Origin of the sequence: Kitasatospora sp. NPDC048407 (assembly GCF_043200475.1) — a bacterium.
Lineage (GTDB): Bacteria > Actinomycetota > Actinomycetes > Streptomycetales > Streptomycetaceae > Kitasatospora.
Genome location: NZ_JBICXW010000006.1, coordinates 169,496 through 370,447, shown reverse-complemented (window position 1 = coordinate 370,447; position 200,952 = coordinate 169,496). Strand labels below are relative to the sequence as shown.

General features: G+C 72.5%; 203 protein-coding genes, 4 tRNA genes, 1 other RNA gene and 2 pseudogenes (1 of these 210 running past the window's edge). 86 read left to right on the top strand and 124 right to left on the bottom strand.

The genetic code is table 11. The annotated features are described in order from the left end of the window. Nucleotides 1–238: 238 nt before the first annotated feature. A complete protein-coding gene (locus ACGFWJ_RS15500) occupies nt 239–538 on the bottom strand; it encodes a hypothetical protein (RefSeq protein WP_392949427.1) in 300 nt (99 codons plus the stop codon). Nucleotides 539–618: 80 nt separating this feature from the next. Beyond that, nucleotides 619–1,128 (bottom strand): nucleoside-diphosphate kinase, encoded by a 510-nt coding sequence (locus ACGFWJ_RS15495; RefSeq protein ID WP_392949424.1) that lies wholly within the window; start codon nt 1,126–1,128, stop codon nt 619–621. A 426-nt stretch (nt 1,129–1,554) separates the two neighbouring features. On the opposite strand from ACGFWJ_RS15495, the gene ACGFWJ_RS15490 reads away from it, so the two are divergent. The 3 genes from ACGFWJ_RS15490 to ACGFWJ_RS15480 all read left to right on the top strand — a co-directional run bounded on the left by ACGFWJ_RS15490 (nt 1,555) and on the right by ACGFWJ_RS15480 (nt 3,434). Continuing rightward, the gene (locus ACGFWJ_RS15490; protein WP_392949465.1) at nt 1,555–2,220 is read left to right on the top strand and encodes an NUDIX hydrolase; all 666 of its coding nucleotides are present in this window, start codon (nt 1,555–1,557) and stop codon (nt 2,218–2,220) included. After that, nucleotides 2,217–2,630, top strand: coding sequence for an NUDIX hydrolase (locus ACGFWJ_RS15485; RefSeq protein ID WP_392949421.1), 414 nt, complete (start codon nt 2,217–2,219; stop codon nt 2,628–2,630). Before ACGFWJ_RS15490 ends, ACGFWJ_RS15485 begins: the two co-directional genes overlap by 4 nt. Before the next feature lie 165 nt (nt 2,631–2,795). Continuing rightward, nucleotides 2,796–3,434, top strand: coding sequence for a GNAT family N-acetyltransferase (locus tag ACGFWJ_RS15480; RefSeq protein WP_392949418.1), 639 nt, complete (start codon nt 2,796–2,798; stop codon nt 3,432–3,434). A gap of 88 nt (nt 3,435–3,522) precedes the next feature. Here the strand turns inward: ACGFWJ_RS15480 and ACGFWJ_RS15475 are convergent. Beyond that, nucleotides 3,523–3,948 (bottom strand): annotated as a pseudogene (locus tag ACGFWJ_RS15475) (helix-turn-helix domain-containing protein); the annotation flags it as partial. Between ACGFWJ_RS15475 and ACGFWJ_RS15470 the strand changes: the two are divergent. Both ACGFWJ_RS15470 and ACGFWJ_RS15465 read left to right on the top strand, forming a co-directional pair. After that, entirely contained in the window at nt 3,923–4,888 is a 966-nt protein-coding gene (locus ACGFWJ_RS15470; RefSeq protein WP_392949415.1) for a hypothetical protein, read from the top strand. The pseudogene ACGFWJ_RS15475 and the gene ACGFWJ_RS15470 sit on opposite strands and share 26 nt — an antisense overlap. Nucleotides 4,889–5,038: 150 nt before the next feature. Next, nucleotides 5,039–5,266, top strand: coding sequence for a hypothetical protein (locus tag ACGFWJ_RS15465; RefSeq protein ID WP_392949412.1), 228 nt, complete (start codon nt 5,039–5,041; stop codon nt 5,264–5,266). Nucleotides 5,267–5,347: 81 nt separating this feature from the next. Here ACGFWJ_RS15465 and ACGFWJ_RS15460 read toward each other — a convergent pair whose 3' ends face one another. The 15 genes from ACGFWJ_RS15460 to bldG all read right to left on the bottom strand — a co-directional run bounded on the left by ACGFWJ_RS15460 (nt 5,348) and on the right by bldG (nt 23,798). Further along, the gene (locus ACGFWJ_RS15460) at nt 5,348–6,430 is read right to left on the bottom strand and encodes a hypothetical protein (RefSeq protein ID WP_392949410.1); all 1,083 of its coding nucleotides are present in this window, start codon (nt 6,428–6,430) and stop codon (nt 5,348–5,350) included. After that, nucleotides 6,427–7,014: an RNA polymerase sigma factor gene (locus ACGFWJ_RS15455; protein ID WP_392949407.1), complete on the bottom strand. Its 588-nt coding sequence runs from the start codon at nt 7,012–7,014 to the stop codon at nt 6,427–6,429. Before ACGFWJ_RS15455 ends, ACGFWJ_RS15460 begins: the two co-directional genes overlap by 4 nt. Next, a complete protein-coding gene (locus tag ACGFWJ_RS15450; RefSeq protein WP_387860889.1) occupies nt 7,011–7,262 on the bottom strand; it encodes a hypothetical protein in 252 nt (83 codons plus the stop codon). The genes ACGFWJ_RS15455 and ACGFWJ_RS15450 overlap by 4 nt, the downstream gene beginning before the upstream one ends. Nucleotides 7,263–7,635: 373 nt before the next feature. Then, nucleotides 7,636–7,709: transfer RNA gene (locus ACGFWJ_RS15445), tRNA-Thr, on the bottom strand. 107 nt (nt 7,710–7,816) lie between these two features. Further along, the gene (gene leuE / locus ACGFWJ_RS15440) at nt 7,817–8,470 is read right to left on the bottom strand and encodes a leucine efflux protein LeuE (protein ID WP_387640677.1); all 654 of its coding nucleotides are present in this window, start codon (nt 8,468–8,470) and stop codon (nt 7,817–7,819) included. Between the two features lie 132 nt (nt 8,471–8,602). Further along, complete coding sequence (locus ACGFWJ_RS15435; protein WP_387860818.1) at nt 8,603–10,189, bottom strand: alpha/beta hydrolase; 1,587 nt, start codon at nt 10,187–10,189, stop codon at nt 8,603–8,605. 172 nt (nt 10,190–10,361) lie between these two features. Next, nucleotides 10,362–11,429, bottom strand: coding sequence for a hypothetical protein (locus tag ACGFWJ_RS15430; protein WP_392949403.1), 1,068 nt, complete (start codon nt 11,427–11,429; stop codon nt 10,362–10,364). Between the two features lie 279 nt (nt 11,430–11,708). Next, nucleotides 11,709–12,914, bottom strand: a complete 1,206-nt coding sequence (locus ACGFWJ_RS15425; protein ID WP_387860814.1) for a DNA polymerase III subunit delta' — start codon at nt 12,912–12,914, stop codon at nt 11,709–11,711. A gap of 197 nt (nt 12,915–13,111) precedes the next feature. Continuing rightward, nucleotides 13,112–16,219, bottom strand: coding sequence for a dTMP kinase (gene tmk / locus ACGFWJ_RS15420; protein ID WP_392949400.1), 3,108 nt, complete (start codon nt 16,217–16,219; stop codon nt 13,112–13,114). 78 nt (nt 16,220–16,297) lie between these two features. After that, nucleotides 16,298–19,165, bottom strand: coding sequence for a type I DNA topoisomerase (gene topA / locus ACGFWJ_RS15415; RefSeq protein ID WP_392949397.1), 2,868 nt, complete (start codon nt 19,163–19,165; stop codon nt 16,298–16,300). A gap of 366 nt (nt 19,166–19,531) precedes the next feature. Then, nucleotides 19,532–20,020, bottom strand: coding sequence for a DUF3592 domain-containing protein (locus ACGFWJ_RS15410; protein ID WP_392949395.1), 489 nt, complete (start codon nt 20,018–20,020; stop codon nt 19,532–19,534). A 383-nt stretch (nt 20,021–20,403) separates the two neighbouring features. Beyond that, complete coding sequence (locus tag ACGFWJ_RS15405) at nt 20,404–21,930, bottom strand: methyltransferase (protein ID WP_387860810.1); 1,527 nt, start codon at nt 21,928–21,930, stop codon at nt 20,404–20,406. Between the two features lie 66 nt (nt 21,931–21,996). Continuing rightward, the gene (locus ACGFWJ_RS15400) at nt 21,997–22,722 is read right to left on the bottom strand and encodes a small secreted protein (protein ID WP_392949392.1); all 726 of its coding nucleotides are present in this window, start codon (nt 22,720–22,722) and stop codon (nt 21,997–21,999) included. Nucleotides 22,723–22,892: 170 nt separating this feature from the next. After that, nucleotides 22,893–23,300, bottom strand: coding sequence for an ATP-binding protein (locus ACGFWJ_RS15395; protein WP_392949389.1), 408 nt, complete (start codon nt 23,298–23,300; stop codon nt 22,893–22,895). A 156-nt stretch (nt 23,301–23,456) separates the two neighbouring features. Then, the gene (gene bldG / locus ACGFWJ_RS15390; RefSeq protein ID WP_073807489.1) at nt 23,457–23,798 is read right to left on the bottom strand and encodes an anti-sigma factor antagonist BldG; all 342 of its coding nucleotides are present in this window, start codon (nt 23,796–23,798) and stop codon (nt 23,457–23,459) included. Between the two features lie 223 nt (nt 23,799–24,021). On the opposite strand from bldG, the gene ACGFWJ_RS15385 reads away from it, so the two are divergent. After that, on the top strand, nt 24,022–26,418 hold the full coding sequence (locus ACGFWJ_RS15385) for a DEAD/DEAH box helicase (RefSeq protein WP_392949386.1): 2,397 nt from the start codon (nt 24,022–24,024) through the stop codon (nt 26,416–26,418). Between the two features lie 102 nt (nt 26,419–26,520). On the opposite strand, the pseudogene ACGFWJ_RS15380 reads toward ACGFWJ_RS15385, so the two are convergent. The 7 genes and pseudogenes from ACGFWJ_RS15380 to ssd form a co-directional block, all read right to left on the bottom strand. Then, nucleotides 26,521–26,745, bottom strand: a pseudogene (locus ACGFWJ_RS15380) (Rv3654c family TadE-like protein); the annotation flags it as partial. 114 nt (nt 26,746–26,859) lie between these two features. Beyond that, nucleotides 26,860–27,198: a TadE family type IV pilus minor pilin gene (locus ACGFWJ_RS15375; protein WP_387639054.1), complete on the bottom strand. Its 339-nt coding sequence runs from the start codon at nt 27,196–27,198 to the stop codon at nt 26,860–26,862. Nucleotides 27,199–27,235: 37 nt separating this feature from the next. Continuing rightward, a complete protein-coding gene (locus tag ACGFWJ_RS15370) occupies nt 27,236–27,487 on the bottom strand; it encodes a DUF4244 domain-containing protein (protein ID WP_392949383.1) in 252 nt (83 codons plus the stop codon). Between the two features lie 43 nt (nt 27,488–27,530). Beyond that, entirely contained in the window at nt 27,531–28,319 is a 789-nt protein-coding gene (locus tag ACGFWJ_RS15365) for a type II secretion system F family protein (RefSeq protein ID WP_392949380.1), read from the bottom strand. 150 nt (nt 28,320–28,469) lie between these two features. After that, the gene (locus tag ACGFWJ_RS15360; protein WP_392949377.1) at nt 28,470–29,588 is read right to left on the bottom strand and encodes a type II secretion system F family protein; all 1,119 of its coding nucleotides are present in this window, start codon (nt 29,586–29,588) and stop codon (nt 28,470–28,472) included. A gap of 94 nt (nt 29,589–29,682) precedes the next feature. After that, on the bottom strand, nt 29,683–31,209 hold the full coding sequence (locus tag ACGFWJ_RS15355) for a TadA family conjugal transfer-associated ATPase (protein ID WP_392949374.1): 1,527 nt from the start codon (nt 31,207–31,209) through the stop codon (nt 29,683–29,685). 9 nt (nt 31,210–31,218) lie between these two features. Continuing rightward, a complete protein-coding gene (gene ssd / locus ACGFWJ_RS15350; RefSeq protein WP_392949371.1) occupies nt 31,219–32,319 on the bottom strand; it encodes a septum site-determining protein Ssd in 1,101 nt (366 codons plus the stop codon). A gap of 639 nt (nt 32,320–32,958) precedes the next feature. Here ssd and ACGFWJ_RS15345 point away from each other — a divergent pair. After that, nucleotides 32,959–33,798: an HAD family hydrolase gene (locus tag ACGFWJ_RS15345; protein ID WP_387861109.1), complete on the top strand. Its 840-nt coding sequence runs from the start codon at nt 32,959–32,961 to the stop codon at nt 33,796–33,798. A gap of 453 nt (nt 33,799–34,251) precedes the next feature. On the opposite strand, the gene ACGFWJ_RS15340 is transcribed toward ACGFWJ_RS15345, so the two are convergent. Beyond that, nucleotides 34,252–35,133 (bottom strand): oxidoreductase, encoded by an 882-nt coding sequence (locus tag ACGFWJ_RS15340; protein ID WP_392949369.1) that lies wholly within the window; start codon nt 35,131–35,133, stop codon nt 34,252–34,254. A gap of 238 nt (nt 35,134–35,371) precedes the next feature. Here ACGFWJ_RS15340 and ACGFWJ_RS15335 point away from each other — a divergent pair, with 238 nt between their 5' ends. Together ACGFWJ_RS15335 and ACGFWJ_RS15330 are read left to right on the top strand one after the other, a co-directional pair. Beyond that, a complete protein-coding gene (locus ACGFWJ_RS15335; protein ID WP_387639075.1) occupies nt 35,372–36,358 on the top strand; it encodes an ATP-binding protein in 987 nt (328 codons plus the stop codon). Nucleotides 36,359–36,696: 338 nt separating this feature from the next. Then, nucleotides 36,697–39,072: a SulP family inorganic anion transporter gene (locus tag ACGFWJ_RS15330; protein WP_392949366.1), complete on the top strand. Its 2,376-nt coding sequence runs from the start codon at nt 36,697–36,699 to the stop codon at nt 39,070–39,072. A 197-nt stretch (nt 39,073–39,269) separates the two neighbouring features. Here ACGFWJ_RS15330 and ACGFWJ_RS15325 read toward each other — a convergent pair whose 3' ends face one another. Continuing rightward, nucleotides 39,270–39,791, bottom strand: coding sequence for a hypothetical protein (locus ACGFWJ_RS15325; protein ID WP_392949364.1), 522 nt, complete (start codon nt 39,789–39,791; stop codon nt 39,270–39,272). A gap of 309 nt (nt 39,792–40,100) precedes the next feature. Between ACGFWJ_RS15325 and acs the strand changes: the two genes are divergently transcribed. From acs to ACGFWJ_RS15305, 4 genes are all read left to right on the top strand, one after another. Next, nucleotides 40,101–42,053 (top strand): acetate--CoA ligase, encoded by a 1,953-nt coding sequence (gene acs, locus ACGFWJ_RS15320; RefSeq protein WP_392949361.1) that lies wholly within the window; start codon nt 40,101–40,103, stop codon nt 42,051–42,053. A 230-nt stretch (nt 42,054–42,283) separates the two neighbouring features. Beyond that, nucleotides 42,284–43,573, top strand: coding sequence for a Na+/H+ antiporter NhaA (nhaA, locus tag ACGFWJ_RS15315; protein WP_392949359.1), 1,290 nt, complete (start codon nt 42,284–42,286; stop codon nt 43,571–43,573). 124 nt (nt 43,574–43,697) lie between these two features. Then, complete coding sequence (locus tag ACGFWJ_RS15310; protein ID WP_380471970.1) at nt 43,698–44,174, top strand: phage holin family protein; 477 nt, start codon at nt 43,698–43,700, stop codon at nt 44,172–44,174. 99 nt (nt 44,175–44,273) lie between these two features. Continuing rightward, nucleotides 44,274–45,221 carry an alpha/beta fold hydrolase gene (locus tag ACGFWJ_RS15305; protein ID WP_392949462.1) on the top strand — a complete coding sequence of 316 codons (948 nt, stop codon included), beginning with the start codon at nt 44,274–44,276 and terminating at the stop codon, nt 45,219–45,221. 546 nt (nt 45,222–45,767) lie between these two features. Here ACGFWJ_RS15305 and ACGFWJ_RS15300 read toward each other — a convergent pair. Both ACGFWJ_RS15300 and ACGFWJ_RS15295 read right to left on the bottom strand, forming a co-directional pair. Continuing rightward, nucleotides 45,768–46,469, bottom strand: coding sequence for a metal-dependent hydrolase (locus ACGFWJ_RS15300; RefSeq protein ID WP_387639088.1), 702 nt, complete (start codon nt 46,467–46,469; stop codon nt 45,768–45,770). Nucleotides 46,470–46,593: 124 nt separating this feature from the next. Continuing rightward, on the bottom strand, nt 46,594–47,778 hold the full coding sequence (locus tag ACGFWJ_RS15295) for a MarP family serine protease (protein WP_387639090.1): 1,185 nt from the start codon (nt 47,776–47,778) through the stop codon (nt 46,594–46,596). Between the two features lie 145 nt (nt 47,779–47,923). Between ACGFWJ_RS15295 and ACGFWJ_RS15290 the strand changes: the two genes are divergently transcribed. Beyond that, nucleotides 47,924–48,730, top strand: coding sequence for a DUF4389 domain-containing protein (locus ACGFWJ_RS15290; RefSeq protein WP_387639092.1), 807 nt, complete (start codon nt 47,924–47,926; stop codon nt 48,728–48,730). A gap of 7 nt (nt 48,731–48,737) precedes the next feature. On the opposite strand, the gene ACGFWJ_RS15285 is transcribed toward ACGFWJ_RS15290, so the two are convergent. From ACGFWJ_RS15285 to ACGFWJ_RS15270, 4 genes are all read right to left on the bottom strand, one after another. Beyond that, nucleotides 48,738–49,433: an NUDIX hydrolase gene (locus tag ACGFWJ_RS15285; protein WP_387860787.1), complete on the bottom strand. Its 696-nt coding sequence runs from the start codon at nt 49,431–49,433 to the stop codon at nt 48,738–48,740. Continuing rightward, nucleotides 49,430–50,305: an endonuclease III gene (gene nth / locus ACGFWJ_RS15280; RefSeq protein ID WP_392949355.1), complete on the bottom strand. Its 876-nt coding sequence runs from the start codon at nt 50,303–50,305 to the stop codon at nt 49,430–49,432. Before nth ends, ACGFWJ_RS15285 begins: the two co-directional genes overlap by 4 nt. A gap of 110 nt (nt 50,306–50,415) precedes the next feature. Continuing rightward, complete coding sequence (locus tag ACGFWJ_RS15275) at nt 50,416–51,843, bottom strand: MFS transporter (RefSeq protein WP_392949352.1); 1,428 nt, start codon at nt 51,841–51,843, stop codon at nt 50,416–50,418. A 95-nt stretch (nt 51,844–51,938) separates the two neighbouring features. Continuing rightward, on the bottom strand, nt 51,939–52,904 hold the full coding sequence (locus ACGFWJ_RS15270) for a hypothetical protein (RefSeq protein ID WP_392949349.1): 966 nt from the start codon (nt 52,902–52,904) through the stop codon (nt 51,939–51,941). A gap of 357 nt (nt 52,905–53,261) precedes the next feature. On the opposite strand from ACGFWJ_RS15270, the gene ACGFWJ_RS15265 reads away from it, so the two are divergent. From ACGFWJ_RS15265 to ACGFWJ_RS15255, 3 genes are all read left to right on the top strand, one after another. Continuing rightward, nucleotides 53,262–53,534 (top strand): heavy-metal-associated domain-containing protein, encoded by a 273-nt coding sequence (locus ACGFWJ_RS15265; RefSeq protein WP_392949347.1) that lies wholly within the window; start codon nt 53,262–53,264, stop codon nt 53,532–53,534. Nucleotides 53,535–53,590: 56 nt separating this feature from the next. Beyond that, entirely contained in the window at nt 53,591–55,843 is a 2,253-nt protein-coding gene (locus ACGFWJ_RS15260; RefSeq protein ID WP_392949344.1) for a heavy metal translocating P-type ATPase, read from the top strand. 203 nt (nt 55,844–56,046) lie between these two features. After that, complete coding sequence (locus ACGFWJ_RS15255) at nt 56,047–56,490, top strand: iron chaperone (RefSeq protein ID WP_392949342.1); 444 nt, start codon at nt 56,047–56,049, stop codon at nt 56,488–56,490. Nucleotides 56,491–56,500: 10 nt separating this feature from the next. Here the strand turns inward: ACGFWJ_RS15255 and ACGFWJ_RS15250 are convergent, their stop codons facing one another. Continuing rightward, nucleotides 56,501–57,406 carry a hypothetical protein gene (locus tag ACGFWJ_RS15250; protein ID WP_392949339.1) on the bottom strand — a complete coding sequence of 302 codons (906 nt, stop codon included), beginning with the start codon at nt 57,404–57,406 and terminating at the stop codon, nt 56,501–56,503. A gap of 186 nt (nt 57,407–57,592) precedes the next feature. Between ACGFWJ_RS15250 and ACGFWJ_RS15245 the strand changes: the two genes are divergently transcribed. Continuing rightward, nucleotides 57,593–57,799, top strand: coding sequence for a DUF4287 domain-containing protein (locus ACGFWJ_RS15245; protein ID WP_387639115.1), 207 nt, complete (start codon nt 57,593–57,595; stop codon nt 57,797–57,799). Between the two features lie 50 nt (nt 57,800–57,849). Then, nucleotides 57,850–58,665, top strand: a complete 816-nt coding sequence (locus ACGFWJ_RS15240; RefSeq protein ID WP_392949336.1) for an alpha/beta fold hydrolase — start codon at nt 57,850–57,852, stop codon at nt 58,663–58,665. Nucleotides 58,666–58,698: 33 nt separating this feature from the next. On the opposite strand, the gene ACGFWJ_RS15235 is transcribed toward ACGFWJ_RS15240, so the two are convergent. Together ACGFWJ_RS15235 and ACGFWJ_RS15230 are read right to left on the bottom strand one after the other, a co-directional pair. Next, nucleotides 58,699–59,199 (bottom strand): MarR family winged helix-turn-helix transcriptional regulator, encoded by a 501-nt coding sequence (locus ACGFWJ_RS15235; protein ID WP_387639121.1) that lies wholly within the window; start codon nt 59,197–59,199, stop codon nt 58,699–58,701. Next, on the bottom strand, nt 59,196–59,621 hold the full coding sequence (locus tag ACGFWJ_RS15230) for an SRPBCC family protein (RefSeq protein WP_387639124.1): 426 nt from the start codon (nt 59,619–59,621) through the stop codon (nt 59,196–59,198). The genes ACGFWJ_RS15235 and ACGFWJ_RS15230 overlap by 4 nt, the downstream gene beginning before the upstream one ends. 232 nt (nt 59,622–59,853) lie before the next feature. Here ACGFWJ_RS15230 and serS point away from each other — a divergent pair, with 232 nt between their 5' ends. After that, on the top strand, nt 59,854–61,149 hold the full coding sequence (serS, locus tag ACGFWJ_RS15225; RefSeq protein WP_392949332.1) for a serine--tRNA ligase: 1,296 nt from the start codon (nt 59,854–59,856) through the stop codon (nt 61,147–61,149). 116 nt (nt 61,150–61,265) lie between these two features. Here the strand turns inward: serS and ACGFWJ_RS15220 are convergent, their stop codons facing one another. Both ACGFWJ_RS15220 and ACGFWJ_RS15215 read right to left on the bottom strand, forming a co-directional pair. After that, on the bottom strand, nt 61,266–62,363 hold the full coding sequence (locus ACGFWJ_RS15220; protein ID WP_392949329.1) for a sensor histidine kinase: 1,098 nt from the start codon (nt 62,361–62,363) through the stop codon (nt 61,266–61,268). Further along, on the bottom strand, nt 62,360–63,019 hold the full coding sequence (locus tag ACGFWJ_RS15215; RefSeq protein WP_387639131.1) for a response regulator: 660 nt from the start codon (nt 63,017–63,019) through the stop codon (nt 62,360–62,362). The genes ACGFWJ_RS15220 and ACGFWJ_RS15215 overlap by 4 nt, the downstream gene beginning before the upstream one ends. Before the next feature lie 69 nt (nt 63,020–63,088). On the opposite strand from ACGFWJ_RS15215, the gene ACGFWJ_RS15210 reads away from it, so the two are divergent. Further along, the gene (locus ACGFWJ_RS15210; RefSeq protein ID WP_392949326.1) at nt 63,089–64,417 is read left to right on the top strand and encodes a diacylglycerol/lipid kinase family protein; all 1,329 of its coding nucleotides are present in this window, start codon (nt 63,089–63,091) and stop codon (nt 64,415–64,417) included. A 38-nt stretch (nt 64,418–64,455) separates the two neighbouring features. Then, nucleotides 64,456–65,001 carry a phosphatase PAP2 family protein gene (locus ACGFWJ_RS15205; protein WP_392949459.1) on the top strand — a complete coding sequence of 182 codons (546 nt, stop codon included), beginning with the start codon at nt 64,456–64,458 and terminating at the stop codon, nt 64,999–65,001. Here the strand turns inward: ACGFWJ_RS15205 and ACGFWJ_RS15200 are convergent. The 6 genes from ACGFWJ_RS15200 to kdpF all read right to left on the bottom strand — a co-directional run bounded on the left by ACGFWJ_RS15200 (nt 64,989) and on the right by kdpF (nt 72,795). Then, nucleotides 64,989–65,663 (bottom strand): response regulator, encoded by a 675-nt coding sequence (locus tag ACGFWJ_RS15200; protein ID WP_387860766.1) that lies wholly within the window; start codon nt 65,661–65,663, stop codon nt 64,989–64,991. The two genes, ACGFWJ_RS15205 and ACGFWJ_RS15200, sit on opposite strands and share 13 nt — an antisense overlap. Continuing rightward, nucleotides 65,660–68,173 (bottom strand): ATP-binding protein, encoded by a 2,514-nt coding sequence (locus ACGFWJ_RS15195; protein WP_392949324.1) that lies wholly within the window; start codon nt 68,171–68,173, stop codon nt 65,660–65,662. Before ACGFWJ_RS15195 ends, ACGFWJ_RS15200 begins: the two co-directional genes overlap by 4 nt. A gap of 137 nt (nt 68,174–68,310) precedes the next feature. Continuing rightward, nucleotides 68,311–68,928, bottom strand: coding sequence for a K(+)-transporting ATPase subunit C (gene kdpC / locus ACGFWJ_RS15190; RefSeq protein WP_392949322.1), 618 nt, complete (start codon nt 68,926–68,928; stop codon nt 68,311–68,313). Nucleotides 68,929–68,946: 18 nt separating this feature from the next. Continuing rightward, nucleotides 68,947–71,043, bottom strand: coding sequence for a potassium-transporting ATPase subunit KdpB (gene kdpB, locus ACGFWJ_RS15185; protein WP_392949320.1), 2,097 nt, complete (start codon nt 71,041–71,043; stop codon nt 68,947–68,949). Further along, complete coding sequence (kdpA, locus tag ACGFWJ_RS15180; protein WP_392949318.1) at nt 71,043–72,704, bottom strand: potassium-transporting ATPase subunit KdpA; 1,662 nt, start codon at nt 72,702–72,704, stop codon at nt 71,043–71,045. Before kdpA ends, kdpB begins: the two co-directional genes overlap by 1 nt. A gap of 1 nt (nt 72,705) precedes the next feature. Next, nucleotides 72,706–72,795 carry a K(+)-transporting ATPase subunit F gene (gene kdpF / locus ACGFWJ_RS15175; protein ID WP_043915087.1) on the bottom strand — a complete coding sequence of 30 codons (90 nt, stop codon included), beginning with the start codon at nt 72,793–72,795 and terminating at the stop codon, nt 72,706–72,708. Nucleotides 72,796–73,079: 284 nt separating this feature from the next. Here kdpF and ACGFWJ_RS15170 point away from each other — a divergent pair, with 284 nt between their 5' ends. After that, nucleotides 73,080–73,466 carry a hypothetical protein gene (locus ACGFWJ_RS15170; protein ID WP_392949316.1) on the top strand — a complete coding sequence of 129 codons (387 nt, stop codon included), beginning with the start codon at nt 73,080–73,082 and terminating at the stop codon, nt 73,464–73,466. Further along, a complete protein-coding gene (locus ACGFWJ_RS15165; protein ID WP_392949314.1) occupies nt 73,463–73,588 on the top strand; it encodes a hypothetical protein in 126 nt (41 codons plus the stop codon). Before ACGFWJ_RS15170 ends, ACGFWJ_RS15165 begins: the two co-directional genes overlap by 4 nt. A gap of 17 nt (nt 73,589–73,605) precedes the next feature. On the opposite strand, the gene ACGFWJ_RS15160 is transcribed toward ACGFWJ_RS15165, so the two are convergent. The 3 genes from ACGFWJ_RS15160 to ACGFWJ_RS15150 all read right to left on the bottom strand — a co-directional run bounded on the left by ACGFWJ_RS15160 (nt 73,606) and on the right by ACGFWJ_RS15150 (nt 75,439). After that, nucleotides 73,606–74,439 (bottom strand): NAD-dependent protein deacetylase, encoded by an 834-nt coding sequence (locus ACGFWJ_RS15160; RefSeq protein WP_392949312.1) that lies wholly within the window; start codon nt 74,437–74,439, stop codon nt 73,606–73,608. A gap of 129 nt (nt 74,440–74,568) precedes the next feature. Then, on the bottom strand, nt 74,569–74,907 hold the full coding sequence (locus ACGFWJ_RS15155; protein WP_392949310.1) for a hypothetical protein: 339 nt from the start codon (nt 74,905–74,907) through the stop codon (nt 74,569–74,571). After that, nucleotides 74,900–75,439, bottom strand: coding sequence for a universal stress protein (locus ACGFWJ_RS15150; RefSeq protein ID WP_392949308.1), 540 nt, complete (start codon nt 75,437–75,439; stop codon nt 74,900–74,902). The genes ACGFWJ_RS15155 and ACGFWJ_RS15150 overlap by 8 nt, the downstream gene beginning before the upstream one ends. A gap of 185 nt (nt 75,440–75,624) precedes the next feature. Between ACGFWJ_RS15150 and ACGFWJ_RS15145 the strand changes: the two genes are divergently transcribed. Continuing rightward, nucleotides 75,625–76,071, top strand: coding sequence for a universal stress protein (locus ACGFWJ_RS15145; RefSeq protein WP_392949306.1), 447 nt, complete (start codon nt 75,625–75,627; stop codon nt 76,069–76,071). A 265-nt stretch (nt 76,072–76,336) separates the two neighbouring features. Next, the gene (locus ACGFWJ_RS15140) at nt 76,337–77,011 is read left to right on the top strand and encodes a Crp/Fnr family transcriptional regulator (protein WP_014136744.1); all 675 of its coding nucleotides are present in this window, start codon (nt 76,337–76,339) and stop codon (nt 77,009–77,011) included. Nucleotides 77,012–77,167: 156 nt separating this feature from the next. On the opposite strand, the gene ACGFWJ_RS15135 is transcribed toward ACGFWJ_RS15140, so the two are convergent. From ACGFWJ_RS15135 to ACGFWJ_RS15115, 5 genes are all read right to left on the bottom strand, one after another. Then, a complete protein-coding gene (locus ACGFWJ_RS15135) occupies nt 77,168–77,989 on the bottom strand; it encodes an MBL fold metallo-hydrolase (protein WP_392949303.1) in 822 nt (273 codons plus the stop codon). Next, nucleotides 77,986–78,180 carry a hypothetical protein gene (locus ACGFWJ_RS15130; protein WP_387639171.1) on the bottom strand — a complete coding sequence of 65 codons (195 nt, stop codon included), beginning with the start codon at nt 78,178–78,180 and terminating at the stop codon, nt 77,986–77,988. Before ACGFWJ_RS15130 ends, ACGFWJ_RS15135 begins: the two co-directional genes overlap by 4 nt. Before the next feature lie 95 nt (nt 78,181–78,275). Next, nucleotides 78,276–79,118 (bottom strand): NUDIX hydrolase, encoded by an 843-nt coding sequence (locus ACGFWJ_RS15125; protein ID WP_392949301.1) that lies wholly within the window; start codon nt 79,116–79,118, stop codon nt 78,276–78,278. Between the two features lie 95 nt (nt 79,119–79,213). After that, the gene (locus ACGFWJ_RS15120) at nt 79,214–79,678 is read right to left on the bottom strand and encodes a RidA family protein (RefSeq protein ID WP_387639176.1); all 465 of its coding nucleotides are present in this window, start codon (nt 79,676–79,678) and stop codon (nt 79,214–79,216) included. 2 nt (nt 79,679–79,680) lie between these two features. Beyond that, nucleotides 79,681–79,836, bottom strand: a complete 156-nt coding sequence (locus ACGFWJ_RS15115) for a DUF4177 domain-containing protein (RefSeq protein WP_014136749.1) — start codon at nt 79,834–79,836, stop codon at nt 79,681–79,683. Between the two features lie 248 nt (nt 79,837–80,084). Here ACGFWJ_RS15115 and ACGFWJ_RS15110 point away from each other — a divergent pair, with 248 nt between their 5' ends. Beyond that, on the top strand, nt 80,085–81,095 hold the full coding sequence (locus tag ACGFWJ_RS15110; protein WP_392949456.1) for an ArsA-related P-loop ATPase: 1,011 nt from the start codon (nt 80,085–80,087) through the stop codon (nt 81,093–81,095). Beyond that, a complete protein-coding gene (locus ACGFWJ_RS15105; protein WP_392949298.1) occupies nt 81,092–82,237 on the top strand; it encodes an ArsA family ATPase in 1,146 nt (381 codons plus the stop codon). Before ACGFWJ_RS15110 ends, ACGFWJ_RS15105 begins: the two co-directional genes overlap by 4 nt. A 37-nt stretch (nt 82,238–82,274) precedes the next feature. Here ACGFWJ_RS15105 and ACGFWJ_RS15100 read toward each other — a convergent pair whose 3' ends face one another. Continuing rightward, nucleotides 82,275–82,598: a WhiB family transcriptional regulator gene (locus ACGFWJ_RS15100; protein WP_380487904.1), complete on the bottom strand. Its 324-nt coding sequence runs from the start codon at nt 82,596–82,598 to the stop codon at nt 82,275–82,277. 400 nt (nt 82,599–82,998) lie between these two features. On the opposite strand from ACGFWJ_RS15100, the gene ACGFWJ_RS15095 reads away from it, so the two are divergent. Then, on the top strand, nt 82,999–85,305 hold the full coding sequence (locus ACGFWJ_RS15095) for a transglycosylase domain-containing protein (protein WP_392949296.1): 2,307 nt from the start codon (nt 82,999–83,001) through the stop codon (nt 85,303–85,305). An 83-nt stretch (nt 85,306–85,388) separates the two neighbouring features. Here the strand turns inward: ACGFWJ_RS15095 and ACGFWJ_RS15090 are convergent, their stop codons facing one another. Further along, on the bottom strand, nt 85,389–85,844 hold the full coding sequence (locus ACGFWJ_RS15090; protein ID WP_387639184.1) for a GatB/YqeY domain-containing protein: 456 nt from the start codon (nt 85,842–85,844) through the stop codon (nt 85,389–85,391). A gap of 131 nt (nt 85,845–85,975) precedes the next feature. On the opposite strand from ACGFWJ_RS15090, the gene ACGFWJ_RS15085 reads away from it, so the two are divergent. Further along, nucleotides 85,976–86,920, top strand: a complete 945-nt coding sequence (locus ACGFWJ_RS15085; protein ID WP_387860748.1) for a metallophosphoesterase — start codon at nt 85,976–85,978, stop codon at nt 86,918–86,920. A gap of 88 nt (nt 86,921–87,008) precedes the next feature. Further along, a tRNA-Pro gene (locus ACGFWJ_RS15080) sits at nt 87,009–87,082 on the top strand. Nucleotides 87,083–87,199: 117 nt separating this feature from the next. Here ACGFWJ_RS15080 and ACGFWJ_RS15075 read toward each other — a convergent pair. The 22 genes from ACGFWJ_RS15075 to ACGFWJ_RS14970 form a co-directional block, all read right to left on the bottom strand. Continuing rightward, on the bottom strand, nt 87,200–88,723 hold the full coding sequence (locus ACGFWJ_RS15075) for a LacI family DNA-binding transcriptional regulator (RefSeq protein ID WP_392949293.1): 1,524 nt from the start codon (nt 88,721–88,723) through the stop codon (nt 87,200–87,202). 62 nt (nt 88,724–88,785) lie between these two features. Continuing rightward, nucleotides 88,786–89,124: a helix-turn-helix domain-containing protein gene (locus ACGFWJ_RS15070; RefSeq protein ID WP_392949291.1), complete on the bottom strand. Its 339-nt coding sequence runs from the start codon at nt 89,122–89,124 to the stop codon at nt 88,786–88,788. Nucleotides 89,125–89,295: 171 nt separating this feature from the next. Further along, the gene (locus ACGFWJ_RS15065) at nt 89,296–90,549 is read right to left on the bottom strand and encodes a DUF3631 domain-containing protein (protein ID WP_392949288.1); all 1,254 of its coding nucleotides are present in this window, start codon (nt 90,547–90,549) and stop codon (nt 89,296–89,298) included. Between the two features lie 80 nt (nt 90,550–90,629). Next, on the bottom strand, nt 90,630–91,517 hold the full coding sequence (locus tag ACGFWJ_RS15060; RefSeq protein WP_392949286.1) for a bifunctional DNA primase/polymerase: 888 nt from the start codon (nt 91,515–91,517) through the stop codon (nt 90,630–90,632). Nucleotides 91,518–91,575: 58 nt separating this feature from the next. Further along, entirely contained in the window at nt 91,576–91,923 is a 348-nt protein-coding gene (locus ACGFWJ_RS15055) for a hypothetical protein (protein ID WP_392949283.1), read from the bottom strand. Next, nucleotides 91,920–92,717, bottom strand: a complete 798-nt coding sequence (locus ACGFWJ_RS15050) for a hypothetical protein (protein ID WP_392949454.1) — start codon at nt 92,715–92,717, stop codon at nt 91,920–91,922. Before ACGFWJ_RS15050 ends, ACGFWJ_RS15055 begins: the two co-directional genes overlap by 4 nt. Before the next feature lie 5 nt (nt 92,718–92,722). Continuing rightward, on the bottom strand, nt 92,723–93,316 hold the full coding sequence (locus tag ACGFWJ_RS15045; RefSeq protein ID WP_392949280.1) for a hypothetical protein: 594 nt from the start codon (nt 93,314–93,316) through the stop codon (nt 92,723–92,725). 176 nt (nt 93,317–93,492) lie between these two features. Continuing rightward, nucleotides 93,493–93,681 carry a hypothetical protein gene (locus ACGFWJ_RS15040; RefSeq protein WP_392949277.1) on the bottom strand — a complete coding sequence of 63 codons (189 nt, stop codon included), beginning with the start codon at nt 93,679–93,681 and terminating at the stop codon, nt 93,493–93,495. A 3-nt stretch (nt 93,682–93,684) separates the two neighbouring features. Then, entirely contained in the window at nt 93,685–94,104 is a 420-nt protein-coding gene (locus ACGFWJ_RS15035) for a hypothetical protein (RefSeq protein WP_392949274.1), read from the bottom strand. A 22-nt stretch (nt 94,105–94,126) separates the two neighbouring features. Next, nucleotides 94,127–94,318 (bottom strand): hypothetical protein, encoded by a 192-nt coding sequence (locus tag ACGFWJ_RS15030; protein ID WP_392949271.1) that lies wholly within the window; start codon nt 94,316–94,318, stop codon nt 94,127–94,129. A gap of 52 nt (nt 94,319–94,370) precedes the next feature. Then, the gene (locus tag ACGFWJ_RS15025; protein ID WP_392949269.1) at nt 94,371–95,750 is read right to left on the bottom strand and encodes a transfer protein; all 1,380 of its coding nucleotides are present in this window, start codon (nt 95,748–95,750) and stop codon (nt 94,371–94,373) included. Then, a complete protein-coding gene (locus ACGFWJ_RS15020; RefSeq protein ID WP_392949266.1) occupies nt 95,747–96,580 on the bottom strand; it encodes a hypothetical protein in 834 nt (277 codons plus the stop codon). The genes ACGFWJ_RS15025 and ACGFWJ_RS15020 overlap by 4 nt, the downstream gene beginning before the upstream one ends. Nucleotides 96,581–96,663: 83 nt before the next feature. Further along, nucleotides 96,664–97,158 carry a hypothetical protein gene (locus ACGFWJ_RS15015; RefSeq protein ID WP_392949264.1) on the bottom strand — a complete coding sequence of 165 codons (495 nt, stop codon included), beginning with the start codon at nt 97,156–97,158 and terminating at the stop codon, nt 96,664–96,666. An 11-nt stretch (nt 97,159–97,169) separates the two neighbouring features. Further along, a complete protein-coding gene (locus ACGFWJ_RS15010; protein ID WP_392949261.1) occupies nt 97,170–97,586 on the bottom strand; it encodes a hypothetical protein in 417 nt (138 codons plus the stop codon). 1,766 nt (nt 97,587–99,352) lie between these two features. Next, on the bottom strand, nt 99,353–99,535 hold the full coding sequence (locus ACGFWJ_RS15005) for a hypothetical protein (protein WP_392949258.1): 183 nt from the start codon (nt 99,533–99,535) through the stop codon (nt 99,353–99,355). Next, nucleotides 99,535–100,035, bottom strand: a complete 501-nt coding sequence (locus ACGFWJ_RS15000; RefSeq protein WP_392949255.1) for a hypothetical protein — start codon at nt 100,033–100,035, stop codon at nt 99,535–99,537. Before ACGFWJ_RS15000 ends, ACGFWJ_RS15005 begins: the two co-directional genes overlap by 1 nt. A 41-nt stretch (nt 100,036–100,076) precedes the next feature. Beyond that, complete coding sequence (locus ACGFWJ_RS14995) at nt 100,077–100,571, bottom strand: transcriptional regulator (RefSeq protein WP_392949253.1); 495 nt, start codon at nt 100,569–100,571, stop codon at nt 100,077–100,079. A 40-nt stretch (nt 100,572–100,611) separates the two neighbouring features. Beyond that, the gene (locus tag ACGFWJ_RS14990; protein WP_392949251.1) at nt 100,612–101,262 is read right to left on the bottom strand and encodes a nucleoside 2-deoxyribosyltransferase domain-containing protein; all 651 of its coding nucleotides are present in this window, start codon (nt 101,260–101,262) and stop codon (nt 100,612–100,614) included. Further along, the gene (locus tag ACGFWJ_RS14985) at nt 101,259–101,651 is read right to left on the bottom strand and encodes an HIT family protein (protein WP_392949248.1); all 393 of its coding nucleotides are present in this window, start codon (nt 101,649–101,651) and stop codon (nt 101,259–101,261) included. Before ACGFWJ_RS14985 ends, ACGFWJ_RS14990 begins: the two co-directional genes overlap by 4 nt. Continuing rightward, nucleotides 101,648–102,925, bottom strand: coding sequence for a hypothetical protein (locus tag ACGFWJ_RS14980; protein ID WP_392949246.1), 1,278 nt, complete (start codon nt 102,923–102,925; stop codon nt 101,648–101,650). Before ACGFWJ_RS14980 ends, ACGFWJ_RS14985 begins: the two co-directional genes overlap by 4 nt. Next, entirely contained in the window at nt 102,922–103,215 is a 294-nt protein-coding gene (locus ACGFWJ_RS14975) for a hypothetical protein (protein WP_392949244.1), read from the bottom strand. The genes ACGFWJ_RS14980 and ACGFWJ_RS14975 overlap by 4 nt, the downstream gene beginning before the upstream one ends. Nucleotides 103,216–103,819: 604 nt before the next feature. Next, nucleotides 103,820–104,599: a GntR family transcriptional regulator gene (locus tag ACGFWJ_RS14970; protein ID WP_392949241.1), complete on the bottom strand. Its 780-nt coding sequence runs from the start codon at nt 104,597–104,599 to the stop codon at nt 103,820–103,822. 17 nt (nt 104,600–104,616) lie between these two features. Here ACGFWJ_RS14970 and ACGFWJ_RS14965 point away from each other — a divergent pair, with 17 nt between their 5' ends. The 4 genes from ACGFWJ_RS14965 (at nt 104,617) to ACGFWJ_RS14950 (ending at nt 109,118) form a co-directional block, all read left to right on the top strand. Continuing rightward, nucleotides 104,617–105,087 (top strand): NUDIX hydrolase, encoded by a 471-nt coding sequence (locus ACGFWJ_RS14965; protein WP_392949238.1) that lies wholly within the window; start codon nt 104,617–104,619, stop codon nt 105,085–105,087. Between the two features lie 423 nt (nt 105,088–105,510). Further along, complete coding sequence (locus ACGFWJ_RS14960; protein ID WP_392949236.1) at nt 105,511–106,560, top strand: hypothetical protein; 1,050 nt, start codon at nt 105,511–105,513, stop codon at nt 106,558–106,560. A 72-nt stretch (nt 106,561–106,632) separates the two neighbouring features. Continuing rightward, complete coding sequence (locus tag ACGFWJ_RS14955; RefSeq protein WP_387639192.1) at nt 106,633–107,982, top strand: dipeptidase; 1,350 nt, start codon at nt 106,633–106,635, stop codon at nt 107,980–107,982. A 20-nt stretch (nt 107,983–108,002) separates the two neighbouring features. Next, nucleotides 108,003–109,118 carry an aminopeptidase P family protein gene (locus ACGFWJ_RS14950; RefSeq protein ID WP_392949233.1) on the top strand — a complete coding sequence of 372 codons (1,116 nt, stop codon included), beginning with the start codon at nt 108,003–108,005 and terminating at the stop codon, nt 109,116–109,118. 24 nt (nt 109,119–109,142) lie between these two features. Here ACGFWJ_RS14950 and ACGFWJ_RS14945 read toward each other — a convergent pair whose 3' ends face one another. Further along, nucleotides 109,143–110,015, bottom strand: coding sequence for a LysR family transcriptional regulator (locus tag ACGFWJ_RS14945; RefSeq protein ID WP_387860735.1), 873 nt, complete (start codon nt 110,013–110,015; stop codon nt 109,143–109,145). A gap of 90 nt (nt 110,016–110,105) precedes the next feature. Between ACGFWJ_RS14945 and ACGFWJ_RS14940 the strand changes: the two genes are divergently transcribed. Continuing rightward, nucleotides 110,106–110,477 (top strand): YybH family protein, encoded by a 372-nt coding sequence (locus ACGFWJ_RS14940; RefSeq protein ID WP_392949230.1) that lies wholly within the window; start codon nt 110,106–110,108, stop codon nt 110,475–110,477. 16 nt (nt 110,478–110,493) lie between these two features. Here the strand turns inward: ACGFWJ_RS14940 and ACGFWJ_RS14935 are convergent, their stop codons facing one another. Then, on the bottom strand, nt 110,494–111,012 hold the full coding sequence (locus tag ACGFWJ_RS14935; protein WP_392949226.1) for a GNAT family N-acetyltransferase: 519 nt from the start codon (nt 111,010–111,012) through the stop codon (nt 110,494–110,496). A gap of 70 nt (nt 111,013–111,082) precedes the next feature. On the opposite strand from ACGFWJ_RS14935, the gene ACGFWJ_RS14930 reads away from it, so the two are divergent. Then, on the top strand, nt 111,083–111,865 hold the full coding sequence (locus tag ACGFWJ_RS14930) for an SURF1 family protein (RefSeq protein WP_392949223.1): 783 nt from the start codon (nt 111,083–111,085) through the stop codon (nt 111,863–111,865). Nucleotides 111,866–111,898: 33 nt separating this feature from the next. Here ACGFWJ_RS14930 and ACGFWJ_RS14925 read toward each other — a convergent pair whose 3' ends face one another. Both ACGFWJ_RS14925 and ACGFWJ_RS14920 read right to left on the bottom strand, forming a co-directional pair. Continuing rightward, entirely contained in the window at nt 111,899–112,501 is a 603-nt protein-coding gene (locus ACGFWJ_RS14925; protein ID WP_392949221.1) for a hypothetical protein, read from the bottom strand. Between the two features lie 37 nt (nt 112,502–112,538). Next, complete coding sequence (locus ACGFWJ_RS14920) at nt 112,539–114,362, bottom strand: prolyl oligopeptidase family serine peptidase (RefSeq protein WP_392949218.1); 1,824 nt, start codon at nt 114,360–114,362, stop codon at nt 112,539–112,541. A gap of 142 nt (nt 114,363–114,504) precedes the next feature. Between ACGFWJ_RS14920 and ACGFWJ_RS14915 the strand changes: the two genes are divergently transcribed. Further along, entirely contained in the window at nt 114,505–115,092 is a 588-nt protein-coding gene (locus ACGFWJ_RS14915; RefSeq protein ID WP_387860729.1) for a hypothetical protein, read from the top strand. A 10-nt stretch (nt 115,093–115,102) separates the two neighbouring features. On the opposite strand, the gene ACGFWJ_RS14910 is transcribed toward ACGFWJ_RS14915, so the two are convergent. Continuing rightward, nucleotides 115,103–115,915 (bottom strand): helix-turn-helix transcriptional regulator, encoded by an 813-nt coding sequence (locus tag ACGFWJ_RS14910; protein ID WP_392949216.1) that lies wholly within the window; start codon nt 115,913–115,915, stop codon nt 115,103–115,105. Nucleotides 115,916–116,049: 134 nt separating this feature from the next. Between ACGFWJ_RS14910 and ACGFWJ_RS14905 the strand changes: the two genes are divergently transcribed. Next, nucleotides 116,050–116,808 (top strand): SDR family oxidoreductase, encoded by a 759-nt coding sequence (locus tag ACGFWJ_RS14905; RefSeq protein WP_392949213.1) that lies wholly within the window; start codon nt 116,050–116,052, stop codon nt 116,806–116,808. 8 nt (nt 116,809–116,816) lie between these two features. On the opposite strand, the gene ACGFWJ_RS14900 is transcribed toward ACGFWJ_RS14905, so the two are convergent. The 8 genes from ACGFWJ_RS14900 to ffs all read right to left on the bottom strand — a co-directional run bounded on the left by ACGFWJ_RS14900 (nt 116,817) and on the right by ffs (nt 124,462). Next, nucleotides 116,817–117,842: a hypothetical protein gene (locus tag ACGFWJ_RS14900; RefSeq protein ID WP_392949212.1), complete on the bottom strand. Its 1,026-nt coding sequence runs from the start codon at nt 117,840–117,842 to the stop codon at nt 116,817–116,819. After that, nucleotides 117,835–118,362, bottom strand: a complete 528-nt coding sequence (locus ACGFWJ_RS14895) for a SigE family RNA polymerase sigma factor (protein WP_387640688.1) — start codon at nt 118,360–118,362, stop codon at nt 117,835–117,837. The genes ACGFWJ_RS14900 and ACGFWJ_RS14895 overlap by 8 nt, the downstream gene beginning before the upstream one ends. Nucleotides 118,363–118,635: 273 nt before the next feature. Then, nucleotides 118,636–119,916 carry an aspartate kinase gene (locus ACGFWJ_RS14890; RefSeq protein WP_387639223.1) on the bottom strand — a complete coding sequence of 427 codons (1,281 nt, stop codon included), beginning with the start codon at nt 119,914–119,916 and terminating at the stop codon, nt 118,636–118,638. A gap of 237 nt (nt 119,917–120,153) precedes the next feature. Next, nucleotides 120,154–120,918 (bottom strand): DUF5063 domain-containing protein, encoded by a 765-nt coding sequence (locus ACGFWJ_RS14885; RefSeq protein ID WP_392949208.1) that lies wholly within the window; start codon nt 120,916–120,918, stop codon nt 120,154–120,156. Beyond that, on the bottom strand, nt 120,911–121,510 hold the full coding sequence (recR, locus tag ACGFWJ_RS14880; RefSeq protein WP_387640690.1) for a recombination mediator RecR: 600 nt from the start codon (nt 121,508–121,510) through the stop codon (nt 120,911–120,913). Before recR ends, ACGFWJ_RS14885 begins: the two co-directional genes overlap by 8 nt. Before the next feature lie 161 nt (nt 121,511–121,671). Next, on the bottom strand, nt 121,672–121,983 hold the full coding sequence (locus ACGFWJ_RS14875) for a YbaB/EbfC family nucleoid-associated protein (RefSeq protein ID WP_380487984.1): 312 nt from the start codon (nt 121,981–121,983) through the stop codon (nt 121,672–121,674). Between the two features lie 165 nt (nt 121,984–122,148). Then, nucleotides 122,149–124,305 carry a DNA polymerase III subunit gamma and tau gene (locus ACGFWJ_RS14870; protein ID WP_392949205.1) on the bottom strand — a complete coding sequence of 719 codons (2,157 nt, stop codon included), beginning with the start codon at nt 124,303–124,305 and terminating at the stop codon, nt 122,149–122,151. A 66-nt stretch (nt 124,306–124,371) separates the two neighbouring features. Next, nucleotides 124,372–124,462, bottom strand: an RNA gene (gene ffs, locus ACGFWJ_RS14865) — signal recognition particle sRNA small type. A gap of 143 nt (nt 124,463–124,605) precedes the next feature. On the opposite strand from ffs, the gene ACGFWJ_RS14860 reads away from it, so the two are divergent. The 3 genes from ACGFWJ_RS14860 to ACGFWJ_RS14850 all read left to right on the top strand — a co-directional run bounded on the left by ACGFWJ_RS14860 (nt 124,606) and on the right by ACGFWJ_RS14850 (nt 125,322). Next, nucleotides 124,606–124,690, top strand: a tRNA-Ser gene (locus tag ACGFWJ_RS14860). 90 nt (nt 124,691–124,780) lie between these two features. Continuing rightward, complete coding sequence (locus ACGFWJ_RS14855; protein WP_355201984.1) at nt 124,781–125,059, top strand: type II toxin-antitoxin system prevent-host-death family antitoxin; 279 nt, start codon at nt 124,781–124,783, stop codon at nt 125,057–125,059. Then, nucleotides 125,056–125,322 carry a Txe/YoeB family addiction module toxin gene (locus ACGFWJ_RS14850; protein WP_392949203.1) on the top strand — a complete coding sequence of 89 codons (267 nt, stop codon included), beginning with the start codon at nt 125,056–125,058 and terminating at the stop codon, nt 125,320–125,322. The genes ACGFWJ_RS14855 and ACGFWJ_RS14850 overlap by 4 nt, the downstream gene beginning before the upstream one ends. Nucleotides 125,323–125,632: 310 nt before the next feature. Here ACGFWJ_RS14850 and ACGFWJ_RS14845 read toward each other — a convergent pair whose 3' ends face one another. The 3 genes from ACGFWJ_RS14845 to ACGFWJ_RS14835 all read right to left on the bottom strand — a co-directional run bounded on the left by ACGFWJ_RS14845 (nt 125,633) and on the right by ACGFWJ_RS14835 (nt 127,785). After that, entirely contained in the window at nt 125,633–125,854 is a 222-nt protein-coding gene (locus ACGFWJ_RS14845) for a hypothetical protein (protein ID WP_392949200.1), read from the bottom strand. Nucleotides 125,855–125,935: 81 nt separating this feature from the next. Continuing rightward, the gene (locus ACGFWJ_RS14840) at nt 125,936–127,138 is read right to left on the bottom strand and encodes a sensor histidine kinase (protein WP_392949198.1); all 1,203 of its coding nucleotides are present in this window, start codon (nt 127,136–127,138) and stop codon (nt 125,936–125,938) included. Continuing rightward, entirely contained in the window at nt 127,135–127,785 is a 651-nt protein-coding gene (locus ACGFWJ_RS14835) for a response regulator transcription factor (protein WP_392949195.1), read from the bottom strand. Before ACGFWJ_RS14835 ends, ACGFWJ_RS14840 begins: the two co-directional genes overlap by 4 nt. Before the next feature lie 232 nt (nt 127,786–128,017). On the opposite strand from ACGFWJ_RS14835, the gene ACGFWJ_RS14830 reads away from it, so the two are divergent. Genes ACGFWJ_RS14830 through ACGFWJ_RS14815 form a run of 4 tightly spaced genes read left to right on the top strand, consistent with a single transcriptional unit; the run spans nt 128,018 to nt 131,737 of the window. Next, nucleotides 128,018–128,572, top strand: coding sequence for a hypothetical protein (locus tag ACGFWJ_RS14830; RefSeq protein WP_392949192.1), 555 nt, complete (start codon nt 128,018–128,020; stop codon nt 128,570–128,572). 2 nt (nt 128,573–128,574) lie between these two features. Continuing rightward, entirely contained in the window at nt 128,575–129,771 is a 1,197-nt protein-coding gene (locus ACGFWJ_RS14825) for a peptidoglycan-binding protein (protein WP_392949190.1), read from the top strand. Continuing rightward, nucleotides 129,768–130,523: an ABC transporter ATP-binding protein gene (locus tag ACGFWJ_RS14820; protein ID WP_392949188.1), complete on the top strand. Its 756-nt coding sequence runs from the start codon at nt 129,768–129,770 to the stop codon at nt 130,521–130,523. The genes ACGFWJ_RS14825 and ACGFWJ_RS14820 overlap by 4 nt, the downstream gene beginning before the upstream one ends. After that, on the top strand, nt 130,520–131,737 hold the full coding sequence (locus tag ACGFWJ_RS14815; RefSeq protein WP_392949185.1) for an ABC transporter permease: 1,218 nt from the start codon (nt 130,520–130,522) through the stop codon (nt 131,735–131,737). Before ACGFWJ_RS14820 ends, ACGFWJ_RS14815 begins: the two co-directional genes overlap by 4 nt. 311 nt (nt 131,738–132,048) lie before the next feature. Here the strand turns inward: ACGFWJ_RS14815 and ACGFWJ_RS14810 are convergent, their stop codons facing one another. Together ACGFWJ_RS14810 and ACGFWJ_RS14805 are read right to left on the bottom strand one after the other, a co-directional pair. Continuing rightward, a complete protein-coding gene (locus ACGFWJ_RS14810) occupies nt 132,049–132,477 on the bottom strand; it encodes a type II toxin-antitoxin system VapC family toxin (RefSeq protein ID WP_392949183.1) in 429 nt (142 codons plus the stop codon). Beyond that, nucleotides 132,474–132,764 carry a hypothetical protein gene (locus ACGFWJ_RS14805; RefSeq protein ID WP_392949180.1) on the bottom strand — a complete coding sequence of 97 codons (291 nt, stop codon included), beginning with the start codon at nt 132,762–132,764 and terminating at the stop codon, nt 132,474–132,476. The genes ACGFWJ_RS14810 and ACGFWJ_RS14805 overlap by 4 nt, the downstream gene beginning before the upstream one ends. Before the next feature lie 203 nt (nt 132,765–132,967). Between ACGFWJ_RS14805 and ACGFWJ_RS14800 the strand changes: the two genes are divergently transcribed. The 3 genes from ACGFWJ_RS14800 to ACGFWJ_RS14790 all read left to right on the top strand — a co-directional run bounded on the left by ACGFWJ_RS14800 (nt 132,968) and on the right by ACGFWJ_RS14790 (nt 137,445). After that, entirely contained in the window at nt 132,968–133,468 is a 501-nt protein-coding gene (locus ACGFWJ_RS14800; RefSeq protein ID WP_392949178.1) for a DUF4365 domain-containing protein, read from the top strand. A 1-nt stretch (nt 133,469) separates the two neighbouring features. Continuing rightward, nucleotides 133,470–134,618, top strand: a complete 1,149-nt coding sequence (locus ACGFWJ_RS14795) for a hypothetical protein (protein WP_392949175.1) — start codon at nt 133,470–133,472, stop codon at nt 134,616–134,618. Nucleotides 134,619–135,057: 439 nt separating this feature from the next. Continuing rightward, entirely contained in the window at nt 135,058–137,445 is a 2,388-nt protein-coding gene (locus ACGFWJ_RS14790; RefSeq protein WP_392949172.1) for a helicase C-terminal domain-containing protein, read from the top strand. Nucleotides 137,446–137,501: 56 nt separating this feature from the next. On the opposite strand, the gene ACGFWJ_RS14785 is transcribed toward ACGFWJ_RS14790, so the two are convergent. The 3 genes from ACGFWJ_RS14785 to ACGFWJ_RS14775 all read right to left on the bottom strand — a co-directional run bounded on the left by ACGFWJ_RS14785 (nt 137,502) and on the right by ACGFWJ_RS14775 (nt 138,692). Beyond that, nucleotides 137,502–137,780 (bottom strand): type II toxin-antitoxin system RelE/ParE family toxin, encoded by a 279-nt coding sequence (locus tag ACGFWJ_RS14785; protein WP_392949169.1) that lies wholly within the window; start codon nt 137,778–137,780, stop codon nt 137,502–137,504. A gap of 3 nt (nt 137,781–137,783) precedes the next feature. After that, a complete protein-coding gene (locus ACGFWJ_RS14780) occupies nt 137,784–138,065 on the bottom strand; it encodes a type II toxin-antitoxin system Phd/YefM family antitoxin (RefSeq protein ID WP_392949166.1) in 282 nt (93 codons plus the stop codon). A 405-nt stretch (nt 138,066–138,470) separates the two neighbouring features. Beyond that, a complete protein-coding gene (locus ACGFWJ_RS14775) occupies nt 138,471–138,692 on the bottom strand; it encodes a hypothetical protein (RefSeq protein WP_387639316.1) in 222 nt (73 codons plus the stop codon). Nucleotides 138,693–139,140: 448 nt separating this feature from the next. Between ACGFWJ_RS14775 and ACGFWJ_RS14770 the strand changes: the two genes are divergently transcribed. The 4 genes from ACGFWJ_RS14770 (at nt 139,141) to ACGFWJ_RS14755 (ending at nt 143,050) form a co-directional block, all read left to right on the top strand. Beyond that, nucleotides 139,141–139,344 (top strand): cold-shock protein, encoded by a 204-nt coding sequence (locus tag ACGFWJ_RS14770; RefSeq protein ID WP_030916923.1) that lies wholly within the window; start codon nt 139,141–139,143, stop codon nt 139,342–139,344. 106 nt (nt 139,345–139,450) lie between these two features. After that, the gene (locus ACGFWJ_RS14765; RefSeq protein WP_392949162.1) at nt 139,451–140,896 is read left to right on the top strand and encodes a DEAD/DEAH box helicase; all 1,446 of its coding nucleotides are present in this window, start codon (nt 139,451–139,453) and stop codon (nt 140,894–140,896) included. A 266-nt stretch (nt 140,897–141,162) separates the two neighbouring features. Continuing rightward, complete coding sequence (locus ACGFWJ_RS14760; RefSeq protein WP_392949160.1) at nt 141,163–141,714, top strand: nuclear transport factor 2 family protein; 552 nt, start codon at nt 141,163–141,165, stop codon at nt 141,712–141,714. 121 nt (nt 141,715–141,835) lie between these two features. Further along, nucleotides 141,836–143,050 (top strand): hypothetical protein, encoded by a 1,215-nt coding sequence (locus ACGFWJ_RS14755; protein ID WP_392949158.1) that lies wholly within the window; start codon nt 141,836–141,838, stop codon nt 143,048–143,050. On the opposite strand, the gene ACGFWJ_RS14750 is transcribed toward ACGFWJ_RS14755, so the two are convergent. Continuing rightward, a complete protein-coding gene (locus ACGFWJ_RS14750) occupies nt 143,035–143,949 on the bottom strand; it encodes an AraC family transcriptional regulator (protein ID WP_392949155.1) in 915 nt (304 codons plus the stop codon). The two genes, ACGFWJ_RS14755 and ACGFWJ_RS14750, sit on opposite strands and share 16 nt — an antisense overlap. A 102-nt stretch (nt 143,950–144,051) precedes the next feature. Between ACGFWJ_RS14750 and ACGFWJ_RS14745 the strand changes: the two genes are divergently transcribed. Together ACGFWJ_RS14745 and ACGFWJ_RS14740 are read left to right on the top strand one after the other, a co-directional pair. Next, entirely contained in the window at nt 144,052–144,960 is a 909-nt protein-coding gene (locus ACGFWJ_RS14745; protein ID WP_392949152.1) for an MBL fold metallo-hydrolase, read from the top strand. Nucleotides 144,961–145,244: 284 nt separating this feature from the next. Further along, a complete protein-coding gene (locus ACGFWJ_RS14740) occupies nt 145,245–146,861 on the top strand; it encodes a hypothetical protein (protein ID WP_392949149.1) in 1,617 nt (538 codons plus the stop codon). A gap of 16 nt (nt 146,862–146,877) precedes the next feature. On the opposite strand, the gene ACGFWJ_RS14735 is transcribed toward ACGFWJ_RS14740, so the two are convergent. Further along, a complete protein-coding gene (locus ACGFWJ_RS14735) occupies nt 146,878–147,567 on the bottom strand; it encodes an ArsR/SmtB family transcription factor (protein WP_392949146.1) in 690 nt (229 codons plus the stop codon). A 93-nt stretch (nt 147,568–147,660) separates the two neighbouring features. Then, the gene (locus ACGFWJ_RS14730) at nt 147,661–148,596 is read right to left on the bottom strand and encodes a LysR family transcriptional regulator (RefSeq protein WP_392949143.1); all 936 of its coding nucleotides are present in this window, start codon (nt 148,594–148,596) and stop codon (nt 147,661–147,663) included. A 142-nt stretch (nt 148,597–148,738) separates the two neighbouring features. Here ACGFWJ_RS14730 and ACGFWJ_RS14725 point away from each other — a divergent pair, with 142 nt between their 5' ends. Both ACGFWJ_RS14725 and ACGFWJ_RS14720 read left to right on the top strand, forming a co-directional pair. Then, nucleotides 148,739–149,974: an MFS transporter gene (locus ACGFWJ_RS14725; protein ID WP_392949140.1), complete on the top strand. Its 1,236-nt coding sequence runs from the start codon at nt 148,739–148,741 to the stop codon at nt 149,972–149,974. 79 nt (nt 149,975–150,053) lie between these two features. Continuing rightward, nucleotides 150,054–150,608, top strand: a complete 555-nt coding sequence (locus tag ACGFWJ_RS14720; RefSeq protein ID WP_392949138.1) for a cysteine hydrolase family protein — start codon at nt 150,054–150,056, stop codon at nt 150,606–150,608. A 7-nt stretch (nt 150,609–150,615) separates the two neighbouring features. Here the strand turns inward: ACGFWJ_RS14720 and ACGFWJ_RS14715 are convergent, their stop codons facing one another. Continuing rightward, nucleotides 150,616–151,521 carry a LysR family transcriptional regulator gene (locus ACGFWJ_RS14715; RefSeq protein ID WP_392949135.1) on the bottom strand — a complete coding sequence of 302 codons (906 nt, stop codon included), beginning with the start codon at nt 151,519–151,521 and terminating at the stop codon, nt 150,616–150,618. A 220-nt stretch (nt 151,522–151,741) separates the two neighbouring features. On the opposite strand from ACGFWJ_RS14715, the gene ACGFWJ_RS14710 reads away from it, so the two are divergent. Beyond that, nucleotides 151,742–153,190 carry an MFS transporter gene (locus ACGFWJ_RS14710; protein ID WP_392949132.1) on the top strand — a complete coding sequence of 483 codons (1,449 nt, stop codon included), beginning with the start codon at nt 151,742–151,744 and terminating at the stop codon, nt 153,188–153,190. 14 nt (nt 153,191–153,204) lie between these two features. Here the strand turns inward: ACGFWJ_RS14710 and ACGFWJ_RS14705 are convergent, their stop codons facing one another. Beyond that, nucleotides 153,205–153,978 carry a helix-turn-helix domain-containing protein gene (locus ACGFWJ_RS14705; protein WP_392949129.1) on the bottom strand — a complete coding sequence of 258 codons (774 nt, stop codon included), beginning with the start codon at nt 153,976–153,978 and terminating at the stop codon, nt 153,205–153,207. A 229-nt stretch (nt 153,979–154,207) separates the two neighbouring features. Between ACGFWJ_RS14705 and ACGFWJ_RS14700 the strand changes: the two genes are divergently transcribed. The 4 genes from ACGFWJ_RS14700 to ACGFWJ_RS14685 all read left to right on the top strand — a co-directional run bounded on the left by ACGFWJ_RS14700 (nt 154,208) and on the right by ACGFWJ_RS14685 (nt 158,309). Then, nucleotides 154,208–154,876: a DUF4097 family beta strand repeat-containing protein gene (locus tag ACGFWJ_RS14700; protein WP_392949126.1), complete on the top strand. Its 669-nt coding sequence runs from the start codon at nt 154,208–154,210 to the stop codon at nt 154,874–154,876. A 52-nt stretch (nt 154,877–154,928) separates the two neighbouring features. Further along, nucleotides 154,929–155,978 (top strand): ATP-binding cassette domain-containing protein, encoded by a 1,050-nt coding sequence (locus ACGFWJ_RS14695; RefSeq protein ID WP_392949123.1) that lies wholly within the window; start codon nt 154,929–154,931, stop codon nt 155,976–155,978. Beyond that, nucleotides 155,975–156,751, top strand: a complete 777-nt coding sequence (locus ACGFWJ_RS14690) for an ABC transporter permease (protein WP_387639360.1) — start codon at nt 155,975–155,977, stop codon at nt 156,749–156,751. The genes ACGFWJ_RS14695 and ACGFWJ_RS14690 overlap by 4 nt, the downstream gene beginning before the upstream one ends. Nucleotides 156,752–156,902: 151 nt before the next feature. Beyond that, nucleotides 156,903–158,309: an alpha/beta hydrolase family protein gene (locus ACGFWJ_RS14685; protein ID WP_392949119.1), complete on the top strand. Its 1,407-nt coding sequence runs from the start codon at nt 156,903–156,905 to the stop codon at nt 158,307–158,309. A gap of 12 nt (nt 158,310–158,321) precedes the next feature. Here the strand turns inward: ACGFWJ_RS14685 and ACGFWJ_RS14680 are convergent, their stop codons facing one another. The 5 genes from ACGFWJ_RS14680 to ACGFWJ_RS14660 are packed head-to-tail and all read right to left on the bottom strand — an operon-like array spanning nt 158,322 to nt 161,860. Beyond that, nucleotides 158,322–159,233 (bottom strand): hypothetical protein, encoded by a 912-nt coding sequence (locus ACGFWJ_RS14680; RefSeq protein ID WP_392949115.1) that lies wholly within the window; start codon nt 159,231–159,233, stop codon nt 158,322–158,324. Next, on the bottom strand, nt 159,230–159,742 hold the full coding sequence (locus tag ACGFWJ_RS14675) for a SigE family RNA polymerase sigma factor (RefSeq protein ID WP_387639367.1): 513 nt from the start codon (nt 159,740–159,742) through the stop codon (nt 159,230–159,232). Before ACGFWJ_RS14675 ends, ACGFWJ_RS14680 begins: the two co-directional genes overlap by 4 nt. A gap of 59 nt (nt 159,743–159,801) precedes the next feature. Next, nucleotides 159,802–160,791, bottom strand: coding sequence for a hypothetical protein (locus tag ACGFWJ_RS14670; protein ID WP_392949112.1), 990 nt, complete (start codon nt 160,789–160,791; stop codon nt 159,802–159,804). Further along, complete coding sequence (locus ACGFWJ_RS14665; protein WP_392949109.1) at nt 160,788–161,678, bottom strand: ABC transporter ATP-binding protein; 891 nt, start codon at nt 161,676–161,678, stop codon at nt 160,788–160,790. The genes ACGFWJ_RS14670 and ACGFWJ_RS14665 overlap by 4 nt, the downstream gene beginning before the upstream one ends. Next, nucleotides 161,672–161,860, bottom strand: a complete 189-nt coding sequence (locus ACGFWJ_RS14660) for a hypothetical protein (protein ID WP_392949107.1) — start codon at nt 161,858–161,860, stop codon at nt 161,672–161,674. Before ACGFWJ_RS14660 ends, ACGFWJ_RS14665 begins: the two co-directional genes overlap by 7 nt. Nucleotides 161,861–161,980: 120 nt before the next feature. On the opposite strand from ACGFWJ_RS14660, the gene ACGFWJ_RS14655 reads away from it, so the two are divergent. The 4 genes from ACGFWJ_RS14655 to ACGFWJ_RS14640 all read left to right on the top strand — a co-directional run bounded on the left by ACGFWJ_RS14655 (nt 161,981) and on the right by ACGFWJ_RS14640 (nt 166,663). Beyond that, on the top strand, nt 161,981–163,105 hold the full coding sequence (locus ACGFWJ_RS14655) for a sensor histidine kinase (protein ID WP_392949105.1): 1,125 nt from the start codon (nt 161,981–161,983) through the stop codon (nt 163,103–163,105). A gap of 210 nt (nt 163,106–163,315) precedes the next feature. Further along, complete coding sequence (locus tag ACGFWJ_RS14650; protein WP_392949102.1) at nt 163,316–163,972, top strand: response regulator; 657 nt, start codon at nt 163,316–163,318, stop codon at nt 163,970–163,972. A 131-nt stretch (nt 163,973–164,103) separates the two neighbouring features. Beyond that, nucleotides 164,104–165,306, top strand: a complete 1,203-nt coding sequence (locus tag ACGFWJ_RS14645) for a serine hydrolase domain-containing protein (RefSeq protein WP_392949099.1) — start codon at nt 164,104–164,106, stop codon at nt 165,304–165,306. A 154-nt stretch (nt 165,307–165,460) separates the two neighbouring features. Continuing rightward, entirely contained in the window at nt 165,461–166,663 is a 1,203-nt protein-coding gene (locus ACGFWJ_RS14640; RefSeq protein ID WP_392949096.1) for a serine hydrolase domain-containing protein, read from the top strand. 56 nt (nt 166,664–166,719) lie between these two features. On the opposite strand, the gene gap is transcribed toward ACGFWJ_RS14640, so the two are convergent. The 4 genes from gap to ACGFWJ_RS14620 form a co-directional block, all read right to left on the bottom strand. Beyond that, entirely contained in the window at nt 166,720–167,718 is a 999-nt protein-coding gene (gene gap / locus ACGFWJ_RS14635) for a type I glyceraldehyde-3-phosphate dehydrogenase (protein ID WP_392949094.1), read from the bottom strand. 420 nt (nt 167,719–168,138) lie between these two features. Beyond that, entirely contained in the window at nt 168,139–169,095 is a 957-nt protein-coding gene (locus ACGFWJ_RS14630; RefSeq protein ID WP_392949092.1) for a GlxA family transcriptional regulator, read from the bottom strand. 84 nt (nt 169,096–169,179) lie between these two features. Then, complete coding sequence (locus tag ACGFWJ_RS14625; RefSeq protein WP_387639390.1) at nt 169,180–169,851, bottom strand: NAD(P)-dependent oxidoreductase; 672 nt, start codon at nt 169,849–169,851, stop codon at nt 169,180–169,182. Nucleotides 169,852–170,065: 214 nt separating this feature from the next. Further along, nucleotides 170,066–170,638: a DinB family protein gene (locus tag ACGFWJ_RS14620; RefSeq protein ID WP_392949088.1), complete on the bottom strand. Its 573-nt coding sequence runs from the start codon at nt 170,636–170,638 to the stop codon at nt 170,066–170,068. A 138-nt stretch (nt 170,639–170,776) separates the two neighbouring features. Between ACGFWJ_RS14620 and ACGFWJ_RS14615 the strand changes: the two genes are divergently transcribed. Then, nucleotides 170,777–171,769, top strand: a complete 993-nt coding sequence (locus ACGFWJ_RS14615) for a helix-turn-helix transcriptional regulator (RefSeq protein WP_392949086.1) — start codon at nt 170,777–170,779, stop codon at nt 171,767–171,769. Beyond that, nucleotides 171,766–172,146 carry a MerR family transcriptional regulator gene (locus tag ACGFWJ_RS14610; protein WP_392949083.1) on the top strand — a complete coding sequence of 127 codons (381 nt, stop codon included), beginning with the start codon at nt 171,766–171,768 and terminating at the stop codon, nt 172,144–172,146. Before ACGFWJ_RS14615 ends, ACGFWJ_RS14610 begins: the two co-directional genes overlap by 4 nt. A gap of 6 nt (nt 172,147–172,152) precedes the next feature. Here the strand turns inward: ACGFWJ_RS14610 and ACGFWJ_RS14605 are convergent, their stop codons facing one another. Next, entirely contained in the window at nt 172,153–172,674 is a 522-nt protein-coding gene (locus tag ACGFWJ_RS14605; protein ID WP_392949080.1) for a DinB family protein, read from the bottom strand. Between the two features lie 4 nt (nt 172,675–172,678). After that, nucleotides 172,679–173,479, bottom strand: a complete 801-nt coding sequence (locus ACGFWJ_RS14600; RefSeq protein WP_392949077.1) for a VOC family protein — start codon at nt 173,477–173,479, stop codon at nt 172,679–172,681. Between the two features lie 167 nt (nt 173,480–173,646). Here ACGFWJ_RS14600 and ACGFWJ_RS14595 point away from each other — a divergent pair, with 167 nt between their 5' ends. Together ACGFWJ_RS14595 and ACGFWJ_RS14590 are read left to right on the top strand one after the other, a co-directional pair. Beyond that, on the top strand, nt 173,647–173,943 hold the full coding sequence (locus tag ACGFWJ_RS14595) for a hypothetical protein (RefSeq protein ID WP_392949074.1): 297 nt from the start codon (nt 173,647–173,649) through the stop codon (nt 173,941–173,943). A gap of 301 nt (nt 173,944–174,244) precedes the next feature. Then, nucleotides 174,245–175,252, top strand: coding sequence for a hypothetical protein (locus ACGFWJ_RS14590; RefSeq protein WP_392949071.1), 1,008 nt, complete (start codon nt 174,245–174,247; stop codon nt 175,250–175,252). On the opposite strand, the gene ACGFWJ_RS14585 is transcribed toward ACGFWJ_RS14590, so the two are convergent. Further along, on the bottom strand, nt 175,240–175,839 hold the full coding sequence (locus tag ACGFWJ_RS14585) for a hypothetical protein (RefSeq protein ID WP_392949069.1): 600 nt from the start codon (nt 175,837–175,839) through the stop codon (nt 175,240–175,242). The genes ACGFWJ_RS14590 and ACGFWJ_RS14585 overlap by 13 nt on opposite strands. A 26-nt stretch (nt 175,840–175,865) precedes the next feature. Beyond that, complete coding sequence (locus ACGFWJ_RS14580; protein ID WP_387639413.1) at nt 175,866–176,375, bottom strand: SixA phosphatase family protein; 510 nt, start codon at nt 176,373–176,375, stop codon at nt 175,866–175,868. Nucleotides 176,376–176,470: 95 nt separating this feature from the next. On the opposite strand from ACGFWJ_RS14580, the gene ACGFWJ_RS14575 reads away from it, so the two are divergent. Together ACGFWJ_RS14575 and ACGFWJ_RS14570 are read left to right on the top strand one after the other, a co-directional pair. Next, the gene (locus tag ACGFWJ_RS14575) at nt 176,471–177,055 is read left to right on the top strand and encodes an HhH-GPD-type base excision DNA repair protein (protein ID WP_387639415.1); all 585 of its coding nucleotides are present in this window, start codon (nt 176,471–176,473) and stop codon (nt 177,053–177,055) included. 66 nt (nt 177,056–177,121) lie between these two features. Continuing rightward, nucleotides 177,122–177,619, top strand: coding sequence for an FBP domain-containing protein (locus ACGFWJ_RS14570; RefSeq protein ID WP_387639418.1), 498 nt, complete (start codon nt 177,122–177,124; stop codon nt 177,617–177,619). 9 nt (nt 177,620–177,628) lie between these two features. Here ACGFWJ_RS14570 and ACGFWJ_RS14565 read toward each other — a convergent pair whose 3' ends face one another. Next, nucleotides 177,629–178,147 carry a YbhB/YbcL family Raf kinase inhibitor-like protein gene (locus ACGFWJ_RS14565; RefSeq protein WP_387639420.1) on the bottom strand — a complete coding sequence of 173 codons (519 nt, stop codon included), beginning with the start codon at nt 178,145–178,147 and terminating at the stop codon, nt 177,629–177,631. 49 nt (nt 178,148–178,196) lie between these two features. Next, nucleotides 178,197–179,033 (bottom strand): alpha/beta hydrolase, encoded by an 837-nt coding sequence (locus ACGFWJ_RS14560; RefSeq protein WP_392949064.1) that lies wholly within the window; start codon nt 179,031–179,033, stop codon nt 178,197–178,199. A 92-nt stretch (nt 179,034–179,125) separates the two neighbouring features. Here ACGFWJ_RS14560 and ACGFWJ_RS14555 point away from each other — a divergent pair, with 92 nt between their 5' ends. The 3 genes from ACGFWJ_RS14555 (at nt 179,126) to ACGFWJ_RS14545 (ending at nt 181,540) form a co-directional block, all read left to right on the top strand. Further along, nucleotides 179,126–180,289, top strand: coding sequence for a hypothetical protein (locus tag ACGFWJ_RS14555; RefSeq protein WP_392949061.1), 1,164 nt, complete (start codon nt 179,126–179,128; stop codon nt 180,287–180,289). Nucleotides 180,290–180,357: 68 nt separating this feature from the next. Beyond that, a complete protein-coding gene (locus ACGFWJ_RS14550; protein WP_014136828.1) occupies nt 180,358–180,654 on the top strand; it encodes a type II toxin-antitoxin system VapB family antitoxin in 297 nt (98 codons plus the stop codon). Between the two features lie 205 nt (nt 180,655–180,859). After that, a complete protein-coding gene (locus ACGFWJ_RS14545) occupies nt 180,860–181,540 on the top strand; it encodes a LytR C-terminal domain-containing protein (RefSeq protein ID WP_392949057.1) in 681 nt (226 codons plus the stop codon). A 91-nt stretch (nt 181,541–181,631) separates the two neighbouring features. Here the strand turns inward: ACGFWJ_RS14545 and upp are convergent, their stop codons facing one another. Continuing rightward, on the bottom strand, nt 181,632–182,267 hold the full coding sequence (gene upp, locus ACGFWJ_RS14540) for a uracil phosphoribosyltransferase (RefSeq protein ID WP_387639430.1): 636 nt from the start codon (nt 182,265–182,267) through the stop codon (nt 181,632–181,634). 149 nt (nt 182,268–182,416) lie between these two features. Here upp and ACGFWJ_RS14535 point away from each other — a divergent pair, with 149 nt between their 5' ends. The 4 genes from ACGFWJ_RS14535 to ACGFWJ_RS14520 all read left to right on the top strand — a co-directional run bounded on the left by ACGFWJ_RS14535 (nt 182,417) and on the right by ACGFWJ_RS14520 (nt 184,266). Beyond that, entirely contained in the window at nt 182,417–182,692 is a 276-nt protein-coding gene (locus ACGFWJ_RS14535; RefSeq protein ID WP_392949054.1) for a hypothetical protein, read from the top strand. Nucleotides 182,693–182,977: 285 nt separating this feature from the next. Continuing rightward, nucleotides 182,978–183,544 carry a hypothetical protein gene (locus tag ACGFWJ_RS14530; protein WP_392949052.1) on the top strand — a complete coding sequence of 189 codons (567 nt, stop codon included), beginning with the start codon at nt 182,978–182,980 and terminating at the stop codon, nt 183,542–183,544. Between the two features lie 29 nt (nt 183,545–183,573). Continuing rightward, on the top strand, nt 183,574–184,113 hold the full coding sequence (gene tadA, locus ACGFWJ_RS14525) for a tRNA adenosine(34) deaminase TadA (RefSeq protein WP_387639438.1): 540 nt from the start codon (nt 183,574–183,576) through the stop codon (nt 184,111–184,113). Nucleotides 184,114–184,179: 66 nt separating this feature from the next. After that, a tRNA-Ser gene (locus ACGFWJ_RS14520) sits at nt 184,180–184,266 on the top strand. Nucleotides 184,267–184,336: 70 nt separating this feature from the next. On the opposite strand, the gene ACGFWJ_RS14515 is transcribed toward ACGFWJ_RS14520, so the two are convergent. Beyond that, nucleotides 184,337–186,367 (bottom strand): hypothetical protein, encoded by a 2,031-nt coding sequence (locus tag ACGFWJ_RS14515; protein WP_392949049.1) that lies wholly within the window; start codon nt 186,365–186,367, stop codon nt 184,337–184,339. 265 nt (nt 186,368–186,632) lie between these two features. Between ACGFWJ_RS14515 and ACGFWJ_RS14510 the strand changes: the two genes are divergently transcribed. From ACGFWJ_RS14510 to ACGFWJ_RS14485, 6 genes are all read left to right on the top strand, one after another. After that, nucleotides 186,633–187,058, top strand: coding sequence for a hypothetical protein (locus ACGFWJ_RS14510; protein WP_392949046.1), 426 nt, complete (start codon nt 186,633–186,635; stop codon nt 187,056–187,058). Further along, entirely contained in the window at nt 187,055–190,765 is a 3,711-nt protein-coding gene (locus ACGFWJ_RS14505; RefSeq protein WP_392949043.1) for a HEAT repeat domain-containing protein, read from the top strand. Before ACGFWJ_RS14510 ends, ACGFWJ_RS14505 begins: the two co-directional genes overlap by 4 nt. A gap of 391 nt (nt 190,766–191,156) precedes the next feature. Next, nucleotides 191,157–191,297, top strand: a complete 141-nt coding sequence (locus ACGFWJ_RS14500; RefSeq protein ID WP_380486435.1) for a hypothetical protein — start codon at nt 191,157–191,159, stop codon at nt 191,295–191,297. Nucleotides 191,298–191,373: 76 nt separating this feature from the next. Next, entirely contained in the window at nt 191,374–191,667 is a 294-nt protein-coding gene (locus tag ACGFWJ_RS14495) for a Dabb family protein (RefSeq protein ID WP_387639447.1), read from the top strand. Between the two features lie 204 nt (nt 191,668–191,871). Next, nucleotides 191,872–192,729, top strand: coding sequence for an RNA polymerase sigma factor SigF (locus ACGFWJ_RS14490; protein ID WP_387639449.1), 858 nt, complete (start codon nt 191,872–191,874; stop codon nt 192,727–192,729). 173 nt (nt 192,730–192,902) lie between these two features. Further along, nucleotides 192,903–193,724, top strand: coding sequence for an RNA polymerase sigma factor SigF (locus ACGFWJ_RS14485; RefSeq protein ID WP_392949450.1), 822 nt, complete (start codon nt 192,903–192,905; stop codon nt 193,722–193,724). 143 nt (nt 193,725–193,867) lie between these two features. On the opposite strand, the gene ACGFWJ_RS14480 is transcribed toward ACGFWJ_RS14485, so the two are convergent. Then, nucleotides 193,868–194,716, bottom strand: coding sequence for a tyrosine-protein phosphatase (locus ACGFWJ_RS14480; RefSeq protein WP_392949041.1), 849 nt, complete (start codon nt 194,714–194,716; stop codon nt 193,868–193,870). Between the two features lie 103 nt (nt 194,717–194,819). Beyond that, nucleotides 194,820–195,020, bottom strand: coding sequence for a hypothetical protein (locus tag ACGFWJ_RS14475; protein WP_387639454.1), 201 nt, complete (start codon nt 195,018–195,020; stop codon nt 194,820–194,822). 150 nt (nt 195,021–195,170) lie between these two features. Between ACGFWJ_RS14475 and ACGFWJ_RS14470 the strand changes: the two genes are divergently transcribed. Beyond that, on the top strand, nt 195,171–196,127 hold the full coding sequence (locus ACGFWJ_RS14470; RefSeq protein ID WP_392949038.1) for an aldo/keto reductase: 957 nt from the start codon (nt 195,171–195,173) through the stop codon (nt 196,125–196,127). A gap of 71 nt (nt 196,128–196,198) precedes the next feature. Here ACGFWJ_RS14470 and ACGFWJ_RS14465 read toward each other — a convergent pair whose 3' ends face one another. The 3 genes from ACGFWJ_RS14465 to ACGFWJ_RS14455 form a co-directional block, all read right to left on the bottom strand. Continuing rightward, nucleotides 196,199–197,146, bottom strand: coding sequence for a C40 family peptidase (locus ACGFWJ_RS14465; protein WP_392949035.1), 948 nt, complete (start codon nt 197,144–197,146; stop codon nt 196,199–196,201). Continuing rightward, nucleotides 197,143–198,372, bottom strand: a complete 1,230-nt coding sequence (locus tag ACGFWJ_RS14460; protein WP_392949033.1) for an SPFH domain-containing protein — start codon at nt 198,370–198,372, stop codon at nt 197,143–197,145. Before ACGFWJ_RS14460 ends, ACGFWJ_RS14465 begins: the two co-directional genes overlap by 4 nt. A gap of 191 nt (nt 198,373–198,563) precedes the next feature. Continuing rightward, nucleotides 198,564–200,952, bottom strand: the 3' portion of a protein-coding gene (locus tag ACGFWJ_RS14455; RefSeq protein ID WP_392949030.1) for an Ig-like domain-containing protein. Its footprint extends 734 nt past the window's final position; only the last 2,389 of its 3,123 coding nucleotides appear in the window; its start codon lies off the right edge, out of view — the gene reads right to left on this strand; the stop codon is at nt 198,564–198,566.

Below are 200,952 nucleotides of genomic sequence, written 5' to 3'. Positions count from 1 at the left end.
GGAGTTCGGCGCGCGCGGCCTCCTCGGCGGCGGCCCGGCGGGCGGCGGCGGCCTCGGCGGCGAGGCGGGCCTGTTCGGCGGCCTGCCGTGGGGGGGGCGGCGGGCGGCGGGGGGGGGGGGGGCTGGGCGGGGGGGGGGGGGGGGGGGGGGGGGGGGGGGGGGGGGGGGGGGGGGGGGGCGCCCCCCCCCCCCCCCCCCCCCCCCCCCCCCCCCCCCCCCCCCCCCCCCCACCCGATGGTCAGCCCAGGTCGCCGAAGCGCTCCCGGATCACACCGGCGTGCAGGTAGTTCGGCAGCGGGACGCCGCCGACCGCCACGCGAGTGGTCGCCACCTGGTCCTCGGTCTCGCTCTGGAAGCCCTCCAGCAGCTGGAGGCACTGCTGCACCCACTCGCGGGACTTGGGCCAGTCGCCGGCGTCCCGCTGCCGGACCGCCAGCGCGTAGGCGGTCTCGGTTGCCGCCCACCGGTCGGTTGCCAGCTCACGCTGGAAGATCGACTCCAGTTCTTCGCCGGAGGCCAGGCGGGTCTGGTTGGTCATGGTGCCCTCTCAGATCAAACGGTGGTGCCCCGGTGGTGATCAACGCAGCGGCGTCCCAGCAGTGACGCCGCGGTCCGCCATCAGTTGGTGAAGATCTCAGCCAGCGTTCGGTACTCGTGCAGCTCGTCCTTGTCGAACCACAGCTCGACCTCCTGCGCGGCCTCTTCCTTGTTGCCGGAGGCGTGAACCAGGTTGGCCACGGCCTTACCGACTGCCACGCTGCCCGCAGAGCTCATGTGCGAGAGGTCGCCGCGGATGGTGCCGGCCGGGGCCTGGTTCGGATAGGTGCTGCCCACGATCTTCCGAATGGTGGCGATGGCGTCGTAGCCCTCCAGCACCAGGGCGATGACCGGCCCCTGCTGCATGAACGTGGCCGTGAGGTTGTAGACCTCGGCCCCGAGCCGCTCTTCGAGGTCGAAGTAGTGCTTGCGGGTGAACTCCTCGTCCATCCACTTCATCTTGACGCCGACGATCTTCAACGCGGCGTCCTCGAACCGCGAGATGATCCTTCCCCCGAGGCCGCGCACCAGCGCGTCGGGCTTGAGCAGGACGAGCGTGCGCTCGACCGTGTGGACCTGGTCCTCGGCCATCAGTTCCCTTTCGGCTTACCGGCATACGAACATGACGATCAATCAGTTCGCCAGGAACTGAGGTTACCGGCGGCAGCGAGCCACTTTTGGCGCTCCAACGCGCCCTTCGAATGAGTGAACCTGGCGCGGTTCAGCGGACGCTCGCGCCACTGCGCTGCTCGCACGGCGGTCGCGCGGGCCGAATCGCCCAACTCGCTGTCCTGCTTCGGGTGCTCACCTAGAATCTCCGAGGGGTTTGGTACGACTGCTCTGGCTCTCCCGGAACCTCCCCCAAGGCTCAAGTGGACTGGATCGCAACGGCCTTGGGATATGACTGCAAGTCTTCCGACTTCCACGCCACGCAACGATGAAGCGCGGATGCAGTCGATGTGCATCTTCGACGCATACCCCGTCCATCAGAGCGGCCACGACGGAGAGGGAACGGCGTTGGACGTCATCGAGGCCTGGAGCGGTCGTTACGCCTGCCTGCTTCAGTCCGCTCTTCGCCTCACCAACGAGGCGTTCGCCGGCCAACTCGGGATCGCTGTAAGGACGGTGGCCACGTGGCACGCCGATCCCTCCGTGGTACCGAGAACGGAGATGCAGCAACTCCTCGACGCCGCCTACGAGAAGGCCCCGAAGGCGGCCCGCCAGCGCTTCGCACTTCTGGCGGCGAGGGAGGACACCGGAGGAGCCCGTGAACCAGGCAGGCCGGCTGCCCAAGCGTTACGGGTGGCCATCTCGATCGTCGTTCGGCAGACCGATGTCCTACTGGTCTGCCGGCGCGACGACGACACATCCGGTATCACCTGGCAGTTCCCGGCCGGGGTGATCAAGCCCGGCATGAAGCCGGAGACCGCGACCGTCCGGGAGACGCTGAACGAAACGGGGGTCCACTGCGCGGTCCGCCAGAGCCTCGGCAGTCGGCTCCATCCGGTGACGGGAGTGCTGTGCGAGTACTTCCTGTGCGAGTACCTGGCTGGTGAGGCGACCAACAGCGACGCCGTCGAGAACGTCGACGTGATGTGGGTTCCTCGAAACTCGGTGACCCGTTTCATCGACGCCGATACGATCTTCCCACCCATCCTGGCCGCCCTGGAGGAGCAGACGTGACACAGCAGACTGCCGAGGAACGCCCGGGAATCGCCGCCGCGATCGTGGTCCACGAGGGCCGCGTACTGATGGTCCGGCGGCGAGTCAGCGAAGGCCAGCTCTCCTGGCAGTTCCCGGCCGGTGAGATCGAGCCCGGCGAGTCGCCCGAGCAGGCGGCCGTCCGCGAGACAGCGGAAGAGACCGGGCTCGGTGTGTCCGCAACCAAGTTGCTGGGTGAGCGAGTACACCCGAAGACCGGCCGACTGATGTCATACACAGCCTGTGATGTCGTCAGCGGCACTGCCGAGGTGGTCGACACCGAGGAGCTGGACCAGCTCGCATGGGTAGCTCTCGCCGAGATCCCCGAGTACGTTCCGTATGGGTTGTTCGAGCCGGTTCAGGAGTACCTGTACGCCACCCTTGATCGCTGATCAGACCTCGACGGAACGGCCCTGCGGGCGACCCACCGGTTGGTGTGTCGCCCGCAGGGCCGTTGGCCTGGATTCGGGTGGCTTCCGGCTACTCGCGATACTGGCGTTCACCACCGCTCCGACGCCGGTCCTCGTCCGGTGACCGCGCAGATAGGCTCCGCGACCATGACCCCAGTCCACCTCGCCGGCTCCCGCCTGACACTGCGCGAGATCGAACACGCGGACGCCGACGCTCTCCTGGCCATCTACGGCGACCCCGAGGCCACCCGGCACCTCAGCTTCGAACCCCGCACCCGAGACCAGGTCCAGGCGATCGTCGACCGCTCGATGAACTCAGCGAAGGACAGCCCGAGGACCGAGTACGGCCTCGCCGTCACCCACCTTGGTGAGCACCGGCTGATCGGGTACGCGCGTCTGGCAACCGAACCCCAGCAGGCCGCCACCATCGGCTTCGCCCTCCACCAGGCGGAGTGGGGCAAGGGACTCGGCACCGAGACTGTCCACCTCCTGTGCGAACTCGGCTTCAACGTCCTCGGCCTGAACCGCATTTGGGCCGCGCGCTCACCGCTCAACGAAGCGTCCGCGCGAACGCTCCTCCGTGCCGGCATGACCGAGGACGGGCGCATCCGCGACCACGTCTTCGTCCACGGGGCCTGGCGCGACTCGATCACCTACTCGATCCTGGAGCACGAGTGGACACCAGTCGAGGGCCTGGGGGCCGACAGGGTAGTCGCGTCCGATACTGCGGAGATGACGCGGGTTCCCAGTAGCTCGTCCGACGACAACGCGCCACAAGAGAGGTGACGTTGTGCCGCGGGCGCGGCACCTGGATCCCGAGGATCGTTCGCTCACGCACGGGAACCCTGCGCTCATACTCGGTCAAGGCGACTTCAAGCAGGACGGCCCTCTGCAGATTCGGATGCGCCAGGTCGTTCTCGATCTGCGAGATGTGTCCCGCCGAGACCCCCACGTCATCCGCGAGTTGCTGCTGGGTGAGCCGGAGCCTGGTTCGGCGACGACGGGTTCGACGGCCTGCCGGCAGGCGGTCCGCAGGTGGGTGAGGACCTGCTGGGCGGCTGCGGCTTGCTGCTGGTGGCCTCGAGTCTCGTGCCAGCGGGTGATGGCAATGAGGACGAACAGGGCGGTGGACAGCAGGGCGGCGGCTGCCGAGCCGTCCTTTCCGCCTCCGGCGTACAGGAGGTCCTTGGCGGCCGAGCGGAGGGCTGCGGCCTGCTGGTGTTTTGGCGATACCGGAGAAGGGCGACCCAACCAGCCAACTGGCAATCAGCGACTTGCTCGAAGCCTGCGCGGCGGCCAAGGAACCGTTGCCGGGCTACGACGAGACCCTCCGCCGGTTCAAGACCGGGCAGACGCTCAACTCGAAGATCACCGTTGCTGAATGGCTCGACCGCTGGCTCGCCGGGCGTAAGCGCCTCCGGGTCACCGGTCTCAAGCGGTACGAGTGCGACGTCCGCGTCCACCTCAAGCCCCACATCGGCCACCTCCGGCTCGACAAGCTCCGGGTCCACCACCTCGACGCGATGTTCGACTCGATCAACGAGACCAACATCCTGATCCAGGAGCAGAACGCCCAGCGCCGGTCCGTCCAGGCCGAGTTGAAGTCCATCCCGCACCGGGGCGCGGAGAACCGTACCCGCCGCAAGTGGCTGCGGGCCCAACTCGACCAGATGCCGCCCTTCCGCCGCATCACCGGACTCAACACCCAGCCCCACATCAAGGCCACCGGCCGCGCGGCCCTCAACGTCGCCATCGCGCAGCAGGTGCTCAGCCCGTTCAACCCGTTCGAGCACGTCGAGCTGCTGCCCGGCACAAAGCCGAAGGCACTCATCTGGGCCGAGGAGCGGATCGCCCGTTGGCGGGAGACCGGCGTCAAGCCGACCCCCGTCATGGTCTGGCCCCCCGAGCAGACCGCCACCTTCCTCGACTTCGTCGCACACGACCGGCTGTACATGCTCTGGCGGATCACCGCCTTCCGCGGCACCCGCCGCGCCAGGCGTGCGGTGTCCGCGGGGAGGGACTACTCCTCCGCGCAGCGCTCCCTGGCCATCGCCACCCAGCTCGTCCAGGACGGGTGGGAGGTCTTGGAAGGCGCACCCAAGACCAGCTCGGACGTCCGGGTGCTGTCGCTTGACAAGGGCACCTCCGGCGGCCCTCGAAGAGCACAAGATCCGCCAGGAGAACGGGCGCACGGCCTGGGGCGACGCCTGGCAGAACACCGGCCGCATCTTCACCAATGAAGACGGCTCCATCCTCCACCCGGGCAAGGTCAGCGACCTGTTCGACCGCCTCGTCGAAGCAGCCGGGCTGCCCCCCCCCCGATCCGCCTCCACGACCTCCGGCACGGCGCCGCGACGATCACGCTGTTCGGCAAGATCGACCCCAAGATCGTGGCCGAGACCCTCGGGCACTCCGACACCCGGATCACCCGGGAGGTCTGCCAATCCGTCCTCGACGACCTCAACCGCGAAGCCGCCGAGAAGGTCGCCGAACTGGTCCCGCACACCCGCCGACCGCTCGCCGCCGTCCCCAACGACAGCACCGCGCGTGCGATCCCGCAGATGCGCCCACCGACCCGCCCGGCCGAGACCACCACCGACGAGGCGAAGACGGCCTAACCCTCAAGGTCGGCGAACGGCTCCGCGACAGCACGAACGCTGTCCCGGAGCCGTTCTGGCGTGGCCTTCATCGTTCCCTGGTCAGATCGTGGCGAAGTCCCGGACCGTCGCCGACCCGGAGCGGATGACATAGGTCCAGCTCCCCGGAGGGGTCTCCTCGGACTGGCTGCGGATGCCGTCCACGTCGACGTTCTCCGGCCAGGACGTACCGAACTCGGACCACCGGACACCGGCGAGGTCGATCCCACGCAGGTCGGTACCGCTCAGGTCGGTACTGGTGAAGTCGTGGAGGAAAGCGGTGACCGCTTCGGCCGTCGCCAGAGGGATGTCCCGATCCAAGTGCCGGGCCATGGTCTTGCGGGCCTCCATGACACAGGTCGCGACGAGGTCCTCGGCCCGCAGGTAGGCATGGTCGATCGCGGCGACGGGGGACCTGTCCGTTTTCGGGCGATGTACCGCTTCGGGATCCGCCAGCCAGCGCAGCACTGCGGATCGGGCACAGACCACGGCGTAGTCGAATTCACGAAGCCGGTCGCGGACAGAGGACGAGAGGACGAGACCGTCCCCGTACTGTCGACCGACCTTCTCGACGACTGAGCCAGTCTCCGAGCAAAACTCCCGGATCCGGGCGAGTACGTACTCCAGATGCCGTTCGATGATCTCGGCGCGCCGGCGCGCCTGCGGCGACCGGAAGTCGGTGCCCAGATCCTCGTCGAGCCTGGTCGCCTGGGACTGGTCCACCGTGCCGACGAGGCGGAGGACTCGCTGGAGGACCCCGTCGGCGTGGATCACCGTCGGGAGGTTCCGCACGAGCAGGCGCTCACGGGGATCGGTCAGACCGATGATGTTCAACGCGCCCCGTTCCAGCGGCTCCATGCTTGGTTCGAGGGCTGCGGGGGTCAGCGGGGTCAGCAGGATCTGTGCCAGGCCCGCTTCCACGTCCATCACTTTGCCGAGCCGGTCGCTGAAGGAACGGGCGTACCGCTCGACGAGAAGCTCGTCGCGCACGGCCTCCACCATGTCCGCTTTGAGCGCCTTGAGGTCCTGCCTCCGCTTAAGCTGAGCCTTCCGCATGATGTCGGCTTCGAGCGCCTTGAGGCGCTTCCTCCCCTTGCGCTGCCGCTTGAGCTGGGCCTTCCGCATGATGTCGTCCCACTTGGTCACTGTCCCTCCCCCTGTTCGACCATCCTCTGCCTGACGGTGGCGCGCGCTTTCTTGAGACTGGAGCGCACCGCTGACGAGCTCATTCCTCCGCCGATGACCTCAGCGATCTCCGCAGGAGTGAACTCGGCGATGGCCCAGCTCAGTACCTGCCGCTGTCGAACCGGTAAGGCCCGGACGATCTGCAGCATGATGTGTCGGGTCTCCAGCTCCCGGATCGCGTCAGGCTGCGGAAACATGGCCGAGGGCTCAGAAAGCTCATCGAGGGACTCTTCCCGGCTGGCTTTCTTCGACCGACGCAGGAGGCTGTTGGAGGCGGCCCGGAAGACCCAGGCTCTCCGGTGTGTCACTCCTCGCCAGTGCCGGTGGATGTCTCCCATCACGTCCTGCACGATGTCCTCGGCACCCGTGCGGTCCGCGCCCTGGTTCAGCAGGAAGCCGACCAGTTGCGGAGTCGTCGACCGGTAGAAGTCGGCGAACGCGATGTCGACTTCCATCTGGTCGTTGATCGTGCCGCTCAAGGGACGCGCGGCCGGAACAACTCCTGCGGGCTGCTCACTGCTTTCGGCTTGGCCGTGATCACTCACGCCTGCCCGCCCTCCGCCACCGGACCATCCGACCGGATCATCAACGTGATCCGGTGCCCGGCGGGGCTCACGTCTTCCAGAACCGCTTGCCTGGTAGCAACCAAGGTGACGGCGAGCCTGTCGAGCGACCGGCGATACGTGGTCTCCCGGCGTTCCCTCTCCCTGAGCCGCAACCACAGTGCCATCACGACGGCGCCCTTGCCGATCATCGCGGTGGCCACGATCGCCACCGCTGTCATCCCGTCCACGACGCTCCCCTCCTCGGCCGGCGAACCACAACCGCGGCCCGCCAGAAGTTAAGGGGCCTTTGGATCCGGCTTCGTGAACTCGCGCAACCATGATCTTTTGCCGTCTTCCGAGGAGAGCGATTCACAGGCCAGCCCCGCGCGAACCCCAGCCCCACCAAGCTGTCGTTGTAGAGGTCCGACAGGCCCGTGTCCATGCACGCAAACGGGCCCGGCGCCTCTCCGGCCACACCTTGCAGTGCAATTGCACTGGTGGCCACACTTCGGCCGCACCTGGCCTCCGGCGGAGCAAATCGACGCGGACGGCAACCAGCCCCAGCGCCCGAGAAACGACAAAGGCCCAGGTCAACGGCTATCTGACCTGGGCCTCTCTCTGAGCCGCCTATGGGATTCGAACCCATGACCTACGCATTACGAGTGCGTTGCTCTGGCCAACTGAGCTAAGGCGGCACCGCTGCCGGGAGAAACCGGGCTGGTGGGCCCAGGGTCGCATTGGCAACGCGGGTCAGTCTACACAGTTTCCGGGGGTGGTCCGTACGCGGTGCTGGGTGGGCGGGTCAGGCGGAGGAGACGGCGAGCTTCGCGGCGAAGCCGGCGAAGAGGACGGCGACGGAGGAGGTGAGGCCGGCGGAGAGGCGCTTGCGGCGGCGGAAGGCGTTGGCGAGGGAGGTACCGGCGAAGATCAGGAGGGAGAGGTAGAGGAAGGAGAAGGTCTGCAGGACGCTGCCGAGCAGGGCGAAGGAGAGGGCGGGCGCGCCGTAGCCGGCGTCCACGAACTGGGTGAAGAAGGAGAGCAGGAAGAGGATCGCCTTGGGGTTGAGCAGGCTTATGACCAGCGCGCGGCGGAACGGCCGCTCGGTGTCCTCGTCGGTGGGGTCGGCGGCGGAGGCGGTGGAGACGGCCGACCGCTCACGCCACATCTGCCGGGCGGCGCGCAGCATGCCGAGGCCGATCCACAGCAGGTAGGCCGCGCCGCCGAACTTGACCACGGCGAAGACGGCGGGGTTGGCGCGCAGCAGGGAGGCCGCGCCGAGCGAGGTGAGGCTTATCAGGGTGAGGTCGCCGAGGAAGACGCCGCAGGCGGCGCGGTAGCCGGTGCGGACACCCTTGCGGGCGGCGACGGAGAGCACGTAGAGGGAGTTGGGTCCGGGCAGCAGGACGATGACCAGTGCGCCGAGGACGTAGGTGGTCAGGTCGTGGACGCCGAGCACTGCGGTCTCCAAGGTGTCCGGGAGGCAGGAACGCCGAAGGGGCTGCGCCATGTTAGCTCCAGCCCCTTCAGTCACATACGTCCCTGACGTGACCGTCCATCATCCGGACGGCAGGGCAGGTCGGTCCAGGCGTCAGTCCTTGCAGACCTTCCCGTTGTCGGGCGCCGCCCCGCCGAGCAGGTACCGGTTCACCGCGTCGTCGATGCAGGTGTTGTGCCGCCCGTACGCGGTGTGCCCGTCGCCGTCGTAGCTGAGCAGCCGCCCGGACTCCAGCTGCCCGGCCAGGGACTTGGCCCAGGCGTAGGGGGTGGCGGGGTCGCGGGTGGTGCCGACCACGACGATCGGGTCGGCACCGGCCGCGCGGACGGTGTGCGGGGCGCCGGTGGGCTTGACCGGCCAGTACGCGCAGCTGAGCGCCATCCAGGCCATGTCGCGGCCGAAGTGCGGCGCGGCCTTCTCGAAGTCCGGGAGTGCGGCGGTGACGGCCGCCGGGTCGGTGAACGAGGCCGGCAGGTCGAGGCAGTTGACGGCCATGTTGGCGTACATCAGGTTTTCGTACGTGCCGTCCTCGGAGCGGCTGTAGTACTCGTCGGCGAGCCGCAGCAGCCCGCTGCCGTTGCCGCCCTGCGCGGTGGCCAGGGCCGTGCGCAGGTGCGGCCACAGGGCCTCGGTGTACATCGCCTCGGCGACGCCGGTGAGCGCCTGGGCCTCGGTGAGCGGGCGGTTGGTGTCGGTGGGCATCGGCTGCGCGTCGAGCTTCTTGAACAGCGCGGTGAGCTGGTCGCCGGCCTCCTGCTCGGTGTGGCCGACGGGGCAGTCGTCGCGCTTGACGCAGTCCTTGGCGAACGCTGTCCACGCGGTCTCGAAGCCGCCGGCCTGGGTGAGGTTGCCGGTGCGGGCGTCCAGCGAGGGGTCCATCGCGCCGTCCAGCACCACCTTGCCGACCTTGCTCGGGAACAGGCCCGCGTACGTGGCGCCGAGGAAGGTGCCGTACGACTTGCCGACGTAGTGGAGCTTCTGGTCGCCGACCAGTGCCCGCAGCATGTCCATGTCCCGGGCCGCCTCGACGGTGGAGACGTGGGCGAGCAGTTCACCGGCCCGGGCCGAGCAGCCCGCCGCGAACTCCTTGTCGACGGCCACCAGGGCGTCGATCTCGGACCGGTCGTCGGGGGTGATGTCGGCGGCCGCGTAGGCGTCCATCCGGTCGTCGGCGAGGCAGGTCACCGGCGCGGACTTGCCGACGCCCCGCGGGTCGAAACCGACCAGGTCGTAGCTCGCCCGCACCCCGGGGTCGTAGCGCGACGCGATGGCCTGCACGTACTCGGTCGCCGAGCCGCCGGGGCCGCCGGGGTTGAGCATCAGCGAGCCCAGCCGGTGCGCCTTGTCGGTGGCGGGCTTGCGGATCGCGGACAGTTCCACGTCGTGGCCGTCGCCGGGGTGGGCGTAGTCCAGCGGCACCTTGAAGGTGGTGCACTCGAAGTCCGTGGTGCACGGCTTCCAGTTCAGCTGCTGCGCGTAGTAGGGCGCGAGGCCGGCCGGCAGGTCGGTGGGCAGCGGCTCCAGCGGGGTGGCGCCGTTCGCGGGAGCCGGGGCGGGCTGGCCGGGCGGGCCGCCCGCCGTGGGTGCCGGGTGGCCCGAGGTGCAGCCCGCCAGCAGCAGGGACGCGGCGGCGGCCAGCGCGGCGGCGGGCACGAGCCGGCGGGGCCGGGCGACTCTCATGAACGTGGGTCCTCTCCCCTGGAAGCGGGCCGACCCGGGAGCCGACCGTCCCGGCCGTCGCCGGAACACCCGAGCCTAGCGGCCGCAACCACCGCACCCGGGACGCCGCCCGGCCGCCACCTCGACCGGCCGCCGTGCCCAAAATCCGATCACCACACTGACCAAACGCCCCTCAGGGCTTCGGCAGCTGCTCCGCCAGGTACTGCACCGCGACCCGCACCAGCCGCATCCGTTCCCCGTCCGCCGAGAAGTCCTGGACGATGTCGGAGATCCGCACCTCCGCCCGCACCCCGGCCTCCCGCAGCGCCTCCCGCACCGCCCGGGCGGACTCCAGCCCGCCCGAGTCCCGCCTGGCCGCGGCCAGCAGCAGCCGCGCCGACGACCCGGCCGGCGCCTCGCCTGCGGCGCTCGCCAGCGCCCGCCCGTCGTACCGGCCGGACACCGCCGCGGCCGCCCCGTACAGGTCGGGTCTGGTCAGTCCGGCCGCGACCGCGCAGGGGGCGCCGTCGTCCACGCCCAGCACGGCCCAGCTGTCGGGGCCGGCCGGCCGGGTACGGAAGACCGCGCCGACGGCCGCCCGCAGCGCCGCGTCGTCCGCGACCGCCTGCGGGGCGGCGGCCACCAGGTCGCAGGGGTGGCCGGTGCCGCTCGGGGCCTCGGGGGCGACCAGCACGAACGGGCGGGCCCTGCCCAGCTCGACGGCCGACGCCACGCCGTCGAACACGCCCGGCACGTCCTCGTCGGCGGTCCGCCCGGCCGTCCCGGAGTGCACCACGATCACCGGGAACCGGGCCGCCGGCTCCTCCTTGTACTCGGCGGGCAACCACACCCGCACCGCTCGCGGCCGCCCGTCCGGGCCGGGCACCTCGCCCTGCAGCAACTCGCCGCCCGCCGGACGGCTCACGTTGCTGAACAACGCCGGCACCGCCGGAGCCGACACCGGAGCCGACACCGGGGGCGCCGCTGGGACGGACCGCTCCGCGACGACCACCGCCCCCGCCTGCCGTACCGCCACCCGGCCGAAGCCGGCCCCCGGCAGCACCGCCACCCCGAGCGCGCTCACGCACATCAGGCACACCACCGCAGCCCCGGCCCGCACCAGCACCGGCCGCGCCTCCGCCGCCAGCTCGTACGTCTGCGCGGCCCGCAGGTCCCGCCAGCGCGACATCGCCGACCGGGCCAGCCAACCGCCCGCCACCGCAGCCACCAGCAACAACAGGAAGAGGAGCGATCGGGGCATGGGGGACGCACCACCTCGGGGAAGGACCGGCCGGACGCGGGCGCGTGGCCAGTGCACAGGGTGCAAGACCGCGCGCCCGCGGACCGCAGGGCGGTACGGGCGACTCCCCACCTTCACTCGAACGAGCTAACGGCAACGGCCCCCGAAGCCTTCAGCCCATGGCACGGCAACCGAGCCCATCGCCCCGGCAACCGAGCCCATCGCCACGTCAACTGAGTCCGTGGTCACGACAACCGAGTCCGTGGTCACGACAACCGGCCCCACAGCCACCCCAGCAGCTCAGCCGGCCCGCAGCGCCACCGTCATCGCCTCGACCGCCAGCAGCGGGTCCACGTTCCGGTCCAGCGCCCGCCGGCAGGCCAGCACCGCCTCCATCCGGCGCAGCGTGTTCTCCGCCGCGCCCTCGCCGGCCACCCGCTGCACGGCCGTCCGCTGGTCCTCGTTGGCCAGCGCTCCGCCCGAGCCCAGTTGGATCGCCAGCACGTCCCGGTAGAAGCCCAGCAGGTCGCCGAGCGCCACGCCCAGCGTCTCCCGGCGGGTCCGGGTGGCCCGGCTCTTCTGCCGCTTCTCCAGATCCTTCACCGCGCCCGCCATGCCGCGCGGCGCCCGGCTGCCCTCGGCCGCGCCGTACGCGGCCCGCAGGTCGTCGGTCTCCTTGGCGTCCTGGGTCTCGGCCAGCGCCTCGGCGTCCGCCTTCGCGGTGTCGACCAGCCGCTGCGCGGCGGCCAGGCAGCCGCCCAGGTCCGCGACCTCCAGCGGGATCCGCAGCACCTCGGCACGGCGGGCCCGGGCCTGCTCGTCCACCGCGAGCCGCCGGGACCGGTCGATGTCGCCCTGCCCGGCCAGCGCGGCCAGCCGGGCCGCCTCGGGCTCGACCCCGTCTCGCTGGACCAGCATGTCGGCGACGGCCTCCGCGGGGGGCGTGCGCAGCACCAGCAGCCGGCAGCGCGAGCGGATGGTCGGCAGCACGTCCTGCACGGACGGCGCGCACAGCAGCCACACCGTCCGCGGCGACGGCTCCTCGACGCCCTTCAGCAGCGCGTTCGCGGCCGCTTCGGTGAGCCGGTGCGCGGCGTCCACCAGGATCACCGACCAGCGGCCGCCGGTCGGGTAGCTCGATGCCCGCAGTACCAGGTCGCGCATGTCGCCGACGCCGATCGACAGGCCGTCGGTCCGCACCTGCTTGACGTCGGCGTGGCTGCCGGAGAGCACGGTGTGGCAGCCGTCGCAGAACCCGCAGCCGGGCGTCCCGCCCAGGTCCAGGTCCGGGCTGGTGCACTGGAGGGCCGCCGCAAAGGCCCGGGCGGCCGTCACCTGGCCCGCGCCGGGCGGTCCGGTGAACAGCCAGGCGTGCGTCATCAGCGAGGCGTTGCCCTCGGGGGCCTCCCCGCGGCCCGCCAGCACGGAGGCCCGGGCCGCCCGCGCGGCCGCCTGCAACTGTTCGACCACCCGGTCCTGTCCGACCAGGTCGTCCCACACACTCACGCCGCGCTCCTCCTCGCCCACACCGACCCGACGAGCCTAACGCCGCGCGGAGACACCGACGGCGACGCGGACCGCGCGGAGACACCGACGGCGACGCGGAGACCCCGACGGCGCCCCCGGACGCGGCGCGGGGAGCTGCGCGGCCGGTCCTGCGCCGCGCGGCTCCCCGCGTCCCTACCGAATCCTGCCGCCGGTGGTCAGTCCTTACGGCGGCGCCAGCCCCGCTTCGGCTGCTCGTCCTGCGCCGTCCCGGGGGCCTCGGCCTCCCAGCGGGCCCACTCCTCGCGGGAGCCGAGCAGGCTGTCGGTCAGGCTGGGCAGGTCGTCGAGCGGGGTCTCCTCCGCCCAGTCCGGCCGGGGCCGCAGCTCGCGGGTGCGGGAGGAGTCGTCCTCGTCGCGGAACAGCCCGGGCGGCACCTGCTTGGCCTCAGGCTTGGGCCCCGGGTCCGACTTGGGCTTGGGCGCCGGATCGGCCTTGGGCAGCACCGCGGTCTCGGCATCCTCGACCTTCGGCAGCACCGAGGTCTCGTCGACCTTCGGCAGCACCGAGGTCTCGTCGACCTTCGGCAGCACCGCGGTCTCGTCGACCTTCGGCAGCACGGCGGTCTCGTCGATCACCGGCTTCGGCAGCTCCCGGGTGGTCTCGCTGTCGGACTCGGCGGCCGGCTCCTCGACCTTGGGAAGCACCGCGGTCCGGTCCGCCTCGGCCTCGGCGGCCTTCCGGGCCTCCTCCGCACGCTGCAGCGCCTCTTCGGCGCGCCGCCGCTGCTCCTCGCGCTGCAGGTCGCGCTGGCGCTGGAGTTCGGCGCGCGCGGCCTCCTCGGCGGCGGCCCGGCGGGCGGCGGCGGCCTCGGCGGCGAGGCGGGCCTGTTCGGCGGCCTGCCGTTCGGCCTCCTCCTCGGCCTTGCGGGCGGCTTCCTTCTCGGCGGCGAGGCGGGCTTCCTCGGCGGCCTTGCGCGCGGCCTCGGCCTCGGCGCGGGCGGCTTCCTCGGCGGCCAGGCGGTCCTTCTCGGCCTGCTCGGCGCGCAGTTCCTCGAGCAGCGCGAGGCGCTTGCGCTCGGCTTCCTCGGCGGCCTTGCGGGCTGCTTCGGCCTCGGCGGCCTTGCGGGCAGCCTCCTCGCGGGCCTTGCGCTCCTGCTCGGCCTTGGCGACCTTCTCCTGGTCGGAGAGCGGCAGCTCGCGGTCGAGCCGGTGCCGGATGGCGGTGGTGACGGTGGCGGGCGTCTGGCTGCCGTCGACGACCAGGTAGCGGGCGGGGTCGGCGGCGGCCAGCGCCAGGAACCCGGAGCGGACCCGCTGGTGGAACTCGGTGGGCTCGGACTCCAGCCGGTCGAGCGCCTCGGTGAAACGATCCCGCGCGGCGGTGGGGTCGACGTCCAGGACGACGGTCAGGTCGGGCACCAGCCCGCCGGTGGCCCAGCGGGAGATCCGGGCGACCTCGGTGGCCGCCAGGTCGCGGCCGGCGCCCTGGTAGGCGATGGAGGAGTCCATGTAGCGGTCGGTGATGACGACGGCGCCGCGCTCCAGGGCCGGCCGGATCACGTTCTCGACGTGCTCGGCCCGGTCGGCGGCGTAGATCAGCGCCTCGGCGCGGTGCGACAGGCCGGTGTTGCCGACGTCCAGGACGAGGGCGCGCAGCCGCTGCCCGATCGGGGAGCCGCCGGGCTCGCGGGTGACGACGACCTCGTGGCCCTTGGCGCGGATCCATTCGGCGAGCGCCTGCGACTGGGTGGACTTGCCGGCGCCGTCGCCGCCCTCCAGGGCGATGAAGTAGCCCTTGCCGGCCACCCGGTGCGGTGCGGCCCCGGCGCCGCCGCGGACGGCCTGGACGAGTTCGCGGCCGAACGGGACCACGCCGCGCTGGTCGTCGGTCTTCAGCAGGACGACGGCGGCGAGCACCAGGGTGAGCAGTCCGGCGGTGGAGACGGCGAGCGCGGCGCCGCCGTGGATGAAGGTGAAGCTGCCGGTGCCGACGTGGCCGAGCGAGACCTCGCCGTAGGCGGCGGCCAGCAGCGGCATGCCGATCAAGGCGACGGCGACGACCACCCGCAGCACGGCGTACAGGTGCTCGGTGACCTTGCCGAGGCGGATCTCCTCGATCTCCTGGGCGAGCAGCCCGCGTCCGGTGGCGATGACCACGCCGGCGGCGAGGCCGGCCAGCACGGTGAACAGCAGCACCAGGACGAAGTCGAGGACCAGCCCGGCGAGGATCAGCGCCACACCGGCGGTGACCAGGCCGAGGGCGAGCAGCCGACGGCGGGACAGGCCCGGCAGGGTGGCGCGGCTGAGCCGGATGCCGACGGCGGGCGCGCCGGCGGCGGCGAGCACCACCAGGCCGTAGCCGATCGGGCCGGCCAGGTGCTCGGTGGCGGTGAGCAGTCCGAGCGCGGCGACGCCGGCCATCGAGGCGTAGGCGGCGGCGATCGAGAATGTGAAGTACGGGGCGGAGCCGGTACGGCCCTTCTTCAGGGACGGGCCGGGCGTGGCATCGGTGGGCGCGCGCAGGCCCTGCAACGGGGAGCGCGGCGCGGTGTTGGCGCCGGCAGGCAGCTCCTGGAAGTACAGCAGCCCGGCGTTGACGGCGAACAGCACGGCGGCGCCGAGCGCGGCGACGGTGAGCTGGTGGCCGCGCAGCCAGTGCAGGCCGACCGCGGCGAGCACGTTGTTCAGCAGCGTGAAGCCGATCAGGCCGGTGGCGGCCAGCGGCAGGGCGGCCCAGCCGGTGCGCAGGTCGAGGGTGCGGACGGCGTCCAGCGAGGCGGCGGCGGGCGGGCCCGCCTGTTCGGGGACGGCCAGCAGCGCGGGGACGGCGGATTCCTTGCCGATGGTCCAGACCCGTTCGGCGGCGCCGGCCACGAACACCGAGCCGAGCAGCGCCCACGTGGCGGAGCTGGGCGACCAGACCACCCACCAGGGGGCGAGGCCGATCAGCAGGGCGCGGACCAGGTCCGCGCCGAGCAGGCTCCAGCGCCGGTCGATCCGACCGCCGACCAGGGCGTGCACCGGGCCGAGCAGGGCCGCCCCGAACAGGCCGGAGGCGAGCAGCCGGGCCGCGAACAGGGCGGCGACGGCCAGCGCGAGCGAGCGGTAGCCGTGCCCGAACTGCCCGCCGAGCACGGCGGCGACCACGGTGAGCGGAACGAGCACCAGAACGGACAGCCGGTCGGCGGCACCGCCGAGCAGCTGGGTGGTCCACAGCTTCCGGTAGGGCCGCAGCCGGAGCAGCGCGCGGGCCCGTTCACCGGGTGTCCCCGCGGGGGCGACCTGGGCGGCGCGTGCGGTGGGGGGCAGCTCCTCGCTCGTCATACCGTCAGCGTAGCGAGTGCGCGGCCCCGACCTTAACGGGCCCGCCCGGATTCGAACAGGCCCGTTACGCAGTGTCCGTCAGCTCTCCTCGGATGTGTTCTCCGCGGTGGCGGACTCCTTCGCCGCCGTCTTCTTCGCCGTGGTGGTCTTCTTCGCGGCCGCGGTCTTCTTCACCGCGGTGGTCTTCTTCGCCGCGGTCTTCTTGGCCGCCGTGGTCTTCTTCGCGGCCGTGGCGGTCTTCTTCGCCGGGGCCTTCTTGGCGGCCTTCTTCACCGGTCCGCGGGCGCGCTTCTCGGCAAGCAGCTCGAACGCCCGCTCCGGGGTGATGGTCTCGACCTCGTCGTCCTTGCGGAGCGTCGCGTTGGTCTCCCCGTCGGTGACGTACGGGCCGAACCGGCCGTCCTTGACCACCACCGGCTTCTCGCTGACCGGGTCGTTGCCGAGCTCCTTCAGCGGGGCGGCCGCGGCGGCCCGGCCGCGCTGCTTGGGCTGGGCGTAGATGGCCAGCGCCTCGTCCAGGGTGATGCTGAGCAGCTGGTCCTCGCTGGTCAGCGACCGCGAGTCGGTGCCGCGCTTGAGGTACGGGCCGTAGCGGCCGTTCTGCGCGGTGATCTCGTTGCCCTCGGGGTCGGTACCGACCACCCGGGGCAGCGAGAGCAGGCGCAGCGCGTCCTCGAGCGTGACGGTGTCCAGGTCCATGGTCTTGAACAGCGACGCGGTGCGCGGCTTGACGGCGTTCTTGCCGGTCTTCGGGGTGCCCTCGGGGAGCACCTCGGTGACGTACGGGCCGTAGCGGCCGGCCTTGGCGACCAGCGGGTTGCCGCTGATCGGGTCGGTGCCGAGCTCGCGCTCGCCGCTGGGCTTGGCGAACAGCTCCTCGGCGAGCTCGACGGTCAGCTCGTCCGGCGGCATCTCGTCGGGGACGTCGGCGCGCTGCTCGGGCTCGCCCTCGACGGCGGCCGGGCGGGTCACGTACGGGCCGAACCGGCCGACCCGGAGCACGATGCCGTCGCCGATCGGGAAGGAGCTGATCTCCCGGGCGTCGATCGCGCCGAGGTCGGTGACCAGTTCCTTCAGGCCGCCGAGGTGGTCGCCGTCGCCGTTGCCCGCGTCGGCGGCGCCGGCTGCGGCGGATCCGTTGGCCTCGCCCTCACCGAAGTAGAAGCGCTTGAGCCACGGCACGGACTCGGCCTGGCCGGCCGCGATCCGGTCGAGGTCGTCCTCCATCTTCGCGGTGAAGTCGTAGTCGACCAGCCGGCCGAAGTGCTTCTCCAGCAGGTTGACCACGGCGAAGGAGAGGAAGGAGGGCACCAGGGCGGTGCCCTTCTTGAAGACGTACTTCCGGTTGATGATCGTGTCGATGATCGACGCGTAGGTGGACGGGCGGCCGATCTCGCGGTCTTCCAGCTCCTTGACCAGCGAGGCCTCGGTGTAGCGGGCCGGCGGCTTGGTGGCGTGGCCCTCGGGGGTGAGCCGCTCGGCGGCCAGCGGGTCGCCCTCGGCGACCTGCGGCAGCCGGCGCTCGCGGTCGTCCAGCTCGGCGTTCGGGTCGTCGGCGCCCTCGACGTAGGCCTTCAGGAAGCCGTGGAAGGTGATGATCTTGCCGGAGGCGGAGAACTCGGCGTCCCGGCCGTCGGCGGAACGGCCGCCGACCTTGACGGTGACGGACTGGCCGACCGCGTCCTTCATCTGGGAGGCGACGGTGCGCATCCAGATCAACTCGTACAGCCGGAAGTCGTCGCCGGACAGCCCGGTCTCGGCGGGCGTGCGGAACCGGTCGCCGGACGGGCGGATCGCCTCGTGCGCCTCCTGCGCGTTCTTCACCTTGGAGGCGTAGGTGCGCGGCGCGGACGGCAGGTAGTCGGCCCCGTACAGCTGGGTGACCTGCGCGCGGGCCGCGACGATCGCGGTCTCCGACAGCGTGGTCGAGTCGGTACGCATATAGGTGATGAAGCCGTTCTCGTACAGCTTCTGCGCGACCTGCATGGTCCGCTTGGCGCCGAAGCCCAGCTTGCGGCTGGCCTCCTGCTGCAGCGTGGTGGTGCGGAACGGCGCGTACGGGGAGCGGCGGTACGGCTTGGACTCGACGCTGCGGACGCTGAACGCGGTCTGCTCCAGCGCGGCGGCCAGCGTGCGGGCCGCCTGCTCGTCCAGGTGCAGGGTGTTCGCGGCGTTCTTCAGTCGGCCGTCGGTGCCGAAGTCGCGGCCGGTGGCGACCCGCTTGCCGTCGACGGAGACCAGCCGGGCGCCGAAGTTCTCGGGGTTGGCGGCGTCGGCGGCGGTGCGGCCGGTGGCGAAGGTGCCGACCAGGTCCCAGTAGGAGGCGGAGGTGAAGGCGATCCGCTCACGCTCGCGCTCGACCACCAGGCGGGTGGCGACCGACTGGACGCGGCCCGCCGACAGCTTCGGCATGACCTTCTTCCACAGCACCGGGGAGACCTCGTAGCCGTAGAGGCGGTCCAGGATGCGGCGGGTCTCCTGCGCGTCGACCAGGCGCTTGTTCAGGTGGCGCGGGTTGCGCACGGCCTCCTGGATGGCGTCCTTGGTGATCTCGTGGAAGACCATCCGGTGCACCGGCACTTTCGGCTTCAGCACCTCCTGCAGGTGCCAGGCGATCGCCTCGCCCTCGCGGTCCTCATCGGTGGCCAGGAAGAGCTCGTCGGACTCCTTGAGCAGCGACTTCAGCTTGGTGACCTGGGACTTCTTGTCCGGGTTGACCACGTAGATCGGCGCGAAGTCGTGGTCCACGTCGACCCCGAGGCGGCGCACCTCGCCGGTGTACTCGTCCGGAACCTCGGCGGCCGTGCCGGGCAGGTCGCGGATGTGACCGACACTGGCCTCGACGATGTAGCCGGGGCCGAGGTAGCCCTTGATCGTCTTGGCCTTGGCCGGCGACTCGACGATGACGAGTCGCTTGCCGTGCGCGGTCTCGCTGCTCGGGGACACCTTCGCTCTTCTCTCCCGGTCGTAAACCAAAGCTCCTGGGCTGTCGCACCGCGACGGTCCCACCAGCGGAGTGTGACCGTACCCTGGCCACCCTTGTCAAACGGACGGATGCCGCTTTTTCACCGGCAAGGCCGACCGACGCCACTCGAACGGTAACCCGATGGCCGCTCTTCGGGCATGTCTTTCCGGGGCAAACAGGCCTTCCACCGGGCCCGGACCGGCGCGTCCATGGGCGGTCCGGGCGGGTTTCCGCGCACTCCGGGCACCGCGGAAAGCGGACCGGACGGCGGTGGAGAAAAGAGGAGCGGAACAGCGCGCTCCGTAATCGGGCGGGGGCCCTCGCCGGTTCGTCGGCGCGGGGTGGGGTCAGCGCAGGGCGAGCGCGAGCAGGGACAGGCCACCCGCCAGCGCCGAGGTGCCGAGCAGCGCCCAGAACAGGTCGGCGGGCAGCGAGGGCAGTTCCTGGTGCGCGGCCAGCACCACCCGCTCCGGCCGGCTCGGGTCGTACGCGACCTGAACGGCCGCACCAACGGCCAGCTGCGGCGGGCGGCGCAGCGGCGTGTGCCCGCGCGGACGGGCCAGCACCAGGTGTCCCAGCGGATCGGGGTGCAGTTCGTGAACGGTGCCGAGCCCGGCCTCGACGAACCCGCCGGCGGCGTCCACGGAGTAGGAGAGCAGCGGGCTGCTGTCCATCGCGTCGGTCCGGTCCCGGTCGGCGACCACCTGGGCGGTGGCGGGCGCGCCGTACCGGCGCAGACGGTGGCGAAGGCGCAGTTCCACGGCGCACCACAGCAGCAGCGCGCTCCCGAAGACCACCAGGACCGCCCCGCCCACCAGCGTCGTCGGCGTCTCCACCAGGTCCTCCCCCGCACTGCCCACAGCCTGTGGACAGCACCCTGGCACCCGGTGGACAACCTGCGGCGGACTCCCGGCGTCCGAGGGGCCACCCCCGGGGAACGCCCGGGTGAACACGGCCGCCGGCCGGGGCCTTCGGTGTCCAACGCGGCCGGACCGCCCAGGTCACCCGAAGCACCGACCACGCGGACGCGTCATGCCGATACTTCAGGTGACCAATGTCACCGCCCGGACAACGACCGGTTCGGGCCCGGCCGGCTCCGCTCAGGGCCGGTTCAGCCTCGGCCGGTCCCGCTCAGGGCCGGTTCAGCCTCGGCCGGTCCCGCTCAGGGCCGGTTCAGCCTCGGCCGGTCCCGCTCAGGGCCGGTTCAGCCTCGGCCGGCTCAGCGGACCGGCTCGATGAACCCCTGCTCGGTGAGCAGCCGCAGCGACTCGGGCACCCGGGCCCGCAGCTGCGCCGCGTCCTCGCCGAGCAGCTGGGCGATCGCGTCGACGATCTCCCCGGCGGCCAGCGTGCCGTCGCAGACGCCGACGAAGCCCGCGCCGACGGTGTCCACCTTGGTGGCGCGCCGCATGCCCCGGTTGTGACGGAGCACCACGTGCTCGGGGTCCTCGGAGCCGGGTGCGCCGATCTGCTCCTGCACCACCTCGTCGGCGAGCAGGTAGCGGGCGGCCAGCAGCCCGGCGTCGTCGTGGCCGCGCAGGAAGTCCTGGCGGGCGAACCACTCCTCGATGTGCGGGCCGAGCGGCTGCTCCACCGGGTGCGGCCACTCCTCGATCCGCACCACCGGGTCGGCCGCGCCGGACGCCCGCAGGGTGATCCAGCCGAAGCCGATGCCCTCCACGCCGGCCGCCTCGAAGCTGTCCAGCCACTCCTCGTACCGGGTGCGGTACTCGTCGCCGCGGTGGTCGCCGCCGTCGCGCAGCCACAGTTCGGCGTACTGGGCGACGTCCTGCACCTCGCGTTGCACCACCCAGGCGTCCAAGCCGGTGCCGGCCACCCAGCCGGCCAGCCGGTCACGCCAGTCCTCGCCCTTGACGTGCTGCCAGTTCGCCAGCAGCTGGCAGTAGCCGCCGGGCTCCAGGTGGTCGGCGGCGCCGCGCACCACGCTGCGGCACAGCTCGTCGCCGGCCATCCCGCCGTCCCGGTAGGTGAACCGGCCTGCCGGGGAGATCACGAACGGCGGGTTGGAGACGATCAGGTCGAAGCGCCGCTCGCCGATCGGCTCGTACAGGCTGCCCTCGGCGGTGGTGACGTTGTCGAAGCCGGACAGCGCGGCAGTCAGCCGGGTGAAGTGCAGGGCGCGCGGGTTGAGGTCGGTGGCGGTGACCCGCTGGGCGTGCCGTGCCGCGTGCAGCGCCTGCACACCGGAGCCGGAGCCCAGGTCCAGCACCTCGCGGACCGGGCGGCGCACCGTCAGGTTGGCCAGCGTGGTGGACGCGCCGCCCACCCCGAGCACCAGGTCGCGGCGCTCGACGCCGGCGTCCGTCCGCCCGGAGCCGATGCCGCCCGCGCCGCCGACGGCGCAGCCGAGGTCGGACACCACCCAGGCGTCCGCGCTGGGCAGGCCGGCCACCTCGTCGGCGTACGGCCGCACGTCCACGGTGGCGCGCAGCTCGGCGCCGTCGCGCACCAGCCAGCCGTCGGTCAGCAGGCCCTCGACGGGCAAGGCGGCCGCGGCGGCGGCCTCCGGCACCGGCTGTTGCAGCAGGAACAGCCGCACCAGGGTCTCCAGCGGCGAGCCGCCGCGGGTCGCCCGCAGCGCCGGGACGGCCTCGCTGCGGGCCAGCGCCGCGTACGCGGCCGGGCCGAGCAGGTCGAGCAATCCATCGGCGGTGAAGGAGGCCTTCAGCAGCGCCTCCCGCAGTTCCGCCGTCCGGGCGGTATCAAGAACGGGGCTGTTCGTCACCCCGCCATTCTCCCCCGTCCACCGGCGCGGCCCGTCCACCGCACCCGGCGACGGGCCGACCGGTCGTCAGCTCTTGCTCGGCGAAGCCGATCCGGCGCCCTGGTCGGGCGCCCCCGAGGACGGCGCGCCGGATGACGGGGCACCGTTGCCGCCGGGCGACGCGGACCCGGACGGGCTGGCGCTGCCGGACGGGTTGGCGCCGGACGACGGGTTGGCGCTGCCGGACGGGTCGGCGGCGGGTGCGCCGGCGCCGGCCGCCTTGCAGCCGGGCTGCTTCTTGATCGCGTCGCCGAGGTCGCCGCTCTGCAGGGTGGCGAGCGCGCCAGTGGAAACCTGGGACAGGCGCTGCACCTGGTCGCCGACGCTGCGCAGGCCGTCCGCGAACTTGGCCTGATCGGCGTTGGTCAGCCCGTCCAGCTTCTTCTGCGCGTCCAGGTAGCCCTGGGCGACCTGCTTCAGCTCGTTGACGGCGTCCTGCTGGACCTTCGCCCCGTTGTCGATCTTCGGCACGCCGGCCTTGTCCACCGCGTCCGCCAACTGTTGGTTGGTGGTGGCCAGCGCGGCCAGGTCGGTGGACAGCCGCTTCTGCAGGTCGACGGGGGACTCGCCGTCCTTGACGTTTCCGGTGTCGGCGAGCGCCGCCCGGGACTGCGAGATCGGGTCCCGCGCGGCATCGCAGACGTTCTTCGCCCAGCCGTCGAGCTTCTTCGCCGAATCGTCGGCGGAACAGCCGACGGCGGCGAGCGCGAGCAGCGCGCCGAGCGTGGAGACGGTGACCAGTCGCTTCTTCACCGGGGCCCTTTCGGTCGCTGACACCCGGTCCCGGGCATCGACCAGCGAACCTACACGGCCGCCCGCCCCCGGCTGCGCGGAAGGCCGCGGCCAGCGACATCCGGGCAGCTCAGCGGGCCCGGCCCGACGCAGGGACTCCAGGCGGGGGCGTCTCAGGCGTCGGGCGGGTCTCAGGCGTCGGCCGGGGCGACCGACCAGCTCATCCGGATCACACTGCCGTCGTCGCCGTTGCCGACCTCGACGTCCTCGACCAGGCCGGTGATGACCGCCAGGCCGAGCGCGTCCTCGTCCTCGGAGCCGCCGCCCGCGGCACCGGCGGCGTGCGCCGGCCCGGCCTCGTCGGCGACCTCGATGAGAAAACGCTTCTCCTGCTCGATCAACGCGACCCGGACCGCCCCGTCGACGCCGTTGCGCTGGTGCAGCGCCACCGCGCGGGAGCAGGCCTCGCCCACCGCGAGCCGCAACTCGTCGAGCACCGACTCGTCCACCCCCGCACGTCTGGCCACCGCGGCGGCCACCAAACGGGCGGTCCGCACGTGCTCGGGCAGTGCGCTGAATCGAAGTTCGACGGTTGCCATGTCTCCCCTCCGGGGTTGCTCCCCACCGCCGGGCACACCGGCCCGCACGGCGGAGGCGGGAACACCGACCGCGCCGGCCGGGCAGGGCTCAGCGCCCGGCCGACCGGCGGCGGTCGATCGAGAAGATTCGGTTGGAACGGCGGACCGAACGGAAGGTCAGTCGGTCGCCGCGACGGCGTCGTCCACCGAGTTGTGGATCGGGAACACCTTGGTCAGACCGGTGATCCGGAAGATCTTCAGGATGCGCTCCTGGTTGCACACCAGGCGCAGCGAACCCTCGTGCGCGCGCACCCGCTTCAGGCCACCGACCAGCACACCGAGGCCGGTGGAGTCGAGGAAGTCCACGCCCTCCATGTCCACGACCAAGTGGTAGTTGCCGTCGTTGACGAGCTCGACAAGCTGCTCGCGCAGCTTGGGGGCGGTGTACACATCGATCTCGCCGCCAACCTCGACGACCGTGCGATCGCCGACAGTACGGGTCGACAGGGACAGGTCCACGGAACCTCCAGCACCTTGCCTTGCTACGTCATTGCGATCTTCAGCCCCACGGCTGCGACCACGTGGTCGCAGGCCCAGGGCGCGGCAAACCGGCAGGTCGGAGCCTCGGTTTCTGCGGCCCTCGGCCATGCGGCCGTCACGGGCTTCATTCAACCACTTGCGACCATGGGCGCACGATGGTTAACAGCGATTCTCCGTCACGCCGGTGACACACTGGGTCTTCATGCCGCCCCGTCACCACCAGCCCGAGGCCCTGCTCGCGACGCTTTCCACCGAGCGCGGCAGGTCGGATCGCCTCACCCATACGGAGCAATTGCCCGCACGCGAGGCGCGCTATGCGCCTTGGCCGGAAGGAATCCGTCAGGAGGTGGTCGCGGCCGCCGCCCAGTTCGGCGTGCTGCTGCCCTGGGCGCACCAGGCCGAGGCGATGGACCTGGCCGCGGCCGGGCGGACCACCGTGATCGCGACCGGTACCGCCTCGGGCAAGTCGCTGGGCTATCTGGCCCCCGTGCTGAGCGACCTGCTGACCGGCACCGAGGCCCGCAACGGGCGCGGCGCCACCGCGCTGTACCTCGCCCCCACCAAGGCGCTGGCCGCCGACCAGCGCCGGCGCGCCGCCGAACTCGTCCCCGACCGGGTCCGGGTGGCGCTCTACGACGGCGACACGCCCCCGCAGGAGCGCGAGTGGGTCCGCCAGTACGCGTCGTACGTGCTGACCAACCCCGACATGCTGCACCGCGGCATACTCCCCGCCCACCCACGCTGGTCGTCCTTCCTGAAGGCGCTGAAGTACGTGGTGATCGACGAGTGCCACACCTATCGCGGGGTGTTCGGCTCGCACGTCGCCCAGGTACTGCGCCGGCTGCGGCGGTTGTGCGCCCGCTACGGCGCGTCGCCGACCTTCCTGCTGGCCTCCGCCACCACCGCCGAGCCGGCCGTCACCGCGCAGCGGCTCACCGGCCTGCCCGCGACCGCCATCACCGAGGACTGCTCGCCACGCGGCCCGATGGTGTTCGCGCTGTGGGAGCCGCCGCTGACCGAGAACGTCGGCGAGCACGGCGCGCCCGTCCGCCGCTCCGCCACCGCCGAGGCCGGCTACCTGCTCACCGACCTGGTCCACGGCGGCACCCGCACGGTGGTCTTCGTCCGCTCCCGCCGGGCCGCCGAACTGGTCGCCCTGCAGGCCCAGGAGCAGCTCGGCCAACCGCTCGCCGCCCGGGTCGCCGCCTACCGCGGCGGCTACCTGGCCGAGGAGCGGCGGGCCCTGGAGCGCGACCTGCACACCGGACGCCTGCTCGGCCTGGCGTCCACCTCCGCACTGGAACTCGGCGTGGACGTCTCCGGCCTGGACGCCGTCCTGCTGGCCGGCTACCCCGGCACCCGGGCCTCGCTCTGGCAGCAGGCCGGACGCGCCGGACGCGAGGGCCAGGGCGCGCTGGCGGTGCTGATCGCCCGCGACGACCCGCTGGACACCTATCTCGTCCACCACCCCGACGCGCTGTTCGCCACCCCCGTCGAGGCGACCGTCCTCGACCCCGACAACCCGCACGTGCTCGCCCCGCACCTGTGCGCCGCCGCCGCGGAACTCCCGCTCACCGACGCCGACCTGGAACTGTTCGGCCCGTCCAGCGAGCCGCTGCTCCCGATACTGGAGCGACGCGGACTGCTGCGCCGCCGGAGCGACGGCTCCTGGTACTGGACCCGCCGGGAGCGCGCCGTGGACGGCGTGGACCTGCGCGGCAGCGGCGGCAGCCCCGTGCAGATCGTCGAGGCGGACACCGGACGGCTGCTCGGCACCGTGGACGCGGAGGCCGCGCACACCACCGTGCACACCGGCGCCGTCCACCTGCACCAGGGACGTACCTATCTGGTCCGGGAGTTCGACCTGGAGTCCTCGGTCGCACTGGTCTCCCCCGCGAATCCGCCGTACACCACCTCCGCTCGGGACGTCACCTCGATCTCGATCCTCTCCACCGACACCACCGAGGAGTGGGGCGAGGCCCGGCTCAGCTTCGGCTCGGTCGAGGTGGTCAACCAGGTCGTCGGCTACCTGCGCAAGCGGATCTCCACTGGCGAGATCCTCGGCGAGAGCAAGCTCGACCTGCCGCCCCGCACCCTGCGCACCCGCGCCGTCTGGTGGTCCGTCACCGAGGACCAACTCCTCGACGCGACCATCCCGTTCGACCAGCTCCCCGGCGCGGCCCATGCCGCCGAACACGCCTCGATCGGCCTCCTTCCGCTGTTCGCCACCTGCGACCGCTGGGACATCGGGGGCGTCTCCGTACCGCTGCACCCCGACACCGGCCTCCCCACGGTCTTCGTCTACGACGGCCATTCCGGCGGCGCGGGCTTCGCCGAACGCGGCTTCCGCCGCGCGGTGGAGTGGCTGACCGCCACCCGGGACGCCATCGCCGCCTGCGAGTGCGACCGCGGTTGCCCGTCCTGCGTCCAGTCCCCCAAGTGCGGCAACGGCAACGATCCCCTCGACAAGGCCGCCGCCATCCGCCTGCTCACCACCCTCCTCGCCCACGCTCCCGACCGGCCGGACAGCACCGACACTCTCGGCCCCTCCGACGCCCCCGACGCCTCCGGCGACGGCGCGGCCGGCCCGCTCGACTGACGGCCCGTCCGTTTCAGCGGCGTTGTCGCCCCAGGCCCACACCGGGCCGGCCCGGGAGCGGGCTCGGGCCGGCCCGAGCGGGACGGGCAGGCCCCGGATCGGGACCTGGACGACCACCTCCACCGCGTCCCGGTCCGGCAGGACGCGGCAGGAGACGAGGTCGGCTCGCTCCTGGGCCCGGGTCAGTTCGGCTGCCCGGCCACAGCCGCCGTCCGGGTCGAGCAGTAGGCGGTCGGCGGCGGCCAGCGCGGCCAGGTCGGCCGCCGACTCGGCGCGGTGGCGGGCGACCACGATCTGACCCACCATCAGGCAGGCCGAGAAAACCACCACGCCCAGCAGGCCCAGCGCGACCAGCCACACCGTCGCCGACCCACGGTCGGACGCGGCGGCCTCGGCAGGCAGACGGTGTCGCTCTCGCACGGCAGTTACCTCCTCTCGACGTCAGCTTTCGTCGGTCAGCACGTCCTCGCGGGCGCTCACCGCGGTGGCGGTGAGGCGGACCGACAGGAGGGCGGCGAGGCGGCCTGGGCCCGGACAGGGGGCCTCGACGGTGACCCGGGCGGTGGTCGCGTCCAGCGCGACGGCAACCTTCGCGCCCTCCGGGGCGGCTGCCGCGGCAACCGCTGCCGCGTCGCCGTCCCCGCGGGCGGCGGCCCGGGCGCCCGCCCGGGCCGCGTCCACACAGCGAATCTGGGCACCGGCGGCAACCACTCCCCAGATCAGCATCGCCGCGAGCAGCACCAGGGCAGGCAGGGCCACCGCTGTCTCGGCGGTGACCATCCCCGAGTCCGGCGCCCCCGTGCGGCCGGCCCGGCGCTCACGCCGCATGCAGGGCGCGATCGAGGATCTCCGACAGCGCGCCGGAGACCGTGCCACTGGTCACCACCTTGTAGAGCACCGCCGCGAAGGCACACGCCGCCACCGTGCCGATCGCGTATTCGGCCGTACTCATCCCGGCGTCCGGCGGCCCCTCCGCCATCGTTCGGTACCGGTGGCGCAGCCAGCCGCCGATTCTGCGGGTGGCGCGCACCGCGAGCGCCGGCCGGACAGGCGGGGAGAGAGTCATCATCGGTGAAATCCCTTCGTTGGAGTGGAAATTCGGCAGGTACGGATCAGAGCCGCTGGGAGAAGGTGCCGGTCAGGCCCATCACCACTGGCACGACGCCGATCAGCACGAACGTGGGCAGGAAGCAGAGCCCGAGCGGTGCGGTCGCCAGGACGCCGGCCCGGCGGACCTTCGCGTGCGCCGCCCGTGCGGCCGCCGCCCGCTGGGACTGTGCGAGGCCGGCGAGCGCGGTGGCCGGTGGTGCGCCGCTGAGGGTGGTGCGGGCCAGGCAGCGGGCGAGCGGGGCCATCGGTGGGCAGTCGGTGGCCAGTTGCTCCCAGCAACGCTCCGGGGAGGCACCGAGGGAGAGCTGGGCCGCGATGCCGGACAGGCGGTCCCGCATCGGGGACGGGACGCTCTCCGCGACCGCGAAGGCCGCTCCGGCCGGGGAACCGCTCGAACCGAGACAAGCCGCCAGCAGGTCTGCGGTCAGCGGCAGTTGACGGACCAGCCAGTCATGCTCGGCGGTCCGCCGCCGCTCGCCGGGCGACCGAATCCTGGGCAGCGACCGCCACCCCGCCCAGCCCGCCACCAAACCGACCACCGGGCCCGCCCAACCGCCGACCAGGACGGCGGCGGACACCCCGAGCAGCACGGCCAGCGGCCGGTCGCCCGCCACCCAGCGGATCGCCCGTCGTAAGGCATCCCCGCCCCGGCCACCCCGCCCATCCCGCGCGGGGACGGCCGCCACTGCTGGGACGCAGCGCCCGACCCTGCGCCGGATCGCCCGCCCTCGCACCACCGCCAGTGCCTCGCCGGCCAGGCCCACGGCGGCCACCGGCACCAGGATCACCATGGCGCCCACCTCACCTCCATCGAAACCTCCACCAGAACCTCCATCGATGCCTCCGTCGACTCGAACTCGGATCACTCGTCGACCAGTTGGCGCGCCTCCCCGCGCCGCCCAGCGGGTCACCCCGGCCCCGGACCGGGCCACCGGACCCGTTCACTCCCACCGGTCCGCCCGGACGGCCGGCTGGTCCCCGGCGAGGGGCGATGCGGCGGCAAGCCACCGGTCCTGCCGGGATCGGGAGATCCCACACCCGGAAGCCACCGCCCGGACCGAGTCGGACCGCGACTCGGACCGAACCTCGGGCTGAACCTCAGGCCGGACCGGACGGGGCCCGGCCGGGGCGTCCTCGGCTGCCCGGACGATCCGGGCGGTCCAGGCGATGCCGACGGCCTCCAGGACAGCCCCAGCGAGCAGGCTGAGCAGGCCCGCCGGGGTGTGCAGCAGGACCTGCGCCGGGTGGGCGCCGAGCGCGCTGCCCAGCCCCATGCCCACGGCGGGCAGGGCGGCCAGCACGATCACGGTGGTGCGTGGACCTGCGAGTTCGCCCGCGATCTCCTCCGCGAGCGCCCGCTCGGCGCGCAGCGCGTCCGCGACCTGCTCCAGGCCGAACGCCAGCCCCGTACCGCTCTCGGTGCTGACCCGCCAGCAAGCCGCGACGGCCGCCGCGCCCTCCCCGCCGGGCAGTTCGGCCACCTGCCCGAGGGCTGCGGGCAGGTCCGCCCCGTAGCGGCCGGCGGCCAGCCGGGCAGTCGGCTCGGGGCCGAGGCGACCGGCCCAGTCGGGGGCGGCCCTGGAGATCACCGAGTGCATGGCCTGTTCGGGTGTCGCGCCGCTGCGCAGTTCGGCCGCCAGGCCGGCGCACAGGTCGATCACAGCCGCGGCCCGTCGCCGCGCCGCCCGACCCGCGGCGTACCGCGCACGCCATCGGCGGAGCGGAACCACCGCACAGGCCGCCCCGATCAACGGCAACACCGAGGCGGTGCTCTGCCCGGCTGCCGCTCCAGCGGGGAGCAGCAGCAGTTCGGGCACCAGCCAGCGCGGTCGCCGTCGCCGCCATCCCGCCCGAATCCGGGCGAGCCGACCGGCCGGCACCCGATGCCCGTTCAGCATCCGCCGCAGCCGCCCGTCACCACGCTGCCGGTGCCGGGCCGCCGCCAGCCAGACCGCCCCGAGCAACGCCGCGCCGAGCCCGGCGACCGCACCGAGCAAAGCTGCCGCGCCGGCGGCGCCGGCCGACGCCATCGCCGCCAAGGCCCCGAACTCCCCTGCCATCACGACCTCCTGACCTCGGAGCGCAGCAGTCGCCACGCCACCGCCCCGATCACGCAGAGCCCGACCACCCACAGCAATTCGATCTGACTCAGCGTCATGGCACCTCCACCTGGGGTTCGCAGGAGGGAACGTCAACCGAACCGGTGTCCTGCTCGAGCGGATCGGGTTCGGAGACCGCCTCGGGGTGCGGGGGCAGCTCGACGCCGCGTTCGGCGCAGAGGTCCCGCAGCCTGGTCCAGCCGGGGCCGGGTCGGCTGCGTCCGTCACGGTCGAAGTGGACGGCGGCCGTGGTGCCCGTCAGGCCGCCCGGTTCGGCGATCAGCAGGTGCAGGCCGGTGACCCGGCGTCGGCCGTCGGCGCGGTCGCGTCCGAGGTGGACGACGGCGTCCAGTCCGGCCCGGAGCTGGCTGTGCAGCGACTGCCGGTCGAGTCCGGCGAGCGAGCCGAGGGCTTCCAGGCGGGCAGGCACGTCGGCCGCCGTGTTGGCGTGGACGGTGCCGCAGCCGCCTTCGTGGCCGGTGTTGAAGGCGGCCAGCAGGTCGACCACCTCGGCGCCGCGGACTTCTCCGACCACCAACCTGTCGGGTCGCATCCGGAGTGCCTGCCGCACCAGGTCGCGCAGGGTCAGTTCCCCCAGTGACTCCTGGTTGGGCGGGCGGGACTGGAGCCGGACGACGTGCGGATGGTCCGGCCGGAGTTCGGCGGAGTCCTCCGCCAGCACGATGCGTTCGTTGACCGGGACGAGCCCGAGCAGCGCTGCGAGCAGGGTGGTTTTGCCGCTGCCGGTACCGCCGGAGATCAGCAGCGACAGTCGGGCCCGGAGCGCGGCGGCCAGCAGGTCGGCGCCGGACGGTGGCAGGGCCCCGGCGGCCACCAGTTCGGCGAGGGTGAAGGGCGTGCTGCGGCACGTGCGCAGCGAGATGTGGGTGCAGTCGGCGGCGATCGGCGGGAGGACGGCGTGCAGGCGGGTGCCGTCGGACAGCCGGGCGTCCACCCAGGGTCGGGCGTCGTCCAGGCGTCGCCCGGCGGCGGTGGCCAGTCGGTGGGCGAGCCGGCGAACGGCATCGGTGTTCGGGAAGCGCACCTGGGGCGCGCGCTCCAGGCCCTTGCCTCGGTCGATCCAGATCTGGTCGGGTCCGTTGACCAGGACGTCGGTGACGCCGGGCTCGGCCAGCAGTGGGTCGAGCGGCCCGGCGCCGACGATCTCGGCGCGCAGACTGCGGACGGTGTTGAGCACGTCGGCCCCGCCGAGCGGCGGCCGGGCGGCGCGCAGCGCGGCGGCGACCGAGCCCGCGGTGGGTGCCGCGCCCGCCTCGGCGAGCCGAAGCCGGACGACATCGACGAGTTCGGCGGCCCCGTCCGCAGGCAGACCGCCGGGCGGCCCGTCCCGTTCGGGCGCGGCCGACGCATGTCGGCGGACCAGGTAGCGCACCGGCGGGCCGGCTTCGGCCGGTGCGACGCCCTCGGCGGGCCCCGGCGGGGTGCCGCGCAGGGCCCGGGCGCGGGGTACGGGGATGCGCCGGTGGGTGCGGGTGATCGGCTGCCGGGCGGGCCTCGGCTCGCCGGTGTGCCCGTCGGTGGTGTCGGGGTGGGGGTCGACGGCGTGCAGGCGGTTGGCCATGGGTCCTCCTCAGGCCGCCACGACGGGCGGCATCGCTTCGGTCAGGAATTGCCCGCAGAAGCGGGCCAGCGGCCCGCCGTCCCGCAGGCCGGGCGGGGCGCCCCGTTCGGCGTCCAGGGCGAGGCCGGGCTCGGGGGCGAGCTCCCCGGCCAGGCGCAGGTGCAGGCCGCGGGCGACATCGGCGGCCGTGAGGCCGGACGGCCCGGGGGTGCGGACGACGGCCCGCAGGTCGGCGAGCCGTATCCGGACGGCCCCGGCGACCCGATCGGCGGCGGCCAGCGCGCGCAGTTCGGCGGGGACCACGAGCAGCCCGGTGTCGGCCTGTTCGAGGGCCTGGGCGGCCGCCGCGTCGAGGTGTCTGGGCAGGTCGAGGACAACCAGCCCGCCGCGTCTGCGGGCGGCGGCCAGGACGCTGCACATGGCTTCGGCGGAGATGGTCAGGGTGTCGGAGCGGTCCCAGGACAGCGCGCTGAGCCGGTGTGGCTCGGGCAGTGCCCTGGCGAGCTCGGCACCGCTGATCCGGCCGCGCGAGGCGGCCAGGTCCGGCCAGCGCAGGCCGCCGGCTTGTTCGGCGCCGAGCAGGACGTCGAGTCCGCCGCCGAGTGGGTCACCGTCGATCAGCATCGTGCGGTGTCCGGCGCGGGCGGCGCGGACCGCGAGCGCGCAGGCCAGTGTGGAGGCCCCGGCGCCGCCGCGGCCGCCGAGCACGGCGACGGTGAGCGCGGGTGGTCCGACGCCTTCGGTGGCGTCGGCGATCCGGTCGAGCAGCCAGGGCTGCGCGTCCGGCAGGAACAGCACGTGCTCCGCGCCCAACCGGACGGCGCGGACCCAGATCTCGCCGTCGTCGAGGTCGAGTCCGAGCAGCAGCACGCCGGGGCGGCGGGGCAGGCCGGCGCACTGCTCGGCGAGGTCGTCGCCGACCAGCACCAGTGGGGCGTTCTCCCACAGCGGGGCGGGCGGTGGGGCGCTGCTGAGCAGCCGTGGTTCGGCTCCGGCGGCGGCGCACAGACGGGTGAGCTGTTCGGCGAGGGTCTCGTCGCCGGTGAGGATCAGCGGCCCGGGCTGGGGCTCGGGGCCGGTGGCGTGCGGGTCGGTGACGAATGCGGACAAGGCGGGCCTCCGCGTGGTGCGGGATCGGTCTGACGGCGCGTCGGACGCGGCGGCCCGGGTGGGTCGGCGCGGTGGCGCGGACACCACGGTGGGGCACGGCACGGAATGCGTCAGCCGAGTTCGCAATGCCTGTGGATAACCCGCCCCTGTGGATAACCGAGCTCACTCGGACGGGGGCCAATACAGTTCGGAATTGACGCATCGGAGATGCCAATATGACGCTCAATCCACTACGGAGAGTGACATATGGCTGAGTGCGAAGAACCCTCGACAGCGGCTCGGAAACCGCCGGAACACCCCCTCCGAACCGCCCGTCACGCCACTCCCTGGAGGCTCAATTGCCTAGGGAAATGGCCCCGGACATGCGACGACCCCCGCCGGGGGGGAGAGCGGGGGTCGTCTATCCACGGCCCGACTCGGGGGGGAGGAGCCGGACCGGGTTAGCACGGTCGCGCGAACGATCCGTGACTTCCATGGTGTACCCGACCGCCCAGAAACACAAACCCGCATGCCCGCGGGTCCACCGAATGGCCGCCTGTTTTGCCGATCCCTCTATCCTCGGTTCCCGTGGACACCACCGAGAACGCCGACTTCGCCGACCGCGGTGCCGACTCCGACGCACCGGACTCCACCGAGCCCGTGACGGACACCACAGCGCCCGTCCGACCCGGATACGGCGTGCCGCGGACAGCCGCCTTCTTCGACCTCGACAAGACGATCATCGCCAAGTCCAGTGCCCTCGCCTTCAGTCGGCCGTTCTACCAGGGCGGCCTGATCAACCGTCGTTCGGTGGTGAAGAGCGCCTACGCCCAGTTCGTCTTCCTGGTCGGTGGCGCGGACCACGACCAGATGGAGAAGATGCGGGCCTACCTGTCGGCGCTCACCCGGGGCTGGAACGTCCAGCAGGTGCGGGAGATCGTCGCGGAGACCCTGCACGGCATGATCGACCCGATCATCTACGACGAGGCCGCGTCGCTGATCGAGCAGCACCACGCGGCCGGCCGGGACGTGGTGATCGTCAGCAGCTCCGGCTCCGAGGTGGTCGAGCCGATCGGCCAACTGCTGGGCGCCGACCACGTGATCGCCACCCGCCTGCACGTCGAGGACGGCCGCTACACCGGCGAGATCGAGTACTACGCGTACGCCGAGAACAAGGCCGCCGCGATCCGCGAGCTGGCCGAGCGGGAGGGCTACGACCTCGCCAACTGCTATGCGTACAGCGACTCCTCGACCGATCTGCCGATGCTGGAGACGGTCGGCCACCCGGCCGCGGTGAACCCGGACCGGGCGCTGCGCAAGGAGGCGGTGGCCCGCGAGTGGCCGGTGCTGGTGTTCAGCCGGCCGGTCGAACTGACGCGCAGGCTGCCAGAGTTCCACGCGCCCAGCCGTTCGGTGCTGGCCGCCGTGGCGGTCGGCGCGGCGGCGCTGACGGCCGGAGTGCTCTGGTACAGCGCGCGGCGCCGTCGCCCGGTGGCCTGAGGCCGCGCCGGGCGGATCGGTCCCGCGCGAAGTGGAGCGACCCGACGCGGGGTGGAACGACCTTGCGTCGGGCGACGGTTCGCCATATCGGACAAACCGCACGGGAACCCGTCAAAGCATCCCTTTTCGGGTTCCCCTTTTGTCTGATCTGCGGTAGAAATGGGTTAGGCCCGCGAGACCCGGTCAGGACCCCAAAGGGGTCGTTCCGACAACGCAGTTCAGGCCCCACGGACCCGTGTACGGACAACTGGGCACCCACATGCAGCCGACCCGCTGTCGGGCCGCCGCACCAGGCGAAGGGCAACAGGACCCCGCCTGATGGGCATTGCACGGTGCATGCACTGGTAACCCGGTCTCCGTACCAGCGGCGACGCCCGGAAGTCTCGGACGTCGCCGCAACTGCGTTGCCGGGGCTTCCCGTTCAGCCCCGCCACCGCTTGGACGGTCGGAAGGTCAGACCATCCCGCGCTGCATCGCCTCGCACACCGCGGTGCTCTCGCGGACGCCGAGACCGAGCCCGGCGGCGCAGTGGGTGAGCCAGCGGGCCATGCCCTCGGGGGTGCCCTCCAGGTAGCCGAGCAGGGCCTGCCGGTAGGCGGCGGTGCCGAGTTCGGCGAGGCCGACCTCGGCGGGGCAGATCGCCTTCGGGTCGAGGCCCTCGGCGGTCAGCACGATCCGCTGGGCGGCCCGGGCGACCAGGCCGTTGTAGCTGCCGAACGGGCGCAGCGCGAGCAGTTCGCCGTGCACGACGGCGGCGACCACCAGGGCGGGCGCGCCGCCGGTGGGGCGATCGGCGCGGGCGGCCAGCAGTCCGGCGAGCTGGTCGAGGCGGGCGGCCGCCTCGTCGGCCGGGGGCGGCGGCGGGAGTTCGCCGACCGGCCCGTCGGGCGCGGCGCCTTCGGTGGCGGCGATTTCGCGTGGGAACAGCGGTGCGGGGTTCTCACCGGCCCGGCGCGGGCGGCCGGCGGACGGGTCGGCCTCGCCGACGGCGAGCAGGTGGAGGCGGGCCAGCACCTGGAGCGGGGAAGTGCGCCAGACACTGAGCAGCTGGCCGGCCTCGGCGGAGAGGCGCAGGGCCGCGCCGATCGTCCGGGCCTCGGGGTCGGCGCCGAAGTCGGTGCGGCGGCGGACCTCCTCCAGCGGCCAGTCGGCGCCCTCCAAGGCGGCGGAGGCGCGGGCGCCGCGCAGTGCGGACTCGGACGTCACCTCGCCGGCCCGGCGCCGCATCACGCGGTGTCCGTAGAGGCGGTCGACGTTCTTGCGCACCTCGGCGACGGCCTCGGGGACCCCGGCCAGCTGGGCCAGCGGGGCGAGCGGGTCTGTTCCTGTGGTCACCTACCCGAGAGTAATGAATCGTCCGGGCCGTCGGGCAGCAACCCCCGGGTCACCCTTTCGTGGCAATCCGCCTTTCCCCCATGTGCGACACCCCAAACCACCGCTAGCATGAGCCGCAATCGGTGACGATAACGATTTCCAACAAGCGTCCTGCCGCGGCGGCAGTGCCATCGCACCCCGCGGCAGCCCGTGGCACACAGAGCTACAGCACTACAGAGCCAAAGAGCCGGAGACTCAGATGAAGATCGCCTTCGTCGGCAAGGGCGGCAGCGGCAAGACCACCCTGTCCGCACTGTTCATTCGCCACCTGGCCGCCGCCGGCTGTCCGGTGGTCGCCGTCGATGCGGACATCAACCAGCATCTGGGCCCGGCCCTCGGCCTGACGGATGCCCAGGCGGCTTCGCTGCCCTCGCTCGGCGCGCACCTGCCGGAGATCAAGGAGTACCTGCGCGGCGCCAACCCGCTGATCCGCTCCGCCGAGGAAATGATCAAGACCACTCCGCCCGGCCCCGGCTCCCGGCTGCTGCGGATCGTCGAGGAGAACCCGGTGTACGCGGCCTGCGCCCGGCCGGTCGCCCTGGACGAGGGCTCGGTGCGACTGCTGGCGACCGGCGCGTTCACCGAGGAGGACCTCGGGGTGGCCTGCTACCACTCCAAGGTCGGCGCCGTGGAACTGCTGCTCAACCACCTGCTGGACGGCCCGGACGAGTACCTGGTCACCGACATGACGGCCGGCTCCGACTCGTTCGCCTCCGGCCTGTTCACCCGCTTCGACCTGACCTTCCTGGTCGCCGAACCGACCCGCAAGGGCGTCTCGGTGTATCGCCAGTACAAGGAGTACGCCCAGGACTTCGACGTCCACCTGCGGGTGATCGGCAACAAGGTGCAGAGCGCGGACGACCTCGAGTTCCTGCGCCGCGAGGTCGGTGACGACCTGTACGCCTCGTTCGGGCACTCCGACTGGGTGCGGCGGCTGGAGCGCGGGGACGAGCCGCCGCTGCGCGAGCTGGAACCGGCCAACCGCGAGGTGCTGGGCCGGCTGCGGACCGCCGCGGACGCCGCCCACCAACTGCGCGACCGCGGCCGCTACAGCGCCCAGGCGGTCCGCTTCCACCTGCGCAACGCGGAGAGCTGGGGCAACGCCAAGATCGGCGCGGACCTGGCCACCCAGGTGGACCCGGACTACGTGCTGGGCGCCGAACAGGCCCGGACCGCCGGGGTCTGAACCGCCCGCCCGAGGGGCCGGCTCGTCCTGCTGGACGGGCCGGCCCCTCGGCGTTTGCGACGAATTCCCGCTTGGTTCGAGTACCACACGATGTGGTGAAAAGCCCTTTTTGCGCTTCCACCGAACGCGCACGCTGTGCAAAGGTCTCATTACTCTCGGTTTACCAAGTCTTGAACCCGGGTCGCCACTGGCCGTCGCCGCGCACCCCGGACTCCGCGCGGCCACCCACCGTCAGGCCGCCCCGCCACACCCGCTGCGACCCACGACAGCCGATCCGACCGAGACCTCACCGCCGGACCTGACTGCGTTCGTTCCCCCGGAAGAAGACGGGAAGAGACATGACCCTCGACATTTCCAGCGCCCCCATCGCCTCCGACACCACCGACCACGCCCCGCCGGGCACCCCCGCCGCCTCGGCTGGGGGCACCTCCGCCGGGCAGCGGGTGCGCGCGCTGCTGGCGCACGACCTGCCGGCCTCGCTCGCGGTGTTCCTGATCGCGGTGCCGTTCTCGCTCGGCATCGCGCTGGCCACCGGCGCGCCGCTGACGGCCGGCCTGGTCGCGGCCGCCGTGGGCGGATTGGTGGCCGGCCTGCTCGGCGGGACCCACTTGCAGGTCAGCGGGCCCTCCGCCGCGCTCACCGTGGTCACCGCCGGGGTGATCGCCCAGTACGGCTGGCAGACCGCCTGCCTGGTGACGGTCGCCGCCGGCCTGCTGCAGCTGCTGCTCGGCTCGCTGCGGGTGGCCCGCGCCGCGCTCGCGGTCTCCCCCGCCGTGGTGCACGGACTGCTGGCCGGAGTGGGCCTCACCATCGCGATTGCCCAACTGCACGTCATCCTCGGTGGTTCGCCGCAGAGTTCGGCCCTCGCCGACCTGCGCTCGCTCCCCGGCGAACTGGCCGGCCCGCACCCACCCGCGCTGGTGGTCGGCCTGCTCGCACTCGCCGTGCTCTTCGGCTGGCCGAGGCTCGGCCGGCTGCCCGGCCCGATCGGCCGGTTCGGCACCCGGCTGGCCCGGCTGCCCGCCGCCCTGGTCGCGGTCGCCGCCGCCACCACGCTGTCGCTCATCGCCGAACTGCGCCTGGCCCGGGTCGAACTCCCGGTCTGGGAGCACCACCAGTTCTTCTTGCCCCCCTCACCGGGCATGCCGGCCGGCCACTGGGCGGCCCTGCTCGGTCTGGTGCTCACGGTCGCCGTGGTGGCCGGTGTCGAGTCCCTGCTGTCCTCCGTCGCCGTCGACCGGATGACCCGCCGGGCCGGCGACCTGAATCGCGAACTGCGCGCCCAGGGTGTGTCCAACCTGCTCTCCGGGCTGCTCGGTGGCCTCCCGGTGGCCGGCGGCGCAGTGCGCTCCACCGCCAATGTGCAGGCGGGGGCGGCCACCCGGATGTCGGCGGTGCTGCACGGCTGCTGGGTGCTGGTCGCCGCGCTGGCGCTGACCGCCGGGCTGCGCCGGATCCCGCTGGCCGCACTCGCCGCGCTGGTGCTGGTGGTCGGTGTGCAGATGGTGAGCTTCGCGCACATCCGCCGGGTGCACCGGCACCGCGAGTTCCCGGTCTACCTGGCCACCGTGCTCGGCGTGGTGCTGCTCGGCGTCCCGCTCGGGGTGGTCCTCGGCGGCTCGGTCGCCGTGCTGCTCGCCCTCTACCGGCTGACGCGGGCGCACGTCGAGGTGATCGCCGAACCGGACGGCTCCTGCACCGTCCGCACCCACGGTCCGCTGACGTTCGTGGCGGTGCCCAGGCTGAGCCGGGCGTTCGCCCGGATCCCGGCCGGCGCCCGGGTGACGGTCCGGCACGACGGCTCCTTCCTCGACCACGCCGCGTTCGAGGCGTTGCACGCCTGGCGCGCCGACCATCAGGCCACGGGCGCCCAGGTCTCGATGCTGACCGACCGCCAGGCACAGGAGGTGCTCGACCCGGACGGCACCGTCCTGGTCGACGACGCCCCGGGCGGGCACCGCTGCAGTGCCTGGACGCCCTGGGTCGGCCACCACTGCATCGAGCCGGACGAGGACGATCCGCACGTCCGGCTGCTGCACGGCGTGCGCGGCTTCCAGCAGCACACCGCCCCGCTGGTCCGCCAGGAACTGGCCCGGCTGGCCCGCGACGGCCAGACCCCCTCGCAGCTCTTCCTCACCTGCGCGGATTCCCGGATGGTCACCAGCATGATCACCAGCTCCGGCCCGGGCGATCTCTTCACCGTCCGCAATGTCGGCAACCTGGTGCCCGCCCCGTACGAACCGGGCGCGGCAGACGATTCGGTGGCCGCTGCCGTCCAGTACGCGGTGGAGGTGCTGGAGGTCGCCTCGATCACGGTCTGCGGGCACTCCGGCTGCGGCGCGATGAAGGCCCTGCTGGACGGGGTGACGGAGCAGACGGGGCCGCCCACCGCGCTGGCCCGGTGGCTGCGCAACGGACGCGGGTCACTGGCCCGACTGCGGCGGGCCCCAGCGGAGTTCGAGGGCCGCGCGGCGGCGGATGTGGCCGAGCAGCTGTGCATCACCAATGTGGTGCAGCAGCTTGACCAGTTGATGGCCAATCCGGCCGTCGAACGCCGGGTGTCGGACGGGTCGCTGCGCCTGGTCGGGATGTACTTCGACTTCGCCACCGCCCAGGCCTATGTGATGGACAGTCGGTCGGGCCGCTTCGCGCCGGTGCACGCGGAGGCCGAGCACCCAGCCGGGCAGACGCCGAAACCGGAACTGGCCGCGTAGCCGACAGCGCGACCGGGCAGCCGTCGGCCGTCGGCCACCGGCCACCGGCCGCCGGAGACCCGACGCCGGCCGCAGTCCGCGAACGGCAACCGCAAGAGCAGCCGCTGGGCGCAGACCGCCAACTGCCGGTCGCGAAGAAGAAGAAGAAGAAGAAGACAGGGGCGCGTGGAGACAACTCCAGCGCCCCTGATTGCGCGTCAACCGCCGGTTCGGTGGTTGAGCAGGTTGGCCAGGTCCGCGGGGGTGACGTAGCCGGGCCAGCGATGGTCGTCGAACAGGTGGACGCCGGCGTCCTGGTAGCACTGGTCGACGAGTTGCGAGCAGATCATGTGCTTGGTGGAGGCGACGTACTTGCGCAGCGGCGGGCCTGCGGGGAGGTGCAGGCGGGCGGCGGCGAGGGCGAGGTAGTCGGTGAAGGAGTAGGGGGTGCCGAGGTAGGAGCGGGCAGCGGTGGTGATGGCGGTGCGCTGGTCGTCGGTGAGCGGTATGCGGCCGGTGGACCAGAGCACGGGGTGTCCGTCGTAGTCGCCGAGCGGATCGAGTGCCGCTCCGCCCGGCTGGGCCTCAACCACGTGGCCGTCGCCAACGAAGACGAAGGCGTGTTCGTAGTCGGAGAAGCCGTCGCCGTTGAGGAATTGTCCGATCCGGATCAGGCGGCCGGTGCGGCCGTCCATGCGGACGACCGCGAAGTCGCCCGGCCGGGGTGAGGTGTCGGTCATGCAGAACCCCCGCCACTGTCGCGTACGGTGATGGGTTGCGTACTGACAGTGGAGTACCGGGGCCGGGGGTCGTCAAGGTGCTGTGCGGGATTGATCGCCCCTGGGGGCGGGAAGGCGTCGGGTACGACCGGCCGAGCGGCATCGGAGGCATCCACCCGGGGCGCAGCCTCCTGTCGATCAAAGGTCTACACCAATTTTCCGGAGCCTCTTGTCAACACGGCTCTTGGCCTGGTGAGCTGTGCGCTGGGACACACGGGACCATCCTCCGCACGGGGTTCCCGGTATTTGAGACTCGATGAGGAGTGCGCGTTGAGCAACGAGAGCCTGGCCAACCTGCTCAAGGAGGAGCGGCGCTTCGCCCCGCCCGCGGAGCTCGCCGCCTCCGCCAACGTCACCGCCGACGCCTACGCCCAGGCCTCCGAGGACCGGCTGGCTTTCTGGGCCGAGCAGGCCCGCCGGCTGAGCTGGGCGGTCGAGCCCACCGAGACCCTGGACTGGTCGAACCCGCCGTTCGCCAAGTGGTTCGCGGACGGCAAGCTCAACGTGGCGTACAACTGCGTCGACCGCCACGTCGAGGCCGGCAACGGCGACCGGGTCGCGATCCACTTCGAGGGTGAGCCGGGCGACAGCCGGGCCATCACCTACGCGCAGCTGAAGGACGAGGTCTCCAAGGCCGCCAACGCGCTGCTGGAGCTGGGCGTGGCCAAGGGCGACCGGGTCGCCGTCTACCTGCCGATGATCCCCGAGGCGGTGGTCTCGATGCTTGCCTGCGCCCGCATCGGCGCCGCCCACTCGGTGGTCTTCGGCGGTTTCTCGGCCGACGCGGTCGCCTCCCGCATCCAGGACGCCGACGCCAAGGTGGTGATCACCGCCGACGGCGGCTACCGCCGCGGCAAGCCGTCCGCGCTGAAGCCGGCCATCGACGAGGCGCTGACCAAGGTCGACGGCGTGGAGAAGGTCCTGGTCGTGCGCCGCACCGGCGAGGAGGTGGCCTGGACCGAGGGCCGCGACGTCTGGTGGCACGAGCTGGTCGACAGCCAGTCCGCGGAGCACACCCCGGAGGCGCACGACGCCGAGCAGCCGCTGTTCATCCTCTACACCTCGGGCACCACCGGTAAGCCCAAGGGCATCCTGCACACCTCCGGCGGCTACCTGACCCAGGCGAGCTACACCCACCACGCGGTGTTCGACCTGAAGCCGGAGACCGACGTCTACTGGTGCACCGCCGACATCGGCTGGGTCACCGGCCACTCGTACATCGCGTACGGCCCGCTCGCCAACGGCGCCACCCAGGTGATCTACGAGGGCACCCCGGACACCCCGCACCAGGGCCGGTTCTGGGAGATCGTGCAGAAGTACGGCGTCACCGTCCTCTACACGGCGCCCACCGCGATCCGCACCTTCATGAAGTGGGGCGACGACATCCCGGCCCGCTACGACCTGTCGAGCCTGCGGGTGCTGGGTTCGGTCGGCGAGCCGATCAACCCGGAGGCATGGGTCTGGTACCGGGAGCACATCGGCGCGGGCAAGACCCCGATCGTCGACACCTGGTGGCAGACCGAGACCGGCGCAATGATGATCAGCCCGCTGCCGGGCGTCACCGAGACCAAGCCGGGCTCGGCCCAGCGCGCCCTGCCGGGCATCGCCGCCACCGTGGTGGACGACGAGGCCCGCGAGGTGCCGAACGGCTCCGGCGGCTACCTGGTGCTGACCGAGCCGTGGCCGTCCATGCTGCGCACCATCTGGGGCGACGACCAGCGCTACATCGACACCTACTGGTCGCGCTTCGAAGGTCGCTACTTCGCCGGTGACGGTGCGAAGAAGGACGAGGACGGCGACATCTGGCTGCTCGGCCGGGTGGACGACGTGATGCTGGTGTCCGGTCACAACATCTCGACCACCGAGGTCGAGTCGGCGCTGGTCGGGCACCCGGCGGTGGCCGAGTCCGCGGTGGTCGGCGCGAGCGACGCCACCACCGGCCAGGCGATCGTGGCGTTCGTGATCCTGCGCGGCAGCGCCACCGACAGCCCCGACCTGATCGCGGAGCTGCGCAACCACGTGGGCAAGACGCTCGGCCCGATCGCCAAGCCGAAGCAGATCAAGGTGGTCTCCGAGCTGCCGAAGACCCGCTCCGGCAAGATCATGCGCCGCCTGCTGCGCGACATCGCCGAGGGCCGCGAGGTGGGCGACACCACCACGCTGGCCGACTCCACGGTGATGAACCTGATCCAGTCCCAGCTGCCGGGCGGCACCGAGGACTGATTAACCGTCAGACAACGGGCCGGGCCCGCTCCGTGAGACCTCGGAGCGGGCCCGGCCCGTTGTCGTTCCCGGGCACCCAAACACTCATAAAGTGAGACAGAACGACATACCTCTTGCCGCACCCCGTTAGGATGTCAAGGAACCATCAAGGTTCTGAGGCGCGCCGGGAAGTCTGGTCGGCACTGCACCACCCGTGTGTCCGCATGCCGCCCGCCTCAGGAGGTCCCCCCGTGGCCAGCCCGTCCAACGAGCGCCGCCAGTTCCTCGGTCTGCTCCCGCTGCCCGAACGCCGCTTCCTCGCCGACGCGCTGCGCACCGAGACGGTCGGCGGGGTACTGCTGCTGGGCGCCGCCCTGGTCGCGCTGATCTGGGCGAACGTCTGGCCGCACGCTTACGAGACGGTCCGCGGGCTGACCTTCGGCCCGTCCGCGCCGCTGCACCTGGACCTCCCGCTGGAGGCCTGGGTGCAGGACGGACTGCTGACGATCTTCTTCTTCGTCGCGGGCATCGAGCTGAAACGCGAGTTCGTGGCCGGGGAGCTGCGCACGCCGAGCGCGGCGCTGCTGCCGGTGGTGGCGGCGGTGTGCGGTGTGGCGCTGCCGGCGGTGCTGTACACGGTGGTGAACGTGGTCGGGAACGGCCATCCGGCGGGCTGGGCGATCCCGACCGCCACTGACATCGCGTTCGCGCTGGGCGTGCTGGCCGTGGTGGGCAGCCACCTGCCGTCCGCGCTGCGGGCGTTCCTGCTGACCCTGGCGGTGGTGGACGACCTGATCGCGATCCTGATCATCGCGGTCTTCTACTCGACCGGGATCACCTTCTGGGCGCTGGGCGCGGCGTTCGTGGGCCTGGTGCTGTTCTGGTTCCTGCACCGGCGCGGGCTGGGCCGCTGGTGGGTGATGGTGCCGCTGGGCGTGGTGATCTGGGCGCTGATGCACGAGAGCGGCGTCCACGCGACGGTGGCCGGTGTGGCGATGGGCCTGATCCTGCGCTGCCACCGCGAGGAGGGCGAGGAGCACTCCCCCGGCGAGCACGTCGAGCACCTGGTGCGTCCGCTGTCGGCGGGGTTCGCGGTGCCGATGTTCGCGCTGTTCGCGGCGGGGGTGCCGGTGTCCGCGAAGGCGCTGGGCGAGGTGTTCACCGAGGCCGCGCCGCTGGGCATCCTGATCGGCCTGCTGATCGGCAAGTCGGTGGGCATCTTCGGCGGCACCTGGCTGGCCGCCCGCTACACCAGGGCCACCCTGAACCCGCAGCTGACCTGGTCCGACATGTTCGCGCTGGCCACCGTGGCGGGCATCGGTTTCACGGTGTCGCTGCTGATCAGCGACCTGGCGTTCGTCGGCGACCCGCACCTGGCCGAGCTGTGCAAGGAGGCCGTCCTGGTCGGCTCGCTGACCTGCGCGGTGGTCGGCACCCTGCTACTCAAGCGCCGCAACCGGTACTACCGGCAGCTGTGCGAGGACGAGGAGCGCGATTCGGACGGCGACGGCATCCCCGATGTGTACCAACAGCGGGGGTGACACGCCGTCCGCCGGGGACCCGGAGTGGTGCCCGACTCACCGGTAGGGGCATGATGCTGAGCTGACACCCGTGCGTGACGCACCCTCAGCGCGCCGCACCAAGCCCGCGAAGTGGAGACCGCCGATGGCCGCAGGAGCCACCAACCCGAACGGCAACGGCCGCATCCCGCACGAGGGCGAGCGCACCGTCGGCGAGCTGTTCGCCGCCGCCTCCGCCGAGCTCTCCAGCCTGGTGCACGACGAGATCGCGCTGGCCAAGGCCGAGATCAAGGCGGACGTGGTGCGCGGCGGCATCGGCACCGCGGCCGGGGTGGTGGCCGGCGTGGTGGCGCTGGCATCGATCCCGATGTTCTCGTTCGCCTTCGCCTGGGGCCTGCAGGCGCTGGGCATCACCACCGGCTGGTCGTTCGCCATCGTCGGCGGTGCGTACGTGCTGATCGCGCTGCTGCTGGCGTTCATGATGATCCGGTACTTCAAGAAGGTCCGGAAGCCGGAGCGCACCATCGCCGGTGCGCAGGCCACCGCGCAGGTGCTGAAGAACGCCCGGCCGAGGCCGGCCACCAAGGAAGAGATCGACCGGGCGCTGGGCCGGATCCAGTGACCGACGGCCGGTAACGGTTTACGCCCGGGTGTGAGTGCCGGGCAGGTACGGAGGGCGCGGGTATGACAGGCTGCGGGTATGTCGTTGGACCAGAAGCCCGTGGATGAGCCCGCCTCCGTTCCCGTCCGGCCGGGTGCCGGGGAGCCGTGGAGCGTCCGCTCGGCCGGGCCGTGGACGCACCGCGATCTGGCCGCGAACGGCGCGCGTTTCCACATCGCCGAACTCGGCGAGGGCCCGCTGGTGCTGCTGGTGCACGGCTGGCCCGAGTACTGGTGGGCGTGGCGGCACCAGCTGACGGCGCTCGCCGAGGCGGGCTTCCGGGCGGTGGCGCTGGACCTGCGCGGGATGGGCGGTTCGGACCGCACGCCGCGCGGCTACGACCCCGGCAACCTGGCGCTGGACGTCACCGGCGTGATCCGTTCGCTCGGCGAGCGGCAGGCGCACCTGGTGGGCCACGGCACCGGCGGCACGCTGGCCTGGGTGGCCGCGGTGATGCGCCCCTCGGTGATCCGCAGTCTGACGGTGGTGTCGGCCGCGCACCCGCGGCACCTGCGGCGGGCGCTGCTCACCGACCGCCGGCAGATCGCCGCGTTCGAACACGTGCTGGGCTTCCAGCGGCCGTGGATCCCGGAGCGCCGGCTGGTCGCGGACGACGGGGCGCTGGTCGGCGACTACCTGCGGGCCTGGACCGGGCCGAACACGCTGCCCGAGGAGGCGGTGACGTCCTACCGCCAGGCGATCCAGGTGCCCAGCACCGCGCACTGCTCGATCGAGCCGTACCGCTGGCTGATGCGCTCGATGGCCCGGCCGGACGGCATCCAGTTCGCGCGCCGGATGAAGAAGCAGATCAGCGCGCCGGTGCTGCACGTGCAGGGTGCCGCCGACCCGGTGCTGCTGTCGCGCACCGCGCTGGGGGCGGGCGAGTTCGTCTCCGCGCCGTACCGGTGGCGACTGCTTCCGGGGGTGGGGCACTTCCCGCACGAGGAGGTGCCGGAGGAGTTCACGTCGGAGCTGATCGGGTGGGTCCGGCAGCACAAGGACGGCTGACCCTCCGACGCCAACGCCCGTACGCCGAAGCAGACTTGACGGCGTTCATATGACAAGCGCATAAGCCAGTCGCATGCCGCCAGGGCGGTTACTCCGGGCGGCCCCAGGGAATCCCTCCGGTATGACCTGGATGCCCGATCGAGAAGCCCAGCCGCGCCGAGGCCGCCGTGGCAGCAGCAACTCGCAGCAGCACGTTCCGCAGCCGGACTGGCCCTACCAGCCGACCGAACGGACGCCACGCGGCGCGGGGTACCGGCTCGGAATTCCGAAGATCATCGGACGGCGCGCCCGCTGGGTCGGCGCGAGGCTCCGCCGGGAGGGGTGAGCCCGCGAAGCGGCCGGGGCCGCGAGGGGCGTGAAACCGGGGGCGCGTGGGGGCACCTCCCAGCCCCCTAGGGCTGGGGGAGAACTGCGCGACAGGCGCAAAGCCCGTCCGCAAGGTCGCGAGCACGTGCAAGTCATTGCCCTGCATCGCGATCTTACGGTTGGGGCCTTCCGCTTCGCGCAGTTCCCCGCGCCCCTGGTGGAGCTTCCCCTGGTGGTGCTTCAGCCCAGCACGCTCGGCGAGATCGCGGTGGACCAGAGCAGCAGCCCGAAGGTCGCCACCGACATCACCGGGACCAGGATCTTGGTCTCCATGTCGTTGCCGGTGCGCTTGATCAGCACGACCTCGTAGCGCTCTTTGTGCGGCCACAGCAGTGGCGAGCCCTGCTTGGTCAGGCAGTCGCCGAGCAGGTGCGCCAGGGTGCCCAGGGCCACCGCGTACGGCAGCCAGCCCGGGGCGTCGGGCAGCCAGGTGAGCATGCCGAAGGTGCCGAGCGCGGCCAGGCCGACCACGATGATCCACGGCGCATGCCCGTGGCCCGGCGGGTGCAGGCGCAGCGCCTTGATCGCCATGGCGAGCAGGAAGAACGTCAGGCCGATGGTGAAGTACCGGCCCAGGAAGGTGATGCCGGCCCAGCTGCCGGCGCCCATCAGGGCGACGAACAGCAGCGAGTGGGTGGCGTGCCGGTGGCCGCCGGAGGCCCAGGCGACGAAGCGGCACAGCGCCTTGGAGATGGGGCCGAGGAAGTTGGCGATCGTCCCGTCGTGGTGGTCGAGGTCCGGCAGCAGCGCCGCGCCCGCGCACAGCACGGTGCCCATCAGCACGCCGGCCGGCGTCAGGTGAATGCCCATCAGCGGTGGGACGAACGGCGCGGTGGCCGCGAACAGCAGCGCGCCGCTGACCGCGTGCGAGTGACCCATCATGACGTCTGTCGAACCTCCCGTCGGGCTCCGCCGGGGGCGACCCGGCTGGGCCGTTCGGGTGAGCTCCGCCGACGCTACCAGGCAGGGCCGACGGGTCGTCAGGGAATGCTCGGCGGGTGGACGGTCAGAGCGCGCAGCCCTCGGTGCCGACCTTGCCGGTGGCGGTGGCACCCTCGGTGACGTCCTCCTTCACCTCGGCGGCGGTCAGCACGTAGCCGGTGTCGGAGCTGTCCAGGGACTTGGCGAACACCACCCCGTACACCTGGCCGTCCGGGGTGAGCAGCGGGCCGCCGCTGTTGCCCTGGCGGACCAGTGAGCGGACCGAATAGACGTCGCGGACCACCTGGCCGCGGTGGTAGATGTCCGGGCCGTTGGCCTGGATGCGACCGCGGATGCGGGCGGGCTGGACGTTGAAGGCGCCGTTCTCGGGGAAGCCCGCGACGATCGCCGAGTCGTTGGTCCGCGCTTCGCCGGCGAAGGTCAGCGGCGGGGCGTTCAGCCGGGGGACGTCCAGCACGGCGATGTCGCGCTGCCAGTCGTAGCGGACCACGGTGGCGTCGTAGAGCTGGCCGGTGCCGCCGATCTGCACGGTCGGCTCGTCGACGCCGCCGACCACGTGCGCGTTGGTCATCACCCGGTGCGGGGCGAACACGAAGCCGGAGCCCTCCAGGGTCTTGCCGCAGGAGGGGGCGGTGCCCAGCACCTTCACCAGCGAACCCTTGGCCTTCTGCACGCCCGCGCTGCCGGCCAGTGCCGGGTCGGGCGGTTCCACCTCGGTGATCGGCTCCTGCTCGAACGGGTTGAACACCTGCGGGAAGCCGTTGCGGGCGAGTTCCTTGCTGAAGTCGGAGAACCAGTTCGGGGCGTCGGACGGCAGCGCCGACTGCACCGAGCCGAGCACCTTGGAGGTGCGCACCTGCTTGGAGACCGTCGGCAGTGAGGTGCCTGCCAGTGCCGAGCCGATCAGCCAGGCCACCAGCAGCATGGACATCACGTTCACCAGCGAGCCGCCGACCGCGTCCAGCGCCTTGACCTTGCCGCGGCCGATCCGTCCGCGCAGCTTCCAGCCGAAGTGGGTGGTGATCGCCTGGCCGATCGCGGCGAGCACGATCACCACGACGACCGCCACCACCGAGGCGGTGGTGCCCTGGGAGAGGTGGCGCAGCAGGAGCGGGAGCAGCTGGACGGCGATCAGGCCGCCGCCAAGGAAACCGAGCACCGAGAGCACGCCGACCACGAAGCCCTGCCGATAGCCGGAGACGGCGAAGCCCAGTGCGGCGGCGATCAGCAGCAGATCCAGGACGTTCACCCGGATACCCTCCCACGTCCCACCGGGCGGGGGACACCGGCCACCGGTGGTCGCCCGATCGGGTCAGCCCGGCGGGCAACGCGCCCGGATTGGTTGCGACTGTCTGACCATCCGGACAGCTGACGAGGGACCAGGGAGTCGTGCCATGGAACAGCCCAGGTGGGACGTGCCCGTCGTGGAGCGCACCGAGTTCCAACCGGCCCTGGACCTCCCGCCGTCCGCCCGGCAGAACCGGCTCACCGTGCTGCTGCGTCTGCTGCTGCTGATCCCGCAGTTCATCGTGCTGTGGCTGCTGTCGATCGTGGCCTTCGTGGTCACGGTGATCGGCTGGTTCGGCGCGCTGTTCACCGGCCGGCTCCCCCGGTTCGCCGCCGAGTGGCTCTCCGGGTACCTGGCGTACGACACCAGGGTCTACGCCTCGATGCTGCTGCTGGTCGACCGCTACCCGCCGTTCCGCTTCGCCGCACCCGAGCACCCGGTGCGGATCGAGGTGCGCCCCGGCGAGCCGCTGAACCGGCTCGCGGTGTTCTTCCGGCTGCTGCTGGTCATCCCCGCTGCGATCATCCAGGGCCTGCTGCAGGCCGGCTGGTGGACGCTGTCCGTGATCAACTGGCTGATCGTGCTGATCATGGGCCGGATGCCGCAGGCACTGTTCGAGGCCACCGCCGCCGTGCTGCGCTACCGGATGCGGTTCCAGGCGTACCTGATGATGCTCACCTCCGCCTACCCCAAGGGCGTGTTCGGCGACCCACCGAACTCCGAGCCGCAGCGCTCCGCGACCCGGCCGCTGGTGCTGACCGGGGCCGCGAAGGCGCTGCTGGTGATCTACCTGGTGCTCGGGGCGGCGTCGTGGGCGGCGAGCTCGGCGAGCGACGAGTGGAACAACGAGGACAAGAACCCCGGCACCAACGGCGTGATCTCGACGCTCGCCCCGCTGCGCGTCGAACGCTGAGCGGCGGTCAGGAGCGGTGGCGCAGCGACAGCGCCACCGCCTCCTCGGAGAGTTCGACGGTGCGGCCGCTGTCCCAGGGCCGCTCCAGGCCGCTGAAGTGCAGCACCCGGTCGATCACCCCCGCCGTGAAGCCCCACACCAGCCGGCCGGCCACCTGGAACGCCGGGCCGGTGGTACCGGACGGGTGGCGCAGCCGGGCCCGGTTCGCCGGGTCGGTCAGCTCCGCCAGCGGCACCCGGAACACCGCGCCGGTCTCCGCCGGGTCCACCACCGCGACCGGCGACTCGTGCCGCCACCAGCCGAGCACCGGCGTCACCACGAAGCCGCTCACCGGGATGTACAGCGCGGGCAACCGGGCGAACAGCTGCACGCCGGACGGGTCGAGCCCGGTCTCCTCGGTGGCCTCGCGGAGCGCCGCCGCCAGCGGACCGGCGGTGGCCGGGTCGCCGTCCTCCGGGTCCAGCGCGCCGCCCGGGAAGGACGGCTGGCCGGCGTGCGAGCGCAGGCTGCGGGCCCGCTCGATCAGCAGCAGGTCCGGGCCGGTCGGGCCCTCGCCGAACAGCATCAGCACCGCCGACGGCCTGCCTCCCTCGGCGGGCGGCAGGAACCGGCTCAGCTGCTCCGGCACCGCCCGCTCGGCGGCGTCGCGCACCGGCAGCAGCCAGTCGGGCAGACCGTCCCGAAGCACTGCGGGCCCCGTCATGCCTTGCCTCCCACGTTCTTCCGGGCCGCCCGCACCGCGGCCGGGGCGGTGTCGGGCAGCGGGTGTCCGGCCGCGACCTCGGCGCGGGCCGCCGCCTCGCCCGGGAAGTCGGCCGGGGGGCGCAGACGCTGGCCGGGCTGTCCGGCGAGCTCGTACTTGAGCAGCTTGCGGGCCTGCTCGGGGTCGGTCTCGCCGATGCCGTACGACGGGCAGAGCGGCGCGATCGGGCAGGCCCCGCAGGCGGGCTTGCGGGCGTGGCAGACCCGGCGGCCGTGGAACACCACGCGGTGCGAGAGCATCGTCCACTCGGACTTCGGGAAGATCGCGCCGACCTCGGCCTCGACCTGTTCCGGGTCCTCGGCGGTGGTCCAGCCGAAGCGGCGGGCGAGGCGTCCGAAGTGCGTGTCGACGGTGATTCCGCTGCCGCCGAAAGCGTTCCCGATCACAACGTTGGCGGTCTTGCGGCCGACTCCGGGGAGGGTGATCAGGTCCTCCAGTTTGCGCGGTACCTCGCCGTCGTAGCGGTCGCGGAGCGCGATCGACAGGCCGATCAGCGACTTCGCCTTGGCCCGGAAGAACCCCGTCGGACGGACGATCTCCTCCAGCTCCTCGGGGACGGCCGCCGCGAGATCCTCCGGCGTCGGGTACTTGGCGAACAGTGCCGGGGTGGTCTGATTGACCCTCAGGTCCGTGGTCTGCGCCGACAGCACGGTCGCCACCAGCAGCTGAAACGGCCCGTCGAAGTCCAACTCCGGGTGCGCGTACGGGTAAAGCTCCGCCAGCTCACGGTTGATCTTCCGGGCCCTGCGCACCATCCCCAGGTGCGTCTCGGGCTTCTTCCGCCCGGCCTTCGCGACCTTGCTCTCTGCCATGCACGAAGGCTACGCCGATCCGCGGGGCCCCCGGCCGCTTTGCCCCGAGGACGACGCACTGCCCGGCGCTCCACCGGGGAGCGCCGGGCAGCCGGTGCGGGCGGGGTGGATCAGGCGGCGGCCTCCACGGGCTCGGTGGCGGGGGCCGGGGTGCGCAGGGTCAGGAGCGAAGCCAGGGCGCCGAGCAGAGCCAGGGCGGCGGCGCCGAGGAAGGCGGCGGAGAAGCCGTGGGTCAGGGCGACCGGGTTGCCGATCTCCCGGGCGCCGTTGGCGGCGGCGACGGCGGTCATGGCGGCCAGGCCCAGGGCCGAACCGACCTGGTAGGAGGTGTTGACGATGCCGGAGGCGAGGCCGCCCTCGGCGGGGTTCGGGACGGCGAGCGCGGTGCCCAGCGACGGGATGAAGGCGAGCGCCATGCCGACGGCGGCGAGCAGCGAGGCCGGCAGGACGTCGACCGCGAAGCTGCCGTCCGGGCGGGCCAGCGACAGCCAGTACATGCCGGCGGCGAGCGCGGCCAGGCCGGTGACGATCAGCGGCTTCGGGCCGAAGCGGGCGATCAGGCGGGGCGCCAGGACGATCATCATCAGCATGATCGCGGCGGTCATCGGCAGCAGCGCCGCACCCGAGGCGAACGCCTTCAGGCCGAGCACCTGCTGCAGGTAGAGGTTGAGGAAGAACCACATCGGGATCCAGGCCGCCGCCATCAGCAGCTGCGCCAGGTTGGCGCCCGCCAGGTTCGGGCTGCGCCAGATGCCGAGGCGCATCAGCGGCTCGCTGCGGCGGGACTGGACGGCGACGAACGCGGCGATCAGCAGGAGACCGGCGGCCAGCACCAGCCAGGTCTGCGCGGAGTCCCAGCCGACCTCGGGGGCACGGACGATGGCGAACACGGTGACGGCGAGGCCGGCGGTGACGGTGATCGCGCCCAGCCAGTCGATCGAACCGCGGCGGACCGCGGCGGCGGGCATCACGGACGGGCTCATCGCGAGCACGATCAGCGCCACCGGGAGGTTGATCCAGAACACCCACTCCCAGCTGGCGTACTGGGTGATCAGACCGCCGAGGAAGACGCCCGCGGTGCCGCCGGCCGGGGCGGCCGCGCCGTACAGGGCGAAGGCCTTGGGCAGTTCGGTGGGACGTCCGCCGAACAGGGTCATCAGCAGGGTGAGCGCGGCCGGAGCGATCAGCGCCGAGCCGGCGCCCTGGGCGGCGCGGCCGACCAGTTCGACCCAGGCGGTGCCGGCCAGGCCGGCCACCAGGGAGCCGGCGGCGAGGACGATCCAGCCGGCGGCGAAGACGCGCTTGGCACCGAGCAGGTCGGACAGGCGTCCGCCGAGCAGCAGCAGACCGCCGAAGGCGATCACGTAGGCGTTGAACACCCAGGACAGGTTCTCCTGCGACAACCCGAGCGCGGTCTGCATCTTCGGCAGGGCCACGCCGATGATCGAGGTGTCCATGATGACCATGAACTGGGCGAGGGCGATTAAGGCGAGCGCCGTCCAGCGGCGGGGTGCGGGGGGTGCGGTGAGGTCTGACATGGCCGGGAGCTCCTCTGGAGATATACCGGGAGGGGGTATGTGCGCGACGTGGGTGTGCGCGGGCCTGGAATCCGCGCGGGGAGTGGGGCGGCCGATCAGTGGTGGTGGGCCGACTCGCTGGGGGTCGGGCTCGGGGCCGGGGTGGTGGCGGGGGCGCCGTCCGCGCCGGCGGTGAGAGTGAAGACGGCGGTGTGGACGGTGCCGGCGTGCTGGAAGTCCAGGAACAGCCGGTAGTCGCCCGCGGTGGGGGCGGTGGCCGCGAAGTCGACCTCCGGGCCGGGCTTGGTGACGCCGTCGCCGGGCTCGCCGTTCGGGTGGACGTGCAGGTAGCCGAGGTCTCCGGCGCGCAGCACCACCAGGTGGCCGTAGGCGGCGAGGTAGGGGTCGAGGTCGGCGACCGGTCGGCCGTCCTTCGACACCGCGAAGGCGAGCTTGCTCGCCTTGCCGGCCGTCAGGTCGCCGGTGAGGGTCACGGTGTAGCCGTCGACGGTGACCGAGCGGCCGGTCTCCGGGAGGGCGGCCGGCTGGTAGTCGCCGCCGGCGTGCAGGTCCGCGCCGAGCGTCAGCGCCTCGTCCCCCGCGGCCGGGGTGAAGTCGGCGAACACCCGGTAGTCGCCGGCCTTGGCGATGTTCGCCGGGACGCTCCAGGTACCGTCCGCCGCGCGGACCGGGTGCAGGTGCTGGAAGGACGTCAGGTCGCGGCTGGCGATGATCAGGTGGAGCTCCTTCTCGTGCGCCGGCCGGTACGCGGTGAGCGGCTTCCCGTCCGCGGCCAGCACCCGGAAGCTCAGCTCGGTCGGACCGGCGGCCGGGACCACCGGGCGGTCGAGGCTCAGGGTGTAGCCGCCCTCGGAGATCTGCAGACCGCCGACCGGATGGTCGTCCTTGCCGGCGCTGCCGCCGTGTTCCTCGTGACCGGCGGCGCCGTGGTTCCCGTCGGCGCCGTGCGCGGCGCGGGGCGCGGCCGGGGTGCCTCCGACGGCGTGGCCGACTCCGAAGGCGGCGCCGAACGCGACGGCGAGTCCGGACGCGAAGACGGCGACTTTGAGTGCGGTGTTCATGGCGGACTCCCTTGGCGTTGGCGGTGCCTTGCGACATCACGGAGTAGATACCCCCCAGGGGTATGAGTCAAGCGCCTCGAAGCGTGGAGGCAGGCCACCGCGAGGCTTGCGTGGAGCGAGAGTTGCGAGGTCAGGGGCGGTGCGGGCCGGGGGTGGCACGGCGTCGGAAATTTTTCGCAGCCGGAGGAACGGCCCGCCACCGGAGGGAACTGCACCCGGCCCACACCCCCCACAGGGCCGGGCAGGCCCTGAAATTCGGGCCGGGAAGCCCTTGCGAGGCATACCCCCCAGGGGTATAAATGTTGCCACCGGGAGGGATACCCCCTCCGGGTATCGAGAACTTCAACGGAGGATCCCATGTCCTGCTGCTCCAGCGACGGCACCTGCTCCACCACCGCGACCATCGCCGCGCCGGCCGCCGTCACCACCGTGTTCGCGGTGTCGGGGATGACCTGCGGGCACTGCGAGAAGACCGTCGGCAAGGCGATCGGGGCGCTCGAGGGCGTCGAGGCCGTGCAGGTGGACGTGAAGAACGGGCTGGTCACCGTCGGTTCGGTGGCCGAGCTCGACGACGAGACGGTGCGCGCCGCCGTCGACGAGGCCGGCTACGAGCTGACCGGCCGCGCCTGAGGAACGAAGGAACCCGGCCACCCGCCGGGATGTTCGAAACCCACGAGGAGCCCCTGATGACCACCCAGGCAGCACCCGCCTCCACCGAGGTGGAACTCCGCATCGGCGGCATGACCTGTGCCTCTTGCGCCGCGCGGATCGAGAAGAAGCTCAACCGCATGGACGGCGTCCAGGCCACGGTCAACTACGCCACCGAGAAGGCCAAGGTGGTCATCGACGGGCCCGTGGAGGTCTCCGCCCTGATCGCCACCGTGGAAGCCACCGGCTACACGGCCGCACTGCCGGAGCCCCCGGCCGAGGACAAGGGCGAGCAGGCCGCCGACGCGGCCGACGAGCTGGCCCCGCTGCGGCAGCGGCTGATCACCTCGCTGACCCTGGCCGTGCCGGTGATCGCGATGGCGATGGTGCCGGCGCTCCAGTTCGACAACTGGCAGTGGCTGTCGCTGACGCTGGCCGCACCGGTCGTGACGTACGCGGCGTGGCCGTTCCACCGCGCCGCCTGGACCAACGCCAAGCACGGCGCCGCCACCATGGACACCCTGGTCTCGCTGGGCACCGGCGCCGCGTTCCTGTGGTCGCTGTGGGCGCTGTTCTTCGGCGACGCGGGCATGCCGGGCATGCGGCACGGCTTCGAGTTCACCATCGCCCGCTCCGACGGCGCTTCGAACATCTACCTGGAGGCGGCGGCCGGCGTCACCGCGTTCATCCTGGCCGGCCGGTACTTCGAGGCCCGGTCGAAGCGGACGGCGGGCGCGGCACTGAAGGCGCTGCTGGAACTGGGCGCGAAGGACGTGACGGTGCTGCGGGACGGCCGCGAGGTGCGGGTCCCGATCGGGCAGCTGGCCGTCGGGGACCGGTTCGTGGTCCGTCCCGGCGAGAAGATCGCCACCGACGGCACCGTGGTCGAGGGCAGCTCCGCCGTGGACGCCTCGATGCTGACCGGCGAATCGGTGCCGGTCGAGGTCGGCCCCGGCGACGCGGTGACGGGCGCGACCGTCAACGCGGGCGGCCGGCTGGTGATCGAGGCCACCCGGGTCGGCGCGGACACCCAGCTGGCCCGGATGGCGAAGCTGGTCGAGGACGCGCAGAACGGCAAGGCCGCCGCGCAGCGCCTGGCGGACCGGATCTCCGGCGTGTTCGTGCCGGTCGTGATCACCCTGGCGCTCGCCACCCTGGGCTACTGGCTGGGCACCGGCGAGGGCTGGACCGCCGCCTTCACCGCCGCCGTCGCCGTCCTGATCATCGCCTGCCCCTGCGCCCTGGGCCTGGCCACCCCGACCGCGCTACTGGTCGGCACCGGTCGCGGTGCCCAGCTGGGCATCCTGATCAAGGGCCCCGAGGTCCTGGAGAACACCCGCAAGGTCGACACCATCGTGCTGGACAAGACCGGCACCGTGACCACCGGCAAGATGACCCTGGTCGGCGTGCACACCGTCGAGGGCACCACCGAGGACGAGGCGCTGCGGCTGGCCGGCGCGCTGGAGCACGCCTCCGAGCACCCGATCGCCCAGGCCGTGGCCACCGCCGCGCAGGAGAAGTTCGGCGAGCTGGAGGCGGTCGAGAGCTTCGAGAACGTCCCCGGCCTGGGTGTGCAGGGCGTGGTCGACGGCCACGCGGTGGTCGCCGGACGTGAGGCACTGCTGGCCGACTGGGCGCAGCACCTGCCGGCGGAGCTGGTGACGGCCAAGGCCGAGGCCGAGCGGGCCGGCCGGACCGCGATCGCGGTCGGCTGGGACGGCGCGGCGCGGGCCGTGCTGGAGGTGGCGGACGCGGTGAAGCCGACCAGTGCCGAGGCGATCGCCGAACTGCGGGCGCTGGGCCTGCGTCCGGTGCTGCTGACCGGTGACAACAGGCTGGTGGCGGAGTCGGTGGCGGCCGAGGTGGGCATCCCCGCCGAGGACGTGATCGCCGAGGTGCTGCCGGAGGACAAGGTCGCCACCGTGCAGCGGCTGCAGGCCAAGGGCCGGACGGTCGCGATGGTCGGCGACGGCGTCAACGACGCGGCCGCCCTCGCCCAGGCCGACCTGGGCCTGGCCATCGGCACCGGCACCGACGCCGCCATCGAGGCCGCCGATCTGACCCTGGTCCGCGGCGACCTCCGCTGCGCGGCGGACGCGATCCGGCTGTCGCGGCGGACCCTCGCCACCATCAAGGGCAACCTGTTCTGGGCCTTCGCCTACAACGTGGCCGCCCTGCCGCTGGCGGCGACCGGCCTGCTCAACCCGATGATCGCGGGCGCCGCGATGGCCTTCTCCTCGGTCTTCGTGGTCGGCAACAGCCTGCGGCTGCGGACCTTCAAGGCCCGCTGAGCCTCAGGTGGAAGGAGTCCGGTCCGGGAGTCTCCCGGGCCGGACTCCGGCGTTTCCGGGACCGGCCGGTTGGCCGGTCGGTTGGCCGGTCGGTTGGCCGTCGGTTGGCCGTCGGTCGACCGATCAGTTTCCGAGAAGCCGCGGCGGTGGCCCCGTTCCTACGATGAATAACGTCACCAGGGAACGGAACGGGAGAGCGGGTCATGGCGGAGAAGCACGAGGGTTTCACGGCGGACGAGCGCGCGGCGATGAAGGAGCGCGCCAAGGAGCTGAAGGCGGAGTCCAAGCGGGCCTCGGCCGCTGCCAAGGCCGCTGAGGCGGAGCGGGACCTGCTGGAGAAGATCGCCGAGATGCCGCCGGAGGACCGGCTGCTGGCGGAGCGTTTCCACGCGATCGTCACCTCGGTCGCGCCGGAGCTGGCGCCGAAGACCTGGTACGGGATGCCCGCGTACAACAACAAGGACGGCAAGCCGGTGTGCTTCTTCCAGAGCGCCGCCAAGTTCAAGTCCCGGTACGCGACCATCGGCTTCAGCGACCAGGCACGCCTGGACGACGGCGACCTGTGGCCGACGTCCTACGCGGTCGCCGACCTGGGCGAGGGCGAGTCGGCGCGCATCGCCGAGTTGGTGAAGCGCGCCGTCGGCTGAGCGGCCGGGTTCAGGAGGAGTACGCGCGCAGGGTGAGCAGGGCGGCGAGGGTGACGCCCGGGCGGGCCTCGTGCTCGGTGGACTCGGACCAGCGGGCCCAGTTGATCGGCCAGCCGCCGTCCGGGAGTTGGGCGGACACCAGATGCACGAGTCCGCGCTCCAGCTCGGCGTCGGAGAACCAGGCGCGGGCCAGACTGTCCGGGCGGGGCGCGAAGTCGTGCGGCAGGTGGTACTCGCGGGGCGCGTACCCAGGGGCGATCCGGACCTCCTCCGGGTGCGCCGGGTCCAGCAGCACCAGCTGCTGCTTGCGCACCAACTCGCCGAGGCGGGCGGCCTGTTCGGCCGCCCAGGCACGGTCGGGCGAGGTGTCCAGGATGCCGACGGCGGTGAACACCTCGTACGGGTGGGTGTGCTCGATCGCCTCGACGGCGCGGCGGCAGAACGCCTCGGCGGCCGTCAGCCACGGGTGCTGGACGCCGTGGCGCAGCAGCGGGGCGGCGATCTGGCCGGTGGAGAGCAGTTCGGCAGGCGGGTCGTCGGCGATCGGCAGGAACGGCGGGTGCGGGTAGCGGCGCAGGGTGGGCAGCACGGCGGGCACGCCGCCGTCCGGGGTGGTCAAGGTAGCGGCCCAGTCGCAGAGTTCGCGGCCGCGCGGGCCGGTCAGCGCGCCGGCCTCGCCGAGGATGCGGGCGGCGGCACCGGCGGCCAGCGGTTGGGCGGCCGGGCCGCGGACGTCGGGTTCCAGGCCGTACGCCCAGCCGCCGTCCGGGGTGCGGTAGGCGTCCAGGGCGGCGAGGACGCCCGCTTGGTCCGGGGCGTCGAACAGGTGGGTGAAGCGCCGCTGTTCCAGGACCCGGCCCGCGGTCCACAGGTAGTCGGCGGCGCGCTCGATCGTGCTGTCGTCGATCCATGCCATGACCCGACCGTAGGCCGCCGGAGGGGGACGCGTTCGGTGTTCGCGGGACGCCACGAGAAAGTCGCGAAAAAAGATTCACGGGGAGCGATGAGTTCCGCCCGGGCCGCCCGTCCATACCTGTGACGGCAACGACAGCAGACGACAGCGGCGGCCCCAGCGGCAGCGCGGAACGCGGAGGAACCCGGGATGAGCGTCAAGGGACCGGCCAGCTACTTCCCCTCCATCGAGCAGAAGTACGGGCGTCCGATCGCCGACTGGCAGGAGCTGATCAGCAGCTCGCCGCTGACCAAGCACATGGAGCTGGTCACCTGGCTGAAGACCGAGCACGGCATCGGCCACGGCCACGCCAACGCGCTGGTCGCCCACACGCTCGCTACCGCCGGCCGGCCCTGACCTCCCCCGGACCCCCACCACACCCACCCCCCACCCCGCAGGAGTTGAAGATGACCGAGTACGTGACCTCCGCCGACGGCACCCGGATCGCCTACCAGGCCGCGGGCGAGGGCCCCGCCGTGGTGATCGTGGACGGTGCGATGTGCCACCGCGGCTTCGGCCCGTCCGCCGGGATCGCCGGACAACTCGCCGACGGGCACCGGGTGTTCAGCTACGAACGGCGCGGGCGCGGGGAGAGCGGCGCGGACGGCGCGGACGGGGCGAGCGGCGCGGACGTCGTCGAGCGGGAGATCGAGGACCTGGCGGCGGTCGTCGCGGCGGCGGGCGGCAGCGCGACCGTGCTCGGACTGTCCTCCGGCGGTGCGCTGGCGCTTCGGGCGGCCGGCGCGGGCATCGGCGTCGAGCGGGTCGCCGTGTACGAGCCGCCGTTCAGCACCAGCGACGAGCAGCGGGCCCGGTTCGCGGACTACCGGGCGGGCGTGGCACAGGACGTCGCCGCCGGTGACCGCGGCGCGGCGATCGCCCGCTTCATGACCTTCGTCGGCACCCCCGAGCCGATGCTCGACGGGCTGCGTAACTCGCCCGTCTGGCCGCTGTTCGAGTCGGTCGCGCCGACACTGGTCAACGACGCCGAGGTGCTGGACGGCGCGGCGGACGCCGCCGTACCCACCGAGCTGCTGGCCGCGCTGACCGTGCCGGTGCTGGTCCTGGACGGCGGCCTCAGCCCCGACCTGCTGCGGGACGCGGCCCGGGCGACCGCCAATGCGGCCGCCGGGTCCGCGTACCGCACCCTGGAGGGTCAGACCCACGAGGTGGCGCCGGAGGTGCTGGCGCCGGTGCTCGCGGAGTTCGTCGCCAAGGGCTGACCGTGCGGGCTCCGGTCGGGACCGCCAACTGCCTCAGGGCGCGTCGACCAGGTGGCGGAGCAGCCGGCTGAGGGCGACTCCGTCCATGGCCGGGCGGCCCGGTCCGGGGAAGGCGGCGGGGGCGAAGAACGAACGGTCGGCGGCCTCGACGTCGGGGATCGCGGCGCGGGCCAGGCCGACGCCCTGCGAGGTGATGCGCAGGCGCAGGGACCGGGTGTCGTCCGGGTCGGTGGTGCGGGTCAGCAGGCCCTTGGCCTCCAGCTTCCGCACCACCTGCGAGGTGGTGCGGACGTCGGTACCGGCCTGCTGGGAGAGCTCCTGCTGGTTGGGGGTCTTGCCCTGCTCGTTGAGCCACCAGGCGCAGGAGAGCAGGACGAACTGGGGGTGCGTCAGGTCGTAGGGGGCGAGCGCGGCGGCGACTTCGCGCTGCCAGCGCATGGTGGCGTGCCACAGCCAGAAGCCCGGGCTGTGCACCGGGCCGTCGGCCAACAGGTCCTGCTCGACGATCGCTGCGTCTTCGGGGTGAATCTTCATCGGGCCACTCGCTCCGCCTGGGCCAGCAGGCCGGCCATCGCCTCGGGGAAGTCCTCGGTGATCATCGGGCCGAGCTCGGGGCCGAGCCCGTCGGCGTCGGGGCCGGTGATCTCGAGGCGGTGCAGGACGCGGGTGCCGCCGTCGGGCAGGGCGGTGAGGGTGTGCGAGAAGCTCAGCGTGGTCCCGCCGAACTCGGTCTCGTCGGCGTAGACGTGGTTCTCCTCGATCCGGGTGATCACCGAGACGATCGGCTCCTGGCCGGTCGGCGTCATGGCGACCTTGCTGCCGACGGCGAACGGGCCGTCGAGCGTCACCGACTCCATCGAGGTGTCCCAGTTCGGCCAGGCGTTCAGGTCGCTGAGCACCGCCCAGACGGCGTGCGGCGCGGCGGTGGTGTCGGCGGTGTGCTCGTGCTGCCACATGGTGAGGTCCCCCTGCAGAGTCGGTCGTGTTTCCGAGTTGCTCTACGCAGAGATTATCTCCGCGTAGAGCAACTCGCAAGCGTGACCGAACCTGACCGAACCCGATCACTTCTGACCACCCCCACCGACCCCCCACCCGCCCCCCACCCGCCCCCCAAAGCCCGTGCACCCCGATCCGCCCCCCTGCTACGGTCGGGACACTTCACCTGGCTGTCCCGAGGAGCAGACTCCGATGCATGATGCCCGCGCCCTGATCGACCTGGGGGACGAAGCCGTCCGGCGGCTCGCACGTCGCGGCTACCGGCTCGACCTGTCCGCACTGGAGGCCCTGCAGTCCCGGCGCAACGCGGGCATTCAGGCCGGTGACGAGCTGCGGGCCAGGTCGAAGCAGGTCGCGCAGGAGGTGCAGCGGACGGCGAAGCAGGGCGGGGACGTCTCGGAGCTGAAGGAGAGCGCCCGCGCGCTGAAGGAGCAGATCCAGCAGAACGAGGCCGAACTGGAGACGGTTCAGCAGGAGTTGACCGATCTGCTGCTGACCATCCCGAACCTGCCGGCCGACGAGGCGCCGGACGGGTTCTCGGACGAGGACGCCCTCGAGGTGCGCCGGGTCGGGGAGCCGCAGGCGTTCGGCTTCGCGCCCAAGGACCACGTCGACCTGGGCGAGACCATGGGCATCATGGACTTCGGCCGGGCCACCAAGCTGTCGGGTTCGCGGTTCAGCGTGCTGCGCGGCACCGGTGCGGCGCTGGAGCGGGCGATCGTCGCGCTGCTGCTGGACCTGCACACCCGCCGGCACGGCTACGTGGAGCACGCGGTGCCGTACCTGGTGAACCGGCGCTCCATGACGGGCACCGGCCAGCTGCCGAAGTTCGAGGAGGACCTGTTCCGGACGGGCGTCGCGGACCGGGACCTGTTCCTGATCCCGACCGCCGAGGTGCCGCTGACCAACCTGTACGCGGACGAGATCGTCGCCCCGGTCGAGCTGCCGCTGGCGCTCACCGCGCACACCCCGTGTTTCCGTTCGGAGGCCGGTTCGTACGGCCGCGACACCCGCGGGCTGATCCGGCTGCACCAGTTCTCGAAGGTGGAGATGGTGCGGATCTGCGCCGCCGAGCAGGCGCGGGAGCAGATGCTGCTGATGGTGTCGCACGCCGAGGCGTGCCTGCAGGAGCTGGAACTCGCTTACCGCGTGGTCACGTTGGCGGCCGGCGACACCGGCTTCTCCTCGCAGCTGACGTACGACCTGGAGGTGTGGCTGCCCAGCCAGGACACCTACCGGGAGATCTCCTCGGTGTCGGACTTCGGCACCTTCCAGGGCCGCCGGGCCGGTATCCGTACCCGCGACGAGAACGGCAAGCCGACCCCGGCCGCGACGGTGAACGGTTCGGGTCTGCCGCTGGGCCGCACCATCGCGGCGGTGCTGGAGCAGCACCAGCAGGCCGACGGTTCGGTGCTGCTGCCGAAGGCGCTGCACAAGTACCTCGGCTTCGCCCGGATCGCCGCCGACGGCACCCCCGTCGAGGAGTAGAGCCCGAGAGCCAGTACGGCGCGTGGCCACCCCGACGCAAAGGGGCGGCCACGCGCCGTCGGCATGTCCGGGCGCGGGTGCGTCAGGCGGTCAGCGGCGTCAGTCGGTCGGCGGCGTCAGGCGGTCGGCAGCGTCGCCGCCACCCGCCAGCCGGTGCCGTGCGGGCCGGCGGTCAGTTCGCCGCCGAGGTCGGCGATCCGGGTGCGCAGGGCGGTCAGGCCGGTGCCGCCGCCGGGGCGGGCGTGGGGGTGGGCGGGGCCGGTGTCAGTGACGGTGACGGTGAGGCCGGTGCCGGGGTGGTGGGCGACGGCGACGGTGATCCGGTCGGCGGCGGGCGCGTGGCGGCGGATGTTGGTGAGCGCTTCCAGCGCGACCCGGTAGGCGGCGTCCTCGACGGCGGGCGGCAGCGCGGGCAGATCGGCGGGGTGGTGCAGCGCGGGCCGGTCGGGGAAGTGGTCGAGCAGGGCGGGGAGTTCGGTGAGGGCGTGGCGGCGCGGGGCGGCGTCGTCGGGGGCGCGCAGGGTGTCGAGGGTGTGGTCCATGGAGGCGAGGGCGCGCTGTCCGGCGGCTTCCAGCCGGGTCAGCAGCCGGGCGTTCTCGTCCGGGTCGTAGCCGCTGACCTGGGCGGCCTGCACTTCGAGCAGGATGCCGGTGAGCTCGTGGGCGACGTAGTCGTGCAGGTCGCGGGCGACGGCGAGGCGCTGTTCGTGGCGGGCGTCGCGGACGGCGCGGGCCCGGCGGTCGTCCTGGCCGCGCAGGTAGAGGGCGGCGCCGAGGGCGGTGGCGACGGGGGCGACGGCGATCACCAGGCCGGCCACGGAGGCGTCCAGCGGCACGGGTTGGCGCAGCGCGAAGCGCAGCGGCAGGGCCAGGGCGGCGGCGGTGGTGAGCGCGCCGGCGGCCCAGGCGGGGCGGGCCGGCAGGCGTCGTACGGCGCGTACCACCAGGGCCAGCAGGGCGGCGAACTCGGCGGGCATCCAGAGCAGTTCCAGCCCGTGGTCGCCGAAGTAGCCGGCGTCGACGGCGAGTGAGAGCAGGGCGGCGGCGACGGGTGCGAGGACGGGTGAGCGCGGGCCGAGCGGTCGGTGCAGCGCGGCGAGGGCGAGGACCAGGACGGCGGTGCCGCCGGGGATCCAGCCGGCCGGGGGCCCGAGCACGGCCGGCACGAGCAGCAGCACGGCCGCGACGGCGGTGAGGGCGCGGCGGACGGTCATGCGGGCAGGTCGGTGAGGTAGCCGAGTTCGAAGGCGCGCATGGCGATGCCGACCCGGTTGCGGACGCCGAGTTTGCGCTGGATGTGTGCGACGTGGGTCTTCACGGTGCCCGCCGAGATGAACAGCGCGGCGGCGATGTCGGCGTTGGTGCGTCCGGCGGCGACTTCGCGGGTGATCTCCTGTTCGCGGGTGGTGAGGGGTTCGGCGAGCGGAGCGGCCTCGGGGCGGCGGCCGGTGACGTGCTGGAGCAGGCGGACGGTGACGGACGGGCTGATCAGGCTGTCGCCGGCTGTGGCGGCGCGGACGGCTTCGATCAGCAGGGCCGGCCCGGAGCGTTTGAGCAGGAAGCCGGAGGCGCCGCCGCGCAGCGCCGGGTACACGTACTCGTCGAGGTCGAACGTCGTCACCACGACCACTTTGACCTGTGGGTCGGCGGTGGGCCCGCAGAGTTGGCGGACGACTTCGAGGCCGTCCATCCGGGGCATCCGGACGTCGACGAGGGCGACGTCCGGGCGCAGCGCGCGGGCGGCTTCGACGGTGGCGATGCCGTCGGCGGCCTCGCCGACCACCTGGATGTCCGGTTGGGTTTCGAGGATGCGGCGCAGTCCGCGTCGCACCATCTCCTGGTCGTCGGCGAGCAGTACCCGGATGGTCACCCGGCGGATTCTGCCACAGCCCGATTGTCTTTCCGGGTCCGATGGTTGACGGGGCGTTACCGTCGGTGGATGGGTGAGGTGGTGCGGGCGAAGTGGCTGGCGCGGGCCGCGATCGGGTGCGGGACGGCGGCGGTCGGGGTGCTGGCGGCGGGGGCGGGGCTGCGCGGGGCGCTGGTGGTGGGGGTCGGGGTGGCGGCGTTGGCGCTGATCGCGGTGGGGGTGTGGTGGGCGTTGTCGCGGCGCGGGCCGGCGCGTTGGCTCGGGGCGCTGTTGGCGGTGGCGGCGCCGGTGGGTGCGGTGGCGCTGGTCGTCGGGGCGGAGACGTGGCCGTGGGTGCTGGGCGCGGTGGCGCTGTGGTCGGCGGGCCTGTCGCTGGGACGGTCGGCGCTGCGCTCGGCGCGGGGGCCGCGCGAGGTGCGGGAGCGGGAGGCGCCGGGGCCGCGCAGGCCGGTGCTGATCATGAATCCGGAGTCCGGCGGCGGGAAGGTGCGGGAGTTCCACTTGGCCGACCGGGCCCGGGAGTTGGGGGCCGAGGTGGTGCTGCTCGACCCCTCGGCCGGGCCGGAGCAGGACGTGGCGCTGCTCGCGGAGCGGGCGGTGGCGGACGGCGCGGATCTGCTGGGTGTGGCCGGCGGGGACGGCACGCAGGCGCTGGTGGCACAGGTCGCGGCCCGGCACGGGTTGCCGTTCCTGGTGGTGGCGGCGGGCACCCGCAACCACTTCGCGCTGGATCTGGGCCTGGACCGGGACGATCCGGCGAGCGGCCTGGACGCGTTGACGGACGGTGTGGAGCTGCGGGTGGACCTGGGCGAGGTGGCGGGCCGGGCGTTCGTGAACAACGTGTCGTTCGGCACCTACGCGGAGGTCGTGCGGAATCCGGAGTACCGGGACGCGAAGGCGTCGACGGTGCTGGCGATGCTGCCGGACCTGCTGGTGGGGTACGCGGGCACGGAGCTGCGGGCCGAGGTGGGCGGGGAGGTGCTGGAGCGGCCGCAGGCGGTGCTGGTCAGCAACAACCCGTACGACGCGGGGGACCTGCTGGATCCGGGGCGGCGTTCGCGGCTGGATCTGGGCCGGTTGGGGGTGCTGGGGGTGAGGGTGGACGGCGCGGCGCAGGCGGCGGAGCTGGCGTTGCGGGGTACGAATGCGGAGGCGGTGCGGACCCTGGTGGGGCGTGAGGTGCTGGTGACGGCGGAGGCGGCGAGGATTCCGGTGGCGGTGGACGGCGAGGCGTTGGAGCTGGACGTCCCGGTGCGATGCGTGATCCGGCCGGGGGCGCTGCGGGTGCGGGTGCCGCGGCGCCGTCCGGGTGCGGTGCGGCCGGCGCCGCCGCTGTCGTGGGGGCTGCTGTCGCGGCTGGCGGCGGGCCGCGTCGAGGCGAACGAGGGTGCGCGGTGAGGGCGGTGGAGCGGTGGGTGCCGGCCGGGCGCCGGGTGATGGCGGACGTGTCGGCGGTGGACCTGGCGGTGTACGTGGCGATCGCGGCGACGCCGACGCCGACGCTGGACGAGGGCCTGCGGCGGCTGTCGACGGCGGCGAACCACTCGAAGCTGTCGGTGGCGGTGGCGTGCGGCCTGGCGCTGGTGCCGGGGGCGTCGCGCCGGGCGGCGCTGGTGGGGCTGGGGTCGGTGGCGGTGGCGTCGGCGGCGGCGAACGTGGCGGGCAAGTCGCTGGCGCGGCGGGCCCGGCCGGACCGGGTGGCGGGGAAGGTGCCGCAGGCGCGGCAGGTGCCGATGCCGGAGTCGGGGTCGTTCCCGTCCGGGCACACCGCGTCGGCGTTCGCGTTCGCCACCGGAGTGGCCTCCCAACTGCCTTGGGCGGCGGCCCCGTTGGGCCTACTCGCGGCGTCGGTGGGCTACTCGCGGGTGCACACGGGCGTGCACTACCCGGGGGACGTGGTGGCGGGCGCGCTGCTGGGGACGGTCGCGGGCAGTGTGGTGGCGGGCGTGGGCCGGCGGCTGGTGGCCCGTCAGGGGAGGTAGCGGTAGCCGAGGCCGGGTTCGGTGATCAGGTGGCGGGGGCGGTGCGGGTCGCGTTCGAGTTTGCGGCGCAGGGCCGCGAAGTGGACCCGCAGGTAGTTGCTGTGTTCTTCGTGGCCCGGTCCCCAGACGGCGGTGAGGAGTTGTTGGCGGCCGACGAGCCGGCCGGGGGCGGCGAGCAGCACGGAGAGCAGTTTCCATTCGATGGGGGTGAGGCGTACGGGGCCGTCGGGTCCGGTGGCACGGGCGGCGGCGGGGTCGACGGCGTGGTCGCCGATCCGGGCGAGTGGCGGGGCGGTGGCGGGTGCGGGGCGGCGCAGGACGGCGCGGAGCCGGGCGAAGAGTTCGTCCATGACGAAGGGTTTGGTGAGGTAGTCGTCGGCGCCGCCGTCGAGGGCGTGGATGCGGTCGGCGGGGTCGGTGCGTCCGGAGAGCACGATGACGGGTGCGGAGCTGTGGCGGCGCAGGGCGCGCAGGACGTCCATGCCGTCCTGGTCGGGCAGGCCGAGGTCGAGCAGGACGGCGTCGGGCGGGGTCTGCTCGGCGAGCTCGAGGGCCTGTCGGGCGGTGCCGGCGGTGAGGGCCGCGTACTGGCGGGCGACCAGGTTGAGGCGCAGGGTGCGCAGCAGGCGGGGTTCGTCGTCGACGGCCAGGACGCGGGTCATGAGGCTTCCTGTTCGGTGGTGGCGGCGGGCAGGGTGAGCAGCAGGGTGGCGCCGCCGCCGGGGGTGTCCTCGACGTCGAGGCTGCCGCCCATGGCTTCGGCGAGGCCGCGGGAGAGGGCGAGGCCGAGGCCGAGGCCGGTGGTGTTGTCGGTGTCGCCGAGGCGTTGGAACGGCAGGAAGACGCGGTCGCGGTCCTCGGGCGGGATGCCGGGTCCGCGGTCGACGATGCGGATCTCGACGCGGTCGGCGTGGGCGGAGGCGGTGACCAGGACGGGTGCGCCGGGTGCGTTGTGCCGGAGCGCGTTGGTGATGACGTTGGCGAGGACGCGTTCGAGCAGTGGCGGGTCGGCGAGGACGGGCGGGGCGGTGTCGAGGTCGAGGGGTTGGACGGGCGCGTCGGGGTCGGGCAGTGAGTCGAGGGCGCGGGGCAGGATCTCGTCGAGGTGGGTGGGTTGCAGGTGCAGGGTGAGGGCGCCGGCCTGGAGGCGGCTGAGGTCGAGCAGGTTGTCGACGAGCCGGGTGAGTTCGACGAGGGATTCGTCGGCGAGGGCGAGCAGTTCGTTCCGGTCGTCGGCGGAGAATTCGACGTCGGGGCTGCGCAGGGAGCCGACGGAGGCGAGGGCGGTGGCGAGCGGGGTGCGCAGGTCGTGGCTGACGGCGGCGAGCAGGGCGGTGCGCATCCGGTCGGCGGCGCGGATGGGTTCGACCTCGGCGGCGACGGTGGCGAGGCGGTCGCGTTCGAGGGCGGCGGCGAGGTGGGCGGCGAACGCGGCGAGTACCCGGTGGTCGGTGTCGGACAGTCGGCGTCCGGTGAGGACGAGCAACGCGTCGGCGCCGACGGGCAGTTCGGTGGTTTCGGGGTGCTCGTCGGCGGCCGCGGGGCTGTCGGTGCGGGCGAGGACGTCGCCGGTGGCGGGGTCAAGCAGGGCGGCGGTGTCGAGGCCGAAGGAGGTGCGGGTGCGTTCGAGCAGGGCGGGGACGGCGTCGGCGCCGCGCAGGACGGAGCCGGCCAGGGTGGAGAGGGTTTCGGCTTCGGCGGTGGCGCGGGCGGCGCGGGCGGTCTGCCGGGTGGAGTGGTCGACGACGGTGGACACGCAGAGGGCGACGGCGGCGAAGACGGCGAGGGCGATGAAGTTGTTGGCCTCGCCGATGGTGAAGGTGTGCACGGGCGGGATGAAGTAGTAGTTCAGCAGCAGTGAGGCGACCACCGAGGCGAGCAGGGCGGAGGTCGCTCCGCCGAGCAACGCGACGGCGACGACGCCGAGTTGGAAGATCAGCGCGTCGGTGGTGAGGTTCAGCGCGTGGTGGCCCTGGGAGAGTACGGCGGTCAGCACCCAGGGGACGGCGAGTCCGGCGGCGTATCCGGCGAGGGTGCGGCGGCGGGAGTGCCGGCGGCCGAGCGAGGGGAGCCGGCCGCGGCCGGTGAACGCGTGGGTGACCATGTGGACGTCGATGTCCTCGGACCGGTCGACGGTGGTTTCGCCGATGCCGGGTCCGGTGAGGAAGCGGCTGGTGCGGCCGCGCCGGCTGGTGCCGAGGACGAGTTGGGTGGCGTCGCGGGCGCGGGCGAAGGTCAGCAGTGTTTCGGGGATGTCGTCGCCGACGACCAGGTGGTAGCTGCCGCCGAGGGATTCGACCAGGCTGCGCTGTTCGGCGAGCCGGCCGGGTGAGGCGCCGGCCAGGCCGTCGCTGCGGGTGACGTGCACGGCGAGGAGTTCGCCGCCGGCGGTGCGGTCGCAGATCCGGGCGGCGCGGCGGATCAGGGTGGGGCCTTCGGGTCCGCCGGTGAGGGCGACGACGACGCGTTCGCGGGTCTCCCAGACCCGGTCGATGTTGTGCACGGCCCGGTAGTCGCGCAGTCCTTCGTCGACCCGGCCGGCCAGCCAGAGCAGGGCGAGTTCGCGCAGTGCGGTGAGGTTGCCGACCCGGAAGTAGTTGGCGAGCGCGGCGTCGACCTTCTCGGCCTGGTAGACGTTGCCGTGGGCGAGGCGGCGGCGCAGTGCCTGCGGGGCCATGTCGACGAGTTCGATCTGGTCGGCGCGGCGCACCACTTCGTCGGGGACGGTTTCGCGCTGCGGTACGCCGGTGATCTTCTGCACCACGTCGTTGAGCGATTCGAGGTGCTGGATGTTGACGGTGGTGACGACGTCGATGCCGGCGGCGAGGAGTTCTTCGACGTCCTGCCAGCGCTTGGCGTGCCGTCCGCCGGGGATGTTGGTGTGGGCGAGTTCGTCGACCAGGGCGAGTTCGGGCCGTCGGGCCAGCAGCGCGTCCAGGTCGAGTTCGGCGAATTCGGCGTCGCGGTAGCGCCTTGTGGTGCGCGGGAGTTGTTCCAGTCCGTCGAGCAGCCGGGCGGTGCGGGGCCGGTTGTGGGTCTCCAGGAAGCCGACGACCACGTCGGTGCCGCGCTCCTGGCGGCGGTGCGCCTCGTCGAGCATCCGGTAGGTCTTGCCGACGCCGGGGGCCGCGCCCAGGTAGACCCGTAGCCGGCCCCGCCGGTGGGCGGGCATCCGCGCTCCGAAGGCCTGTCCTGGGTCAACTGGCATGGCTGCTCGTCTCACGGTCGGGTCGGTAGGGGCGGGTACGCGGCCGGCCGACCCGGGCGGGGGAGCGCCCGGGTCGGCCTGCTTCGGTAAGGGACGCATCGTCACTTCAGGTCGGCGACCGCACGGTTGAGCAGCACCACGTTGACGCCGCCCTGGCCGAGGAAGCCGAGCGAACGGCCGTCGGTGAACTCGCCGATCAGCCGGTCGAGTTGCTCGGGGCTGACGCCGCGGGCCCGGGCGACGCGCTGGACCTGTTCCTTGGCGTACGCGACGGAGATCTGCGGGTCGAGTCCGGAGCCGGAGGCGGTCAGCGCGTCCGGGGGGACGCTCGCCGGGTCGACGCCGTCGAACGCGGCGACGGCGGCGCGGCGCTCCTCGACGGCCTTCAGCAGGTCGTCGCTGTTCGGGCCGAGGTTGGACGCGCCGGAGGACTTCGGGTCGTAGCCGACGGCGGACGGGCGGGGCTGGAACCACTTCGGGTCGGGCTGCGCCTGCTCGTTCGGGTCGTCGGGGTTCTGTTTGGGCAGGTCGAAGCTCTGGCCGAGCAGGCTGGAGCCGATCTCCTTGCCGTCGTTCTTCACCACCGAGCCGTTGGCCTTGGCGGGGAACGCGAGTTGGCTGATGCCGGTGATCAGCAGCGGGTAGGCGATGCCGAGGATCACGGTCATCACCAGCAGCATCCGCAGCGCGGTGAGGTGGGTGCGCAGGAAGGTGGGCATGTCTCGTTCTCCTCTCTGTCAGCTCAGGCCGGGGACGAACTGGACGATCAGGTCGATGGCCTTGATGCCGACGAACGGCACCACCAGGCCCCCTATGCCGTAGACCCCGATGTTCCGGGACAGCAGCGAACTGGCGTCGGACGGACGGTACTTGACGCCGCGCAGGGCGAGCGGAATCAGGCCGATGATGACCAGGGCGTTGAAGATGATCGCCGAGGTGATCGCGGAGGTCGGGCTGTGCAGGCCCATGATGTTCAGGTGCCGCAGGCCGGGGTACACGCCGGCGAACATCGCGGGGATGATCGCGAAGTACTTGGCCACGTCGTTGGCGATCGAGAAGGTCGTCAACGCGCCGCGGGTGATGAGCAGTTGCTTGCCGATCTCGACGATCTCGATCAGCTTGGTCGGGTTGGAGTCCAGATCCACCATGTTGCCGGCCTCCTTGGCCGCCATGGTGCCGGTGTTCATCGCCACGCCGACGTCGGCCTGGGCGAGCGCCGGGGCGTCGTTGGTGCCGTCGCCGGTCATCGCGACCAGCTTGCCGCCCTCCTGCTCCTTGCGGATCAGGGCCATCTTGTCCTCGGGGGTGGCCTCGGCGAGGAAGTCGTCGACGCCTGCCTCCTGGGCGATCGCCCGGGCGGTCAGCGGGTTGTCGCCGGTGATCATCACGGTCTTGATGCCCATCCGGCGCAGCTCCGCGAAGCGCTCGCGCATGCCCTCCTTGACCACGTCCTTGAGATGGATCACGCCGAGCACCCGGGGCGGCCGTTCGCCCTCGCGGTCGGCGACCACCAGCGGGGTGCCACCGGCGGCGGAGATCCCGTCGACCAGCTGCGCGACCTCGGGGCCGACCGAACCGCCGTTGCCCGTCACCCAGTTGGCGACCGAGGCGGCCGCGCCCTTGCGGACCTCGCGGCCGTCCCCCTCGGGAAGGTTGACGCCCGACATCCGGGTCTGTGCGGTGAACGGCACCCATTCGGCATGCGCCAACTCGCCCTGGGCGCGGGCCCGCAGGCCGTACCCGGTCTTGGCGAGCACCACGATCGAGCGGCCCTCGGGGGTCTCGTCGGCCAGCGAGGACAGCTGCGCGGCGTCCGCGAGTTCCTCGACGCTCACGCCCTCGGCGGGCTGGAACTCGGCGGCCTGCCGGTTGCCGAGCGTGATGGTGCCCGTCTTGTCGAGCAGCAGGGTGTTGACGTCGCCGGCGGCCTCCACGGCCCGGCCCGACATCGCCAGCACGTTGCGCTGCACCAGCCGGTCCATGCCGGCGATGCCGATCGCCGAGAGCAGCGCCCCGATGGTGGTCGGGATCAGCGCCACGATCAGCGCGACCAGCACCACGGTGGGCTGCGGGGCGCCCGCGTACGTCGCCATCGGCTGCAGGGTGACCACCGCGATCAGGAACACGATGGTCAGCGAGGCCAGCAGGATGTTCAGCGCGATCTCGTTCGGCGTCTTCTGCCGGGCCGCGCCCTCCACCAGGGCGATCATCCGGTCGATGAAGGTCTTGCCCGGTTCGGAGCTGATCTTCACCACGATCCGGTCGGACAGCACCTTGGTGCCGCCGGTGACGGCCGAGCGGTCGCCGCCGGACTCGCGGATCACCGGCGCGGACTCGCCGGTGATCGCCGACTCGTCGACGCTGGCGATGCCCTCGACCACGTCGCCGTCGCCCGGGATGACCTGCCCGGCCTCGACCACCACGTGGTCGCCGAGCCGCAGCGCGGTGCCCGGCACCTCCTCCTCGGTCTGCTCCGCAGGCCAGTTGACGAGACGTCGGGCCATGGTGTCGGACTTGGCACGGCGCAGCGTGTCGGCCTGTGCCTTGCCGCGGCCCTCGGCGACCGCCTCGGCCAGGTTGGCGAACACCGTGGTCAGCCAGAGCCAGACGGTGATCGCCCAGGCGAACACCGACGGGTCGGCGATCGCGGCGACGGTGGTGACCACCGAGCCGACCTCGACCACGAACATCACCGGGTTCTTCACCATCACCCGGGGGTCGAGCTTCTTCACCGCGTCGGGCAGCGAGGCGAGCAGCAGCTTCGGATCGAGCAGGCCCGCGGAGACTCTGTGCGGCGCCTGTTCGGGGGCCGCCGGTTCAAGGGTGGTGGACATCAGTGGAGACCTTCTGCGATCGGCCCGAGGGCCAGGGCCGGGAAGTAGGTGAGGCCGACGACGATCAGCACCACACCGGAGAGCAGTCCGACGAACAGCGGCTTGTGGGTGGGCAGGGTGCCCGCGCTCGCCGGGACGGGCTGCTGCTTGGCCAGCGAGCCGGCCAGTGCCAGCACGAACACCATCGGCAGGAACCGTCCGAACACCATCGCCAGGCCCAGCGCCGTGTCGTACCAGGTGGTGTTCACGGTGATGCCGGCGAACGCCGAGCCGTTGTTGTTCGCGGCCGAGGTGAACGCGTACAGCACCTCGGAGAAGCCGTGCGCCCCGGAGTTGAGCATCCCGGCGCGCTCGCCGGGCAGGGCGATCGCGGTGCCGGCGCCGATCAGCACGATCGCCGGGGTGGTGAGGATGTACAGCGAGGCGAACTTCATCTCCCGGCCGCCGAGCTTCTTGCCCAGGTACTCGGGGGTGCGGCCGACCATCAGACCGGCCACGAACACCGCGACGATCGCCAGGATCAGCATGCCGTACAGGCCGGAGCCGGTACCGCCGGGCGCGATCTCACCGAGCATCATGTTGAAGATCGTCAGACCGCCGCCGAACGGCGAGTACGAGTCGTGGAAGGAGTTCACCGCACCCGTCGAGGTGAGCGTGGTGGACGCCGCGAACAGGCCGGAGGCGGCGATGCCGAACCGCTGTTCCTTGCCCTCCATCGCGGCGCCGGCCGCCTGCAGGGCGCTGCCGGCGTGCTGGTGCTCGAAGAAGGTCATCAGCGACGCCGAGGCCACCCAGAACAGGCCCATCACCGCGACGATCGCGTAGCCCTGCCGGTGGTCGCCGACCATCCGGCCGAAGGTGCGCGGCAGCGAGAACGCGATCACCAGCAGCAGGAACACCTCCACCAGGTTGGTGAAGCCGCTCGGGTTCTCGAACGGGTGCGCCGAGTTGGCGTTGTAGAAGCCACCGCCGTTGGTGCCGAGCAGCTTGATGACCTCCTGCGAGGCCACCGGCCCGCCCGGGATCGCCTGCTGACCGCCAGTCAGCGTGCCGACCTCGTGGAAACCGTGGAAGTTCTGCACCACGCCGTTCGCGGCCAGCACCAGCGCGAACACGATCGCGATCGGCAGCAGCAGGCGCAGCGAGATCCGGGTCAGGTCCACCCAGAAGTTGCCGACCCGGTCGGTGCGGTTGCGGGTGAAACCGCGGATCAGCGCCGCGACCACGGCGATGCCGACGGCCGCGGAGACGAAGTTCTGCACCGCCAGGCCCGTCATCTGCACCAGGTGGCCCATCGCGGACTCGCCGCTGTACGACTGCCAGTTGGTGTTGGTGGTGAACGAGATCGCGGTGTTCCAGGCCTGGTGCGCCTCCATCTCGGGCACGCCCAGGCTCAGCAGCAGGTGCGTCTGCAGCCGGATCAGCCCGTACAGGAACAGCACCGACAGCGTCGAGAACGCCAGCACCGACCGCAAGTACACCGGCCAGCGCTGGTCGGCGTCGCCATCGACGCCGACCAGTCGGTACAGGGCCTTCTCGGCTCTGAGATGTTTCGCGGACGTCAGCAGCCGCGCGATGTAGTCGCCCAGCGGCCGGTAGCAGAGAGCCAGCGCACCGACCAGGGCGATCGCCTGGAGCCAGCCGGCAAGAGTGGCACTCATGTCAGAACTTCTCCGGGTGGATCAACGCGAGAACGAGGTAACCGACCAGCGCGGCGGCGACGATGAGACCGACGATGTTCTCCGCGGTCACAGCTTCTCCACCCCCCGCGCGATCAGGGCGATGACGGCGAACACGGCGACCGTGACACCGACATAGATCAGATCCGACATGGCATCCACCAAGGTGGCTCGGGACAACGGCCTGCGTATCTCGCCGGCCCTCAGAGCCAATCAGCGAAGCCGCCCGCATTTACGGTCCCTGACGCCCCCCATACGGGTGGTTCCCCAGCCTTGACGCCCCCTTGACGCCCCACCTCCGGGCCCGTGGGTGTGGGTCCGGCCCGGTAGCCTCACAACAGAGGAGAGGAGCCAGTCATGGGCCAGGCCGCGTCCGAGGAGACGGAGCTCATCCCCCGGCCGGACAAGACCCCGGCCGCGCTGAAAGCCGCGCTGGCCGTGGTCGCGCCCGACCGGCTCCCGGAGATGATCGAGGGCCGGACCGGAGCCATGGCCGAGGCCATCGCCACCGCCACCGCCACCGCCACCGCCACCGCCACCGCCACCGGCAGCGTCCAGCCCATCCGCTCCTTCGTCGCGCACTGGGCTGCCGTGCTGGAGATCGAGCGCCTCCCGGCGACGTCCCGGGCCTACCACCGGTCGAACTACCTCGCCAACCACGCGGCGAGCATCGAAGAGTGCCGTCGGCACGCCGTCACGGTCGCCGAGCTGTACCGAGCCGCGTTCGCGGCGGTGAACGAGTGAGCTGGAGCCGGGAGTATCCGCCCGACGCCGAACACGTCACCGGCGGGCTGCTCACCCACTACGTCGTGCCACGGCTGAAGCTCGTCGCGATCTGCCAGCTCACCGCGCCAGTGGCGGCGTGAGCCCGGGCCGCTCGGGGCTACGCGCCGAGTCGCTCGGCCAGGGCGGTCAGGGTCTCGCCGAGGGGGCGGTCGAGGTGGAGGGTGGCGAGGTCGTCGGCGCGGGTGGGGCCCTGGTTGATGATGGCGACGGGTTTGCCGGCGTTCGCGGTGCGGCGGACGAAGCGGAGGCCGGAGAGAACGGCCAGGGAGGAGCCGAGGACGAGCAGGGCGCGGGCTTCGTCGACCAGGCGGTAGCAGTGCTCGACGCGCGCCTTGGGGACGTTCTCACCGAAGAACACCACGTCGGGTTTGAGGACCCCGCCGCAGCGGGCGCAGTCGGCGACGGTGAAGGACGTCACCAGGTCGTCAGGGAGTTCGACGTCGCCGTCCGGGTTGATGCGTGAACCGGCGTCCCGGAAGGCGGGGTTGAGGGCGGCGAGGCGTTCGTCGAGTTCGGCGCGGGGACTGATCGCGGCGCAGGAGAGGCAGATCACCCGGTCGAGGCCGCCGTGCAGTTCGACGGCGTCGGTGGTGCCCGCGGCGCGGTGCAGGCCGTCGACGTTCTGGGTGATCACCGACGCGAGCGGTCCGGCGGCGCGCAGCCGGGCCACCGCGAGGTGGCCGGCGTTCGGGCGGGCCCCGGCGATCACGGCGCGCCCGGCGTGGCTGCGCGCCCAGTAGCGGCGGCGGGCCGGCTCCCCCGCCAGGAACTCCTGGTACGTCATCGGCGCCCGGTGCCGTCGGATCCCGTCCGGCCCCCGGTAGTCCGGGATCCCGGACTCGGTCGACAGCCCGGCACCGCTCAGCACCGCCACGCCACCCCGGGCGAGCAGCCGGGTGAGCGCGGGCAGGCCGTCCTCGTGCGCGGTCATACGTCCATTGTGGACGCCCGCACAGGCGAGCGGCCCGGGAAGTGCCCCCACGCACCACCCGGGCCGCCCCGTTCGCGGCCGAGCGGGCCCCCACAGCCCGAACTGCCGCCGTCTCCTTTGTACTTGTGCTCACTTCCGGGGGCGCACCCGGCCCCGCGGGAGGGCGGCGAGCAGGGCCGCCGCGGTGAACAGCGCGAGGTGGCCGGCCTCGGGGCCGGGGCCGGCCCAGCCGATCTCGGCGTAGCGGTGTTCGGCGAAGCCGTTGTGGAAGAGCCAGGCCGCCAGGCCGACGAGCGGCGCGGCGGCGGGCCGGGAGCGGGTGCCGAGGGCGGCGCACCCGGCGGCGAACGCGGTGAGGGAGAACCAGCCGGCGCGCAGTTCGCCGAGCGGTGCGAGCGTGAGCGCGGTCGCCGCGCCCAGCAGCAGGGCCACCGCGCCGGACAGTGCGACGGGCAGCCGATCAGGCACCGCCGGACACCGCCACCAGCCCGCGCAGCTCCGCGTCGAGGGCCCGGGCGGCGAACAGGCGTCCGCTCACCTCGTCCAGGGCGGAGGCGAGTTCGGAGCGCGGGACGACCAGCACGGGGCAGTTCGCCCGGCGCACGCAGTACCCGGGGACGGAGCCGCGCAGGCCGCGGTGCAGCCAGGAGCCGGACGGGCCGAGAACCAGCAGGTCGCCGGGCCGGTCGGCGGCGGCCAGCAGGGCGGGGGCGGTCCGGCCGCGGACGGTGCGGGCGGTGAGCGGGACGCCGGGGTCGGTGCCGCCGAACGCCTCGGCCATCGCCTCGGCCAGCGTGGTCGCGGCCAGTTCGCGCACCGCCGACATCAGTGGCGGGCAGGGCGAGCGGCGGTGGCCGAACTCGCCGCTCGGCGGCTCCCAGGCGTGCAGGGCCAGCACCTCGCCGCCCAGCCGCCGGGCCTCGGCCACCGCGCGGTGCACGGCCGCCAGGCTGCCGAGCGATCCGCTGACCCCGACCACGATGCGCGGCCGCTGCTCCATCACGTCCTCCGTCCGGAATTCGCGGGCCCCGGCGGGGCCCGCAGGCACCAGCAGATCGCGCCGCAGGCCGCCCCCGGCCGTCCTTGACGGCTCCCTGACGCCCGCGGCCGGTTTCCCAACGCCGCCCTGACGCCCGGGCCGCCGCCGGCGGCGTTCACTGAAGGAGGGGGACGAGGAGGCCGGTCATGGAACCGAACGAGACCCATGTGGTGGTCGGTGTGGACGGCTCGCCGGACAGCCTGGCCGCGCTGCGCCGGGCCGCGATGGAGGCGGCGGTGCGCGGCGCCGTGCTGGTCCCGGTGCTCGCCCGCCGCCCGTCCGACGCGGTGCCCGCCCGCGCCGCCGGGCTGCTGCTGGACGCCGCGTTCGACGCCGCGCTCGGCGGCTGGCCGGGCGACGTGCTGGTCCGCCCCACCGTGGTCACGGGAGCGGCCGGCCCGGCCCTGGTCGCGGCGGTCACCGGCCCGGCCGACCTGCTGCTGCTCGGCACCCCGCACCGCCACTGGCCGCACCCGCACGGCGACCACACCGCGCGCCACTGCCGCGGTCACGCCCCGTGCCCGGTGCTGACCGTCGCCGCCCCGGCGACCGGCACGACGGCCGCCAACTCTCTTGCCAGAAAGCCGAGTTGACTATATCGCCGGAACCGGATCGACTGCTCCCGGAAGCCCCTTTCAGCGCCTCCCCGGGAGTGAACCGATGCACGCCACGCTGTTCCGCCAGGTCCGCCCGACCGGCGACACGCCGCCGGACCCAGGCCGCCGCGACCGTCACTCCAAGTGCGCGAATGGCCGCGTAGGCCGCACCCGGCACACCCCCCTCCTCATATGATCGGAGCGACATGCGTCATCCTTGGTGGTGAATAGCACTGCCCATGACACCAGCAGGAGGAAGCTCGTGGACGACGTTCTGCGGCGCGCCGCGCTGTTCGCGGCACTCGACGACGACCAGGCTGCCGAGCTCCGCGCTTCCATGACCGAGGTGACGCTCGCCCGTGGCGAGTCGCTGTTCCACGAGGGCGACCCGGGCGACCGGCTGTACGTCGTGGTCGAGGGCAAGGTCAAGCTGCACCGCGCGTCCCCGGACGGCCGCGAGAACATGCTCGCCGTACTCGGCCCCTCCGAGATGATCGGCGAACTCTCGCTGTTCGACCCGGGCCCGCGCACCGCCACCGCCACCGCCCTCACCGAGGTCAAGCTCCTCGGCCTCGGCCACGGCGACCTGCTCCCGCTGCTGCACGCCCGCCCCGAGGTCTCCATCGCGCTGCTCCGCGCGATCGCCCGCCGCCTGCGCCGCACCAACGACGTGATGTCCGACCTGGTCTTCTCCGACGTGCCCGGCCGCGTCGCCAAGGCCCTGCTCGACCTCTCCCGCCGCTTCGGCGTCCAGTCCGACGAGGGCATCCACGTCGCCCACGACCTCACCCAGGAGGAACTGGCCCAGCTGGTCGGCGCCTCCCGCGAGACGGTCAACAAGGCCCTCGCCGATTTCGCCGGCCGCGGCTGGCTCAAGCTGGAGGCCCGCGCGGTCGTCCTGCTGGACGTCGAGCGCCTGTCGCGGCGCTCGCGGTAGTACTCAGCTGCGAGATCGCGCCCACGTGCAAGTGATTGCTCGGGGCGCGATCTCGCTGTTGTCGCCTTCCGCTTCGCGCAGTTCCGCCCCCTCGCTTCGCTGGGGGGTACCCCCAGCGCCCCTGTTTTCGCGCCCGCCTGCGTTTCGCGACCCGCCTCAGATGAGGCCGTGCTCCTCCAGGTACGTGAGCTGCGCCCGCACCGACAGTTCCGCCGCAGGCCACAGCGCGCGGTCCACGTCCGCGTACACCCGGGCGACCACCTCGGCCGCCGTGCGGTAGCCCGCCTCGACGGCGGTTTCGACCTGGGCGAGCCGGCCGGCCCGGTGGGCGAGGTAGTAGTCGACGGCGCCGAGTGCGTCCGCGAGGACGGGGCCGTGGCCGGGCAGGACGGTGCGGACGCCGTGTTCGGCGGCCATCGCGTGCAGGTGGCGCAGCGAGGTCAGGTAGTCGCCGAGCCGCCCGTCGGGGTGGGCGACCATGGTGGTGCCGCGGCCGAGGACGGTGTCGCCGGTGAGGATCGCGCCGTCGGCGGGCAGGTGGAAGGTCAGCGAGTCGGAGGTGTGCCCGGGGGTGGCGACGACGCGCAGGTCGAGGCCGCCGATCTCCAGCCGCTGGCCGCCGTGCAGGCCTTCCTCGCCGAGTCGCAGGGCGGGGTCGAGGGCGCGTACCGCGGTGCCGGTGAGTTCGGCGAACCGGGCGGCGCCTTCGGCGTGGTCGGCGTGGCCGTGGGTGAGCAGGGTGAGGGCGATGCGTTTGCCCTGCTGTTCGGCGGTGCTGACGACCCGTCGCAGGTGGGTTTCGTCGAGCGGGCCCGGGTCGACCACGACGGCGAGGTCGGAGCCGGGTTCGGAGAGCAGCCAGGTGTTGGTGCCGTCCAGCGTCATCGGGGACGGGTTGGGTGCGAGCACGCACTGGGCGCGTGGGGTGGCGGCCCCGCCGACGTGGTCGGCGGGGTCGCCCGGAAGCAGACCGCTCACGCGGCGTCCGCCTCGGCCCGACTGAGTCGTCGCAGCGGGAGCGGCCGCACCAGTGCCCGGGCGGGCAGCTCGCGGACCAGCAGCCGGGTGGTGGTCGCCGCGGGCGCGGGCGCGTCGCAGGCCGCGGCGCGCGGGGTGACGGTGCGGGTGGGCATGGCCGAGGTCCGGCGAGCCACGTCGTTGTGAGTCATCGGAGGTCTCCTTCCGGGGTGTACGCGGTCGGTGCTGTCGCAGCCAAAAGGCGCTGGTCGGCGCGGCTTTTGCCGAGCTTCCCGGGGGAAGGCTCTCACGCCGGGAACACGCCGTCGACAGTCAGTTCGTCATACCCGGGCCAGCGCACCGTCATGCGGTCCCCGGCCAGCTCGGCGCGCCCCAGGACCGGGGTCACCTTGCGGTCCGCGGCGGCGGTCAGTACCTCGGCGGCGCTGGGTACCGGCGTCAGTTCGCGGAGCACGGTGACGGTGGGCGGCATCATGCCGAACCGGCCTTCGTGGAAGCCGGCCACCGCGTCGGCGGGTGTCATCCAGCTGACCCGGTCGGCCTCGCCGACGGTGTCGGCGGCGGCCTGCCCGGCCGGCAGGGCGGCGACGAAGAACCAGGTGTCGAAGCGGCGTTCCTCGAACTCGGGGGTGATCCAGCGCGCCCAGGCGGCCAGCAGGTCGCTGCGCAGCACCAGGTTGTGCTGTCCCAGGAAGTCGGCGAGGGACAGCTGGTGGGACTCCAGCGCGGCGCGTTCCTCGGCCCAGTCGCCGGGTTCGACCAGGGTGCGGTCGTCGGGGCCGGCCAGCAGTACGCCGGCCTCTTCGAAGGTCTCCCGGACGGCGGCGCAGACCACCGCGCAGGCGGTCGGCTCGTCCACGCCCAGGCGCTCGGCCCATTCCGCGGTGCTCGGGCCGGCCCACGGCGGGCGTACCTCGCGGTCGCGCGGGTCGACCCCGCCGCCGGGGTAGGCGTACATGCCGCCGGCGAAGGCCATCGTGGTGCGCCGGCGCAGCAGGTACGCCTCGGGGCCGGTGGCGCCGTCGCGCAGCAGCACGACGGTGGCGGCGGGCCGGGGCGCGGCGGGGGTGAGTTCCCCGGTGGCCAGGGCGCGGATTCGGGCGGGCCAGGACGGCGGCATCTCGGGCATGTTCACGGATGTTAACGGCCGTCGACCCGGGCGGACAGGCCCCAACGCGAGGGGCCCGCCACCGCATTGCGGCGACGGGCCCCTGGGCAGTGCGATCAGTCGCGGAAGCGGACCATCAGCTCGACCTCGACCGGCGCGTCCAGCGGCAGCACGGCCACGCCGACGGCGCTGCGGGCGTGCACGCCCTTGTCGCCGAAGACCTCGCCCAGCAGTTCGCTGGTGCCGTTGACCACGCCGGGCTGGCCGGTGAAGTCGGGGGCGGAGGCGACGAAGCCGACCACCTTGACGACCTGCTCGACCTTGTCGAGGTCGCCGATCACGGACTTGATCGCGGCGAGCGCGTTCAGCGCGCAGATCCGCGCCAGGTCCTTGGCGTCCTCCGCGGTGACCTCGGCGCCGACCTTGCCGGTCAGCGGCAGCTTGCCGCCGACCATCGGCAGCTGTCCGGAGGTCATCACGTAGTGGCCGGTGCGCAGCGCCGGAACGTACGCGGCGACGGGGGCCGCCACCTCGGGCAGGGTCAGCCCGAGCTCAGCGAGCTTCTGCTCTACCTTGCTCATGACTACTCCTTCTCGCGCTTCAGGTACGCGACCAGCTGCTCCGGGTTCGGCCCGGGGACGACCTGGACGAGCTCCCAGCCGTCCTGGCCCCAGGTGTCGAGGATCTGCTTGGTGGCGTGCACGAGCAGCGGCACGGTGACGTATTCCCACTTGGTCATGGGGGTGACTCTAGCCGCCCGGGCCGGTGTGAGGTGGGACACAAAGGGGCCACCAATCGCCGGGGCGGCCGGGATGGTCCCGTCATCCGGAGCGCGCGCTCGTTACCCTCGCGGTGAGGGGTGCCCGTGGGGTCCCCCCGGCAGGAGCAGGCAGCGACGGACGGAGAGCGGGCGTGGCGGGCAGCAGCGGTACGGCGGGGCCGACCGGGCAGGCGTCGCCGCGGGAGCCGGACTGGGAGGGCGTCAGGCTGCACGTGGTCAGCGGAAAGGGCGGCACCGGCAAGACCACGCTGGCCGCGGCGCTGGCGCTGGCGCTGGCCGCGGAGGGCGGCCGCACCCTGCTGATCGAGGTGGAGGGCCGGCAGGGCATCGCCGAGCTGTTCCAGATCGCCGCGCTGCCGTACGAGGAGCGCCGGGTGGCGACCGTGACGCCGGCTCAGCTGGGTCTGCCCGGCAAGGGCCACGGCGAGGTGCACGCGCTGGCCATCGACACCGAGCAGGCGCTGCTGGAGTACCTGGAGATGTTCTACAAGCTGGGCCGGGCCGGGAAGGCCCTGCAGAAGGTCGGCTTCGTGGACTTCGCCACCACCATCGCCCCCGGCGTGCGCGACGTGCTGCTCACCGGCAAGGCCTGCGAGGCGGCCCGCCGCAAGGGCCCGGACGGCCGGCGGGCGTACGACGCGGTGGTGATGGACGCCCCGCCGACGGGCCGGCTCACCCGCTTCCTGAACGTCAACTCCGAGGTGGCGGGCCTGGCCAGGTTCGGCCCGATCCACACCCAGGCGCAGGCCGTGATGCGGGTGCTGCGCTCCCCGGAGACGGCGGTGCACTTCACCACCCTGCTGGAGGAGATGCCGGTGCAGGAGACGGTGGACGGGATCGCCGACCTGCGCGAGGCCGGGCTGCCGGTCGGCGGTGTCCTGGTGAACATGGTGCGTCCGCCGATACTGGACGCGGCGGCGGTGGAAGCCGCCCACGGCGACCACCGCGAGGAGGTGGCGCTGGCCCTCGGCGAGGCCGGCCTCGGCGGGCGTTCGCGCAAGCCGGAGACCGTGCGGGCCGCCGTGGAGCCGCTGCTCGACCCGCTGCTGGAGCAGGCCCGGGAGCACGCCGAACGGGTCGAACTGGAACGCGCCCAGCGCATCGACCTTCAACAACTGCGCCTGCCCAGTTACGAGTTGCCACTGCTCGGCGAGGGCATGGACCTGGCCGGCCTGTACCGGCTGGCGGGCGAACTGAAGCGGCAGGGAGCGGCATGACCGGGCTGGACATCGACACCCTGATCGACGACCCGGAGACCCGGATCGTGGTCTGCTGCGGCTCCGGCGGCGTCGGCAAGACCACCACCGCCGCGGCGATCGGCCTGCGCGCCGCCGAACGCGGCCGCCGCGCCGTGGTGCTGACCATCGACCCGGCTCGCCGGCTCGCCCAGTCGATGGGCCTGACCGAGCTCGACAACACCCCGCGGGTGGTCAAGGGCACCCGCGGGAACGGCGAACTCCAGGCGATGATGCTGGACATGAAGCGGACCTTCGACGAGGTCGTGCTCGCCCACGCCGAACCCGAACGGGCCCGGGCCATCATGGAGAACCCGTTCTACCAGTCGCTGTCGGCCGGTTTCGCGGGCACCCAGGAGTACATGGCGATGGAGAAGCTCGGCCAGCTCCGCGCCGAGGACCGCTGGGACCTGATCGTCGTCGACACCCCGCCGTCCCGCTCCGCGCTGGACTTCCTGGACGCCCCCACCCGCCTCGGGTCCTTCCTGGACGGCAAGGTGATCCGGCTGCTCACCGCCCCCGCCAAGGTCGGCGGCCGCTCCGCGATGAAGTTCCTGAACGTCGGCATGGGGCTGATCACCGGCACCCTCGGCAAGATCTTCGGGGCCCAACTGCTCACCGACGTGCAGATGTTCATCTCCGCGACGGACTCGATGTTCGGCGGCTTGCGGGAGCGCGCCGACCGCACCTACCAGCTACTGAAGGCCGACGGCACCGCGTTCCTGGTGGTCGCCGCGCCCGAGCGCGACGCGCTGCGCGAGGCCGCGTACTTCGTCGACCGGCTCGCCGCCGACGCCATGCCACTGGCCGGGCTGGTACTCAACCGGGTGCACACCAGCGGCGCCCAGCAGCTCACCTCGGAACGCGCGCTGGCCGCCGCCGAGGCGCTGGAGGAGAACGGCACCGCCACCTCGACCGTCGAGGCCGAGACCCTGGCCGCCGGACTGCTGCGCCTGCACGCCGAACGGATGCAGGTCATGACCCGGGAACGGCGCACCCGCGACCGCTTCGCCTCGGTCTACCCGGACGTGCCGATCGTCGAGGTGCCCGCACTGCCCGGAGACGTCCACGACCTGGACGGACTGCGGGCCATCGGCGACCGCCTCGGCTCCCCCGCCGAGTGAGCCGACGACCCACCGCACCGCCCTGCTTGACGGAGCGTCAGCCCGCCTGGGCGTAGTCCCGCAGGACCACCCCGGTGGCCAGCGACTCCTCGTACTCGGTGCGCGCGGTCTCCAGCAGCCTCCGCCAGGACCCCACGGTCGGCCGCCGGCGCAGCAGCGCCCGGCGCTCGCGCTCCGTCATTCCGCCCCACACGCCGAACTCGACACGGTTGTCGAGCGCGTCCGCGAGACACTCGGTGCGCACCGGACAGCCGCTGCACACCGCCTTGGCGCGGTTCTGCGCCGCCCCCTGCACGAACAGTTCATCCGGATCACTCGTGCGGCACGCGGCCTGCACGCTCCAGTCGTCCACCCAGCCCATCCCGGCGCCGTCCTCTCCCGATTCGGGGCTCCCCCACGGCGGCAACGGCATATTCACCGTTGCCAGTTGAGGACGTTACGGAAGAACGACACAACGCAACAGCCCCTGTCGGCCCAATCTCGAATGACCCGATCGGACTATGGGTGTCCGACAGCTCACTCGTTGGAGTGATTGCAGGTCGCGGGCCTTGCGGGGGCCGAATGGTGCGTTTTCGTCACGGTGTGCAACAGCGGCCCGCCGTGCAGCCGCCTGAAAGTGGCTCAGAATGCCCCGAATCGGACAAAGCTCATCACTCACAAGAGTGACGGTGATGAGCAGAGCGAAGCTGTCGCAGTTCTGTGACAAGCGTAGGCGAACACCTGCCCCCCTGTACGGGATTCCGCAACGTAGGGTTCTCCCCATGGCAGCTACCCGATCCGAGGGCACCGCACTGGACAAGGCAGGGCTCGGCGTCAAGTTCCTGGGCAGCGCCGTGCTCGCAGGCATCCTGGTCGCCGGCATGGCCCTGCCGGCCGTCGGCGCGTTCGGCCTGACGGCCAAGGACACCGCCGAATCGTTCGACAACATCCCGGACGACTTCAAGACGCCCACGCTCTCGCAGGTGTCGATGATCTACGACGCCAAGGGTGGCCTGATCGCCAAGGTCTACGACCGCGACCGCACCATCCTCACCAAGGAGCAGATGGCGCCGATCATGCGCCAGGCCCAGGTGGACATCGAGGACAACCGCTTCTACGAGCACGGCGCCGTCGACCTCAAGGGCGTACTGCGCGCGGCCACCAAGAACGCGGAGTCCGGCACCACCGCCCAGGGTGCCTCCACGCTCACCCAGCAGTACGTGAAGAACGTCTTCGTCGAGCAGGCCGGCGACGACCAGCAGGCGTTCCTGGAAGCCACCAAGAAGAGCATGGGTCGCAAGATCCAGGAGCTCAAGTACGCCATCAAGCTGGAAGAGGACCTGAGCAAGGACCAGATCCTCACCAACTACCTGAACATCACCTTCTACGGCCACCAGGCGTACGGCATCGAGTCCGCCGCCAAGCGCTACTTCAACAAGAGCGCCAAGGACCTCACCCTCCCCGAGGCCGCGATGCTGGCCGGCCTGGTGCAGAACCCCTCGGCGTACGACCCGATCACCCACCCGCAGGCCGCGCAGACCCGCCGCAACACGGTGATCAACAAGCTGCTGGAGTACAAGCACATCTCGCCGGACGAGGCCAAGGCCGCGATCGCCGCCGACCTGGGCATCAAGTACACCGAGCCGCAGAACGGCTGCATCACCGCCAGCAACGGCATGGGCTTCTTCTGCGACTACGTGCGCCACGTGATCAAGCAGGACCCGGCGTTCGGCAAGACCGCCGCCGACCGGCAGAAGCTCTGGTCGCAGGGTGGCCTGAAGATCAACACCACCATCGACCCGGACAAGCAGCAGGCCATGAACAAGGCCGTCACCAAGAAGGTCAACGTGACCGACAAGGTGTCCGCCGCCGGCACCATGGTCAAGCCCGGCACCGGCGAGATCCTCGCGATGGCGCAGACCCGCCCGTACGGCCTGGACGAGTCCAAGAAGCAGACCGTCCTCAACCTGAACGCCGGCGCGGCCATGGGCGGCGGCAACGGCTTCTCCCCCGGCTCGACCTTCAAGCCGATCCTGGCCGCGGCCGCCCTGGAGAACGGCGTCCCGCTCAGCCAGGAACTCTCCTCGCCGAACAAGATGGAGTACCCCCGGGTCTCCACCTGCCAGGGCACCTGGAACGACACCTCCAAGCCCACCGTGCAGAACGAGTCCGAAAAGGAAGTCGGCCCGTACAACATGACGGTCGCCATGCAGAAGTCGGTCAACACCTACTTCGTGCAGCTGGAGCAGCAGACCGGCCTGTGCCCGATGAAGCAGATGGCCGACAAGCTCGGCGTCGGCACCCTGGCCAACGGCAAGGCGCTGCAGGAGGTCCCCTCCATGGTGCTCGGCACCCAGGAGGTCAGCCCGCTCCAGATGGCGTCGGTCTACGCGTCCTTCGCCGCCCGCGGCGTGTACTGCTCCCCGATCGCGCTGACCTCCGTGGTCACCAGCGACGGCAAGAAGCTCGACGTGCCGAAGGCCAACTGCAACCAGGCGATGTCCCAGTCCACCGCGGACAACGTCAACAGCCTGCTGATGGGCGTGACCGAGAAGGGCACCGGTTCCTCCCTCGGCCTCGACGACGGCCGCCAGATCGCCGGCAAGACCGGTACCACCGACGAGCGGTACGCCGCCTGGTTCACCGGCTACACCCCCGACCTCGCCACCTCGGTCTGGCTCGGCGGCGTCGGCGGCAACGTGTCGATGAAGAACATCACCATCGGCGGCAAGTACTTCTCGGCGGTCTACGGCGCCGACGGCCCCGGCCCGATCTGGCAGATGGCCATGAACGACGCCCTGGACGGCACCCCCGTCACCAGCTTCAAGAACATCGTCACCACCCCGCCCGCGACCACCACCCCGCCCGCCACCGACAACCCCGGCGACCCCTCCGGCGACAACGCCGGCGCGACCACCGGCGGTGGCAACGGCAACGGTGGCGGCAATGGCGGTGGCAACGGCGGCGGCAACGGCGGTGGCGGCAACAACGGCGGCACCACCGGCTTTCCGACCGGCGGCCTGACCACCGGCGGCTTCTCCTTCCCGCCGCCCACCGGCGGCAACAGCGGCAAGCCCGGCCGCCACTGACCGCGCCCCGCACACACTGAAGCCGCCCGCCCGGAGATCGTCTCCGGGCGGGCGGCTTCAGCAGTTGTAGGGGCAGCCGAGGGTCAGCCGGCCAGTGCGGCCTTCACCGCGGCGGCCACCCGGCCGCCCTCCGCCTTGCCCTCGACCTGCGGACGCACCAGCTTCATCACGGCGCCCATGCCCTGCGGGCCGCTCGCCCCGGACTCCGCCACCGCGGCGGCCACGATCCCGGCCAGCTCCTCGTCCGTCAGCTGCTTCGGCAGGTACGCGTCCAGCAGCTCGCCCTCTGCCCGCTCGCGCGCCGCCTGCTCCGTGCGACCGGCACCCTCGAACGCCTCCGCGGCCTCGCGCCGCTTCTTCGCCTCCTTGCCGATCACCTGAAGCACCTCGGCGTCGGACAGCTCGCGCTTCTGCTTGCCCGCCACCTCCGCGCTCGTCACCGAGGCCAGCGTCAACCGAAGGGTGGACGAGCGCAGCTCGTCCCGTGCCTTGATGGCAGCCGTCAGGTCCTCGTGCAGCTGCTCCTTGAGCGTCGTCATGCCGCCGATTCTGACACCTGTCACGCCCCGACGCCGCCCCATTACCTGCCGGTTCGTGCTGACGACCCGTCACCCTCCGGCGTCCCCCGGGCGCTTGCCCGTCTTTTCGAACAGTCTGCGACCATGGACCGATGCGACCGCTGTACTCCGTCCCGCTCGGTGTCGCCGCCACCGGCGCCGCCTGTCTCGTCTACGCCGCCGGGTACGAGGTCCGCTCGTTCCGCCTACGCCGCGTCGAGGTACCGATCCTGCCCGCCGGCGCCCGGCCGATCCGGATCCTCCAGGTCTCCGACATCCACATGGTCACCGGACAGACCAAGAAGCAGCGCTGGCTGCAGAGCCTCGCCGGGCTCCGCCCCGACCTGGTCGTCAACACCGGCGACAACCTCTCCGACCCGCTCGGCGTCCCCGCCACGCTCGACGCGCTCGGCCCGCTGATGGACTTCCCCGGCGTCTACGTCTTCGGCTCCAACGACTACTACGGCCCCGCCCGCAAGTCCCCCACCCGCTACCTCAAGGCCCTGCGCAGCGGCATCCACGGCCTCAACAACCCCGACGGCACCGGCCGCCGCGGCATCTCCGGCGCCGTCCACAACCCCTGGCAGAAGCTCCGCGACGGCTTCGACCGGGCCGGCTGGCTCGACCTCAACAACGCCCGCGGCCGCCTCGACATCGCCGGCCTCGACATCGAGTTCACCGGCCTCGACGACCCGCACATCCGCCAGGACGACTACGCCGCGGTGGCCGGCGGCCCCTCCCCCGACGCCGACCTCTCCCTCGCCGTCGTCCACGCCCCCTACCTCCGCACCCTCGACGCCTTCACCGCCGACGGCTACCCCCTGATCCTGGCCGGCCACACCCACGGGGGCCAGCTCTGCATCCCGTTCTACGGCGCCCTCGTCACCAACTGCGACCTCGACACCGACCGCGTCAAGGGCCTCTCCACCCACACCGCCGCCGGCCACCGCGCCCACCTCCACGTCTCCGCCGGCTGCGGCACCAACCGCTACACCCCCGTCCGCTTCGCCTGCCCCCCCGAGGCCACCCTCCTCACCCTCACCCCCGCCCCACGCTGACCAGCCACTAAACCGGATTTCGTGTCTGGCCCCACCTCCTGTAGAGTTCTACTCGTTGCACCGGAGACGGAAAGCAACAAAGCAGGACCGGGGTATAGCGCAGCTTGGTAGCGCGCTTCGTTCGGGACGAAGAGGCCGTGGGTTCAAATCCCGCTACCCCGACTTCGTAAGTGCAGGTCAGGGCCGGTGTTCCTCAGGGAACACCGGCCCTGCTTGTCTCTCCCAGCGCTCTCGGGAGAATCCTGGGAGAAAATCGCCGGAGAACCGGCTCCCCGGGGTCTACTGCTGAGGCTCCCTCAGTAGCGCGTCGAGGACCGTCACGGGCGAGCCCGGCGCCATCCGTCGGCGAACGTCGAGAGCGGCGGTCCACATCCGGGTCAGGCCGTCCATCAGGTCTCGGCGCATCTCCGGTGTGATGTGCGAGTAGCGGGCCTGGACCGAACCGTCCTCATGCCCCATCCGCTCGTCCTTCAGCTTCGTCGGCGTCCGGAGCTCGTCCATCATCGTCTTGTGTGAGTGCCGCAGCCCGTGCGGGGTGAGGCCGCGCGCGATCGGCAGCCAGCACGCCTGAGCACGCCCCGTGGCTCCCCTACCCCGGGCGGGGACGCCGGGCCAGGGTTCGGCCAGCACCGGCACCGGGCGCGCCTCCTCCGGGGCCTTCTTCGGGTACCAGCCGGTGGCCGCCGGGTGGAACAGCCACGTGGCGAACCCGTTTCGCCGCCAGTGCGCCGCATTCTCGCCGCTCGTCTGCCAGCGGACGTAGCCGAGGTCGGCCATCGCCTTCTCCACCCGCACGCGAGTGGGCTCGGCCACCATCTCCGGGCGGTTGAGCACGTTGGACACGGTGCCGGTCGAGACGCCGGCCGCGCGGGCGACGTCGGACAGCTTTGCCCCGGGCCGCTGGGCCGCGCCGTTCGCGGTGCCGTGCCCGCTGAACAGGTAGTGCAGCCCATGGCATTCGCACGGCGTCCGCTTGGCCCGCGCTACCTGTCCCGCCAGCAGGGCGGACAAGAACCCGGGTGAGTCGATCGTCCGGTAGGAGTCGTCCTTGGGCGGGCAGCGGTGCAGCTCTCCCGTGTCCAGCTCGTAGAGCTGCCACTCCACCCGGACGCTTGCCGGGCGGACGAACGAGCTCTCCAGACCGACGATCTCGCCCCACCGCATGCCGGTGAAGCCCTTGAGGACGACGGCGACGAACTCGTCATCCCGGCCGGACAACAGGGCCGCCCTCTCCGCGATCAGGAGGACCCCGAGCGCGTTCGTCACCACCTTCTCGGGACCGCGGTTCCGGGAACGTCCGGCCCGCTTGCCCCGACCGCGCCGGCGGGTGGCCGGGTTGGAGTCGCGCAGCCCGTCGTCCACGGCGTCGGCGAGGATCAGATGCAGGGTGCCGCGCCAGGTCTTGATGCTGCTCGCCGCGTAGCCCCGCTCGCGCTCCTTGCGCTCCCAGGTGTCGATCGCACCCTTGGTGATCTCGCTGATCAGGGCGTCCTCGAACTCGGGGAGCAAGTGCTCCTCGATGTGGCGGCGGTAGTTCTGCATGGTCGAGGCCGCCAAGTCCTGCTCCTCGTACCAGGCGCTCGCGTACTCGCCGAAGCTCATCTGCTCCGGCTCCGTCGCGGCGGGCGGCTGAGCGGCAACCTTGGCGGCTTCGTCCTCGGCGATTCCGGCAGCCTTCTCAGCCGCGCGCTTGGTCTTGTAGCGAACCGCCTTGCCGTGGGCGTCGAGCACGGTTCCGTACTTCCCGGGCGCGATCTTGTACCGGGCACGCCAGTAGTCGCCCCGGTTTTCGCCGTATCCCAATGTGGTCCTTCGGAGAACGGGCCCCGTCCGACTCCTCGGCCGGACGGGGCGGTGACGCGTGATCAGGCAGCGTCCTGCTGCTGGTGTGCGGCCCGGCGCGGGATCCGGGCGCGGAGTCGGGCCGCCGGTCGGCCGGACCGCTGGCCACGATCCTGCTTCTTGGGGTCGCGAACATCGGCGGCCTGCGGCTGCGGTACGGCCACGATGGCCGGCCGCTCCTCGTAGAGCCGGACGATCTCGGTGACCTGGGCAGCCGTGAAGCGGTAGGCCCGTCCCGGCTTCGTGAAGGGGATGCGCCCGCGGCGGGCCTGTTCCTTCACCCACCACTCGGACTTCCCGAGAGCCTTGGCAACGTCGGCCGGCTGAAAGAGCGTCGGCAGCGCGCCTCGATCCTGACGCATGGAAATCCTCCGGGTCTCGTGGGGCCCGGCTTCGGCCCCTCCTTCTCAGGAATCCGCTACTGCCGCTACTGCCGCTACCGAGCAGGTCAGGGGCATGTTTTTGGTAGCGGATTGGGTAGCGGTAGCGGATTGGTGCCGCTCCCGGGCGGGTGCCGGGAGCGGCGAGGTGGTTCAGGGTGCGGTGGCGCTGTGGGTGGCGGGTAGCGGATCCGTATCCGCTACCTCTGCCGTATCCGCTACCGGAAACAGGGCCCTGACCTGCGCGGTAGCGGCAGTAGCGGAGGTAGCGGCTTCCTGGGACGGGGGCGGGCAGTAGCGCAGCCAGGCGTCGGCGAGGTCGCTGGCGTAGTAGCCCTTGGCGCTGGACTTCGGGCCGGTCTTGATGTTGCGGGGCTTGATGGGGTCGTTGTCGGCGGTGACGTAGTCGCCGAGCATGCGGGCCAGCGCGCGGGCGGTGATGGGCTTGCCGTCGAGGTCGGCCCACGGGGCGTCGTCGAGTTCGGCGAGCTTGCTGAGCAGGTCGGCGCTGAGCAGCCGCTCCGCGCCGGCGAAGATGTCGCGCAGGTCGGTGAGCAGACGGATGCCGACGGAGCCCTTGTCGTTGGCCTTTGCGGCGTTGACGAGTTGGACGCAGGCGGCGCGGGCGCGGGCGGGCCAGTGGCCGCCGGCGGCGTCGGCGACGGCGAGCAGGGGTTCCCACACGTCGGCGGGGCGGTCGCTGATGCCGTCGGGGAGTTCGGGCCAGACGTCGTTGAGCGATCCGCGGACGGTGTCGGCCCAGGTGGCAAGGCGCTTGCGCAGGGCGTGGCCCTCGGCGGCGTGGATGCGCTCGCGGAACGGCTCGGTCTTCTCGTTGGGGGCGCGGCGGCGCATCCGGATGATGACGGAGCGGCTCATGATGGTGTCGGGGAGGTCGCCGAGTCCGCCCATGGCGAGGGCGGCGTAGACGGGGAAGGGCTGGACGGTCTGGGTGTTGCCGTCGCCGACGCAGCGCAGGACGACGCCGGAGCGGCGGTGGCCGGAGTTGATGAGTCCGCGCAGGTCCTCGTTGCCGGCGGCCTTGGGGCCGAAGGTGGTGTCGATCTCGTCGAAGAGGACGGTGGGCCGGGCCTCGGGGTCGCAGACGGAGCGGAACAGTGCGGCCGGGGAGACGTCGGTGGTGAGGATCGGGCGGGGTGTGAGGGTTTCGATGATCTCCAGGGCGCGGGTCTTGCCGGAGCCGGGCTCGGGGCTCAGGAAGGCAATGCGGGGCGTGGACTCGAAGCAGTCGAGCAGGTGGGTGTGGGCGTCCCACAGGACGACGGCGACGTACGCGGCCTCGCTCGGGAAGACGTTGAAGCGGCGATGGTGGGCTTCGACGGCGTCGAGGAGGGCGGCGCCGTCTTCGGGCTCGGGGGCGGTACGGGGCGGGGTGTGTTCGGTCATGCGGGTGTTCTCCTGGTTCTCGCGGCGGCGGGTCGCCGGGCCTAACTGGCCTGGCCCGTAGGCGGGTTACCGGGTGCAGGTCAGGCGGCGGCGTCGAAGCCGCGGGTGACGGCGCGTGCGGCGTAGTCGTCGGGGACGCCGACGGAGGTGGCGGCGGCGATGAGATGGTCGGCGATGGTGTCGAGGCCGCAGGGGCCGGGGCACCGGGTGTGCTGTTTGGCGAGGAAGCGGGCGACGCCGAACGTCTGGGAGCCGGCGCCGCTCTCGACGTGGGCGCGGATCTTGGCGAGGCCCTTGGTCAGGCCGTCGGTGATGTAGCGCTCGGTGTGGCGGCAGCCGGTGGCGACGTGCCGCGACCAGGGGGCGGGGGTGGAAGAGGCCAACCGCTCCCCGTTCGGCGGCGGGTTGGCCTCTTCGTTCCGGATCACGATGGCGCGGATTGCGTCGGTGAGGCGGGTCATGGTGCCGGAGCCGGGGCCCAGCCAACGGGCGTACTGCATCAGGGACTTGACATCCACCCCGGGTTTGACGGCGTTCGAGGAGGACATGGAGCCGAGGTAGATCCAGTGCTCGCCGCGCGTGGTCGCGACGGTGCGGGTGGCGGGCATGTGCTCGCTGGCCCAGGCGACCGCGTCGGCGTTGTCGAGGTCGAGGACAGTCAGGCCCGCGCCGCCGGGGTGATAGGCGACGGCGCGGGCCTCGCGCCAGGCGTCCAGCCACGGTTGGCTGAGGATGACTTGCTGGTCGGTGGTGGCGGCGGCCCAGGCGTGGCACGGCCTCGGGCAGTGGCACGGGCCGGGGGTGCGCATGTTCGGCCGGCCGCCGCATCGGGAGCGGGTCGGGCTGATCTTCTCGCAGGCGGGGCAGTTGCCGAGGGGCCCCTTGCCCTCGCGCAGCGGCAGCACGGGGACGCCTGCGGCGGCGAGTTGGAGGGCGTCGGCGATCAGGTGGTGCATGGGGTGGGGCATTCGTGTCCTTCCGGGCGGCCCGGCCCGCCGAGGCCCACCGGCAGACCGGGCTGCGGGTTCAGAGGTCGAATAGGGCATCGGCCTGGGCCGGGCGGCTGCGCGCGGTGCGCCGGGCGGCGGTGCGGGTGCGGTCGTGGCAGGTCGGGCACCATGCGGACAGCTGCTCGACCGGAAGGGCGGAGGCGCGGTGCGGGGGCAGGAGCATGTCGGCGGGGTCGGTGGGGGCGACGAGCAGACGGAGAATGCCGCTGTGCTTGCTGGCCCAGCCGCCGTGTTCGCGTTCGCACCGGCCGTTGCCGGCGGTGTGCTTGCTGCCGCAGGTTCCGGTGCACTGGCAGCGCATGCCGGCCCGGTCGGTGACGTCCTGCCAGAGCGCCGCGCAGACGATCGGGGGCCGGGTGTTCATGCCGCCTCCGGGAGTCCGTCGAGGGTCGGTTGATGCCATACGGGCAGGGAGCCGAGGAGACGGGTGCGCCAGGCGAGGGCGTAGGGGAGACAGTTCGCGCAGTTCTTGTGCGTGTGGCCGGGCAGCGGCGGCTTGCGACGGGCCTCGAACGACCAGGCCAGGGAATCGGCCGAGGCGAGGCGGTGGCCGGCCAGCCGCAGCCCGAGGGTCTTGAACCCGAACCCGTGCAACTTCAACGAGCGATCGGCGAGGGCGGCCACGATGAGGGCAGCTTCTCCGGTCGCCTGGCGGCGGCACACGGAGCCGAGCCCGACGACCGGTTCGGCGGCCAGGTCGATGCCGGCCTTCTCGTACAGGTCCGCGCAGCGCTGGTAGTCGCCCAGTTCCCATCCCTGCAGGACGGGGACGATCGGCAAATCCGGTGCGCTGTGGCGCAGGTGGAGGAAGTTGGCCACGGTGCGGCGCTGGTGCTCGGCCACGCTCAGGCCGGTGTTCTGCACGATCCAGGGCTCGCACATCCAGTCCATCGGCGCGGCCCAGGCGAGGTTGCCGATCTCGTCGCTGAAGCGCCGAACAGCTGTCAGGTAGGCCGCGGGCTCGGTGCGCCATTCGCCGTGCATGGACAGTTCGGTGAATCCGCCGGAGTCCAGCGCCCACATGCCGGCCGCGCGGGGCAGGGTCTTGCGGTGGGCCAGACGTCGGTGTGAGACGAACAGCGGCACGGCGGTGCGGGCCAGCCAGTCCGGTTGGTGAGTGCCGAGGAAGAAACGCAGGCCCGGATTGCCGCCCCCCATGGCGCTCACCGCCCGACCCCGGCGGTAAGGCCGTTCACGAGCTGGGCGTGCGTGTTCGCCCAGATCACGAGCGCGGCGATCGCGTTTTTGGCCTGGGCGGTCATTTCGTAGCCCGGCACCGTGGCGGTCGGGGTGACGAGGACGTGCTCGGGGACGGGCAGCAGCAGGGTGGCGGTGGTCAGCAGGGCGGGCCGGCCGGTGGGGCGGGGTTCGGTGAGGGCGGTGAAGTCGTCGGCGGTGGCCCACACGTCGCGCTGCCAGTCGGTGAGGCGGTGGTCGGGCTGGGCCTCGAGGTGGTGGTGGCGCAGGGGGACGTCGATGCGGAGCGCGATCTGGTCCATGTCCTCGCCGTAGGTGGTGAGGGTGAGGTCGTGCAGGTCGGGGCGGTGGCGGACGTAGCCGGGGGACATGACCGGGCTGGTGGCGACCTGCCAGACGGCGAACGCGAAGTCCTGGGAGTTGAGCGGCTGGCCGTCGTCGTGGAGCCGGTGCGCGTTGCGTGCGAGGTAGGAGCCGAAGCGGGAGTGGCCGTCGGAGGCGGCGCGGCGGTCGGCGACGTCGTCGGCAATGGCGAGCGTGGAGCGGGTGAAGTCGGGCATGCTGTGTCCTGGTTCGTCTCGTACGGACCTGGGCCCCGCAACAGCCGTTCGTCTGCCAAGATCTGGCGGCCGTTGCGGGGTTTTGTGGTTCCGGGGTCGGGCTGTCCGTCCCCCGCACCGCCCAACAGCCGCCGTTGGGGCGGGCGTTGGGCGGCACGGCGGTCGGCACGGGCCGATCAGCAGCGGTGAAGGCCGTCGCAGTACGAGTCCTCGCAGGAGCAGCCGCCGCACTCTGTGCAGATGTCGTCGGAGCAGTCCTCGCACAGCTCGTGGCCGGGGCAGTTCTCGTCGGCGCATTCGTCGCAGTAGTGACCGGGGCAGTCCCAGTCGTCGCATTCGTCGCAGTAGGACACGGTGATCTCCATGGATCAGCGGTTGCGGTTGGTGACGTTGACGTGGACGTTCACGGCCCCGCCGTGTGCGCCGCCCGAGCTGCTGCCGTTCTTCAGCAGCCAGACGAGGGCGAGGACGGCGGCGAGCAGGCCGAGGCCGGTGGTGGCGGCGGCGAGGGCCTGAAGGAAGAACCCGAGGCCGACTCCAGCGGCGCCGACACCGATTCCGCCGGCGAGCAAGCGGGCGGGCCACACGTCCCGGCCGGGGACGTCGGCCTGCGCGGGCAGGTAGGTGATGGCCGTAGGGTGCTGCTGCTGGGCGACGGGTGCGGGGAGCACGGCGGTGGGCTGGTAGATGGCGAGGGGTGCCGGGGCAGGCGGGGCGGCGTAGTAGGGGGTGCCGTCGGAGCCGTAGGCCACCGGGGCAGGGGCGGCTGTTTGAAGGTGCGCGTGCATGGGCCGGTCTCCTTCTCGTAGGTCAGCGCAGGGATCCGGCCGCGGCGGCGATGGTGGTGATGAGGTGGTCGATGGCGGTATGGAGGCCGGTGGAGGCGAGGGCGTAGCCGAAGAGGGCGGCGGTGGCGGCGGATCCGAGGCGCAGGTAGCCGTGGCGCAGGAGGAAGAAGAGGGTGACGCCGGCGGCGACGGCCAGCGAGACGGAGAAGATCACGGGGTGCTCCTGGGCTGGTCGGGCGGTGGGTGGTGGCGCGGGGACGGGCGGGTCAGCGGAGGTTGCTGAGGGCGTTGCGGATGCTGCCGAGCTTCACGGGGCGTCCGCCGTCGGCGTTGACGGCTTCCAGCAGGTCGTGGGAGTCCATGTCGCCGTCGGCGGCTTCCAGGGCGGCCTGGACGCGCTCGGGGATGGTCATCCGTCGGGCGTCGCCTGTCCCGGGTCCGGCCGGCGCGCTGCTGCGGCAGGATCGGCCGCCACCGCCTTCGTCGTCGGTTTCGGGCGGGGGGAAGGCGGCGTTGTAGGCGGCCTGGCCGTCGAGCTTGTCGAGGTAGGCGCGGCCGGCGACGGGCCAGGACGCCTTCTCCAGGACGGTGTGCGGGCCGTCGCCGTACAAGGCGAGCATCTCGGGGTCGAGGCCGTCGGTGGGGGTCTTGGAGCCAACGTTGAACGCCCGCATCCTGGCGCCGGGGTAGGGGCCGGAGAGGTGGTAGCCGCTGCCCTGGGTGCCGGGACGGTCGTCGTCGGCCTCGGACTCGAACTGTGAGATGAGGCGGGTGGCTCCGGCCTTCTTCGGGATGGGGGCGAGCTTCTGGCCGGCGGGGAGGAGGCCGTCGGCGACGAGCTGCTGCATCATGCTGGATGTCCAGCGCAGGAGGAGGACTTCGCCCTCTTTGAGCATGGCGCGCATGGTGTCGGACCCGCCGAGTTCCTCCAGGTGTCCTGCCTGGGCGAACAGGCCGATGCCAATGCCGAGGGACCGGCCGGTTCGGCCGATGTCCTTGATGTAGAAGGTGGCTTGCTCCCGGTAGGGAGCGCCCTTCTCCAGCAGGCGGTTCGGCTCGTCGATGATCTGGTAGAGCAGCGGGTCGGGCCTGCCCATGAGGAACTTGGAGCGGCCCATCTTGGCGTAGCGGGCCTCGCGTTCGCGCATGATGGACCAGGTGGTGTGCAGCTGGGCCATGACGCCCTCTTGCGAGTACACCGGCCAGTCCACGTTTTCCCTTGCTTCCGGGGCGGACTGGCCCCCTTTCAGGTCGCCGTAGAACGTGGCGATCCCGGAGCGTTTCATTGCGGCCAGGATGATCTGGCCGAGTGTCGACTTTCCGGCGCCGGTGGTGCCGAACACCAGCAGGCGCTGAGCGGATCCGGAGACGGGGTCGTAGAGCTGGATCCAGACCCGGCGGCCGTTGTGGTGGACGCCGATCCAGATCCGGCCGCGGTCGTCCATGGCGAGTGCTTCGGGGCTGGGGAGTTGGACGTCGGCGAGCGGGTCGGTGGGGTAGACGGTGACCAGGGCCTGGCTGCCGCGAGCTTCGATCGCGAGGCGGGAGGGGTCGTCGATGCGCATGGCGTCGGCGAGGCGGGCCGGGTCGTAGGTGATGATGTCGCCGGGCGGGGCCTCGACGGTGAACTCGTAGATGCGGCTCACGCGTCGACCTCCCGGCCGGCGTCGGCATCGACGACGCGGATGCCCGTGATCCTGGTGCCGGGCATGCCCTTGGGGGCGATGTTCTGTGCCCAGTGCGCGTACAGGTCGATGGCGTCCTGCGGCGTGCGGCCGACGGTGAGCCGGCGGACTCCGGCGCCGCGTCCGGACATCTTGGTGACGGTGATGTCTTCCTCGTCCCAGTCGAGCAGCGCGGACAGGCGGGTGGTGGAGATGGTGGGGACGGGCGTGCCGGGGTGGGTCGAGCGGATGACGGCGGTCATGGACTCGGGGCCGGTCACCTCGATGTGCTCCAGGACGGTGCCGGGGGCGACACCTCCGTCGGCGGCGGCGTGCTCGGACCACCAGGCGGCCAGCGGGTGCCGGTCGGTGGCCGCTTCCAGCCCGGTCGGTGTCTCCTGCTGGGCCTGCTCGACGGCGTCCGGGGTGAGGGAGCGTTCGCGGCCGGCGATGACGCGGGCCATGCGGGCGGGGCGGACGACCCACACGGTGACGGCCCAGGCGGCGTCGGCCGCCAGCTCCCACCAGTGGACGCCCGGGGTCAGGCGCTCGGTGACGAGCAGGATGGTGAGGGTGGCGCCCGGGGCCAGGTAGAGGGCGGCGGCGATGTCCCGGACATGGCCCTTGGGGAGGGTGACGGACCACAGGAGACCGTAGGCGCCCGCGACCGCCGCGCCGCCGGCTGTGACGGGGAGGAAGTCGGTGGTGAACGCGCCGGCCGCGAGGCCCAGGGCGCCGGCGATGGTGGCGGCGCGGCCGATGCGGCCGCGGGCGGTGGCAATGTGCCCGCGGATCGGGCCGAGGGACATCATCAGCGTGCTCTCCTTCACGTTCCGTGGCGGGGTGAAGGGGCGGCGGCGTCGCCAACGGGGCGGCACCGCCGCCCCGTTGAGGGTCAGCGGTTGCTGTAGAAAGTCCGCTCGGCCATGGCGACGGGCATGGCGTTGGCGGCCTCGGCGACCGACCCGTAGTCGGCCTCGTGCTCGGCGGCGGTCGCGTGGAACGAGGTGGACAGGTCGGCGAGGTCGGCGGCCATGGCCTCGGCCTCGGCCAAGACCGAGCGCATGAGGGTGGCGGCATCGCGGTGTTCGGCGACGGTGTCATCGTCGACGGCCAGGGCGGCGGCCTGGTCGGCGAGGCGGTCCACCGAGACGGCGCACTTCTCGACGTACTTGTAGGCGTCGGTGACGATGTCGGACACCAGGGCCAGCTTCACGCCGGCCTCGATGAGCTGGGCGATGACGATGCCGTAGCGGACGGCCTCGGTCATGACCCGGCCGGCGGCGACGAACGCGGCCCCGACCCTGGAGGCGCTGCCCCCGTCGGTGGGCGCGGCGGACGTGGTGACCGGCTGACTGCTCGTCACCGGCTCGTTGGTGCTCTCGGACACGGACGTCCTCCCTACTCGTTGTGGTAGTCGCGCTCGGCGGGCGCGGTGTGGCCGGCGTCGCGCACGGCGTCCGCCAGGCCCTTGTGGCGGTCGGCGGCGTTGTTGCCGGCGGCGATGATGGCCTCAGAAGCGGCCGGGATCTTCTCGGCGACCGCCTCCGCGCGGGCCTGGACCATGCCCGCCTTCTCCATCAGGCGGACGACCGCGCCGGCCAGGATGCCGGGAACCTTCAGCTCCAGGATCTTGGCGTGCAGCCTCTCCAGGTGCTCCGTCAGCTCTTCGCAGTCGCAGGCGGCCTGCTTGGCCTCGGCGGCGCCCTGGAGGATCTCCTCGCCCATGTCGGCGTCCGCCTCGATGACGTCGTAGATCGTCAACTCGGCGTCGTTGTACTGCGTGCCGTGCGCGGCGCGCGGCAGGGGAATGCTCACGGGCTGTTCTCCAACGGGTCTCGGCGGCGGTGCGGGTGGTGGTGCGGTGGTGCCGGGACGCTGGTGTTCCGGGCGGTCCGGCGCGGGGGGCAGGGCCGCCTGGCCCCGGCCGATCGCGGCGGGCTGACGGGGCCCGCGCCGGTGGGGACCGCCGTCAGCGCGCTCGACCGTGATCGTCTCGCCATCGGTCCAGCCCCAGCCCGGCGGCGGACCGAACCCGCCGTCCGCGCCCGCGCCTTGACTCGGCGGCGGGGTGGCTTCTTCAGCACGTCGGTTCCTGGCCCATCGGTCCCACCAGTTGGCGTGCCGCCACCAGCGGTTGTGCTTGCGGTGACGCCCTTCACGGCTGGACCGGCCCTGCCCGGGGCGGCTGCGCCAGGGCCTCGACCCGGTCGCGCCTCCCGGAGTCATCCGCCGACGCTTGCGGGCACGCTTCGGCGGCTTCACCCTGCCTCGCTTGGTGGAGCCGCTGCCCGCCGCCGGACCGGCCGTGGCACTGGCAGCAGTGCCGGCGGGGGCAACGAGGCCGGTGCCGGGAGTCCCGGCCGACTCCGCCTGTTCCTTCGACTCGGCGGGGGAGTCGCCGTCGGCGTCGGGCTTGGGCCTGCGGCCGTTGAGGATCCGGTCGGCGGCCCGGGCCCGGAGTGCCGCGCGGATAGTGATCGGCGAGTCGGACGGGGTCTTGTGAGCGCCGGTCGGTTTCCACGATCCGGTGCTGATCCGGTCGGCTACCCGGCGGCTGGCGGCCCCCCGGATCGTGTCCGCCCCGGGCGGAATCCGCTCCGCCTTGGCCTGCTTCTCCCGGGGGCCGTGCGTGATGCGGTCGGCGATCCGGTGGCGGACCGCGCCCCGGACCGTGTCGGGTCCGGCCGGCTGGCGCGACAGGCGTCCGTCGGTCCGGCCCCGGAGGGCGGAAGAGGCCATCCCGCCGCCCGAGTAACCTCCGGCGGCGAGGCGGTTCGGGCGAACCGTCGCCCCGGAGGCTTCCAGGGCCCCTCTGCGGGCCTCTCGCACTCGCCCCGCCCCCGCGCCCCCACTCACACTTGACGGGCCGTCAGAGCGGCTGTGGGGTGCCTTCGCGGGTGTCCTGCCGCCAGGGGCGGCGGTGTGGTGGCGGAACGTCGGCGGGACGGACGGGTCGGTGCGGGCCGGGCCGTGCGGCTGCCGGTGCGCGCTCCGCCCGAATTCCGGGCCGGACTGGACGCGGCCCCGGGGTGAGGCGCCAAACAGCGCGCGGGAATCCACAGGCTGTGGAGTTCCGGAGCTGCCCGGTGACTTCCGCTGGCCCTCCACCGCTTTCTGGTGTTCGGCGCGGGATTTCAGGTGGGCGACGAAATGCGCGGCTCCTCGCAGGGCGGCCACGGTGATTCCGGCCATCATGACCGTGGACATCGCGGCCACGTTCACCAGGCTCCCGCTTTCGCCGGAAGGAGCGCCCGGCTCGGCGGATTCGCTTTCGGGAGAAAGATTGGGATTGTCGGGGATCAGCAGGGACGCGGGCGGCGCCAGGTCGGTGGCGAGCGGGACCAGCGCCGGGATGTCGCCGGGCGGGCGGTCCTCGGCCACGACCCCCGGCACCGTCAGTCGGGGGAACCCGAGCACCGTCCCCCCGTCGTCGTCGGCCATTGGGCCTCCAATCGGGATGTCACGCTCCGTCACGCATCCGGGGGTCCTCACACGCGTACGCGTGTACGCGTACGTGGGACCCTCGGATGTGCGGAGCGGAGTGATGATGATGAGCGCGAAGCGTCATCGGGAGTCGGGTGTCAGGACGCGGCGTGGTGTTGGGTCCAGGTGCTGAGCAGTCGCACCAGATCGGCCCACGATTCCTCGTCGGTGCCGGCCAGGGCGCGGGCCAGGTCCCACAGCACCCGGGCCCGGTCGGGGTTCGTCGTCGTCGCGGCCAGGCGCTTTTGCCAGTAGGCGACCTGGCCCGGCGTGAGCGGCATCAGGCGCTTTCCTTGAGGAAGTCGAGGAATGCCGGAGTCTGCTTCTCCTTGGAATTCCCTTCCGCCTTTTCGGAAACCGCACCGGTGATTCCGTGAAGGGTGGCGGCAGTGTTCACGGCGTTCATGGTCCGGGTCGCCTGGAGGCCCGCCTTCCGCGCCTTTTCGATGGACTTCTCGGCGGCGCGGGCGGCGCGCTTCTTCGGGAGTTCGACGAATCGGCGGTTGTATTCCGCGTCGAGCTTTCCGGCGCAGTTCACGGCCTCCCGCAGGTGCCGCTCCAGGCTGGCGAGCGGCCGGGTGGCGAGGTAGGCGCGGACCTTGTGCTCCAGGGGCTTGTCGCCGTCGATGTGCACCAGCTCCAGGTCGGCGCGGTACTCGCGCACCAGGGCCTGGACCTCGTCGGCCATCTGCCGCAGCCGCTCGCGCTGCTGGGCGGCGTAGATCGCGGTTCCGCCGGGGGCCGTCAGGTGGTCGGACGTCCATCTGTTCGTGCTGGTCATGGTGTTCCTCCTGCTCCGTATTCGTTCGGGGTGGCGGTGGGTCAGGCGGAGGCGATGAGCGCCGCGATGGTCTCCCAGCCGTGGTGCCATGCCTGGTCGAGGGCGTAACTGCCTCGGCCCAGGTGTCGGCCGGTGATGCCGTCCTCGGCGGTGGAGGTGTCGACGACGTCCGCGCCCAGGGCGTAGAAGTCGCCCTTACCGGTGGCCTCGGCGAGGCGGCGCAGGGGCTCGCGCCGGTCGGCGACGTAGTGGGTGACGGCGGACACGGTCAGCGCGGCGGCCACCGGGACGGGCCGCAGGCGGACGCCGAGCAGCCGGGCCCCGCCCCACAGCGCGAGCCCCTGGGTGCCGACGTAGGAGGCGACGTGAGCGGCGCACGCGGCGCGGCCGGCGGCGCTGGACTGGCCCTCGTGGCCGTCGTGCTGGCCCTTGGTGCAGGCCTGGTGGTCGGTCTGGATCCAGTGGTCGGCGACGTCGGCGGCGGCGCGGAGCAGGGCGTACGCGGCGGCAAACCGCGCGGCGCGGGAGGAGATCACGGCAGGCTCCAATCAGCTTGCGGTGTACAGGAGTTGGCGATCAGTGGCGGTTCTGGGCGCTGTTCCACCGGTCCTGAAGTGCGACGAACAGCGCCCAGGTGGTCTCGCCCTCCTCGCACGGCTGGTCGTCCCCGCACGCCGGGCAGCTGCTCGTGTGCAGGACGGACGCCTCGAACGCGACCATGTAGTCGATGAACAGCCGGTCGGCCGGCCGCGCGAACTCCAGCGCGGCGGCCACGGTGCCCGGAAGGGTGTCGCGGACTGGCGCGCCGTCCTCGTGGGCGAGGTCGATCAGGTACCGGTTGCGCTCCGGGTTGGGGCAGTCGGGCGGGCAGCCGAGCACGATCCTGCGCTTGGCGATGTCGTAGCCGAACTCGACGTTCGTGGTGAAGCCGGGCATGGTGGCCAGGTCGCGGGGGATCCAGAACATGACCACGCTGGCCCGCGCGCGGGCGGCCCGCTCCCACCTGGTCTGGTCGGTGTAGCGCTCGGCACGGATGCCGCCCCGCGATTCGGGCGAGAACACGGTCAGCGTCGTGTCCTGGCCGCGCCACTGGCGGTCGAGCTCGGCGATCGCGGCCGGCCGCCACGATTCGCCCGGGCCGCCCCGGTCCGGGGTGGGTCCGGCGAGGAAGACGCTCGGGCCCGGGACGGTGGGGAACGGCTCGCGGGCCATCACGACGTTGATCACTGCTGGTCTCCCATCGGGGTGCGGGTGCGGGCGTTGTGCTGGGGCGTCCACGGCAGCGGCAGGCCGTCGCCGTAGGCGCGGGGCACCACGTGGATGTGCAGGTGGAACACGGTCTGCGTCGCCTCCGCGCCCTTGGACGTGATGACATTCGCGGCCGGCAGGGCGGCGGCCAGCTCGGCGGCGCGCGCCATCGCGGCCGCCGAGACGACCGGGTCGGTGCTTACGTCGGCGACGTGGGCGCGCGGGATGACGAGCAGGTGGCCGGGGTGGACGCCGCCGGAGCGGGGCCGGATCGCGATCGCGTCCGGCCACTCACGCACGACCACGGCCGGCGCGGTGCCGGCCACGATCGCGCAGAACACGCACGACAGGTCGGCGTTGATGGTCACTGTGCGTTCTCCTCGCCGGGGGTGGTGCGCTCGGCCTCGACGGCGGCGCGAAGGCGGACGGCGTGCTCGTTGCGACAGCCGAGCAGCAGGCGGACCTTGCGGGTCGTCAGCTCCTCGCCGTGGGCGGCGAGGTCGGCGGCCAGCAGGCGGACCCGGGCGAGGTCGACCGGGTCGAGGGAACGTTCCCCGGTCGCGCCGGAAGCGTTCCCGCCACCGTCGGCGGCGGGCTCGTTCACGGGTTCGTCGGGGTTCTGTGTGGGCACGTCCAACCCCGTTCCGTAAAGGGATTCGAGTGCTTCCGTCGTGATCGGGGAAGCGTTCCCCCGGTCGTCGGGAACGGTGTCGAGGTAGACGCTGTCCGGGCCGCCCGGGGGAAGCGGGAGGGTGAGGGCGGGGAACGGGTCGTCGGGCATTCCCGGCCACAGATCGGCTGGCGCGGGAAGCACGCTCAGCTCCGCCACCCGGGCCCTGGCGTTGAGCCGCTGGGCGAGCAGGTCGGCGGTGAGCCCGGGGGTGGTGACGCCGTGGACGTACTCCCACGCGATGCGCCACGCCTCGTCCGGCGACAACGCTCCGTAGGCGGCGGCGGACAGCAGGCGGTCCGCGACCTCCCGCACCTTCGGGTGGTGCTCGGCCCGGCGCCGGGCGTGCTCGGCGCGTTCCTTCTTCTGCTTCTTCTCGGCCGTGGTCGGGCCGCGCCCGCCGTGGGTCTGGAGGTCGGTCAGCCAGACCGCGCCGATGCTGGACAGGGCCAGCACGAACGCGACCCAGTGGTGGGCCGGGTACTGGGTCCAGCCGTGGGCGAAGTTGATGCCGGCGGCGACCGCCCCGGCCGCCCACGCGCCGAGGCGGTAGGTGCGGGTGGATCGCTCGCCCTCGGCCTGGGAGCCCATGGCGACCAGCGCCCACGCGCCGCCCTCCAGCATCGCGGCCAGCAGCACCGCGAGCAGCAGATACACCTTCGCGTGATCGAGCGCGGCGACCTGCGAGACCACGGCCGGAACGATCGAGCACGCCTGCACCAGGCGGACGAACGCCCGCGCCGGGTTCGCCGACACCCAGCCGGTCACCCGGCCGAACCGCGCGGCCCGCGCCGCCCGCCGCCGCTCCCGGGCCTGCTCGTCGGCGAGCCGGTCGGCCTCGCGCCGCTGGCGGGCCGCCTCGGCGTCCAACCGGTTCTGCTCGCGCTCCTCGCGCCGGTCCGTACGGGCGTCCGCCCGGTCGGCCTGACGGTCGGCGCGCCGCTCGGAGCGGAACTCGCTCAACCCGCTCACGCCGCCACCCGCTCAACACTGGCGATGCGCTGAATGACCGCCGGGCGCCGCAGCGGCACCGGCGCGATGCTCAGCAGCCGCTCGGCGTAGGCGGCCAACTCCGGGTCCTCCCGGCGCAGGTCCGCCACGATGTCGTCGGCAGCGAACATCCGAGCCTCGCGCTCATCCTCGCTCTCACCGGGCACCCCGGTGAACAGGCGGGCGAACTCCGAGTCCGTGACCAGGCCGAGCGCCAGTTCCGCGAACTCTTCCTCCGTTGCGGCCGTCTGGCCTGCAACCATGTCCTTCATGGGTCTACCTCGTCTCTCGTTGGAGGTGGGCCCGGGGCCGCCGCGCTCCGGCCAAGGAACGCGCGGCGGCCCGCTTCATGCGGGCCCTGGCTATTCGTCACGTCACGAGCAGCCACGATCCCCGGCACCCGCCTCGCAGTCATGGATGCGAGAGGTGCCGAGGGCCGTGGTCACTGGTGAAGCAAGGGGTTCGGTCTCAGCTGGACGCGGTGCCGCTAGCTCCGGGGAGATCCCTCCCGGAGGTCGTCGCTGGCGAAAATGTCGGCCGCGTCGTTCTTTTGAGTCGGCTGCGTGTCCCATGTACGGCCGCCGTCTTAAGGGCGACCGAGGTGTCAGGGCGTGTGCCCCTTCTCTGCCGACTGGTCTCCACTCACCCCGACCGGTGCGGTCACGGAAGGACTTCGGTGGTGGATCACGCTCTTGAGTTGTCGGTGTTGCGTTTGCGCAGCTCAGAGCAGGCCCACATGGGCACAGCTCCGCTACATGAGCTTTGCTCCGTCACTCATGTACAGGAGCGACATGCAGAAGACTGCACTACTCCTGTACATGAGTCAACCCGCCGCGAAAGATCTCTTCGTAGCGGGTTGCTCGGGCTTACGGCGCGTCAGTCTCTAGCGGGGAAGCGGTAGTCCAGGACGAACTGGTCAGCAGCCATTACGGTGTCGCATACCTCCACCACCACGCCATCAGCAGTGATGGCATTCCTGACCAGGTGGATGACCGGTGCGCCCGGGCTCAGGGCGAGCGCGGACGACTCGCCCTTGCTTGCCAGGCGGGCACGGACCGTCTCGGTGAACTCAGCGAGGACGTGGCCGTGTTCTTCGAGGCGGGCATAGATCCCGCCGCCACCAGGATTCTCGGCAAACACCTCCGGGATCTCCTTGACCACCTCCCAGGGCAGGTAGGAGGTGGCCTCCTCCGTCGGGACGCCGTCCCGGAAGTACCGGCGCCGGCGAACCAGCACCTTCGCGCCCGGCAATACACCCAGGCGTTCGGCGATCTCGGCCGGCGCGTCGGCCGGGCCGACGAACAGCACGGTCACCGACGGCGTGCCACCCGACTGCTCCGTCTCGGCAAGGTACGCCGCCTTTCCGGCCGCGCGGTGGGCTCGGCGGAACCGGTCCGACGACTTCCGCTGCACCGGGGGTCGGGAGCGAACAAATGAGCCACGTCCGTGATGGGTCTCGATGAGCTGAGCGGCCCGCAGCTCCGCCACGGCCTTGCGGACCGTGCCCGAGGCCACCTTGTAGCTGTTCATGAGATCGGCCTCGCTCGGGACCGGAGCCCCTGGAGCGAGCGTCCCGGACCTGATCTTTGCCGCGAGGTCGTCCGCGATCTGCAGATACTTCGCCTTGGCCGATGCGGCCGTCTCGCTACTCGCCATGGTCCTTCTCGTCTCCTATGCTCATGTACATGAGTAGCAGCAGCCAGGAAAGCCCGTCAACGCCGCTCCACTCCGTGTCGGTTGCCGGAGCGGTAGTACGTGAGGACGGCCGGGTTCTGGTCATCCAGCGCGCAGACAACGGCACCTGGCAGCCGCCGGGTGGAGTGCTTGAACTTGGTGAATCGATTGAGGACGGGGTTCGCAGGGAGGTCTTCGAGGAGACCGGAGTGCGGGTCCGGCCAGAGCGCCTGACCGGCGTGTACAAGAACATGAATCGCGGGGTCGTGGCGCTGGTGTTCCGCTGTGAGGTCGAGGGCGGAGAGGCCCAGCCCACCGAGGAGGCTGTGGCGGTGGACTGGTTCACGTCCGAGGAGGTTCGTCGGCATGTAGCCGAGGTGTTCGCCGTGCGCATCCTCGATGCCTTGGACGCCGACCATGGGGCAGAGCCTCGGATTCGCTCTCACGACGGCCACCGGCTGATCGCCTAAGAGGCCCACCCGAGCCAGCACCGCACGCGCCGGCCTTCTGAGCCCCTGGGAGAATCCCGGGAGAAGATCTTGAGATTCAACCCTGCATTGGCTCCCCAAAGCCAACGATGACCGACGCTGTGACCTGCACTTATCTTGGTTCGCGCAGGTAGCAGGAATCCCCGGACCTCGTTCGGGACGAAGAGGCCGTGGGTTCAAATCCCGCTACCCCGACCGAGCAGTGAGGGCCGTATCGGAGAAATCCGGTACGGCCCTCACTCGTTGTGGGGCTGTGGGGGTTTGGGCGTCACCTGTGTCGGGTCGGGCCGTTGTGATGGCATGAGTGCGTTTGCGATGACACAGGCGTTCCCTGGTGGGCCGGGGCCGACGAGCGTTCCGGTGTTCTGGTCGGGGTACTGGTTGCGGCCGGGGTACATGCAGCGGGTGGATGACGAGCAGTGGGATCTGCGGGTGCCGGCGGGGCAGTTGGCGGGGCTGGGTGGGGCGGTGGATGCGGCTGAGCGGTTGGGGGCTCGGCGGGAGTTGTTGGCGAGTCCGCAGAATGCGGCGCGGGCGCATCTGTTGCGGGAGTGTCCGGAGCTGTTCGGGATCGTCGGGCGGGTGGTGCTCGGGGTGGACGAGCGGTTGTGGCGGGCGGAGCCGGACTGGGGTGGTTGCAGTGTGGAGCTGTCGGGGATCGAGTGCATCGACGGGTTCCAGACGCTGGGGCTGCTGGCACGGGGTGCGGGCGAGTTGTCGGTGGAGCATCTGGACCGGGCTGTGCTGGATGTCCGGATCGTCAGTGGTGCGGCGCGTGCTCTCGCCCGGGTGGCCCATGACGAGGCGCACCGGCATCACAATCCGACGGCCGCGCAGGATCTGCTGCTGCGTCAGCCGGTGATGCGCAGGCTGGTGGGGCAGTTCGAGCGGGACGGGATTCCGTTCCGGTTGCGGCGCGGTGAGCGGCGGGGGCCCAGCCGGGAGGGGTACGGGGTGGACGAGGCGACCACCGCGTTGGCGTTCTTCCTGGCGGGGGGTGAGCCGGCGCTCGCGTTCCAGACGCTGACGCCGGAGGGCCGGGAGGAGATCTGGCGGGATCCGTCGGGGCCGAAGTTCCGGGCGTTGTTCGGCCCGCACACGGAGGCGACCGGGGTGCGGATCGCGATCACGTTCCGGCGGGCGATCCTGCGGGAGTTGGAGGGGTTGTTCGGCGAGCGGTCGGCGAATCATTGGCATCTGTTGGCGGATGCGCCGGATCTGGTGGTGTGGGCGGTGGCCCGCGAGTTGCCGCTCGGCGCGTTGCACCGCGATCCGGCGGATCCGTCGGCGCCGGAGTGGGACCGGATCCTCGACCAGCGGGTACCCGTGCTGACCAGGTTGACGGCCGAGCGGCTGGTCGCCGCGTACCGGGGTCTGCGGGCGCGGGTGTACCGGCGGGACGAGGTCGAGAAGTTGGAGTGGTGGGTGCGCATCCTGGGCGGCACGGTGTCCTGAGCACGCGCGAGGCGGCGAGTGACGGGGCATGATCGGTGGGGTTGTGCCGGTTGCTGCGGAGAAGGGACGTGCGTGGTGGGCGAGTTGGCCGAGCGGGTTGCCGGTTTGATGGGGCGGGCCCGGGGGGATCTGGCGGAGCTGGTGGCGATTCCTTCGGTGGCGGATCCGCGGCAGCAGCCGCCGGAGCGGTGCCGGGAGGCCGCGGAGTGGGTGGCCGCGGCGTTCGCGGGGGTGGGGCTGCGGGACGTGCGGCTGGTGGAGACGCCGGACGGGAGTTTCGCGGTGCTGGGGCACCGTCCGCCGCCGCCGGGGGCTCCGACGGTGCTGCTGTACTGCCATTACGACGTGCAGCCGCCGTTGGACGACGAGGCGTGGGTGTCGCCGCCGTTCGAGCTGACGGAGCGGGACGGGCGCTGGTACGGGCGCGGGGCGGCGGACTGCAAGGGCAATGTGGTGATGCACCTGACCGCCTTGCGGGCGCTCGGGGACGAGTTGCCGGTGGGGTTGAAGCTGGTGGTGGAGGGGTCGGAGGAGCAGGGGACGGGCGGTCTGGAGGAGTATCTGGCGCAGCATCCGGACGAGTTGCACGCCGATGCGCTGCTGATCTGCGACACCGGCAACGCGGCGGTGGGGGTGCCGACGGCGACCGTCTCGTTGCGCGGGATGGCGAACGTGGTGGTGTCGGTGCGGACGCTGGAGTCGGATCTGCATTCGGGGATGTTCGGCGGTCCGGCCCCGGATGCCCTGGCGGCGCTGATCCGGATGCTGGACTCGTTGCGCGACGCCGACGGCGGGACGCGGGTGGAGGGCCTTCCGGCGGACGGCAGCTGGGAGGGCATGGGGTTCGACGAGCAGCAGTTCCGGTCGGACGCGGGGGTGCTGGACGGGGTCGCGCTGATGGGGTCGGGGACGGTCGCGGACCGGCTGTGGGCCCGTCCGGCGGTGACGGTGCTGGGCATCGACTGTCCGCCGGTGGTGGGTTCGGCGTCGGCGGTGCCTTCCGAGGCGCGGGCGCGGGTGAGTCTGCGGGTGCCGCCGGGGATGGATCCGGAGGTGGCGCAGCAGGCGTTGACGGCGCATCTGGTGAAGGCCGCGCCGTGGGGTGCGCGGGTGTCGGTGGAGCCGGAGTCGAAGGGTTCGCCGTTCCGGGCGGCGACGGACGGGAAGGCGTACGGGGCGCTGGACCGGGCGGCGCGGGAGGCGTACGGCCGGCCGCTGTCGTTCCTCGGGCAGGGCGGTTCGATTCCGCTGTGCAGCGCTCTTGCCGCGCACTACCCGGAGTCGGAGATCATCCTGATGGGTGTGGAGGAGCCGCGTTCGCTCATCCACGCGCCCAATGAGAGCGTCGACCCGGGCGAGATCGAGCACATGGCCCTGGTCGAGGCGCTGTTCCTGCGTCACTACGCGGCCGTCGGCCGCTGACCCCGAGGGAGGGGATCCTGATGCCCGAGCCGTTCACCACGGCCGATTTCCAGGCCCGGATGGCCCGTGCCGCGACGGCCGCCGCCGATGCGGGCCTGGCGGGGCTGGTCGTCACGCCCGGCCCGGACCTGACGTACCTGACGGGGTACCTCCCGGTGAACACCGAGCGGTTGACGGCGCTGCTGGTCGCGCCGGGTGCCGAGCCGGTGCTGCTGGTGCCGAGGCTGGAGCGTCCGGACGCGGAGCGGGCGGCGGGTGCGGAGGCCGTCCGGATGGCCGACTGGATCGACGGCGAGGACCCGTTCGCGGTGCTGGCGCCGCACATGGACCGGGCCGGCCGGTACGGGATCTCCGACAACGCCTGGGCGATGCACCTGCTGGGGTTCCAGGAGGCGCTGCCGGGTACCTCGTACGCCTCGCTGACGGCGGTGCTGCCGATGCTGCGGGCGGTGAAGGAGCCGGACGAGCTGGCCCGGCTGGCGGCGGCGGGCGCGGCGGCGGACCTGGTGTACGGGGCGATCCTGGGCGTGCCGTTCGCCGGCCGCACCGAGCGCGAGGTGGCCTCCGACCTGGCGGCGCTGCTGCTCGAGCACGGGCACAGCCAGGTGGACTTCACGGTGGTGGGTTCCGGCCCGAACGGGGCGAATCCGCACCACGAGGCCGGGGACCGGGTGATCGAGCGCGGGGACACCGTGGTGCTGGACTTCGGCGGGCTGAAGGACGGCTACGGCTCGGACACCACCCGCACGGTGTTCGTCGGCATCGAGCCGCCCGCGGAGGTGCAGCAGGTGCACGACCTGGTGCGGCGGGCCCAGCAGGCCGCGTTCGACGCGGTGGCGCCCGGGGTGACCTGCCAGGAGATCGACCGGGTGGCCCGGGCGGTGATCACCGAGGGCGGGTACGGCGCGTACTTCATCCACCGCACCGGGCACGGCATCGGGCTGACCACGCACGAGCCGCCGTACATGATCGAGGGCGAGACCCGGCCGCTGGTGCCGGGGATGTGTTTCTCGATCGAGCCGGGCGTCTACCTGCCGGGCCGGTTCGGTGTCCGGATCGAGGACATCGTGACGGTGACGGAGACCGGCGGCCTGCGGTTCAACGGGACGCCGCACGAGCTGGCGTTCGTGAACTGACCGGCCCCCGCCGGGCGTTCGGTTTCAGCGGCTGAACGCCCGGCGCAGCTCGGCCAGCAGTGCGCGCAGCGCCGGGGCGGGGCCGGGGCGGGAGACCAGGGCGAGCAGGCCCGGGGTGGTGAGGTCGGTGACGGGGACCGGCACCAGGGCGGGGAACGCCTCGGCCATGGAGCGGCTGAGCACGGCGACGCCGAGGCCGCGGGCGGCGAGGTCGGCGATCGCGGAGGCGGCGGAGGCCTGCAGGGCGATCCGCGGGGTGAGTCCGGCGGCGGCGCAGTCGCGGTCGAGGACGGTGCGGACGCCGGTACCGGGCGGCAGGCAGATCAGCGGGTGGGTGAGCAGTTCGGCGAGTGTGCTGCCGGGCCCGGCCAGTGGGTGGCCGGGTGGGACGGCGGCGACCAGGGGTTCGCTGATCAGGGTGTGCGCGTCCAGGCCGTCGGGGGTGGTGCCGGCGCAGCCGATCAGTGCGAGGTCGAGGGTGCCGGCCCGGACGGCTTCGGTGAGGTGGTCGGAGTCGCCTTCCAGCAGGGCGAGTTCGACGCCGGGGTGGGCTCGGTGGAAGGCGGCCAGGCCGTCGAAGAGCGGGGTGAGGGTGCAGCCGGCCACCATGCCGACGGTGAGGCTGCCGCGGATCAGGTCGCTGACCTCGCCGACCGCCTGGCCGACGGCACGGGCGGCGGCGAGCGCCTGCCGGGCGTGTTCGAGGGCGGCCTTGCCGGCCACGGTGAGGGTGACGGTGCGGGCGGAGCGGTCGAAGAGTTCGGCGCCGAGTTCGCGTTCCAGCTGCCGGATCTGGGCGCTGACCCCGGACTGGCTGATGTGCACCCGCTCGGCGGCGCGGGTGAAGTTGCGCTCCTCGGCGACGGCGAGGAAGTACTCGAGCTGCCTCAGTTCCATGACCACGGATTCTAGTTCTGATCAGAACCAGCTGTTGGACTTCTGATCAGGCGGACGGGAGGCTGGAGGCACGACGACGAGGAGGCCGTGATGAGCGAGTACGAAAAGGCGATGCGCCCCGAGGACCTGACCCGGCTGTTCGTGGAGCGCTCCAACGCGGGCGACGCCGCCGGGGTCGCCGCGCTGTACGAGGAGCACGCCGTGGTGGCGTACCCGCCGGGGCAGTTCACGGTCGGCCGGGAGGCGATCCGGGTGCTGTGGGAGCGGGTGCTGACGCACCGCCCGCAGTTCACCCCGGAGCCGCCGCTGCCGACGCTGGCCGCGGACGGCATCGCGCTGACCGCCACCCCGCCGAAGGACGGCAGCGGGGCGCGCGCCCAGGTGGTGCGCCAGCAGCCGGACGGCAGCTGGCTGCGGCTGCTCGACCAGCCCGAGTTCCTCCGGCCCGGCGCCGCCGCCTGAGCAGGCAGAAGCCGGTTCAGCCGGTGAGCTGCTTGTAGTAGTACGTGGTGTCGGCGAGGACGCCGTCCGGGGCCGCGGCGTGGCCGGGGACGGTGCCGAATGCCGTCCAGCCGGCGCTGCGGTAGAGGTGTTCGGCGGCGCTGCCGGTCTGGGTGTCGAGCAGCAGCAGGGTGGCGCCGCCGTCGCGGGCGGCCTGCTCGGCGGTGGCCAGCAGCCGCCGGCCGAGGCCCGCGCCGCGGGCGTCGCGGTGCACCAGCAGCTTGGAGACCTCGGCGCGGTGGCGGCCGTTCGGCCGGTTCTCGCGGACCAGTGCCACGGTGCCCAGCAGGCGGCCGTCGGGGCCGGTCGCCGTCCACAGCAGCCGGGTGCCGTCCGCGACGGACGGGTGCAGGGTCCGCCACCAGGCGGCGGCCTCGTCGCGAGGGGTGCCGGCCAGGAAGCCGACCGAGGCGCCGTCGTCGACGGCGTCCAGCAGCAGATCGGCGAGGGCGTCGCAGTGGGCGGGAAGCTCGTCGGCGCTCAGTGGGCTGATCACGGTGGCCACCCTACGGGTGCGGCGACACCCGGCGGTCGGGGCCGGTGTCAGGAATGGTTACCGTGGTGGGGTGTACCGGTTCCTGTTCAGCCCGCGGTGGCTCATCGGCTCGGTCGTCGCGGTGGCGGCGATCGGGGTCTGTCTGATGCTCGGCTCCTGGCAGTTGGGCCGGTTCGAGGACCGGGTTTCGACGCACAAGGAGATCGACAAGGCGGCCGCCACGGCCTCCCAGGCTCAGGCGAGTCCGCTGGCGGAGGTGCTGCCGGAGGCCGCGTCGAAGGTCGGCACCGACACCCTGGGCCGGACGGTGAGCGTCACCGGCTCCTACGACGTCGCGCACCAGCTGCTGGTGCCGAACCGCACGGTGGACGGCCGGACCGGCTACTACGTGCTCACCCCGCTGCTCACCGACGGCGGCCGGGCGGTGCCGGTGGTGCGCGGCTGGGCGGCGGGCTCCCCGGGCGAGGCGCCGGAGGCGCCGTCCGGGCAGGTCAGCGTGACGGGCCGGCTGCAGGCCCCGGAGAACAGCGGCAGCGGCGGCGCGGTGGCGGGCGGTCTGCCCGCCGGGCAGCTGGGCACGATCAGTCCGGCGACGCTGGTGAACGTGCTTCCGTACCCGCTGTACGACGGCTGGGTGGCGGCGGACGACGTCCCGGCGGGGCTTACCTCGGTGCCGACGGTGCAGCCGCAGGGCGGCGACGGGCTGAGCCTGCGGGCGTTCCAGAACCTGGGCTACACCTTGGAGTGGTTCGTCTTCGCCGGGTTCGTGGTCTTCATGTGGTTCCGGCTGGTCCGCCGCGAGGCGGAGGCCGCCCAGGACCGGGCCCTCGGACTGGACCCGGCCCTGGACTGACCTCCGCCCGCCTGCTGATTCAGCGCGTCTGATTCAGCGCGTCCCGGACCGCGACGCGCTGGGCGACGCCGGGGCCGAGGGCGAGGGGAGCGCGGACGGCGAGGCCGAGGCGCTGCCGGACGGCGACCCGCTCGGGCAGGGCACCGGCGGGGCGGCGGCGCTCGGCGCGGCGGACCCGCTCTGCACCGCGGAGGGCGAGCCGCCGGCGGGGCTCGCGGCGGGCAGCGCGTTCGGGCTCGGGCAGTCGTTGCCGAAGCCGCCGAAGCCCGGCGCGGGCGACGGGTTGCCGCACTCGTCGACGTAGTCGTCGCTGCGGCTGGAGCCCGGCCGGTGGTGGTAGTGGTGCACCACCCTGGTACCGCCGCCCCCCGTGTACGGCGAGGTGCCGGACCCCTTCCCGCCGCCGCTGGACCCGCCCGACCCCTTCGAACCGCCGGACCCGCTGGACCCGCTGGAGCCCTTGGAGCTGCGGCTCCCGTTCTTGCCCTTGGCAAGGACCTGCAGGTCGATGCCGGTGTCGGCCTTCGCGGGGGCGGCGGCCTCCACGCAGTCGTACTTCTGGTTGTTCGAGCACCCGGCCAGGGTCAGCACGATCGCGCCGACCGCGGCGGCGGCCAGCGCGGCGCGTCCACCCATCGGTTGTAGTTCCCCCCTGTCGACCGGGTCTACCTGGTCATCGGACGGTGCCGGGGGCCAGGTGTCGCCGGACGAAGTCGATCTCCAAGCGAAGCTGCTTGATCCGCTCGTCGACGACCAGCGAACCGTGCCCGGCATCGTAGCGGTACACCTCGTGGACCTTGCCGAGCTCCTCCAGCCGCTGGACGTAGTTGTCGATCTGCCGGATCGGGCAGCGCGGGTCGTTGACGCCGGCGCTGATGTAGACCGGTGCCTTGACCTGCTCGACGTACGACAGCGGCGAGGAGGCGTGCCAGCGCTCGGGGACCTCCTCGGGGGTGCCGCCGAACAGCGTGCGGTCCAGCGACTTCAGCGCCTCCATCTCGTCCGCGTACGCGGTGAGGTAGTCGGCGACCGGGACGGCGGCCAGGCCGAGCGTCCACCGGTCGGGCTGGGTGCCGAGGCCGAGCAGGGTCAGGTAGCCGCCCCAGGAGCCGCCGGACAGCACCAGCCGGTCCGGGTCGGCCAGGCCGGAGGTGACCGCCCAGTCGCGGACCGCGCCGATGTCCTCCAGCTCGATCAGGCCGACGCGTTCGGTGAGCGCGTCGGTCCAGGCCTGCCCGTAGCCGGTGGAGCCGCGGTAGTTGACCCGGACCACCGCGAAGCCGTGGTCGAGCCAGGCGGCGGGGCCGGCCGCGAAGGAGTCGCTGTCGTGGTGGGTGGGGCCGCCGTGCACCTCGAACACCGTCGGGAACGGGCCCTCGCCGGTGGGCCGCTGCACCAGGGCGTGCACCCGGCCGCCGGGGCCGTCCACCCAGACGTCCTCGACCGGCACCGAGCCCGGCGGCACCGGGCCGGGCGCGCGCAGCACCACGGTGCCCGCGGTGGAACGCACCGCGGACGGCTCGGCGGCCGAGGACCACAGGAACTCGACCGTGCCGTCGGGGCGGGCGGTGGCCCCGGCGACGGTGCCGCGCGGGGTGTCCAGCCTGGTCAGCTCGCCGGTCTCCAACTGGTAGGAGAACAGCTCGGAGCGGGCCTCGTACTCGTGCTCGATGAGCAGCGAGCGGGCGTCGGGCCGCCACTGCGCGGACAGGTCGCCGGGGAACGGGCGGCCCTGCTCGTCGCGCAGCGCCAGCTCGGTCTCGGCACCGGTGGCGACGTCCCACAGCATCGGCTCCCAGCGCCCGGTGCGCTGGTGGGCGACCAGCAGCCGGGTGTCGCCGGCGGCGGGCGCGAAGCCCAGGCAGGACACGCCGCGCGGCTCGGCGCGGCCGGTGACCTCGTCGAGCTGGGCGACGGTGACGCCGTCGGACAGCCGCAGCACCCGGATCGCGCCGTGCATGGCGTCACCGTGCTCGGTGTGATCGACGGCCAGCAGGGTGCTGTCGTGGGAGAGGTCGCCGACGCCGCCGTACTCGGCGTGGTGGTAGACCACCGTGGGCTCGGCGGCGCCGGGGCGGCGCAGGTACAGGGTGGTGCCCTCGTCGTCGGTGGAGGTTCCGACCACCACGGTGCCGTCACGGCCGAACGCCAGGCCCGCCTCGTAGGCGGCGGGGACGCCGGGCACGGCCTCCTGGTCGGGGCCGCCGGCGAACGGCTGGCGGCGCCAGACGCCGAACTCGTCGCCGTCGGTGTCGTCGAACCACCAGATCCACTCGCCGTCCGGGCTGAGTTCGGCGTCCGTGGTGCCGTGCGGACGGTCGGTGACCCGGCGGTGCTCGTCGGTGGCGCGGTCCCACGCGTACACCTCGTAGGTGCCGGTCGCGTTGGACACGTACAGCGCCCGATCGGGTGCTTCGTCCGCCCAGTCGGGCAGCGAGACCCGCGCTGCCCGGAACCGCTGCTCCCACGCCGGCACGACGTTCGTCTGCTCGTTCATACCCTCATCCAACCCGATTCCGGGCGTTGATCGGAACGGCGGACAGCGAACGGTGGGGACACGAAACGGCTGCGGTGCGGCTCCTGATGGACGATCAGCGGAAGAGGTACAAATACGACATAACGACCGGAGGAGTTGTACCATGCCCGCTTCAGCGCCGTCCTTCGACCGGCTCGACCGACTCGACCTGCCCGTCCTCGCCCAGCACCTGGGCCTGGTCGAGGAGATCGAGCAGTACCTGGCCGGACTCCCCGCCCCCGACCGGCTGCCCCTGCTGCCGCTGCCCGCACTGCCGCCGGTGGAGCCCGGCTGCGACGGCGGGCTGTACGGCTCCGTCCACCGGCCGTGGAACTTCGGCTACCCGCTGCCCCGCCGCACCGTGCTGGACCGGCTGGTCCGCCGCCCCGCCCGCCCGGTACCGGTCACCGTCGCCGGGCACCTGCGGCTGACCTCCCACTACCTCGCCGAGGCCGGCTGGATCCAGGGCGCGATGTGGGACGCCGCCGGCCGGGTCTGCCTGCTCGGCGCGCAGACCGCCGTCCTCGCGCACGGCTACGGCACCGCGTACACGGTGCGGCGGGCACGCAACCAGGTCATGGAGGTGCTGCACGCCACCGGCCGCCCGGCCGCCTCCCCCGACGCCTGGAACGACCGCCCGGGCCGCCGCCAGGCCGAGGTGCACGCCCTGCTGCGCCGCGCCGAGGCGCGCGCCGAGTCGCTGGGCATCTGAGCGGCCGGCCTCAGATCCGGGCGGCGTCCGCCAGCAGCGCGAGCCGCTCCGCGGTGGGCGAGCCGGGCTCCGCGGTGTAGACGACCAGCTGCAGTCCGGGCTCGCCGGGCGGGGTGAGCGTCTCGTAGCCGAGGTCCAGCTCGCCCACCCGCGGGTGCAGCAGCAGCTTGCGGCCGTGGCTCTTCTCCCGGACGCCGTGCCGGGCCCACAGTTCGGCGAACAGCGGGTCGGCGGCGAGGTCGGCGAGCAGCGCCGCCAGCTCCGGGTCGTCCGGGTGCCGGGCCGCGTCCACCCGCAGGAACGCCGCGGTCTCGGCGGCGACCCGTTCGAACTCGGGGTAGAGCCGGCGTCCGGCCGCCGACAGGAACGCGTGCCGGGCCACGTTGCACTGCCCGGGCGGCATGTCGGAGAACCCCATCACCGCGTCGCCCAGGGCGTTCCAGGCCACCACGTCCAGGCACCGGCCGAGCGCGAACGCGGGCGCGTCCAGCGCGTCCAGCACCAGCCGCAGGCCGCCCCGCAGCTGCAGCGGGCCGGGCCGGGCGGGCTCGCGCGGCGGCCGGGCCAGGTCGTGCAGGTGCTGCCGTTCGGTGCGGTCCAGGCGCAGCACCCGGGCGACCGCGTCCAGCACCTCCGTGGACACGCCGTCGCCGCGGCCCTGTTCCAGCCGCACGTAGTAGTCGACGCTCACCCCGGCGAGCTGCGCGACCTCCTCGCGGCGCAGCCCCGGCACCCGGCGCCGCCGCCCGAACTCCGGCAGTCCGACGTCGGAGGGCCGGATCCGGGCCCGGCGCAGGCGCAGGAACTCCCCCAGTTCGCTCATGCCCCGACGATACGGCCGGTGTCACGAAGGTGGTTCTCGCAGACCCAGGAAAAGCACAGCCCTGGGTCCGCCGGCGGTCCGCGCCGAGACTCGTGGACGTCACCGCAGCAGACTCGAACAGGAGCGTGACTTCCATGGCACACCAGACCCTCGGCGGCCGGACCGCCGTCGTCACCGGCGCCGCCAGCGGCATCGGCGAGGCCGTCGCCCGGCAGCTGGTCGCGGACGGCGCCCGGGTGGCGCTGCTGGCCCGCCGCGAGGACCGCCTGGAGCGGCTGGCCGCCGAGCTCGGCCCGAACGCGCTGGCGGTGCCCGCCGACGTCACCGACCAGGCCTCGGTGGATGCGGCCCGGCGGCTGACGCACGCCGCCTTCGGGCGGGTCGACCTGGTGGTGAACGCGGCCGGCGTGATGCTGCCCAACCCGGTGGACGACGGCCGGATCGACGAATGGACCCGGATGATCGACACCAACCTGACGGGGGTTCTCCGGGTGGTCGGCGCGTTCGGCCCGGACCTGGTGGCCGCCGCGGCCGCCGGCGCCACCGCGGACCTGGTGAACGTCTCCTCGATCGGCGCCCACGTGGTCTTCCCGAACTACGCGGTGTACGGCGCCACCAAGGCCGCCGTCACCCAGCTGTCGGCCGCCCTGCGCTCCGAGTACGGCCCGCGCGACGTGCGCGTCACCGCCGTCGAGCCCGGGCTGACGGACACCGAGCTGGGCAGTCACATCGACAACCCGGCGCTCGGGCCGGACGGGCAACTCGGCGCCATGTTCGAGGCGATCGGCGCGCTCTCCCCCGCCGATGTCGCCGACCTGGTCGGGTACGTCGTCGGCCGGCCGCGGCACGTCAACCTGCGGCACGTGGTGGTGCTGCCGACCCGGCAGGCCTGAGCGGGTGGTCAGGCGCCGGCGCTCGGCGAGGGGGCCGGGACGCCGGTGGCGGGGGCCGGTTCGGGGGCCGAGTGGTAGACGGTGCCGCCGCAGCCGGTGGGCAGGACCGTGGTGGCGGCGAAGCCGGTGGCCGGGTCGGGGGTGTAGCCGAGCCGGAAGGTGTCGCGCGGCGACTGGTGGCCGGCGGGGGCGTACGCGCCGGTGGGGCTGGGGTCGACCGCGGGGGTGCTGCCGGCCGGGGTGTCGGTGCCGGGCATTGCGCCGCCGCTGGGGGTGGGGCTGGGCTGCGGGTCCACCGGGGAGGGCGAGGTGGTGGGGCAGCCGGTGGGCACCCAGGCGAACCGGACCAGGTAGGAGCCACCGGGCGCGAGCAGCAGTTCGCGGGGCAGCCCGGCCGGGTCGGGCAGCGCCTCGGCCGGGTCGCCGACGGTGTGGGCGAGCAGGCGGACGCCGAGGGTGCCGGGGTCGATGGTGACGGCGCCCGGGCCGGTGATCCGGCACGGGTGCCCGGCGGTGTTGGTGAGTTGGAACCAGCCGTAGATCCGGCCGTCGGCCGTGGCGGCGGCGGCCTTCTGGACCTCGCCCCGGCCGAGGTCGGTGCCGGTGCACAGCGGCACGACGACGGGCGGCCCGCCCGGGCTGCTGTCGGCGCTCGGGTCGGCGGAGGTCTCGGGGCCGGTGCCGTCGGGCCCGGCGGCGGTCGCGCCGGCGGGGTTGTGCGGGTGGCCGGGGGCGGCCACCGAGGCGTCCGGGGTGGCGGTGGCACCGGGCGCGGCCTGGCCGCCGGTGGGGTCGCCGGACAGGTGGAACGGCTGGGCGGCGTGCACCACGGGCAGTCCGACGACGGCGGCGGCCAGCACCGCGGCGCCGCCCCAGGCGCGCCGCCGGGCGGCCCGGCGGCGGGGGACGGCGGTGCGCAGCCGGGGCAGCGCCCCGGGTTCGGGCTGGACACCGGCGACGGCGCGGTGCAGCCGGTCGCGGAGCTGGTCCTCGCTCAGTTCGTGCTGCGGGCCGGGCCGGTGCGGGTCAGTCATCGGCGGACCCCAGCCGCACCCGCAGGGCAGCCAGTCCGCGCGACCCGTAGGCCTTGACCGAGCCGATGGAGATGCCGAGCACCTCCGCGACCTGTGCCTCCGTCAGGTCCGCGTAGTAGCGCAGCACCAGCACCTCCCGCTGACGGCGTTGCAACCCCCGTAGCGCGGCCTTCAGTGCGTCGCGCTCCAGCGCATCGTATGCCCCCTCTTCTGCACTGGCCATGTCAGGCATGGGCTTGGGCAGGAGGCGCAGGCCGAGCAGTCGGCGCCGCAGCGTGGAGCGGGAGAGGTTGACCACGGTCTGCCGCAGGTACGCGAGGGTCTTCTCGGGATCGCGGACCCGGCGCCGGGCGGCGTGCACCCGGATGAACGCCTCCTGCACGACGTCCTCGCAGGAGGAGAGGTCGTCCAGCAGCAGTGCGGCGAGCCGCAGCAGGGAACGGTAGTGGGCCCGGTAGGTGTCGGTGAGCTGGTCGACGCTGGCCCCGGTCGCGTCCGCTGCCGCCGCAGCAAAGCCCATCCGACTACCGGCCCGCCGGGCCGCCCCGGGCAGGGTGATCGCCACCACCGCCCCTGTCACGTTCGTCACGCTGGTTGGACACCCGATCCCCTGTCCTGGTTGCCCCGCGCCGGGGGAGTTTTTCCGCAGAGAGGAATCCCCCTCCGGAACACATCGCTCCGAAGGGGGATTCTGGCAGACCCGGCGGACGGTCAGGGTCCGCTTCACCCGTCCCGCACACAACCTCTGCGCTGTGCGCGGACCTCAGGTGCGGGCAATCTTGCTAGATAAGCCTCAGCGGCCGGTGCCGCCGTAGACGACCGCCTCGTCGCCCGAGCTGTCCAGCCCGAAGGCGGTGTGCACGGCGCGGACCGCCTCCGGCACGTCCTCGGCGCGGGTGACCACCGAGATCCGGATCTCCGAGGTGGAGATCAGCTCGATGTTCACGCCCGCCTCGGACAACGCCTCGAAGAAGGTCGCGGTGACGCCCGGGTTGGAGCGCATGCCGGCGCCGACCAGCGAGATCTTGCCGATCGCGTCGTCGTAGCGCAGCGACTCGTAGCCGATGCCCGCCTTGACCCGGCTCAGCGCGTCGATGGCCTTCTGGCCCTCGGTGCTGGGCAGGGTGAAGGAGATGTCGGTCAGGCCGGTGGCGGCGGCGGAGACGTTCTGCACCACCATGTCGATGTTGACCTCGGCGTCCGCGATGGCGCGGAAGATCCGGGCCGCCTCGCCCGGCTTGTCCGGCACGCCGACGACGGTGACCTTGGCCTCCGACGTGTCGTGGGCGACTCCGGAGATGATGGCCTGCTCCATCTCGCCCCCTTCGGGCTGGTTCGGGTTGGTGCCACTGACGATGGTCCCCGGCAGACCGGAGAACGACGATCGTACGTGAATGGGGATGTTGTAGCGCCGCGCGTACTCCACACAGCGGTCGAGCAGCACCTTGGAACCGGACGAGGCCAGTTCCAGCATGTCCTCGAAGGCGATCCAGTCGATCTTGCGGGCCTTCTTGACCACCCGTGGGTCGGCGGTGAACACGCCGTCCACGTCGGTGTAGATCTCGCAGACCTCGGCGCCCAGCGCGGCCGCCAGCGCCACCGCGGTGGTGTCGGAGCCGCCGCGGCCCAGCGTGGTGATGTCCTTGGAGACCTGCGAAACGCCCTGGAAGCCGGCCACGATCGCGACGTTGCCCTCGTCCAGGGCGTTGCGGATCCGGCCCGGCGTCACGTCGATGATCCGCGCCTTGTTGTGCGTCGAATCGGTGATCACACCGGCCTGGCTGCCGGTGAACGACTGGGCGTCGAAGCCCAGCGTCTTGATCGCCATCGCCAGCAGCGCCATGGAGATGCGCTCTCCGGCGGTCAGCAGCATGTCGAACTCACGGCCGGACGGAATAGGCGTCACCTGTTCCGCGAGTTCGATGAGCTCGTCCGTGGTGTCACCCATCGCGGAGACCACGACGACGACCTCATGGCCGGCCTTCCGGGTGTCCACGATTCGGCGGGCGACGCGCTTGATGCCTTCGGCATCAGCGACGGATGAGCCGCCGTACTTCTGCACGACAAGGCCCACGGGGGCTCCTCGACTTGGGGTGTTGGGTCACCGTCAGTCTAACGAGCAGGGATGTTGCGACCGACGTCTTCCACATCGTGAGATGTGAATATCGAAATCTGATCACCGGGGACCGTCAGGTCTGCGGGCTCCGGCGGCCCACCCCGAAGAATCACCGCCCGCGCACCGCCCCCGGTACCGGAATCTTCGCCTCCGGCGCGCGGGTGACGGATGCGTCACACTCCCCCGGGCTCCGGCCTAGAGCCCGAGCTCGGCCGCCATCAGGTCGCCCGCCTGCTGCTCCAGCTGCTCGTCCGTCAACCCGTCGTCGTCAGTGTCCGCCCCGTCCGGCACCGCGCCCAGCGGCGAGTCCAGCCGCACGTGCGCGATCAGCGACTGCAGCGCCCGCAGCACCGCCGTGCAGGTCGAACCCCAGTTGGACAGGTACGAGAACTGCCACCACCACAGCGCCTCCGACACCCGGCCCTCGCGGTAGTGCGTCAGGCCGTGGCTCAGCTCGCTGACCACCCCGGCCAGGTCGTCCGAGATCCTGAACGCGCTCGGCTTCTCCGGCGGGCCGTACGGGTCGAACACCTCGTGGTAGACGTCGATCGGCGCCAGCAGTTCGGCGAGACGCTCGCGCAGCTCCACCCCGTCCGGCTCCGGGCCGGCGTCCGGCTCGAAGCGGTCATCCGGCAGCACGTCCTCGATCGCGCCCAGCCGGCCGCCCGCCAGCAGCAGCTGCGACACCTCCAGCAGCAGCAGCGAGATCGCGCTGCCCGGCTCGTCGCCCTTGGCGACCTCGGTGACGGCCAGCACGAAACTCTCCACCGAATCCGCGATCTGCACCGCGAAGTCGTCCGGGGCCTCGGTCCGGCCCAGCAGCGCGGCCGGGTCCGACGGGTGGGGACGGCCGGCGGTGGCGTGGCGCGCGGCGTCGCGGTGTGCGGCGTCGGTTCGGTGAGCGGTGTCGGTTCGGTGAGCGGTGTCGGTTCGGTGAGCGGTGTCGGTTCGGTCAGACATCGAGCAGTCGTCTCCCTTCGAACGCCCGGCCGAGGGTGACCTCGTCGGCGTACTCCAAGTCCCCGCCGACGGGCAGTCCGCTCGCCAGCCGGGTGACCTTGAGGCCCATCGGCTTGCACAGCCGGGCCAGGTAGGTCGCGGTCGCCTCCCCCTCCAGATTGGGGTCGGTGGCCAGGATCAGCTCGGTGACCGTGCCGTCCGCGAGCCGGGTCATCAGTTCGCGGATCCGCAGATCGTCCGGACCGACCCCCTCGATCGGGCTGATCGCCCCGCCCAGCACGTGGTAGCGGCCGCGGAACTCACGCGTCCGCTCGATCGCCACCACGTCCTTGGGTTCCTCCACCACGCAGATCACCGCGAGGTCGCGACGCGGATCCAGGCAGACCCGGCACTGCTCGGACTCCGCGACGTTGCCGCAGACCGCGCAGAACCGCACCTTCTCCTTCACCTGCTGCAGCGCGAACGCCAGCCGCCGCACGTCCGTCGGATCGGCCTGCAGGATGTGGAAGGCGATCCGCTGGGCGCTCTTCGGACCGACTCCGGGCAGCCTGCCCAGCTCGTCGATCAGGTCCTGCACCACGCCCTCGTACACCGCCACGCCTTCCTTCGACCGAGGTTCGCACTCCGGTGCCATCATCCAACGAATCGGGCGCCGGACACACCGCCCGACGCCCTACTGGCTCATAAATCACACAACTCACTGGCAGCGAGCGTTTCAGTAACCGCTCAGCGCTGCACGGTGCGGCGTGTGGTTCAGAACGGGAGGCCCGGGATGCCGCCGCCCAGGCCCTGGGTCAGCGGGCCCATCCGCTCCGCCTGGAGCTTCTGCGCCGCCGCGTTGGCGTCCCGCACCGCGGCCAGCACCAGGTCGCCCAGGGTCTCGGTGTCCTCCGGGTCGACCGCCTCCGGGGAGATGGTCACCGACGTCAGCTCGCCGGCGCCCGTCACCGTCACCTCCACCAGACCGCCGCCCGCGGAGCCGCGGACCACGGTCTCGGCGAGCTCCTTCTGAGCCCGGCCGAGCTCCTCCTGCATCTTCTGCGCCTGCTTCAGCAACTGCTGCATGTTCGGCTGGCCACCAGGGAACACGGCACTCTCCTCGATCCATCGGCACTCACACTGGCCGACGCGAACCACCGCGGGCACCCGCGTCGACACCTGCCCCCGAGCCTACGCGGCCGCCCGCCGGCCCCACGTCAGTTCCGGAAGCCCCGTGCTGCCTGCGACGACTCAGCCCGGACGGTGGTGGATCTCCTCCAGCACCGTCGCCCCCAGCTCCCGGACGATCAGGTCCTGCGCGGAGAACACGTCCTCGTTCAGGTCCGGGTCGTCCTCCTCCGGGATGTCGTCCTCCGGCGCCACCGCGGGGGGCGCCTGCACCGGCGGGGCGGCCGGCGCCTGCTGCACCGGCGGCGCGACGGGCGCGGACGGCTGCGGGGCCGGGGCCTGCGGAGCCTGCTGCACCGGCGGCGCGACGGGCGCGGGCGCGGACGGCTGCGGGGCGCGCGCCTGCGTGCCACCCCAGGCACCGCCCGCCGGCGCGGCCGGAGCCGGGGCCATCGGGGCGGCCGGGGGCGCGTACGAGGCGGCCGACTGGCCGGACGGCGAGGACGTGCCACCCGACGGGTCGACGATGCACTCCACCCGCCAGTCCACGCCCAGCGCGTCCGTCAGCGCCTGCTTCAGCACCTCGTCGCTGTGGCTGCCGACGAAGCTGTCCCGGGCGCCCGCGTTCACGAACGACACCTGCAGGGTGCTGCCGTCGAAGCCCGCCACCTGGCCGTTCTGGCTGAGCAGGATCCAGGTGAACCGGCGGCGGTTCTTCACCGCCTCCAGGATCTGCGGCCACATCTGCCGGATCTGGCCCGCGCCCTGCTGCGCCGCCACCGAGGGCTGGGCGGCAGGCGCGGCCTGAGCCTGCGGCTGCGGGGCGTGCGGCTGCGGGGCGTGCGGCTGCGGGGCGTACTGCTGCGGGGCAGGGGCCGGGGCCTGCGGGGCCGCCGTGGCGGGCGGCGGCGGGGTCTGGTCGGCCGGGGGGAAGCTGCGTGCGATCGGCCACGCGCCCGGGGCCGGGCCCGCCGGGGCGGGCGCCGGAGCGGGTGCGGGGGCGGGCACTGGTGCGGGGGCCGGGGCGGCGGGGGCCTGCGGCTGGGCGGCCGGGGCCTGCGGCTGCACGGGCGCCTCCACCGACGCGGGCTGGAACGCCATCGGCGCGGCGAACCCGCCCGTGGCGGCCCGGCGCTCCAGCTTGTCCAGCCGGGCCTGCGTCGACAGCTCGTCCCCGTACGCGCCGGGCAGCATCACCCGGGCGCAGATCAGCTCCAGCTGCAGGCGGGGAGCGGCGTTGCCGCGCATCTCCGTCAGGCCGGTGTTGACCAGGTCCGCGGCGCGGCTCAGCTCGGCCCGGCCGAAACGGTCGGCCTGCGCCTGCATCACCGCGACCCGGTCGGCCGGGGCGTCGATCAGGCCCTTCTCGCCCGCGTCCGGCACCGTGGCCAGGATCACCAGGTCGCGCAGCCGCTCCAGCAGGTCCGTGACGAACCGGCGCGGGTCGTGCCCGCCCTCGACCACCCGGTCGACCACCTGGAACACCGTCGCGCCGTCCTGCGCCGCGAACGCGTCCACCACCTCGTCCAGCAGCGAGGAATCGGTGTACCCCAGCAGCGAGGTGGCCATCTGGTACGTCACACCGGCCTCGCCGGCACCCGCCAGCAGCTGGTCCATCACCGACATCGAGTCACGCACCGACCCGGCGCCGGCCCGCACCACCAGCGGGAACACCGAGTCCTCGACCTGGATGCCCTCGCGACCGCACACCTGCGCCAGGTAGTCGCGCAGCGTGCCGGGGGGCACCAGCCGGAACGGGTAGTGGTGGGTCCGGGACCGGATCGTCCCGATCACCTTCTCCGGCTCGGTGGTGGCGAAGATGAACTTCAGGTGCTCCGGCGGCTCCTCCACCACCTTCAGCAGCGCGTTGAAGCCGGCCGAGGTCACCATGTGCGCCTCGTCCAGGATGAAAATCTTGTAGCGGCTGTGCACCGGCGCGAAGAACGCCCGCTCCCGCAGCTCACGCGCGTCGTCCACACCACCGTGCGACGCGGCGTCGATCTCGATCACATCGATCGAACCCGGCCCGCCGGTCGCCAGGTCGCGACACGACTGGCACTCCCCGCACGGCTCCGGGGTCGGCCCCTGCTCACAGTTCAGGCAGCGGGCCAGGATGCGGGCACTGGTCGTCTTTCCACACCCGCGCGGCCCGCTGAACAGGTACGCGTGGTTGACCCGGTTGTTACGCAGGGCCTGCTGGAGCGGGACGGTCACGTGCTCCTGCCCGATGACCTCCGCGAAGGTCTCGGGGCGGTAGCGGCGGTACAGGGCTAGGGACACGCCACCGACGATATCGGGACCAACGGACAAACGTGGCTCCCCACCACCACCGGCCCCGGAAAACGCAAGGACCCCTCGCGCACCCGCCAGAGCCCTCCTACCCTTGCTGCCTTCCGGCCCTGGGGGGGTTCAGAGAGATGACGCCACACGAGGGGCTGCCCCAAGAGTAGCGGATCCCGGCCCCCATTCCCCCCACCCACCCCAACCTCCTCCCCGATCTCCGATCCGCAGGCCACCCCCTCCACCCACCTGCGAGAGCGTGGTCGCAACCACCCCTCAACATGTACTAAGCTCTCCCACGGAGGATTCGCCTAGAGGCCTAGGGCGCACGCTTGGAAAGCGTGTTGGGGGCAACCCCTCACGAGTTCGAATCTCGTATCCTCCGCCTTCACGAAGGCCCGGACCGTCTCGACGGTCCGGGCCTTCGGCGTTTACTCTCTGGTCCGCCCGATCGATGTACGTTATTCTGTACAACATGAAGACGATGAGTGCCACCGAGCTCCGCGGCAATCTCGCCGCCGCGCTCGATGCCGTCGAGAGCGACGCCGAAGAGCTCGTCATCACACGCGCCGGCCATGAGCCGCTGGTCGTCGTCTCGCTGGCCGAGTACGCCTCGCTCCGCGAGACCGACTACCTGCTGCGCTCCCCGGCCAACGCCGACCACCTTCGCCGCTCCCTGCAGGAGTACCGGGAGGGCCGCGCGGTGGCCCGCGAACTGATCGACCCCGAAGACCTCACCGAGCAGAGCGCGTGAAGGTCCAGTTCACCGAGCGTGGCTGGAGCGACTACCTGTCTTGGCAGGCCGACGATCACCGCCTCCTCAAGCGCGTCAATCTACTGATCGACAACATCCGTCGAAACGGCAACGAGGGCATCGGCAAACCCGAACCCTTGCGGCACGAGCTCGCCGGGGCCTGGTCCCGCCGGATCGATCAGGAACACCGCCTGGTCTACATTCTTGACGAGCAGGCCGACACCCTATGCGTCATCGCATGCCGGTACCACTACGGCAAGTAGGGCGGGGCCCAGGACCATCGGAAGGCACGCGCCCTGGTCTCAGTTTTGGTCTCATTCACCCCCGTCCGGCCGAGTTCGGCGGCTGCCAAGCAGTCCGCCCCGCCGCAGGTCAAAACCGCCGTGAACCCCGGAGGACGGGGTTCGGAAAGCGTGTTGGGGGCAACCCCTCACGAGTTCGAATCTCGTATCCTCCGACGAAGACCGGCACCAACAGCAATCCGATAAGCTCACGCTGGCTGCATGAAACCCCGAACGCGTGTCCACTACCGCGGGGGAAGGCCCCTCGCCACCGTGCTGATCCGCACGCTGGTCACGGCATAGCCGCGAACGCCTCCTGCACCGCCTCGCGCCGCTCGGTCCACCAGGCGAGGAACCGCTCGGCGGGCAGGAACAGGTGGTCGCAGGAGCTGTCGTCGCGGTCGTAGTGGAAGACCAGCTGCCAGTAGTCCGACATCCTCTTCCACCACAGCCGCTCCACCGCGTCCGCCAGGGCCGCCACCGAGATCGGCACCACCGACCGGTAGCCGGCCACGAACGCGGCGGTCCGCCCCAGGTCGAGGAAACCGTCCTCAACGAGATAGCGGGCAAGGCATTGCGCTCGGATCGGGTGCCGTCAGTGACCGGCGGCGACGCGTCGTGTTCCTTGCTCGGTGTCCTCTCGCGCGGTGGGCAGCAGGACGTGCGTGGTGAGGCCGCCTGCGGGGTTGGGCGTGATGGTGAGCGTTCCTTGGTGGGTGGCGGCGACGGCCCGGATGACGGACAGGCCGAGTCCTGCGCCAAGGCCGCCGGTCCGGCCGCGGCGGAAGGGTTCCAGGAGGGCGGGGATGTCGGCCTCGTCGATCCGGGGCCCGCTGTTGGTGACCTCGATGTACGAGTGCCCGGCGCTGTGTCCGGTCGAGAGGTGGACGGTGCCGCCGGGGTGGTTGTGGCGTACGGCGTTGGCGAGCAGGTTGTGGACGAGTTGGGTCAGCAGGGACGGGTCGCCCATAACGGGGGCGGGGGCGAGGCGGGTTTCCACGGCGATGGCGGCGTCGTCGGCTTCCGCGCGGGTGTCGGCGATGGCGGTGCGGGCGAGGTCGGTCAGGTCGGTGGGTCGCGGGGTGAGGACGCCGCTCTCGCCGCGGGCGAGGGCGAGCAGGGAGCCGATGAGGTTCTCGCTGCGGTCGACGGCGGCCAGGGCACGGTGGATCGCGGGCCGGAGGTTGTCGGGCACGAGGCCTTGGGCAAGGGGGATCTCCAGGGCGGTGCGCTGGAGGGTGAGCGGGGTGCGCAGTTCGTGGGAGGCCTGAGCGGTGAACCGCCGCTGTTCGGCGAACGACTTCTCCAGCCGGTTGAGCATCGCGTCGAAGGTGTCGGCGAGTTCCCGGACCTCGTCGTCGGGGCCGACGAGTGCGAGCCGGTCGTGGAGGTTGGCGTCGTTGATGTGCCGGGCTGCGGCGGTGACGGCGCCGATCCTGGTGAGCGAGCGCCGCGCGACCCACCAGCCGGCGAGCAGGGCCAGCGCGAGGACGGCGAGCAGGACGAACGCGGATCGGGTCAGGAGGTCGTGCAGGACGGCGTCGCGGAACTGCTCGAACTGGCGGGCCGGCAGGACCGTTGCGGCCTCGGCGGGGACGGCCGGTGTCGTCGTGGCGGGTGCGAGTTCCGTGGCGGCGTTCGGCTCGATCACCGTGGCGCTGTGGTCGCCGAGCGCCTCGCGCACCAGGAACCAGTTGATCGCCAGCAGGACGGCGCCGCCGGCGGCGAGGACGGCGGCGTTGAGGAGCGCGAGACGGGTGCGGATGGTCGGGCCGCGCCCGCGGCGGTGCGGGCTCACAGGCGGTACCCGAAGCCGGCCGCCGTTTCGATGAGCGGAGGTTCGCCGAGCTTGCGCCGTAGCTGGTGCACGGTGACCTTGACCGCGCTGCCGGACTCGGGTGGCGTCTCCCAGACGGTGTCGCGCAGTTCGGCGGCGGTGACGAAGCCGCCGTCGGCGGTGAGCAGCGCCTCCAGGACGCCGAGTTCCTTGGGGGTGAGGCGAAGCAGACGGCCGTCCCGTTCGGCGAGGCGGCGGACGGTGTCGACCCGTACCCCGCGCCGTTCCAGCACCGTGGGGGTGCCGGCCGGACCTCGACGGGCCAGTGCGCGCAGCCGGGCGAGGAGCTCGATGTAGGAGAACGGCTTGGACAGGTAGTCGTCGGCGCCCTGGGCGAGGCCGTCGACGAGGTCGGAGAGGGTGCCCGCGGCGGTGAGCATCAGGATGCGCGCCGGGTACCCGGATCTGTTGAGGGTGCGGCACACCGCGTCGCCGCTCATGCCCGGCAGGTCACGGTCCAGGATCAGGACGTCGTACGCGTCGGCGGCGGCCAGCTCCAGGGCGCGCACGCCGTCGTGGGCGGTGTCCGTGGCGATGCCCTCGGCGCGCAGCCCGTCGGCGATCATCTCGGCGAGGGCCACCTCGTCCTCGACTACCAGCACCCGCATTCCCTGCTCCGTTCCGGGCACCCCGGCCGCGTGGCGACGCGGTCGGGGTGCCGATCTGTCCGTGGCGGCGGAGTTCCGCGTTCCCAGGTGCGGCTCCGCCGTAGTCCAGTGTCGCCGGAGCCGGGTTAGGTGCGGGTTGGCGCCGGCTGACCTGTGCGTAACCGCCGCCCGCGTACCTCTTGTCTCTGCGTGCCGGCCGGGCGCGCAGGTGACTCGACGCGTGGAGGCAGGGATGACCCGTTCGACTGTGCGGTTGGCCGCGGTGGCGATGGCCGTCGGCAGTGTGGTGGCGATGGCCGCCTGCTCGTCGGACAAGGGCGGCGCTCCGAACGTCGCCGGGGCGAGTGGCGGGGGCGGCAGGACGCTGGACGAGGGAGCGATCAACCAGGCGTGGGTGCAGTGCATGCACGAGGCGGGGCAGACCGGCGTGCAGCTCACGAAGGACGGAAAGGCCTCCGTGCCCGCCGTGGGGACCGACGCCGGGCAGGCCGCGGGTGCCGATGCGCTCGCGCAGGCGATGAGCGCCTGCGACGCCAAGGTTCCCGGGAAGCAGCAGCTCAATGACAGGGCTGTCCGGGCCATGGTGGAGGAGGCCCGCGGGTTGGCGGTCTGCCTGCGCAAGAACGGGTTGACGGCCGAGCAGGTCCCCGACCCCGACCCGAAGTACGGCGGCAACCTGGCGATCTCGCCGGACACCGACTCCGCCCTGTTCCAGAAGGCCTTCGCGATCTGCAGCAAGGACCATCCCGGCGTCGGCGTGACCAGCCTCGGCCAGGACGGGAAGTGACCATGACCGAGCGCGAGTCCGCTGTCCCGGCCCCCGACACCCACGAAGCCCCGGACACGAACGCCGTACGGCCCTCGGGCCGAAGCCGCAGTGGCCGGGCGGTCCGCCGTACGGCCGTCGCCCTCGTGGTGGCCGCCGCACTCACCGCCGCGGCCGTGGTCGCCGTCCGCCAGCCGTGGCGCACCGACGACGCGGCCGCCGCACCGGCCGGCGGAAAGCACAGCACGGTCGCCGTGCAGCGGACGTCCCTGTCGTCGGGGATGAACCTGGGCGGCCGGATCGGCTACGGCACCGCCACCGAGCTGGGCGCCCAGGGCCAGGGCACGTTCACGAAACTCCCCGCGGCCGACGAGGAGATCAAGGCGGGCGGCGTGATCTACGAACTGGACGGCAAGCCCGTCGTGCTGTTCACCGGAACCCGCCCGTTCTGGCGTGAACTCGCCGTCGGCATGACCGACGGCGCCGATGTCCGGCAGCTCGAACAGAACCTGGTCGACCTCGGCTACGCCAAGGGGCTGGACCTCAAGGTGGACGACAAGTTCACCGACGCGACCGCGGCCGCGGTCAAGCGGTGGCAGAAGGCGCTGAAGCTGGAGGAGACCGGGAAGGTCGAACTGGGCCGCGTCGCCGTCCTGCCGGACAGGACCGTGCGCGTCCAGGAGGTCGTCGCCAAGCTCGGCGGCACGGCGGCCGGCGGCTCCGGGGGCACGGTCCTCAAGGTCACCGACACCGAGCTCGTCGCCACGGTCCAGCCCGAGGACGACCAGCTCCCGCAGTTCGCGCCTGGCAGCACCGTCGAGGTCGCGCTCGCCGGCGGCGGCAAGGTCCAGGGCAAGGTCCGCACCATTGCCCGCCCGCGCTCCGGCGCCGACGGCCCGGGCGCCGGCGGTGGCGGGGGCGGCGGGAAGGACAAGGCGACGGTGACGATCGCGCTCACCGACCAGGCCGCCGCCCGCAAGACGCTCGACGGCGCGCAGCCGGCGGTGACGGTCACCGTGACGGACCGCCGGGCGGACGGCGTCCTCGTGGTCCCGGTCACGGCCCTGCTCGCCCTCGCCGAGGGCGGCTATGGCGTTCAGGTCGTCCGCGACGGGGCCGCCCCCGTACTCGTCCCGGTCAAGCCCGGGTTGATCGCGAACGCCCGCGCCGAAGTGTCCGGAGAGCTCCGTGAAGGCGACCAGGTGGTGGTGCCCTCGTGACCGCACTGACTGCTGGGCACACCCGGGAACCGGTGCTGCGGCTGGAGAACGTCGTCAAGGAGTACGACGGCACCCCGCCCCTGCGCATCCTCCACGGCATCGACCTGACCGTCGACCACGGCGAACTCGTCGCCGTCGTCGGACCGTCCGGCTCGGGAAAATCCACCCTGCTCGCCCTGATCGGCACCCTCGACCGGCCCACCTCCGGGACCGTGGCCGTGGACGGGTACGACCTCGCCGTGCTGCGCCCCCGCCAGGTCGCCGCCCTGCGGGCCCGCCGCATCGGCTTCGTCTTCCAGCAGTTCTTCCTGCTCCCGGGCCTGACCTGCGTGGAGAACGTCGCGACCGGACTGCTGTACACCGGCGAGCACGCGAAGGCCCGTCGGGCCCGCGCCGTGGAGGTGCTGCGTCAGGTCGGGCTCGGCCACCGCCTCGACCACCATCCCGACCAGCTGTCCGGGGGCGAGAAGCAGCGGGTGGCGATCGCCCGCGCCCTGGCCGGCCGCCCTGCCCTGCTGCTGGCCGACGAACCCACCGGCGCCCTCGACACCGCGTCGGGCGCCGGCGTCGTCGACCTGCTCCGCGAACTCAACCGCGACGGCACCACCGTCGTGGTCATCACCCACGACCGCGAGCTCGCCGCCTCCTTCCCCCGCCGCATCGGCATCCAGGACGGACGCATCGCCTTCGACGAACGGACCGTGCCCGTCGAAGCCGCACCCGCGCCCACCACGGCGGGAGGCACCCTGTGAACCGCGCCCGTACCGGCCTCCGGCCCGCCCGGCTCCGCCCGCTCGACCTGCTGCGCGTGGGACTGATCGGCCCCCGGACCCGCAAACTCCGCGCCGCGCTGTCGGCGCTCGGCATCGCCCTCGGCATCGCCGCCGTGGTCGCGGTCACCGGCATCTCCGCCTCGAACCAGCAGCACCTGCTCGACCGCCTCGACCGCCTCGGCAGCAATCTCATCACCGTTGGGCCGGGCACCGACGCCCGCCAGCAACCGGTGCCGCTACCCAAGGAAGCCCCGACGATGCTCGGCAACATCGCCCCCGTCCAGCACGTCACCACCACCGGCGGCACCAAAGCCGCCGTCTACCGCAACGACCTCGTGCCGCCCGGGCAGACCAACAGCCTCACCGTCCTGTCCGCCCGCCTCGACCTCCTCGACGCACTGCGCGGGCGACTCCGCGCCGGACGCTGGCTCGACCAGGCCGCCGAACGCCTCCCCGTCACCGTCCTCGGCGACGCCGCCGCGAAACGCCTCGGCGTCACCTCCGCCGGCGAACGCGTCTGGATGACCGGCAAGGGCGTCGCCGGACAGTGGTACGAGGTCCTCGGCATCCTCCGGCCCAACGAACTCGTCCCCGAGATCGACGCCGCCGCCCTCGTCGGCGGCCCGCAGGCCGACGCCCACCTCGGCGGCGACGGCACCCCCGCGACCGTCTACCTGCGCGTCCACCCCGACCGCGTCGCCGCCGTACAAGCCGTCGCCGGTGCCACCGCCAACCCCGCCCAACCCAGTACGGTCGCCGTCTCCAGGCCTTCCGATCTGCTCAAAGCACGCGCCGAGACCCAGGACACGCTCACCGGCCTCGTCCTCGCACTCGCCGGAGTCGCCCTCCTCGTCGGCGGCGTCGGCATCGCCAACACCATGGTGGTGGGAGTCATGGAACGCCGCGGCGAAGTCGGACTGCGCCGCGCCCTCGGCGCCCGCGAAGGCCAGATCGCCGCCCAGTTCCTCATCGAGGCCGTCCTCCTCGGACTGCTCGGCGGCCTCGCCGGCGTCGCCATCGGAGCCGGCGCCGTCTACGGCTACGCCGCCGCCCAGGGCTGGCCCGCAGTCGTCCCCGTCGTCTGGGCCGCGGCCGGACCGGTCATGGCCGTCGCGGTCGGCACGATCGCGGGCCTCTACCCCGCACTCCGCGCCGCCCGCATGGCCCCGACCACCGCGCTACGGGCCGCCTGACGGCCGCCATCCTGGTTGCAGTTCTGGTTGCATTCACCCCCGTCCAGCGCCGTTCAGAGGTCAGCCGGCGGATCACTCCACCACAGGTCAGAACACCTGCGACCGTCCCCGGACGGCCGGACGAACATTTGGAAAGCGTGTTTGGGGCAACCCCTCACGAGTTCGAATCTCGTATCCTCCGCCTCCGCCCGCCGGGGCAAACGAGGGCCCCGACCGCTGAGCGGTCGGGGCCCTCGTCGTTCATGGTCCCGGTTCTGGTCTCACTCATTTCCAGCAAAATCCGATGATTCGACCGATCTGGCGCTGCGCGATTACGCCTCGCACTCCCATGGGTTCAGGGTGAGCGCGCCGGTCCGGGCCAGGTGTTTGATGTTCCGGCTCACCACGGTCCAGCCGTTCGCGATAGCGGTCGCGGCGATCAGTGCGTCCGGCGGGTCGATGCTCGTTCCGTTGCTCTTGAGTTCTCGATGGATCGCAAGGTAGGCAAGGGCTTCGCGCTCACCGATCGCGGCGATCCGGTTGCGATACTCATCCTGGATGCCCGCGAGCGCCAGTTCGAACGTGGCCCGCCGTTGCGGGTCGGCTGTCTGAGCGACACCCATCTCGATCTCCGCGATGGTGATGACGCTCAGGTAGAGAGCGGGAGCCGGCACCGAACAGGCCCACGCGACGACGGCCGGATCCGGCTTCGGCCGGGTGGTGAGCTCAGCGACGACGTTGGTGTCGAGTAGATAGATCACTTACCGTCCGCCGCGTCGTCATAGGAACGTTGCCCGAACTCCAGTCCCTCGAACGGAGTCGACAGCAACCGCTGAATGAACCCGTCGTTCCCGAGCGTCGCCCAACGGTGCAGCATGGCAGGCAGTGCATCGATGTCGGTATCGGCAAGTTCGGCGTCGAAATGCTCAAGCTGGTGCTCCGGCAAAGCTTCCCGAATCTCCCGGATCGTCCTCAGCGGATGAGGCTCCTCGGGTCGGCGCGGTGGGAGCGGCAGATTTGCCGCAGTAGTCATGATCAGCTCCTCCATGTCGCACCCCACAGGCTCACACTTAGCGACAGCCTAGAGCCGAGCAGGCCAGGCCGTCCCGTATGTCATTCAACGTGCCTGCCTGTCCCCACCGTGTTCCGCAGCGAGTGACGCACAGACTCAGCCCGTGGAGCCTCGGGCCCTCTTCCTCGGGCAAGGAAGAGCGCCTATCCTCGCGATCACGTCATGTGGGGGGAGCTAACGTGGCTGCTGAGGCAACGAGTTGGCAGAAGGAACAGATCAGTCGCGCGTATGTTCACGCCCTGGCCACACAGGGCGGCTACACGATCTGCGACTGGAACGTCGACAAGGACGGCGTCGACGTGACCCTGCGCTCGCGGGGGCTGATGATCGACATTCAGCTCAAATGCACACAGCGCCCTCGAGTCACACGCGACGGCTACAGCTTCGACTTGGACGTAGACACCTACGACAAGCTTCGCGACCCTGAGCGCTCAGCCCCCGGGCACCTTGCGCTATTGATCGTCCCGCCAGACATCGGCCGGTGGGTGACCCATCAGCCGAACTCGGTGGTCTTGGCCTGCCATGGGTACTGGGCTTCTTTCCAAGGTTTGGAGACCGTGCGTGGGAACACCACGGCGGTCAGATTGCCACGGCAGCAAGAGCTGACCGCCAAGGCCATGGGGAGCATGTTCGATGCGGCGCGTCGGATGACCCTCGGGGGCCTGCGGGGGTTGAACTGACATGGTGGAGATCACGCCCGATTTCGGTCCCAACGAGATTCGGAGCTACTTGAAGGTCGGCGGCTGGACTCGCATGGATGGCGGCGAGCTCGCTGAACTGTGGACCCTGCCAGGTCTTGCAGATGAGGTCGTCCTCGTACCGCTCAGGCCGAACGCCCCTGACTTCGCCAAGCGCACCCACATCCTGCTGAATGACCTCGCGCGGGTCGAGGCTCAGGACGCTCGCGCGGTCCAGGACGCGATCGCAACGGTGTATCACGACGTCACCGACCTCCGAGCCTCGCACCCGTCGTTGACCGACGGATCGATCCCGCTCGAAGCAGGCTACGAACTGTTCGTCTCGGCGAAACGCTTGCGGGTAGCTGCAGCCGCCGCCACCATCCGTCGGCAGGGCCATTTCCGGAACTTTCCACCCCGAGCCAGAGAGCAGGCACGCGAAGTGCGGCTCGGCCAAACTCGGCGCGGCTCCTACATTGTGCCGATCATCAGCCAGGCCAGATCACCACTTGAGGTCTACACGCCTGGCCAGACCGACATCGATGTAGGCATCGAAGAGGTCCTCTTCGATCGACGCGTGACCGCGACGATGTCACGCGCCCTCGGTGTACTTGAAGAGATGGCCACCGCCATCCGCGAGCCGACGCCCAGCGAGATCACCGACTGCGTCGGGGAGGGCGTCTCCTACGAGCTGTGCCAGGCCCTGGCCAAGGTGGTCAACGCCGGCTCCGTCGACACTCTCGACATCTCCTTCAACTGGTCACGCGTCGCCGCTCCCCCATCGGGAGCTCCGCCACGGGTGGAGTTCAACCACGAGGCGATCGAGATCATCGACAGGGTCTCCACCCAGCTCAAGACACGTACCTACACAAGACAGCACGTGATCTACGGGGTCGTCACCGATCTGAGCCGCCAGCCCGACGACGAGGACGGACGCGTAGGCGTGAGAACGCTCATTCAACGCCGAAACCGCATCGTATGGATGCACCTCCCGCCGGCCCTCTACCACGTGGCTGTCCGCTGCCACGATGAGGGGATTCCGGTGCGAATCCAAGGTGAGCTCACCAGTCCTCCAGGTGGTCATGCCACGATGGATGTCAAGGGCTTCGGCCCGGACCCCTCTCTGCCGTTGAGTCAGGGCACCATGGTTTGAGTCAGCGATGCACGGCTCGAAATTGCCCATGTTCCTGGTCTCAGTTTTGGTCTCGTTCATCGCCGGTCAGGCAGGTTCGGCTTGCTCACCGCCAGCCGGGAAGCCGCAGTTCAGAACATGTTCGGACGCCGCCGGACAACGCTGCGGGGAATTGGAAAGCGTGTTGGGGGCAACCCATCACGAGTTCGAATCTCGTATCCTCCGCCTCCGCCCGCCAGGGCAAACGAAGGCCCCGACCGGGTTCCGGTCGGGGCCCTCGTTGTGTTCGGGACGCGAGCCGGAGTGGCGGCCCGAGGCGTTCTCCGGGCATCATCCAGTCCTTCGTGTGACGCGCGACCCTTTTCGTACGCCATCCTGGAGCCCCGGCCGGTCCCGCGGCGGAACGGCGGTACTCCTGCGTGGCGAGGTGTTCCCCATAAGCAAGACGAACGGTTCGGCCATGGCGGCGTGGCTGTGCGGACTCGACGCACCCGAGTTGGAACGGGTCCTGGCGGCGCGCCCGGATGTGGCGGTGGCGCCGGAGCCGCGGTCGGTCGGTGAACTGGCAGACCGTCTTCAGCGCCCGGCGTCAGTGGCACTGGCCCTGCCCCGGCTCGCACTGCCGTGCCTGCAGGTGGCGGAGGCCATCGCCGCGCTGGGGTCCGTGTCCCGGGACGGCCTGGCCACCTTCCTGGACGCGGCGGACGGGGAACGCACCCGCGGATTGGATGTGGCCCTGGAGGCACTGGCCGATCGTGCTCTGGTGTGGCCGGGCCACGACGGGGTGCTGCACATGGCAGCACCGCTGCGGCACGCATGGGACTCACCCCTCGGGCTCGACGCACCGCTGGCACATCTGCTCGCAGGCACGAACTCCGACGAACTGGGCCGCGTACTGGCGAAACTGGGCGTCAAGCCGGCTGGCAACAACAAGTCGCGGCGATTGGCGGCGCTGATCGACCATCACAGCGATCCGGAAAGGGTCGCCGCGCTGGTGGCCAAGGCTCCGGGGGCAACGAGGAAGCTCCTTGAGCAGCGTGCGAGCCGGCCTCCGAAGCAACCGGCGTTCATCATGTTCACAGGCTCGCAGTCCGGCTCCGAGCCAGGCGAACAGTGGGCGCTGGAGCGGGGGTTGCTGATCCGGGACCGCCATCGGTACGGGTCGGCCCGGATGCCGGCAGAGGTGGCACTCGCGGTGCGCGGGCCCGGCTGGTTCGCTCCGTTCACGCCCGTCCCGCCGGTCGTGCGTTCGGTGTCCGTCACCGCTTCGCAGATCGAACGGGAGGCCGCAGCCGCCTCGATGGCGTTCGCCGCCCATGCCGCGTCGGTTCTCAGGGTGTGCGCCGTCACTCCCCCGACTCGGCTCAAGGCTGGTGGGATCGGCGCACGCGAGTTGTCCCGGATCGGCAAGGCGGCGCAGTGCGACGAGATCGTGGTCCGCATCGCGCTGGAGGCGGCGAACGGGGCTGGGCTGCTCGCCCGGGACGGCGACCGGGTCGTGGCGACCGCCGGCTACGACGTCTGGGCCGAGAAGGAGCCGGCCGACCAACTCGCCGTGCTTCTCCAGGCGTGGTGGACACTCCCGCTGTCCCCCGGCGGCAGCCGCGACGAGGACGGGAAGGCTCTGCCTGCCCTCGCCGGCCCACCGGCCTGCGGGGGCTGCGTACAGGGTCGGCACGGACTGCTCTCGGCCGTGTCACAGCTCCCGGCCGGCGAAGGCGCGTCGAACCCAGCGGAGTTGGGGGCGCTGATCGTGTGGCACCGGCCGCTCGCCGACGAACTCCCCCAGGACGCCACGCCGTTCGCCACCCTGATCCGTGAAACGGAACTGCTCGGCGCACTCGCCCTCGGGGCGCTGTCCCCCATCGGGACCGCGCTGCTCGCCGGTGACACCGCCGCGCTGGCGGACGCCTGCCGGCAGCTACTGCCCGCCGCCAGCGGGACCGCCCGCTTCGGCAGCGATCTCACGGCCATGGTTGCCGGTACGCCATCAGCAGCCATCGCCACGTTGTTGGACTCCGCCGCAGACCGGGAGACAGCCGGAACGGCGTCCGTGTGGCGGTTCAGCCCGGGAAGCGTCCGCCGCGCCCTCGACGCGGGCCTGACCCCCGACGCGATCACGGCCGACCTGGCCGCCGTCGCCGTCGAACCGCTTCCCCAGCCGCTCTCGTACCTGATCCACGACACCGCGCGCAGCCACGGCCGGGTCCGTGTCGTCTCCGCAGCCAGTGTGATCCACGGCGAGGAACCGGCTCTCCTGGCCGAACTCGCTGCCCACCGCAAGCTCTCCCCGCTCGGCCTACGGCAATTGGCACCGACCGTCTTGATCAGCCGGACCCCGCCGGACAAGACACTCGCGGCGCTGCGATCCGCGGGCTATGCCCCCGTCGCCGAGAAGCCCGACGGCACCGTCCGCGTCGAGCGGGCCGAGCGCCCCCGCGCGGCGCCCCCGGTACCGTCCCCGCGCCTGCCCCGCGGCAGGTCCCGGCCGCAGCAACCGGGGAACCGTCCCGTCGACTTGGGAGCCCTCGCCGCCCGCCTTCTGGCCGGCCCGCAGGACATCCCGGAGCCCGACCCGTGGGACGGCCGCCCCTACGGCAGTGACACCGAGGAGATCATCGCCGGGTACGCGCGCAACCTGTCCTTCACCGACGTCCGCCAGCTGGCCCACGCGGTCAACGAGGGCCTGGCGGTCACCATCGAGTACATCGCCACCTCCGGCAACGAGACCATCCGCACCCTCAGCCGTCTGGATCTCGACCCGCCCTACCTTCAGGCCTGGTGCCATCTGCGGAACGACGAACGCGTGTTCACCATCTCCCGCATCCACGGGGTGATGCCCGGGTAGCCAACGCCGTCGTCGGCCTCCCGTCATCGGACCTCCGGTTGAGCGGCCGAGGTCACCTACAGGTTGCGGTAGACGTCGCGACGGTTGCCGACAGTCAGGACCCACACCACCAGTTGGCCGTCCTCAACCGTGTACACGACGCGATAGTCCCCGACCCGCAGTCGCCAACGCGCACTGTGCCCCTGGAGGGCTTTGACATCGAAGGCCCCGGTGTCCCCGTCGTCCAGCGCCTTCTGGAGATCAGTGAGGCGATGCAGAATGCGCACGGCATCAGGCCGGGGAATCTTGAGCATGTCCCGCTGGGCGTGCGGTGTGAACCGCGTGAAGTAGCCCATGGCTCAGGCGTGGTGGTCGCGGAGCATGGCGGCCATCTCTTCGAGCGACACGGATCCGTCGAGCCCCTCGGTCTCCGCCTCGTCGGCCAACCGGTTGAGCCAGGCGTCTTCGGCCTGCTCCGCCAGCCTGCGCAGGTGCTGGTACTCACGGATGTCGATCACTACGGCTTCCTGCTTGCCGCGCCGCGTGATGATCGTGGGGGTCTCGTCCCTGCGCGCGCGATCGAGGACGTCCGCAAGGTGGCTGCGGACCTCGGCCATGGATTCGATCACCGGCTCGCTCATGCAACAAATGTAGCAGATGTACATCCATGCCATCTTTGATTGCAGCGCTCAACGAACCGAGCGCGCATGACGCGAAGCCCGGCTGGTGGCAGTTCTGGTTGCATTCGCCCCGGTCCAGCGCCGTTCGACGCCCAGCAAACGAGTCACACCGCTGCAGGTCAGAATGCCCATGGACCTCCCCGGACACCTGGACGCATTTGGAGAGCGTGTTGGGGGCAACCCCTCACGAGTTCGAATCTCGTATCCTCCGCCTGATCGAAGGCCCAGACCGCAACGGCGGTCCGGGCCTTCGTCGTGCTCCGTCCCCTTGTGTTCGGCACCTCCCGCGTCCATGGCGCCATGCCGACGCAACCCGGGCCGGGGTGGCGCGGGCTGGGGGCGGGGTGGCGGCGGGGGCGGGGTGGGTCAGAGGTTGAACATCCCGCGGTACGGCTCGGCGATGCGCTCCTGCCGGGATCCGAAGTCGACGAGTACTGCGGTGTCGCCCTCGACGCCGATGACCCGGCCGAGGCCGTAGGCGTCGTGGGTGACGCGATCGCCGATGGCGAAGTGCTTGCGCGGCGCTTCGGCCTTGGCCTTGAAGGGGCTGGTGGGCAGGTGGCGGCGGACTGCTTCAGGTTTTCTCATCCAGGTCAGTATGCTCCGCGAAGCGTGGTAGCGGCCCTTTCTGACGACCCGAAATCTTGGATGCCTGAAATGCCGGGTTTGTTGAACGTCACTTTCCGGGGGCGTGCGCCCGGAGTCACACCACAGGTCGGCCGCCGCGCCGGGCACCGCGCGCGGTCGGATCAACTGCCCGCACCAGCAGTGATGTTGGCGTACGCGGTGGATCCGGCCCGCTGGCGCCGGGGCAGCGGCCGCCGAAACCTGGGGCAAAATGTCCCCCCGTTCCGGGCTTGGGGCTGCTACAGTCGGAGGAGTTGCAGTAGTGGTTCCCATGAACTTTGTGTGCGCCTGCTGATGTATCGCAGGCGCATTTCTGTTTTCCGGACATTTTCCGGGCGGGCGCTCATCGCGGTGACTCGGTGCCCGTATCGTGCGGGTTCCGGAAGGTCCCTTGAAGGAGATTTTTTACATGGCTAATGGCACCGTGAAGTGGTTCAACGCGGAAAAGGGCTTCGGCTTCATCGAGCAGGAGGGTGGCGGCCCGGACGTCTTCGCCCACTACTCGAACATCAACGCCAGCGGCTTCCGCGAGCTGCTCGAGGGCCAGAAGGTCGAGTTCGACGTCACGCAGGGCCAGAAGGGCCCGCAGGCCGAGAACATTCGCCCGCTGTAGTTCCTACTGCCACGGCAACCGCCTGGCAGCGAGGGGCCCGCGCCGCGCACATGGTGCCCGGTGCGGGCCCCTCGGCTTTTGTGCCGCCCCGAGGAGGGTCTCCCGCATGAACCGTTCCAGCCGCCCTCCGCGCCGACACACCGGTTCCGGTTCCGGCTCCGCATCGGGCAGCGGCGCGGGATCCGCCTCCCTGCGGGAGTTCTCGGTGCCGGTGAGTACCGTGCCGGCCCTGCCGCCCGTCGAGTCCTTCGAGGAACTGAACCTGCCGAGGGAACTGCTGACGATCCTGGCGCGCAGGGGCATCAGCACGCCCTTCCCGATCCAGGCCGCGACGTTGCCGAACTCGCTGGCCGGCCGCGACGTGCTGGGACGGGGCCGTACCGGCTCCGGCAAGACACTCGCGTTCGGTCTCGCCGTACTCGCCCGCACCGTCGGGCAGCAGGCTGAGCCGCGGTGCCCGCTCGCACTGGTCCTGGTCCCCACCCGTGAGCTCGCCCAGCAGGTCACCGAAGCCCTCACCCCGTACGCCCACGCGACGCATCTGCGGATGGCCACCGTGGTCGGCGGGGTGCCGGTCCGCCGCCAGGCGCAGGTGTTGAACCGCGGTGCGGAGATCGTGGTGGCCACGCCCGGCCGGCTGGGGGACCTGATCGAGCGCAGGCTCTGCCGCCTGGACCGGGTCGGTATCACCGTCCTCGACGAAGCCGACCGGATGGCCGACATGGGCTTCCTGCCCGACGTCACCGCACTCCTCGAACAGGTCGCCGAAGGCGGCCAGACGATGCTGTTCTCCGCCACCCTGGACCGCAACGTCGACGGCCTGGTGCGGCGCTTCCTGAAGGACCCGGTCACGCACTCGGTGGATCCGTCCGCGGGAGCGGTCAGCACGATGGAGCACCACGTGCTGCACGTGCAGAACTCCGACAAGACCGCCACGATCGCCCACATCGCCTCCCGCGACGGCAGGGTGATCATGTTCATCGACACCAAGAGCGGCGCGGACCGCCTGGTCGACACCCTGCTGGCAAAGGGGGTGAAGGCCGCGGCCCTGCACGGGGGCAAGTCCCAACCGCAGCGCACCCGCACCCTGGAACAGTTCCGCACCGGTCAGGTGGCCGCGCTCGTCGCGACCGACGTCGCCGCCCGGGGCATCCACATCGACGGCCTCGACCTGGTCGTCAACCTGGACCCGCCAGCGGACCACACGGACTACCTGCACCGCGGCGGACGCACCGCCCGGGCCGGCGAGTCCGGCACCGTCGTCACGCTGGTCCTCCCCAACCAGCGCCGCGGCACGGCCCGGATGATGTCCACGGCCGGCATCACCCCCGTCACCACCAAGGTCCGGCCCGGCGACGCGGAACTCACCCGGATCACCGGCGCCCGCGTCCCCACCGGCGTGCCCACCACGATCCCCGACCCCGTCGTCGAACGGCCCCGCCACAACCGGTCCACCGGCCGCTCCCGCTACGGCCGCCCGGCCTCCGCCACCCGCACCCGGCCGACCAGCGACGGCTCGGGCGGCACCGCGTCCCGGTCGCGCAGCAGGTAACCGCGAACAATCGCCCCGGCGGGGTCTACCGGCGGCGGCGGACGTCGCGTCGGTTGCCCATCGCCATGACCCAGATGGTCAGTCGGCCGCCCTTGAGGGAGGGCCGGAGCCGGCAGGCCGGGCGGGGTTCGGGCTGCACGGGCGTGGCTGACGGGCACCGGTGGCTCTGTGCCGGGCCTTGATCTCCAGTGGGCTTGAAGTTCTAGCCTCAGCGGTACGCGGCCGGGTCGGCCGCGGCAGGCAGCGCGAGCCGGGGAGTCACGGCCATGGGCATCAGCACGGAGGCGTTCGCCGCTCTGGAGCGGCAGGTTCAGGTTCTGGTCGATCGTGCCGAGATCACCGGACTCATCGACGGTTATCTGATCAGCCTCGACACGGTGCCCCAGGGCGGCGGCCGGTTCGACGAAGCGTGGGCGCGGCGGTACTTCACGTCCGATGTGCGGATCAGCAGGCCGGTCGGGGACCACGAGGGGATCGCCGGGCTGGCCGAGGCGGAGCAGGTGGCGCTCGGAAAGTTCAAGCGCACTCAGCACACGGGGGCCAACTACATGATCGACCTGGCCGGGGACCGGGCCGCGGTCCGCTGGAACGCGATCATGACGCACGTGCACCTCGCCGCGACTCAGCAGGCGCGCGGCGAGGAAGCCGGCGGCCACTTCGATGTCGGCGGCACGTTCACCGGCGAGGCGGTGCGGACCTCGGACGGCTGGCGACTGCGCCGCCTCGAGGTGCAGGCCGTCTGGACGAACGGGAAGGGGCCGCTCGCCCTGACGCCGGAGGCCGAGGCGACGCTGCGCGACCTCGCGGTCGGCGTGTGACGTCCCGTGGGGACGGCCGACCCCTTGGCGGGTGACAAAGCGACCAGAGTGTTGCGTACATGTCCAGCGCGAGCCTAGCGTGAGGGCCTGTTGGACTGTTCGCACGGAGAGGCTCGATGTGATGCTTCGTCAAGTCAGGGCAGCAACAAGCGCGGTGATCGCCGCCGGACTGGCGGTCGCCGGCGGATGGGTGGGGGCCTCGCCGGCCGAGGCCGCGGCAGGCCCGACGGCGCTGAACGGGGCGGACTACACGCTCAGCGCGGACTACCACAAGTACGACGCGCTCGACTCGGCGCTGGTGACGGCACTGGGGACGTCGCCCGTGCACACCGTGATGGAGAACGCCAACCACACCCGGCAGGCGCTGCCCTCGTCGTTCTCGGTGGCGGGGCTGTCCACGGGGTTCCGGTTCGACGACGGTGACAACACGGACTGCAAGAGCGTTCCGCAGGGGATCACCACGAGCCGGGACGCCGTGGGGACCGCGAACAGCGGGAACTACGACGGGCATCAGCTGGTGCTGGTCAGCTGGTACACCGCCGACGCCTGCGGCGGGAACCACCAGCGCAGCCGGATCACGCTGGCGGACTGGGACGCCACCTACCCCAACACGTACCGCAAGATCCTGCTGGTGGAGCCGACGGGCACGGCGGCGGCGCCGGACTTCAAGGACATCCCGATCCACGCGGGCGGCGTCTCCTGGTACGGGGACTACCTCTATGTCGCCGACACCGGGCGCGGCATGCGGGTCTTCGACATGCGCAAGATCCTCAACACCGACACCGGCGGCACCGCCGATCAGATCGGCCGCCAGGCCAACGGGGCCTACTACGCCCACAATTACGCCTACGTGCTGCCGCAGGTCGGCACCGTCACCTCGCAGACGGCCACCGGTGTGGCCGGGCTGGCGTGGTCGTCCATCTCGCTGGACCGGGTCAGCGAGTCGATCGTGATGACGGAGTACACCTGCCCGGTGAGCTCGACCTGCACCGACTACCCGAAGCGGGCGCCGCGGGCCGTGCGCTTCCCGTTCGCGCCGGGGGCGACGACGTTCGCCACGACGACGACCGCGAGTCAGGCGCTCATGCTGCCCTGGTACCACCTCAACGGCGTGGCGTCCCACAACGGCCGGTGGTGGTTCAACTCCTCGGGGGCGAAGCAGCTTTACTACTGGACGCCGACGGCCGGGCCGTCCACCTTCGCCTGGGTGGGCGGCGGCGAGAGCCTCTCCTACTGGGAGGACGCCACCAACCCCGACCTGCTGTGGTCGTTGCAGGAGACCACGGGCGGACGCAATGTCTTCGCCGTCACCCAGGCCACCTACGGCGGGGGCTGAGCGGCGGCGCGGTAGCGGCCGGGTGTGGTGCCGAACTCCCGCTGGAACGCGTGGGAGAAGGCGTAGGGCGTGCCGTAGCCGACCCGGCGGGCGATGGCGGCCAGCGGGTCGGGGGTGTCCCGGAGTCTCGCGGCGGCCAGGGCGAGGCGCCACCAGGTCAGGTACGCCATCGGCGGCCGGCCGACCAGTGCGGTGAACCGGCGCGCCAGGGTGGCGCGGGACACCCCGACCTCCGCCGCCAGGAGGTCGGTGGTCCACCGGGCGGCCGGGTCCGCGTGCAGGGCGCGGACCGCGGCCGCCGCCACCTCGTCGTCCAGGACGGCCGGCCAGGCGCCCGTCGAACCCTCGGCGAGCCAGGCGCGGATCAGGTAGACCAGCAGCAGGTCGAGCAGGCTGGGGACGGCGACGCCGGAGCCGGGGCGGCGACCGCTCGCCTCGCGCCCCAACAGGTCGATGGCGGCGCGGAGTTCGGGGTGCCGGCCGACCCGGCTCGGGAGGTGCACCAGCTCCGGCAGCTCGGCGAGCAGTGGGTGCGCGCGGCTGTGGTCGAGCCGGTACTTGCCGCACAGCAGCTCCACCTCCCCCTGGCCCGGCCGCCCGAGAACGTCCTTTTCGGCCAACTGCTCGAACGGGACTGCGCGTTGGGCAGCGCCCGGACCAGCCTCGGCGTCCGCGAGGACGTGGCCGGCGCCGCGCGGCAGCAGCACCGCGTCGCCGGAGGTGAGCGCCAGGGTGGTGCCGTCCGCGCCGATCAGCCGGCAGCTGCCCGCCAGGACGACGTGGAAGCCGGCGCCGTCGTACGGGGCGAGGCGGGTGCTCCAACTTCCGCCGACCCGCACGCGGTTGGAGGAGGGCCGTCCGATCCGGACCGTCGATATCGCGTCGCTGACCACGTCCATGCCCGGGAGTGTATTCACCCGCGCAGGTGAGAGCGTGTTGCGTATCCGGATGAGCCGATCGAGCATTGAGACACTCGCCAAATGGCCCTTAGCGTCGGCGACATGAACAGCGAACACGTGCGGAGCATCACGCTCGGGAGTGTCGAAGTCCTCCGCGTCATCGAGTGGCAGGGCCCGTTCCTGCCGGCCCACCAGCTGGTCCCCGGGTTCGGGGCCGAGCGGTGGGAGGAGAACGCCGGGTGGCTGGCGCCGCAGCACTGGGTGCCGGAGAGTGGGCTGGCGGCGGCCGCGTTGCAGACCTGGGTGCTGCGCAGCGGCGGCCGAACTGTCTTGGTGGACACCAGCGTTGGCAATGGGCGCGAGCGGCCCGAGACGCCGGCGTTCCACCAGTGGCAGGGCGATTTCCTCGGCCGGCTCGCCGCGGCCGGCGTCCGCCCGGAGGACGTGGACGTCGTCGTCAACACCCATCTGCATGCCGACCACGTCGGGTGGAACACCACCGAGTCGGACGGGGAGTGGGTGCCCACGTTCCCGAACGCGCAGTACCTGCTGCACGCCGCGGACGACTTCCACCTCGGCCCGGGGAACTCCTACGGCGGCGGGCGGGAGGCGGAGCTGATCTACCAGGACAGCATCGAACCGGTGGACCGGAGTGGGCAGTTGGCGCGCTGGGAGGGTGAACACCGGATCGACGAGAACCTGGTGCTGGAGTCCGCGCCCGGCCACACGCCCGGCTCCTCGGTGCTGCGGCTGGAGTCCGGGGGCGAACGGGCCGTCTTCGTCGGTGACTTGATGCACAGCCCGGCGCAGATCATCGCCCCGTCCTGCAACAGCTGTTGGTGCGTCGACCCCGCGCAGGCGGCGGCCAGCCGTCACCGGATCCTCGAACGGGCGGCGGCGCGGCGGGAGTTGGTGGTGCCGGCGCACTTCGGCGGAGCCGGGGCGCTGGAGGTCCGGCGGGCGCCGGGCGGCGGGTTCGCGATCGAGCGGTGGGCGGCCGCCTTCGCCTGAACTGCGTTGAAAGTAGCGAAAGTTCTACTTCGCAGACGCCAGGGAGTGCCTCAACGCGTAGCCCTGTTCGGGCAGACGGAGGGAAGCGGTCGAGAGTGTGACAGATATCGACCGTCTGCGGTCGGGAATGGTCCGATTTCATCCGCAGGTGGCGAAATTTCGGCTACTCGCCGGTTTCGCCGATCTTCGATCGGTTCGGGTGCTAAGTTCCGTGCCTGTAAACATAGTTAGCCCCGACGACGCGGCAACGTCCCGGGGCGTGGCAACAGGAACAGAACTTCCCGATGCGTATTCATCGTAGCGCCCAGAGCGGCGAATCCACGGCTATCGCCAACGACATTCTGCAGAACCGTGACCTTTCGTACGTCGCCAAGGGCGTGCTCGGGTACCTTCTCTCGCTGCCGGACGACACGCCGGAGAACTGCAAGAACCTGGCCGACGCAGGCTTCGAAGGCCGCACCACCATCACGAAGGCCGTGGCCGAGCTGCGGGCCGCCGGGTACTACCGGCTGGTGAAGAAGCGCCTCCCGGCGGGCCGGGTCATCAGCGAGATCCACGTCTACGACACGCCCCAACTCCCGCAGGACGCCGCCGAGTCGGGCACCGACGCACCGGGGGCCGGAAATCCGGGCCCCGGTGCAGCGAGCGTCGGTGCGCCGGGCGGGTACCTACAAAAGAAGGTAAAAGAAACTACTACCCCCCTACCGTCCCCAGCGCCGAGCGACCGGCGCGAGCCGGGCGGGGCGGGCGAGCCGGGCGGGGCGGGCGAGCCGGGCGGGGCGGGCGAGCCGGTCGAGCCGGACGCGCTCGACGAGGCGGTCGAGCCGGGCGGGGCGGGCGAGCCGGGCGAGCCGGGCGGGGCGGGCGAGCCGGGCGAGCCGGGCGAGCCGGGCGAGCCGGGCGGGGCGGACCGACCGACCGAACCGGTCGAGCCGGACGCGCTCGACGAGCCGGGCGAGCCGGACCTGCCTGGCCAACCCGACGAGCCGGACCTGCCGTACTGGGCGAACTGGCCGACCTGGCCGAACCGAACGCACACGCCTGCCGATCCCAGCGAGCCCAGCGGGACGACCGATCCTGGCCAGCCCGACGGACCGGACCAGCCGGACCTGCCGGACCAGCCGCATGCGCCCTGTGAGCCCTACGAGTCGAACGCGCCCGCCGACCAGGCCGGTCAGCCCGAGCCGGACGACCGCAGCAGGCCCGCCGCGCCGCCACAGCAGGCCGCACCGCCGGCCGAGCCGGACGAGCGCAGCAAGCCCGCCGCGCCGCCGGCCGCGCAGGCCGCACCGCAGGCCGAGCCGCCCCAGCTCGCCGAACGCGCCGAACGCGCCATCCCGGCGCAGCGAGCCGCCCCGACCGTGCGGGCGGAGCGCGCCGAACGTGCTCCGCGAACCCCGCGTGGCACGGCCCGGACGGCCCTGACGGCCATGGACGGCCGGACCCGCGAGGCGGTCGCCGCGCTGTTCCGGGCGCTCCGCAACGAGCCGCGCCTGCGTCTCGGCGAGGCCGAGGCGCGGAGGCTCGCGCCGCTGGTCGTGCCGTGGCTGGAGCGCAATGTGCCGGAGGCCGATCTGGTCCGGGCCCTGACGAGCCACCTGCCCCCCGAAGTCACGTCGCCGGCCGGCCTGGTGCGCTTCCGGCTGAGGGACAAGCTCCCGCCCGTCCCGGAGCCCGCGCCTCCCGCCAAGCCCCCGCAGGCCGAGTGCGCCAAGTGCTGCGACCCGATCCCGCAGCCCGGCATCTGCGCCCCGTGTGCCGGTCTGGGCGCCCGTCGGGAGCCCGCTGTAGGTGGCGGCGCGGCGTTCGCCCGGGCGGGTGCCGCCCGGGTCAGGGAGGCGATGCAGTGGGTCGCCCGGCCGGGCAGGTCGACTGTCGGCAACCCCGTCCCGGCGGGCTGATCGGGACGGCTCGCCGTCACGGGTTGGCGTCGAGCAGCGCGTGCCCGAGCGGCGTGAGGGCGTGCTGCACCTGGCGCCCCTGCCGGGTGGTGGTGATCAGTCCGGCGGCTCGCAGCGCGTTGGTGTGCGGCGAGGCGGACGGTGCGGCGATGCCGAGCGTGGCAGCCAACTCCGTGGTGGTGCACGGGCCTTGGGCGACAACCCGGAGAGCTCGGGTGCGGGCTGGGCCGAGCAGCGCGAGCAGGCCGTCGGGAGCGGCGTCCGGACGGACGGCGAGCGTCACCGGGTGCAGCACGGCGGTGGGCCGGTCGGGCGGGTGCAGGACGGCGCACTTGTCGAGGAACAGGTTCGGGTGCAACTGCAGCCCGCGGCCTGCGAGTCGGTGCCGGACCACAGGGCCGGGGCGTTCGACGGTGAGGGTGCCGGCGTCGTGCCAGCTCAGCCGCGGGTGCAGGCGGGAGAGCATCGCGGCGGGCCCGTCCGTCGCCACCGTCTGTGCATGGCAGCGGACTTGGGCGTCGAGGGTGCGGCGCAGGTCCCGCCAGTCGGGTGCCAGGCATTCGCGGTAGAGGGCGGCGGCAGCGTTCATCACGGGGCGCAGCGCGCGGGCGCCTTCGTCGCGGAGGCGTTGGACGACGGGTGGTGCGGTGCGGTCGTAGCAGTGGCCGAGTTCGGCGCGGATGCGGTCGTCGTCGGCGGTGAGCACGCTGTCGAGTTCGTCGGCGAAGCTGCGCAGGTAGGCGGTGCTGTCGGCGAGCAGGAAGTCGGGAACGCCTGCGCGCGCTGCTCTGAGCCGTGCTCAGTCCCGCTGCACCCAGTCGGGCACCCAGGTGCCGGGGGCGTCGTGGGCGGCCTTGGTGGCGGCCAGGTGGGTGCGCAGGGCGGCCAGTGCCGGGTGCGGGTTGTCGCGGTGCCACACCAGGGAGTGCGGGTAGACGGGCGTCGGGTCGGTGAGCGGGATCCGGCGCAGGCCGTGGCTCTCGGGCCAGACCAGCCGGGTGCCGTCGCTGAGGAAGGTCGCCAGTGCGGGAGTGTCGGCGATGGTGTCGAGCAGGGCGTCGGAGCCGAAGTTGGGGCCGGTGGCCTCGATGGTGAGGCCGAACTCGGCGACCAGGTCGTCGTAGTAGGCCGCCCACTCGGAGCCGGGGAGGATGCCGGGCATCCAGATCCGGTGGCCGACGAGTTCGCGCGGCGTCACCGAGCGGGCCTCGGCGAGGGCGTGGTCGGGGCCGGTGAGCAGCTGGAGCTGCTCGTCGATCACCCGGGCGGCGGCGAGGTCGTCGGGCAGCGGCCGGCCCGGGGCGGCGACGGCACGGAAGGTGGCGTCGATGGCCCCGGAGCGGACGGCGCGGACGGCCTCGTCGATGTCGAGCAGCTTCACCACGTCGAGTTCGGTCTCGGGGTGGCTGCGGTGGAAGTCGCGCAGCAGGCCCGACGCGGCGCCGCGCAGGTTGATCACGTCCACCCGGAGCGGGCGGCGGGCGGCGTGCACGGAAGCGACGGCGCGTTCGGCGACCCGCAGCAGTTCGCGGGCGTGCGGGAGGAACGCCTGACCGTCGATGGTGGCCTCGGCGCCGCGCGGGGTGCGGATGAACAGCCGGACCCCGAGGTCGCGTTCGAGGGCGGCGATGCGCTTGGAGACAGCCTGCTGGGTGATCGCCAGGTCGGTGGCGGCCTTCTGGAACTGGCCCGCCTCGGCGACGGCGAGGTAGGTGCGTACGGCTTCGAGGTCCACGTTGCCCCACCTTAGTGAACAACCACTGGTTGTACAGTCGGCCCTCCTCGGTTGTTTGACCTGCGCTTGTGCGGCCCGGTTGGCTCTCCATGGTCAACGAAGGTTTGTACGGTCGGCGGGGGTGGCGGTGGGCAGGCGGTCCTTGGGACGACGGTTCGGGTGGCTGTGGGCGTCGTACGCGGTGAGCGCGTACGGGTCAGGGCTGGGGTTCGGGGCGCTGCCGCTGATCGCGGTGCTGGTGCTGCACGCCGGGCCCGCCGAGGTGTCGGCGCTGTCGGCCGTGGGCCCGGCGGTGGGGGCGATGCTGGCGGTGCCGCTCGCGCCGTGGGTGGAGTTCCGGCGCAAGCGGCCGGTGATGATCGCGGCCGACCTGGTCCGGTTCGGCGCGATGGCGTCCATCCCGCTCACGTACGCCTGCGGGGTGCTCGGCATCGGGCAGCTGTTCGCGGTGTCGGCGGTGGTCGCCGCGGCGAAGATCGCGTTCGGCGCGGCCAGCGGCGCCTACCTGAAGACACTGGTCCGACCGGAGGACCTGCTGGTCGCCAACTCTCGCTTTGAGTCGACGAATTGGAGCTCGATCGCGATCGGGCCGCCACTCGGCGGGGCCGCGATCGGCGCGTTCGGGCCGGTCATCACGGTGCTGGCCGACGCGGGCAGCTACCTGCTGTCGGCGCTCGGCCTGACGGCGATCCGCGACCGCGAGGAAGCACCCCGGCGGCGCGAAACAGGCAAGGCCGGATCGCTGCTGGACGGCTGGCGACACCTGCTGGGCGACCCCGGGCTGCGCGCGCTGTACCTCAACAACCTGCTGGTGTCCGGCCTGATCATGGCCACCGAACCGGTCCTCGCCGTCCTACTGCTGCGCCAACTCCACTTCCCCGCCTGGCAGTACGGCCTGGCCTTCGCCGCCCCCTGCCTCGGCGGACTGATCGGCTCCCGGCTGGCCCCGCGGGTGGTGGCGCGGTACGGCCGGACGTGGGTGTTCCGGACGATCGGCACGCTGCGCGCCGTCTGGCTCGTCGGGTTGGCCTTCGTCCGGCCCGGCGTGGTCGGACTGGTCACGGTGATGGCCGTCGAGCTGGCGATCATCGTCAACATGAGCCTGTTCACGCCGGTGCTCGCCACCTACCGGCTGGAACGCACCCCGCAGCACCTGGTCGCCCGCACGCTCTCGGCCTGGTCGATCGGCCAGCAGGCCGCCATCGCCGCCCTCACCGCGCTCGGCGGCCTGCTCGCCACCCTGACCGGCCCGCGCACCACGCTGGCCGTCGCGGGCCTGCTCGCCCTGGCCACCCCGCTGCTGCTGCCCCGCCGCGAACCGGCAGCGCCGCACGAAGCCGCGCCGCACGAGCCCGCGCTGCTCGACAGCCGCGCCTGATTCGAACCGGCGCCGCCGCGCGAGCCCGCGCTGCTCAACAACCGCGCCTGATCACCCCCTTAGGAGTGAGGAGACTCCCGTGAAGAACACCGCGCTGCTCCTGCTGGACTGCCAGCCGGCCGTCCTGTCCGCCGTCCCCGAGGCCGGTCCGCTGCTCGACCGGCTGGAGCGGGCCGTCGCCGAGGTCCGCGCGAAGGGCGGCGCGGTGGCCCACGTGCGGGCCGCGTTCACCGAGGACGACTGGGCGGCCGTCCCCGCCGCCAACACCACGTTCGCCGCCGTGGCCCGGCACCGCGCCCTGCACCACCAGGACCCGGGCGCCGCCTTCCACCCCCGACTCGCCCCGCAGCCAGGCGACTTGGTGGCCCGCAAGACCCGCCTCGGCGCGCTGTCCACCACCGACCTCGACCGGGGGCTGCGGGCCCGTGGCATCGACACCCTGATCGTCGGCGGGCTCAGCACCGGCGGCGCCGTACTGTCCACCGTCCTGGACGCGGCCGATCGCGACTACCGCCTGCACGTGCTGTCGGACGGCATCGCGGACCCGGACCCGGAGGTGCACGCGTTCGTGCTCGACCGGCTGCTCCCGTCCCGCGCCCAACTGGTCACCTGCGCGGCCCCGTTCGCGCCCTGATCACGCGTCAGGCCACCGCCATCCGGGCGAACGCGGCGCGCGCGGTGGCGAGGAACGCCGGTACGGCGGGCCGGAGTTCGGCGCTGCGCAGCCAGCTCATGGTGATCGTGGTCCGGGCGGCGTCGCCGAGCACCGGGACGGCGGCGAGTTCGCCGCGGGCCGCCGCGTCGGCCACCGCGAGCTCGGGCAGCAGGGCGCAGCCGAGCCCGGCCACGGCACACTGGCGGAGGGCGGCGATGCCGGCCAGCTCGGTGTCGATCACGGGGGCGTCCGGGCCGAGGCTCCCGATCAGGGCGTCCAGCATCTCCCGGAAGCCGCAGCCGGGCGGGGTGGCCAGGAAGGGTTCGCCGCGCAGTTCCGGCCCGCCGAGCTGCGGGTACCGGGCCAGCCGGTGGCCGATCGGAGCGACCACCATCAGCCGTTCGCCGGCCAGCGTCTCACTGGCCATCAGCTCGTCCTGGGGTGCCCGGCCGAAGGTCAGTGCCACGTCGAGCTCGCCGCGTCGCACCGCGTCGTACAGCTCGCCCCGGTTGCCCTGGCGGACCGCGACCTGCACCTGGGGGAACTCGCGGCGGTACGGGGCGAGGACGGCGGGCAGGCGGTGGGCACACAGCGTCTCCAGCCCGCCGACCACCAGCCGGCCGCCGGGCCGGCCGTCCTCCTGCTCGACGGCCGCGCGGGCCTGCTGGGCGAGCAGCAGCATCCGGTCCGCGTACTCGAGCAGCCGTTCGCCGGCCGGGGTGAGCGACAGTTGGCGGTGGCTGCGGTCGAACAGCTTGGCGTCGAGTTCCGCCTCCAGGGCCTGCACCTGCGCGGTGACGCTGGACTGGGCGTAGTTCAACTCCGCGGCGGCCCGGGTGAAGTTGAGCGTCCGGGCGACGGTGCGGAAGGTCCGGAGATGGCGCAGTTCCACGGTGTCCGCTCCTCGTCGTCGGCCGAGTCGGCCCGGGCCGGCTTCGTCATCGGCTCCGGCGATGGGTGCCATCGGAAGCTTCCGCTTCCTCAACCGCCGTGCCGCGGCAAGAATTTCAGTGATCGCCCGCCGCTCACAACCGGCCCGGCGAACCGCGGCGCCGCCGTCGTCCGGCGCGCCCGTCGCATCCACTCTTCTTCGCACCCTCGGGGGGACAGCTGTGCCCGGTGGACGGACCGACGCCCGGCGCGGGAACGGGCTGCTGCTGCTCGGAATCTCGCTCGGCTACTTCATGGTGATGCTGGACACCACGGTGGTGACCGTGGCGCTGCCCGCGATCGGCGCGGACCTGTCGGGTTCGCTCGGCGGCCTGCAGTGGGTCTCGAACGGCTACACCCTCGCCTTCGCCGCGCTGCTGCTCACCGCCGGTGCGCTGGCCGACCGCCACGGCGGGCGGCGGGTGTTCCTGGCGGGGCTGTGGCTGTTCGGCGCCTGCTCCGGGGTGAGCGCGCTGGCCGGGTCGATGGGCGTACTGATCGCGCTGCGGGCGCTGCTCGGCGCGGCGGGCGCGCTGCTGCTGCCAGCCTCGCTCGCGGTGATCGCGCACGCCTGGACCGAACCGGCGGCGCGGGCCCGGGCGATGGGCGTGTGGGCGGCGATCAGCGGCAGCGCGCTGGCCGCCGGGCCGCTGGTGGGCGGGGTGCTCACCGACCGGTTCGGCTGGCAGGCGATCTTCCTGGTCAACGTGCCGGTGGCGCTGCTCGCCGTCGCCCTGACGGTGCGCCACGCCCCGGCGGACCGGCCCGGGCCGGCCAAGGGCGTGGACCTGCCGGGTCAGCTCTGCGCGGTGCTGGCGCTGACCGGGCTGACCTGGGCGCTGATCGAGAGCGAGCCGGCGGGCTGGGCGTCGCTGCCGGTGCTCGGCGGCTTCGCGGTGTTCGCGCTGGCGGGCGGGTCGTTCGTGGCGGTCGAACGCCGCCGGGAGGCCGCGCGGCTCGCCCCGATGCTCCCGCTGGGGCTGCTGCGCGACCGGACCCTCGCCACCGGGCTGTTCGCCGGGCTGCTGGTGAACTTCGGGCTGTCCGGGGTGCTGTTCGTGCTCTCGCTGCACTTCCAGCGGGCGCACGGCCTGAGCGCGCTCGGCGCGGGCGTCGCGTTCCTGCCGCTGATGCTGCCGACAGCGTTCAACCCGGTCTTCACGGGACGGCTGGTGGGCCGGATCGGGGCCCGCCGCCCGGCCGTCGCCGGATTCCTGCTGATGGGCACCGGGGTGCTGGTGGCCGCTGCGGCGACCGCGGACTCGACGGCCGCGCGGGTGGCGATGGCGGCCGGGCTGCTGGTGCTGGGCTTCGGGGTGTCGTTCGCGATCCCGTCGCTGATGACGGCGGTGGTCGGCGCGGTCACCAAGGAGCAGTCCGGGATCGCCTCGGGCGCGCTGAACTCGGCCCGGCAGACCGGCGCGGTGCTCGGCGTGGCCGTGCTGGGCGCGCTGGCCGACACCGCCTCGGGCGGCTCCGGCACCCGGATCGCCCTGCTGGTCGCCGGTCTCGCGCTGCTGGCCGGCGCGGCCGCGGTCGCCGCGTTCCTGGGCCGCCCGGCCGGACGGCAGTCACCGGCCCGACGAGAGGCCCCGGCCCGGCGAGAGGCCCCGGCCGGGCGAAATGCCTGACCGGGCAAGCCGGTTCAGCGCTTGCCGCCGTCGCCCCCGTCCTCGGGGGTGTCGGCGTCTTCGGCGTCTTCGGCGTCCGACTCGGGCTTGACGTACAGGATTTCGCGGGCCTGCTCGGCCATCCGGAACAGCCCCTCCGAGACGAAGTCGAGGAACCGCGCGATGCTCTCCAGCCGGGCGGCGGCCGGAGTGTCCGGGCCGAGCACCGGAATGCCCTCGCGGACGGCGGCGACCACGGCGGCGTTGGCGCGGGCGCTGGCGATGGTGGCCTGGTACCAGATGTCGTCGTCGATCACGTACCGCTCGCGCCGACGGTCGTCGCGCTCACGGCGGATCATGGTCTGCTCGTCCAGGAAGGCCACCGCCTTGGAGATGGACGCCGGGCTGACCTGGAGGCGCTGGGCGAGTTCGGCCGCGGAGAGGACGCCTTCGTCGGTGACCATCAGCGCGGCCAGCACCCGGGCGGGCATCCGGCTCATTCCGGAGTGCATGAAGACCGTGGTGACGGTCTCCTCGTACGCGCGCACGGCCTCCGGGTCGCGCCCGTCGACGGGCCGGTCGGTGTACGGGTCACGGGGCAGCGCCGCGCGGCGCTGGGCGCGGTGTTCGGTGGCGCGGTGGGCGAGGTCGGCCCGGTAGCCGTTGGGGCCGCCGTTGCGCATGACCTCGCGGGTGATGGTCGAGGTCGGCCGGTCCAGGCGGCGGGCGATCTCGGCGTACGCCAGGTCGTCGGCCAGTCCCAGCGCGATCTGCTGGCGTTCCTGCTGGGTGAGCCTGCCTCCCGGCATCGCGGTCTCCTCGGGTCGAACGGTGCGTGACGCGACCCAGCATAGCGTTCACTCTTAGTCCATTGCAACGCACGCCCTTTCCGTCGTTGCGTTATCTCACGAACCATTGCAACGATTTACTAGCCCTGAGCTGCACAGACACTGATTGATTGCAACAGCCTTCTTGCCGACTTCATGAACGCAACGTAGCGTTTCCATCATCAGAAACGACGCACAGACGGAGTCCACGATGCAGAAGTTCGACACCCCCACCACGATCACCGCCGTCATCGACATCCCGGCCGGCCAGCTCCGCCTGATCGCCGCCGACCGCACCGACACCGTCGTCGAGGTGCGCCCCGCGAATCAGTCCAAGGGCCGCGACGTGCAGGCCGCCGAGCAGACCGAGGTGTCCCTCACCGACGGCGTGCTGCGGATCGTCACCGCCGCCTCGAACCACCGCCTGCTCGGCCCGAGCGGCGCGCTGGAGGTGACCGTCCAGCTGCCGTCCGGTTCGCGGGTCGAGGCGAAGGCCGCCGACGCCGAACTGCGCGGCGTGGGACGGCTCGGCGAGGTCTCGTACGAGAGCGCCCGCGGCAAGGTCAAGCTCGACGAGACGGCCGGCGGCCGCCTGAGCCTCCAGGACGGCTCCGTCGAAATCGGCCGGCTCACCGGCTCGGCGCAGCTCGACACCCAGCGCGGCGACCTGACCGTCACCGAGGCGGCGCGCGGCGAACTGACGCTCACCACCCAGTCCGGGTCGATCACCGTCGGCGCCGCCCGCGGCATCTCCGCCTCGCTGGACGCCGGCACCGGCTACGGCCGCATCCACAACGCGCTGCGCAACGCCGACGACGTGCCCGCGCTCGCCATCCGCGCCACCACCAAGAACGGCGACATCACCGCCCGCACGGTCTGACCACCACCCCGCACCGCCCCACCAGCTCAGCGACAGAAGAAGGAGTTCTCCCATGACCGGCCTGGCCATCGCGGCGCAGGGGCTGCGCAAGTCCTACGGGGACAAGACCGTCCTCGACGGCGTCGACCTGTCCGTCCCGGAAGGGACCGTCTTCGCCCTGCTCGGCCCGAACGGGGCCGGCAAGACCACCGCCGTCAAGATCCTCTCCACCCTGATCTCCGCCGGCCCGGGCAGCGGGCCGATCCGGATCGGCGGCCACGACCTGGCCGCCGCCCCGCAGGCGGTGCGCGCCGCGATCGGCGTCACCGGCCAGTTCTCCGCCGTCGACGGCCTGATCACCGGCGAGGAGAACATGCTGCTGATGGCCGACCTGCACCACCTGCCCAAGGCCGAGGGCCGCCGGGTCGCCGCCGACCTGCTGGCCCGCTTCGATCTCACCGAGGCCGCCCAGAAGCCCGCCTCCACCTACTCCGGCGGCATGAAGCGCCGCCTCGACATCGCGATGACCCTGGTCGGCAGCCCGCGGATCATCTTCCTGGACGAGCCGACCACCGGCCTCGACCCGCGCAGCCGGCACGGCATGTGGCAGATCATCCGGGAGCTCGTCACCGGCGGCGTCACCGTCTTCCTCACCACCCAGTACCTGGACGAGGCCGACGAACTCGCCGACCGGATCGCCGTCCTGCACAACGGCGTGATCGCCGCCGAAGGCACCGCCGCGGAACTCAAGCGCCTCGTCCCGGGCGGCCACGTCAGCCTCCGCTTCACCGACCCGGCCGGGTACCGGTCCGCCGCCGACGCACTCACCGAGGGCGCCCGCGACGACGAGTCGCTGACCCTGCTGGTCCCCAGCGACGGCAGCCAGCGCGCGCTGCGCTCGGTGCTCGACCGGCTCGACGCGGCGGGCGTCGAGGCCGACGCGCTGACCGTGCACACCCCCGACCTGGACGACGTGTTCTTCGCGCTGACCGGCGCACCCGCCGTCCCCGCCGAGTCCGTCCCCGCCCAGTCCGACGCAACCCAGTCCGACGCCACCCAGTCCGACGCCGCATCCACCGCCCCGGCCGCCGCGGCCGCATCCTCGAAGAAGGCTGTCCGATGAGCTCGTTCGCCCTCGCCGTCCGCGACTCGTCCACCATGCTGCGGCGCAACCTGCTGCACGCCCGGCGCTACCCGTCGCTCACCCTGAACCTGCTGCTCACGCCGGTGATGCTGCTCCTGCTGTTCGTCTACATCTTCGGCAACGCGATGAGCGGCGGCGCCGGCCGCGCCGCCTACGTCGCCTACCTGGTGCCCGGCATCCTGATGATGACCATCGGCTCCACCGTGATCGGCACCGCCGTCTCGATGGCGACGGACATGAACGAGGGCATCGTCGCCCGGTTCCGCACCATGGCCATCCACCGCGGCTCGGTGCTGTTCGGCCGGGTGATCGGCAGCGTGCTCCAGTCGATGCTGAGCGTGCTGCTGGTCGGCGCGGTGGGTGTCGCCATCGGCTTCCGCTCGCACGACGCCACCGTGCTGGAGTGGCTGGCCGCGATCGGCCTGCTGGCGCTGGTCGCGCTCGCCCTCACCTGGATCGCCGTCGGCATGGGCCTGGGCAGCCCCAACGCGGAGGCCGCCAGCAACAGCGCACTGCCGCTGATCGTGCTGCCGCTGATCTCCAGCGCGTTCGTCCCGCTGCACTCGATGCCCGGCTGGTTCCAGCCGATCGCCCAGTACCAGCCGTTCACCCCCGCCATCGAGACGCTGCGCGGCCTGCTGCTCGGCACCCACATCGGCAACAACTGGTGGATCGCCCTGCTCTGGTGCGCCGCCCTCACCGTGCTCGGCTACGTCTGGTCCCGCTCGCAGTTCGACCGCGAGCCGAAGTAATCGCCCGACCCCGCCCCGGAGCTGACGCCACGTCAGCTCTGTCGGCGTTTCCGGGGGCTGTCCCCCCTGAGGTTTCGGGTGGCTGCCCCATCCCGCGGCGCCGTGCGGTCGGAAAAGGTGGAGCGACCATCGACCACGGGGAGAACGCGCCATGAGCAGCAGACACCGAACGGCACACCGCACCGCACTGCTGGGACTGATCACCCTCCTGCTCGGCCTGCTGATCACCACCCCCGCCACCGCGGCGGACACCCAACTCGACCACACCGCAGTCGAGTTCACCAGCGCCGACGGCACCCGGCTGCACGGCGAACTGATCGCCCCGCACGGCGCGAGCGGCGCCCCCGGACTGGCGATGGTCGCCGGGGCCGGGCCGGTCACCATGGACGAACTGCGGCCCTCCGCCGAGGCCTACGCGGCACACGGCGTCCCCGCGCTGATCTGGGACAAGCGAACGGCCGGCTACTCCACCCTCCAACGGGACTACGGCCGGCTCGCGGACGACGCGCTCGCCGCCGTCCAACTCCTGCGCTCCCGGCCCGAGATCGATCCGAACCGGGTCGGCCTGTGGGGCCTGTCCGAGGGCGCATGGGTGATCACGCTGGCCGCGGGCCGCACCACCGACGTGTCCTTCGTGGTGACCGCGGGCGCGTCCGGCCTCAGCCCGTCCCGCCAGGAGGCCTGGGCGTACGGCGAGTACCTGCGGCACGCCGGGATCACCGGCTCGCTGCTGCCCACCATGCAGCGCACGCTGATCCGCGAGCTGGCCGCCGCCGAGCTCTTCCCGGAGGCGGACTACGACCCGGTACCGGCCTGGGAGCGGCTCCAGGTACCGGTACTGGCCGAATGGGGGACGCTGGACCGCGAGGCCGTGCCCGCCGAGAGCGAGCGGATCGTCCGGGAGGCCTTGGACCGCGGCGGCAACCGCCACTACACGATCCGCACCATCCCGGACGTCCGCCACAATCTCCGGCGCACCTTCGACGACGGCTTCGACCGGCCGAGCCAACTGCCCGGCGACTACGCCGAGTTCGAGTCCCGGTGGATCACCGGACTGGCCACCGGCCTGCCGCCGGTCACCGTCGACGCCGCCCCCGCGCAGCAGTACGCCAGCCGGCCGCTCGCCCCGCTCCACTGGTACGAGTCGCCCTGGCTGCAGGCCGCACTGACCGCCGTCTGCCTGCTCGGCTTCGCCGGGCACCTGGCCACCGGCACCGTCCGCCGTCTTCGCCGCCGCCCCGCACCGGCCGGCCTCCCCCGCGCGGCCCGCTGGGCCGCCCTGACCGGCACACTCGCGGTCGCCGGCACGCCGGTCTACCTGCTGTACATGGCGCTCGTGGCAGCCGCCCTGCCCGGACCGGTCCTGTTCGGCCGGCCCGTCCCCTGGCTGGTGCTGCAACTGGCCGCCACGGCAACGGTGGTGGCGGCCGGAGTCACCGTGGCCGCAGCCGGCCGGAACCGCCCGGCGAGCGGCAGCCGGGTCCGGATCGGACTACTGGCGCTCTCGGGCGCGGCGTTCGTCCCGTGGGCGCTGTACTGGGGGCTGCTGCGCCCCTGACCCGCGTCGGGATCAGCCGAACTGGGCCTTCAGCTGGTCGATCACGTACAACCAGACCGGGTCCAGGACGAGGGTCGTGAGCTGATCGCCGTTGAAAGCCGGCTGCACGATCGGCCCCCCCATCATCGGGGAGTTGTTCGCGCTGGCGGTGACGATGTTGCCGTCGGTGCGGTACAGGGCTGCCGACCACCGGTAGAAATCGCCCGCCGCCGGGGGGAGCTTGACCATCAGCACGCTGCCGTCGGGGCGCTGCGTGACGGTGCAGTTGGACATCCCGTCGCAGGTCGGATTCGGCTGGTACGTCGTCCCGGGCGCCATTCCCGGCATGTGGCTGATCTCGAGGCGGATGTCGGTGCCCTCCACCGGGCTCTTCGCGTCGTTGACGAGAAGCATCGTCGTCGCGACCCGGTACCGCACGCCCGATCCGGGCGCCGGGTCCGGATCGTCGTAGCTGTTGGCGATCCGGTAACCGGCCGGGATCCGCGCCGTGAGCAGCTCCTTCACCCTCGGGTCGAGGACCGGGCTGTTGCTGGTCTTGGTGGACGGCGTACCGGAGGGCTTGCTCACCTCCGACGGCGTGCCGGACGGCTTGGCCGACCCCGAAGGCTTGGTCGACGGCTCCCCCGAGGGCTTGGACGACCCCGAAGGTGTGCTGGACGGCTTGGACGACGCCTCCGGCCCGGACGCGGCAGCGGCGGCCGGCCCGATGCCCGTGGTGGTGGCCCCCGGGCCGCCGATGAAAAGCGTCCCCATCGCGAGCGCGCCGACGGCGACGGCCGTGCCGGTCACGGTGGCGGCACGCAGCCGCTTGCTGCGGCGGCCACGGCGCAGCAGGTCCGCCGTGGGTGCGGAGCCGGGCGGGAGCTGGCGGTCCGCCAGCACCTCCAGCGCGTGCGACAGGTCCTCATGGTCGTTGGTGCTCATGGGCTGACAGCCTCCTCGTTCTTCGACCGGTTCTTCGGAAGTGCCGTGCGCAGCCGGGCCAGGGCCCGGGAGTGCTGGCTCTTGACGGTGCCGACGGAGCAGCCGAGAACGCTGGCGGTGTCCTTCTCCGACAGGTCCTCCAGGTGCCGAAGCACCACCACCGCACGCTGCCGGGCGGGCAACGAGCGCAGGGCACGGTGCAGTTCGTCCGTCTCGCCGTACTCGTCGCCGGCCCTACCGGGCAGGTCCGGCAGCTCGGCGGTGAGGGTCTCCCGGCGTCGCCGACGCCACCAGCTGACGTGGCCGTTGACGAGCATCCGCCGCAGGTAGGCGTGCGGGTCGTCGGTGGCCATCCGGTGCCAGCGGACGTAGAGCTTCACCAGGCAGTCCTGGAGCAACTCCTCGCCGCGGAGCCGGTCCCCGGTGATCAGGGTGGCCGTCCGTAGATGTCGCGGCCAGGCGGCCGCGACGAAAGCGGTGTAGAGGTCGTCCTCGGTTCCTCGCGTCACACCGACCACACGCCCGAGCCCGTCCGAAAGGTTGTCAGCTCTTCCGATCGATTCTCCGGTCAGTCGGCGCGGGTGCGCAGCCGACGGACGGCGAGGACGGCGGCAAAGGCGGTGAGCAGGGCGAACAGGGCGCTCTCGACGACCTGGAAGGTCCAGTAGCGGCCGGCAGGCTGCTGGGTGATCTGCACGTGGATCCGGTGGTCGGCGAGGCAGCGGGGCAGGTCGGCGAGCGAACTGTGGTCCATGCAGTCCTGGAACCAGTCACTGTGCCCGACGGGTGCGCCGCTCTCGTCGAGGATCGCGCTGGTGTCGATCACCCACGGGCCGCCGGGGACGCGCAGGCCACCGATGTCCCCGTAGGTGCCGATCTTGCCGAGGTTGGCGACGATCGGCGCGGTCAGCTGCACACTGGTCCGCTCGGGCGCCTGGTAGTGCGGCCGGACCAGGGCCGGAACGGCCAGCTGGACGGCGGTGAACACGGCGAGCGTCGCGGCCATCGCCGGCACGGTCCGACGCAGGTGCAGCCCGAAGGTGGCCCCGAGCACGGACGCGAAAGCAGCGTACGCGGCGGGCACCAGCCCGTGCGAAGCAAAAGCCACCGGCTCGAAGCGCGCGCCCTCGACGGCGACGACGGGGCCGGTGGCCCAGCCCAGCAGCAGCGAGACGAGCGCGACGGCGAGCGTGCAACTGCCGCCCACCACCGCCAACTTGACTGCCAGCCAGCGGCGGCGGGTGATGCTCTGGTTCCACACCAGCCGGTGCGTGCCGGCCTCGAACTCGCGGGCGGCCAGCGGCGCACCGCAGAACACGCCGAGGACGACGGGCAGCACCAGCAGCAGATAGCCGAGCAGGTCGGTGCGCAGCCGGTAGCGGTCGGCGAAAGCCCCGAGCGGGCCGGCACAGTCCCGGCCACCGCAGTGCGCGAGGACGTCCTGGTGGGCGTGCTGGATGTCGAGGCCGAGCACCAGCAGGTAGCCGCCCAGCAGGAGCAGCGCGGCCAGGCCGATCAGGGCCTGGGTGCGGAACTGGCGCCAAGTCAGCCAGATCATCGACGGGCCTCCGGGCGGGCGGCGGCCGGCTGCCCGGGGCGGGCGGCGCGGGCCAGGTGGGCGAGGACGAGTTCTTCCAGGTCGGGCGCAGTGACGGTGAACGGCCCGTCGGGCAGCGGCCGTTCGAAACGAACCAGCGCGGTCTCCGGGTCGGTGCGGGTGAGCACCGTGACGTCCGCCGGGAGCGCGTCGAGGTCGGCGGGCCGGCCGGTCACCCGGGCGTGCTGGGCGATCAACGGCCCTATGTCGCCGTGCAGTTGGACCCGACCGCGGGCCAGCACCACCAGGTGGTCGCAGACCCGGGCGACGTCGGGCAGGGCGTGCGAGGAGAGCAGGGCGGTGGCGCCGAGTTCGGTGACGGACTCCATCAGGTGGTCCAGGAAGGCGTGCCGGGCCAGCGGGTCCAGGGCGGCGGCGGGCTCGTCCAGGATCAGCAGGTCGGGGCGCTTCGCGGCGGCCACGGTCAGCGCGAGCTGGGCGCGCTGACCGCCGGACAGCCGTCCGGCCTTCTGCCGGGGGTCCAACTCGGAGCGGGCAAGCCTGCGTTCGGCGAGCGCGGCGTCCCAGCGCGGGTTGAGGCGGGCGCCGAGCCGCAGGTGCTCGGCGACGGTGAGGTCCGGGTAGACCGGAGTGTCCTGGGCGACGTACCCGACCCGGGCCAGGTGGTCGGGGCGGGTGCCGGGCTCGGCGCCGTGCACCAGGATCCGCCCCGAGCTCGGGCCGATCAGCCCGCAGGCCAGCTGCATCAGCGTGGACTTGCCGGCGCCGTTGGGCCCGACCAGGCCGACCACCCGACCCGCCGGAATGCTCAACTCGACGTCGGCGAGCGCGAGTCGGCGCCCGTACCGCTTGCCGAGCCCGACGGTCTCCAGCACCGGCGTCACCACTGCCCGTCCTCCGCGTCCTGCTCGGCGCTCCGCGCCCGCCAGGCCCGCACCAGGCGGTACCCGCCCCAGCCGAGCGCGATCAGCACGCCCAGTTGGAGCGCCCACCAGGCGTAGAGCAGCGGGCTGCGTTCGGTCTTCTCGGCCACCGCGAGCAGCGCGGCACCGGCCAGTGATGTGGTCATGGCCCCACGCTGCCGTTCGACGGCAGCCGCCCACAGCGGCCGAAGGTACGGTCCGGACGGGAACGGGGTCGTACTTTCGGCCGGTTCGCGGCAGTGCCGGATTCCCCTACCGTGGCGGCCGTGAGACGAACGGCGATGGTGGGGAACGCGGTGCTGGGCGCGGGATTCGCGCTGGTACTGCTGGTGATGGCCGCGCAGTACGCGGCGCAGGGCCGGGTGTGGGCGCTGGACGCGGCGACCGGCGCCGTGGTGTGCGCGCTGGCGCTGGGCCGGGAACGGCACCGGGGCGCGGCGGCGGCCCTCGGCCTGGCCGTGGCCGGTGCGGCGGCGCTGATCGCGCGGGAGGCGGGACTGCCCGGGGAGCCCGGCGCGGCAGCCGTGTTGGGCCTGCTGGTGCTCGGCGGATCGGCGGTGCGGACGCTGCCGTGGCGTCCGGCAGCGGCCCTCGGCGCGGCAGGACTGGCCCTGATGACGGCGGGCCTGCTGGCGGCCCCCGCCCCGGCCACCTCGTTCCGGATCGGCATCGAGGTGTGGGCGCTGGCCCTCGCCGCCGGCCTCGGCCTACGGCTCCTCGACCACCGCCGCAGGGCCGCCGCCGAGTCCGTCCGCCGGGACGAACGACTGGCGCTGGCCCGCGAGTTGCACGACCTGGTGGCCCACCACATCACCGGCGTCGTGGTCCAGACCCAGGCCGCCCGGATCGTCGCCCGCAAACGCCCCGAGCAACTGGACGAGACCCTCGCCGGCATCGAGACGGCGGGCGCCGACGCCCTGTCCGCGATGCGCCGCGTGGTCGGCCTGCTGCGGGCCGCCGACGACACCCCGGGAACCGCGCCCACCACCCCCGGCACCGCCGAACTCGCCGCCCTGGTACGGCGGTTCGACGACCACGGACCCGCCGTCCAACTGCACCTCCCGGACCAGAACGCCACGCCCTGGCCACCGGAGGTCGCCACCACCGTGCACCGCATCGTCCAGGAGTCGCTCACCAACGTCGCCCGGCACGCCGCCCACGCCCGCACCGCCCAGGTCACCGTCGCTCACCCGCCCGGCGCCCTCACCGTCACCGTCACCGACGACGCCCCACCCGCCCACACCCGCCACCTCCGCCCGGTCGGCTTCGGCCTCCTCGGCATGCGCGAACGCGTCGAAGCCCTCGGCGGCACCTTCACCGCCGGCCCCGCCCCCACCGGCGGCTGGACCGTCCACGCCGAACTCCCCGTCCCCACCGGCGCCACCCGATGACCACCCGCGACCTGCCCGCCGTCGCCCGAGACCGGCAGCCCACCCAACTCGGTTCCCTCCAAAGCAACTTCACCGCCACCCCCGGCCAGAACGGCGCCGCCCGATGACCATCCGCGTCCTGCTCGCCGACGCCCGAGACCGGAAGCCCACCCAACTCGGCTCCCTCCAACGCAACTTCACCGCCACCCCCGGCCAGAACGGCGCCGCCCGATGACCATCCGCGTCCTGCTCGCCGACGACCAGGCAATGATCCGCGGCGGCCTGCGCCTGATCCTGGAGGACCAGGACGACATCACCGTGGTCGGCGAGGCCGCCGACGGCCCCGAGGCGGTCGAACTCGCCCGCCGGCTGCGCCCCGACGTCTGCCTGGTCGACATCCGGATGCCCGGCCTGGACGGCATCGACGTCACCCGCGCGCTGGCCGGCCACGGCGTCCAGGACCCGCTGCGGGTGGTCGTCGTGACCACCTTCGACCTCGACGAGTACGTCCACGGCGCGCTGCACGCCGGCGCGGTCGGGTTCGTGCTCAAGGGCGCCGCACCGGCCCTGCTGATCGAGGCGGTTCGCGCCGCGCACGCCGGCGACGCCCTGATCTCGCCCTCCCTCACCCTCCGTCTGCTGCGCGGCCTCACCACCCCCACCGCCCCGGCCGCCGCCCCGCCCGGCCGGCCGCTCTCCGCCCGCGAGACCGAGGTGGTCCGCGCCATCGCCCGGGGCCGCACCAACCAGGAGATCGCCGCCGACCTGTTCATCACCCTCAGCACCGTCAAGAGCCACCTGACGGCCGTCCAGCAGAAGCTCGGTGCCCGCAACCGGGTCGAGATCGCCGCCTGGGCCTGGCAGCACAAGCTGATGGACCACCCCTGACGCCCTGACGCCTCCCTGGGCCCACACTCCGGGTCCGATCGGGGTCCGCCCCGGATGACCCGACGGCAGCCGAGCGAAAGACTTCTCCACGTCAACAGGCAGAACAGGAACGGACGTTGGGGGACACAGGGATGCACGCGAACACCACGGGACGCAAGCTGGCAGGAACGGCCGCGATCGGCGCGATGGTCGTCGCCCTCACCGCCGGAACCGCCTCCGCCGCGCCCACCACCACCGCCACGCCCCCGAACGCGGCCGCGCTCCGCGCCTCCATCGCGGGCTATCCGAACGACCAACTCACCAGCGCCGTCGCCCTGGTGGGTGGCGACACCGGCCGCTGGTCCGGCACCTCCGGCACCGGCGACCCGGGCACCGGCCGCCCGGTGAAGGCGGACGGCCGGTTCCGGATCGGCAGCATCTCCAAGGTGTTCACCGCGACCGTCCTGCTCCAGCTGGCCGCCGAGCACCGCGTCGACCTGGACGGCACCGTCCAGCAGTACCTGCCCGACGCCTTGCCGAAGGGCTACCCGGCCGTCACCGTACGGCAGTTGCTCAACCACACCTCCGGTCTGCCGACCGGCGGCGACCTGGGCGAGGACGACGGCAGCGAGGCCTGGTTCGCCGCCCACCCGGGCGCACGTTGGAGCCCCGAGCAGGTGGTCGCCGAGGCGATGACGCACCCGAAGGAGTTCATGCCCGGAGCCGCCCAGGAGTACAACGGCACCAACTACTTCGTGGCGGGCCTGGTGATCGAGAAGGTCACCGGCCGCAGCTTCGCGCAGGAGGTCAACGACCGGATCCTGCGCCCGCTCGGCCTCCACCACACCTCGGCACCCGCCGCCGACGACACCTCGCTGCCCGACCCGACGGCCCACGCCGTGCTCGCCGTCCCCCGCCCCGACGGCGGCACCACCCTCGCGGACGTCACCCGGCAGAGCCCGTGGCCGTGGGCCGAGGGCGGCATGATCTCCACCGCGCCCGACCTGGAGCGTTTCATGTCCGCGCTGCTGCACGGCGAGCTGCTGCCGCCCGCCCAGCAGGCCGAACTGTTCGCCGTCCCGGACGTCCCGAACTTCCGCAACCACAACTGCGACATCGGCCCCACCGCCGGAAGGGCCTGCTTCAGCACCGCCCTGATGCGCTTCTCCCCCGCCCCGGGCGTCGAGTTCTGGGGCAAGACCGGGACCAGGCCGGGTTACTCCAGCGGCGTCTTCGCCACCCGTGACGGCTCCCGCGACCTGGTCTACTCCTTCACTCCCACCAGCCGCTTCGGCGCCCCGTTCGCCGCCCAGTACCGGGTCTTCTCCGCCGCGTTCGACCTGCCGGCGAACTGACCCCCTGCGACACCGGGCTGCCGCCCCTGACCCGCACCGGGGCCAGACCTCGGGGGCGGCTCAGGGTCCGTCCCGGATGACCGGGCCGCGACCCCCACGAAACACTGATCAACGTCAACAGGCACAGCAGAAACAAAAGTTGGGGGACACGGGGATGCGCGCGAAGACCATGGGACGCAAGCTTGCGGGAACGGCCGCGATCGGCGCGATGGTCGTCGCCCTCACCGCCGGAACAGCCTCCGCCGCACCCACCACCGCCCCCACGCCCCCGAACGCGGCCGCGCTCCGCGCCTCCATCGCGGGCCTGCCGAACGACCAACTCACCAGCGCCGTCGTGCTGGTGAACGGCGACGGCGGCCGCTGGTCCGGCACCTCCGGCACCGGCGACCCGGCCACCGGCCGCCCGGTGAAGGCCGACGGCGAGTTCCGGATCGGCAGCATCACCAAGGTGTTCACCGCCACCGTGCTCCTCCAGCTCGCCGCCGAGCACCGCGTCGACCTGGACGGCACCGTCCAGCAGTACCTGCCCGATGCCCTGCCGGATGGCTACCCGGCCGTCACCGTACGGCAGTTGCTCAACCACACCAGCGGTCTGCCGAACGGCCTGGGGCAGTTCCCCGACGACGGCACCCCCGAGTGGTTCGTCGCCCACGCGAGCGACAGCTTCACCCCGCAGGAAGTGGTCAGGCGGATCATGGCCAACCCGAAGCAGTTCGAGCCGGGCACCGCGCAGCAGTACAACGGCGTCAACTACTACCTGGCCGGCATGGTGATCGAGCAGGTCACCGGCCACAACTACGGCCAGGAGGTCAACGCCCGGATCCTGCGCCCGCTCGGCCTGCACCACACCCGGGTGCCCGACGTCGCCGACACTTCGCTGTCCAACCCGAGCGCGCACGCCGTCCTCGCCGTCACCCGCCCGGACGGCAGCACCGGCCTGGCGGACGTCACCCGGCAGAGCCCGTGGCCGTGGGCCGAGGGCAGCATGATCTCCACCGCGCCCGACCTGGACCGCTTCATGTCCGCGCTGCTGCACGGCAAGCTGCTGCCGCCCGCCCAGCAGGCCGAACTCTTCGCCGTCCCCCATGTCCCGAACAACCAGAACGACCACTGCGACATCGGTCCCACCTCCGGCTGGGCCTGCTTCAGCACCGGCCTGATGCGCTTCTCCCCCGCCCCCGGCATCGAGTTCTGGGGCAAGACCGGCAGCCGCCCCGGGTACACCAGCGCCGTCTTCGGCACCCGCGACGGCTCCCGCGACCTCGTCTACTCCTTCACCCCGACCTCCCGCCGCGGCGCCTCCTCCGAGTCGCAACTCCGCGTCGCCGCCGCCGCGTTCGACCTGCCGACCGGCTGACCCCGGCACGCGAAAGGGCCCGCACCGTCCAAGCGGTGCGGGCCCTTGCCGTGGCGTCAGCTCGCGGCGAGCAGCTCCAGGCTGTCGATGACCCGGTGCGAGAAGCCCCACTCGTTGTCGTACCAGGCGACCACCTTGACGTGGCGGCCGTCGACCCGGGTGAGCTCGGAGTCGAAGATCGAGGACGCCGGGTTGCCGACGATGTCGGACGAGACCAGCGGGTCCTCCGAGTACTCCAGCACGCCAGCGAGCTTGCCGCCGGCGGCCTCCCGGTAGGCGGCGAGCACCTCCTCGCGGGTGACGTCGCGGGAGACGGTGGTGTTCAGCTCGACGATCGAGCCGACCGGGATCGGCACCCGGATCGAGTCGCCGGACAGCTTGCCGTCCAGCTGCGGCAGCACCAGACCGATCGCCTTCGCGGCACCGGTGGTGGTCGGCACGATGTTGACGCCGGCGGCGCGGGCCCGGCGCGGGTCGCGGTGCGGACCGTCCTGGAGGTTCTGCTCCTGCGTGTAGGCGTGCACGGTGGTCATGAACCCGTGCTCGATGCCGGCCAGTTCGTCGAGGACGGCGGCCAGCGGCGCCAGCGCGTTGGTGGTGCAGGACGCGTTGGAGACGATGGTGTGCACGGCCGGGTCGTACGCCTCGGTGTTGACGCCGTAGGCGAGCGTGACGTCGGCACCGTCGGACGGCGCGGACACCAGGACCTTCTTCGCGCCGGCGGTCAGGTGCGCCCGGGCCGCCTCCGCGGAGGTGAACCGGCCGGTGGCCTCCAGCACGATGTCCACACCGAGCTCGGCCCACGGCAGGTCGGCCGGGTTGCGCTCGGCGAGCACCTTGATCCGGCGGCCGTCCACCACCAGGACATCACCCTCGACGGTCACCGGGCGCCCGAGCCGGCCCGAGGAGCTGTCGTACGCCAGCAGCCGGCCCAGCGCGGCCGGCTCGGTCAGGTCGTTGACGGCAACGACCTCCAGCTTGCTGTCACGCTCCAGCAGGGCGCGCAGCACGTTGCGTCCGATGCGGCCGAATCCGTTGATGGCGATGCGGGTCATGGCAGGTGCCCTTCTGTCCTTCTGAGCGGGGTGGACTCCTCCACTTTCGCTCGCGGACCGGGCCGGTGGCAGTGGCGTCCGTGCCACGGTTCGAAAGGATCGTGCCAACCACCGCACCCAACGGGAAAACGCTTTCCCTCCGCGCCCGGCAAGCGCTTTCCCCCGCCTCCCCCGCCGCCGCCAAGCGCTTCCCTCCGCCTCCTCCGCGACCGCCAAGCGCTTTCCCCGCCTCCCCCGCGACCGGCAAGCGCTTCCCCCGCCTCCCCCGCGACCGGCAAGCGCTTCCCCTCCGCCCCCTCCGCCCCCTCCGCGACCGGCAAGCGCTTTCCCCCTCCTCCCCCGCCGCCGGAAAGCCCCTTCCCCTCCGCCCCGTCTCCCCCGCCGCCGCCAAGCACTTCCCTCCGGGAACGGAAAGCGCTTTCACTCCCCCTTGGTGAACGTCCGCCGGTACTCGCTCGGCGTGGTCCCGAGGATCTGCTGGAAGTGCGTACGCAGATTCGCGCCGGTACCGAGTCCGGTCTCGGCGGCGATCCGCTCGACGCTCCGCTCGGAACGTTCGAGCAGCTCCCGGGCCAGGTCGACCCGCGCCCGCAGCACCCACTGCATCGGCGTGTACCCGGTGTCCTCGACGAACCGCCGGGAGAACGTGCGCGGCGAGACCGCGGCGTGCCGGGCCAGCGTCCGCACCGTCAGCGGCTCGTCCAGCCGGTGCAGCGCCCACTCCCGGGTGGCGGCGAACCGCTCCCCGATCGGCTCCGGCACGCTGCGCGGCACGTACTGCGCCTGCCCGCCACTGCGGTACGGCGCGGCCACCAGCCGCCGCGCGGTGTGGTTGGACGCGGCCACCCCGAGGTCGCGGCGCAGCATGTGCAGACACAGGTCGATGCCGGACGCCGCGCCCGCCGAGGTGAGCACGCTGCCCTCGTCCACGAACAGCACGTTCTCGTCCACCCGCACCCGCGGATACTTCGCTGCCAGCGCCCGGGTGTAGTGCCAGTGCGTGGTGGCCCGGCGGCCGTCCAGCAACCCGGTGGCGGCCAGCGCGAACGCCCCGGTGGAGATCGCCGCCAGCCGGGCCCCGCGGGCATGCGCCGCGCACAGCGCCTCGACCACGGCGGCCGGCGGGTCGTCCCGGTCGGGGTGCCGGTAGCCGGGGACGAACACCGACTCCGCCCACTCCAGCGCCTCCAGCCCGTGCGCCACGTGGTACGACAGCCCGTCCCCGCCCGCCACCAGCCCGGGCGCCGACCCGCACACCCGCACCTCGTACGGCATGCTCGCGCGGGTCGAGAACACCTGCGCCGGGATCCCGACGTCGAGCGGCTTCGCACCGTCCAGGACCAGCACGGCCACGCGGCGCAGACGAGGAGCAGACATCCCTTCAGCCTAGGCGCCCACCCGACCGGCCCCAGGCGACCGGCCCCACCCGACCGGCCCCACCCGACCGGCCCCGGCGCGCGCTCAGTCCGCGATGCCGAGAATCTGCCCGACCGTCTCCGGATCCCCCAGGCTGCGCAGCATGCAGTGCGCGACATCGGCCCGGGACACGGCGGAGCCGCCGCGCACGTTCCGGCCGTACGCGGTCCGGTAGTCGCGGGTGAGCGCCTTGTCGGTGAGCCGTGGCGGCCGCACCACCGTCCAGTCGAGGCCGCTGGCGAGCACCGCGTCCTCCATCCGGGCCAGGTCCGCGTAGTGCGCGCGCAGCACCCGCTTCACCAGTGGCGTCAGCAGGTACCGCATCACCGGCCCCTCCCCGGGGTCGTGCCGCGGCGGGTGCGGACGGTCCGGGGACGGCACGGTGCCGATCGGCGCCGCGCTGACCACCACCAGCCGCCGCACGCCGGTCTGCCGCATCGCCTCGATGACCGTCCGGGTGCCGTGTTCGGCCACCCCGATCCCGGCTTTGCCCACCGCGCCGAGCCCGGACAGCACCGCGTCCGCGCCCTCCACCGCCGCCCGCAGCTCAGCCGCACCGGCGGTCGCCAGGTCGGCCTTCACCACCCGCGCCCAGGGCTGTTCCCCCAGCTTGGCGGGGTTGCGCACCACCGCCGTGACGTCGTGCCCACTCGCCAGCGCCTGTTCCAGCAGCTGCCGGCCGATGCCCCCGGTGGCGGCCAGTACGGTCAGTCTCATCCTTCGCCCCTTCTCTCCCACACAGCCCAACGGCCTCGATCGCCTTGACGCCCCCGCCCGGCACGTTGTGACACGCCACCCGCCCAACCCGCCCCGCCGAACGCAAAACACCGAACGCAAAACACCGAACGCAAAGCGCCGAACGCAGAACGCCAAGAGGCCCGCACGCCTGACACTCTGTCAGCTGCGCGGGCCCCTCGGCGCGCTCCAGGCCTCAGCCCATGCTCTTCGCCCCGTCGATCGCTTCCCGGATGATGTCGGCGTGCCCGGCGTGGTGGACGGTCTCGGCGACGATGTGCATCACGGTGCGGCGGGCGGACCAGCTCTCCTTCTGGTTGAACCAGGGGGCGGCGGGCAGCGGGTGGGACGCGCCCAGGTCGTCGAGGCCGGCCACCAGCTCGTCGGTGGCGGCGGCCACGGCCTCGTACGCGGCGAGCACGCCGGCCAGGGTCTCGCCGGGGAGCATCCGGTACTCCTGGGCGCGGCGCTCGTAGTCGGCCTCGGTGAAGTTCATGAAGTCGGGCATCGCGGACGTACCGAACTCGATGAACCCGGCCCAGGTCCGCTCCCCCGAGGTGACGTGCTTGATCAGGCCGCCGATGCACAGCTCGCTGACGGTACTGCGGTGCCCGGCCTGCTCGTCGGTCAGGCCGCGGGCGGTCAGCCGCAGGAAGTGCCGAGCCGCGCGAAGCCCCGCCACCAGGTCGGCCTTCTCGCCGGTCAGCCGCTCGTCCGTGATGGTGGCCGCGGGGTACTCGTTGACGGTGGTCTCGACGGTCTCGGTCATCGGCTCGCCTCTCGATAGCAACTGCACTTCTCCGCACCGGCGTTCAACACCGTTTTCGGCGGTGTCTCGCTCTCTCGTGTTCCACACTAGAAGCCATTCCGGTCAGTTTCCGGCCGCAATTCGAGCAGGATGAACCGCATGGCCGACACCAGTGCCCGCACCCTGCGGCTGCTCACCCTGCTCCAGTCCCACCGCTTCTGGCCGGGCGAGGATCTCTCCGCCCGGCTCGGCATCTCCGCCCGCACCCTGCGCCGCGACGTCGACCGGCTGCGCGAGCTCGGCTACCCGGTGGAGGCCCGCCGCGGCGTGGACGGCGGCTACCAGCTGGCCGCGGGCGCCGCGCTGCCGCCGCTGGTGATCGACGACGAGGAGGCGGTTGCCCTGGCCGTCGGCCTGCAGGCGGCGGCCGACGGCGCGGTGGAGGGCCTGGCCGAGGCCTCGGTGCGGGCGCTGGCGAAGGTGGTGCAGGTGATGCCGACCCGGCTGCGCCGCCGGATGGAGGCGCTGCGCACCGTCACGGTCCCGGCCGGCTGGCGCGGCGACGGCGGCAACGACGCCCGGATCGACCCGGACGCCCTCACCGCCGTCGCGCTGGCCTGCCGCGACACCGAGCGGCTGCGCTTCCAGTACGGCACCGCGGACGGCCGCGCCGGCGAACGCCACACCGAGCCGCACCACCTGGTCCGGCTGGGACGGCGCTGGTACCTCGTCGCCTACGACCTCACCCGGCACGACTGGCGGACCTTCCGCCTGGACCGGCTCACCGCCCCCGCACCGACCGGCGCCCACTTCCTCCCCCGCACCCTCCCGGCCACCGACGCCGCCGAGTTCGTCCGGGCCGGCCTGTCCGGCCAGTCCCGCCCGCACCGCGTCGAAGTGCTGCTCGACGCCCCCGCGGAGACGGTCCGGCAGCGGATCGGGACCTGGGCCGAGATCGAGGAGCTGGACGAGGACCGCTGCCGGATCCTGATGAACTCCGAGTCGCTCGACTGGCCCGCGATGGCCATCGGCTCGCTGGACGTCGACTTCCGGGTCGTCTCCCCACCCGAACTCACCGCGCTGCTCGCCACCTGGGGCGAACGCTTCACCCGCTGCACCCGCCCCGACCAGCAGGCAGAATCGGCCCCGTGACGACTCAGCAGCTCCTCACCCCCGCCGAGGCCGCCGAAGTCTCCGGCTTCAGCCTGGACACCCTGCGCTACTACGAACGCATCGGCCTGCTCACCGCCATCACCCGCGCCACCAGCGGCCACCGCCGCTTCACCCCCGACGACCTGGCCTGGCTGGGCATCCTGCGCTGCCTGCGCGACACCGGCATGCCCATCGCCGACATGCGCCGCTACGCCGAACTCGCCCGCACCGAAGGCCCGGCGAGCCTCCTCGACCGCATCGCCCTGCTGGAACAGCACGACACCGCCGTCAACGACCACATCGCCCTGCTGGAACGCCAACGCACCCACCTGCGCGAGAAGATCGACTGGTATCGCAGCCTCCTCCCCGCCGGCTGATACCCGTCAGCCCATCGTGCGCTGCCCGTCCAGGGCCTCGCGGAGGATGTCGGCGTGCCCGGCGTGCTGCGCGGTCTCCGCGACGATGTGCAGCAGGACCCGGCGGACGCTCCACTCCGCACCGGGTTCGAACCAGGGCGCGGACGGCAGTGGGTGTTCGCTGTCGAGGTCGAGGGTGGTGATCAGGCCGTCGGTGTGTTCGGCGACGGCCCGATAGCGTTCGAGCAGGACGTCCAGGGTCTCGCCGGGCAGCATCCGGAACTGGTCGGCCCAGGCTTCGGCGTCCTGCGGCGCGCCCTCGGCACGCATCGCCTCGGCGCCGCCGACAGCGAACCGCATCCAGCGTTCCTCGACCCCGGCGACGTGCTTGATCAGCCCGCCGAGGGTGAGTTCGCTGACGGTGGTGCGCTGCTGGGCCTGCTCGTCCGTCAGGCCGCGGACGGTGTAGCGCAGGAAGCCGCGGTGCTTGTCGAGCGTGCTGAGCAAGTCGGCGCGTTCGCCGGTGAGTTCGGGCCGTGGGGTGACCATCGGTTCAGGACACCTCCACCGTGGCCGGCATCTCGCCCTCGGCGGCGGCCGGGTCGATCAGCGAGAACGCCGCGCCCTGCGGGTCCACGAAGGACGCGAACCGCCCGAACGGGGTGCTCATCGGCCCGAACACCTTCTGCCCGCCGGCCTTGGCGACCCGCTCGACCGCCGCGTCGCAGCCGTCCACCACGAAGTACACGCTGATGAACGACGGTACCTGCGGGGGCACTTCGGGTGTCATGCCCATCGAACCGAGCACCGGCACGTCGCCGAGGCTGAAGACCCGGTAGTCGACCTCCTCGTCGGCGAGCTTCCGGACGCCGTAGGAGAACACCTTCGGGAAGAAGGCGTTGGCGGCGTCCGGGTCCCGGGTGAACACCTCCGCCCAGCCGTAGCTGCCTGGCACGTCGCGCAGTTCGAAGCCGGCGTGCTCACCGGCCTGCCAGATGCCGAACACCACGCCGGCCGGGTCCTTCGCGAGCGCCATCGAGCCGAAGGTGCCGACCTTCATCGGCTCCAGCAGCAGGGAGCCGCCGGCCGCCCGGATCCGCTCTGCGGTGGCCCCGACGTCCGGCGAGGCCAGGTAGAGCACCCAGGCGGACTGTCCGGGGCCTTGCCCGGGCATCGGCGGGACGATCGCGGCGACCGCCTTGCCGTCCCGGTACGCCTGCGTGTAGTTGCCGTACTCGGTGGAGGATTCGCCGAACGTCCAGCCCAGCACGTCACCGTAGAACTTCTTGGCGCCCTCCAGGTCGGTGAACATCGCGTCCGCCCAGACCGGGGTGCCTTCGGGTTGCGCAGCCATGGTGCATCTCGCTCCGCTGTCGGGAATCGGGGATCCGCGGCGCGCCGAAGAGCCGGCCCGCGGACAGAAGCACATGCAGTGCCACGCTAACCAGCTACCCGCCCCGCCACCACACGACGGCCCTTCACCACCCGCGAACCGCAGACGACCGTTGCACGGCAGTGACGATGCCCGCACGAATCGAGGTCATCCGGCTGCGAATCTTTGGTCATCACCCGAACGGCGACCTGGTGTCCGTCCGCTCGATCGGCGGGCACGACCACATCTTCGAGCGGAGCAACGACACCCGCCAGGAGCGCGACCTCACCCCGGACGCCCCCGTCAGCTTCACCGAGCCGGTCGTCTCGCACGACGGCACCACCGTCGCCTCCCGTGGCCCGGACGGCGTCCACACGCTGCCCACCAGGGGCGGGACGCCGCAGAAGGTCACCGACCGGGTGTGCCTGCCGACGTTCCGCGGCTGATGCCCCACCTGTCCCGATTCGCCTATTCGGTTTCCACAAACCAAAATTGACGCACTGATAGCCCGAACGGCCCCGGCTTCCGGACTGTTGTCGCTTACTGACAGGATGTGTACGAGGCACATGCCTGTTGGCGGGGGGGGGGGGGGGGGGGGGGGGGGGGGGGGCCCGGCGGCGGGGGGGGGGGGGGGGGGGGGGTTTTTTTGTTTTTTTTTTGGTGGTGGTCGTGTGGGGGGGGGGGCCCGCGGGCGGCCCCCCCCCCCCCCCCCGCCATACGTAGATCCGTTCCATGGGGGAGTCTTTGATGAGCGAACGCACCCGTCTGCGCCGGTCCGCCGCCGCCCTGCTGGTGGCCGCGGTCACCACCGGGTCGGCCCTGCTGCTGACCGCCTGCGACCCGGAGGGCGGCGACACCGGGGGGACCGCCGCTCCCAGCAGCACTGCCAACAGCCCGTCCTCCGACGCCCCGGGCGGCTCGACGGCCGGTTCGTCCGCGCCCGCCGCCGCGGGCGGCAAGCTGAACAAGACCGCCGGCACCAAGGTGACCGTCAGCACCGGCACCAACACCGTGCTGATGGACGGCAAGGCCGTCGACTTCGGCACCGTGGTCCGCGACCTGGCCTGGTCCCCGGACGGCAAGCACGCCGCGTTCATCGACGGCAGCGGCAACCTGGAGACCTCCGACCCGGACGGCAGCCACAAGACCGTCATCGCCAAGGCCCCGTCCGGCGAGACCTGGTCCCACCCGACCTGGCAGGTGTACGGCCCGGACGAGCCGCACGGCGCCGGCACCTTCCTGCTGTTCACCGCGGACGACAAGAAGGCGCTGAAGCTGCTGTCCGTCGAGGCGAAGGCCAACGCCAAGCCGGCACCGCTGTCGGTCGGCGACTCCGAGGCCGAGAAGCCGCTGCCGGAGACCGGGAACCAGTGGCCGAACTCGGCCGGCAAGTTCGGCATGACGGTGTACGCCAACAAGACCGACGGTCAGGTCTACTTCCACGACGTGGTCTCCCGCACCAACGGCGGTGTGGTCACCAAGGGTTCGCAGCCCGCGCTCGCCGACGACGGCGAGGTGGTGTTCGTCCGCTCGGTGAACGGCCACGCGCACATCTTCGCCAAGGCGCAGGAGCAGGGCTCCAAGGAGATCGACCTGACGCCGGACGCCACGGTGGACTACACCGAGCCGGCGATCTCGCACGACGGCAAGTCCGTCGCGTTCCGCGGCCCGGACGGCATCTACACCATGCCGACCAAGGGCGGAAAGCCGGACAAGATCACCGACACGGTCGGCCTGCCCGCCTACCGCTCCTGAGACATCCGGGCCAACTCGGCCTGGAGATTCGGGAGTTGCTGCTCGGCCAGGTCGTGCGGCAGGCACTCCACCGGGTCGATGAAGCGGAACAGCACCCGGGTCGGAGTGATCGCGAACTCGTAGTCCTCGAAGCCCACCACGGCACCCAGCTCGCCCCGGGCGGCCCCGCGCACCACGTGCGCGCTCAGGTCGTCCGGGGCCATCTCCTGATCGGCGGTCACCTGGCGACGGGCGTTCGGGCGGCCCAGGTACGGGCAGACCATCGACGCGTACAGCATGCACGCCCGGTGGCCGGGGGCCTCCATGGTGGGCGCCATGTTCCGGTACGGCCGGCCCGCCGCCAGCGCCTCGCCGATCGCGGCCGCCTCCTCCCCGCCGACCACCCGCCACACCGGGCCGCGCGGCATCAGCGTGTTGCACACCGAGCACAGCCGCTCGCGGGCACAGGTGGCGGACCGCTCGTAGTCGGTCAGCCCGAACTGCGGGTGACCGCCCTCCCACGGCGTGATCGCGGGCACCGGGTAGCCGCGCTCGTCACGCGGGCGGGCGGCCACGGCGGGCGGCTTGGGCACGGAGTCGAAACGCATGCCCCATGCCTATCACGCCCTACAGCTCACCCACGCGGTACCGCAAAGTCGGTCAACTCAGCACTTCCCGGGACGAGTTGACCCCACTCCCCAGGCACCTCCAGGACGGCGATCCCGGCCGTGGAGAACTTCTCCCGCAGCCGCTCCAGCGGCTCGCTCTCCCGCTCCCCGGCCAGCGCCAGCACCAGCTCCTGCACCTGCGGCCGGTGCCCGACCAGCATCGCGGTGCGCACCATCGGCGGCAACTCCCGCACCAGGCCGATCAGTTCGTCCACCTCACCGCGGTAGGCCCGGGGCTCCAGGACGAGTTCGGGCGTGCCACCGAGGGCCGGCTCCGCCAACTCCCAGGTCTGCCGGGTGCGCACCGCCGTCGAGCACAGCACCCGGTCCGGCACCAGCGCGTGCGCGGCCAGCCAGCGCCCGGCCGCCGCCGCGTCGGCCCGGCCGCGCTCGGCCAGCGGGCGCAGCTCGTCCGGAACGTCCGGCCAGTCCGCCTTGGCGTGCCGCAGCACGATCAACCGCCGCTGTTGGGTCATCCACCCAGTGTGGCCCGCCCCGCCGGTGGTGTGTTGCGGGACGCGCCGCCGAACGGCGGCTGCCAGGATGGGAATCCCGACCCCTGGAGCCCGCCATGGCGCCCGCCGTCCACCTCGCCCAGCAGGACGACGCCGACGAACTGCTCGGCCGCAGCCCGCTGGCCGCCCTCACCGGCATGCTGCTGGACCAGCAGGTCCCGATGGAGAAGGCGTTCAGCGGCCCGCTGGTGATCGCGCAGCGGATGGGCGCGGACGACCTGGACGCGCACGCCATCGCCGCCGCCGACCCGGAGGCGTTCGCCGCGCTGTTCGCCGAGAAGCCCGCCGTGCACCGCTACCCCGGCTCGATGGCCAAGCGGGTCCAGCAGCTCTGCGCCCACCTGGTCGAGCACTACGACGGCGACGCCGAGGCGGTCTGGCGCGACGCCCCCACCGGCAAGGACCTGCTGACCCGGCTGAAGGCACTGCCCGGCTTCGGCACCCAGAAGGCGCAGATCTTCCTGGCCCTGCTCGGCAAGCAGTACGGCGTCCGCCCGACCGGCTGGCGCGAGGCGGCCGGCGCGTACGGCGAGGAGGGCTGCCACCGCTCGGTCGCCGACATCACCGGCCCGGAGTCGCTGCTGAAGGTCCGCGCCACCAAGCAGGAGGCCAAGCGCGCCGCGAAGGCGGCCAAGGGCTGAGCGGCACCCCCGCACCGCCGGAAATCCGGACGACACGCCCGGGGCCTCTCGGCTAGCGTCCGGACCATGCGTGCCCTGACCGAGCCCGAGATCCGCGCCTCCTTCGTCAACTGCTCGAAGGGCGAGGCCAAGCGGCTGCCCGTCCCGCGCGAGCTGGCCGAACAGCGCTGGGACGACCTGGACTTCCTCGGCTGGCGGGATCTCGGCGCCCCCGACCGGGCGTACCTGGTCGCGGAACTCGACGGAGACCTGGTCGGGGCGACGCTCCGCTCCCCGAACGTCCGGCGCAGCCTGACCAGGACGAACGTCTGCTCGCTGTGCATCACCGCCCACCAGGGCAGCGGCGTCTCGCTGCTCACCGCCCCCCGGGCGGGCGTCCGCGGCCGCGAGGGCAACTCGGTCGGCACCTACATCTGCGCCGACCTGGCCTGCTCGCTGTACGTGCGCGGCATCCGCCGCCCGGCGACGGTCAGCCGCCCGAACGAGTCCCTCCCGCTGGAGGACCAGATCGCCCGGACGGTCACCAACCTCGACGCCTTCCTCCGCCAGATCCTGGCGGCCTGACGCCCCGCCCTACGCGGACTTGTACTCCACGGTGAGCAGCGCGCGGCCCAGCGCGTGCGCGGTCAGTGCGAAGCCGACCTGCGCGGCGGGGGTGTCGCGCTCCACGCCGAGGCTCGCCACGTCCAGGGCGTGCACCACGAACACGTAGCGGTGGGCCGGCCCGGGCGGCGGGGCCGCGCCGTCGTAGCGGTGGCCGGGGAAGTCGGTGCGGACGTGGAACGCCCCGCCGGGCAGGTCGCTGTCCTGCGCCCCGGCGCCGCGCGGCAGTTCGGTGGTGTCGGCCGGCAGGTCGACGGCCAGCCAGTGCCACCAGCCGGCCCCGGTCGGCGCGTCCGGGTCGTAGCAGGTCACCGCGAACGACCGGGTGCCCGCCGGGAAGCCCGACCAGGACAGCTGCGGCGACTGGTTCCCGGCCGCGTACACGTGCGCGTCCGGCATGGTCGTCCCGTCCACCAGGTCGGAGCTGCGCAGCTCGAACCTCGGCACCGGCGGCAGGAAGTCGTACGGAAGCGGGATGCGGCCGGTCATCGGTGTCCTCTCGCAGCGGTTCGGGGTACGCCGGGCAGTCTACGGAGCGTCAGGCCCGGCCCAGCGCCTCGACGGCCAAGCCGAGTACCGTGTCGGTCCGGCCGAGGTCGAAGACCAGGTCGAAGTGGTTGCGTCCGCCGACCAGCAGTTCCCGCACCGGCACTCCGGCGGCCCGCGCGGCGTGCGCGAACTCGGCCTGCTGGCGGGCGAATTCGCCGGTCTCGTACTCGCCGAGCGCCACCACCAGCGGCGGCAGCGCCGCCAGGTCGGCGAACAGCGGGCTGAGCCGGCGGGCCCGTTCGGCGTCCAGCCCGAGCGGCTCGTTGACGTAGCTGAGGGCGATCGGCTCCAGGTCGTAGACGCCGCTGAGCAGCGCCGCCCCGGCGATCCGCCCGCGCAGCCGCCCGTCGAGCAGTGCGGTGGCCGCCAGGTGCGCGCCGGCCGAGCTGCCGCTGAGCACGATCCGCTCGGGGTCGACGTCCAGTTCGGCGGCGTGCTCGACCAGCCACACCACCGCCTCGGTGACCTGCGCGGCGATCTGCTCCACCGTCCAGGTGGGCGCCAGCCCGTAGCCGACGGCGGCGTACGCGGTGCCCCGGGCGACGAAGTCCAGCGCGGGGAAGACCGAGTCCTCCTTGCCGAGCTCCTGCCAGTAGCCGCCGTGCACGAAGATGTGCAGCGGCGCGCCCGGCACCGCCGGGAAGAAGTCGATCAGTTCCGGCCCGTCCGCCCCGTACCGCAGCTCCCGGTGCCCGGGCAGCTCCCGCAGCGCTCGCCCGCTCTCCCGGGTGTACGCGGCGAGCTCCGCGTCGAAGTCCGCCACCCGGCTGCTGGGCGAGTACTCCCGATCGAGTTCCCGCTGGTCGAATCCCCGGTAGACCGCCACCTTGCCGCTCCCCTCACAACCAGGTATAGACCAATATGGGAGGCCGCGGTTAGCGTGGTCACTCCCTGTACTTCCTTCTCCGGAGTTGCCCTGTGGAGACGTCCGTCCTCGCCTTCGCCACCGACCTGCTCGACGAAGGGGCCGACACCTTCTTCGGCAACCTTACCGACCGGGCCGGCGTCGGCGGAGTCACTCTCGCCTCCGTCTACCACGAGGCCCGCGACGTCTTCCCGCACAACCCGCACCGGGTGCTGCGCTACCTCGAACCCGGCGCCGCCTACTTCCGCCCCGACCCCGCCCGCTGGGCCGGCCGCCGCCTCGCCCCGTTGCCCTCCACCGCCATCGGCGCCCGCGACCCGTTCGCCGAGGCCGCCGAGGAGACCCGCCGGCGCGGCCTCAAACTGCACGCCTGGACGGTGTTCTGCCACAACGACCGGCTCGGCTTCGCCCATCCCGACTGTGCCCCCGCCAACGCCTTCGGCGACCGCCACCTCACCGAGCTCTGCCCCGCCAACCCCGAGGTCCGCGAGTACTGCCACACCCTGGTCGAGGAACTCGCCCGCTACGGCGTGGACGCGATCCGCGCCGAGTCCCTGCACTTCCACGGCCTGGCCCACGGCTACCACCACGAGCGCTACTTCGAGCAGCTCGGCCCCGTCACCGAGGCCCTGCTGTCGATCTGCTTCTGCCCGCACTGCCTGGCCGCCGCCACCGCCGCGGGCGTCCCCGCCGAACACGTCCGCGACACCGTCCGCACCGAACTGCGCGCCCGCCTCGCCGACGAGGACCGCGCCCTCACCCCCGTCCCGCTCGACGAACTGGCCGGTGGCGCCCTCGCCGCCTACATCGACGCCGGCGCCCGCACCGTCACCGGCCTGGCCGCCGAACTCGCCGCCACCGCCGCCGCCCACGGCATGCGGCTGACCTTCATGGACGGCGGCGGCCCCGGCACCGGCTGGCTCTCCGGCATCGACCTCCCCGCCCTGGCCGGCGCCGCCCACCAGATCGAGACACTCGGCTACGCGAAGACCCCCGAGGCCGTTCGCGAGAAGGTCGCCGCCTTCGCCCTGCACGGCGTCCGCCCCCAGGACATGGCCATCATCCTCCGCCCGATGTCCTCCGACTGCGACGGCCCCGCCAACCTCGCCGCCAAGATCAGCACGCTCCGCGAGCTCGGCGTCCCCGAGGTCGAGTTCTACAACTACGGCCTGATGAGGCTCTCCTCGCTCGACCGGATCGGCGCCGCACTGCGCTGAGGCGGAAAGTCGGTCACCGTTGGTCCCGCTTGCTGCGCCCGCCATGTCCCAAACGGTAGGCTTTCCGTGTGATCTTCAAGCGCATCGGTAACGGGCGGCCGTACCCGGATCACGGCCGGACCAGCACCCGCCAGTGGGCGGACGTCGCGCCGCGTCCGGTGCGGCTCGACCAGTTGGTGACCACCAAGGGCCAGTTGGACCTGGAGACCCTCCTCGCGGAGGACTCCACCTTCTACGGGGACCTCTTCGCCCACGTGGTGAAGTGGCGCGGTGACCTCTACCTGGAGGACGGGCTGCACCGAGCCGTGCGGGCCGCCCTGCAGCAGCGGCAGGTTCTGCACGCCCGGGTACTGGAAATGGACTGACGCACCGCCACCCGCCACCGGCTGCAACCGATGGTCGGTGTCGGTACGTCCTTTCGAGTGCCGTCGTCCCCCGGATGATGATCATCCAGTACCTGTGTCGCTGTAGTCGGATTAATCTGCTGACTACCACGGCTCACGCGGCCACTTCCCACGGCCGCACCGCGGTCACCGGCACCCCACCCTGGCACCTACGGGGAGACAGACCATGAGCATGTTGACTCCCCGGGGCTTGAAGGGGAAGCAGTACCGGATCACCGGCAACAGTTACCCCCGCCTCGGACGTCCCCCGCGTCGCGGCCGCAAGGTCGTCGCCGCCGTCGGCGGAATCCTCGCCCTCGGCCTGGTCTCGGTCGGCGGCGTCCAGCTCTACGACGTGTTCACCGGCAAGAACAAGAACAGCGCCGCGCAGGCCTGCGCCTCGGCGAACCCGTCCGGCAAGCCGCTGGCCGCCCCGGAGGGCTCTCCTTCCGCCGGCGCCGCCGACTCGCCGGGGGCGGCCCCCAGCAGCACGGCCGTGCCGCAGCCCGCGAGCGTCACGGTGAACGTCTACAACGCCACCGACAAGTCCGGTCTGGCGGCCAAGACCGCCGACGAGCTGAAGAAGCGCGGCTTCCAGGTGGGCAAGGTCGGCAACGCGCCGACCGCCCTGGACAAGAAGGTCCCCGGCACCGCGCAGGTGCTGAGCGGCCCCGGCGGACTGGGCGCGGCCACCCTGCTGGTCTCCCAGGTCGCCTCCGCCACCAGTACCGAGGACGGCCGCACCGACAACACCGTGGACCTGGTCATCGGCGACACCTTCAGCGCGCTGGCCGACCCGACCCAGGCCGCGGCCGCGCTGGCCGAGCTCATCAAGCCCTCGCCCAGCCCGGAGCCCCGCAACTGCTGACCGGCCGAACAGCCGTACACGACGAGATCCGGCCGGAAACGGAAGCCCGTTCCCGGCCGGATCTCTTGCGTTCGAAGGACGCCTCGCAGGCTCAGCCGGCGGTGCCGTACAGGCGGTCGCCCGCGTCGCCGAGACCCGGCACGATGTAGCCGTTCTCGTTCAGGCGCTCGTCCACGGCCGCGGTCACCACGGTGACGGGCTGGCCGGCCAGCTCGCGCTCCATCACCTCGATGCCCTCGGGCGAGACCAGCAGCACCACGGCGGTCACGTCGGTGGCGCCCCGGTCGAGCAGCATCCGGATCGCCGCGACCAGGGTGCCGCCGGTGGCGAGCATCGGGTCGAGGACGTAGACCTGCCGGCCGGAGAGGTCGTCCGGCATCCGGGTCGCGTAGGTGGAGGCCTCCAGGGTCTCCTCGTTGCGGACCATGCCGAGGAAACCGACCTCGGCGGTGGGCAGCAGCCGGGTCATGCCGTCGAGCATGCCGAGGCCGGCCCGCAGGATCGGGACCACCAGCGGGCGCGGGTAGGACAGCCGAGTGCCCTGGGTGACGGCGACCGGGGTGGTGATCTCGACCGTGTCGGTGCGGACGTCCCGGGTCGCCTCGTACGCGAGCAGGGTCACCAACTCGTCGGTGAGCCGCCGGAAGGTCGGCGAGTCCGTTCGCTCGTCGCGCAGGGTGGACAGCTTGTGGGCGACCAGCGGGTGGTCGACGGCGTGGAGGCGCATGACAACGACGATAACGGCCGTCGGCACATCTGTACGACTTCGCTGGGTCGGCGGCGACCCGCTGTGACCTGCCTGGAGTCCCCCTGGAAACACCGATTCCCGGCCGCCGCTGTGGTATCGGCGGGTGACATCTGGGAAAGTCGGAACCTATGAAGAGCAACCCGACGCGGGCATCGACCGCCGGCGCGGGCGGGTCCGGCTCGACAGACGAGTCCCGTCCGGAGTCACCGGCCGCTGAGAAGACAGCCGGCCAGGAGACCGACGCCGAAACCACTACGGACGCCGACGCGGACCGGCGCAGGCGCCGGGCCGTGTTCCTCCGCGAACTGGCCGAGGCCCGCGAACTGCGCGCCCGGGTCCAGCCAAGACGCACCAAGGAACGCCGGATGCGCGAGGCCATGCGGATGCGAACCTTCCGGATCTGAGCCGTCCGGGGACGCGCCCGCCCCACCGTCGCGCCCCGCAAGCCCCCGTCCGCCCCCGCCCGTGGGGCGTTCGAGGGGCATGATCCACGCCCGGAGCGGCCGGAAGCAGGCCATTCCGACACGACCTGCGAAGACGCGCTGCCGAACACCCCCCGCAGCGGCGGCCTTTCTGTCACGATGCGGTGGGACGGTCCGAACAGCGGACCGCTCTTCTGGCGCGGGGGCGGCCGGACCGCACCCGCCCGAGATCGCCGACAGCCGAGACCAATCTTGGGAGTGTCCCTGGTGGCGTACTTCGCTGCAGTGCTTGCTCGCACCGGTGCCGGGTGGGATGTGAGCGAGACCGAACTCGACGACGTAGAGACCCTGGCCGACCTGACCGACCTGGCCCGCGAAACGGCCGAGGACGACGACACCGTGCTGGTCTTCATCGAGCAGGAGGACGCCTGGTTCGCCGTCCTGCGCATCGACGGTGAGGACGACCCGCGGATCTTCGTCTCGGACGCGGCCGCCGCGGCGCGCAGTTCGTACGGCTCGGTGCTCACCGACGAGCTGATCGAACAGGACGGGGAGGCCGACTTCGACGACCTGGACGGCCTGGTGGCCGGACTCGACGACGAGAACGCCGCGAGCGACGAGGACGACGAGACCGACGAGGACGACGACGAGCCGGCCGACGGCCGTGGCGCGACCCCGGTCGGGCCGATCGGCGACTCCGAACTGCTGAGCGAGTTCGGCCTCGGCCAGGCCGCGCTGCTGGAGCTGGCGGGCGAAGGCGCGGCGCCGGGCGACGCGCTCGGCGAGATCGCCGAGGCGCTCGGCTGCGGCGAGGTCCTGGAGGCCGTTCGTTAGCGGCGGGCCCGGTGGCCGACACTGGGTCCATGCAGCACGCCCCCGCCCCTTCCAGCACCCTGGGCGACCGGCCGCGGATCGCTCCGCTGCCCGCCCCCGAACGCCCCGACCCGGTCCGCGACCGGTGGCGGGACCAGATGCGCCTCGCCATCGCCGAGGCCGCACTGGCCACCGCGACCGGTGACGTCCCGGTCGGGGCGTTCGTGCTCGGCCCGGACGGTTCGGTACTGGGCCGCGGCCACAACGTCCGCGAGGCGGTCGGCGACCCGACCGGGCACGCCGAGGTGGTGGCGATCCGTCAGGCCGCGAACGCCGTCGGCGAATGGCGCCTGAGCGGCTGCACCCTGGTCGTCACCCTGGAACCGTGCACCATGTGCGCGGGCGCGATCGTGCTGTCCCGCCTCGACCGGGTGGTCTACGGCGCCCTCGACCCGAAGGCCGGCGCGGCCGGCTCACTCTTCGACGTCCTCCGCGACAACCGCCTCAACCACCGCCCCGAGGTCATCCCGGGCGTACTCGCCGACGAGTGCACCGCCCAACTGCGGGCCTTCTTCGACACCCAGCGCTGACCCCCGCCGCCACCCCCCGCGGATACGGATTTCGTCCGTCCCCGGGCATCCGGTAGAGTTCCCCTCGGTAGCGTGTCCGAGCGGCCAAAGGAGCACGCCTCGAAAGCGTGTGTGGGGGCAACTCCACCGTGGGTTCGAATCCCACCGCTACCGCTCGCGAAGAGGCCCCGACCATCAGGTCGGGGCCTCTTCTGTATGTCCCTGGCGTCAGTCACCGGGCGGGTCAGCCGCGGCGGCGGGCCCAGCGGAGGGTGAACAGGCCGGCCACGCCGAGTCCGGCGGAGAGCAGCAGCGGGACCAGCGGGGAGCCGCTACCGGTCTTGGGCAGCTCGCCCGGGTGGTTGGGGCGCTCGACCGGCTTCTTGGTCGGCTCCTCGGACGGGTGCCCGGTCGGGTGCTCGGTCGGCTTCTCGGAGTGCGAGGGCTTGGGCGACGGCGACGGGCTGGGGCTCGGCTCCTCGGCCCTGACCGCGATCTCCTCCTGGGCGGGCGGCGAGGTGACGGTCCGTTCGGGCGCGTTGCCGGTGGCGTGCGCGGTGTTGCGGACCACTCCGGCCTTCGCGTCGGCCTCGGTGACGGTGTACGACCCGGTGCAGGTGGTGACCGCGCCGGGCGTCTCGGCCGGGGTGAGCGTGGTGGACTCGCACGTCACGTCGGTCAGCCGGTCGTCGAGCACGGCGAGGTCGGAGACGGTCCGGTCGGTGGTGTTGGTCACGGTGTACGTGTAGGTCGCGGTCTCACCGGCCAGGTACTCCCGGCTGTCGTCGACGCGCTTCTCCAGCAGCAGGCCGTAGTTGTCGGTCAGCGGCAGGGTGTGGTCGGCCTCCGGGGAGGTGACCGGTCCACTGTCCGAGTCGCCGTTGGCGACGGCCACGTTGGTGATGAAGCCGCGCCGCACGTCCTCCTCGGTGACGGTGTAGCTGCCGGTGCAGGTGACTGTCTCGTCCACGGCCAGCGTGGTGGTCGGGCAGCTGATCGCGCCGACCTGCGGGTCGGTGACGACGAGGTCGCGGATCTCGCTGCCGCCCGCGTTGGTGACCACGAACTGGTAGGGCACCACGGTGCCGGCGGTGACCGGGTCGGGCAGCGGCGTGGTGCGGTCGATCTGCTTGACCAGGTCCAGCTGGGGCAGCGGGTTGACGCTGCGGGCGACGACGTTGCGCAGCAGGTGCACGTCGGTGAAGTCACCGGTGGACGAGGCGAAGCCGAACTTGTAGGTCGCGGGCACCGGTTGGGGCGCGGGAGTGCTGAGCACCCGGACCGGGCCGGAGCCGAAGTCGACGTCCACCTCGACCTGCGGGTCAGGGGTGGGCGTGACGGTGACGGTCACGGTGCGCTTGCTGGGCAGCAGCGCGATCTCGGCCTGCTCCGGGGTGATGCCGGGCGGCAGGTCGGCGGCGGTGGTCGGGCCCTGCAGCTCGCCGGGCAGGGTGGAGGGCCACGGCGGGGTGGTGGTCTGGTTGCTGGTGGTCGCGGCGAGGTAGCAGTACCCGGTGGTGCCGTTGCCGGGCCCGCGCAGGGTGATCACGTTCGGTCCGGGCGCGGGCACCCGGAAGCCGGTGCCGGCCGGGGAGCGCTCGCCGGGCGGGCACCCGTTGCCGCGGTGCTCCCAGTCGCCGAAGTAGTTGCCGAGGACGTCGAGCCCGACGCCGAGGTAACCGTCCTCGACGCCCGGGATGAACGGGTTGGCCGGGTTGTCGTCGGGCAGCTTCTGGGCGTACCCGAGGCTGCCGCCGTACGCGCCGGGCCGGGTCAGCGGGGCGGCGCCGTCCACCAGGAAGAACGAGATGCCGTCGGCGGGCCGCGGCTCGGTGGGGTCGCCGCCGTACTGCCACTGTTCGAACGAGACCTGCATGCCCTCGTGGGCGGGCAGCGCGCGCTCGTACAGCACGGCGGCGGTGCGGTCGTGGCCGGCGTCGGTCAGCTGCAGGTAGCCGTGCGGAGCGCCGTTCTCCGGCGGGACGGGGCCGGTCTCGACGGGCGGGCAGCCGCCCAGCGGGTGCGGGTCGCTGCCCGGCGGAGTGCTGGTGGCGGGGGCGCCGGTCAGGCAGGCGCCCGAGGTGGCGACGAACGCCGGGTCGGCGGTCGCGCCGGTGAAGGTCTCGGACACCAGCAGAGTTCCGGAGCCGGCCCGTGGCACGGTCGGCGCTACTGCCGCCGATGGCAGGGCGGCCGGGCCGAGGGCGGCCAGGGCGCAGGCCACGCCCGCCAGGAGTCTGCGGCCGGTCCAGCTGGGCCGGAGGGTTTTCAGCACTTCTCGTTCCGCCTTCCTGCGGCGCTCCGCCGGGCCACCGCCCCGTCGCGGACGCGCGCGTCTGCTGTCGACGTCTCGCAGTCGACCCGTCCGAACGGCGAGTCGAGGCCCGGACACGCGCGCGACCGCCGGTAAGTACCCGCCCGGTCCAGCGCCCGGGGGCCTTCGGAGTGGAAACCCGGGCCGTCCCGTTTTTCCAAGTGCCGTCGTGCACCGACGGCTCATTTCCGGTTGCCGGGGCCGCAGTTGAGGGGATGATGCGGGCATGGGGAGTACGCGGTGGCGCTGGATGGTGTGGGTCGGGGCCGGGATCTCGGTGGTGGGGCTGGCGTTCTTCCTGTGGGAAGAGGGGCTGGACCGGGCGAATCAGTGGGCCGGCGTACTGGGCCTGTTCGTCGGCTTGGCGGGCCTGGTCCTGTCGGTGACGGGCGGCGTGCGCGGCCGCGGCGGTGGCCAGTCCGCGGACGGCGCGGCGGTCGGCGGATCGGTCCGGATGGTGCGCGACGTGAAGGGCGACGTGGTGATCGGGGGCGGCGCCGCGCCCGGCCCCGTCCCGGACGCCTCGGCGACGCCCGTCACCGACGCGGCAGGTGACGGGCAGTCGGCGCGCGGGATCCGCGCGGGCGGCGACGTGAACCTGGTGGACGGGGTGGACGGTTCGGTCCGGTTCGGCGAGCAGCAGCAGCCGTGAGCGGATTCTGGCGCCGGCTGCTCGGCGCGGAGGGCGCCGCGGCCGGCGGCGGCCAGTCCGCCGAGCACGCCACCGCGGGCGGCGACCTGACGATGATCCAGCACGCGCAGAGCGTGCAGATCACGGTCGGCGCCGCACCACCGCCCCCGGGCGACCTGGACGGGGCGCGCCGCCGGCACGCGGTGCGGCTGCGCGAGCGCTACCACCGGCTGGACCTGGAGGTGCTGACCCCGCTGTCGGAGCAGGACGAGCACCCCGCGGTGCACCTGCGCGAGGTGTTCGTCCCACAGCTGGTGCGGGCCGACCCGCCGCCGGTGGAACTGCCCCGCGAGCTGCTGAAACGTCTCACGGAGACCGGCGAGCTGGACCCGGGCCGGCTCCCGCCGGGCGTGGAGCGGGAGACGGTGCGCCGGGTCCGGGAGGCCTACCGGCGCCGCCCGGCCGTCCCCGTGCTGCCGCTGCTCGCCGGTCCGGACGGCCACCGGGCGGTGCTGCTGGGCGACCCCGGGTCGGGGAAGTCGACACTGGCCCGGTTCCTCGGCCTGGCACTGACCGAGCCGCTGCTGCGCCCGGACACCGCCGTCCCGGAGCAGGTCGCGGCGCTGGCCGGCCGGCTGCCGCTGATCGTGGAGCTGCGCCGGTACGCGGACCCGGAGTGGCGGGAGCGGACCTTCGAGGACTTCCTGGCCCACCTGCACGGCACCGAGGGCCTGGGCCTGCCGGCCGATCTGCTGGAACGCCAGCTGACCGAGCACCCGGCGGCCACCCTGGTGGTGTTCGACGGCCTGGACGAACTGTTCGACCCGCAGGTCCGGGAGACCGCGAGCCGGCGGATCGCCGCGTTCGCCGCCCGCTACCCCCAGGTGCGGGTGCTGGTGACGTCCCGGGTGATCGGCTACCGGCGGGAGCCGCTGGACGCCGCCGGGTTCGGGCACTACATGCTGCAGGACCTGGACGCCCAGCAGATCGACGCTTTCGCGGCCCGCTGGTACGCCACCGCCTGCCCGGGCGACCCGGTGGAGGCGCAGCGGCTGCGCCGGCGGGTGACGGCGGCGGTGGCGTCCTCGGTGCCGGTACGGGAACTCGCGGGCAACCCGCTGATCCTGACCATCCTGGCGATCATCGGCCGCCGCCGGGAGCTGCCCCGGGACCGCCGCACGGTGTACGAGCACGCGGTGGCGGTGCTGGTGGAGCACTGGGACCCGAGCAAGTACCTGCAGGACCGGCGGGTGGACGGCGGGATGCCGTACCTGGCGTCCGAGGACCGGCTCGAGCTGCTGCGGCTGGTGGCGCGGCGGATGCAGGAGGGCGGCGACGGGATCGCCGGGAACCACATTCCGGGGCGGGTGCTGCTGGCGTCCTTCGAGAGCTACCTGCGGGAGCGCTACGAGCTGCCGGCCGACCGGGCGGCGCCGGTGGCGCGGGCGATGCTGCAGCAGTTCCGGGAGCGGAACTTCATCCTGAGCCGGTTCGGCGGCGAGGTGTACGGCTTCGTGCACCGGGCGTTCCTGGAGTACCTGGCGGCGTCCGACATCGCCTACCGGTTCAACCGGGAGCGGTCGCTGACGGAACACCAGCTACTGGAGGGCGTGTTCGCGGCCCGCTGGCGGGACCCGGCGTGGCGGGAGGTGCTGCTCCTGCTGGCGGGCGAGCTGGACGAGCGGTTCGTCGGCGAGGCGGTGTCGCGGCTGCTGGCGGCGGCCCCGGCCCTGCCGGGGGCCGGCGACCCGGTGCCGGAGTGGCTGGTGCTGGCGGTGCGCTGCCTGGGCGAGGTGCGCAAGCTCGGGCTGGTGACGGCACAGAGCGAGGCGGTGGTGGACGCCCTGGTGGCGCTGTTCGAGGCGTACGCCGCGGAGGGTTCGACGGTGCTCCCGGGCGACACCGTGGAGGCGCTGGACGGTCTGCGGCCGGTACTGACCGGGCTCGGGCCGCACTGGGTGGGGCGGGAGCGGTTCCTGCGCTGGTACCTGGTGTACGGGCACCACGCGCAGCGCGAGTCGCCGCTGCCGGCGGTGGGCGCGGTGACGGCCCGGCTGGCGTGCGCGCTGCTGCTGAACGATCCCCGCGGACCGGCGGTGCTGCGGGCCTGGGCCGAGCACGGCTGGTCGCCGGCGCAACGGGCGGCGGCGTTCGCTGCGCTCGCGGAGGGCTGGGCGGGCGACCAACGGGTGGGGGCGTTCGTGCGCCGCCGGATAGAGGAGGACCCGGATCCGCTGACCCAGGAGGCGGCGGTGGCGGCGCTCGCCGACGGCTGGGCGGGAGAGGCGGCCGGCGGGGCGTTCCTGCGGGCCCGGGTGGCGTCCGCGCGGGGCGAGAACCGGCTGAACGAGATGCTGGCGCTGGGCAAGGGCTGGGCCTGCGACGGCCCGGCGCAGCAACTGCTGCGGGAGCTCGCGGCGTCCGACCCGCAGCCGGAGCTGCGCGGGCTGGCGGTGTTCGCGCTGACCGTGAACGAGCGGGTGGGCGGCGCGCTGGCGGAGTTCCTGCGCGAGCGGGTGCGGAACGACCGGGATCCGGGAGTGCGCGGGCTGGCCCTGCAGGCGATCTGCCTGCAGCCGGCCGAGGATCCGCGCAACGCGTCGTTCCTGCGGCTGCTGGCCGGCGCCGACAAGGACCCGCGGGTGCGGGTGGCGGCGCTGGCCGGACTGGCCCGCGGCTGGGCGGGCGACCCGGAGGTGGCGGAGTTCCTGCGGCTGCGGGTCGCCCAGGACCCGGATCCGATGGTCCGCCGGCGCACCCTCGCCGTCCTGGCGCACCGCTGGGCCGGCGACCGGCAGGTGGCCGAGCAGCTGCGCGGCTTCGTCGCCGGGGACGGGCAGCCGGAGGTGCGGGCCTTCGCCCTGACGCTGCTCGGGCAGGGCTGGGCGGGCGACCCGGAGGTGGCGGAGTTCCTGTTCGAACGGGCCCGGGCGGCGGACGGGCACGGCCGGGCGCAGGCGACCGGCGAACTGGCGGCGCACTTCGCGGACAACCCGGAGCTGGACGCGTTCGTCCGGCACGAGGCGGTGCACTCGCCGGACCCGCTGGTGCGCGGCGCGGTGCTGACCGCGCTGGCGGACCGCCGCTCGCCGAGCGCGCAGGCCCGGGCGCTGTTCCTGGAACGGGCGGTGGCCGACCCGGACCCGCGCACCAGGGATCTGGCACTGGTCGCGGTGGTGCGCTGCTACGACGGCGAGGAGCGGGCCGGGATGCTGCTGCTGGCGCGGGCCGCGCACCTGCGGGACGCGGCGGTTCGGCTGTCGGTGCTGCGGACGCTGCTGGCGCACCGGCCGGACGATCCGGCGGTGCGGGCGATGCTGCGGGAGCGGGCGGTGGCCGACTCGTCGGCGCCGATCCGGGCGATCGCCCTGCACGCCCTGTCCCGCGACCGGGCGGCCCGACCGTCCGGTCTGCTGCGCGAGCGGGCGGTGGCGGACGCCGATCCGCTGCCCCGCCGGGTGGCGCTGCGGGCACTGACGGCCGACCCGGACGTGGCGGAGTTCCTGCGGCTGCGGGCGGTGGCGGACGGCGACGAGGAGGCCCGGATAGCGGCGCTGCGGGCGCTGGCGTTCGCCTTCCCGGGGCCGTCGACGGTGGACCTGCTGGCGGCCCGGGCGCGGGCCGAACGGCTGCCGGCGGTGGCGGTGGAGGCTGCCCGGCTGGGCGAGGCACTGCGCACGGCGGCGGCGCCGTGGACGGCGAACGACCCCGCGCTCCCGGGCGGTTGACCACCGTGCCTCGGGAGTGCGGGGCCGCCGCTCCGCGGAGGGGGCAGCAGCTCCGGGGGAACGAGCTGCTGCCCCGGGCGGAGGTCCCACAACCGGGTCCGCGTCGGGGGGAAGCCGCGGTGCCCGGTCCCACAGCGGGGACCTCCGGATCGCCGTACCGGGGATTCCTGCCAGATCCTCGGTACATGAACCATCCTGCCGCGCCCCCGTGGCGGCCACACCCGGAGAAAGCCCCGTCCGAGCAGGACCTTCGTCCTGGCGGGTGAACAAGGCCCTCACTTCTTGCGCCGTCCGGTGGATAAGCTGCGGGTGGCAGGGCCGTGCGGGGAGAGGACGACGGCCCGACTCAGGGAGGCAGGCCCGTTCGATGGCTCAGGCGAAGAAGGTGGCCATGTGGATTGTGGTCATCTTCGTCATCTACACGATCATCACCTCGCCGGTGCGCGCCGCCGAGCTGGTGCAGTCCGGGTTCGTCGGGATCTCCGACGCGGCCAAGGCGGTCGGTTCTTTCATGACCGGACTGGTCCGCTAGTACCGTTTGCGGGGTTCGTCCTTCGGGGGCGCTCCCCTGCCGGGGCGTGCCCTCCTGATCCGCGAGGAGCGGCATCGTGATCCGGCACCTGGTCCTGTTCAAGCTCAACGAAGGCGTCGGCAAGGACGACCCGCGGGCCCTGGCGGGCGCGAAGGCGTTCGCGGAGCTGGGCGCGCTGATCCCGGAGCTGCGCGAGTGGGAGTGCGGCTGGAACACCACCGAGCGGGACATCGCCTACGACTACGCGATCAACAGCCTGGTCGAGGACCGCGAGGCGCTGGCCGCCTACCTCGGCCACCCGGCCCATCAGGCCGCCGCCGGGCAGTGGAAGACCTTCGCCACCTGGGTGATCGCCGACCTGGAGGTCTGACCGCCCGCCACCCCCGCCGTACACGCACCACCACCGCGACCCCCGGCCTGCCGACCAGGCCGGGGGTCGCGGCATGCTCCGCCGAATGCTCCACCGGCCGCCAACACGCCTCGGCCGGGTACTTGCCCGGCCGCAGAGCGACTTGTGATGCTATGACCGGTTTTGCCGGAAATTTTGGCGAGGTGGTTCAGAGGGAGGGGTGACGTGTCCGTGCGGACGCAGGGCAGCAGTGCGCCGGAGGACCGGGCCGAGGAACTGCCGGACCCGCTCGAACTGGCCGCCCGCCGCCCCGGCGGCCGCGGCACGATCGACGTCCGGACGCTCACCCGGGTGCTGTTCGAGCGGCTCACCGAACTGCCCCCCGGCGCCTCCGAACGCTCCCGGGTACGAGCCGCCCTGATCGAGATCAACATCCCGCTGGTCCGCTACGCCGCCACCCGCTTCCGCAGCCGCAGCGAACCCATGGAGGACATCGTCCAGGTCGGCACCATCGGCCTGATCAACGCCATCGACCGCTTCGACCCGACCCGCGGCGTCCAGTTCCCCACCTACGCGCTGCCCACCATCCTCGGCGAGATCAAGCGCTACTTCCGCGACAACGTCCGCACCATGCACGTACCGCGTCGGCTCCAGGAACTGTGGGTGCAGGTCAGCGGCGCCATGGAGGAGCTGACGGTCACCCACGGCCGGGCCCCCAAGGTCCCCGAGATCGCCGCCAACCTGCGCATCCCCGAGGAGGACGTCCGGGCCTGTCTGGACGCCGGCCGCGCCTACAACGCCGCCTCGCTGGAAGCCGCCCAGGAACACGAGGGCGGGCTCGCCCTGCTGGACCGGCTCGGCTACGAGGACTCCGCCCTCACCGACGTCGAACACCGCGACATGGTCCGCCACCTGCTGGTCCAACTCCCCGAACGGGAACGGCGGATCATCATGCTGCGGTTCTTCGCCAACCTCACCCAGTCGCAGATCTCCACCGAACTCGGCATGTCCCAGATGCACGTCTCCCGGCTGCTGTCCCGGATCCTCACCCGGCTGCGCACCGGCAACTCCTGGGAGGAGTGAACCGCCCGCCGCCCACCGCGGGGTGACGACTCGCCACGATCGGGTTTGCCGGGGCCGGTGATCCGGTATTGAGCAGGAGGACACGGCAGTCGGGAACCGCCGTTCGGCGGCACCCGTTCGACAGGCAGTCACAAGGGGGTGGGCGCGTGTTCACAGAACAGGGCAGTGCGGTCATCGAGTCCGTCGTCGTACCGATCCCGGCCCAGGCCGGTCCCGCCGAGGCCCCCGACCGGGCGCTCGACACCCGTACGCTCTCGCGCTCGCTGTTCCGCCGGCTCGCCGTCCTGGAGACCGGCAGCGCCGAACACGGCTACGTCCGGGACACCCTCATCGAGCTCAACCTGCCGCTGGTCCGGTACGCGTCCGCGCGTTTCCGCAGCCGCAACGAGCCGATGGAGGACATCGTCCAGGTCGGCACCATCGGCCTGATCAAGGCCATCGACCGCTTCGACCCCGAGCGCGGCGTCGAGTTCCCCACCTTCGCCATGCCCACCGTGGTCGGCGAGATCAAGCGCTTCTTCCGCGACACCAGCTGGTCGGTGCGCGTCCCGCGCCGCCTCCAGGAGCTGCGGCTGGCCCTCACCAAGGCCGGCGACGAACTCTCCCAGCGGCTCGACCGCTCCCCCACCGTCCCCGAACTCGCCGCCTACCTCGGCGTCTCCGAGGACGACGTGGTCGAGGGCCTCGCCGTCGGCAACGCGTACACCGCGAGCTCCCTCGACTCCAGCCCCGCCGAGGACGACGGCGGCGACGGCCCGCTCGCCGACCGCCTCGGCTACGAGGACCTCGCGCTCGAAGGCGTCGAGTACCGGGAGTCGCTGAAGCCGCTGCTCGCCAAGCTGCCGCCGCGCGAGCGCCGGATCATCATGCTGCGATTCTTCGGCAATCTGACGCAGTCGCAGATCGGCGAGGAGATCGGCATTTCGCAGATGCATGTCTCGCGGCTGCTCACCAAGACGCTCGCGCACCTGCGGGAAGGCCTGACGAGCGAGTGATCAGTGGCTCCGGGGGCAGCGGATGGTCGTGTTGCGGCGGGTCAGGACGGGGACCAGAAACGGCGGAACGCAAAGCGCCCTGTTGATCCCCCGCAGACTTGGCCCCGCCGTTCCCCCCGCCCCTGGAATCGCACCCCCTGCCCCTAGATGGTGCAAGTGGTCCTGATTGCCAAGAGGTGATCGCCCGTCAGGCCAAGGCCGTCGTGCCAGAAGGCTTCGAAAGTGGGCCAGCCGCGGGTGAGTTCTTCGAAGGCGGCGTCGAGGTAAATCGTTTCAGCACGGGCCAGGGGGCGCAGCAGGGGGTCCACGCGGGCGATTCGCGTCGCGGAGCGGTCGTTGGTGAGGAGGTAGTCGGCGAGGACGGCCTCGCGGCTCACGCCGAGGGCGGTGAGCAGGAGGGCGGCCGTCCAGCCGGTGCGGTCCTTGCCCGCGGTGCAGTGGAAGAGGACCGGGCCGCCGTCCGCCTCGGCGATCAGGCGGAGCACGGTGGCGAAGCGGGAGCGGGCGACCGGGTCGGTGACGAACCAGCGGTACATCGAGGTCATTATCGCGGTGCCGCGGCCGTCGCCGAGCATGGTGTGCATCGCGTCCGGTTCGCCGCTGCCCAGGGCACGTTGCAGGTCCACGTAGAGGTCGAAGTCGGCGGAGAAGACCGGCAGGTGGTGCAGGGCCGGGCCGAGTCCGTCCGGTGAGAGCACGGTGAGGGTCGCGGCGGCGTCCATCGGGAGCACCGCGGTGGGCAGGCCGGGGACCAGGTCGGCGCCCAGGTGGCGGACCTCGTCCAGGCTGCGCAGGTCGACGACGTGCCGGAGGCCGAGCGCGCCGAGCAGTTCGCGGTCGCGCTCGCCGAGCCGACTCAGCGCGTCGGTGCGCAGCAGCAGGCCGGGCCGGACGGTGCGGCCATCCGCGGTGCGGTAACCGCCGAGGTCACGGGCGTTGACGGCGGCCGTCAGGCCGAGGCTGCGGGCGGTCTCGGTGGACGGCGCGGACACGGGGCCTCCTGGCGGGCTGCGACGGTTGCCGCCAGTGTAGGCGCGCCGCGGCGCGGGACCGCCCGGGGTGTCCGGCCGGTCCCGGGAGGGCGGGTTTCGCGGGTTACTTGACGGCCAGCCAGATCACGCCGACCACGACCGCCAGGGCCACGATGGCCCCAATGACGATCACCGGGGTGCGGTTCGACGAGGAGTTGCTGCCGTAGGTGGTGACGGTGCCCGGGGCCTGCGCGGCCGGGGCCTCGTCGACGAACGCCCGGAACATCTGGGTGGAGCCGGCGGGGTCGTAGTCGTTGTCAGCCATGGAACGGGACTCTAGCCAACCCTGACGGCCCGCCGACACCCCGGACCCCACTGCGGGCCCATCTGCACGGAGCCCTCACCTCGAACGACACCCGGGTGAACAACCGGTCGCGGCGGAATCATCCAGGCCCCGAACGGGTTGTCCTTGGGCATGACTTCCACTGACGCCCCTCGGGTTCCCCTTGGCAACTCCGACCTGTCCGTGTCCCAACTGGCCCTCGGCGGCAACGTGTTCGGCTGGACGGCCGACGAAGCGCAGTCCTTCGCGGTGCTCGACGCGTACGCCGCGGCGGGAGGCAATTTCGTCGACACCGCCGACGGCTACTCGGCGTGGGTGCCGGGCAACTCCGGTGGCGAGTCCGAGACGGTGATCGGCAACTGGCTGCGCAGCCGCGGCAACCGGGAGCAGATCGTCATCGCCACCAAGGCCGGCATGGCGCCCGGCATGGACAACCTGAAGCGCGACACCGTGCGGCGCGCCGTCGAAGGCTCGCTGCGCCGGCTCGGCGTCGAGCGGATCGACCTGTTCTACACCCACCGGGACGACCTGGACACGCCGGTCGAGGAGATCGTCACGACGCTGGACGAGCTGGTCCGCGAGGGCAAGGTGCGGGAGCTCGCCGCGTCCAACATCGGCGCGCAGCGGCTCGCCGCCTCGCTCGAGTTCGCCGCCCGCGAGGGCCTGGCCCGGTACGTGGCGGTGCAGCCGCACTACAACCTGGTCTCCCGCGACACCTACGAGGGCGAACTGGCCGGGGTGGCCGCCGCGCACGGGCTGTCCGCCGTCCCGTACTACGCGCTCGCGTCCGGCTTCCTGACCGGCAAGTACCGGCCCGGCACGCAGGTGGACAGCTCCCGGGCGCAGGGCGCGTCCCGGCACCTGGAGACCCCGCGCGGTCTGCGCGTGCTGGCCGCGCTGGACGAGGTCGCCGCCGCGCACGGCGCCGAGGTCGCCACCGTCGCGCTGGCCTGGCTGGCCGCGCAGCCCACGGTCGCCACGCCGCTGGCCAGCGCCCGCACCGTCGAGCAGCTGCCCCCGCTGCTGGCCGCCGCCACGCTGCGGCTGACCGAGGCCGAGCTGAAGCTGCTGGACGGCGCCTCCGCCTGACCTTGCGTCAGCATGCCGACGGCGCCCCTCCCGCGGCTGCGGGAGGGGCGCCGTCGGCATGACCGGCCGGGTCAGGGGCGGCCGAAGAAGTCCGGGTAGTACCCGCTGCTCAGCCGGGAGACCCGGACGTCCTTGCCGGGGCGGGGGGCCTCCACGTACGTCCCGTCACCGAGGTAGATCGCGACGTGGTGGATGCCGGAGACCCGGCCGTTGCCCGACCAGAAGATCAGGTCGCCGCGCTTGAGCTGCTTCGAGGTGATCGGCGTGCTGGCCCGGTACTGGTCGTCGGCGACCCGCGGCGTCGAGACGCCCGCCCGGCGGAACGCCTGCTGGACCAGGCCCGAGCAGTCGAAGCCGTTCGGACCGTTGCCGCCCCACACGTAGGGCTTGCCGACCTGCGCGAGTGCGTACGAGACGGCCGCCTCCACCCCGCTCGCGGCGGGCGCGGAGGGCACGGACTGGCCGGAGGAGGAACCGCCCCCGCCGGTGCGGGACAGGTACACGTCGTAGTGGCTGGTGTAACGCCACTCGCCGGCCGCGTTCCTGAACCAGTAGACCTTGCCGTCCCAACCCTGCCGGATCCCGCCCGAGGACTGCGCGGAGCTCGAACTCTGCGACGACGGCTGACCCTTGGCGCCACCCGTGCGCTCAAGGTAGACGCTGTGCCACTTGGTGTAGCGCCACTCGCCGGCCGCGTTCTTGAACCAGTAGACGCTGCCGTCCCAGCCGGGACCGGACGGTGCGGGCATGGCGTGCGCGGTGCTCGCGCCCAGCCCCAGACCGACGGCTCCCGCGCCGGCCAGAACAGTGGTGGCCAGACAGGTCGAACGGACGGCCCGGTGTATTCGGCTCGCCCGGTCGGACGCGTCGGACGCGGCGGCGCGCGGGGCCGGGCGGTTGCAGTGCGGGCAGCGGCAGGCTGCGGCCCCGTCGGCTTCGGCGAAGCCCAGCAGCGGGGCGCCCGACCAGTCGGGCAGATCAGTGGGGTCGGTGGATATGGAGGCGAGCACGGTCGTCACGCGGGTTTCCCTTCCTTGCGGCCCGGCCGGGCGGCCGGTGCGGGCACCGAGGCGGTCACCCCGGCCGGGGCGACGAACGCGACCAGCAGCTGCTCCATCAGGGCGCTGCGCGCGCTGTCGTCCAACTCGTGGGCGGTGGCACGCTCCAGGCGGCGCACCGCGAGCGCCGCGGCCTCCACCGCGTCGTCCACCAGGACCGTCCGCAGCCCGGCGTCCAGGTCGGCGAGGCGGCGGCGCCGCATCGACTCGGCGACCTCCGGCGCGTAGTCCAGGGCCAGCGGCTGCACCGAGTACACCTCGATGCCCGCCGGGGCGGTCTCCGCCGCCAGCGCCCGGGTCAGCTCGTCGGCGAACCACTGGCCGTCGCGCAGCGCCGGTCCGGGAGCGGAATTGGAGTCGCAGGGCAGAGCCGAGGCGGTTCGGGTGAGAACGGCCTGCACCTGCTCGCGCAGATACGTTTCGTGGTCGGCGATGCCCAGGGTGACCCGCGCGGTGTCCTTGACCCGCCACACGATCAGCACCCGCACCAGCAGCGGGGTGCCGGTCCGGTCGGTGACGTGCACCGCCTCGCTGCGCCAGTGCCGCAGCCGGACGTCCACCCGGCGGCGGCGCACCATCGGGTTCGCCCACAGCAGGCCGGTGCGGCGCACCGTGCCCCGGTAGCGGCCCCAGCGGGTCAGCACCCGGGTCTCGCCGCCCGGGTTGGACAGCAGCCCGGCCAGCGCCACCATCATCGCCAACCCGATCGCGCTGATCGTGGCGATGGTCCGGTCGTCGGCCACCGCCCCGTCCGCCTTCGCGGCCGCCGTGCGGACGTCCGGCAGGCCGGACAGGTGCGGGACCACACCGGCCCGGGCCAGCACCAGCAGCACACCGGCCACGCCGAGGATCAGCGCCAGCAGCGGCAGCCAGCCCGGCAGTGTGAACGCCGGGCGCTCGCGCAGCGACTGGTCTGCGCGCGGCGGCCGCCGGTGGGTCGCGGCGTCCGCGACCGTCGGGTGGGCCGAGGACTCGGAGCGGTCCGCCGGCTCGACCATCGGGAGCTGCTGGGTCGGCGCGCCCCGGTCGAGTTGCTTCTCGACGGGGGCGGCGGTCCTGATCAGCGGCTTGTGCACCACCTCGGCGACCGCCTTGGCCAGTTGGGTCGCGCCGACGGGGTCGGCGGGGGGTTCGGTGGCGGAGGGCCAGGAACGGGGTCGCGGCGACGAGTCGCGGGTGACGTCCATGCACGTGTCCTAAGGGTCAGAGTGTCGCGCAACGGGCGGCCCGGAGCTGACGGGCAGTGCCGGGGACCCAGGCTAGGCTGATTGATCATCAAATGCGACGTATGCCATCCGGTGTGTCGCTATGTCGGAAAACTGGCCGGTTGAGGTACCGCCCGCCACGAACGGCGGAACGGGCGGTACCGGGCCGGCCGTCAGTGCCGGCGGGTGCCACTCCGCCGACTGCCGAGCACCCGGCGCACCAACAACCCGAAGCCCGCCGTGATCAGCAGCGCCCCGCAGGCCAGCCCGCGCCATCCGGTGGCCGTCGCCCGGTGCACGACCGCCGGCCCACCCGGCGGGGGCGCCGGCAACGTCCGCCCCCGCACGACCTCGTCCGCCGAGCCGGCACCGGTCTGCTCGGCCGGCCCGGCGCGGTCGGGCCGCCCGGCGCGGTCGGGCTGCTCGGCCGGTGCGGCCTGCGGGGCCTGCTCGGTGGGCGCGGTCGGCGCGGCGGCCGACGGCGGCTGCGGCGAGCTCGACTCGCCGGCAAACGGCGCGGTGGTCGGCGACGGGCTCCCGGACGGCGCGGCCGTCCCGTCCGGCACCTGCCGGCCCGGGGCATCCGAAGACCACGGGTGCGGCGCCGTGAACACCCACTGGCCTGGCGTCGCCCCCGGCACCAGGAACGGCGGCAGCGGCACGGCGACCGTGCCGGGCACCGGCGGGACGGCGGAGACGGGCGCAGAAGCGGAAGCAGCGGCCGATGGGGAGGCGGCGGCCGACGCGGAGACGGTGACCGAAGGGGAGACCGTGACCGACGGGGATGCGGACGGGCTTGCTGCGGGCGAGCTCTGGCTTCCCGTCGGGGTCGGGGTCGACGCAGGCGGTGTCAGGGCCGGGACCGGGACCGGGACCACGATCGGCAGCACGTCCGGCGGTACCGGCACCCAGGGGGCCCCGCTCGCCGGAGCGCCCGTCGGGGCAGGCCGAGCGGAAGCCGATGCGGAGGCGGACAGCAACGCGGACGGGTTCGTCGCAGCGGGGCTGTGGGAGCTCGGCGACGCGGTCGTGGTCGCGGTCGGTGCCGGTGCGGCGCTGCTGCCGCTCGCCGCCGCCGGGGTGGGCACCCGGACCGGGACGGGATCGCCGGGAGTGCCGTTGCCCGCCGGGTCGGTGGCGGTGGCGATCAGGGTGACGTCGCCGCCGGTCAGATCCTGGGTGGCGGTGCAGGACCAGTTGCCGTCGGCAGCCGCCACGGCGCTGCACACGGTGGTGCGTGCGGCGCTGCCGTGGCCGGCGGTGACGGTGACGGTGGTGCCGGGCTCGGCGCGGCCGGTGATCAACGGGCGGGCGGTGTGCAGGAGTTCACCGGCGGCCGGCGAGACGAGCTGCGGCTTGTCGGGCGCGACGGTGTCCACCGTGAGCCCGACGGACTTGCCGTCGGCGCGGTTGCCCGCGCCGTCGCGGGCGTGCGGGGTGAGCCGGTGGGCGCCGTCGGCGAGGTTCTCCACCGGCAGGCAGGACCAACTGCCGTCGGCGGCGACGCCGGTGGTGCACAGGTCGAGGCCGTCCGGCTCGCCGTCCGCGGTGACGGTGACGGTGGAGCCGGGTTCGCCGAGGCCGGTGACCAGCAGGCCGGGGTCGTTGGTGTAGGCGGGCAGGGTGAGCACGGGGGCGGTCGGCGCCGTGGTCTTGACGGTCAGCCGGAACGGCTCGCCGCGCACCGCCGTGCCGCCCTGAGGGGTCTCCGCCAGGACGAGGGCGTGGGTGCTCTCGCCGAGCGCGTTGTCGGGGCGGCAGTTCCAGCTGCCGTCGTCACCGACCTGGGCGGAGCACAGGGTGGTGCCGTCCTCCTGGACGGCGATGCCGGCCCCGGCGCGCGCGCCGTCGCCGCGGAACTCGGGGCGGACCTCGCCGGTGACGGTGCCGGGGACGGGCAGGCCGATCTCCGGCCCGGTGGCGGCGGCGCTCTCCGGGGCAGCGGTGCGGACCGACAGCGCGACCCGCTGGTCGACGACCTGGCCGGAGTCGGCGAAGCCGTCGGCGGTGGCGAGCTGGGAGCCGTCGCGGGCCAGCCGCAGCCGGGCCCAGGTGTCGCCGCTCACAGCGCCCTCCGGGACCGGCCACTCCAGCGCGGCGCTGCTCGCCCCGGCGGGGACCTCGGCCTGCACGCGCTCCGCCGGGTCGAAGCGCCCGTTGTGGTCGAAGTCGATCCAGCCGGCCAGTACGGCGGGCTCGGTGCCGGGGCTGACCGGCACCTCGATCCGGTAGGTGCGCCCGGCGGTGGTCTCGGCAGGGAAGGCGAGGTTGGGGTCGGCGCCCTGGTAGGCGGCGTGGCCGGGCTGGAGCCGGGACGGCGGCGGCAGGCTGGCCCAGGGGCTGCGGCGGCTCGCCCCGCCGTCGGTCTCCACGCTGAGGGCGACCGGGCCGGCGGGTGGGGCGGACAGCAGCGGCTTCTCGACGGACTGGGCCAGGCCGGGCCGGGTACGGGTGGCGGCCGGTGCGGCGTCCTGGCCGAGGAACAGGTCGGAGACCAGGTGGGAGGCGTTGCCGTAGCTCTGCGGGGCGCCTCCGAGGCCCTCGTCGAGGGAGACCGTCCAG

Bases quoted from the DNA above. Each gene is read 5' to 3' on its own strand.
- ACGFWJ_RS15500 (WP_392949427.1), bottom strand. From the start codon at position 538: ATGACCAACCAGACCCGCCTGGCCTCCGGCGAAGAACTGGAGTCGATC.
- ACGFWJ_RS15495 (WP_392949424.1), bottom strand. From the start codon at position 1,128: ATGGCCGAGGACCAGGTCCACACGGTCGAGCGCACGCTCGTCCTGCTC.
- ACGFWJ_RS15480 (WP_392949418.1), top strand. From the start codon at position 2,796: ATGACCCCAGTCCACCTCGCCGGCTCCCGCCTGACACTGCGCGAGATC.
- ACGFWJ_RS15435 (WP_387860818.1), bottom strand. From the start codon at position 10,189: ATGAGAGTCGCCCGGCCCCGCCGGCTCGTGCCCGCCGCCGCGCTGGCC.
- ACGFWJ_RS15430 (WP_392949403.1), bottom strand. From the start codon at position 11,429: ATGCCCCGATCGCTCCTCTTCCTGTTGTTGCTGGTGGCTGCGGTGGCG.
- tmk (WP_392949400.1), bottom strand. From the start codon at position 16,219: ATGACGAGCGAGGAGCTGCCCCCCACCGCACGCGCCGCCCAGGTCGCC.
- ACGFWJ_RS15395 (WP_392949389.1), bottom strand. From the start codon at position 23,300: ATGGCAACCGTCGAACTTCGATTCAGCGCACTGCCCGAGCACGTGCGG.
- ACGFWJ_RS15385 (WP_392949386.1), top strand. From the start codon at position 24,022: ATGCCGCCCCGTCACCACCAGCCCGAGGCCCTGCTCGCGACGCTTTCC.
- ACGFWJ_RS15375 (WP_387639054.1), bottom strand. From the start codon at position 27,198: ATGGTCACCGCCGAGACAGCGGTGGCCCTGCCTGCCCTGGTGCTGCTC.
- ACGFWJ_RS15370 (WP_392949383.1), bottom strand. From the start codon at position 27,487: ATGATGACTCTCTCCCCGCCTGTCCGGCCGGCGCTCGCGGTGCGCGCC.
- ACGFWJ_RS15365 (WP_392949380.1), bottom strand. From the start codon at position 28,319: ATGGTGATCCTGGTGCCGGTGGCCGCCGTGGGCCTGGCCGGCGAGGCA.
- ACGFWJ_RS15360 (WP_392949377.1), bottom strand. From the start codon at position 29,588: ATGGCAGGGGAGTTCGGGGCCTTGGCGGCGATGGCGTCGGCCGGCGCC.
- ACGFWJ_RS15355 (WP_392949374.1), bottom strand. From the start codon at position 31,209: ATGGCCAACCGCCTGCACGCCGTCGACCCCCACCCCGACACCACCGAC.
- ACGFWJ_RS15335 (WP_387639075.1), top strand. From the start codon at position 35,372: ATGAAGATCGCCTTCGTCGGCAAGGGCGGCAGCGGCAAGACCACCCTG.
- ACGFWJ_RS15330 (WP_392949366.1), top strand. From the start codon at position 36,697: ATGACCCTCGACATTTCCAGCGCCCCCATCGCCTCCGACACCACCGAC.
- ACGFWJ_RS15325 (WP_392949364.1), bottom strand. From the start codon at position 39,791: ATGACCGACACCTCACCCCGGCCGGGCGACTTCGCGGTCGTCCGCATG.
- ACGFWJ_RS15310 (WP_380471970.1), top strand. From the start codon at position 43,698: ATGGCCGCAGGAGCCACCAACCCGAACGGCAACGGCCGCATCCCGCAC.
- ACGFWJ_RS15300 (WP_387639088.1), bottom strand. From the start codon at position 46,469: ATGATGGGTCACTCGCACGCGGTCAGCGGCGCGCTGCTGTTCGCGGCC.
- ACGFWJ_RS15290 (WP_387639092.1), top strand. From the start codon at position 47,924: ATGGAACAGCCCAGGTGGGACGTGCCCGTCGTGGAGCGCACCGAGTTC.
- ACGFWJ_RS15285 (WP_387860787.1), bottom strand. From the start codon at position 49,433: ATGACGGGGCCCGCAGTGCTTCGGGACGGTCTGCCCGACTGGCTGCTG.
- nth (WP_392949355.1), bottom strand. From the start codon at position 50,305: ATGGCAGAGAGCAAGGTCGCGAAGGCCGGGCGGAAGAAGCCCGAGACG.
- ACGFWJ_RS15275 (WP_392949352.1), bottom strand. From the start codon at position 51,843: ATGTCAGACCTCACCGCACCCCCCGCACCCCGCCGCTGGACGGCGCTC.
- ACGFWJ_RS15270 (WP_392949349.1), bottom strand. From the start codon at position 52,904: ATGAACACCGCACTCAAAGTCGCCGTCTTCGCGTCCGGACTCGCCGTC.
- ACGFWJ_RS15265 (WP_392949347.1), top strand. From the start codon at position 53,262: ATGTCCTGCTGCTCCAGCGACGGCACCTGCTCCACCACCGCGACCATC.
- ACGFWJ_RS15260 (WP_392949344.1), top strand. From the start codon at position 53,591: ATGACCACCCAGGCAGCACCCGCCTCCACCGAGGTGGAACTCCGCATC.
- ACGFWJ_RS15255 (WP_392949342.1), top strand. From the start codon at position 56,047: ATGGCGGAGAAGCACGAGGGTTTCACGGCGGACGAGCGCGCGGCGATG.
- ACGFWJ_RS15250 (WP_392949339.1), bottom strand. From the start codon at position 57,406: ATGGCATGGATCGACGACAGCACGATCGAGCGCGCCGCCGACTACCTG.
- ACGFWJ_RS15245 (WP_387639115.1), top strand. From the start codon at position 57,593: ATGAGCGTCAAGGGACCGGCCAGCTACTTCCCCTCCATCGAGCAGAAG.
- ACGFWJ_RS15240 (WP_392949336.1), top strand. From the start codon at position 57,850: ATGACCGAGTACGTGACCTCCGCCGACGGCACCCGGATCGCCTACCAG.
- ACGFWJ_RS15235 (WP_387639121.1), bottom strand. From the start codon at position 59,199: ATGAAGATTCACCCCGAAGACGCAGCGATCGTCGAGCAGGACCTGTTG.
- ACGFWJ_RS15230 (WP_387639124.1), bottom strand. From the start codon at position 59,621: ATGTGGCAGCACGAGCACACCGCCGACACCACCGCCGCGCCGCACGCC.
- serS (WP_392949332.1), top strand. From the start codon at position 59,854: ATGCATGATGCCCGCGCCCTGATCGACCTGGGGGACGAAGCCGTCCGG.
- ACGFWJ_RS15220 (WP_392949329.1), bottom strand. From the start codon at position 62,363: ATGACCGTCCGCCGCGCCCTCACCGCCGTCGCGGCCGTGCTGCTGCTC.
- ACGFWJ_RS15210 (WP_392949326.1), top strand. From the start codon at position 63,089: ATGGGTGAGGTGGTGCGGGCGAAGTGGCTGGCGCGGGCCGCGATCGGG.
- ACGFWJ_RS15205 (WP_392949459.1), top strand. From the start codon at position 64,456: ATGGCGGACGTGTCGGCGGTGGACCTGGCGGTGTACGTGGCGATCGCG.
- ACGFWJ_RS15200 (WP_387860766.1), bottom strand. From the start codon at position 65,663: ATGACCCGCGTCCTGGCCGTCGACGACGAACCCCGCCTGCTGCGCACC.
- ACGFWJ_RS15195 (WP_392949324.1), bottom strand. From the start codon at position 68,173: ATGCCCGCCCACCGGCGGGGCCGGCTACGGGTCTACCTGGGCGCGGCC.
- kdpC (WP_392949322.1), bottom strand. From the start codon at position 68,928: ATGCCCACCTTCCTGCGCACCCACCTCACCGCGCTGCGGATGCTGCTG.
- kdpB (WP_392949320.1), bottom strand. From the start codon at position 71,043: ATGTCCACCACCCTTGAACCGGCGGCCCCCGAACAGGCGCCGCACAGA.
- kdpA (WP_392949318.1), bottom strand. From the start codon at position 72,704: ATGAGTGCCACTCTTGCCGGCTGGCTCCAGGCGATCGCCCTGGTCGGT.
- ACGFWJ_RS15170 (WP_392949316.1), top strand. From the start codon at position 73,080: ATGGGCCAGGCCGCGTCCGAGGAGACGGAGCTCATCCCCCGGCCGGAC.
- ACGFWJ_RS15160 (WP_392949312.1), bottom strand. From the start codon at position 74,439: ATGACCGCGCACGAGGACGGCCTGCCCGCGCTCACCCGGCTGCTCGCC.
- ACGFWJ_RS15150 (WP_392949308.1), bottom strand. From the start codon at position 75,439: ATGGAGCAGCGGCCGCGCATCGTGGTCGGGGTCAGCGGATCGCTCGGC.
- ACGFWJ_RS15145 (WP_392949306.1), top strand. From the start codon at position 75,625: ATGGAACCGAACGAGACCCATGTGGTGGTCGGTGTGGACGGCTCGCCG.
- ACGFWJ_RS15130 (WP_387639171.1), bottom strand. From the start codon at position 78,180: ATGACTCACAACGACGTGGCTCGCCGGACCTCGGCCATGCCCACCCGC.
- ACGFWJ_RS15125 (WP_392949301.1), bottom strand. From the start codon at position 79,118: ATGCCCGAGATGCCGCCGTCCTGGCCCGCCCGAATCCGCGCCCTGGCC.
- ACGFWJ_RS15120 (WP_387639176.1), bottom strand. From the start codon at position 79,678: ATGAGCAAGGTAGAGCAGAAGCTCGCTGAGCTCGGGCTGACCCTGCCC.
- ACGFWJ_RS15115 (WP_014136749.1), bottom strand. From the start codon at position 79,836: ATGACCAAGTGGGAATACGTCACCGTGCCGCTGCTCGTGCACGCCACC.
- ACGFWJ_RS15105 (WP_392949298.1), top strand. From the start codon at position 81,092: ATGACCGGGCTGGACATCGACACCCTGATCGACGACCCGGAGACCCGG.
- ACGFWJ_RS15100 (WP_380487904.1), bottom strand. From the start codon at position 82,598: ATGGGCTGGGTGGACGACTGGAGCGTGCAGGCCGCGTGCCGCACGAGT.
- ACGFWJ_RS15095 (WP_392949296.1), top strand. From the start codon at position 82,999: ATGGCAGCTACCCGATCCGAGGGCACCGCACTGGACAAGGCAGGGCTC.
- ACGFWJ_RS15090 (WP_387639184.1), bottom strand. From the start codon at position 85,844: ATGACGACGCTCAAGGAGCAGCTGCACGAGGACCTGACGGCTGCCATC.
- ACGFWJ_RS15085 (WP_387860748.1), top strand. From the start codon at position 85,976: ATGCGACCGCTGTACTCCGTCCCGCTCGGTGTCGCCGCCACCGGCGCC.
- ACGFWJ_RS15070 (WP_392949291.1), bottom strand. From the start codon at position 89,124: ATGCGTCAGGATCGAGGCGCGCTGCCGACGCTCTTTCAGCCGGCCGAC.
- ACGFWJ_RS15065 (WP_392949288.1), bottom strand. From the start codon at position 90,549: ATGACCGAACACACCCCGCCCCGTACCGCCCCCGAGCCCGAAGACGGC.
- ACGFWJ_RS15060 (WP_392949286.1), bottom strand. From the start codon at position 91,517: ATGCCCCACCCCATGCACCACCTGATCGCCGACGCCCTCCAACTCGCC.
- ACGFWJ_RS15055 (WP_392949283.1), bottom strand. From the start codon at position 91,923: ATGAACACCCGGCCCCCGATCGTCTGCGCGGCGCTCTGGCAGGACGTC.
- ACGFWJ_RS15050 (WP_392949454.1), bottom strand. From the start codon at position 92,717: ATGGGGGGCGGCAATCCGGGCCTGCGTTTCTTCCTCGGCACTCACCAA.
- ACGFWJ_RS15045 (WP_392949280.1), bottom strand. From the start codon at position 93,316: ATGCCCGACTTCACCCGCTCCACGCTCGCCATTGCCGACGACGTCGCC.
- ACGFWJ_RS15040 (WP_392949277.1), bottom strand. From the start codon at position 93,681: ATGGAGATCACCGTGTCCTACTGCGACGAATGCGACGACTGGGACTGC.
- ACGFWJ_RS15035 (WP_392949274.1), bottom strand. From the start codon at position 94,104: ATGCACGCGCACCTTCAAACAGCCGCCCCTGCCCCGGTGGCCTACGGC.
- ACGFWJ_RS15020 (WP_392949266.1), bottom strand. From the start codon at position 96,580: ATGATGTCCCTCGGCCCGATCCGCGGGCACATTGCCACCGCCCGCGGC.
- ACGFWJ_RS15005 (WP_392949258.1), bottom strand. From the start codon at position 99,535: ATGCCGCTCACGCCGGGCCAGGTCGCCTACTGGCAAAAGCGCCTGGCC.
- ACGFWJ_RS15000 (WP_392949255.1), bottom strand. From the start codon at position 100,035: ATGACCAGCACGAACAGATGGACGTCCGACCACCTGACGGCCCCCGGC.
- ACGFWJ_RS14975 (WP_392949244.1), bottom strand. From the start codon at position 103,215: ATGAAGGACATGGTTGCAGGCCAGACGGCCGCAACGGAGGAAGAGTTC.
- ACGFWJ_RS14970 (WP_392949241.1), bottom strand. From the start codon at position 104,599: ATGGCGAGTAGCGAGACGGCCGCATCGGCCAAGGCGAAGTATCTGCAG.
- ACGFWJ_RS14965 (WP_392949238.1), top strand. From the start codon at position 104,617: ATGCTCATGTACATGAGTAGCAGCAGCCAGGAAAGCCCGTCAACGCCG.
- ACGFWJ_RS14950 (WP_392949233.1), top strand. From the start codon at position 108,003: ATGCCCGAGCCGTTCACCACGGCCGATTTCCAGGCCCGGATGGCCCGT.
- ACGFWJ_RS14945 (WP_387860735.1), bottom strand. From the start codon at position 110,015: ATGGAACTGAGGCAGCTCGAGTACTTCCTCGCCGTCGCCGAGGAGCGC.
- ACGFWJ_RS14940 (WP_392949230.1), top strand. From the start codon at position 110,106: ATGAGCGAGTACGAAAAGGCGATGCGCCCCGAGGACCTGACCCGGCTG.
- ACGFWJ_RS14925 (WP_392949221.1), bottom strand. From the start codon at position 112,501: ATGGGTGGACGCGCCGCGCTGGCCGCCGCCGCGGTCGGCGCGATCGTG.
- ACGFWJ_RS14920 (WP_392949218.1), bottom strand. From the start codon at position 114,362: ATGAACGAGCAGACGAACGTCGTGCCGGCGTGGGAGCAGCGGTTCCGG.
- ACGFWJ_RS14915 (WP_387860729.1), top strand. From the start codon at position 114,505: ATGCCCGCTTCAGCGCCGTCCTTCGACCGGCTCGACCGACTCGACCTG.
- ACGFWJ_RS14910 (WP_392949216.1), bottom strand. From the start codon at position 115,915: ATGAGCGAACTGGGGGAGTTCCTGCGCCTGCGCCGGGCCCGGATCCGG.
- ACGFWJ_RS14905 (WP_392949213.1), top strand. From the start codon at position 116,050: ATGGCACACCAGACCCTCGGCGGCCGGACCGCCGTCGTCACCGGCGCC.
- ACGFWJ_RS14900 (WP_392949212.1), bottom strand. From the start codon at position 117,842: ATGACTGACCCGCACCGGCCCGGCCCGCAGCACGAACTGAGCGAGGAC.
- ACGFWJ_RS14895 (WP_387640688.1), bottom strand. From the start codon at position 118,362: ATGGGCTTTGCTGCGGCGGCAGCGGACGCGACCGGGGCCAGCGTCGAC.
- ACGFWJ_RS14885 (WP_392949208.1), bottom strand. From the start codon at position 120,918: ATGTCTGACCGAACCGACACCGCTCACCGAACCGACACCGCTCACCGA.
- ACGFWJ_RS14875 (WP_380487984.1), bottom strand. From the start codon at position 121,983: ATGCAGCAGTTGCTGAAGCAGGCGCAGAAGATGCAGGAGGAGCTCGGC.
- ACGFWJ_RS14855 (WP_355201984.1), top strand. From the start codon at position 124,781: ATGAAGACGATGAGTGCCACCGAGCTCCGCGGCAATCTCGCCGCCGCG.
- ACGFWJ_RS14835 (WP_392949195.1), bottom strand. From the start codon at position 127,785: ATGCGGGTGCTGGTAGTCGAGGACGAGGTGGCCCTCGCCGAGATGATC.
- ACGFWJ_RS14830 (WP_392949192.1), top strand. From the start codon at position 128,018: ATGACCCGTTCGACTGTGCGGTTGGCCGCGGTGGCGATGGCCGTCGGC.
- ACGFWJ_RS14825 (WP_392949190.1), top strand. From the start codon at position 128,575: ATGACCGAGCGCGAGTCCGCTGTCCCGGCCCCCGACACCCACGAAGCC.
- ACGFWJ_RS14805 (WP_392949180.1), bottom strand. From the start codon at position 132,764: ATGGAGGAGCTGATCATGACTACTGCGGCAAATCTGCCGCTCCCACCG.
- ACGFWJ_RS14795 (WP_392949175.1), top strand. From the start codon at position 133,470: ATGGTGGAGATCACGCCCGATTTCGGTCCCAACGAGATTCGGAGCTAC.
- ACGFWJ_RS14790 (WP_392949172.1), top strand. From the start codon at position 135,058: ATGGCGGCGTGGCTGTGCGGACTCGACGCACCCGAGTTGGAACGGGTC.
- ACGFWJ_RS14785 (WP_392949169.1), bottom strand. From the start codon at position 137,780: ATGGGCTACTTCACGCGGTTCACACCGCACGCCCAGCGGGACATGCTC.
- ACGFWJ_RS14780 (WP_392949166.1), bottom strand. From the start codon at position 138,065: ATGAGCGAGCCGGTGATCGAATCCATGGCCGAGGTCCGCAGCCACCTT.
- ACGFWJ_RS14775 (WP_387639316.1), bottom strand. From the start codon at position 138,692: ATGAGAAAACCTGAAGCAGTCCGCCGCCACCTGCCCACCAGCCCCTTC.
- ACGFWJ_RS14770 (WP_030916923.1), top strand. From the start codon at position 139,141: ATGGCTAATGGCACCGTGAAGTGGTTCAACGCGGAAAAGGGCTTCGGC.
- ACGFWJ_RS14765 (WP_392949162.1), top strand. From the start codon at position 139,451: ATGAACCGTTCCAGCCGCCCTCCGCGCCGACACACCGGTTCCGGTTCC.
- ACGFWJ_RS14760 (WP_392949160.1), top strand. From the start codon at position 141,163: ATGGGCATCAGCACGGAGGCGTTCGCCGCTCTGGAGCGGCAGGTTCAG.
- ACGFWJ_RS14755 (WP_392949158.1), top strand. From the start codon at position 141,836: ATGCTTCGTCAAGTCAGGGCAGCAACAAGCGCGGTGATCGCCGCCGGA.
- ACGFWJ_RS14750 (WP_392949155.1), bottom strand. From the start codon at position 143,949: ATGGACGTGGTCAGCGACGCGATATCGACGGTCCGGATCGGACGGCCC.
- ACGFWJ_RS14745 (WP_392949152.1), top strand. From the start codon at position 144,052: ATGAACAGCGAACACGTGCGGAGCATCACGCTCGGGAGTGTCGAAGTC.
- ACGFWJ_RS14740 (WP_392949149.1), top strand. From the start codon at position 145,245: ATGCGTATTCATCGTAGCGCCCAGAGCGGCGAATCCACGGCTATCGCC.
- ACGFWJ_RS14705 (WP_392949129.1), bottom strand. From the start codon at position 153,978: ATGCCGGGAGGCAGGCTCACCCAGCAGGAACGCCAGCAGATCGCGCTG.
- ACGFWJ_RS14700 (WP_392949126.1), top strand. From the start codon at position 154,208: ATGCAGAAGTTCGACACCCCCACCACGATCACCGCCGTCATCGACATC.
- ACGFWJ_RS14695 (WP_392949123.1), top strand. From the start codon at position 154,929: ATGACCGGCCTGGCCATCGCGGCGCAGGGGCTGCGCAAGTCCTACGGG.
- ACGFWJ_RS14690 (WP_387639360.1), top strand. From the start codon at position 155,975: ATGAGCTCGTTCGCCCTCGCCGTCCGCGACTCGTCCACCATGCTGCGG.
- ACGFWJ_RS14685 (WP_392949119.1), top strand. From the start codon at position 156,903: ATGAGCAGCAGACACCGAACGGCACACCGCACCGCACTGCTGGGACTG.
- ACGFWJ_RS14680 (WP_392949115.1), bottom strand. From the start codon at position 159,233: ATGAGCACCAACGACCATGAGGACCTGTCGCACGCGCTGGAGGTGCTG.
- ACGFWJ_RS14670 (WP_392949112.1), bottom strand. From the start codon at position 160,791: ATGATCTGGCTGACTTGGCGCCAGTTCCGCACCCAGGCCCTGATCGGC.
- ACGFWJ_RS14660 (WP_392949107.1), bottom strand. From the start codon at position 161,860: ATGACCACATCACTGGCCGGTGCCGCGCTGCTCGCGGTGGCCGAGAAG.
- ACGFWJ_RS14650 (WP_392949102.1), top strand. From the start codon at position 163,316: ATGACCATCCGCGTCCTGCTCGCCGACGACCAGGCAATGATCCGCGGC.
- ACGFWJ_RS14645 (WP_392949099.1), top strand. From the start codon at position 164,104: ATGCACGCGAACACCACGGGACGCAAGCTGGCAGGAACGGCCGCGATC.
- ACGFWJ_RS14640 (WP_392949096.1), top strand. From the start codon at position 165,461: ATGCGCGCGAAGACCATGGGACGCAAGCTTGCGGGAACGGCCGCGATC.
- gap (WP_392949094.1), bottom strand. From the start codon at position 167,718: ATGACCCGCATCGCCATCAACGGATTCGGCCGCATCGGACGCAACGTG.
- ACGFWJ_RS14630 (WP_392949092.1), bottom strand. From the start codon at position 169,095: ATGTCTGCTCCTCGTCTGCGCCGCGTGGCCGTGCTGGTCCTGGACGGT.
- ACGFWJ_RS14625 (WP_387639390.1), bottom strand. From the start codon at position 169,851: ATGAGACTGACCGTACTGGCCGCCACCGGGGGCATCGGCCGGCAGCTG.
- ACGFWJ_RS14620 (WP_392949088.1), bottom strand. From the start codon at position 170,638: ATGACCGAGACCGTCGAGACCACCGTCAACGAGTACCCCGCGGCCACC.
- ACGFWJ_RS14615 (WP_392949086.1), top strand. From the start codon at position 170,777: ATGGCCGACACCAGTGCCCGCACCCTGCGGCTGCTCACCCTGCTCCAG.
- ACGFWJ_RS14605 (WP_392949080.1), bottom strand. From the start codon at position 172,674: ATGGTCACCCCACGGCCCGAACTCACCGGCGAACGCGCCGACTTGCTC.
- ACGFWJ_RS14600 (WP_392949077.1), bottom strand. From the start codon at position 173,479: ATGGCTGCGCAACCCGAAGGCACCCCGGTCTGGGCGGACGCGATGTTC.
- ACGFWJ_RS14595 (WP_392949074.1), top strand. From the start codon at position 173,647: ATGCCCGCACGAATCGAGGTCATCCGGCTGCGAATCTTTGGTCATCAC.
- ACGFWJ_RS14590 (WP_392949071.1), top strand. From the start codon at position 174,245: ATGAGCGAACGCACCCGTCTGCGCCGGTCCGCCGCCGCCCTGCTGGTG.
- ACGFWJ_RS14585 (WP_392949069.1), bottom strand. From the start codon at position 175,839: ATGCGTTTCGACTCCGTGCCCAAGCCGCCCGCCGTGGCCGCCCGCCCG.
- ACGFWJ_RS14580 (WP_387639413.1), bottom strand. From the start codon at position 176,375: ATGACCCAACAGCGGCGGTTGATCGTGCTGCGGCACGCCAAGGCGGAC.
- ACGFWJ_RS14575 (WP_387639415.1), top strand. From the start codon at position 176,471: ATGGCGCCCGCCGTCCACCTCGCCCAGCAGGACGACGCCGACGAACTG.
- ACGFWJ_RS14570 (WP_387639418.1), top strand. From the start codon at position 177,122: ATGCGTGCCCTGACCGAGCCCGAGATCCGCGCCTCCTTCGTCAACTGC.
- ACGFWJ_RS14565 (WP_387639420.1), bottom strand. From the start codon at position 178,147: ATGACCGGCCGCATCCCGCTTCCGTACGACTTCCTGCCGCCGGTGCCG.
- ACGFWJ_RS14545 (WP_392949057.1), top strand. From the start codon at position 180,860: ATGAGCATGTTGACTCCCCGGGGCTTGAAGGGGAAGCAGTACCGGATC.
- upp (WP_387639430.1), bottom strand. From the start codon at position 182,267: ATGCGCCTCCACGCCGTCGACCACCCGCTGGTCGCCCACAAGCTGTCC.
- ACGFWJ_RS14535 (WP_392949054.1), top strand. From the start codon at position 182,417: ATGAAGAGCAACCCGACGCGGGCATCGACCGCCGGCGCGGGCGGGTCC.
- tadA (WP_387639438.1), top strand. From the start codon at position 183,574: ATGCAGCACGCCCCCGCCCCTTCCAGCACCCTGGGCGACCGGCCGCGG.
- ACGFWJ_RS14510 (WP_392949046.1), top strand. From the start codon at position 186,633: ATGGGGAGTACGCGGTGGCGCTGGATGGTGTGGGTCGGGGCCGGGATC.
- ACGFWJ_RS14500 (WP_380486435.1), top strand. From the start codon at position 191,157: ATGTGGATTGTGGTCATCTTCGTCATCTACACGATCATCACCTCGCCG.
- ACGFWJ_RS14475 (WP_387639454.1), bottom strand. From the start codon at position 195,020: ATGGCTGACAACGACTACGACCCCGCCGGCTCCACCCAGATGTTCCGG.
- ACGFWJ_RS14470 (WP_392949038.1), top strand. From the start codon at position 195,171: ATGACTTCCACTGACGCCCCTCGGGTTCCCCTTGGCAACTCCGACCTG.
- ACGFWJ_RS14460 (WP_392949033.1), bottom strand. From the start codon at position 198,372: ATGGACGTCACCCGCGACTCGTCGCCGCGACCCCGTTCCTGGCCCTCC.